This is a genomic window from Pararhizobium sp. LjRoot238 (genome assembly GCF_964252955.1).
Classification (GTDB): domain Bacteria; phylum Pseudomonadota; class Alphaproteobacteria; order Rhizobiales; family Rhizobiaceae; genus Pararhizobium.
Map to the genome: position 1 here is coordinate 946064 of NZ_CAXUPP020000001.1, position 224862 is coordinate 1170925.

A 224862-nucleotide genomic window follows, 5' to 3' on the forward strand; every position below is an offset into this window, starting at 1 on the left:
GGACAAGATGAAAAGGCGGCCTTTCAACGGACTGCACAGTTTCACTTGAACCTTCTGTAACGGGGTGGTTCCACAACGTTCCATCAATCAGTACAAGGTGTTTTCAGCCGCGCAACATGTTTGCTAGGAACGACGCTTTGCTATTTCTGGTTGCAAACTGGGAGCGACCTCGAGACACCGGATCACGCGTCAGCGACAGCTTTACCGTTGCAGCGCAGAGATGGTGGCCGCAATGCGGATGAGGACGCATTCGCAGCAACTGGCCTGCCCTTCTTGTAACGAGGGTCGGGAAAGGCCGGTCAAAGGACGAGGGACTGGACGGAACCGGCATTTACACGAGGACCGGGACCGGACACTAGATTGAGACCGTGCAAGCGGGACATGCGTTTTGCCTTTAGGCCGAACGGATTTGCACGGAAACCGGACCAAAAGAGGAAGATGAGGATTCCTCTTTTGGCACGGCGAGCGTTTGAATTGGGCGGCATGCCTTTGAACAAGGGCCGCGCATGACAAACATAAAGGCTGATGCCGTCGGTAATGACGGCGTCGCGCAATGATATTGGAAGGCGGCAATATGCTAAGTAATTCGGTGACGGCGGCGATTGTATTCGAAAACGGCGAGAATGGACGTCAGATCGCGGCAAACCCGTCTGGCGGTGCGGCAGCGGAAAAAGGCGAGATGGGCCATAGCGCACTTTTCGAGCGGGTCAGTGCGCGTTTGAAAGCCCAGGTGGGCGCCGATGTTTTTGCCAGCTGGTTCGGCCGGTTGAAACTGCACTCCGTCTCAAAGAGCGTCGTGCGGCTCTCCGTGCCGACGACCTTTCTGAAATCCTGGATCAACAACCGCTATCTCGACCTGATCACCAACCTCTTCCAGCAGGAGGACGCCGAGATCCTGAAGGTGGAAATCCTGGTGCGCAGTGCCACACGCGGCGCCCGGCCCGGCCTTCACGAGGATGCCCCGCAGGCAAACCACACCGACACAGTCGCACCGGCAACTGCGCGCCGGGCATCGGCGCAGCCGCTAGCGCACCATGCCGCAGCCACGGTCAGCACTCTTCAGAAGCCGCAGCCGGTCGCAGGACCGCTGTTCGGTTCGCCGCTCGATCCGCGCTACACCTTCGAGAGTTTCGTCGAGGGCTCCTCGAACCGCGTCGCCCTTGCCGCTGCAAAGACGATCGCCGAGGCCGGCGCCGGGGCTGTGCGTTTCAACCCGCTGTTCATCCATTCGACGGTCGGTCTTGGTAAGACGCACCTGTTGCAGGCGATCGCCACAGCGGCGATCCAGAGCCCGCGCGTACCACGCGTCGTCTATTTGACGGCCGAATATTTCATGTGGCGCTTTGCAACCGCGATCCGCGACAATGACGCACTGTCGCTCAAGGAAACGTTGCGCAACATCGATCTTCTGGTGATCGACGACATGCAATTCCTGCAGGGTAAGTCAATCCAGCACGAATTCTGTCATCTTCTCAACATGCTGCTCGACAGCGCCAAACAGGTCGTCGTTGCTGCCGACCGGGCGCCGTGGGAACTGGAATCGCTCGATCCGCGTGTTCGCTCGCGGCTGCAGGGCGGCGTTGCCATCGAAATGGACGGCCCGGACTACGAGATGCGCCTCGAAATTCTCAAGCGCCGCCTCGAGGTCGCCCGCCAGGACGATGCCTCGTTGGATATCCCGGCCGATATCCTGAGCCACGTCGCCCGCAACATCACGGCGAGCGGCCGCGAGCTGGAAGGTGCCTTTAACCAGCTCCTCTTCCGCCGCAGCTTCGAGCCGCAGCTGTCGATCGAGCGCGTCGATGAACTGCTCGGCCATCTGGTCAATGCCGGCGAGCCGCGCCGGGTTCGCATCGAGGACATCCAGCGCGTCGTCGCCAAGCACTACAACGTGTCGCGGCAGGAGCTGGTCTCCAACCGCCGCACACGGGTCATCGTCAAGCCGCGCCAGATCGCCATGTATCTGGCCAAGACGCTCACCCCCCGCTCCTTCCCGGAAATCGGCCGCCGTTTTGGCGGGCGAGATCATACGACGGTGCTGCACGCCGTCCGCAAGATCGAGGACCTGATTTCCGGCGATACCAAGCTCAGCCACGAGATCGAGCTGTTGAAGCGGCTGATCAACGAGTAGTGGATGGTCGGCCCCTCACCTGAGGAGAGTTCTACCCCCCTCTGTCATTCCGTGACATCTCCCCCTCAAGGGGGGAGATTGCCCGTGACTATAGTGCGCCCCTTACTTGAACCGGCGAGGGGCAAGAACGATCTCCCCCTCGAGGGGGAGATGTCAGCAAAGCTGACAGAGGGGGGTGACCTCTCCCGGAACGGGGTCTACTTCTTCCCCTTCGAAATCAAATGATAGAGCGCCCGGATCGCCTGCGCCTCGCCGCCAAGCGGCGAGTGCGGGCGTTCGGTCGGGGCCCAGCCGAAGATGTCGAAATGGGCCCAGCTGTTGCTGTTGGTCACGAAGCGCTTGAGAAAGAGCGCCGCAGTGATCGATCCGGCCATGCCGCCCGATGGCGCATTGGTGAGATCGGCGATGCGGGCTGAGATATCCTTCTCGTAACCCTTGTAGAGCGGCATGCGCCAGAGCGGATCGTCGACAGTGAGGCTCGCTTCGGTCAAATCATGGGCCAGATCCTCGTCGTCGGTGTAGAAGGGCGGAAGGTCCGGGCCAAGCGCGACGCGGGCGGCGCCGGTCAGCGTCGCCATGTCGATGATGAGATCGGCTTCCTCCTCGTCCGCATAGGCAAGCGCATCGGCAAGGATCAGGCGGCCTTCGGCATCGGTATTATCGATCTGCACCGTCAGGCCCTTGCGGCTGCGATAGATATCGCCCGGACGGAAGGCATTGGCGGAGATCGAGTTTTCGACGACGGGCACCAACACCCTGAGATCGACCTTGAGCTTCGCATCCATGATCATCAGCGCCAAGCCCATGACATTGGCCGCGCCGCCCATGTCCTTCTTCATCAGAAGCATCGAGGCCGCCGGTTTGATGTCGAGCCCACCCGTGTCGAAGCAAACGCCCTTGCCGACCAGCGTCACCTTGCGGTGCTCCTTCTTGCCCCAACGCATTTCCAGCAGCCGCGGCGCTTCGGCGCTGGCGCGGCCGACGGTGTGGATCAGCGGAAAGTTCTGCTTCAGCAGATCGTCGCCGGAAACGACGGAAACCTTTGCCTTGTAATGCTCGCCGAGCGCCCGGAAGGCCTCCTCCAGCGCATTCGGCCCCATGTCGTTGGTCGGCATGTTGATGAGATCGCGGGCGAGGAAAACACCGGCAAGCTGGCGCTTGATATCGGCGGCGTCGGCATCGGCCGGGATCATCAAGGTCGGCGCCTCGCTCGCCGCAGCCTTGTAGCGGTCGAAGCGGTAGGAGCCGAGGCCGTAGCCGAGCGCCAGGCGGTTGGCCGTCAGCGGCGCGGTCTCGATATGCCATTTTCCGGCCGGCAGCGCGCGCGCCAGCTTGCCGGTCAGGAACGGCGCTTCGGACGGATTGGCGCCCAGCCCGAACAGCGCACCGCCGAGCTGGCCGTCTTGCGAGGGGATCAACAGAACCGCTCCGGACTCGGCTTTGAAGCCCGCCTTGCGTGCCCAGTCGAGCGCGATCGGATCGATCGCGCCGAGATCGATATGCGCCGGTGTCACCGCGAAGATCGGCAGGGTTTTGCCGGCGCTGGTGTTGAACGGCGACGGACGGTCGATGAATTGATAGGAGGCCATGGAAATCCTTAGGAAGGCACGGTGCAGAATCACCCGATTAACGCTCTGTTAGGGTTAACAGATTATTGCTGGAGTGAAGATTGCGCCGATGTGTTGGGGATTGCATCCGGTGCTCTATCGAATTGCTTAAGGGGCATTGGCAATGACGTCACGCGGACACTCGTCTCTTTCCCATCACCGGTTTCTGAAAGCCGCGTCTCTGGCGGCCTTCGTCGCCCTGGCGCTGTCCGGCTGCGCGACGCAGAAGAAGGAGCTGACGACCGGCTCCATTCCGACGGCCAATTTCTCCAAGCCGGTTCAGTCGATGAACGCGACGGAACTTGCAGCAGCGGCAGAGAGCATCGGCAAGGCCTATGAGCGTAATCCCAAGGACCGCAATGCAGGCTTGAACTATGCGAATATGCTCAGAATGACCGGCCGCAACGCGCAGGCCCTGGCCGTGATGCAGCAGGTGGCGATCAACTACCCGACAGACCGCGACGTGCTTGCCGCCTATGGCAAATCGCAAGCCGCCGCGGGTCAACTGGAACAGGCGCTGAACACGATTTCCCGCGCCCAGACGCCGGACCGTCCGGACTGGAAATTGAAATCGGCCGAAGGCGCAATCCTCGACCAGCTCGGCCGCGCGTCCGAGGCGCGTCAACGGTATCGCGAGGCACTCGACATCCAGCCGAACGAGCCGACGGTCCTTTCCAATCTCGGCATGTCCTACCTTCTCAACAAGGACCTGAAAACGGCCGAAACCTATCTGAAATCGGCGGTCAGCCAGCCCGGCGCCGACAGCAGCGTCCGGCAGAATCTGGCGCTTGCCGTCGGACTGCAGGGGCGTTTTGCCGAAGCCGAGCAGGTCGCCCGGCAGGAACTTTCTCCCGATCAGGCGGAAGCCAATGTCAAATATCTGCGCTCGATCATGTCGCAGCAGAACGCCTGGCAGAAGCTCTCCAAGGAAGACAAGGCCACGAACTGACATAGGTCAATTCAACGCTTAGCCTTCACGAAATCCAGGAAGGCGCGCAACGGCCCGGGCAATTGCCGCCGGCTGGGGTAATAGAGGAAAAAGCCTGGATAATAGGGGCACCAGTCCTCCAAGACACTGACCAGCCGCCCGTCCGCGACCGCTTGGCTCGCTTGGCTTTCGAAGACATAGGCGAGCCCCGCGCCGTCCATCGCGGCCTGCAGCATGGTGTCCTGATCACCGAGCGTCAGCGGTCCCTGGACATCAATATCGACGTCAAGACCGCCCCGTTCGAACTCCCAGCGGTAGAAGGCTCCACTGGCAAACCGGTAGCGGATGCAAGGATGATTTTTCAGATCGTAAGGCGTGACCGGCTTCGCATACCGCTCGAAATGATCGGGTGAGGCAACGACCGCGAAGCGGTGGCGCGCGCCGATGGGAATAGCGATCATATCCGCCGCAATCGTCTCGCCGAACCGGACGCCGGCATCGAACCCGCCGGACACCATGTCTACGAGCGCGTCGTCGACGACGATCTCGACCTCGATGGCGGGATGCTCTCTCAAAAAGCGGGCGATGATCGGCAGAAGCACGAGCTTTGCGGCAGCACGGGGCGCATTGATCCGGAGTTTCCCGAACGGTTGGCCACGAAATGTGTCCAGCTCTTCCAACGCCGCGTCGATGTCGAGAAAGGCCGGGCGGACCCGCTCGAAAAGCCGCTCACCCGCTTCGGTCAGGCCAACACCCCGCGTCGTCCGGTTGACGAGGCGGACATCCAGCCGCTCCTCGACCGCTCTCAGTGCGTGCGAGAGTGCCGAGGCGGTGACGCCAAGCTCAACCGCCGCCTTCCGGAAACTCCGATGTTGGGCGATGGCGAGGAAAACGGAGAGATCGGTGGGGCGGATCCGGCGCATTGATGAATTTTCCTCACTGAACCATGAACGAGAAACCGGCTTATCTCATCTATCATGCTTGGCTACGTTGTTCCTGCAAGCAAATTCCAACGACGAAAGGAAAACGTCATGCGTGTATGGTTCATCACTGGCGCGTCCCGCGGCCTCGGCGCCCTCATCACCCAGGAAGCCCTCAAGGCAGGTGATGCCGTCGTTGCGACGGCGCGCAATCCGCAGACCGTCATCGACCGGTTCGGCAATCACCCCAATCTCCTCGCCGTCGCCCTCGACGTCACCAATGAGAAACAGGCATTTGCCGCCGCCGAACAGGCCGTCAAACGTTTCGGCAAGATCGATATCCTGCTCAACAATGCGGGCTACGGCCTGCTCGGCGCCGTTGAGGAGGCAACTGCGGAGGAGATCGAAAAGCTCTATGCGACGAATGTCTTCGGTCTTCTGAAGGTGACCCGGGCGGTGCTGCCGCACATGCGCCGGCAGCGCTCTGGTCATGTCATGAATATCTCGTCGATCGGCGGCTACACCGGCTTTCCCGGCTGGGGAGTCTACGGTTCGACCAAGTTCGCCGTCGAGGGCCTTTCGGAGTCGCTGGCGGCCGAGGTCACGTCGCTGGGGATCGATGTCACCGTCGTCGAGCCGGGCTTCTTCCGAACCGACTTCCTGGACGAAACCTCACTCGCCATCAGCCCGAGTTCGATTGCCGACTACGAACAGACACCGGCAGGCACCATGCGCGACTTCGCGGCCGGCAAGAACCACGGCCAGCCCGGCGATCCCGCACGGCTTGCGAAAGCGATGATCACGCTCGCCAATGCGGAGAACCCGCCGCTGCGCATGCCCTTCGGCACCGATACGGTGGCTGCCATCGGCGAGAAGAACGCCAGTGTCGCCCGCGAAGTCGAAAAATGGCGCGAACTCGCGGTATCGACGGACTTTCCGACCGAGACCGTTGCCGCCGAGTGAAAAAGACAAAGCACCGCTCTTAAATGGGCGGTGCTTTGTCATGTCTGCATTCTGCTCCAGCGAGCGTGGCTCTCAAAACTTGTCCGAAACCTGGATACCTGCCGGGCCGAGAATGACGGCGATCAGGACGGGCAGGAAGAACAGGATCATCGGCACCGTCAGCTTCGGCGGCAGGGCAGCCGCCTTCTTCTCGGCCTCGTTCATGCGCTGGTCGCGGCTTTCCTGGGCAAGCACCCGCAGCGCCTGGGCGATCGGCGTACCATAGCGGTCCGCCTGGATCAGGGCCTGCGTGACCGACTTGACCTCGTCCAGCCCGGTTCGGGTTCCGAGATTTTCCAATGCCATGCGCCGATCGGGCAGGAAGGAGAGTTCCGCAACGGTCAGGACCAGTTCTTCGGCCAGCGGCGCCGACTGCGCGGCGATTTCGTCGGCCACGCGCCGCATGGCGAGTTCCATGGAGATGCCCGATTCCACGCAGATCAACAAAAGGTCGAGCGCATCCGGCCAGGCCCGGCGGATCGAATGCTGGCGCTTCGAAACGGCATTCGAAATGAAGATATTGGGCGCGTAGAAGCCAAGATAGCCGATGCCGATGACGGCGAGGATCCGCATCGGCATCGGTTTTTCGCCGAGATAGCCGAGGAAGAAAATGTAGAACGCGCCAACCGCAAGGAACAGAAACGGCAAGCACAGGCGCGCGACCAGAAACATGTTCAGCGCGTTCTGCGACCGATAGCCGGCCGATTTCAGCCGGTTGACGGTCTTGTCGTCGGCCAGCGCCTTGCGCAGGTTGAGCCGCTCGACGATCTGGCGCACCGACGTGTTGTTCTGGGCACGCAACGAGGTCTTGCCGCTGGACACCTCGGCATTCAGGCGTGCACGTTCGCGCGCCCGGATCAGCTCGCGTTCGGTGGCAACGGATTTCATCCGCTTATCCAGATTCCCCTTCTCGAAGAAGGGAATTGCCAGCGAACAGAACGTCGCCAGGACCGCCACCGCCACCAGAAAGGCAACGATGACGTTCGGATCAGTCAGGGTATTGATCATGCCCTCGCTCATGCCGGGCCTTCCTAGATGTCGAAGTTGATCATGTTACGCATCACAAAGATGCCGATGCTCATCCACACCGCCGAGCAGCCCATGATGATGTGGCCGCGCGGATCGGTGAAGAGGATCATCATGTATTGAGGAGAGGTCATATAAACCAAGAGGGCCACGATGAACGGCAGGGCGCCGATGATACAGGCCGATGCCTTGGCTTCCATCGACAGCGCCTGGACCTTGGCCTTCATCTTCTTGCGTTCGCGCAGCACCTTGCCGAGGTTTCCGAGCGCCTCGGATAGGTTACCGCCGGCCTGCGCCTGAATGGCAATGACGATGGCGAAGAAATTGACCTCCGGCAGTGGAATGCTGTTGATCATGCGGGCGCAGGCTTCCGGGATATTGAGGCCGACCTGCTGCGCCTCGATGATGCGTTTGAACTCGGTCTTCACCGGCTCCTGCCCGTCACCTGCGATCAGCCGGATGGCGTCGTTGAGCGGCAGGCCGGACTTGATCGATCGCACCATGACGTCGAGGGCGTTGGGAAATTCGTTGAGGAATGCCTTGCAGCGGCGCTTGACCAGGAAGTTGACGAACCAGCGCGGAAAGCCGGCCGTGCCGATGAGAAGAATGCCGGCAACGATCGGCAGCATGGCCCCGGCGATCAACGCCATCAGGGCAGCAATCACGCCGAAGACAACGCTGGCGATGTAGAATTGGGCGATCGAGATCTTGAGACCGGCTTGCATCAGCCGGATCTTCATCGAAGGTTTCGCCTTGGCCGATTTTTCCTGCTGCTTTTTCTCGAGATCCTTCAGCGAATCCTGCACCGATTTTCGCCGCTTCGACATCTCGCTCATGCGGTCGCGCGCCGCCTTGACCTTGACCCTGTCGGTTTCGGCCGCCTTGACCTTGCGGACGCGGCTTTCCGCCTTCTTCTCGGTTTCGATGCGCGTGAACAGAATGCCATAGGCAAGGCCAGCCGTTGCAAGGGCGACGAGACCGACGATAGCCAGAATGGTGATGTCTATTCCGAACATGAAAACGATCAGTCCTTTTCCATCGCGTCGAGCGTCGCGGCCAGCCGCTTGTCCTCGTTGAAATAGCGGGCACGGTCCCAGAAATGCGGGCGGCCGATGCCGGTCGACTTGTGGCGGCCGACGATCTTGCCGTTGGCGTCTTCGCCCTCGATCTCGTAGCGCATCAGATCCTGGGTGATGATGACGTCACCTTCCATGCCGATGACTTCGGAGATGTGGGTGATGCGGCGCGAACCGTCGCGCAGACGCGCTGCCTGGATGATGACGTCGATCGAACCGGCAATGATTTCACGCACGGTCTTGGCCGGCAGCGTATAGCCGCCCATGGCGATCATCGATTCCATACGGGCAAGGCACTCGCGCGGCGTGTTGGCGTGGATTGTGCCCATCGAGCCGTCGTGGCCGGTGTTCATCGCCTGCAGCAGGTCAAAGACTTCCGGTCCGCGCACTTCGCCGACGATGATCCGCTCGGGTCGCATACGCAGGCAGTTCTTGATGAGATCGCGCATGGTGATCTCGCCTTCGCCTTCAATGTTCGGCGGGCGGGTTTCAAGACGCACCACATGCGGCTGCTGCAATTGCAGTTCGGCCGTATCCTCGCAGGTGATGACCCGTTCATCGAGATCGATATAGCCGGTCAGGCAGTTGAGAAGCGTCGTCTTGCCCGAGCCAGTACCGCCGGAGATGACCACGTTGCAACGGACGCGGCCGATGATCTGCAGGAGCACCGCGCCTTCCGGCGTGATGGCGCCGAACTTGACCAGTTGGTCGAGTTTCAGCTTGTCCTTCTTGAACTTACGAATTGTCAGAGCCGTGCCGTCGATGGCGAGCGGCGGGGCGATGACGTTGACGCGCGAGCCATCGGGAAGACGGGCGTCGCAGATCGGCGAGGATTCATCGACGCGGCGGCCGACCTGGGAGACGATACGCTGGCAGATCGACAGAAGCTGCGCGTTGTCGCGGAAGCGAACCTCGGATTCGATGGTCTTGCCGCCGACTTCGATGAAGGTCTGGCCGGCGCCGTTGACCATGATGTCGGAGATGTCGTCGCGCGCGAGCAGCGGTTCCAGCGGACCGTAGCCGAGAACGTCGTTGCAGATATCCTCGAGCAGTTCCTCCTGCTCGGAGATCGACATCGCGAAATTCTTGATCGTGATGATGTCGTTGACGATATCTCGGATTTCTTCACGCGCGCTCTCGTTGTCGAGCTTGGCAAGCTGCGAGAGATCGATCGTGTCGATCAGCGCCGAGAAAACCTGGGACTTGGTGTCGTAATAGTCCTCTGTACGAACTGCCTTTTTTCGGATGGGCGGCGGAGATGGCTGCGCACGGGTCACCGGCATTGTGTCGCGGGCAGGCTCGGCAAGAACGGGCGCCGCCTGCCGCTCGGTTACAGCCACGGGAGCAGCGGCGGGCACGGGCGTTTGCATAGGAGGGCTGACAGCGCCACCCTTTCCGAAGCCTTCGTTTCCTCGTTTACCAAACATGCTCTAAAATCCGATTTTCGTTCAAATATCAGTTATTTGCGCCCAAGCATCCCGAGCATCTTGCCAAGGCCGCCCTTCTTGGCCTTCTTGGCTGTCGCCCTGCCCGTCACGAGATGAGCGAGTTGCGAGAACGTCTCGGCCGTCGGCGCCTTCTTGTCGATCTCGGCAATCATCCGACCGCTGTTGGCCGCATTGCCGAACAGCACGGCATCGAACGGAATGATCGCGACCGGCTCGATTTCCAGCGAATCGCAGAAGTCGCCCGGTGATATCTCCGGCCGTTTCGGCATGCCGACCTGGTTCAGCACCAGATGGGGCACCTTGTCGTTCGGCCGGATTTTCTTCAGCGAATCAAACAGGTTCTTGGCGTTGCGCAGGTTGGCGAGATCGGGCACCGCAACGACCACGACCTCATCGGCTTCCGCCAGCACTGTGCGTGTCCAGTCCGCCCACAGATGCGGGACGTCGAGCACGGAGACCGGAGCGTTGCGAAGCAGGATCTCCATCAGCGGCTGAAACGCCGTTGCGTCGAAATCATAGGGTCGATCGAGCATGGACGGTGCCGCAAGCAACGACAGGTGCTGCGAGCATTTGGTCAGGAGGCGATCGAGGAACATCTCGTCCAGGCGCTCCGGGGAGAAAACCGCTTCGGAAATACCCTGCGGCGGGTCCTGGTCGAAATTGATATTGGCGGTACCGTAGGGCAGGTCAAGGTCGGCAAGCACCACCTCGGTCGAGAACAGGTTCGAAATGCCCCAGGCGCAATTATGGGCGAGGGTCGAGGAACCGACACCGCCCTTGGCGCCGATGAAGGCAATGCTGCGGCCGAGCGGTTCGGCTTCCGGATCGACGAAGATGGCGGCAATGGCGCTCAGAATGTCCGGCATGGCGACGGGTGCCACGATATATTCGGAAATGCCGTTGCGGATCAGTTCGCGATAGAGCGGGATGTCGTTGTAGCGACCGATGATGATGACCTTGGTCGAGGGGTCGCAGACGGCTGCGAGCGGCGCCAGTTCCGCCATCAGCAGACGCGGTTCCGTCGATGTTTCGAGAATGATCAGGTTTGGCGTCGGAGCCGTCGAAAACATGTTGGCGGCAGCGGCGATCGAGCCGCTGTTGATCCGAAGACTGACCTTGCTCATCCGCCGGTCCTGGCCGCAGCGCTCCATCATCCGCTGCAGGGCTTCCGTTTCGCAGAAGGCATGCACGGAGATGCGGGGAAGTGGCCGCAGGTGATCGACGTCGCTCGGGCGGACCGCATCGGCAAAGCCATCCGGCTCGCCGGATGCGGTCTCGATCTTGTAGTCAATCGTGCTCATGGTACTGTCCTGTCAAACCGTCCGGAGTATCAATTGTTGTTGATGTTGATCGTCGTTTCTGTCCCGGTTGAGACACCACGGTAGTCTTTGATCACCTCGCCGCGCTGAACCGCATCGATCGGCGACATGGCGCGCGGGCCGAGCAGATCCATCGGATTGGAAACCTGCGCGGCAAGATTGGCCTGGCTGGCGCAACCGAAATTCTCGTAATTCTTGTTCTCGATCGTATTGGCGACAAGATCCTTCGGCCAGTTGCCGCAGGGTGCGGTCTTTGCCGTAATCGCCGTGTAGCTGAGCCGGATCGGTGCGGCGTCGCCATCGCCGCCTGCCTGATAGCTCGCCTCGGCAAGCCGCACCGCCGGAATGCCGGCACCAACCAGCACGCCGCGGATCTCCTTGCGCAGCGCGGATGCGGCATGGGCGTTGACCGAGCCGGTGGGCACCAGGATCTGCACCGTGCCGGTTGCAGAATTTCTATAGCTGGAAGCAAAACCGCGGATGACGTCGCGCGCGCCCATCGTCAAGTGCCTGTCGCTGGAGGCTACCGGCACGTCGATTGCATGTTCCGCTTCGGCGATCACGATCGGATGGCGGGTGCGGTAGTCGTCGGGCAACGCGCCGGTCGACATGCCGTCGCGGTTGGCGCAGCCGGCAAGCGTCGTGCCCGCCAGCAGCAAGGCGCCGATCGCCAACAGGCGTGCGAGACGAGCCGAACCGGTGGAGGTGTTTGGCCGCATGGTGGAGTGCCCCTTGATATTGCGGTTCAGGATGATCTTGGTCGTCATGTCCGGTCCCGCCTATTTGTAGATGAAGCCGACATTGCCGTGATACTCCCCGACCGGGGCTGCCTGACGGTTGCCGTAGATGCGATTGACTTCGCCGAGGAATGCGCTGGACAGGTCATCAGTCGGATTGAAGTTGTCATCCGGCCGCGACAGGTCTGCGCGCGCAACCGGCTTGACCAGATAGGGCGTCGCGATGATGACAAGTTCCGTCTCGTTGCGAATGAAGTCCTTCGAGCGGAAGAGTGTGCCAAGAATCGGGATCTTGGAAACGCCGGGGAGACCGGACATGGCCTGGCGGATATTGTCCTGCACCAGGCCGCCGATCACGATGGAACCACCGGAAGGAAGTTCGACGCTGGTGGACGCCTTGCGGCGGCGGATCGACATGTAGGTCTGACCGGGGACGCTGACCGAATTCGCATTCACGACGGACCCTTCCCAGGTGGGTTCGGAGACCTCGGTGGCAATTTCGAGACTGATGCGGCCGGGCCCGAGCACCACCGGCGTGAAATCGAGACCGATGCCGTATTCCACCGTTTCGTTGGTACGCGTTATGGCGCCCTCGTCGTCGATCTCCTGTTCGGAGGGCACGCGATACTCGCCGCCGACGGAGAAGCTCGCCTTCTTGCCGGAAATCGCTGTCAGGCTCGGCTCGGCAAGCGTGCGCATGACGCCCGCCTGCTCCATCGCATTGATATAGCTGGCAAAGCCCATCGAGCCGGAACCGATCGTACCGGTGACCGAAGACGCGATGGCATTGACAGCATTGCCGAGGTTGGTCGGATTGCGGAACGTGATGCCGTCGCCGCTTGTCGAACTGCGGATGGAACCGCTGAAGCCGAGTTGCTTCAGAACCTGGCGCGACACTTCGGCCACGGTCACCTTCAGCATGACCTGGTCTTCGCCATCGATCCTTAGAAGATTGACGATCTGCGAAACCTGGCGATCTTCGGCAAAGATATCCGCGTCGCCATTGTTGCCCTGAGCGGTGATATCGCGGGTGGTGGCTTCACCGCCCTTGATGAAGGCCTGGGCGAGTTCTTCGACGCGGGTGGAATCGAGCGGCGTGCGGACCGTTCCCGTCAGCACGATGTTGTCCGAGATGATTTCGACGTTGATATCGGAATCGGGCAGGAAACGCCGCAGATTGGCCTCGAGGTTGGAAATGTCGCGCTCGATCTCCAGATCGAGGCTGACGATTTCCTCGCCATTTGGACCAAACACGAAGATGTTTGTCTGGCCGACCATTTTTCCGAACAGATAGATGCGTCGCGAGGTTCGCGTGACGGCATCCGCCAGCGTCGGATCGGCGACCAGAATATCGTGTGCATCGGTCGGGAGATCGATGACGACGGCCTTGTTCAGCCCCAGCCTGATGGTTTTCTTGACGCCGGGCCCGCTTTCGGCGATGCGCACCAGCGACTGCGACGCAGCCTGCGCGGTGAAAGTCTGAGCAGGCATGCCGGAAAAGGCCAGGCAAAAGGCCAGTCCGCCGGCGACAGAGCTACGAAGTTTTCTTCCGATCCGGTTCACGTTCCGCTCCCGCTCACACACTATTTCGCTTCGTTCATGGATGAGCTGTCATCGCTCTTGACGATGGAACCCGATTTGATCACCTGGATCGATGGCCGCCCGTCGCCGCTCAGGAGATAGTCCGCCGCGATAGTATCCGGTTCCTGCGCGTCGGCGACGCTGCGCAGCGCCAGCGACAGACGCTCGGCCATCTGCTGGGCGACCGTCATGACCTTGGACTGATCCGGCGTCAGCTCCAGCGTCGCGGTCGTGCCGACGACGGACTTGGACCCATCGTCCTTTTCCTCGATCTGCTGGTCGATGGCGAGCACGCGAACGTTGCTGAGAACCGTTTCGGTGAGGAAGGAACCGCCTTCCGATTTGCGCACCATGATCACGTCGACGCGGTCGTTCGGCAGAATGAAGCCGCCGGCGCCGGTCGCGACGGTAATTTCCGTGGCAACGGCGCGTTTGCCGGCCGGCAGCAGTGCCGACATGATCCGGCTTGACGAATCGGCGATCTTTTCCTGTCGCACCGGCTCCCCGTTGAAGATCGGCAGGCGCACGACGACGCCTTCAAGATCCGTGACCGCGTTCGGCCGAAGCTCTTCGGTAATCAACCCATCGACAGCGCCGTCTTTCGGCCAGGAGATCCAATGAACGGCATTCGGATCGAGCCTTGAACCGACGGGCAGGCTCTTGCTGGCAACGAGAACGTTGACCGTCGGTTCGCGCTCGATGACCGGCTCGCCGGTGCTGACGACGGTCTTGCCGCTGGTCAGCTTGAGGGCCAGGAACCCAGCCAACCCCGCCGACACGACGGCCACCGCCAGAATAATAACGCGCACCGGTTTCATGATCTGTCCCTGCAGCCCGAGAATATGCCTGCTGCAGAATGATCAGGAATTGGTGTAATTATGGTTAACGCACTGCTTATATTCGTGGTTAATGAATGATTTGCGCCGCAAAGGGTGTCAGGGCGCGTGCGCCCGCGCAATCATCACGGATCAGGATGATACGAAGACGTTAATGTCGTCGAACTTCTAATACAGCTGGGTGAGCGCTGCCTGCATCAGTGGCGAGGAGGGATAGGCAAGAAAGCCGCCGGCGCCGATGGCAATGCCGTAGGGGATCTTCTTTGCCGTAAACAAAAGGTGCGGCACCGGCAGGCCCGAAGCGAGGATAGCGTTTTCCTGCTTGCGCATCATCAGGATCAGAAGGGTGAGCAGACCGCCGAAGATCGAGACATAGATAACGAATTCGAACAGAGAACTGTTGAGCCCGAACCACACGGCACTTGCCGTCAATAGCTTGGCGTCGCCACCGCCCATGACATTGAGCGCAAACAGCGTGAAGCACACCGAAAAGACGATCACACCTGCGAGCAAATGCATGCCGATCATCGCAAGGCTGAGGCCGGCCAGCGGCGCGACCACAATGAAGGCGGTGAGCAGGATGGCCGATACGCGATTGGGGATCGTCATCGTGAAGAGATCGGAGAAGCCCGCAATTGCTAGGCACAGCGGCAGGATGACAAAAATGGCAGCTTCGATCATTCTTGGTCTCTGTGTTTAAACTGCGCGACAATAGGTCGAGCATAACGCACGTTGCTTAACTCTCTGCAAACATCTCAATGCAAAAGCAGTAAACCGCCCTTCGGAGAAAGGCGGTTTATCATTTCAAGCGGCTCGCGCTGTCGATTAATTGTCTGCGTTGTCGAGCGTGGTCGACAGTTCAGTGAACTTGGCATCGAGGCTGTTGCCGAGGCTCGTCGCGCCAGTGATCAGGGCGACGGAGATGAGGGCGGCGATCAGACCGTATTCGATCGCGGTCGCGCCGGACTCATCCTTCAGGAAACGTGCGAAAATCTTGGTCATATTGTTTCTCCTACTTCACTTTGTTGTTCAGCACTTCCGCCAACTGTTTCCGTTGATCGGATGAAGCGAACCTACACAGCGTGAATTTCAATCGGCTTAAGGAAAACAGTTACCGAGGGATTAACGGCTGATGGCCGGTTTCTTGGTAAAAGCAACGTCAATCCGGAGCATCGTTTTTTACTGTTCGCCGGTCCCCGGCAAGCCTCTGCGGAATTGCCCCGGATTTAACGCTTCATTCACCAAAACCGAGCATGTTAGAGCATCCGTATCATCAGGAAACAGCCATGAATTTGCACACCACAGCCATCGTTGCCCGGTTGCTGACAACAAGCTTCGCAAGTCTGGCCCTGATCACCTCCTTTCTGGCGAGCCCTGCCAGCGCTGCCGAGGAGATACTGAACGTCTATATGAACCACGCGCGCGTGCTGAAGCTCGACCGGGCGGTGAGCAAGGTCATCATCGGCAATTCGGACGTGGCCGATGCTACCGTCGCGGATGCGAAGACAATCGTTCTTACCGGACGCTCTTTCGGCACGACCAACCTTGTCATCCTGGACGTTGACGGCAACGCCATCGTCGATGAACGCATTCTGGTTTCGATCGATGAAGGAAACACCGTGCGTGTTTTCCGCCAGACGGTTCGCTCCGTGCTCTCCTGCACGCCCAACTGCGAAGAGCACGCCACGCAAAAGACGACAGTTGCGAACTGAGGCATTCCCTCGCATCGCTGCGCCCCCGACGCGGGCGTAGGCCGCATTCGGTCAAGTTGACGGTCCGTCCGCCAGATCCTTACTATCTGGTGAGTCTTTCCATTCAAATTTCCTCATTGTTTGAATACGAAATATCAATAGTCGTTTCCTAATGTACGCCATCGCAGAGCGCTTGACGGAATGACGAGATGTTGAACCACCTGGATGACCCCACAGCGGCCGGCGATTCGGCCCAGAAACGCTGCCGCGGCTTGCTGAGACGCTTCTTCAAGGAAAAATCCGGTACATCGGCAATCGAGTTCGCGCTGCTGGCTTTGCCCTTCCTGGTCGTCGTCTTCGCATCACTCGAGACCTTCACGGCGTTCACCGCGGAACAGCTCCTTGCCAACGCAACCGAGACGATGGCCCGCAAGGTGCGCACCGGCGAAATCACCTTCGGCATCAACACGGCAACGGACATGTCGCAGGAACAGTTCCGGGAAGCCTTCTGCGACGAGATTTCGATCATCATGACCTGCTCGGAGACCGAAGTGAAAAACCCGTCGAGGCTGTTCCTCGATGTTCGCAGCTTCGCCGATTTCTCGCAGATTCCAGCGGCGGTCCCCCGCGTCGGCGGCGCCGATTCCGATCTCGATACCAGCGGCTTCAAATTCGCTCCCGGCGGACCGACGACGATCAATATCGTGCGCGCCTACTACCGCTGGGAAGTGATGACCGATCTCGTGCGCCCCTATGTCACCAATTTGCGACCTGCGGGAAGCAGCATGCCGGATGACTACCTGATGGTATCGACGGCTGCCTTCCGCAACGAGGCCTACTGAGGAGCACGCCATGCAAGCCGCGATCCGTTATCACATGGCCGTCCTCTCGTTGAAGGCAGAGGCTTTCCGGGAATTCTGGCGCGACCGCAAGGGCACAGGCGCGATCGAATTTGCGATTCTCGCGCCACTGCTGATCATGGCCTATATCGGCTCCTTCGAAATTTCGCTCGGCTTCAGCATCGCCCGCAAGGTTTCCCGCGCCTCCAGCACCGTCGCCGACGTGCTGACCCAGCAGACCAGCGTCGATATAAAAACGCTCGACGGCATGAAGGATGTCGCCAAAAGCGTCATGTCGCCATTTGAGATGACCGATTACACGCTGAAAACGACCGGCATCAAGGTGACGGCCCCAGGCACAGGCACAGTGGCCTGGTCACGGGATGACGAGGGCGGCACGCCATATCAGGCCGGTTCGACCGTAACGCTGCCGAGCGACATTTCATCGATAAATGCCTTCATCGTCCGCTCGGAACTCGTGGTTCCGCACGAATTGCTGCTGTTTGCACCGGGCCTTTCTAGTCACGAGTTGAAGACGATCAATCTTTCCAAGACCTACTACTTCCGCCAGCGTGTCGGCGACGAAATCACGTGCACCGATTGCACCTGAAATGACGGTGGCATCACCACCCTCGCCGTCATTTGCAATTCGACCGGTCGCGGAGTATTTCTCGCGCTTTCGTCTCCGATGCATTGACCGCACCGGATGGCGGCAACAACTGTCCCGCCGCAAGCTGCCTCACACAATCTGATGAGGCCTGCGGCGGCTTCGCGGGTGATCCATGGCGCGTGCCTTTCTGTTCGTTCTTGATTCCTTCGGCATCGGCGGTGCGCCCGACGCTGCCGATTTCGGCGATGACGGCGCCGATACGCTCGGCCATGTCGCCGAATTCTGCGCGGCTGGCGCTGGCGACAGGGCAGGTCTGCGCGAAGGTCCGCTTTCGCTTCCCAACATGTCAGCGCTTGGCCTGCTGCATGCGGCAAAACTTGCCAATGGCCGCGTGCCGGCAGGCATGGACCTGCCCGCGAGGGTCTTCGGGGTCTATGGCGCCGCAAGCGAAGTGTCGCGCGGCAAGGACACGCCGTCCGGTCACTGGGAAATTGCCGGCACGCCGGTGACCTTCGACTGGGGTTATTTTCCTGCCGAGGGCGATGCTTTTCCGCCCGAGCTGGTGGAAGCCATCTGCCGCGAAGGCGACGTGCCGGGCATCCTCGGCAATTGCCACGCCTCTGGCACCGACATCATCGCCCGCCATGGCGAGGAGCATATGCGCACCGGCAAGCCGATCTGCTACACCTCGTCCGATTCCGTTTTCCAGATCGCCGCGCACGAACAATCCTTCGGCCTCGAAAGACTGCTTGCATTCTGCCAGACGGTGCGCCGATTGCTCGACGACTACAATATCGGCCGTGTCATCGCCCGGCCTTTCGTCGGCACCAACCCGAAGGATTTCGTCCGGACCGGCAACCGCCGCGACTATTCCGTCCCGCCGCCGGAACCGACGCTGCTTGACCGGCTGAAGGGCGCCGGACGCACCGTTCACGCCGTCGGCAAGATCGCCGATATCTTCGCGCATCAGGGCATCGGCCGGCTGATCAAGGCCAACGGCAACACGGAGCTGTTCGAAGCGACGCTGAAGGCCATGGACGAGGCCGAGGACGGCGATCTGGTCTTCACCAATTTCGTCGATTTCGACATGCTCTACGGCCATCGCCGCGACGTGCCGGGTTATGCCGCAGCGCTCGAGGCCTTCGACCAGCGACTGCCCGACCTCGACCGCAAGCTGAAACCCGGAGACATCGTCATCCTGACGGCCGACCATGGCTGCGATCCGACCTGGCGCGGCACCGACCACACACGTGAGCGCGTACCGATCCTCGCCTTCGGCCCGGGTGTCCGCACCCGCTCCATCGGCGTCCTGCCGGGCTTTGCCGGCATCGGCCAGACCGTTGCCAAACATCTGGGCCTTGAACCCGGCCTCCACGGGAGAAGTTTTCTGTGACTGCACATCTGAGGAAGGCCGAACTGCATTGCCATATCGAGGGTGCGGCGCCGCCGGCGCTCGCTCTCATCCAGGCCGAAAAATACAACGTCGATGTCAGCGGCATCATCGAGGACGGGGCCTATGTCTGGGCGGATTTCAGCCACTTCCTGAAATGCTACGACGCGGTTGCCGAGCTCTTCCGCACCGAGGAAGACTACGCGCTTCTGGCCGAGGCATATCTGACGGAGCTTGCTGAGGCCGGCACGATCTACAGCGAGATCATCGTTTCGCCCGATCACGGCAACACCATCGGCGTCGGCAGCGATGTCTATATCCGCGGGCTGGCCGCCGGCATCGAGGCGGCCAAGGCAAAGACCGGCATCGAAGGCCGGATGATCATCACCATCATCCGCCATATGGGACCGGAAGCGGCGGAACGCACGGCGCTTTACGCGGCAAAACGCGAGCATGCGCTGGTAACAGGCTTCAATCTGGCCGGTGAGGAGCGCATGCACAAGGTCGCCGACTTCGCCCGCGCCTTCGACATCGCCCGCGATGCGGGCCTCGGCCTCACCATCCATGCCGGCGAGATGGCCGGTGCCTTCAGCGTCCGCGATGCGCTCGACCATGTCCGCCCGTCGCGCATCAGTCATGGCGTGCGCGCCATCGAGGATGCCGACCTCGTCAAGCGGATCGCCGACGAAGGCGTGGTGCTGGAAACCTGCCCGGGCTCCAACGTCTCGCTGCAGGTCTTCCCGGACTTCGCCTCACACCCGCTGCGCGCCCTTTATGAAGCCGGATGCCGGGTAACGCTCAATTCCGACGATCCGCCGTTCTTCCACACCTCGCTGAAACAGGAATACGAGATCGCCTCGCAGGTGATGGGTTTTTCCGACGAGGAGATCAATGGCATGACCCGCACGGCAATCGAGGCGGCCTTCGTCGATGAACCGACCAGACAGCGCCTGCTAGCTGTATTGTAGTCTTTCCCGGCTGGGGATGACGCGGCAAAGCGTCGGTCGCCCCTTGCGGGGGCTCGCCCTTCTGTGAAAAAAGGATTGTAAATCCGGTTTCCGAAGGAGGGCTTGGCCATGGACGGCGTTACAGTCATCAATCATCCGCTCATTCAGCACAAGCTGACCATCATGCGCAAAAAGGAGACCTCGACGGCGGGGTTCCGCCGCCTTCTGCGCGAAATCTCCACCCTGCTCTGCTATGAGGTCACCCGCGATCTCGAACTGACGATGGAAACCATCGAGACGCCGATGCAGGTTATCCAGGCGCCGGTCCTCGAAGGCAAGAAGCTGGTGTTCGCCTCGATCCTGCGCGCCGGCAACGGCCTGCTTGAAGGCATGCTGGAACTCGTGCCCTCCGCCCGCGTCTCACATGTCGGCGTCTACCGCGACCATGAAACGCTGGAAGCGGTGGAATATTACTTCAAGGCGCCGGAAAGCCTGTCGGAGCGCCTCGTCATTGTCGTCGACCCGATGCTCGCGACCGGCAATTCCTCGATCGCCGCCATCGACAAGCTGAAGGAACGCGGCGCCACCAAGCTGCGCTTCCTCTGCCTTCTCGCGGCTCCCGAAGGCATCCGCAACTTCCAGGCTGCCCATCCGGACGTGCCGATCTTCACCGCCGCCATCGACAGCCACCTCAACGAACATGGCTATATCGTGCCGGGCCTCGGCGATGCCGGCGATCGGATGTATGGGACGAAGTAGTTTCGGGTTTCTTAACCAGATTTTCACAATCAACAGTCAGCCGCCGAAAATTCCGGCGGCTTTTTGCATCCCGTTAGCGAGGTTCGTGCTTAGCTGGAGCCTTCATTCGACCCGTGGGATGTGACACGAATGCTGGTGCGTTTATTAATCTTTGCCGGAGGCGTCGTCATAGCTGCCATGTTGTTGCCGAGCCTTGCCACATCCTATCTCGACCGCTCGAAAACCGACGAAACCGAAGCCAAGCCGCAGCAGGTGAGCACAGCAAAATATGCCGGCGGGAAGGGCGTGCTGCTCGAGCCAAGTGCCGGCGGACACTTCTTCGGTACCTTCACGATCAAAGGCCGCAAGCAAGATGGTCTCGTCGATACCGGCGCCAGTGTGATCGCCATCAATATCTCGACAGCCCGGCGGCTTGGCGTATCGACGGGATCGCTATCTTTCAATGCGCCGGTCAGCACCGCGAACGGCACCGTCAAGGCGGCGCGCGTGACGCTCGATCGGGTAGAGATCGGCACCATTTCAGTCCGGGATGTCGAGGCCATGGTGCTTCCCGACAAAGCCCTGTCGGGCATGCTGGTCGGCATGAGTTTCCTCAACAAGCTCTCGTCCTACCGCGTCGAAAACGGCGCGCTGCACCTTATCCGCTGATTTTCGAGACGATGACGGGACGCGTTGCTGGCGCTTCCTCGCCGATCGCGTAAATCTCGAGAAGCCGCGCGCGCGACTTTTGCGCCTGATCCTCACTGGCCGCTTGGACGAAGGCGAAGGGCTCACCCTTGCGAAGCGGCGTGCCGAGCGGTTTCAGGCCGCTGAAGCCGACGCGGTGATCGATTGGCTCATCCGGGCGGGTGCGCCCACCGCCAAGCGCAATGACCTCCATGCCGACGTCGCGCGCGTTGCAACTCTGAAGAAAGCCGTCAAGCGGGGCTTCGACGGGCAGGACGACCGGCGCCTTTGGCAAAAACGTTTGCGACCGCTCGACGAAGTCGGCGGGGCCGCCAAGCAGATGGACCATGCGGGCAAACCGTTCCAGCGCCGCGCCGCTCGCAAGAGCACGGCGGGCGAGATCGGTGCCTTCGGTGGGGCTTGCTGCGACGCCTGAGGTTACCAGCATTTCGGCGGCAAAGGACATCGTCACCGTTTCGAGGCGCGTGCCTGCCTTTTCGCCGCGCAGGAAGGCAAGGCAGTTTTCGATTTCGATGGCGTTGCCGGCGGCATCCGCCAGCGGTTCGTTCATGTCGGTGATCAGCGCCGTGGTCTTCACGCCGGCACCATTGGCAACGCCGACCAGCGAGCGGGCCAGCGTCTCGGCCTCCTCCCGGCCCACCATGAAGGCGCCGTTGCCGATCTTGACGTCGAGCACCAGCGATTGCAGCCCGGCCGCCAGCTTTTTCGACAGGATCGAGGCGGTGATCAGCGGCACGGAATCGACTGTCGCCGTGACATCGCGGATGGCGTAAAGCCGCCGGTCGGCGGGGGCAAGATCGGCGGTCTGGCCAATGATGGCGCAACCGGCTTCCATCACTGTCCGCCGGAACAGCGCCGCAGACGGCTTGATGTCGTAGCCGGGGATGGATTCCAGCTTGTCGAGCGTGCCGCCGGTGTGGCCGAGGCCCCGGCCGGAGATCATCGGCACGGCGAGGCCGCAGGCGGCCACGATCGGCGCCAGCATCAGCGAGACATTATCGCCGACACCGCCGGTCGAGTGCTTGTCGGCAATGGGCTCATCGATATCCGCCCAGGACAGGACGTCGCCGCTGTCGCGCATGGCGAGTGTCAGAGCCACGGTCTCGTCGAGACTCATGCCGGAAAACCAGACGGCCATGGCGAAGGCAGCCACCTGCCCTTCGGAGATCGATCCATCGGCAAGGCCGCGGACGAAGGCGGCGATCTCCGCCTTGCCCAGCACCTCGCCATTTCGCTTTCGCCGGATGATCTCCTGCGGGATCATGATCAATAGGCCGTGGCGCCGGCGACCGGTTCGCGGCCTTCGAGCACGGAGTGAATATCGCCGAGCAGACCCGAGGCGCCGAAGCGGAAGGTCGATGGCATCGGCCAGTCCGGGCTGTGGATGGTGGCGGCGAGATTGAGATACATGCGGGCATCACCGACCGTGCGCACGCCCCCGGCCGGTTTGAAGCCCACCTTCCGGCCGCTTTCCCGGATGCAGGTCAGCATGATGTCAGCAGCCTCCAGCGTCGCATTGACGGCAACCTTTCCAGTCGAAGTCTTGATGAAATCGGCGCCTTCCTGGATGGCGATGTGCGACGCGCTGCGGATCAGGTCGCGATCCTTCAATTCGCCGGTTTCGAGAATGGTCTTCAGCAGCACAGGCGCCGGGCAGGCTTGGCGCACGGCCGAAATCATCGTGCGGGCGGCCTGCTCGTCGCCGGCCATGAAGGCACGATACGGAATGACCAGGTCGATCTCGTCGGCACCATCGGCGATCGCCTGCCGCGTTTCTTCCACGACCGCTTCGACCGGCAGTTCACCGGAGGGAAAATTGACGACGGTGGCGATCTTCACCGCGCTGCCGGGACCGAGTATGCCGCGAGCCTGTGCGACGAAACGCGGCCAGATGCAGATGGCGGCGGTATGGCCATGCGGCGTTCGAGCCGAGGCGCAGAGCTTTTCGATCGCTTCCGGCGTGCAATCGTCCGTCAGGTCGGTGAGATCCAGCAACGACAGCGCAAGCGCGGCTATCTGGCGATTGGTGGCTTCGAGCGTCATGGGATTCGTCCATTTCTAAAATCACGATGGTTCGTGACCGAAGCGACGGCCGATCACGAAGGCTTGTTCTATACGCTTGAGACCGGCACGCAAAGCCATCCCGCCCGTGCCGTACATTCCGCATGCCGATCAGGCTTTTGCCGAAATCATTTCCGTCAGGATGGAGGCGAGACGCCGTCCACCGATCGGCGCCATGTCCTTGGTCTCATGATGGCTGAGTTCGCCGCCCGTCATGCCCGCCCCGAAATTGGTGATGACGGAGGCGGCCGCAACCTTGAGGCCGAAGAACCGGGCGAGAATAACCTCCGGCACTGTCGACATGCCGACCGCATCGGCGCCGAGAATACGTGCCATGCGGATTTCTGCCGGCGTTTCGAAGTTCGGGCCGGAAAACCACATATAGACGCCCGAGCCCAGCGGAATGTCGAGCTTGATTGCCGCAGCGCGCATGCGTTCGGCCAGTTGCGGATCATAGGCGGAGGTGAGGCCAACGAAACGATCGTCGCTATCGACGCCGATCAGCGGGCTGACGCCGGAAAAATTGATGTGGTCGGTGATCTGCATGACCGAACCCGGCGGCAGATCCTCGCGCAGAGAACCGGCTGAATTGGTGAGGATCAGCGTCTCGACGCCGAGCGCCTTCAGCGTTTCGATCGGCATACGCATGGCGTTGGCATCGCCGCGTTCGTAGAAATGCACGCGCCCCGAAAGCACGATGACGGGAACACCACCGATCGTACCGCCGACCAATTCGCCCGCATGGCCGGAGACGGCGCTGACCGGGAAGCCCGGAATGTCCGCATAAGAAATCCGCACAGGATCGGCTACCGCATCGACCAGCGAGCCGAGGCCCGAACCGAGCACGATGCCGTAACGCGGCGACAGGCCGGCAAGCTTCGCCTTGAGCATATCTGCCGCGGCCGTCATCCGAGGATCTCGGTCTCGAAGGAATGGGGCAGCAGGTCGGACATAGACAGTGTCTTCTTCACGCCGGTCTCGTCGCAGAGATAGATGCGGGTCGATGCGCCGGAGAACTCGGCAAGCCGCTGGCGGCAGCCGCCGCAGGGCGGGCAGAGCGCCAGCTTCTCGGCAATGACGGCAACCTCGAGGATCTTGCGCTGGCCGGCCATGACCATGTGGCTGATCGCAGTCGTCTCGGCGCACCAGCCTTCCGGGAAGGACAGGTTCTCGATGTTGGCGCCGGTATAGATCTTGCCATCCTCGGCGCGAATGGCGGCACCGACCGGAAATTTCGAATAGGGCGCATGGGCCTTCGCCATCGCCTCGCGTGCGGCTTCGAAAAGCTCGTTTTCCATGATCAGCGTTCCTTCACATAGGGTATGCCGCCGGCCTTCGGCGGGATCGCCTTGCCGATGAAGCCGGCGAGCAGGATAACGGTCAGGATATAGGGCAGCGCCTGCATCAATTGCACCGGAACCTGGCCGATGAACGGCAGCGGATTGCCCTGGAGGCGGATCGCCAGCGCGTCGAGGAAGCCGAACAGCAGGCAGGCCATCATGATGTTGAACGGCCGCCATTTGGCGAAGATCAGAGCGGCTAGCGCGATATAGCCCTTGCCGGCCGTCATGCCCTTGACGAAACCGGCGCTCATGGCGAGCGACAGATAGGCACCTGCAAAGCCGCACAGGATGCCGCAGCAGATGACCGCCCGATAGCGCAGCCAGATGACCGAGATGCCGGCGGTATCGACCGCGCCCGGATTTTCACCGACGGCGCGAAGGCGCAGGCCGAAGCGCGTGCGGTAGAGAACCCACCAACTGAACGGCACCAGAAGGAAGGCGACGTAGGTCAGGACGAAATGGCCCGAAAGCAGGCTGGAATAGATCGGCCCGAAGATCGGCACGTCCTTGACCGCGTCGGCAAAGGGGAAGGTGACGGTCTGGAAGCGTGCGTCGCCTCCGAGCGCCGGCGTGCGGCCGCCCTGACGGAACCAGGCTTCACCCAGAATGACGGTCGAACCCGCGACGATGAAGTTGATGGCGACGCCGGAGACGATCTGGCTGCCGCGCTGGGTGATCGAGGCATAGCCATGCAGCAGCGACAGGAGTACGGAGATGAGGATGGCTGCAAGAAGCCCCATCATGACGGAACCGGTAACGGCTGCGACTGCGCCGGCGGCAAAGGCCCCGCCCAGCATCTTACCCTCAAGGCCGATGTCGAACACTCCCGCCCGCTCCGTGAACAGGCCGGCGAGGGCTGCGAAGATCAGCGGGACCGAAACGCGGATGGTTGATTCAAGGATCGCAACGATCGTGTGAAAAAACTCCATGGCTCAGGCTCCCCTTTGCGCGGCGACGGGGAAACGCCTGCCGAAAGTGGCAAATCCGCGGCCGATCGCCGGGCGGAACATGTTTTCAAGCGCGCCGGCGAACAGGATGACCAGGCCCTGGATGATGACGATCATGTCGCGCGAGATGGACGGCATTTCGAAGGCGATTTCGGCGCCGCCCTGGTAGAGCATGCCGAACAGGATCGCCGCCGGAATGATGCCCGCCGGATGCGAGCGGCCCATCAGAGCAACCGCGATGCCGACGAAACCGGCACCCTGGACGAAATCCAGCTGCATGCGGAACTGCTCGCCCATGATCGGGTTCAGCGCCATCAACCCGGCAAGACCACCGGAAATCATCATGACGATGACAGTGATGCGGGATTCCTTCATGCCGGCATATCGGGCAGCCGAAGGGCTGAAGCCCATGGTGCGCATCTCATAACCGAACTTCGTGCGCCAGATCAGCACCCAGACGCCGAACGCCGCAAGCAGCGCCAAAAGGAACGAGACGTTGAAGGGTGCGTTGCCGACATTGAGCCCGAAGATGGACAGCAGCCAGTCAAGTTTGGGCAATTGCCCGCCCGCCTCGAAGGTGCGGGTTTGGGTCGCCATCGATCCGAGCGGCTTCATCACCCGGGTCAGAAGATAGACCATGATGCTCGACGCGATGAAGTTGAACATGATCGTGGTGATGACGATGTGGCTGCCGCGCTTGGCCTGCAGCCAGCCGGGCAGAAACGCCCAGAGAGCGCCGAAGGCGGCCGAACCGATGATCGCGACCGGAAAAACGACAAACCACGGCATAATCTTGTCCAGCCAGAGACAGGCCAGCGCCACGCCGATGCCGCCGATATAGGCCTGGCCCTCACTGCCGATATTGAACAGTCCTGCATGGAAGGCTACGGCGACGGACAGGCCGGTGAAGATGAAGGTGGTGGCGTAGTACAGCGTAAAGCCGATATATTCACCGCGGCCGAAAGCGCCATTGATCATGTGATAGGCGGCCTTCAGCGGGTTCTCGCCGACCAGAAGCACGACGAGGCCCGCCACTAGGAAAGCGACGACGAGGTTGACCAGCGGGATCAGTCCGTATTCGGCCCAGGCCGGCAGTTTTGCGTATGGATTGCTCATTCGGCGGCCTCCTTGCGGCCTTCGACACCGGCCATCAAGAGGCCCAGTTCCCCTTCCGTCGCATCCGGTCCCCGCTCGCCGACGACGCGGCCGGCGAACATGACGATGATGCGATCGGACAGGGCGCGAATTTCATCGAGTTCGACGGAAACGAGCAGGACGGCCTTGCCCTGATCCCGCATCTCGATGATCCGCTTGTGAATGAATTCTATGGCGCCGACGTCGACGCCGCGCGTCGGCTGGCCGATGATCAGCACGTCGGGGCCGCGCTCCATCTCGCGCGCCAGAACGATCTTCTGCTGGTTGCCGCCGGAGAAATTGGCGGTCCTCAGCCGCGGATTGGGCGGCCGGATATCGTATTTCTTGATCTTCTCCTCGGCATCGGCCTGGATCGCCTTGGTGTCGAGGAAGACGCCGTTCAGGTAGCGCTTGTCATTGTGATAGCCGAGAATGCCGTTCTCGGCCTCATCGAACTTCAGAACGAGGCCGACATGATGCCGGTCTTCCGGCACATGGGCGAGGCCCCTGTTGCGCAAGTCGCCGGGATCGGCGTGGCCGGTGACATCGACCGGCTGCCCGTTGAGCAGCACCTCGCCGCTGACGGCCCTGCGGATGCCTGAAATCGCCTCCAGCAATTCGGACTGCCCGTTACCGGCAACGCCGGCGATGCCGACGATCTCGCCGGCGCGCAGATTGAAGGAGACATTGTCGACCATGGTGACGCCGCGGCTGTCGCGGACGGTCAGGTTTTCGACCGAGAGCCTGACCTCGCCGGGATTGGCTTCACCCTTGTCGACGCGCAGCAGGACGCGGCGACCGACCATCAGCTCGGCCAGTTCCTCGACCGAGGTTTCCTTGGTGTGGCGCGTTGCCACCATCTCACCGCGGCGCATGACGGAAACCTCGTCGGTGATCGCCATGATCTCGCGCAGCTTGTGGGTGATGAAGATGATCGTCTTTCCCTGATCCTTCAGCTGGCCGAGGATGCGGAACAAATGGTCGGCTTCCGCCGGCGTCAGAACGCCCGTCGGCTCGTCGAGAATGAGGATATCGGCCTTGCGGTAGAGGGCTTTCAGGATTTCCACGCGTTGCTGCAGGCCGACCGGCAACTCCTCGATCAGCGCATCCGGATTGACTTCCAGCGCATATTCCTTTTCCAGCCGCTTCAATTCGACGCGGGCCTTGGAAATGCTGGTATTGAGGATCTGGCTGTCTTCGGCCCCGAGCATGACATTTTCGAGCACGGTGAAGTTTTCGACCAGCATGAAATGCTGGTGCACCATGCCGATGCCGCTGGCGATCGCTGCGTTCGGATCCTTGATCGTCACCTTGTTGCCGCCGACCACAATATCGCCGCTGTCGGCCTGATAGAAACCGTAGAGAATCGACATCAGCGTCGATTTGCCGGCGCCGTTTTCACCGATGATACCGTGAATGGTGCCCTTGCGGACGGTCAGATTGATGTTCTTGTTGGCATGGACAAGACCGAAGCTCTTGTCGATGCCACGCAATTCGATGGCAATATCGTTCATATTGACCCATGTTCCCCAAGTCGGCCGGTTTTCTCCACTTTGACAGCGGTAGCCCGGGCATCGATTTTTTTACCAATTGGTATAAGTTTAGCATCGAATTCCGGACGCGGAAGCCCAAAAATCGCCGGTTTACCTACTCTTCCCAGTTCAATGGGGAGAGTCCAGCGCGATTTACGCGCTTCCGAGCGAAACGCAATATAGCAGCGGCGGAGCCTGTATCCATCATGTGGATATGATAGGGGATGCATTCACATTTGCGCGACGTCCCGAGGAATCCCAATGAGCAAAGACAGCGAACGTATCACCCGGCTCGAGGAGACGGTCGCATATCAGGCGAAGACGATCGAAGAACTGTCGGATCAGCTGGCAGAACAGTGGAAGATCGTGGAGCAGACCCGCGCCAAGCTCGACCGCCTGACCGAGCGGTTCCTCAGCCTTGAGGAACAAAGCCTCGACGCGCCCGCGATTACCCGTCCACCGCATTACTGAGCCGGCTAATAGTCTAGCCTAGAAAAAAGCCGCTGATCCAATCGGACCAGCGGCTTTTTCATTCAATCCCGAGAGATCAGTAGACGCAGGATTCGTTCGACATGTAGTCGTGAACCTGGATGGTGCCGGCAATAATATCGGCCTTTGCCTTATCGACGGCAGCCTGCATTTCCGGGGTGATCAAAGCCTTGTTGTTGTCATCGAGCGCGTAACCGACGCCGTCTTCCTTGAGGCCGAGATTGGAAATGCCGAAGGCGAACTTGTCCTCCTTGGCCGACGAGAAGGCGTCATAGACAGCCACATCGACACGCTTGAGCATCGAGGTCAGAACCTTGCCCGGCTGAAGGCCGTTCTGGTTCGAATCGACACCGATGCCGAGCTTGCCGGCATCGGCTGCTGCCTGCAGCACGCCGACGCCAGTGCCACCGGCCGCATGATAGACGACGTCCGAACCCTGGTCGAATTGCGACTTGGCAATTTCGCCGCCCTTGACCGGGTCGTTCCAGGCGTCCGGCGTGGTACCCGTATAGGCTTCCAGAACCTTGACGTCAGGACCGACCGACTTGGCGCCGCCGATATAACCACAGGCGAACTTGTGGATCAGCGGAATATCCATGCCACCGATGAAGCTGACGGTCTTTGTCTTCGAAGCCATGCCGGCCAGCACGCCGACGAGGTAGGAGCCTTCCTGTTCCTTGAAGACGACCGACTTCACGTTCGGTTTATCGACCACCATGTCGATGATGGCGAACTTGACGTCCGGATATTCCACAGCGACCTTTTCAAGGGCTGCAGCCCAGGAGAAGCCGGCCATCACGATCGGGTTGTTGCCGTCGCCGGCGAAGCGGCGGAGCGCCTGCTCGCGCTGCGCATCGTTGGCGATTTCGAACTCGCGGTATTCGATGCCGGTTTCGGTCTTGAACTTTTCTGCGCCGTTGAAGGCCGCTTCGTTGAACGATTTGTCGAACTTGCCGCCGAGATCGTAGATGATCGCCGGCTTGATGTCGGCGGCGAGCGCCGTGGCGGACATCATCGAGAAGGCAAAGAGACCGAGAAGGGTTTTTTTCATTGTGCAGCCCTGTTGTTGCTATTGATCTTGTTGGGTCCTCCCGCAAGCTCCTCTTTCGGGAGCATGTCTGCGGAACCACCACTCCCTTTTTAAGGGTATGTCTGGTTGGCGCGCATCCTTGCACGCCTCAAATCAAAATTCACCCGAAATTTTTCAATTGGTAAAAAAAGGTAAATCGCCCAAAAAACCGGCGAAATCATCGGCTTTGCAGGCAAATGCAGCCCAATATTGGAGCAATGGCAAACGCCAAAACCCGCGGCGCTCTCGCCGCGGCCTTCAGATCATGGAGGACTGAGCTTACCAGGACTTGCTGAGCTTCAGCGTGATGGTGCGCTGGTCGCCATAGCCGCAGGTGAAGAGGCCCTGGCAACCCTTGACGTATTCCTTGTCGAACAGGTTCGTCACGTTGAGCGCCGCACCCCAGCCGTTCTTTTCGTAGCGGATCGCCGCATCGGCAACCACGGCGTCCGGAACCTTGGCGGTATTGGCGTTGTCGGCGAAGGATTCGCCCTGGTAACGTAGCCCGCCACCGACGCTGACGCCTTCCAGCGCACCTTCCGTCACCAGATATTCCAGCCACAGCGAGGCCTGATGTTCCGGGATCAGATAGGGCCGGTTACCGATCAGGTCGGCATTCAGGTCCTCCGTGATTTCCAGATCATTGTAGGTATAGGAACCGAGCAGCTTCCAGTTCTGGTTCAGATTGACCTTGCCTTCGAGTTCAAGCCCGGTGGAGGTCACCTCGCCCAACTGTTCCCGCAGGAAGTCGGGCCGGGTCAGGGCGACGTTCTGCTTGACGATATGGTAGACCGAGGCGGTGAACAGGCCGTCGACGAAGGTCGGCTCATATTTGATGCCGCCTTCGAACTGATGCCCCTCTTCCGGCTTGAGCGGGCTGCCGTCGAAGGCCGTGCCGATGAGCGGATTGAAGAAGGTCGCGGCGGACACATAGGGCGTCAGGCCGTTGTCGAATTCATAGGCAAGTCCGGCCCGGCCGCTGAGCGCATCGTCGGTCGCCTGGTAGCTCGTGCCGATCGCCGCATCGGACTCCGTATCGACGTGATCGTAGCGGCCGTTCAGGGTGACGAGCCAGCCATCGCCGAAGCGGACCTGGTCCTGCGCATAGACGCCGACCTGCTTCAGGCGCATGACCTGATCGAGATAGGTCGAATAGGCGGGGAGATCGCCCCCGTAGACCGGGTCCGTGGGGTCGAGGTTCGACGCAGGAAATGCGGACGCCTGGGTCTGGTCGATCTTGAAATTCTTGTAGTCGAGGCCGAGCAGAAGCGAATGGCCGAGCGCTCCGGTGGCGAATTCCTTTTCGGCCCGGTTGTCGACCGCGAAGCTGTCGACGGACGTATCGTGCTTGAAGCCGAGGCGCGCCAGCTCATAATCTGCCGTGTAGGCGTAGGGGTAGACAAGCTCTTCGGACTTGTCGAGGTGGCCATAGCGCAGGTTCTGCGAGATCTTCCAGCCATTGTCGAACTCGTGCGAGAACTCGTAGCCAATCATTTGCTGATCATAGCGGCCGTAGTCGTGATCCGGTTCGCCGAAGAAGAAGTCGCGGTCGATCTTGCCGAACGGAGCACTCGTCACCGTGCCCTCATAGGGCAGGAAGCCGTTGCCGACATGGGTCTGGTCGAGCGCGGAAACAATGGCGTAGACGGTAAGGCTCGTCGTATCGTCCGGCGCATAGGTCACCTGCGGCATCAGGAAGCCGCGCAGGTCCTCTGAATAATCGCTGTAATTGTCGCCGCCAGCGACCTTGCCGGTGATGCGGTAGGTGAGCGTGCCGTCGTCGTTCAGCCTGTCGTTCGCGTCGAAGCCGAAGAAGGCATTGCCGAAATTGTTGATGCCGATTTCGGTCGAATAGGCGGGCTCGTCCTGCGGCCGCTTGCGGATGAGATCGACGATACCGCCGGGGCTGGAGCCGCCGTAGAGAACCGAGGCCGGGCCTTTCAGAACCTCGACGCGCTCCAGCATGTAGGCATCCATCTGGAAGCCGCCGAAACCGTAGGAATAGAGGTTGAGACCATCAAGGAAGACGCCGGTCTGCGTCGCGTCGAACCCGCGGATGTAGAACCAGTCGGTATCCGGATCGCTGCCGAAAGGCTCGGTCGAAACGCCGGCGGTGTAGCGCAACGCCTCGTCGATCTTGGTCACAACGCCGCGGTCCTCCAGCTCTTCGCGTCCGACCACCGAAACCGACTGCGGAATTTCGGAGATCGGCGTCGCCGTCTTGGAGCCGGTACCGGTCGCCTTTGCCACGTAGCCGTCGACGGGGCCTGTGGCTTGCCTGTCGCTTCCCTTGCCGCCTTCGACGGTCAGGCGCTCCAACGTCGTCGCGCTGCCCGTTGCCGCATCCTGCGCCCGAGCCGCCTGAGGGATGGCGATCGTTGCCACCGCCGCGCTCGCCATCAATATCCGGTAGAAGCCAGTCCCCTTGATCTGCATCTGTTCGTCACCCCAGCCTGAAGCCGGGCACCGCCGTCGGCGCGCAATCCGGCATTTCCATGAAAATAAGCTGAGTATCTAATTCAACTATACCCGGCCGGGATTGTCTCTGGCTGCCGAAATTGAACGATTCTGGTCTATATTCCGCAGCGCACACAGGCGAAGCGAGACCGTTCACGGCCGCTGGCTTTTGGTCCAGGCCGCGGGCGTCGCGCCGACCGTCTTGCGGAAGACGCGGGTGAAATGCGCCTGATCGGCAAAACCGGTTGCGGCGGCCACGACACTCATCGGCTGACCGCCCTTGAGCATCAGTGTCTTGGCGCGCTCGATGCGGGCCTTCATCTGCCATTGATGCGGCGGCAGGCCGGTGGAGGCCTTGAAGGCATGGCTGAAATAGGACTGCGACAGGCCGGTCAGCGCCGCCAACTCCTCCAGCCGGATGCCGCGCAGGCAATTTTCCTCGATATAGTCGATCGAGCGGCGCAACTGCCAGGCCGCCAGTTCGCTGCGCTTGCGCGTCCGGGCCGGGCCAAGCCGCATGACATCGATGAACAGCGCCACCGACAGGCCGTCGCCATAGAGATCATGCAGCGGCTGCGGATTGACGCATTCGGCAGCGATCAGTTCCGCCAGCGCCAGAAACCGCGGCTCGCAGAACATCAGGCGCGGCATATCCAGCTTGCGCGGATCGAGGTCTTCCATCAGTCGGCGGCTGAGGATCTCGGCGTTGAAATGCAGATCGAGATGGCGGACGTAGTTCACGTCGACCATCTCGGCCCAGAGTTCCATGCCGGCCGGTATATAGGAGATGACCTGCGGCCGGCCATCCTCGGCGACCGGCTGCCGCGCCTGGCGCAGCCGGATATTGCGCCTGCCGCCGCCCTTGGCATCAAGCACGATAAACAGCCGCGGATCATCCGCCACGTAGAAGCCTCCGGCGACCGGCGCGCATTCGACGTCCCACAAGTCCGCGACGATCCCGTTCCACTCACGCCGCTTCCATCCGCCGATGACGGAAAAACCGGAAATCCTGTTGTTCATACACGGTTGAAAGGTCATGCCTCGATCTCGGGCAGCTTCGGCCACCATTAAAACTTGCTAATTATAGTCAAGTTTTACTAATCGACTTTCCGCATCGTTTCAATTGCCGGAATGCCCGCAAAGCCATGCTTTCCCGCGTTTGTGACCTTTTCGCCATGCCGCTGCGCGCCCGACAGGCGAGGTGTTGAACAAATGCACCCCACTCGCGAAAAGGCCGCGCCTGATCAGGCACGGCCTTTCAGAAGAGGTATCGAATGAGATTCGAACCTTGGCAGCGCAACAGTCAAATGGCGCAACTGACGCCGGTGCCGCGCAGGCCGCAGTATCCGGTCGGGTTTTTCGCCAGATATTGCTGATGATCGGCATCGGCGAAGTAGAAGGCACCCGCCCTTTCGATTTCCGTCGTGATCCCGCCTTTGTGCCCGGCCTTTGCCAGCGCCGCCTGGAAGGTGTCGCGGGCAGTGATCGCTTCAGCCAGCTGCGCGTCGTCCTCGACATAGATGGCCGAGCGATACATCGTGCCGATATCGTTGCCCTGACGCATGCCCTGCGTCGGGTCGTGTTCCTCGAAGAACACCTTCAGCAGCGTGGCAAACGACACCTTGGCGGGATCGTAAACGACCAGCACGACCTCGGTGTGGCCGGTCAGCCCCGTCGTGGTTTCCTGATAGGTCGGGTTCCTGGTGAAACCGCCGGAATAACCGGCCGCAGTCACATGGACGCCGGGGATCTGCCAAAGCATCCGCTCGGCGCCCCAGAAGCAACCCATGCCGAACAGGACCTGCTTGTAGCCTGCCGGATAGGGGCCTTTCAGCGCATGACCGTTGACGAAGTGGCGGGCGGCGGTGGGGATTTCAGCTTCCCGGCCCGGCAGCGCGTTTTGCGGGTCCGGCATCGTGGTTTTCTTGTTGAACATTTCGGTCAGGAACATGCCTGTCTCCTTTCGGCTGTTTTTAATCGGCGGAAACCTCATCGCCGATCATCCGCGCCGGTCTCGGGGCCGGCACCGCATTCTTCAATCTGTTGGAGCCATCCGGCGGTCAGGCGGAAAAGCGGCCGGCGACCGGCGGTCGCTTGTAGCCCATCATCCAGAGCAGCAGCGCGATCAGCAGGAAAAAGGCGAAGGCCGGCTGCTGCAGCGACCAGCGGATCACCGGATCCCAGAACGCACCGCCGGCATGCGGCCGTTCCAATGCCTCGACCAGCGACTGGGTCGACGAGCCGCCCGCTGCCAGCGCCGTCGAGAGCGGTGTCAACACCGGCTGGGACGCCGAGACCGACTGGATGGCGTCCACCGACGCCACCAGAACGCCGGCAACGAGCGCCAGAAAACTTGCAAACCGCAGCAAAAACCGCATTCCGCCCCTCCGCCGACCGGCCGGAAACCCATGTCGATCCGGCCGGATTTCTCCTGCTCAGCAAGAAATAGGCAGAGGTCTCATGAAGTGCAATGCCGCACTTTTGCGGCCACCCATCACAAGAAGTCAAAAAACTGTCAGAAACCAGTTGATCCGCCACGCTTCATCGGTATATATCGCGCCGGTCTGCAGGTTTTCCCTTGCCGGACACCCCGATTTGGCCTTTGCCGAACGGGCTTCAGGAGAAAGCAAGCGCTTGTCTCTGATCCACCGGACCCAACCGCCGGTGCGATTGACAAAACGGACAGGTGGCCGAGTGGTTGAAGGCGCACGCCTGGAAAGTGTGTATACGTGAGAGCGTATCGCGGGTTCGAATCCCGCTCTGTCCGCCATTTATTATCCCTAAGAATCTGAATATATTTCATATTATCTTCGCCTCAATGAGCACCCCCGCCATATTTGTTCGCTGTACGTGCGTTGGATGTTCTGTGGATAGAACTCAGGTGAGCGGCTGATCGACCGGCAGGAATCCACTGATCAGCCACCCGAAATCTTACTCATCTCTTGTCCTCTTTCCGTGGCGTGAACGCGGCAACTAAGAGCGGGCAACCATCCATGTCCGGCTTTACGCAGAGTCTCCAGTCGGCAATGCGCGGAATTACGGCGATCGCTGCCGCTTGCAGCTCTTCGATGGCGGCCTGCAGGCGCTCTTCAGGTGACAGAGCAGGCATTGCGTCGGCGGCGGCCGGCGCTGGCAGGGGAATGGCCTTGGCGACCATCCCGCCGGCTGTTGCAGCGAATCCGCCAAGCATGACTCTTCTGCTGATCTTGGTCGTTTCGATGACGCCGCCAGGGCTTAAGCGATGTCGATCGCTTCGCGGGCACGGTCTTTCACGACTTGGGACAAACGTTGGAAAACACCGACCTTGGGCGGGGTCGCAGAAGCTTGCTGCAGCCATAAAGATCGCCTCGCAAAAGTCCCGCGCCTCGACGAGCTTGGCTACGATGTCGATGAGGCGAGGCGCGCGGATCGAGAACTTTGCACTTTCATTTTTCCGCATGGCTTCGCCAGCGACTGGAACGATGGTGTTCGGCATTGGAATTACTCCTAATGGTGATGTTTACACCATTAACGATAATATCATCACCGATTTGCTGTCAAGCCAATCTGGTGATAAAAACACCACATGAAGCCAAATCAATGTCGCATGGGGCGTGCAGCCCTCAATTGGAGCACCCAGGAACTCGCCAGGAAGTCTGACGTGGGAGCTAACACCGTGAACCGTTTTGAAGCCGGTCAAGACGCTCGCGTGAGTAGCGTCGACAAGATGCGGAAAGCGATGGAGGATGCGGGGGTCGTTTTCATAAGCGATGGTGAGACGTCGGCCGGTGGTGGCCCAGGCGTGAGGCAGGCGAAATGAAAGAGCTGATCGCTCCCCTCGAGTATTGGCCATGCATTGTCTTCGAACATAAAAACGCCTGACACTCGATCCGCCACTTTTCCCCTCCTCCGGACACAGGTTACGGTATCGCTACGGCAAGGAGCCGTGCGACAGATCCGGCGAACCCTCAAGTTTCCTGCCACGGACTTGACGAGGCCCGTCGATTGTGTGCGGAGTCGAGCCCGCAAGCTGGGGCGGTTTGCGGCGTGTTGCTCGGGTGGAAGCGTGGTCATGAGAAAAATGTCGAATGGCGTCCCGGCGACGTCACCGAAACGCAGTCGGCGGGTTGCTGTCGCATTGTCGCTCTCCATGGCGCTTTCGGGCTGCGGCGGTCATGTGAAGGGCGTCATGGAGCCGCTCAACCTTGCCGAGGAACCAAAGGGCAATGCCGTCGTCGACATGCTGGTGGCGACCAGCCGGCGGCCGTCCGACAATCCGGCCACCCTGTTTTCCGGCGAGCGCAGCACAAGTCCCTCCATCACCGACGTCGCCGTCTCCATTCCGTCGAGCAAGGAGCGCGTTGCCGGCACCGTGCAATGGCCGAAGAAGCTGCCGCCCAATCCCGAAACGGACTTCGCCGTGGTGCGCGTCCAGCCGGTTAAGACGGTCCAGGAAGGCCATGATTGGGTACGCCGGCATTCGAAGGGCGGACATGCCATGGTGTTCATCCACGGCTTCAACAACACCTATGAGGATTCGGTCTTCCGCTTCGCCCAGATCGTCCACGATTCCGGCGCCGACGTGACGCCGATCCTGTTCACCTGGCCATCGCGCGCAAAAGTGTTCGACTATAACTACGACAAGGAAAGCACCAACTATTCGCGTACCTCGCTGGAAAGGGTGCTGAAGGCGCTTGTCGAGGACAAGGACGTCAAGGACATCACCATCCTCGCCCATTCGATGGGAACCTGGCTGGCGATGGAATCGATCCGCCAGATGGCGATCCGGGATGGATCGCTGCCGAAAAAAATCGAAAATGTCATTCTCGCCTCACCGGATATCGATGTCGACGTGTTTGCCCGGCAATGGAGCGAGCTGGGCGACAAGCGGCCGAACTTCACCATCTTCGTCTCGCAGGACGACCGGGCGCTTGCGCTCTCCCGCTATATATCCGGCGACGTCCAGCGGCTGGGCCAGATCAATCCGGCGGAAGAACCCTACAAGACCAAGCTCGAAGCTGCCGGCATCACCGTCGTCGATCTGACCAAGGTGAAATCCACCGATCGGCTGAACCACGGCAAGTTCGCCGAAAGTCCGCAGATCGTGCAGCTGATCGGCCAGCGGCTGGTAACGGGGCAAACATTGACGGATTCAGATGTCGGCCTCGGCGACGGCATTACCGCAGTGGTCGCGGGGACCGCCAGCAACATTGGCAAGGTGGCCGCCACCACGGTCGCGACGCCGGTCGACATTCTCTCCGGGAACCTCAAGACATCGCCGAAAAAGAGGCCGGGCGATCTCGACACCACCCTCCAAGGCGAAAACGCGCCTCTGAACTGACCCGTCAGCGCATCGACGATCCGTCCCCTTTCATCACCGGCGGCTCGAACCAGCCCGAACGACATGCATCAGTGCTTGAGAACCTCCAACCGGTTCTCCACGAGATGCACGCCAATCACCGAGGCGGCCGCTTCCTCGACGCAGCCGACCTCGGCTTCGCAGGAAACATAGCCGCTCAGAACAACCGTCCGGCCGACGGCCATCACAGAAAGCCCCGACGTATCGATCAGCGCAGAATACTGGATGTAACGCAGAACCTTCTCGGCGAGATCGTCGTCGGTCAAATCCGAGTGACCATCCTGATGGGTGTAAATCTGCTTGTTCATGGCCTGCTATCTTTCAAAGGGACAACGCAAGTTTTTCCCGAATGTTCCCGCGTTTCCGACATCATCTCATGGAGATGGCGGCGTCTGCCGTCGCTTGGTGAAGCGCTGGTCGTCAGCCATTCTGCTGGACGTGAATGAAGGCCTCGCCGCGGCTGCGGGCTACCGGCTGCTCGCCGCGAGCACATGCGGCAAATCCGGCTCACCGCTCGTCATGAACCAGCCACTTGTCGAGGAGGTATTCTGCAGCCTCGCGCGTGTTGCGGATGACGCGGTATGTGCCTATTCCGTCGTGTTCGAGGACGACCGGCTCCTGCCGCCATTCGTCAATCATCGCAAACCTCCTGTCGCCATCCTGCCATATGAGCCTCGCGTGAAATACGCGACGCATCGAATCCGTGCTCCTCTTCGGGTTGCGGCATCGCGCCGAATGGGTCTATGGCGGAAGCTCAACTCGCCCAGAGGCAGCCCCCGATGTCCGATGTCTTCCTGAATGTCGTGCCGATTTTCGTCCTGATCCTGCTCGGCTGGCTGATCGTGCGGACGAACTATCTGAAGGCGACGGTCGGCGAAGCGCTTGGCGATTTCGTCTTCCGCGTCGCCGTGCCGGTTCTTTTGTTCCGCACCATTGCCGAGGCCGACTTCAAGGAAGGTTCGCCCTGGCCGCTCTGGGTTGCCTATTTCTCCGGCGTTGCGGTCGCATGGACGCTCGGACATCTCGCAGCCACGTTGTTTTTCAGGAAGGATGCGCGCGTCGGCGTGCTCGCCGGCGTTTCCTCCGCCTTCGCCAATACAGTCTTCATCGGCCTGCCGCTCGTCTCCCGTAACGTCGGCGAGGAAGGGGTCGTGGCACTCTCCATCCTGCTTTCGGTGCATCTGCCGGTCATGATGATCGCCGGCACGATCCTGATGGAGCGGGCCGAGCGCAAGACGAGCGGCAAGCCCGGCCAGAGTCCCTTTCGGCTGTTGAAGGGCATTCTGCGCAATTTGGTACGCAATCCGCTGGTCATCGGCCTTGTCTGCGGAGCGCTCGTCCATCTCATCGGCTTGCCGCCTGGCGGACCGGTCAAGGTCGTCATCGACCAACTCGCCTCGGTCGCCGCCCCGGCGGCGCTCGTTTCGATCGGCATGGCGCTCGACAAGTATGGCCTTGTCGGCAATACCGGGCTTGCCTCGATCACCAGCGTCCTGAAGCTCGTCATTCTGCCGGCAACCGTCTATGGTGCCTGCCAGCTGCTCGGCCTCAATAGCAACTGGACGGCCGCCCTGGTGCTGACCTCATCCGTGCCGACCGGCGTCAACGCCTGGCTGATCGCCAATCATTTCAACGTCGGCCACGGGCTCGCTTCCTCGACGATCACCATCACCACAGCCCTCGGTGTCATCTCGGTTTCGGCCTGGGCCTATGTCCTGCTCTAAGATTCGGGCTGAAGCGGTCACGAAAAAGCCCGGCACATGGCCGGGCTCTATTCTCAGATCTGCCTGTGGAAGCAGGCTTATTGAGCCGGCGCGGTTTCCGTGGCCGGCTTCGTTGCTTCGCCTTCGGCAGCAGGCTTTGCGGCTTCGCCTTCAGCGGCAGGCGTCGCGGCAGCGGAAGCGTCGGGCAATGCCACCGGCGAATCGGCCTGTTCGCGCAGCCAGGCAATCAGGTTGGCGCGCTCTTCCGGCTTCTTGACGCCGGCAAAACCCATCGCGGTGCCCGGAACATGCTTCTTCGGCGCTTCGATGAAGAAGCTCAGATGGTCGTAGCTCCAGGTCTTGTTGGCTTCGGCGAAGGTCTTCATGCCGGCCGAGTAGCTGAAGCCCTCATGCGAGGCGATCGGACGCTCGACCACGCCCCAGAGATTCGGACCGACTTTGTTCGGCCCGCCCTTCTCCGAGGTGTGACAGCTCGCGCATTTCTTGAAGACGGTCGCGCCGGCAGCCGGGTCGGCCGAAGCGAGCAACGGCTTGATATCGACTTCGGCTTCTGCCGCGCCGCCGGCACCGGCTTCTGATGCGCCTTCCTCGGCGATGATGGCGAAACCTTCCTTTTCGGGAGCTTCCGAATGGAAAATGCCTTCCGATGCGATCGATACGGACAGCAAAACAAAGACCGTACCAAGAAAGGCACCCACGCCCATGTTCACATATGGGTTCATCTGCAAACGCTCCCCTTGCAACCGGCGCAAACAAAACGCCGGCCTATCTTGAAATCGCGCGGAACCTATGTCTTTTGGCTTTGCGTTGCAACAGACATTATAAGCCCCGGACTGAGACCTTTTGACACTTTTCCGGCGCGTTTTGAAGGCCCAAGCATGAATAGCGACAATTTGGACAAAACCCTCATTCTCATTCCTGCCCGCATGGCCTCGACGCGCCTTCCAGGCAAGCCGCTCGCCGACATTTGCGGCCTCCCGATGATCGTACAGGTCGCCTTGCGGGCAAAGGATGCACAGGCCGGGCGGATCGTCGTCGCCGTCGATCATCAGGACACGTTCGATGCGGTAACCGCTGCCGGTTTCGAGGCCGTGATGACCCGGGTGGATCACCAGTCCGGTTCCGACCGCATCTATGAAGCACTTCTGAAGAGCGACCCGGATGGCAAGGCCGAGACCATCATCAACGTCCAGGGCGATCTGCCGACGATCGAGCCGGAGACCATCCGCGCCGCACTTCGGCCGCTGGAAAACCCTGAGGTCGATATCGCCACGCTGACCGTGGAGATCGAGGATGAGGACGAGAAACTCAATCCGAACGTCGTCAAGGTCGTCGGGTCGCCTCTGTCCGAGACGCGCCTGAAGGCGCTTTATTTCACCCGCACCACCGCGCCGCACGGCGAGGGGCCGCTCTATCACCATATCGGGCTCTACGCCTATCGGCGTGCTGCGCTCGAAAAATTCGTATCGCTGCCGCCTTCGACGCTGGAAAAGCGCGAATCGCTGGAGCAGTTGCGCGCACTCGAAGCCGGCATGCGCATCGATGTCGAGATCGTCAAATCCATTCCGCTTGGCGTCGATACCCCGGCCGATCTTGAAAAAGCCCGGCGCCTTCTTTCCGCAAAAGCCTGATCGGAACCCGCGATGACCACCAAGACTAACCGCATCTCCTTCCAGGGCGACTACGGCGCCAACTCCGACATGGCTTGCCGCGACATGTTTCCGGACATGGAGCCGCTGCCCTGCCAGACCTTCGAGGACGCGTTCCTGGCGGTCGAGAACGGCGAGGCTGACCTTGCGATGATCCCGATCGAAAACACGATTGCCGGCCGTGTCGCCGACATCCACCATCTGCTACCCGAATCACGGCTGCATATCATCGGCGAATATTTCATGCCGATCCGCTTCCAGCTGATGGTGCTGCCGGGCGTTTCGCGCGACGAGATCCGCACCGTGCACAGCCACATTCATGCGCTCGGCCAGTGCCGCATGATCGTCCGCGCCAATGGCTGGAAGCCGGTCGTCGCCGGCGATACCGCGGGTGCTGCCAAGCTGGTGGCGGAAAAAGGCGACCGGTCGATGGCAGCCCTTGCGCCGCGGCTCGCCGCCGATCTCTACAAGCTCGAAATCATCGCTGAGAACGTCGAGGACACGGAAAACAACGTCACGCGATTCGTCGTCCTCTCGCGCGACGCAAAAGAGATCAAGCGGCAGTCGGAGAAAGACGTTATCGTCACGACCTTCGTCTTCAACGTCCGCAACATTCCGGCTTCGCTCTACAAGGCGCTCGGCGGCTTTGCGACCAACGGCATCAACATGACGAAGCTGGAAAGCTATCAGCTCGGCGGCAAGTTCATCGCCACGCAGTTCTATGCCGATATCGAAGGCCATCCGGACGACGCGCATGTCCGCCAGGCGCTGGACGAGCTGCGGTATTTTTCCGAGAAGGTCCGCATTCTCGGCTCCTACGCGGCGCATCCGATGCGGCTCGTTTTGTAGAAACACCGGCCCTGTCCGACCGCCGGAATGCCCGGCCGGGATTGCCGGCCGAAAAATGGCTGTTCTGTAACTGATCTTCGTGGTTTGTTTGGCGTGTTGCGTGCCGATTGATTCGAAGCGCGCAATTGTGATTCGGCAACAGTTCCGGGTGCATGCCGATGTCTTCGGCGAGCACGGCAAAGAGGTTAGCCCATGACGATCAAGACACTCCTTCTCTGCTCGGCGGCGGCATTGATGGCCGCGACGGGCGCCCGCGCAGCCGACGCAATCGTCGCTGCCGAACCTGAGCCCATGGAATATGTCCGCGTCTGCGACGCCTTCGGCACAGGCTTTTTCTATATCCCAGGCACGGAGACCTGCCTGAGGATCAGCGGCTACGTGCGATCCGAATGGAGTTTCGGCGACGACCCGTATAGCGGTGACGATATAGGCTGGGCAGGGTTTGCGCGCGGAACCATCAGGCTCGATGCCCGCAACGACACGGAATACGGCACGCTGCGCTCCTTTATCGAGTTGCGCAGCCAGGCGACCGCCGATGATGCCACCACAAGCTATATCAACAGCGCCTATATCGACCTTGCCGGCTTCCGCGCCGGCTATGACGATTCGAGATTTGACACCTGGCTTGATTCGGCCGGCAATATCATCAACGACGATGTCATCGACTACACCGGGGATCGCACGAACCAGGCCAGCTATGTCTATGACGCCGGAAACGGCTTTTCCGCCCTGATCGGCCTGGAGGAAGGCTCCGGCGACTACGATACAGGCTTTGCTCCTGTGCCATCTGCTTCCTACAGCGGCGGCGATGCTCCGCATATCCTCGGCGGCGTGAAATACGAGCAGGACTGGGGCGGGATCGCAGCCGTCGGTGGTTATGATACCTACGCCGATGCCTTCGGCGGCAAGGTCCGCGTCGACGTCAAGTTCAACGAAACGTTTTCGGTCTTCCTGATGGGCGGCTATCAGTCGGATTGGGACAACGACACAGGCCCCGGCGGCAGCCGTCAGCTGAACTACTATGGCCCCTGGTATGGCGACTGGGCGGCCTGGGGCGGTTTCTCCGCGACGCTGAACGAGAAGGCATCCCTGAATGGCCAGGCCGCCTACGAGGAAGATGGAACCTTTGCCGGCGCCCTGAACGTCGAATACGCGCTGGTGCCCGGCCTGACGATCATGCCGGAGCTCAACTACACCGACTTCGGCGGCGAGCGCGGCAGCGGCGAGGCCTTCGGCGGAATCCTGCGCGTTCAGCGGGATTTCTAAGCCGGAGTGAGCGAAAGAGATCGGCGTCCGACCCGGGCGCCGATTTGCGTTTTATCCCCTCAGCGCCGCCAGTCCAGCCAGTCGCGCATCAGTTCATGGGCAATGGCGCCTTTCGGTGGGGTTCCGAGTTCGCCGTCGGTGAGCGCCACGCCGGTGTTTCGCGCCAGCATCGCGGCGGTTTCCTCGCGGGTGAACCAGCGGCAATCCTCAAGCTCCTGCACGTCGCGATGGATATCGCGGGACTGGGCCTCGGCGTAGCAGCCGATCATCAGCGTGTGCGGCATCGGCCAGGGCTGCGAGGCATGGTAGCGGACGCGGCCGACGCGGATGCCGGATTCCTCGTGGGTTTCGCGGCGCACGGCATTCTCGATCGTCTCGCCCGGCTCGACGAAGCCCGCGAGGCAAGAATACATGCCTTCCGGAAAATGCGGGCTGCGTCCGAGCAGGCAGAGGTCACGCTCGATGTCGACGGTCAACATGATGACCACCGGATCGGTGCGCGGAAAGGCCATGTGGCCGCAGGCGGTGCAGACGCGGCGGTAACCACCGGCCTTGCCCTCCATCGCCGAGCCGCATTTGCCGCAGAATCGGTTCGCCGCATTCCACGTGATCAGGCTCGATGCCTGGGCGAACTGGCCGAGCAACTCGTCGGGCAGCATCTGCTGGCGGTAAAGCGTGCGACCGTCGGCGAGCTTGAAGGGTTCGGGAAGCGTTTCCTCCGTCAGGCCGACCGGAACAGCCAGCCGCGGCTCGCCGTTGGCCAAGAAACCGAGCAGGATCGCATCATCAAGCTCGGGCTCGAGTCCCGCGAGTTCATAGGGCGCGAACAGCGGATCGATGATCTTCTCGTCATGTTTGACAACCAGCTTGCCGCCGGAAAAGGCGAAGACATGCGCGCCCTCCTTGCGGAAGGCGACTTCGACGCAATCGTCGGGTCGATGCTCCGACTGCCGGTCCAGATGATTCTCGGCGAAAGCAACGAGCGTGCTCGGCTCGGGGTGCGGGCTGTGCAGTTCGAAGATCGATTTCGTCATGATCAAAGGTTTTCCAGTATCCGTGCCGCGAATGCCTTGCGCTCGTCATCGTCCCAGGGGTCGGCTGTCCCGAAACCCCAGACCGGCCCCGGCCAATTGGCATCCCCCTCGCTGCGGGCGATGACATGGACGTGAAGCTGGCGGACGATATTGCCAAGCGCGCCGACATTGATCTTCGTCGCCCCCGTCACCTTTTTCAATGCCGAAGCGGCCATATTCGTCTCGAAAGTCAACATCGCCTGGTCGAGCGGCGTCAGGTCGAAGATTTCCGACACGCCGTCGCGCTGCGGAATGAGCACCAGCCAGGGCCAGCGGCGGTCGTTGTTGATGCGAAGCTGGCAAAGACCGAGTGTGGCGATCAGCAATCCATCGCGCTGAAGACGTTCATCGATATCGAAGGCAGGCAAGCAGGTCTCCCATGGACAGTGATTTTTTGTTTGTTTGCACAACGATAGCAGTTTTTTGAAGGCGTGGCTTGCTTTTGGTTTCGATATTGCCGATATGAGAGCCGGGAGGTTGGTGGTGGACGAGCCACTCGCCAACCGGGTCAGGTCCGGAAGGAAGCAGCCCCAACGAGCCAGGCACGGGTCATCGTGCCAGCCTCCCACCCTTTTTTCGGCGCCGCGCGGTTGAAAAGCGCGCAAAGGACGCCGAAACACGAGGAAGCAGCGTCCTGTCTGGACAAGACTTGTAGCCAAGCGGCAGGGGCGATGAGCGAAGATACCCTACTCCCGACATCCGAAAAACCCGCCGCCTATCGGGTTCTCGCACGCAAATACCGCCCCAAGGATTTCTCCGACCTGATGGTCGGCCAGGAACCGATGGTGCGCACGCTCACCAATGCGTTCGAGACCGGCCGCATCGCCCAGGCCTATATGCTGACCGGCGTGCGCGGCGTCGGCAAGACGACCACGGCCCGCATCCTGGCGCGCGCGCTGAACTACAAGACGACTGAAATCGACCAGCCGACCATCGACTTGCGTATCCTCGGCGAACATTGTCAGGCGATCATGGAAGGCCGCCATGTCGATGTCATCGAGATGGACGCCGCCTCCCATACCGGCATCGACGATATCCGCGAGATTATCGAGCAGGTACGCTACCGCCCTGTTTCGGCGCGCTACAAGGTCTATATCATCGACGAAGTGCACATGCTGTCGACCCAGGCCTTCAACGGCCTGTTGAAGACGCTCGAAGAGCCGCCGGAGCATGTGAAGTTCATTTTCGCGACGACCGAAATCCGCAAGGTGCCGATCACCGTCCTGTCGCGCTGCCAGCGCTTCGACCTGCGCCGCATCGGCGCGTCGGATCTCGTCGGCCTGTTCACCACCATTCTCGGCAAGGAAGGCATTTCGGCCGATCCGGATGCGCTGGCAATGATCGCCCGCGCGGCGGAAGGGTCCGCACGCGACGGCCTGTCGCTGCTCGATCAGGCGATCGCCCATGGCGGCGGCGTGGTGGAGGTCGAAGCCGTGCGCTCGATGCTCGGACTTGCCGACCGCGCCCGCATCGTCGATCTGTTCCAGCATATCGTCAAAGGCGACGTTGCAGCCGCATTGGATGAATTCGCTGCCCAATACGAGGCCGGCGCCAGCCCGTCCGTGGTGCTGACCGACCTTGCCGACTTCACCCATCTCGTCACTCGGCTGAAATATGTGCCGGATGCCGCCAACGACCAGTCGCTGAGCGAGATCGAACGCACCCGCGGCGCCGAGTTTTCGTCCAGCATCTCCGTGACCACGCTGTCGCGCATTTGGCAAATGCTCTTGAAGGGTATTCCGGAAACGGAAAGCTCCTCGCGTCCGGCCGGCTCCGCCGAGATGGTGCTGATCCGTCTCGCCCATGCTGCCCACCTTCCCTCGCCGGAGGATGCGGCCCGCCGGCTGCTCGAACTGTCCGGCGGCGAACCCCAGCGGCAGCCTTCCGCGCCGAACGGCGGCAATGGCGGCGGGGCACGGCCCCCCCTTGCCAGCACCTCCATGCAGGCCCGCGGCAGCGATATGCCGCCGACGCAGCGCGCGACCGGAAACGGCGCGACCATGCTGCGCGCCGTGCCGAACGCAGCACCGCAGCCGGAAATGCCGGTTGGCAAGACGGAAGAAAAGCCGGCCGAAGCCCCGGTGACAAAAGCGGAACCGAAGGTCGCCGTCAAATCGGCGAGCGACATTGCGGAACTCTGCGCCGCCAACCGCGATATCAGGCTGAAGACGCTGGTCCGCAACTTCGTCCGTCTCGTCCATCTGGAGCCCGGGCGGCTGGAGATCAACCTGCCGGATGATGCGCCGAAGACGCTGGTTGCCGAGCTTCAGAAAAAGCTGGAAGAGTGGACGGGCATCCGCTGGATGGTGATCCTCAGCCGCGAGCCCGGCCAACCGACGCTTGTGGAGGCCGAAGCGGCCACGAAGGAGCGACAATTCAATGACGCCCGGCAGGACCCGGACGTCGCCGCCATCATCGCACGGTTTCCCGGCGCAAAGATCGCCGACGTGCGGATAAAGGGGCCGGAACCGGAGGAAGAGCCGCAGGCCGTGGCCGCCGCCGAATCCGAAGAAGGCGATATCCTTCCCGGCGACGATATCGAGCACTAAGTGTAACATTACCACGAGACAGGAAGAGGACATGGCGATGCGCGACATCATGGGCATGATGGGCAAGGTCAAGGAAATGCAGGCCAAGATGGAGAAGATGCAGGAAGAGATTTCTGCGCTCGAAGTCGACGGCACCTCCGGCGGCGGTCTGGTCACCGTGCGCATGGACGGCAAGGGCAACTTGAAGGGCATCAAGATCGACCCGTCGCTGTTCAAGGAAGACGATGTCGAGATTCTCGAAGACCTGATCGTCGCCGCGCACAAGGACGGCAAGGACAAGGCCGAGGCGATCACCGCCGAAAAGACCCGCGCGCTCACCGCTGGCCTGCCGATCCCGCCCGGCATGAAGCTGCCTTTTTAAGCCGCAAAACGACACAGGCGAGTGACGGCCAGGCAAATGCCGATGGCGGGATTGCAGACGCTCAGGCGCTGGTGAGCTTGGCACGAAGCTTGTAATGGATCGGCGCTGCGAGATATCGGTCGCGATCCTCGTCGGTGAGATTCTTGCCGAAGGTTTCGAGCATTTCCGGCATCAGGACCGGCGGCCCCGAATAGGCCTGATAGGTGACGGCATCGCCCGCCTGAACGACGCCATCCTTGAGCACGCGGCAGTAGAAACCCGGCCGCCCCGCCTTGGCGAAACGCTTTGCGAAAGCGGGGTCCTCCATCCGCGCCGCAAGCGTGGCGCAGGGAATGCGGGCGGAGGTGACTTCGAGCTCGATCGCATCGGTCACAAATCGGTCGCCGACGGAAACCTTCCGGCTATCGGCGCCTTCGATCACGAGATTTTCGCCGAAAATGCCGGGTTCCAGATTGCGCCCGAGTTCCTTCGACCACCAGTCGAGATCGACCGAGCCGAGCGCATAAACCGCCTGATCGACGCCGCCATGGTGTTTGCGGTTGCAGATCCTGTCGCCGATCAGGCCTTCGCGGTCGATCATCACGGCGGCTTCGACCGGGTGCTTGAAGATGCCGGTCTTGTAGGACTTGCCGGGCAAGATTTCGGCGCTGCCGGTACAAACGGCCAGGATTTTCATCGGCGATGCTCTCGTTTTAAGCGATTCCGTTCCCCACGGATATGGAGTAGAACCGCCGCATGGCAAAGCGAGTCACCGGCCCCGAAATCGAAAAACTCATTCAGCTCCTGGCGAAGGTGCCCGGGCTCGGGCCGCGATCGGCCCGGCGTGCAGCACTTCATCTGGTCAAGAAGAAGGACCAACTGCTTGGCCCGCTGGCCGACGCGATGGGCGACGCCTACGCCAAGGTCCGGATCTGTTCCTGCTGCGGCAATGTCGATACCAGCGATCCCTGCAGCGTCTGCACCGACGACCGGCGCGACAATTCCGTGATCATCGTCGTCGAGGACGTCTCCGACCTCTGGGCGCTGGAGCGGGCAGGCGCGATGAACACGGCCTATCATGTGCTCGGCGGCACGCTCTCGCCCCTCGACGGCGTCGGACCCGACGACCTCAACATCAAGGGTCTGATCGAGCGTGTCTCGAAGGGCGGCGTGCATGAACTGATCATCGCCGTCAACGCCACCGTCGAAGGCCAGACGACCGCGCACTACATCACCGACCAGCTCGACGGCCTCGACGTCAAGATCACCCGTCTCGCCCACGGCGTCCCCGTCGGCGGCGAGCTGGACTATCTGGACGAGGGCACACTGACGGCGGCGCTACGGGCGAGGACGGTGATTTGAGAATGCAACAGGCTTTCGTCGTGCCGAGAGTGCCCACCCCCCTCTGCCACTCCGTGACATCTCCCCCTCAAGGGGGGAGATCAGATGCCGCGCTGTCAGTGGTTGCCAAGGTCTTTCACTATTTGAAGAGAGCGCCACGAGGGAAAAGAATAATCTCCCCCCTTGAGGGGGAGATGTCGGCATCGCCGACAGAGGGGGGTAAGGCGCGGCACACTCTAGCCGCGATAATCGCGACGATTGTATCGCTGATGCCCCTGCCCACCCTCGCCGCCTCCAAGGCCGAGACCGAGGCGCAGTTCCGCCAGTGGCTGCAAACCGACCTCTGGCCGGAAGCGCAGAAGGCCGGCATTTCGGAAAAATCCTTCAGCGCCGCCTTTTCCGGCGTGACGCTCAACTGGGACCTGCCGGACCTCGTGCCACCGGGCACCAAGCCGCCGAGCGAGCAGAAGCAGAGCCAGGCGGAATTCTCTTCGCCAGGCGCCTATTTCTCCGAACAGCGTCTGCAGGGACTGGCCGCAACCGGCCGCAGCCTTGCCAAGACCCATGCCGCGACACTCAAGCGGATCGAAAAGACCTATGGCGTTCCCGGGCCGATCGTGCTCGCCATCTGGGGCCGCGAATCCGGCTTCGGCCGTGCAAAGATCCCGCATCCGATCATGGATGTGCTGGCGACCAAGGCCTTCATGTCGACGCGCGGCGATCTCTTCCGGCGCGAACTGATCGCAGCCCTTCATATTCTCGACAGCGGCGACGTGCGCGAGGCCGAAATGAAGGGCTCCTGGGCCGGCGCCATGGGGCAGCCGCAGTTCCTGCCGACGAGTTTTTTGAAATATGCCGTCGATTTCGATGGCGACGGGCGGCGCGACATCTGGAATTCGGTGCCGGACGTGCTCGGCTCGATCGCCCATTATATGTCGGAAAAGGGCTGGCAGCGCGGCCGCGACTGGGGCTTCGAGGTCAGCATCCCGGCCAAGGTCTCCTGTGCGCAGGAAGGGCCGGACCTTGCCAAGCCGATTGCGCAATGGGCCTCGACCGGCATCGAGCGGGTTTCCGGCAAGGCCTTTCCAACTGATGAAAGCAAGGCCAGCGGAATGATGCTGGTGCCAGCCGGCCGCCATGGGCCGGAATTCATCGTCACGCCGAATTTCTACGTGGTCAAGGAATACAACAACTCCGACCTCTACGCCCTGTTCATCGGCAACCTCGCCGACCGGATTTCATCCGGTGGCGGCGCCTTCAGGGGCCAGTTCGGCGACGTCGGCAAGATGCTGCGCTCGGACGTGCTAAAGATGCAGAAGAACCTGCAGGCACAGGGCTATGATATCGGCAAGGCCGACGGCCTCGCCGGCTACAAGACCCGCCGCTCTCTCGGTGACTGGCAGGCGAAGAATGGCCGGGCACCGACGTGCTTTCCGGATGCAGGGTTGAAGGCCAAGCTACGCTGAGCAGAAGCGGCACCGTGCGTCAGTGCATGTCCATCTGCTGCTTGTAGCGCTCGTAATCGTAGGGAAGGATGGTCTGGCGTTCGATCATCCGATGCACGTGCGGCGGGGTCTCGCCGCGATGCAGTTCCAACAGCCGGTCGCCGATTTCCGCGTCGGCCTGCGTCCGGCGCTGGTTGTGGCGGACATATTCCACCCAGGTCGGCACGTGATAGGTCTCGGTCCACACCGTCGGGTTTTCCAGATCGCGCATCAGGGCCCATTGCCCGGCGCCATCGCGGATGCGGATGCGGCGGCGTTCGGCCATGGCGGTCAGGAAGTCCGGCACGTCGTCGTCGGCGATGTCGTAGTCGATCATCACGACGATCGGTCCGCTGCGCGGCTTGAGGTCGAGCTTCAAGAGCGGTTCCGAGAAGCGGTTGAGCGGATCGAGATTGAGCGACTGGAATTCCGGCAAAGGCAGGCGAAGGCCAATGGCGGCACCGACGACCATCAGCAGCGCCGAAGCGACCAGCGCATTGGCCGGGCCATAGGTCTCGGCCGCCTGCCCCCACATCCAGCTGCCCGCGGCAATGCCGCCGAAGGTGGTGGTCTGGTAGAGCGACAGCGCCCGGCCGACCACCCAGCGCGGCGTCGAGAGCTGCACCGTCGTATTGAACAGCGACAGCGCCAGCACCCAGCCGGCGCCGGAGAGAAGAAGCGCAAGGCTTGTCAGCCAACCGTAGGGGCTCAAGGCCGTCATCACGCTCGAGACCGCGAAACCGGCAAAGGCGATGCGCACGATCCATTCGCTCGAAAGCTGCTCGCGCAGCCGGGCGCTCAGCAGCGCCCCGCCGATTGCCCCCAGGCCGAAAGCGCCGAGCATGATGCCGTAGGTGAGCGGCCCGCCGGCAACGAGATCGCGGGCGACCAGCGGCAGGAGCGCAAGGATGGCGCTGGCGGAAAGGCCGAAGACGAAGCCGCGAAACAGCACCTTGCCGATATTGGGCGACATGGCGACATAGCGCAGCCCCGCCGAAATCGCCCTGACCATCGGTTCGCGCGGCAGCTTGCTCAGCGTCACTTCGCGGCGCCAGCGGACGAGCGCGAAGAGAAGCGCGAAATAGCTCAGCGTATTGGCAGCGAAGGCCGCGGCAGCGCCAGCCGCTGCGACGATGGCACCGCCGATCGCGGGGCCGACGGAGCGGGTAATGTTGAAGCCCATGCTGTTCAGCGCCACGGCGGCGGGCAGCACGTCGCGCGGCACCATATCGCCGACGGAAGCCTGCCAGGACGGATTGTTGAGCGCCGTGCCGCAGCCGATCAGGAAGGTGAAGAGCAGGAGCAGCCAGGGTGTGACAAGGCCGAAATAGGTGCAGACCGTCAAAAGCGCCGAGACGGCCAGCATGAAACACTGGGCGATCAGCATGATGCGGCGCCGGTCGAAATTGTCGGCGAGCGCGCCGGAGACGAGCGAAAACAGCATGATCGGCAGCGAGGTCGAGGCCTGCACCAGCGCCACCATGTTCACCGACGAGGTGATCGACGTCATCATCCAGGCGGCGCCGACGGCCTGGACGAGGCCGCCGAAGTTGGAGGCGAGGCTCGCCACCCAGATGACGCGAAAGGTGTCGTGCCTGAACGGCGCCAATGGCGATAGTCGATGCGGCAAGCGCTGTCCCCCCACCCTGTCTTGTTCTGGAGTCTTTGTGACGCCCAATCTAGGCCAGAACATTTGCCGGGCAAGCAAAAGCACAATCGCCGGCAGGATTTTGCCACTCGAGCTGCGATACAGCGGTTTTACCGGGCGAGGCTCGGCATATCTTGCATTTGCGGATAATCGAGCGTATATGACGCTCAAATTCTTGATCGGTTGATGAAGAGTGGGCCCGTCAGGACCCGCTCTTTTTTATTAGCCGATGGTTTGGGAGAGCATCGTTTGTCCGACACGGCAGCGACAGAAAACACGCAGGAACCGCGGCTGATCACCGAAACCGGAATCGACCGCCGCATCGCCGACATCATCGAGCCAGTGCTCATTCCGATGGGATACCAGCTGGTGCGGGTTCGCCTGACCTCGCAGAACGGCGCGACGCTGCAGATCATGGCCGAGCGCACCGACGGCACGATGACGGTCCAGGATTGCGAAGCCATCTCGACGGCGATTTCGCCGGTTCTCGATGTGGAAGATCCGGTCGACAAGGCGTATCATCTGGAAGTGTCATCGCCCGGCATCGACCGGCCGATGGTGCGCAAGTCGGATTTCAGCCGCTGGGCCGGCCATCTGATCAAGTGCGAGACCTCGATCCTGGTCGACAATCGCAAGCGTTTTCGGGGCAAGATCGTTGCGGCCGACGATGAGGGTTTCACCATCGAGCGCGACCAGCCGGCCTATGGCGAAGAGCCGCGGGTGGTCATCCCGTTCACGGCGCTGGCCGAAGGCCGGCTGATCCTGACGGACGACCTGATCCGCGATGCGCTGGCGGCGGACAAGAAGGCCAAGGCGGCCCAAGCCGCACATGGGATGGCGGCGAACGAAAACTTCGAAGACGAAGATTCGCCGATCGAATGAGTTTATGGCGCGGGTCGCTTCAGGATGAAGCCCCGGCAATCAGACGGAGACTTGAAAATGGCAGTGAGTGCTAACCGGCTCGAACTTCTGCAGATCGCGGATGCCGTCGCGCGCGAAAAGGTGATCGACCGCGAAATCGTTCTGGCCGCCATGGCCGACGCGATCCAGAAGGCGGCGCGCTCACGCTATGGTTCTGAGAGCAACATCCGCGCCGACATCAATTCCAAGACCGGTGAAATCCGCCTTCAGCGCCTGCTCGAAGTGGTCGAGGCTGCCGAGGACTATTCCACGCAGATCCCGCTCGAACTGGCGCGTGACCGCAACCCGGACGCCAAGCTCGGCGACTTCATCGCCGATCCGCTGCCGCCGATGGATTTCGGCCGTATCGCCGCCCAGTCCGCGAAGCAGGTCATCGTCCAGAAGGTGCGCGAAGCCGAGCGTGACCGTCAGTTCGACGAATTCAAGGACCGCATCGGCGAAATCGTCAACGGCACGGTCAAGCGCGTCGAATATGGAAACGTCATCGTCGACCTCGGCCGTGGCGAAGGCATCATCCGCCGTGACGAAATGATCCCGCGCGAGAACATGCGCTATGGCGATCGCGTCCGCTCATACGTCTATGATGTGCGTCGCGAACAGCGCGGCCCGCAGATCTTCCTGTCGCGTACCCATCCGCAGTTCATGGTGAAGCTGTTCACCATGGAAGTTCCGGAAATCTACGACGGCATTATCCAGATCCGCTCGGTAGCCCGCGACCCCGGCTCGCGCGCCAAGATCGCCGTGATCTCGAACGACAGTTCGATCGATCCGGTCGGCGCCTGCGTCGGTATGCGCGGTTCACGCGTTCAGGCCGTCGTCGCCGAACTGCAGGGCGAAAAGATCGACATCATTCCGTGGTCGCAGGATCCGGCGTCGTTCATCGTCAACGCGCTTCAGCCGGCGGAAGTGGCCAAGGTCGTTCTCGACGAGGACGCAGAGCGCATCGAAGTCGTGGTTCCGGACGAGCAGCTGTCGCTCGCCATCGGCCGCCGCGGCCAGAACGTTCGCCTCGCCTCGCAGCTGACCGGCTGGGACATCGACATCATGACGGAAGCGGAAGAATCCGAGCGCCGCCAGAAGGAATTCAACGAGCGGACCAATCTGTTCATGGAAGCGCTCGACGTCGACGAAATGGTCGGCCAGGTTCTGGCTTCGGAAGGCTTCGCCGCCGTCGAGGAACTGGCCTATGTGGAACTCGACGAAATCGCCTCGATCGACGGTTTCGATGAGGACACCGCAAACGAGCTGCAGACCCGCGCCCGCGAGTATCTCGAGCGCCTGGAAGCGGAAATGGATGCCAAGCGCAAGGAGCTCGGTGTTTCCGACGAACTGCGCTCGATCGACGGCATGACCGGCAAGATGCTGGTGGCGCTCGGAGAAGACGGCATCAAGACGATGGAAGACTTCGCTGGCTGCGCCGCCGACGATCTCGTCGGCTGGTCCGAGCGCAAGGACGGCGAGACGAAGAAGTTCGAAGGCCTGTTCTCCAAGCTTGAAGTCTCGCGTATCGAAGCCGAGCGTATGGTCCTGCAGGCGCGTCTCGCTGCCGGCTGGATCACGCAAGAGGACCTGGCGCGCGAAGAAGAATCGCTCGAAGTCGTGGAAGGCGCGGAACAGGACGCCTGACCGGGCGTCGCTGATCGTGATCCGGGCCGCTGATGCTGCTTGAAGACAAAGACCCCGCCGGGGACATCGAAGGTGAAGCAGTGAACGGCCGCATGTGCATCGTGACACGGCAGAGCGGAACGCCGGAAACGCTGATCCGCTTTGTCGCTGGCCCCGATGGCCAGGTGGTGCCCGACCTGAAGAAACAACTGCCGGGCCGCGGCTGCTGGGTCAGCGCCGAACGGGCCGTGCTTGAAAAGGCAATCGCCAAGAAGCTGTTTGCTCGCGGCCTGAAGAAGGCCGATGTGACGGCAGGGCCGGAGCTCGCCGACGAGGTGGACCGGCTCTTGTCGCTGCAGCTCGCCGGCATGATGAACATGGCGCGCAAGGCAGGCCAGTTCATCAGCGGCGCCTCGAAGGTGGAGCAGGCGGTGCGCGGCATGGCGGCGCTCGCCACGTTCCACGCGGTCGATGCGGCCGCCGACGGCGTGCGCAAGATCGACCAGGCGCGCAAGGCGATGAGCTTTGTCGCCGATGACGGACAGGAAATACCCTCCTTCCGCTTCTTCACCGAGGCGGAAATGGGAGGGCTTTTGGGCCAGAATGCTTTTATCCATGCTTGCGCGCTTGCAGGGCAGGCGGGTGAGGGTGTAGTGAAGCGCGCAAACATGCTCGAAAGGTACCGGGGAACCGTCCCGGTCCGAGCCGTCGGCGCCTCTACTGGCTTGCCGACACAATGACGCGGGTCACCGGCGAAGGCCGGCCAAACTGCGATTGTAAATATGAAATCGAACGACGGGGTCTGGTGATACGCATCCGGCCCTGATCTTAGGAAACGGAACGGAATGACCGACAACAACGACGACAAGACATTCGGCGGAGCCAAGAAGACGCTGACCCTGAAGCCCTCCGGGGTCAGTCAGGGAACTGTTCGGCAGGACATGGGTCGTGGCCGGACGAAGGCGGTCGTGGTCGAAACGCGCAAGCGGCGGCCGCACCGGCCGGAAGACGAAAAGCCGGTCGTTCCGATCACAACGCCCACCCCGATCGCGCGTTCAGCTGAACAGCGGCCGAGCCCCGTTCAGCAGCCGTCGCGTCCCGCCCCGCAGGCTCAGCAGCCGCGTCAGGACAATCGCCAACCGGACAACAACCGTCCGCGCGTCGGCGTGGTCCTGAACCAGCTCTCCGCCGGCGAGATCGATGCGCGCCGCCGCGCGTTGGCAGAAGCGCAACTTCGCGACGCCGAAGACGCCAAGCGCCGCGCTGCCGAAGAGGCGCGCCGCCAGGCCGAGGAAGCCGCTCGCCTGAAGCAGGAGCAGGAAGAAGCCGCCCGCCGCGCCGCGGAAGAAGCTGCCCGCTCGCCTGCCGAACGCGAAGCCGACAGGGTCGCAGCCGAAGCGGTGAAGGCCGCGGAAGCAGAAGCAGCCGCCGTCGAAGCCCGCAAGGCCGAAGACCGGGCACGCGCCCAGGCCGTCAAGCCTGCGACGACGCCATCGGTTACGCCGCCGGTCGGCCTGCGCGCCCGCAAGCCGGAAGCAGAAGACGACGATGCCCGCCCGAACCGCGGTGGTGCCGCCCCCGTGCGCGGCAAGGTCGTTCGTCCGGAACCGGCCAAGGTCCCTGCTCGTCCGAAGACCGAGGAAGAGCGCCGCAAGGGCAAGCTGACGCTGACGGCTGCTCTCGACGACGAGGGCAATCCGCGCGGCCGCTCGATGGCTGCCATGCGCCGCCGTCAGGAGAAGTTCCGTCGCAGCCAGATGCAGGAAACCCGCGAAAAGGTGATGCGCGAAGTGATTTTGCCGGAAACCATCACCATTCAGGAACTGTCGCAGCGTATGTCCGAACGGGCCGTCGACGTCATCAAGTACCTGATGAAGGAAGGCCAGATGATGAAGCCGGGCGACGTCATCGACGCCGACCTTGCCGAACTCATCGCCGGTGAATTCGGCCATACCGTCAAGCGTGTTTCGGAATCCGACGTCGAGGAAGGCATCTTCGATGCGGCCGATACCGGCGAAATGCTGCCGCGTCCGCCGATCGTGACCATCATGGGCCACGTCGACCACGGCAAGACCTCGCTGCTCGACGCCATCCGCCATGCGAACGTCGTGTCGGGTGAAGCCGGTGGCATCACCCAGCATATCGGCGCCTATCAGGTCGAGCAGAACGGCAACAAGATCACCTTCATCGACACCCCCGGCCACGCTGCGTTCACCGCAATGCGTGCCCGTGGTGCGCAGGCGACCGACATTGCCGTCCTGGTCGTCGCAGCCGACGACAGCGTGATGCCGCAGACGATCGAGTCGATCAACCACGCCAAGGCGGCCGGTGTGCCGATCATTGTGGCGATCAACAAGATCGACAAGCATGAGGCCAACCCGGACAAGGTGCGCCAGCAGCTGCTGCAGCACGAGGTCTTCGTTGAATCCATGGGCGGTGAAGTGCTCGACGTCGAGGTTTCGGCCAAGACCCACAAGAACCTCGACAAGCTGCTCGAAGCCATCCTGCTTCAGGCGGAAATTCTCGACCTGCGCGCCGATCCGGCCCGGACTGCCGAAGGTACCGTCGTGGAAGCGCAACTCGATCGCGGCCGCGGTTCGGTTGCCACCGTTCTCGTCCAGAAGGGCACGCTGACCCCCGGCCAGATCATCGTCGCCGGCGACCAGTGGGGCCGTGTGCGTGCGCTTGTCAACGACAAGGGCGAGCATGTGAAGTCCGCCGGTCCGGCAACCCCGGTCGAGGTCCTCGGCCTTTCCGGCACGCCGCAGGCGGGTGACAAGTTCGCCGTCGTCGAGAACGAGAGCCGTGCCCGCGAAATCTCCGAATATCGTCAGCGCCTCGCCCGCGACAAAGCTGTTGCCCGCGCATCCGGCCAGCGCGGCTCGCTTGAGCAGATGATGATGACCATGCAGAATACGGGGCTCAAGGAGTTCCCGCTGGTCATCAAGGGCGACGTGCAGGGCTCGATCGAGGCGATTGCCGGTGCCCTCGAAAAGCTCGGCAACGACGAAGTGCGTGCGCGCATCGTGCATTCCGGTGCCGGCGGCATCACCGAATCCGACATCTCGCTGGCGGAAGCCTCGAATGCCGCGATCATCGGCTTCAACGTCCGCGCCAATGCCCAGGCCCGCACGGCGGCAGAGCGCGCCGGCATCGAAATCCGCTACTACAACATCATCTACGATCTGACGGATGACGTGAAGGCGGCGATGTCGGGCCTGCTCTCGCCGGAGCGCCGCGAAACCTTCCTCGGCAATGCCGAGATCCTGGAGGTGTTCAACATCACCAAGGTCGGCAAGGTCGCCGGTTGCCGCGTCATCGAAGGCAAGGTCGAGCGTGGCGCAGGCGTTCGCCTGGTTCGCGACAACGTCGTCATCCACGAAGGCAAGCTCAAGACGCTCAAGCGCTTCAAGGACGAAGTCTCCGAAGTGCCGATGGGCCAGGAATGCGGCATGGCCTTCGAGAACTACGAGGACATCCGCGCAGGAGACACGATCGAGTGCTTCCGCGTCGAGCACATCACCCGTACGCTGTAAGCGCGCTAGGGGTCTTGATAGAGAGTGTGGAATGGCGGCTATGGCCGCCATTTTGCGTTCGGGAGACGCTCAGCCGGCGAACCTTGATCGTCGGAACCCTGCTTTACCGAGCATTGGCAAAGAAAAACCCGGAAGGGGGCGCTGCCTTCCGGGTTCTTCGGTGTGTTTCAAGCAGATAGTAAGCTCAGATCTGTTTGCCGATCTTGGCGTCGACGGATTGGGCGTTCGATCCGCGGATCGCGAAGAAAAAGAAGATCGCGGCCCAGAGGATCGATTTTTCTGCGCCGGCGAGACCCTCGCCCGTCACGATGCCGTGGAAATAGACCGTGACCAAAAGCACGATCATCGCCGCGAAGGCGGCGGGCCGCGTGAACAGGCCGATCGCGACCAGGATGCCGCCGAAGAATTCGGTGGCCGACAGGAGCGGCGACCAGAAGACGCCGGGATAGAAGCCGAGACCTTCGACCATGCCGACGGCGCCGAAGGGATTGATGATCTTGCCGTAGCCATGGGTGACGAGAAGGACGCCCGCGACAACGCGCAGCAGCGTTTCCGCCGTCGTGTCGAGTGGCAGGCAGAACCGCTGCAGGGCGGGCAGCATGGCTGGCGGCCGGGTGGATGAAATGTCAGTCATGTTGACTCCTCATGAATTTTCGCAACGCAACACTCTCTTGCTGCAGAGATTGCGACGATCAAGGGGCGCCGCCTGAAAACATGATAAATTTAGTTGACATTTTCGTGAGCTGTCTTGATCTCGCGATTGCAGCCGATGCCGCCGGCGGCTAAGTTGCGGCTACTGAAATCGATACGGACACTGACATGAGCGAAAAGCCGCGCATCACCATCCTCTACTGCACCCAGTGCAACTGGCTGCTGCGCGCCGCCTGGATGGCGCAGGAACTGCTCTCCACCTTCGGCGACAGCCTCGGTGAAGTGGCGCTCATTCCCGGCACCGGTGGCAATTTCGAAATCCATGTCGATCAGACGCTGATCTGGGAACGCAAGCGCGATGGCGGCTTTCCGGGGCCGAAGGAGTTGAAGCAGCGCGTGCGCGACGTGATCGAACCGGAGCGTGACCTCGGTCACACGGACCGGACCTGACGTTTTGACGGCAGGCCTTCTTTTCAGCGTCTTCAGCGCCGCCTTCCTGTCGGCGACCCTGCTGGTCGGCGTGTCCGAAGCGGCGCTCGTTGTCGCCGCCACGCAGCCGGATGCCTGGCCCTTCGGCCTCTTCGTTGCGGCGACCGCGGGCAATGTGCTCGGAGCCGTGGTCAACTTCGCGCTCGGGCGCACGCTCCTGCGCTTCGAACATCGGCGCTGGTTTCCTGTCAGCCCGGCGAACCGGCGGAAGGCCGAGGCGCTCTTTGGCCTTTACGGCCGGCCGGTCCTGCTGTTCTCATGGCTGCCGATGATCGGCGACCCGCTGACGCTGGCAGCCGGGCTCTTGCGAACGCCCTTTGCCATCTTTCTCGTCTATGTGACGCTCGGCAAGGCGGCGCGCTACGCCGTGCTGCTCTGGGCCTGGGACGCCATCGCCGGCTGATACATTTTCCAACAAAAACGGCGGGGAAAATCCCCGCCGAGGATCGAACGGCAACGCCTCAGCGGTAGGGCGAATAGCAGATCCTGTAGACGCCGCCATAGCTCAGGAAGCGGTTGCTTGCCGGATCGTAGGAGCGATACCGCTGCAGGCACCAGTTCACATGCGAACTGTAACCGCGGCGGACATAGCGATCGCGGTAGTACGGCCGTGGTGTGATGTAGACGCTGACACCGGGCCGATAGTAAGGCCGGTAATACGGCCGGTAGCCGTAGTAGGGCTGATAGCGGCTATACGGGCGGTAGCCATAGTAAGGCCGGTGGTCACGATACGTGCCGTAACCCCCATAGTCGCGGCGGTACTGGACATCCGTGTAGCGATCGATCTTCACATCCGGAACGGCGAACGGAACCGCCTGCGCAGAAGCCACAGGTGTCATGATGGAGGCGGCGCTCAGCGCGCAGCCAATAACGAAATTTCGAAATCCCGCCATTTGTTTCCTCATTTCTCCCAAAAGGGTTTGCTTCGGTTGGTGTCCCTGTTTCATATAACGGTCAGTATTTTTGTTTTATTCGTGGTTTCGCCTATTGCCCGACTGCAGATTACGTCTTTTGGCGTCCAGCCCCTTCCAACTGGATAGAATGCGCCAATATTTCCTGTAAGTCACTCGCCCCGTTATCAAAATCCTGTCAAACAGACGGAGGATAGATTGAGCTTGAAATTCGGAACCAGCGGCCTGCGCGGCCTCTCCATCGACCTGAACGGTCCACCCGCTGCCATTTACGCGACCGCGTTTGCGGCCTATCTCCTGTCGTCCGGCCAGGCGAAGCCCGGCGATCCGATCCTTCTCGGCCGGGATTTTCGCGACTCGAGCCCGGATATCTCCGCCCTCTGCGCCGGTGCGCTCTCGCGTGCCGGCCTGACGGTGCTTGATTGCGGCACCGTGCCAACACCGGCGCTGGCGCTTTACGGCCTTGAAAAGGGCGCGGCCGGGCTGATGATCACCGGCTCGCATATCCCCGCCGACCGCAACGGCATCAAGTTCTACCGGCCCGACGGCGAGATCGCCAAGAGCGACGAAGAGGCAATCAGCGCCGAGGCGGCCAAGCTACAGGCATCCCCCGTCGGTGCCACCGCGGGCGACGCGGAGGACCATTCTGAGCAGGCAAAGGCCCTCTTCCTTGCCCGCAACACTGCAATCCTGCCCGCCGGAGCGCTATCGGGCCTGAAGGTTGGCGTCTATCAACACAGCACGGTCGCCCGCGACCTCTTTGTCGATGTCCTTTCCCATTATGGCGCCGAGGTCGTGCCGCTCGGCCGCTCCGAGACCTTCATCCCGGTCGATACCGAAGCCGTCTCTTCTGCAACGATCGAGCTGCTCCAGGCCTGGACTGCCGAGCATGAACTTGATGCCATCGTCTCCGCCGATGGCGACGGCGACCGCCCGCTCGTCAGCGATGAAAGCGGCCTGCCGCTGCGCGGCGACCTGCTCGGGTTGACCGCCGCGCAGTTCGTCGGCGCGACGGTTGCCGTCACGCCTGTCACCTCCAATTCGGGCCTCGAGCGTCAGCCGGGCATTTCCATCCTGCGCACCCGCGTCGGCTCTCCCTTCGTCATCGAAGGCATGCTGGAGGCCGTGCGCCAGGGACAGACGGGCGTCGCGGGCTTCGAGGCCAATGGCGGCACGCTGACCGCCACGGATTTCACGCTCAACGGCACCGTGATCAAGGCCCTGCCGACGCGCGATAGCTTCCTGCCGGTGCTGGCGGTGCTCTCCCGTGCCGCGCGCGCAGGCAAGCCGCTCTCGGCGCTCGCCGCGGATTACGCCCTGCCGGTGGCACTGAGCGACCGGATCGAGAATTTTCCGCTTGAGGCAAGTTCCGCGCTGATGGCCTATCTGCGCGCCGGCAGAGACAATCTCACGCAATTCCTCGAGCCGATCGGCACGCCGGACAGTCTCAGCGACATCGACGGACTGCGGGTCACGCTCACGGACGGCCGCGTCATCCACTTCCGTCCGTCCGGCAATGCGCCGGAGATGCGCTGCTATGTCGAGGCGGAAACCGCCGAGCAGGCGCAGGTCCTGCTCGAACAAGGCCTCGACCGTATCCGCGCTTTCGCCGGGCAGCAGGGGTGACGAAGGTCAAGCGCTTGATGGGGCAAATTCATTTCGGTCAAAAAGCCTTGTAATCCAAGCCTTTATTCGACTTTCCCGCAGGGTTTTCAAGAAAACTTCAAAAACCCTGTTGACACCAAAGCGTGAGCCCCTTACATGCCGGTCCGTCGCCCAGATGGCGGAATTGGTAGACGCGCCAGCTTCAGGTGCTGGTACTCGCAAGGGTGTGGAGGTTCGAGTCCTCTTCTGGGCACCAAGTTCCAAAAAAGCTCTGTAATCCCAAAAGGATGCAGAGCTTTTTGCTTTTCGGGCGGAACGCTCCCGATCATGCACGTGCCGCCTCGCCCTCGTTCAATCCTCTCTCGTTGCGGGTCCAACGCTTTTATCCTATAGGCCCCTCAATATGAGGAATACCCCTATTGAACTCGCCATTTGGAATCACCATCTCGATTGGCAGCGGCTTCCCGTGCTGATCCATGCACATGAAGCCGGGGCCGGCCACAGAATCGTCGACAACCCGACCCGGGCAGGCGTGATTCTACTGACGAATTGACCTCTGGCTTAAAAGCGCCGGAGAGTTTTGTTATGTCTGCATGGACCATCTGGCTTTTTTAAAAGCGTGCATTAGTATGTGCTCTCATGATGGACACACGCTTCTCTTCGGCTCTGCAGATCATTATTACGGTTGCCGTCAATGAAAACAATAACACTCGGTCAACGAGCAATACATTGGCATCCGGGCTCGATGCCAAGCCCAGCCTCGTACGCAAACTCATCGCACCGTTGATGCAAAAGAATATCCTCGTATCGTCCGAAGGATACCAGGGCGGCTATCGGCTCGGCCGTCCCGCAGACTCGATTTACCTCAGCGAAATCTATCTTGCCGTAACGCCGGACAAGAAAATCTGGGGTACGCGAGAGGACATTCCCGCTGCATGCTTCATTTCGAGCAATATGGGCGAATGGTCGGCGAAGCTTTGCAAGGAAGCGGAAGGCGCGCTTCTTGGAGTGCTTGGCGAGAGATCCGTTCAGGATGCCATTTCGGAGCTTGTGACCATCGATGGCGGGAAGTGTCCGTTGGGGAGGAAGCTTGCGACCTGAAATACGCAAATTCCACGGCGTGCGGGACGGCCGGCGGGAAACGGGCCGTCCCCGTCACTGATCGGAGGTCAATCAAATCCGTGACGAACCATTGGTTTGCTGCGCGTTTCGCGCAGCAAACCGGATGATGTCGTAATGCGACTTAGAAATCACGCTGAAGGCGAAGGAAGCCGAATACTTCGTCGTCGCCATCATCTTCATCGTGGTACTGGACGCTCAGCTTGGTGGAGAGCTGCTCGACAATCTTGTAGTCGACGGTCACACCGGCAGTCCAGGCATCGCCACCTCCGAAGCCTTCGCCGCTCGCGCTCAGGTCGATATTGTCAAAGTACTGCACGCCGGGAGTGATGGCGAACTTGTCGTTGATCTTCAGTTCGTACTGGGCGCCGACAGTCCATTCGGACTCTTCGTAATAGTAGTTCGCGCCGCTCGCCCAGGCGCCATAAACGCCGAGCTGGCCAGGTCCGATATCCGCGTAGACGATGCCGCGGATTGCGCCCTCTTCGGTGTCGGTATCGTAGCCGCCCAACAGATAGCCGGTGACCACGCCGACGGTACCCGAAACCTGTCCGGTGACCCCGACATTGTTGGGACCTTCGCCCGGCTTGGTGTCGTATTCGTCGTCCAGTTCTTCTACTGCGATACCGGCCGTAAAGGCGTCGGTCTCGTACTGGTAGCGGATGGCGTTATGGCGGGTGTCGTTGCTGGCGATCGAGTCCGTTTCGCCGCTCAGGTCGTCATCCCACCAGTTGTACTGCATGCCAACCCGGAGGCCGGCAATCTCGATGTAACCTTCATCGAGGAAGGTATCGGCGTTGCCGGCGGAGTTGCCCTCGGCGTTCGTGCGCAGGTTGATACGGCTCGTCAGCGCTCCGTATTCGGTGTCGCTCTTTGCCGTGAAGTTGACCTGCGCGCGGGTCCAGAACGACCAGTCGGACGTACCGACGAGATCTTCGCCGAAGCGAGCCTCCGTACGGACGTAACCGCCGATCTTCAGGCAGGTTTCCGTCCCGGGGATGTAGAAGTAGCCCGTGCCGAACGCGTCGCAGACGCGCACATATTCCATCGGCTCCGGTTCAGCCGCAACGATCGCGTCGGCGGCATAAGCGCCGCCTGCTGAGCTCAATGCCGCAGCAGACGCAAAAAGAAAAGCCTTTATAGTCATTTCCGATCCAATCTAGTTTCGATTGGGCACAGGTTTGCGTGGCTGAAGAAATCAGCGCCCCGACCCCAAATATCGATTCAAGCCCCTATGGCAGCGGTCCAACCGCGGGATCAACATACATGTGGCGAGAACTGTAACAATGTAAATCACAGTTTTCGCCCTCCCCTTGCTGGTGCTTGAGCTTTCCGGTGTTGCGGAAAGGCAACTAAACTATATATGCCATTAAATGAGGTGCCTCATAATCTGTATTTGGGATTAGCTTGCCGACAAGTCAAACACGAAACGCGATGCACCTGTTTGCGAAGGCACGGGTCCAGGACAACCCGGAAGCACGCAATGTGGTCTAACAAGCCGCCGCGTTCGTTCAAGCTTCCCCATCGCGTTCCTTCGACACGTAGATCGCGCCGTCGCGGTATTCATTCGATTGACTGATAATCGGACTCGGCGTATAATTGCGCCATGTCTAAAATAGAAAACGATCAAAACACCACACGCCGCGATCTGACCCGCGAGAAACTGCTCGCGGCTTCGCTTGACGTGTTCGGCCGCTACGGCTTCGACGGCGCCTCGACCCGCCGGCTTGCCGATGCCGCAGGCGTCAACCTGCAGGCCATTCCCTATTATTTTTCGGGCAAGGAGGGTCTCTATATCGCCACTGCCGATTATCTGACGGACCTGATCAGCACCCATGTCGGCGACATGCGGCAGCGCGTCGGCGCCCGCATAGCGGCACTCGATGCAGCCGGGGAGCCGATGTTACCCGAAGAAGCCCGCGGCTTCCTGGCCGAAATCGCCCAGACGATGATCGCGCTCTTCGTCAGCAAGAAATCCGAATCCTGGGCGCGCTTCATCATTCGCGAGCAAATGGAGCCGACCGAAGCCTTCGCACGGGTCTATCAGGGCATCGTGCGGCCGATGATCGAGATCGCCCGGCGGCTGATCGGCACGATCCTCGGCGAGGATCCTGCCTCCGAACATGTACGGCTGCGCGCCTTTTCCTTTATCGGCAGCATCCTCGTCTTTCGCATGGCGCACGCCGCGGTGCTCGCTCAGATGGAGTGGGAGACGGCCGGTCCCGAAGAGGTGGAAACCTTGCGCAATCTCGCCGCCGAACTCGTCGCGGCCCTCGAGCCCGTCAAAGGAGGCGGGGCATGAAAAAGATCATCATCATTCTCCTTCTGGCAGCGGCTGGAGCCGCTGGCTGGTGGTTTGAGCTGCCCGCGAAACTCGGATGGGAGGCCGCCGAACGAACGGACTTCGTGCTCTACGGCAATGTCGATATTCGCCAGGTCTCCCTCGGCTTTCGCGTCAACGGCCGCTTGTCGGAGGTCGCGGCCGATGAAGGCGACGTCGTCAAAAAGGGCACCATGCTTGCCAGGCTCGATGCGCGGCCCTACGACTACGCCGTCCGCTCGGCGGAGGCCAATGCTGCTGCCCTTCGCGCCACGCTCGACAAGCTGAAGGCCGGGCCTCGCCCGACCGAGATCGCCCAGACCCGCGCCAACTACAATGCGAGTGTCGCCGAACTCCAGAATGCCGAACTCGAGCTCAGCCGCGCCCAACAGCTTCGTCCGCGGGGCACGATCTCGCAGGCGGCTTTCGACCAGGCGACCGCTGCGAAGGCGATGGCGGCGGCGCGCGCGGAAGCCGCCAGGGAAGCGCTGAACCTGATCGAGGAGGGCACGCGCGCCGAGGACGTCGCCGCAGCCGCAGCGCAGTTGCAGGCAGCAGAAGCGACGCTGGCATCGGCCCGCACATCGCTGGAAGATACTGAACTGCGTGCGCCGAACGACGGCATCATTCTGTCGCGGGTGCGCGAAACCGGTGCGATCGTCGCGCCGGCGGACACCGTCTTCGTCCTGTCGCTGACAGAGCCGGTCTGGGTGCGCACCTACGTCGCCGAACCCGATCTCGGCCGCATCCATCCCGGCATGAAGGTGAAGGTGACGTCCGATACACGCCCGAACGACGCCTATGACGGCACGATCGGCTTCATTTCGCCGGTCGCCGAATTCACCCCGAAATCGGTGGAAACGGCGGAGCTTCGGACCGACCTCGTCTACCGCCTGCGCATCGTCATCGACAAGCCCGGCCCGGACCTGCGCCAGGGCATGCCGGTCACCGTCCGCCTTCCCTTGGGCGAGGCAGCAGGACAATGACCGCCCATCCGGACAAGACCGAACTGGTCCGCCTGTCAGACGTGACGAAGCGCTTCGGTGATGCTCCGCCCGCGCTCGATACTGTGTCGGGTTCGATCCTCAGTGGCGAAATCACCGGGCTTGTCGGCCCCGATGGCGCCGGCAAGACGACCCTCATCCGTCTGATGACCGGCCTGATGCTGCCGGACAGCGGAACGGTAGAAGTTCTTGGTTTCGACACCGCCAGGAACCCGGCCGCCATCCAGGCCGCCATCGGCTACATGCCGCAGCGCTTCGGGCTCTACGAAGACCTGTCGGTGCAGGAGAACCTTAATCTCTATGCCGACCTGCGCGGCCTGCCGAAGGATGAGCGGACGGCGGCCTTCGGTGAACTCCTGGCCTTCACCGATCTCAAGCGTTTCACCGGCCGCCTGGCGGGAAAGCTCTCCGGCGGCATGAAGCAGAAGCTGGGGCTCGCCTGCGCGCTGCTGAAGAAACCGCGCCTGCTCCTGCTCGACGAACCCGGTGTTGGGGTCGATCCGATTTCGCGTCGTGATCTCTGGAAAATGGTCGAGGACCTGACAAAGGAAGGCATCGGCGTCGTCTGGTCGACCGCCTATCTGGACGAGGCGGAAGCCTGCGACGGGGTGCTCCTGCTCAACCGGGGAAAGCCGCTGTTTTCCGGCATTCCGGCGGACATGACCGCGCGTGTCGAGGGCCGGGTGTTCCGGGTCACCGGCGTCGCCGGGCGCAAGCGGCAGGTGCTGGCGAAGCTGCTCGACGAGGAGGGTATCGTCGACGGCGTTATCCAGGGCGAGGCCATCCGGATTGTCACCGGGGAGGAGTCTCAGCCGCAATTGCTGTCCGCCGGAGACGGTGCAAAGGCTTCCCCTGCCCCGCCGCGCTTCGAGGATGCCTTCGTCGACATGCTCGGCGGCGGGCCGGGCGGGCGCTCCAAACTTGCTGAAGCGCAGCAGCCGCTGGCCGCAAAAGATGATCACCCCGTCATCGCGGCGAAGGGGCTGACCAAACGCTTCGGCGATTTCACCGCAGCCGAGGACATCACCTTCGATATCCGCCGTGGCGAGATTTTTGGACTGCTCGGCCCGAATGGCGCCGGGAAATCCACAACGTTCAAGATGCTCTGCGGCCTGTTGAAGCCGACCGCCGGCGAAGGCCGTGTCGCCGGCTTCGACCTGCGCCGCGATGCCGCCTCCGCGCGCAACCAGCTCGGCTACATGGCGCAGAAATTCTCGCTCTACGGCGATCTCAGCATTGCCCAGAACCTCGATTTCTTCGCCGGCGTCTACGGTCTTTCCGGGCAGCGCAAACGCGAGCGCATTGCCCTGATGGACGAGATCTTCGATTTCGGCCGCCATGCCGGACAATCGTCCAAGGACCTGCCGCTCGGCCTGAAGCAGCGGCTGGCGCTTGCCTGCGCCGTCATGCACGAGCCGCAAGCGCTGTTCCTCGACGAGCCCACTTCCGGCGTCGACCCGATCACGCGGCGCGAATTCTGGGTCCATATCAATGCGCTGGTCGAGAAGGGCGTGACGGTGCTCGTCACTACCCATTTCATGGAAGAGGCCGAATATTGCGACCGGATTTCGCTGATCTATCGCGGCCGCTCGATCGCGCTCGGCTCGCCGGACGAACTGAAAGCACGCGTGGTGACGGACGGCCAGCCCGATCCGACCATGGAGGACGCCTTCATCGCGCTCATCCGCCAATCCGAAACCGAAACGAGGCAAGCGGCATGAGCACCTCCTCGACAGCGGACAGGATCAGGCGCTTCGCGGCTCTCGTACGCAAGGAGAGCTATCAGGCCGTGCGGGACCCCAGCACGACGCTAATCGCCTTTGTCCTGCCGCTGATCCTGCTCTTTCTGTTCGGCTACGCCGTGTCGCTCGATACCACCCGAACCCGCGTCGGCCTCGTCATGGAGGAGACGACACCGCTCACCCAGAGCCTTGCCGCGAGTTTCGAGGCGTCGCGCTATTTCACCGTTGCCACCAGCCGCGACCGGCGCGTTTTCGAAGAGGATCTGGTCAACGGTCATATTCGCGGCATTCTCGTCATCCCCGCCAATTTCACCACCGACTATGCCGCCGGCAACCAGCCGCAGGTCCAGGTGATCGTCGATGGCTCCGAACCGAACACGGCGAATTTCGTCCAGAACTATGCGCAGGGCACCATAGCCAATTGGGAGCGCCAGCGGCAGGCGCTGATGGCCGAGGGTTCGCCGGCGATCTCCATCGAACAGCGCTTCTGGTTCAATCCGGAACTCACCAGCCGCTATTTCCTCGTACCCGGATCGATCGCCATCGTCATGACGCTGGTCGGCACGCTCTTGACCTCGCTGGTGGTCGCCCGCGAATGGGAGCGCGGCACGATGGAAGCGATGATGGCAACGCCGGTGACGGCGACCGAGCTCCTGATCGGCAAGATCTTCCCCTATTTCGTGCTTGGCCTCGCCGCGATGACGCTCTGCGTGCTGCTCGCCGTCTTCCTGTTCGGCGTGCCGTTCCGCGGCTCGGTTCTGGCGCTCTATGCGCTGTCGGCAACCTTCCTCATTCCGGCGCTTGGCCAGGGGCTTCTGATTTCGGCGGCGACCAAGAACCAGTTCCTCGCCTCGCAGCTGGCGCTGATCTCCGCCTTCCTGCCGGCTTTCCTGCTGTCCGGCTTCCTGTTCGAGATCAATTCGATGCCGACCATCATCCAGTGGATCACCTTCATCGTGCCGGCACGCTACCTGATCCCGAGCCTGCAGACCGTGTTTTTGGCCGGCGATATCTGGCCGATGTTCCTGCATTCGATAGCGGTCATGCTGTTGATCGGCGGCGTATTCTTTGCGCTCGCCGCCCGCAGCACCAGAAAGAGGATCGGCTGATGTGGTGGACGCGCCTTCGGGCCCTGATCGTCAAGGAATTGCTGGCGGTGCTGCGCGATCCGAAGGGCCGCGCCATCCTGACCGCCCCGCCCCTCATCCAGCTCCTCGTCTTCTCCTATGCCGCCACGCTCGAGGTGCGCAATGTCGACGTGATGATCCTCAACCGCGACTCAGGCCATTGGGGACAGGAACTGGTTGAGCGCATCGATGGCTCTCCGACCTTCCGCCGGGTCGAAAGCGCCGCCAATCCGGAACAGGTGCGCGAGGCGATCGACGGCCAGGACGTCATCGCCGCCGTCGAGATCGGTCCGGATTTTTCCCGCGGCATCGAGGCGGGAACACCGGTCGATCTGCAGATCATCCTCGACGGGCGCCGCTCGAACGCCTCGCAGATCGTCTCCGGCTATCTGACCCAGATCGCCGGCGGCCTTGCTGCCGAGACGCCGGCTGGCAAACGTGCCTCAGCCCCCTCGATCTCGACCATTCCGCGCAACTGGTTCAATCCGAACCTCACCTACCAGTGGTTCATGGTGCCGAACCTGATTGCCAGCATCGCGCTTTTGATCGGCTTGATCGTCACCGCCCTGTCGATCGCCCGGGAACGCGAACTCGGCACCTTCGACCAGTTGATGGTGTCGCCACTGCGGGTGCATGAAATCCTCATCGGCAAGCTCCTGCCGCCGATGATGATCGGCCTCTTTCACATCACCCTCTATATCCTGGCGGCAATCTTCATCTTCGGCCTGCCGCTCCGGGGTTCGCTGTTTTTGCTCTATGGCAGCGCGATCTTCTATCTCGCGTCGGTGGTCGGCATCGGCCTGTTCATCTCGGCGCTCTCGATGACGCAGCAGCAGGCCATCCTCGGCGCCTTCCTGTTCATGGTGCCGGCCATGCTGCTCTCCGGCTTCGCCACGCCGATCGAGAACATGCCCGAATGGCTGCAGCCGGTGACACTGGTCAATCCGCTGCGCTACTTCCTGATCATCGTCAAGGGCGTCTTCCTCAAGGATATCGGTCTTGGCGAGGTGGTGAACCTGACCATCCCGCTCTGCCTGATCGCCGCCGTCACGCTCAGCGCCGCCGCCTGGCTCTTCCGGCGGCGGCTGGAATAGAATGGCTCGTCCTTTTGTCTAAGGAATGCCCGCTTGCACGATCGGCGATTTCCTTCGAACCTGTTTCCGGCTAAGCAAGAGACAAAGACGACCGGGAGGGGGCATGCGGCATATCATCGAATCGGTTGAGGCACGGCGCGCCGAGGCAAGAGCCGGCGGCGGCAAGAAGCGCGTCGACGCCCAGCATGCCAAGGGCAAGCTGACCGCGCGCGAACGCCTTGAAGTGCTGCTCGACGAAGGCTCCTTCGAAGAATACGACATGTACGTCACCCACCGCGCCGTCGATTTCGGCATGGCCGAACAGAAGGTGGCGGGCGACGGCGTCGTCACCGGCTGGGGCACGATCAACGGCCGCCAGGTCTACGTCTTTTCCCAGGATTTCACCGTGCTCGGCGGCTCGCTGTCGGAAACCCACGCGCAAAAAATCTGCAAGATCATGGACATGGCGGTGCGCAACGGCGCCCCGGTCATCGGCCTCAACGATTCGGGCGGCGCCCGCATCCAGGAAGGCGTCGCCTCGCTCGCCGGCTATGCCGAGGTCTTCCGCCGCAATGCCGAGGCTTCCGGCGTCATCCCGCAGATTTCCGTCATCATGGGCCCCTGCGCCGGCGGCGCCGTCTATTCGCCCGCCATGACCGACTTCATCTTCATGGTGCGCGATACCTCCTACATGTTCGTCACCGGCCCGGACGTGGTGAAGACCGTCACCAACGAGATCGTCACGGCGGAAGAACTGGGCGGTGCCGGAACGCATACGAGAAAATCGTCTGTCGCCGATGCGGCCTATGAGAACGACATCGAAACGCTGGAGCAGGTGCGCCTGCTGTTCGACTTCCTGCCGCTCAACAACCGCGAGAAGCCGCCGGTGCGTCCGTTCCACGACGATCCGGCCCGCCTCGAGATGCGGCTCGACACGCTGATCCCCGACAGTTCCGCCAAGCCCTATGATATGAAGGAACTGATCCATGCGATCGCCGACGAAGGCGATTTCTTCGAGCTTCAGCAAGCCTATGCCCGCAACATCATCACCGGCTTCATCCGCCTTGAAGGCCAGACCGTCGGCGTCGTCGCCAACCAGCCGATGGTGCTGGCCGGCTGCCTTGATATCGATTCGTCGCGCAAGGCCGCCCGCTTCGTGCGCTTCTGCGATGCCTTCTCGATCCCGCTTTTGACCCTGGTCGACGTGCCCGGCTTCCTGCCCGGCGTCGCGCAAGAATATGGCGGCGTCATCAAGCATGGCGCCAAGCTGCTCTTCGCCTATAGCCAGGCAACCGTGCCAATGGTCACGCTGATCACGCGCAAGGCCTATGGCGGCGCCTATGACGTCATGGCCTCCAAGCATATCGGCGCCGACGTCAACTATGCCTGGCCGAGCGCCGAAATCGCCGTGATGGGTGCGAAGGGCGCCACCGAAATCCTCTACCGCTCCGAACTCGACGACGCGCAAAAGATCGCCGCCCGCACCGCGGAATACGAGACCCGCTTCGCCAACCCCTTCGTCGCCGCCGAACGCGGCTTCATCGACGAGGTGATCATGCCGCACTCGTCGCGCCGCCGGATTGCGCGGGCCTTCGCCTCGCTCAGGGGCAAGCGCAAGGAGCAACTGTGGCGCAAGCACGATACGATACCGTTGTGAGGAGAAGGGCGAACCCTATGCGCGTAGCACACCCCCCTCTGTCACTTCGTGACATCTCCCCCTCAAGGGGGGAGATCATTCCTTCCCCCCATTCGCGGTCGCCAAGCAGACGGTTCGCTTTCGGAACGCTAAGCGCGCTTCCTGCGATCTCCCCCCTTGAGGGGGAGATGCCCGACAGGGCAGAGGGGGGTATGCTGCCCGGCAAAAGCCTGCCGGAAGGAAAACGACACAACTGCAAAGCGGCGGCCTGAATGTTCAAGAAAATCCTCATCGCCAACCGCGGCGAAATCGCCTGCCGGGTCATCAAATCAGCCAAGAAGCTCGGCATCGCCACCGTTGTCGTCTATTCCGATGCGGATGCCGATGCGCTGCACGTGAAGATGGCTGACGAGGCTGTCCATATCGGCCCTGCGCCGTCCAGCCAGTCCTATATCGTCATCGACAAGATTCTCGAGGCGATCAGGAAGACCGGCGCCGATGCCGTGCATCCGGGCTATGGTTTCCTGTCGGAAAATGCTGCCTTTGCCGAAGCGCTGGAGACGGCGGGGATCACCTTCATCGGTCCGCCGGTCGGCGCGATAATGGCGATGGGCGACAAGATCACCTCGAAGAAGCTGGCGGCTGAAGCCGGCGTCTCCACCGTGCCCGGCCATATGGGCCTGATCGAGGATGCCGACGAGGCGGTGAAGATCGCCAGCGAAATCGGCTATCCGGTGATGATCAAGGCGTCGGCCGGCGGCGGCGGCAAGGGCATGCGCATCGCTTGGAGCGACGCGGAAGCCCGCGAAGGCTTCCAGTCCTCGAAAAACGAGGCGAAAAGCTCCTTCGGCGACGACCGCATCTTCATCGAGAAGTTCGTGACGCAGCCGCGGCACATCGAGATCCAGGTGCTGGGCGACAAGCACGGCACCGTGCTCTATCTCGGCGAACGCGAATGCTCGATCCAGCGGCGTAACCAGAAGGTCATCGAGGAAGCTCCCTCGCCTTTTCTCGATGAGAAGACCCGCCGCGCCATGGGCGAGCAGGCCGTGGCGCTGGCCAAGGCGGTCGGCTATCACTCCGCCGGCACCGTCGAGTTCATCGTCGATGGCGAGCGCAATTTCTACTTCCTCGAAATGAACACCCGCCTGCAGGTCGAGCATCCCGTGACGGAGCTGATCACCGGCATCGACCTCGTCGAGCAGATGATCCGCGTCGCGGCCGGTGAAAAGCTCGCCTTCTCCCAGAAGGACGTCCGGCTCAACGGCTGGGCGATCGAAAGCCGGCTCTATGCCGAGGATCCCTATCGCAATTTCCTGCCCTCGATCGGCCGGCTGTCGCGCTACCGCCCGCCGAAGGAAGGGGCGCATGCCGACGGCACCGTCGTGCGCAACGACACCGGCGTCTTCGAAGGCGGCGAGATCTCGATGTATTACGATCCGATGGTCGCAAAACTCTGCACCTGGGCGCCGGACCGCCTGACGGCCATCGACGCGATGAGTGCCGCGCTGGATGATTTCGAGGTCGAAGGCATCGGCCACAACCTGCCGTTCCTCTCGGCCGTCATGCAGCACGACCGTTTTCGCGCCGGCAGGCTCACCACCGCCTTCATCGCCGAGGAATTTCCAGAGGGATTCCACGGGGTCGAACCGGACCCGGCATCGGCGCAGAAACTCGCCGCCGTCGCCACACTGATCCATCAGGCGCTGCAGAGCCGCGCCGCGCAGATCTCCGGCACGATCGGCAATCACCGCCGGGTGATCGGCAAGGATTGGGTCGTCAGTTTCGCCGGACAGGAATACGCCCTGGCGCTCAGCGCCACGGCCGACGGCGCCTATGTGCAGATGGCCGATGGAGCCGCCTTTGCCGTCGCGGGCGACTGGATGCCCGGCCGCAGCCATGCGACCTTCAATGTCGAAGGCACCATGATGGGTGTGAAGATCGACCTTGCCGGAACCGCCATCCGCCTGCGCTGGCGCGGCATGGACGTGCGCATCCATGTGCGCAGTCCGCGCGTCGCCGAACTTGCCCGGCTGATGCCGAAAAAGCTGCCACCCGATACATCGAGGATGCTGCTGTGCCCGATGCCCGGTGTCGTCACCACGCTTGCCGTTGCCGCGGGCGATACGGTCGAAGCCGGCCAGGCGCTCGCCACCGTCGAGGCGATGAAGATGGAAAACACCCTGCGGGCCGAACGCCGCGGCGTGGTGAAGCGGATCGCCGTGGCCGCGGGTGCGAGCCTTGCGGTGGACGAGTTGATCATGGAGTTCGAGTGATGTTTATCGCTCGCCCCGGGGAAAACAACGCCCCCTCACCTATAAAATCTAGCACTTAGCTGACGCTAAGATGCTGATTTTATGTCCCCTCCCACAGGGGGAGAGGTAGAATACGGCAGCCGCGGCGCCCCCATCTCTCCCCTTGCGGGAGAGAAAGCAATTTCAACATCTTAGCTTTAGCTAGGTGTTAGAAATTGCAAGTGAGGGGGGTTTCGCTGGCGCAGAGAACCACAATGGAACGAGCGGTTGGGAGCCGAAGCATTGATGACATTTATCGCATCGGATTTTCCCCGTCTGGACCGGCGATGGCATATTGGATGCGTCCCGCCGTCGGATACACTGCCAGCCGTGGCAGCGAGCGGGGCCGGCGCCGGGTTCGAGGAAAGGACGGAAGTCCTCGGCATCGGGGTTCGCGAGAAGGTTCCCCTCCGCAGGCCGATGCTGCTGCTGCGGGCGTGCAATCGCACAGAGGGCCGAAACGCCGTAGCGGAACGAGTTTGCGAGCAAAAACCGCCGAACGGGGCGCCGGAAGGTGTCACCTATTCTACTCTCTCGAGGCAGCTTTCAGCGCCCCGTCCGAGTTCCATCGACGCAGAACCACGGCGAGACTCGCGTGCGTGGCTGAAGGCCGTTGCGGCAGACCTTCACCTCCCCCTTGAGGGGGGAGGTCGCCGCAAAGCGGCGGGTGGGGGTGATCCGTTGTTTGGCGCGAAATATCACCCCACCCCGGCACTACGTGCCGACCCTCCCCCTCAAGGGGAGGGTGGACGTCCGATCGATGCAAGGAGATTTCCCCATGTCCGATAACAAAACCCTCAAGGATTGGGCCGCCCTCGCCGAGCGCGAACTCAAGAGCCCGCCTGACGCGCTGACCTGGCAGACGCCCGAGGGCATCGCCGTCAAGCCGCTCTACACCGAGGCCGACCTCGAAGGCGCCGATCATCTCGGCTCGCTGCCGGGCTTTGCGCCGTTTACCCGCGGCCCGCGCGCCACCATGTATGCCGGCCGTCCCTGGACGATCCGCCAATATGCCGGCTTCTCCACCGCCGAGGCCTCGAATGCCTTCTACCGCAAGGCGCTCGCGAGCGGCCAGCAGGGCGTCTCCGTCGCCTTCGACCTTGCCACCCATCGGGGTTATGACAGCGATCATCCACGCGTCGTCGGCGATGTCGGCAAGGCCGGCGTCGCTATCGATTCGGTCGAGGACATGAAGATCCTCTTCGACGGCATCCCGCTCGAAAAGATCTCCGTCTCGATGACCATGAACGGCGCCGTCATCCCGATCCTCGCCGCGTTCATCGTTGCCGGCGAGGAACAGGGCGTGCCGCGCGCCGAGCTTTCCGGCACGATCCAGAACGACATCCTCAAGGAGTTCATGGTCCGCAACACCTATATCTATCCGCCCGAACCCTCGATGCGGATCGTTGCCGACATCATCGACTACACGGCGCGCGAAATGCCGAAGTTCAACTCGATCTCGATCTCCGGCTATCACATGCAGGAGGCCGGCGCGACGCTGGTTCAGGAACTCGCCTTCACGCTGGCCGACGGCCGCGAATATGTCCGCGCAGCCATTGCCAAGGGGTTGAGCGTCGACGATTTCGCCGGCCGCCTCTCCTTCTTCTTCGCCATCGGCATGAACTTCTTCATGGAAGCCGCCAAGCTGCGCGCCGCCCGACTGCTCTGGGCCCGCGTCATGGAGGGGTTCGCGCCAAAGAAGCAGTCCTCGCTGATGCTCCGGACCCATTGCCAGACGTCGGGCGTCTCGCTGCAGGAACAGGATCCTTACAACAACATCGTCCGCACCGCCTTCGAGGCGATGTCGGCCGTACTTGGCGGCACGCAGTCGCTGCACACCAATTCCTTTGACGAGGCAATCGCCCTGCCGACGGATTTTTCGTCTCGCATCGCCCGCAACACCCAGCTCATCCTCCAGCACGAAACCGGCGTGACGAAAGTCGTCGATCCGCTCGCCGGCTCCTACTATGTCGAAAGCCTGACGGCGGAGCTGGCGAACAAGGCCTGGGCGCTGATGGAAGAGGTCGAGGCGCTTGGCGGAATGACCAAGGCGGTGGCTGACGGCCTGCCGAAGCGGCTGATCGAGGAGGCTGCGACCCGCCGCCAGGCCGCGGTCGACAAGGGCGAGGAGGTGATCGTCGGCGTCAACAAATACCGGCTGGAAACCGAGGATGATCACGACATCCTCGACATCGACAATGCCGCTGTCCGCACCGCCCAGATCAGGCGCATCGACGAAACGAGGCGCCGCCGCGACACGGCGCAGGTCACGGCAGCGCTCAGGGCCCTGACGGACGTCGCCCGCAACGGCGAGGGCAATATCCTCGAGGCCGCGGTCGAAGCTGTCCGCGCCCGCGCCACCGTCGGAGAAGTCTCGGACGCGATGCGGGCCGTCTTCGGCGATCATTCCGCCGTGCCGGTAGTGGTCAGCGACATCTACGGTGAGGCCTACAAGGACGAGCCGGAGCTGGCGACGCTCGCGGCCCGGCTTTCCGCCGTCTCCCGGTCGATCGGGCGCAAGCCGAAGATCATGGTCGCCAAGCTCGGCCAGGATGGCCATGACCGTGGTGCCAAGATCATCGCATCGGCCTTCGGCGATATCGGCTTCGACGTGCTGGCCGGCCCGCTGTTCCAGACGCCGGACGAAGCCGCGGACATGGCACTTGCGGCGAACGTCCACGTCGTCGGGGTCTCGTCACTGGCAGCCGGCCACAAGACGTTGCTTCCGCAACTGGTAGAAACGCTGAAAGCCAAGGGCGGCGGCGATGTCATCGTCGTCTGCGGCGGCGTCGTGCCGCGCCGGGACTACCAGTTCCTGACGGATCACGGCGTCGCCGCTGTCTTCGGCCCCGGAACCAATGTCATGGAGGCGGGCCGGGCCGTTCTCGATCTCCTGGAAGGCAGGCTGCGCAACGCCTGAGACGCTTTACACCCTAAATAATCACCACCCAAAAGTTGTGTTTCCGATTTGCGGGAAATGTCGCATTCTATTCACCTGCTCAGGTGATTCGCCGCATGTGCCTGCGTTCAGGCCGGATTGGGAGCTGGACGGCAACGCTAAATGATCTAGCTGGGGGCAAGCGCGATGCGGAAGCGCGACGAGGTCGAAAACTGGGCAGTTTACCGGGCACAACAAATTCTGATGCGTGAGGGCATGGACCTCGCTCTCTCGGCACGTGACTTTGACAATAATACGATCAGGGCCAAGGGCAAGCTGCTGGCGATGGCGATCGCCGCGTCGCTGCTCGAGGCATCCGCTGTGGCGGCGGAATGACCTGAAAGGCTGTCCGGCTCTGGAGCTCCGCACAGTGACCCTGGTTTGATCGCCGGGCCGCTACCCCTTAAATTTGGGAATTGTCACCACGTCTCACGGCATTACACTGTCGATCCAAACCGGGTGTGTTTTGAGCGATAGGGGTGAAGCAATGTCGTTTCTATCGGACATGGCCTTGAACCAGAGTGAAATCGAGGTGGTCTGCGGCGCGCTCGAAGAATGGTGCAAGGAAACGCGCATCGCGCTCGACAGCGCCGATGGCCGCGACGCCGCCACCGTGATGCTCGGCCTGTACAAGACCGGCCACGCCACCAAGGGCTCCATTCTCGAAGCGATGCGCCGCGTCGCCGGCGAATGCGTCTGACGGCTCTTACAGCGCCGCGCGTCAGACATGCACCAGTTCGCAGCGCGGTCAGCAGCGCTGTGTTCCTGGCGACTTGCCACCGCAAATTTCCCCGCCTTATCCAACTGCGGTAGACTCTTCCCTCGCAGGACGGCCGGCGCTGTCCGTTTTTTGAAGAGTACGGTTGAATTCTATCGCCAGCGGCTTTCGCCGGCGACGGACGTCAGTTGACGGTGACGGGTTTGGAGCGCATGCGCGACACCGTTTCGCGCTCCGCCCGCTTGCAGCGCATCGGCGGCAGGTTGCGGTCCATCAGGTCCATATCCTCAAGCACCATATCGCCCATTTTCTTGAAGGCGCTGTCGAGCGCGCCGGCCCGGTGGGCGGAACGCAGGAAACCCTTGAGGTTTCGAACGGGATGGTCGAGCGCCAGCGGCTCCTGCGGAAAGACATCGCTTGCCGCAACGATATGGCCGCTCTCGACTGCCGCCATCAGCGCATCGAAATCGACCACATTGGCACGGCTGAGCAGAATGAAGGCGACGCCCGGGCGCATGCTGGCAAAGGCGTCGGCGCCGAGAAAATGCTGGTTTTCGCTGGTGACCGCCGCGACGACGAAGATGAAGTCGCTTTCGGTCAGCACCTCCTCAAGGCTCGACGGCCTGACGCCGTGGTCGACCAGGATCGAGGCCGGCATCCACGGATCGTAGACGCGGGTATTGGTGCGGAAGCCGGTGAGAAGCCGGTTCAGCGCCTTGCCGAGATCGCCGAAGCCGATGATGCCGACATCGGCGCCGGTGAGAAGCCGCGCCTTCGTGTTGCCCTCGCCGCCCCAGAGCTCGCGACCCTCGCGGAAATCGACATCCGCATCGACGATGCCGCGGGCAATATTCAGCGCCATGGCAAGACCCAGCTCGGCGACCGGCTCGGCAAAGACCAGCCCCGTCGTCACCACATGGATGCCGCGGGCGAACAGCACCTCATAGGGCATGTTGTTGATCAGGTTGCTTTCGACATTGAGGATGCAGCGCAGCTGCGGCATGCGTGCAAGTGTCTCGGCGCTGAGCGGCGGCTGGCCGATGATATAGCGGGCTTCGCCGAGAGCACCGTCGCCCAACCCCGCGATATTCTCCGGATCGGCCTCGACGATCCGGTATTTCGTCTTGAGCTGTTCGAACGCCTGCGGCGTGAAGATCAGATCGAGCGTGCGCGGCTCCGGCGCGCAGATGACCAGGGGCCGGTGCGTTTCAGCCATGATGTCGTCTCCCAGGCCGGCATCGAAAACCGGCACTCCTCATTGCGGGAAGTTGTATTGACGCTCCGGCGATTTGCAAGCCGCCGCGCGGTCAATAATTGAAGCCGCGCAACTGCCGTATGATCGATGGCGGCAGCCGGCCGGACTGGAAGACCGGTCCCGTTCCGCGGCGGCAGAAATTGGTGGTCGCATAGCCTGAATTGAGGCCCGGATCACGCCGCACGCGAACCTGCTTGCACGTAACGGCGTTTTCCCGCTCCACGGCCTCGGGTGACTTGACGCCCGGAAGATCGGTAAAGGCCTGCACCGGCTGCCACAACGGATCGGCGGAAGCGGTCGCACCGAACGATATCGATGAAGCCAGCAAAAGGGTCAGGGCGAAGGTCTGAAGCGCTCTCATAAGCGTCCTACATTTCGGGGCGGCAACCCGGCAAGGGGTGGTCGCACGCAAGGAGACGGTATCGTTTGCAGCGAAGTTGCGCTATAGCCCAACGACTTGAACGAAGCGCGACACCCTGTCCGGCTGATGTGGGGATTTCCATGGCAAATACAATACGGTTTCACAAAGGCGATATCTCCGCGGAAGACGCGGCCCGCTACAAGGGCGCGATCGCCATCGACACCGAGACGCTCGGCCTCATTCCGCGCCGCGACCGGCTCTGCGTCGTCCAGCTTTCGCCGGGCGACGGCACGGCCGACGTGATCCAGATCGCCAAGGGCCAGAAAGAGGCGCCTAACCTCGTCGCCATGCTCGAAGATCCGGCCCGGCAGAAGATCTTCCATTTCGGCCGCTTCGACATCGCCGTGCTGTTCCACACCTTCGGGGTGACGACGACGCCGGTGTTCTGCACCAAGGTCGCCTCGCGGCTGACGCGGACCTATACCGACCGCCACGGACTGAAGGACAACCTGAAGGAACTGCTCGACGTCGATATTTCCAAGCAGCAGCAGTCGTCCGACTGGGCGGCCGAAACGCTGTCGCCGGCGCAGCTGGAATACGCGGCCTCCGACGTGCTGCACCTGCATGCGCTGCGCGACAAGCTGACGGCGCGGCTGATCCGCGACGGCCGGATCGAGCATGCCGACGCCTGCTTCGCCTTCCTGCCGACCCGCGCCAAGCTCGACCTGATCGGCTGGGAAGAGACAGACATTTTCGCCCACAGCTGAGCGAGCGCCTGAAGACCTCGCAATCGCGGTTAAGGCCAGTTTGACGGTTGCGCCCTGTTGTCGGGGGCACAGCCGCGACGATCACGGACCGATGCCGATGATGCTGCCCCCGACCCAACAGGCCTCCGCCACCCTCGTCACCTCGATTATGCTATCGAATTGCTGGCGAAGAAAGACGCCGCCTGATCAGGCCTTGCGGATGATCCCGAGCCGCGCCATGACTTCCTTCGGGATGCCGTAGCGCTGGACGGCATCGCGGTTTGAGCGCAGGCCGCAGATTTCCCGCTGGATGAAGAACGCCCAGACGGCATCCGCGGCGTCGTTCAGCAACTGCTCGCGTCGCTCCGGCGTCGTTGCCGCGTCGTTCAGCACGTTGAGGGCCGCGATCGCCTTTTCCACCTTCAAGCCGTGGCGCCCAAGCGCATCAGCCCGCTCGGACATCAGCTCGTATTCCAGGAGATTGAGGCCGGAATCTCTCGTGAAGGACGGCGACAGGGATTGGGGCGGACGGACCGTCATGCGCGGGCTCCCATACAGCGCCGCGCGTCTGTTCAGGCGCGCAAAGGTCGCTGTAACAGTTTGATCTGCTGGATAATTCCTTAAATCGATTCCAATTTAAGGAATTATGCAGCAGTGATCGGAGCAAAGATGGGACGGGATCGGCGAAGCTGCAAGCGCCTATTTGGCGCGTTCGCGAATTTCCTTAAAACTCCAGTCCCGCAGAAGCTCGCCATTCCTCCAGACCGGTTCCAGATGGTTGCGCCGGTCCTTGAGCTCATCCAGGCGCGCCGCTTCCAGCCCGCCGAGACCGCTGATCACGGCCTGGCGGCCGGCCTTGGAGGCCTTGACGTTCATTGTCGCGGGACGTTTGAAGACATCGTGCCATTTGCCGGTATCGTCCAGCCGCGCATTGGTCTTCATGGCGAAGGAATAGGTGTCGCGGTTGACCTTCTGCAACAGGCCGCCGCCCATGCCGAAAGCGATGTTTTCAGCAGAAAAACCGAAAGCCTCCAACCGGCCGAGGATCTGGCTGATGTCGGCGTTGGAAATGCCGTCGCCCTGGATGACGCGCACGGACTTGTCGAGGACCTTGTAGCCCTTGGCGTTCAGCGTCGAACCGAAATGATAATCCAGCTGCTTGACGACATGGACGGGCGTTTCGATGGGATCGCCGCTGTCGGGGCGGATGACCAGCGTGCCGCCGCACGCCTTGACCCTTTCGCGCAGTTGCTCGCCCCAGATTTCCGATACCGCGTAATTGATATCGTAACTGTCGGAGACAACCGCGAACATGCCGCCGCCGGCAAAGCGGTTGATCATGTTGGAATAGGCTTCCGCCTCGCGCTCGACGCCCCAGGCGGTCATCGTCGAATGTTCGGAAGCCGGGATTGAGAAACCGGCCATCTCGGCGCCGTAATAACGCCGGGCATAGAGCACGCCGGTAACGGTATCGGTCCCCATGAAGTGGACGAGATGGGCGGCCCCGCCGATGCCCGCCTGCTCGAAGGCGCCGACGCCGCGGGCGCCAAAATCGTGCAGGCGGAAGGGCAGGACGGCTTCCGGGTCATCGCAGGTCTTTTCAAGCATCGGCCGGATGATCTGCTTGACCTTGCGGGCATTGCTGGCGACGGAGGACGGGTACCAGACGGCACGCAGCAGCGCGGTCTCGATATAGGACGTCAGCCAGAAGCATTCCGGATCGGTATTGACCACCTGCACCATCGGCACGCCGCGGCGCAACAGGGTGCCCTCCGGCAGAGCCTGGATCTCCAGCGGCAGATACCCGCCGAACTGTTCGACGATGCGGGTCCAGCCAGCGCGATTGAACGGCAGGCCGTGTGCCGTGACGATCGCCTCGGCTTCGCCGATATCGGCGCGCGTCACCGGTTTGCCGAGATATTCCTTCAAAAACATCTGCAGGCCAAAGAACAGGACATCGGCCTGATCCTGATGGCCACGTGTCTCGATATAGGCAGAAATTGCCCTTGTGCCGGGTGGATACTGCAGGAAGTGGCTGAACTTGTAGCTATCGGTGTTGAGGATCAGATTGGCCGGATTCATCGCATTCCCCCCGAAAGCAATTCCAAGTCCGCCGCGCGAGCAACCGCGGGCAGCGGCAAAGATGTACGCGACAGGGCAAAAGGCGGCAAGCGCAAAGGCGGCCGCGCGGTCCGGCTGAATTCTCCTCGCGCTGCGCAGTACGGTTAATATTCCGTCAACCATTCTCGCCTAACATCTATCTATGAAATGCTCGGCCATTCGTGGTTCCGCAGCAGCCGCCGCAGTCTGGTCTGGCCGTGAACGAGCCGTCGGGCATGCGCATGAAGCGCCCTTTTCCTTAGAAATTCGCTTGGTCTCATCCGGCTCGATGGCCGGTGTGCCGCAAATAGACACGATCCTTTTGGCCTCAACCCGAACCTGACGGAGATTGCGATGCTGACCATTCTCACAGTCAAGACATCGGCAGTAACCGCGCAGGCGGCAGCCGTGGTGGAGACCGCTACCCCAAAGGAGCAGCCCCCGGTCGTACCACTCAGAATCTCCGGAAACCAGTCGGAAGCCGTGCTCAAGATCCTGGAGACACTGAACCGCCACCTCATCGGCAGCGAACCGCTGCCGAAGGAAGCACTGATCCGGCTGTTGGACACTCTGGCAAGAACCCTCAAATTTCCGCCGCTGCCGCAGGAAAGCCTGCGTGATTTCACCAAGCGGCTCGCGGTTTTTCTGGACACGCTGCCGCCGGCCGCGCGGCTTGCCCTGGAAAAGCAACTGGGGCAGCGCAATCTGGCCATCTCGATCCGGATTCTCGCGGAAGCGCTGAAGGGGCCGTCGATCATCGACGCGCCACGTCTGCCGGAGAAATTTTTCACGCCAACTGCGGTTGCGCGGCCGGTGGCCAGCCAACCCGATGGAAAACCGGCTGCGGCGCTCGCCGTACCCCAAGGACAAGGGATCGTGCCAGGCCGCGCGACGCCACTGTCGATGGCGCAGCCGCTGCTTGCGGCACCGGCGACGGTCACCGATGCCGGCCCGCTGCAGGCGGCCCTGAGGAAGGCCTTCAGCGACGAAGAAGAGATCGTGGTGCCGGCTGTTGCGGAAGAGAGCGAAAGCGAGCCAGGCACCATGGAGAACAGCCGGGGCGAACAGCCGGTGAAGTCTCAAACACCGCGCGGCAACGACACAGCTGCTGCAGGCGCGCATCCGCAACAGCCAGCCAAGGCGAATTCCGAAACGATCCCTTTGCTGCGGGCTGCTGCTGCCTTTCTCGCCGCAGATTCGCAGGCGCTGTCGCTGGTGGCCGCCATCGCCACGGGTGATATCGATAGCCAGATAAAGACTGATCTGGAGCAGGAGCTGGGACTCGATCAGCAAACGGGGTTGATCGAGACACCGGAGCAGCCGGTCGAACCTTCCGCCGTCGGAGACAAGCAGCTCACGCCGCAGACGTCAGAAGGTACTCTGAAGGATAGTTATGCCGCTGAACCGGATGTTCGGGCGGCAACCGTCCAGTCCGCCGACAAGCCACATCAAAATCGCAGCGAGGTCGAGGGGTTCAAAGGTCACGATCTGGGCGAGTGGGAACTACACGCAGAACTCGAGGAGCGCCCCTTTGTGCCTACCCCTGAGGGTCAAGCCGCGGCATTCGAATCCGAAACATCGGAGCCCGAAAAGACGCTGGTCGAGACGCTGAAAGCGCTGGTCGAAGCCAGCCTGCCGCTGCCCGGAGGATCAGCAGACCCGGCACCGGAGACGCTTTTTGCCGCGCTGGCAGGCGGGACAGCCGATATGGGTGCCGAAGCGTTGTTCGCCCAGCTTCAGACGGCCGACGATGCCGTGATGTCGCCGGATACGGCCCTGCTCACCGGTGGCTTAGCCGAGCAGACGGAATCGCTTGGACTTGAAGCCGACGCCTGGAGTGCGCTGCTCAATGCGCCGGAGGAGAAGGCGGCAAGCCGGCCGGCATTTCCCCATCCCTCCGTCGTCGAGGAAAGCGGGCGCGAAGCCCAGATACCGCGGCAGCCGGAAACCGGCCTAGCAAGAGATGCCATCCCCTTCGCGATGATCCCCTATCTGCCGGCAAAAACCGAGGATGGGCGGGCCAACAAGCCAAAGGACGAGGAGCAGGCGTCCTTTGCCGATGACGAACAGCGGGACGAGCGCGGAGAAAGCGATGACGGGGGGCACGAAAACGAGCATCAGGCCGCAGAACCCGAGGCCGCAGTCGAAGAGGACGAGACGGAGACCGCGGATGCCTATGATCTCTACCAACGCATGGGCGGGCTCGGCTAGTGTTCTGGAATTAACGGATGGATTCCCTGAGGCTGGCAAATATGCGAGTCTGGGTCCATGGACACGGACAAGAGGCTGTTGCTGTCGCCTGGGGATCGGGTGCGGTTGGAAGGTTGGGTGGCGGACCGGAACACGCCGCAGAAGCTGGTTTGGCGGGCGCGGATCGTGCTGATGTGGGCGGACGCGGCGAGTCTGGCGTCGATTGTGCGGACGCTGGGCAAGACCAAGAAGACGGCCTACCGCTGGCGCGATCGTTATCTTGAGCAGGGTGTCGATGGGCTTGGGCGCGACGCGACCCGGCCTGGCCGTAAGAAGCCGTTGAGCGCCGAAGTCATTGCGCGTGTGGTCGAGATGACGCTGCGAGAGAAGCCACCGGCGGCCACGCAATGGAGCGCGCGCACGCTTGCCAAGGCGGTGGGTCTGAGCCACACCAGCGTACAGCGCATCTGGAGCGCGCATGGGCTCAAGCCCCATTTGACCAAGACGTTCAAACTGTCGAACGACAAGCAGTTCGTCGAGAAGGTGACCGACGTCGTCGGTCTCTACCTTGATCCGCCGGACCGGGCGCTAGTGTTCTCGGTCGACGAGAAGAGTCAGATCCAGGCGCTGGACCGCACCCAACCGGGCCTGCCGATGAAGAAGGGGCGGGCGGGAACGATGACCCACGACTATAAGCGGCATGGCACGACGACACTGTTCGCCGCCCTCGATGTCGCCACCGGCAGGGTGATCGGCGAATGCATGAAACGTCATCGTCACCAGGAATGGCTCAAATTCCTTCGGCTCATCGACCGCAGCACGCCCAAGGGCTTCGACCTGCACCTGATCGCCGACAACTATGCCACCCATAAGCATCCGGCGGTCAAAGCCTGGCTGGCCAAACATCCTCGCTTCCACATGCATTTCACCCCCACTTCGGCGTCCTGGCTCAATCAGGTCGAACGCTTCTTCGGCTTGATAACAGGCGATCGAATCCGGTGCGGCGTGTTCAAGAGTGTCGCCGAACTCGAAGGCGCAATTCAAGACTATCTCGATCATCACAACGCCGATCCAAAGCCCTTCGTTTGGACCAAATCCGCTACAGACATTCTTGAAAAGGTCGCTCGGGGGCGACAGGCGTTAGAGTCACAACACTAGCGGAAGCTGCCGGTGCGCGAGATCCGGACACGAAAAAGCCCGCGGAAATCGCTTTCCGCGGGCTTCTTTATTCATAAGGCCTAAGGCTTATTCGCCCGAGCGGTTCTTCAGAGCCGCGCCGAGGATGTCGCCGAGCGAAGCGCCCGAGTCGGACGAACCGAACTGTGCGACGGCTTCCTTCTCTTCAGCGATTTCAAGCGCCTTGATCGACAGCATGACCTTGCGGTCCTTCTTGGAGAAGTTGGTGACGCGGGCGTCGACAACCTGACCAACGGAGAAACGCTCCGGACGCTGTTCGTCGCGGTCACGCGACAGATCGGCACGGCGGATGAACGAGGTGAGGTCTTCGTGGTTGACGAGCTTCACTTCGATGCCGCCGTCGTTGATGGCGATGACTTCGCACGATACGACGGCGTTCTTGCGCAGATCGCCGGAAGCAGCGGCGTCGCCGACCGCATCCTTGCCGAGCTGCTTGATGCCGAGCGAGATGCGCTCCTTTTCGACGTCCACATCGAGAACGACAGCCTTGACGACGTCGCCCTTGTTGTATTCCTCGATGACCTGCTCGCCCGGACGGTTCCAGTCGAGGTCGGACAGGTGCACCATGCCGTCGACGTCGCCGTCGAGACCGATGAACAGGCCGAATTCGGTCTTGTTCTTGACTTCGCCTTCAACTTCGGTGCCAGCCGGATGGCTGTGCGCGAAGGCCTGCCACGGGTTCTCGAGCGTCTGCTTGAGGCCGAGCGAGATGCGGCGCTTGGTCGGGTCGACTTCGAGAACGACAACGTCGACTTCCTGCGTCGTGGACAGGATCTTGCCGGGATGTACGTTCTTCTTGGTCCAGGACATTTCGGAGATGTGGATCAGGCCTTCGATGCCCGGCTCCAGCTCTACGAATGCACCGTAATCGGTGATGTTGGTGACGGTACCGGAGATCTTCTTGCCGACCGGGTACTTGGCACCGATGCCATCCCACGGATCCGACTCGAGCTGCTTCATGCCGAGCGAGATGCGGTGGGTTTCCTGGTTGATGCGGATGATCTGAACCTTGACCTGCTGGCCGATGTTCAGGATTTCCGACGGATGGTTGACGCGGCGCCATGCCATGTCGGTGACGTGCAGCAGGCCGTCGATGCCGCCGAGGTCAACGAACGCACCGTAATCGGTGATGTTCTTGACGACGCCGTCAACAACCTGGCCTTCTTCGAGGTTCTGGACGATTTCCGAACGCTGTTCAGCGCGCGATTCTTCAAGAACCGTGCGGCGCGACACGACGATGTTGCCACGGCGCTTGTCCATCTTGAGGATTTCGAAGGGCTGCGGGTTGTGCATCAGCGGCGTGACGTCGCGGATCGGACGGATGTCGACCTGGGAGCGCGGAAGGAAGGCAACGGCACCATCCAGATCGACGGTGAAACCACCCTTGACCTGGTTGAAGATGACGCCTTCGACGCGTTCGCCGGCTTCGAACTTGACTTCGAGGCGGACCCAGCTTTCTTCGCGGCGAGCCTTCTCGCGCGACAGAACAGCTTCGCCCAGCGCATTTTCGATGCGCTCGACATAGACTTCGACTTCATCGCCGACCTTCAGCGTGCCGTCCTTGGCCTTGGCGCCGAATTCCTTGAGAGCGATGCGGCCTTCGACCTTCAGACCGACGTCGACGATCGCGACGTCCTTCTCGATGGCCGTAACAATACCCTTGGTGACGTAGCCTTCGGCAAGATCCTGCGTGGCAAAGGATTCCTGCAGGAGAGCGGCGAAATCGTCGCGGGTGGGGTTAGCTTGAGACATGAATACTCCTGATGTGCCTTCATGGGGCACAGGCGCCGGGGGTTGGTGTTGAACCTGTCCGAAAACCATCCGCTCCCATTCAGATGAGGAGCAAATCCGGCGCGGGGATGGTGTCTCGGACTATTGCTTCAATGCGGCATCGATGATGCTCTTCGCCGCCAAGAATGCGGCCTCTATACTCATTTCGGACGTATCTAGCAAGTGCGCGTCGTCGGCCGGCCGAAGCGGGCTGTCGGCGCGTCCCATGTCGCGCTCGTCGCGCTTGATGATGTCGGCCAGGATCTCCAGATAATCAGCCGGGATGCCGTTTGCCACGATCTCGTCGAAGCGGCGGCGCGCGCGCACTTCGGGGGATGCCGTCACATAGAGTTTCACCGGCGCATCCGGGCAGACGACAGTGCCGATATCGCGGCCATCGAGCACCGTTCCCGGCTCGCGCTTCGAAAAGGCACGCTGCGCCTCGACCAGTGCCTGGCGGACGAGCGGCATCACGGCGATCTTCGAGGCGGCCTCGCCGATCGAATGGACCGAGAGAATGGCGCGATCAAGCCCGGCAAGCTCGACCTCGCGCGCCATCTCCTCCGCCAGCAGCTCGTTATCGAGCGGCAGGCCCGCATCGAGCAAGGCCTTGGCGGTCGCTCGATAGGTCAGCCCGGTATCGAGATGGTGAAAGCCATATTCCTCGGCAATCCGGCGCGAAAGGGTCCCCTTGCCCGCAGCCGCGGGACCGTCGATGGCGATGATCATGAAGTGTCCTTGCGAAGCTGATGTCGTGTTCGCGGCTAGTTAGCGGAAAACGGAGGGGATTGCCAACAGGAGCCGGGCGGGGCCTTGCATCCTGAGAAGTCAGTCATGGGAGAGGCTCACGCCGAAAGCATGGGAACATCCTGAAAGTTAGGCTTTGACAGATCAGGCCAAGACGATTATGGGGACCGGCTAATTCATTTCACGTTCAACGCCGGTATTCCGGCAAATGCCGGTAACCCCGGCCATTCAAGAGGCTTTGACTGTGGCAAAAGCGGAACTTGGAACAAAACGCATCGATCCGGAAACGGGCCGTAAGTTCTACGACCTGAACAAGGACCCGATCGTTTCTCCCTACACCGGCAAGTCCTACCCGTTGTCCTTCTTCGAAGAGACCTCCGTCGCCAAGGTGCTGGAAAAGGCTGCCGAGGAGGACGAGATCCAGGAAGTCGACGCCGAAAGCACGGAAGTCGAGCTGGTTTCGCTCGAGGATGCCGACGGCGAGGCAACCGGCGGTGACGATCTTCCGGATCTGGGCGACGACGATGTCGAGATCGAAGGTGACGACGACGACACCTTCCTCGAGGAAGATGACGAAGACGAAGACGGCCTTTCCGATCTGATCGGCGTTTCGGACGACGACGACGAGGTCTAAACCTCTCATAATTCACGCAAATGGCGTCCGCGCGGGGTTTTCAACCGGCCACGCGGACGCAAGTTCCGGGCTCATCCGATAAAATCTTGCCCGCTTGTGTTTTTCGGCTTGCCATCTGCAAAAAGCAGAAGTATGAAGCCGCCACCCGACCGGACGAACAGTTCGGACGGACTTCCCGGAACCGGCATCGCCGGACCCAAAATGGGGCTATAGCTCAGCTGGGAGAGCGCTTGCATGGCATGCAAGAGGTCAGCGGTTCGATCCCGCTTAGCTCCACCATCTTCCATGACGCAGCAATTAGTGTATTGATTTCAAACGGTTGTGCGGAGTGAGTAGTCAGGCGGGTACCCAAGAACGTACCCATGCCGAGTACCCACAGGGACGCTAGCTGATCTGAATAGCTTCCTTGCCAAATCACCTCTGTCTCGGGCAATGTGGTGTGCAAGCAAATCAGCCTGGGATTTTGAGCGAAATGCGATGAACGGCGAGTACGATCCGAGAGCGATTGCCAACCTCATGCTCGATGAGGCGGACAGGGTGGGCATAGAGCTTACGAACCTTGCGCTGCAAAAGCTCCTCTATTTTGCACACGGCTTGCACCTGATTCAAACCAAATCGCCGCTCGTCTCCGGTTACTTCGAGGCTTGGCAATACGGGCCTGTGCATCCCTCAGTGTACAGGGCGTTTAAGGAGGCTGGCTCGACCGCCATCAAGTTTAGAGCAAAGAGGCAAGACCCGCTGACAGGACAGCAGCGCGATATCCAACTGCCCAGCGACCCTACTTTGCTGGCATTGATGCAGCGCGTGTTGAACTCTTACGGCCGAATGTCGCCGGGGCGACTGGTGGACCTTTCTCACGCCAAAGACTCTCCATGGGCGTACGTGGTAGACAAAGCAAGAACAGACGTTGCTTTTGGTCTGCGTATACCAGATATTGTGATCTTGGACCGATTCCGTCACCATAAGGTGTCTATCGGTCTTGAGCCCAGATCAGGAGAACCCAGTGACGATACCCCTTTTACCTGACACTGACCTCGCACGTATTGCTCCTCTTTCAGACGACGCGAAGCGTTCGCAGTTGACCCAGATGAGAGGAGGGTTTTCGACGTTTTCTTACAAGCCAGCGCGTTCCTGCTTTGGCGAGGTCTTCAACGTCCAACTCGGGATGTTCGGGCCGGTTGAGCCGACTCCATGGGAGAAGATTAGGGAGCGGCTTATCCGGACATGCAAAGCGGGCGATGAGCAGAAGAACAACTTGCAAATCGCAAAAGCTCTCCACCAGTACGCCACATCGTGCAAGATCATGGGCCGACAGCACGAATTCTTCCCCATGGCCATGGGTGCAGGCCGCAAGGTTGCCTTTTGGCTACCTATGGTGCTGGCCATTGAGGAGCTGCCTTACGCAATCTTCATCGACCCCAGGAGAACGAAGGGTCTGACATCCGTGGGAAGACGGTTTGTTTTTTCCATGATGCACGAACGAATCCGGGCCGCCGATGAGGACTTTGCCAAGGTTAATCTTGGAGTCATACGGTTCGATGACAACGGGGATGACGGGCGAACGGTTCGGCTTTACAGTGACAAGGATGTTGAGCTCTATTCTCTCGATGAGCTTGAAGCCATGGTGTCAGCGACATACAGGATTTGGCACGAGGTCTGCGAAGAGAGACAGGCTACGGCTAGGCGTAAAGGCACCGGCACTGGCGGACTGTTTGATCGCTAGGGTGGACCACTTGCCCGACTAAAATTAGGGGTCACACATCTCAGAGGTGATCTCGTAGGAATGGCGGCGAGGTTTCCCCCTGACCCCATGGTTAACGCCACGCCAAAAAACATTCGGCCCCTCTGCACAAATACTTGCCGGTTCGATGGCACAACATCCCTATACCTTTGGCTCTTGGGCAGCTTTCGGCGGCTTCCCTTCGCTATCGCCAAAACCAAAAGAAAACGGCACCGATGGAATGATCCACGTGAAGATTGCCAGCACGTGAGCCAGCAACACCCAGAAGAAAAAAACGGTGTGAATGAAATCAAAGCCTGAGTGTTGAATGATTTGTCGCACAGCCACGATTATGAGGCCAACATGAAGCAACGGTGCGACCAAGAAGAAGAAATTGTTGGCAATCGCATGCGCGTACATTAGAACTTTGAACATTCCGTTCGGTTGATGCCAATCAATCCCCCAGATGTTTAGCTTAGTTCGGAACATTTTGAGCGTTGGCTCAGATGCGGTTTCGGCAAAGTTTATCAAATCTGGGTCAAGCTCGTATTTTTTAGCCAGCCGGTTGTTGAACACAAAGTAGAGTTGAGAATAGCAAAGCCAAGTTGCGAACGAAAACGTGAAAATATAGACAGAAGCCGACGCAAGACCGACAAGGACCTCGATCAGCGCTGGTATGTCTAGCATGTTAATACTAGTGCCGGGAATTGCGATGTTCCGTCCCGAGACAGCTACCGCCAATAGCGCGTCTATGATCACGAGGCCCTTGAGTGTAGCATCTCGGCGCTGGTGCGCTTCGTTCAGTCGCAGAAGATATTTCGATGCCAATTCAGACTCTAGTTTTTCATCTTTCGCAAGATTTAGCTCCGAATTGAAAGCTTCCATAAGTCGGGTTAAGGGCGTCATTTTGATTGTGCGCACTACGGTCCCTCCGTTGACGCCGCCATATCGCCAGAGTCGCGATCTTTCGTCTAGTGAAGCAGTCCCCGTTGAAATTCAAATACCTGCCAATTTCAAACCACTTCGAATTGGGTACACCTCAAGCGAATCACCTTGGGCCTGCTAAAAGCCCACTTCGATAAAGACCATTGACAATCTGGCCGGCGTTTCAAGGTCGCTTATCGCAAAAGCGACTATCGTGACCGAAACACGCTTCTTGTCGGATGGGCGCGGGAATGCCCCGCGAGTGTCCGCGGGTTTTCGAACTGAAATTTCGATTAAGAAAGTAGACTGTTATTTTATTGCCGATTTCGGTGTTGCGGGCGTGTCGCGAACGTTGTTTCTTTCGACAGATAGTCCCATCTGAAGGGACTATCTCTAGCGCGCAGGAAAGGCCAGGACATGACGGAGTTGAAGACACGATCCCGGCCGACGGGTGCAACCGCCGTTCTGGGCCGCACTGGATTTCCGCATATTACGTCAGCAACCGGGGGCGAACTCAGCGTCGTCACCGGCCCATTGCAGCCGGGTTTCAATCCACTCGACCTGCTTTACGCGTCGCTATCCGCCTGCCTGACCATGAGCGCCCGCATCGCCGCAAGCCAGAGGGGCGTGCTCGACAGGGTGACGGAAATCAGCGCAGAAGTGACCGGCAAGAAGGCGACGGACGGGCTTTCACGGGTTCAGACTTTCAACATCGTCTTTACGATCAAGGGCGACATCGACGATGAGACGCGCAACGCCATTGCGCGGGCGGCTGAAGACGAAATCTGCACGGTCAGCAACACGATCCGCGGCAATCCCGATTTCTCGACGACCGTCTCCGGCTAACCTCTTGAACATCCGCCCATTGGCAAGCCGCGTGTGTTTGACTATGGATACGCCCAAGCAATTCTGGAGTATGCCATGAAAATCACGATGATCGGCGCCGGTTATGTTGGGCTTGTCTCTGGCGTCTGTTTCGCCGATTTCGGCCATGAGGTGGTCTGTATCGATAAGGACGCGAGCAAGATCGACGCGCTCATTGCCGGACGCATTCCGATCTTCGAGCCGGGCCTGGAACAGCTGGTCGCCGACAATGTCAAGGATGGGCGTCTGAGCTTCAGCACCGATCTGGCCACGAGCGTCTCGCAGAGCGACGTGATCTTCATTGCGGTCGGCACGCCCTCGCGGCGCGGCGACGGCCATGCCGACCTTTCCTATGTCTACGATGCCGCCCGCGAGATCGCCACGCATGTGACCGGCTTCACCGTCATCGTCACCAAGTCGACGGTTCCGGTCGGCACCGGCGACGAGGTCGAGCGGATCATGCGCGAAACCAATCCGGACGCCGACATCGCGGTCGTCTCCAATCCGGAATTTTTGCGCGAGGGTGCGGCGATCGACGATTTCAAGCGGCCCGACCGCATCGTCATCGGCCTCAACGACGAGCGCGCCCGCGGCGTCATGACCGAGGTCTACCGGCCGCTCTATCTCAACCAGGCGCCGCTGCTCTTCACCACGCGGCGCACCTCCGAACTGATCAAATATGCCGGCAATGCCTTCCTCGCCATGAAGATCACCTTCATCAACGAGATGGCCGACCTGTGCGAAAAGGTCGGTGCCAATGTCCAGGAGGTCGCCCGCGGCATCGGCCTTGATGGCCGCATCGGCTCGAAATTCCTGCATGCGGGCCCCGGCTATGGCGGCTCCTGCTTCCCGAAGGATACGCTGGCGCTGGTCAAGACGGCGCAGGATCACGAGAGCCCGGTGCGGCTGATCGAAACCACCGTCGCCGTCAACGACAACCGCAAGCGCGCCATGGGCCGCAAGGTGATCGCCGCGGCCGGCGGCGACGTGCGCGGCAAGAAGATCGCCGTGCTCGGCCTCACCTTCAAGCCCAACACCGACGACATGCGCGACAGCCCGGCGATCGCCATTATCCAGGCGCTGACGGACGGCGGCGCCGTCGTCACCGGCTACGACCCGGAAGGCATGGAGAATGCGAGAAACGTCATCGACGGCATCGCCTATGCCGACAGCCCCTATGAGGCGGCGCAAGACGCCGATGCGCTCGTCATCGTCACCGAGTGGAACGAGTTCCGCGCGCTCAACCTCGACCGGCTGAAATCGTCGATGAAAAACCCCGTGCTTGTCGATCTCAGGAACATCTATCACCGCGATGAAGTGACCAAGTACGGTTTCAGCTATACGAGTGTCGGCCGGCCGGAATAAGGGCGGCATCTCGATCGACCGCAGGGAAAGCAAGGAGCCGGTATGCGCTATCTGATCACAGGAACGGCAGGTTTCATCGGGTTCCACCTGGCCAAGCGGCTGCTCGATGACGGCCATTTCGTCACCGGCTTCGACGGCATGACGCCTTATTATGACGTCCGGCTCAAGGAGCGGCGCCACGCCATCCTGTCCCGCTCGAACGGCTTCCGGCCGGTGATCGGCATGCTGGAGGATGCGAGCGCGCTGCAAACGGCCGCGGAGATCGGCGAGCCGGACGTCATCGTCCACCTCGCAGCCCAAGCCGGCGTCCGTTACAGTCTGGAGAACCCCAAGGCCTATGTCGATTCCAACCTGATCGGCTCCTGGAACATCCTTGAACTGGCGAAAGCGGTGCAGCCCAAGCACCTGCTGCTTGCCTCCACCTCCTCGATCTACGGCGCCAACGAGAAAATACCCTTCGCAGAGACCGACCGGGCCGACGAGCCGATGACGCTCTACGCCGCGACGAAGAAATCGGCCGAGCTGATGGCGCATAGCTATGCTCATCTCTACGGCGTGCCGACCACCGCCTTCCGCTTCTTCACGGTCTACGGACCCTGGGGACGCCCGGACATGGCGCTGTTCAAATTCGTCGACAGCATCCTTCACGACCGGCCGATCGAGATCTACGGCGAAGGCCACATGAGCCGCGACTTTACCTATATCGACGACCTCGTCGAAGGCATCGTCCGGTTGATGGGCGTCGTGCCGGCGGAGGAAAATCGCATCGACGACATCGATACGCTGTCGCGTCACGCGCCCTTTCGCATTGTCAATATCGGCGGCGGGCAGCCGGTGGAACTGATGCGCTTCGTCGAGACAGTCGAGGCTGCGGCCGGCCGGCCGGCGATCCGCACGATGCTGCCGATGCAGCAGGGTGACGTGCCGCGAACCTTTGCCGCTCCGGACCTTCTGAATGCGCTGACGGGCTTCACGCCGTCCATATCGGTGGAGGAAGGCGTCAAACGCTTCGTCGACTGGTATCGCGCGGAGATGGTCAGCGCCTGAGAATGGCTGCGCTCGATCCACCTTCAGCCGAATCATCAAAACGGTTCGACGCGGCCGGAAGCATTGGAATCCTGTATGGAAAGCCTCGGAGGACGTCGCACTGCACATGTTCTGTTGCTGCGGTGCATACTTTGCTAGCTTTCGAAGGCGCCTGTGCCAGCCGCACCCCTTCATTATCCGCACTCCGGCTTGACAGAGGTCATCACACGGGCCATAAGAAACTCCTAATCTGGTTAGCGTATATTTAATTTTCGGAGCGGGTCTCCCTAGTCCAATCCATTTAACGGGGTTCAATTATGTTTAAACGTTCTTTGCTGATCACGACTCTTGCGCTTTGCGCTTCCGTTTCTTTCGCATATGCACAGGCCGCGCCATCCGCTGGCGCAGTTTCGGGCCTCGCGACCTGCTCCAGCGATTGCGCTGTCCAGGCCCAGAGCATCGCTGATGAAATCAGCGCGATGCCGTCTGGTCCGGCAAAGGACAGGCTCCTTCTTTCGCTTGTCAAGGCGATCGGTACTCTCGCCATTGCAAATCCTGAGCTCTCCGCGGCTCTTGGCGGCATCGCAGCATCGGCTCAGGCAGGATTGAGCCCGGCAGCGGCGGCCGCAGTTCCCTTCGTTGAGCAGGTCGTGTCCGCCCTCCAGGCGGGCACCCCCGGCGCTGCCACTGCCGCTGTCAACGATCCAAGCTTGGGCGACACCCCAGCCAGCTGAGCTGGCGAATTGATTTGGCTGCTGATTTTGAAAAGGCGCCTTGCGGGGCGCTTTTTTTATACTGTATTTTTGCGGTCCGTACGGAGCGCCGAGATCGTGCGGGGTGGCGAGCTATTTCCCGTAGTGGCACAATTGTGATGTTTTAACTTGCGCTTGATGCGGCAAGGTCCTGCAATATAGGAATACTATTATAACCCTTGTCATAGAAGTGAAGACGTAAGCCTCGCCCAAACCCCTGCTGGTACGGTACACCCAGATACTCGAACCTTTGATCCGTTTGCGCGTTCATGATTGCTTTCGCGACATTCGGCTTCGGTTTTCGTCCCCCAAATACAATCTGAGCGGCAGGAATGAAATTTTTCAGTAGCGTCCGGGTTCGACCTTTCGAAAAGCATTCAGGCCGGAGAGACCCCGCCAGAGACGGCGCGCCATGGTAAAGCAGAGAAAATGGATCGCGATGGTATGTTGCTTGCTGATTTCGGCGGCGAGCGGCTACGGCCTGTGGCGCGAACTGGCGCCGTTTATGGCCAAACCCATCGAGCAGGCGCTGACCCCGGACGGCTACGCTGGCGAAGACTTTGATTTCGGCCTTTCGTCCTATTCGAAGACGCTGGTCATGAAGGACTGTTTCCGTATCGTGCTGGCCTATAGGGACATCGACATGATCGACGAAGCGGCGCGCGATGTGGTGTCGAAATGCGCCAATCGCGCCTCGGACATCGTTGCGACAACGCCGACGGACTCCTTCGCCTGGCTGGTGCGCGCCGCCGCGTCGGTTCGCCTGCTCGCCAGGGACGAGTTCAACGCCGCCCTCAGGCAATCGCAATTGACCGGCCCCAACGAACAATGGATCGCCCGTTTTCGCGTCAGTCTGGCGGAGACCTATTTTCCGCAACTCAGCGCCGAGACCGTCAAATTGGAAGCCGCTGACCTGAAGCTGCTTGTCAGCAGCGAGAGAGGTGTCAAGCTCATTGCAGAACGCTATGTCTCCAATCCGGATTTCCGGGCGCGGATCACTGCCATCGTCGAAGCGATGCCGCAGGACCGGCAAATCGTCTTTCTGAGAAACGTCAAGAAATCGATGGGCAAGGGATGATCCGGGTTCCTGTTTTGCGATATCCATGCCAAGGCCTGATTGGAATACCGGCACCGGGTCCGCGCGCACCAGCATCCGCACCGGCACAAGAATGGCAGGCCTGAGACCATGACGAAGACGGCGCGCTACCACTCGGACCGCTTCCGGCTGAACAACCAGCTGATGTGGCCCATTCTTCTGGTTTTGTTCCTTTCGCCCTTCGCGTTCGGAAGCATCAAGCCCTCCTTCTGGCTGCTGTGGTCCATGCTGATCTCGCTGTGCGGCGCCGTTCTCTTCGGCCGCATGGCGCTGTCCAACGCCCGGTTCAGGATCGCGCCGCGCAAACTGCCGGTACTGTTCTGTCTTTTCGCCCTTCTCGGCGCCTACATGATCGTCCAGGTGCTCCCGCTTGGCGCTTTGTCTCCGGCGGTTACCAGCATTGCCGATCCGAGCGCCATCATCGCCGTCGATACGATCAGCCTGGCGCCGCACGATACGATCCTCGCGCTCGCGCGCTGGGCGACCTATGGCCTGCTTTTCTTCCTGGTGCTGCAAATCACCAGCAACCCGCAGCGCGCCCGCGCGTTCATCAATCTCATCTACTGGGCCATCGTCATCCACGCCGTCGTCGGGCTGCTGTTCCTCGTGCAGTTCGGCGACACGATCCTTGGCATTCCGAAGTGGAAATATTTCGGCTCGGCGTTGGGCGGCTTCATCAATCGCAACTCGTTTGCCACCTTCCTTGCCTTCGGCAGCGTGCTTGGCATCAACCTGATGATCGAGCGGATGACCGAGAAGCCCTTGGGAAAAGGCGACTACTCGACTTTGGGGACCTATCTCGGCAAGGGCGGCGTGGTTACCATCGGTCTTGGTTGGCTGGTCCTGGTCATCACGCTTGTCGCCACAAACTCGCGCATGGGCCTCTTTGCCGCCTGTTGCGGCATGATTGCCTCGGTCGCGCTGGCGCTTGCCAAGAAGACCGCCGGTGCCAACAGGGCCGGCATCTGGATCCTGCTGCTTGTCATCCCCATCATTGTCGGCCTCGGCATGTTTGGCTACGGCGCGGTATTTCTGGAGCGCCTGGGCAGCCTCGAAGCTTCATCGGAGGTTCGAATGCAGTTGTACCAACAGGTTCTGCAGATGATCGAAACCCGCCCTCTGCTCGGGTTCGGTGGCAATAGCTTCGAATATGCCTATCCGCTGTTCCATCAGGCGCCGGTCAGCGTCGATCTCGTCTGGGACAAGGCGCACTCCACCTATCTGGCGCTCTGGGCCGAATACGGCCTGATTTTCGGCAGCCTGCCGCTGCTGATTGTTGGGATCATTGTGTTTCAGCTGGGTGCGGCCTATGTGAAGGCGCCGGGGCAGGACATGCTGGTGCGCTGCGGTCTTTGCGTCATACTGGTCGGCGCCGTGCATTCGCTGGTCGACTTCAGCCTCGAGATCGAAGCCGTGATGTTCGCGTTCGTCGCCATTGTCGCCACAGCGTGGGCGCGGCAATTCGAGCTCATGAACGCTGGCGAGAGGGGCGGGTCATGATCCGCGGCATTCTCGATTTTCTGCGCGGTGGTGTGGACACGCCAGTGACCGTGCAAAGACAGAAACTTCTCTTCGAGGGCGGCCCGGATCACATCTATGCTGTCGGCGACGTGCATGGCTGTGACGATCTTCTCGGCAGGCTGGAGGATTTGATCTTCGAGGACTGCCGCAAGCGTGCGGGTACCAAATGGCTGATCATGCTCGGCGACTACGTGGACCGCGGACCAAAGTCGGCATCCGTGCTCGACCGGCTGACAGCCAAGCCTCGTGCAGACGTCAAGCGCTTCTGCCTTGCCGGCAATCATGAGGAGGTGATGCTTGATTTCCTGCGTAATCCGTCTTCCGACCATCGCTGGCTGGACTTCGGGGGACTGGAGACGCTCTATTCCTACGGCCTCCACAAGCTGCCGGCCAATCGCCAGGCCCTGAAGAACCTGCTGCATTCCCGCATTCCGGACGAGCACGTTGCCTTTCTCGAATCCCTACCATCCATGCTGAGCATACCGGGATTTTGTTTTGTCCACGCCGGCCTTCGTGATGGTGTGGCGCTCGCCGAGCAGGAGGATGCGGACCTGTTGTGGCTACGCCCTCCAGCGAACGCGAAAACTGTGGCTACAAATGGCGTCATCGCAATCCACGGCCACACGCCGGTCGCTAAAGTCCAAGTGGGTCCGCTGCAGATCAATGTCGATACCGGCGCCTACATGAGCGGAATATTGTCCGCAGTGCGACTTTCTCGCCGCAGTGTTCCAGAGATCATTCAGTGCAGTTAATGATGTTTGAATTTCGCAATTGTCGGCCGTCCGCAATCTGATAGAACTGTGGCGATGCTGCATTGCAGCAATTTAAAAAAACACTTTTACAGTTTTTACAATAACAGCGATCGCTGTGCAGATAATGGTTGTGTGCAAATGGATGCAGAAATTGACCTCAAAGGCATTCTTGGGTTGATACGCCGCCAGCTTTGGCTGATTTTATCAACAATTGCCGCTATACTCGTCCTGACAATTATATTCACTTACTCCCTTACGCCAAAATATACTGCAACATCCCTTATTCTTGTCGATACAAGCACAAAAAACCTTCTTGATTCGGACAATATCATTTCCAATCCGAGCGCTGACAACTCTCGCGTCGAAAGCGAGGTCGGCATTCTCAAATCCGATCGCATTCTGCTCAATGTCGTGAGCGAAAACGACCTCGTCTCCGACGGCGAATTCGGCATCGCGGTTTCGCTGAAAGACAGGATCCTGAGCTGGCTGCGCATCCCGCTTCCGCCGGCCCCAACCGGTGAGGCGGCCCTGTCGCGCGTCCTCGCCTCCTTCAAATCAGCCATAACCGTCAGCCGCAGCGGCCTGACCTACCTGATCACGGTCGGCGTGGTTTCAAAGGATCCGGCAAAAGCCGCGAAGCTCGCCAATTCGATGAGCGAAACCTACATCAGGGAACAGATCAACGCGAAGGTATCTGCGACGCTCACCAAACGCGATTCGATCCAGAAGCAGGCGGAGGCTGCCAACGCGGCAATCGTCGAAAACGAAAAGAACTTCGATTCCTATATTACCGGCAATATCGACCGGCTGGAGAAGCAGGCCAATTCATCGGGGCTGACCACGCTTCGCGCCGAGCTCGAGAAAGTCAACCAGGACCGGGCGGCCGAGCTCGGCCGGATCGAATCGCTGCAGAAATCACTGCAAGCGCAGGATTTCTCGACGCTGGTGACGCAGCTTGGATCGGATGCGCTCGATGAGTTGCAGAAACAGCGCGAAAACCTCGCAACGCGGATCGCCTCGACCGGCGACAGCAGCGCCGAGGCGATCAGCCTGCGTGAAGAACTTGCCAAGGTCGACAAATCGCTGGCAAACGCGGCGTCGCAGGAAGTCAACAACCTGCAGCAGACGGTCAATAACTACCAGCAGCAGGCAAACGAGGTTCGCCAGAAGATTCGCAGCACGGTTCTGCAAAGCAACCTGCCGCCGGAAGTGCTGACCGAAATCTACAGCCTGCAGCAATCCTCCGAGATCGCCCGCAATCAGTACCAGACCCTTTTGTCCCGACTGCAGGAGCTTGATGCGCAGGCTTCGCTGCAGCTGCCGGACAGCCGCGTGGTTTCGGCCGCGCTGACTCCGACCCTGCCGTCGTTCCCCAACAGCAAGGTGATCCTGGGACTGTCGCTCATCGTTTCCATCGGTCTCGGCCTTGGTCTTGCCATTCTGCGCGAATATTTCATTGGCGGTTTCGTCAGCGAAAATCAGATCGAAGCCGTCCTGAAAGTGCCGCTCTCGGCCATCGCCCCGCGCCAGGCGACCGGCGACGAGCATCACAAGCTGGCGAACCCAACCTCCAGCCTGGCCGATCTCATGGTGACGGCACCGCTCTCACTCTTCAGCGAAAGCGTCCGGCGGCTTCGGCTGACGCTCGACCAGCAGGAAAGGAAGAATCCGGCGCCGAAGCGGCAGGATAGCGACGAGGGCGCGATCATCATGGTTTCCTCCGCGCTGCCGGCGGAAGGAAAGTCGACCATGGCGCTGTCTCTCGCCCGCGCCTATGCGCTGACCGGCAAGCGGACACTGCTGATCGATTGCGACCTGCGCAAGCCGAGCGTCAACAAGCATCTCAATCTCGAGCCGAACCACGATTTCATCGACTATCTGCGACAGGATCGCAATTCGGCGACGCTGACCTCGCTGATCATGCGCGATCCGCTCTCCAACCTGACCGTGCTGCTCGGCGGACGGCGCAGCGACATCGCCACGGACGAACTCGTGATGAGCGAGAAGATGGGCCGGATTCTCGCCAGCGCCCGCAAGCACTTCGACTACGTCATTCTCGACACGCCGCCGGTCGAACCGGTCGTGGACGGCCTCTACCTCGCCCGTCACGCCGATATGATCGTCTTCGTCATCAAATGGGCGAGCACGCCGCAATCGAGCGCCAAGCGGGCCGTCGCCGCGCTCAAGGAGAACAGGAACCCGGACGCCGGCATCGTCACCCTGCTCAACCAGCAGGATCGCACCAAGATGTCGGGCAACTACAGCTACTCCGGGTACTACACCGAATAGACATCTCAAATTCGGGATCAGGGGGCGCCGCGCGTCCCTTTTTTTTGCCTGGAGGCGAGCAAAGCCATGCGGCACAGGCATTGCCGCGAAAAAAATCGAAACCCGTAAAATTGTATCTTTCCACTTAAGCGCACTGAAAAGCGTCCGCATGTATCGTGATGATACAGGTGGACGAAACGGATGTGCTCCGCTTCGCAGCATGATGCGCCTCCCACCGATCCGAAATGATTTCGGTCCAATAAAAAAAGGCCTTGGACAGAAGGCTACGGACAACAGGGACACGGATCATGTTCAAGAAAGCAATCATGGCGCTGGCGACCATCGCAGCTCTTGGCGCCACCAGCATGTCTTCGGCCTACGCCATCAATCTCGGTTCGGCGCGCGGCGCCGTGAAGGTTCACCGCCAGACCTCGGTGGCGCCGATCGCATTTTCGCTCTATTGCCTCGATCATATCGAGGAGTGCACCAAGAGCTCGAAGTCGCAGGTCGCCTATACCTCGAAAATCCGCGGCCTGCTTGCCTCGGTCAACCGCTCGGTCAACCGCAGCATCCGCCCGCTGAACGAGCGACGCGACGTCTGGTCGCTCAACCCGAGCTTCGGCGATTGCGACGACTATGTCATGACCAAGCGCAGCTTTCTCATCCGCGCCGGCGTTCCGTCCAGCGCGCTGCGCGTCGCCGTGGTGCGCACGCCGCGCGGCGAGGGCCACGCGATCCTGCTGGTCAAGACCTCCGCTGGGGAATTCGCCCTCGACAACCTGCGCAAGACGATCGTCAAGCGCAACCAGACCGGCTACCGCTTCCTCAGCGTCGCATCGGCCGATCCGACCCGCTGGTCGACAAACTGAGAGCGTCAAAAGATAGGAGTAACGGGGAGAGCACTTGCCCTCCCCGCTCGCCTTTGCCGCGGCCGCGCTTTGGATCAAAGCAATCCGCGTGCGGCGAGATTGCGCATCAGCGCTGACGGGCCGAATGTCCAGGGCGGGCATTCCGTCGCGAGGCGCACGGTATTGGTGAGCGAGCCGAGATGCGCGTTCGAGATCGTGACGACATCGCCGAGCTTATGGGTGAAGCCCTGCCCCGGCGCGTCGCGGTCTTCGACAGGCGCAAACAGCGTTCCCATGAACAGCATGAAACCATCGGGATACTGATGGTGACGGCCGATCGTCTGGGAGACCAGATCGAGCGGATCGCGGCTGATTTCCCGCATCGTGCTTGATCCTTTCAACAGGAAACCATCCGGGCCGCTGATCGTCAGTGACAGATCGGCATTGCGCACGTCGTCGATCGAATAGGTGGCATCGAACAGGCGGATGAAAGGGCCGATGGCGGACGATGCATTGTTGTCCTTGGCCTTGCCGAGCAGCAGCGCCGAGCGCCCCTCGACATCGCGCAGATTGACATCATTGCCGAGGGTGGCGCCCTTGACGCGGCCCTGGCTGTCGACGGCCAGCACGATTTCCGGCTCCGGATTGTTCCATCTGGAAATCGGATGCAGGCCGACGGATGCACCCCAGCCGACGGAGGCCAGGACCTGCGCCTTGGAAAACACCTCGGCATCCGGACCGATACCGACTTCCAGATATTGCGACCAGACGCCCTCTTCGATGAGCGCCGCCTTCACCTTCGCCGCTTCCGGCGACCCTGCCTTCAGGTCGCGCAAGCTGTCGCCGATGATGGCGGTCACGCGCTCGCGCATCTTTTCCGCCAGCGCCGGGTTTCCGGCAGCCTTTTCCTCAATGACGCGTTCAAGCATCGACCGGGCGAAGGTGACGCCGCAAGCCTTGACCGCCTGCAGGTCGCAGGGTGCCAGAAAATGCATGGTCGAGAAATCGCCAGCCGCCTCCACCGAACCACCCATGACGGCTTCCAACGACGCGAGATGCTCGCCCTCCTGCTGCATGAGGAATGCGACCGGATCATCGCGTTCGATGAGGTCGCGCATCGTCGGCGCCTCTTTCGAGGTGATGTCGTAGAGATCGCCGCCGCGCAGCACCACCAGGGACGGGCCAGCGACATCCGGCCGCCAGAGGCGCCCTACGAATGTCCCCGTTTCAAAACTATCGCTCATCGCCGCCATGTTACCCTCCCCGCTGAATGCCTGCTGCGGCAAGATAACGGCCGCCGGATCGGGGGCAAGATGCGAAACGGAAAAACAACGCTGCTGCCCCGGAAAGAATACTGCGACATCTCGCGAAATGACCCAAAGAATGTTCGCGCGACAGGCAACGATTATTTAATTTTACTGATTTTCTGATAGCACCGGAGACAGTGAATAAGTCTGCGACGCCAGCCGTTGCACAGATGGACACGAGAGGGGATGAGGGACATGAGCTTTACGGAAACGACGACGACCTCCTGGTTTTCACGGCTGAAGAACGGGCTGATCGGCCTCGTCATAGGCCCGCTCCTGGTGCTCGGTATGATCTGGCTGCTCTCCTGGAACGAAGGCCGCTCGGTGCAGACCTATCGGGCGCTCGCGGAGGGTGCCGGCATTGTCGTCTCCGTCGACAGCGGCACCATCGATCCGGCCAATGAAGGTAAGCTGGTGCACATATCCGGATCGGTGAAGCCCGATGGCACGCCGGAGGATCCGGCGCTCGGCGTTTCCGCCAAGGGGGCTGCCGGCCTCAACCGCAAGGTCGAGATGTATCAATGGGTCGAGGACAGCAAGAGCGAGACCCAGAAGACGCTTGGCGGCGGCGAAGAGACCATCACGACCTATACCTATAAGAAAGAATGGCGCTCGCGGCGGGTCGATTCCTCCGATTTCAAGCAGGCCGATCAGCACCAGAACCCCGACATGCCGATCGAGGGCGAGCACTTCACGGTGGCGACCGCAACGCTCGGCGCCTTCACGGTCGATGGCAGGGCGGTTGCCGATCTCGGCACGGACAGCCCGGTCACGCTCTCCCCCGATGTCGCCGGCCAGGTGACTTCGGCGCTCGGTTCCGACAAGCCGGTCAAGGCGGACGGAACGACGATCTATGTCTCGCAGAACCGCCAGAGCCCGGCGATCGGCGATCTGCGCATCAGCTTCAGCCGCGAGGACATTTCCGAGGCGAGCTTCGTCGGCGCGCAGAAGCGCGCGACCGTCGCTGGGTATAAGTCCTCCAATGGACGCGAGCTGTTTCTGAGCGCTGCCGGTAATGTCGGTGCAGCGGAAATGTTCGAGGCAGCCCAGAGCGAGAATACGCTGATCACCTGGCTGATACGCTTCGGCGGCCTGCTCGGCATGTTCATCGGCTTCGTCATCATGTTGTCGATCCTCGGCATCATCGCCGACGTCATTCCCTTTGTCGGCTCGATCGTCGGTTTCGGGACGTCGATCATCGCCGGCATCCTGACGCTGATCCTCGGGCCGCTGGTCATCGCCATCGCCTGGATCGCCTATCGACCGGTGCTGGCGATCATCGTCATCGCCCTTGGCATCCTGTTGGCGGCGGCGCTGATTTATCTCCGGCGCAACAAGGCAGTTGCTGCTCCAACGGCATCAACGGCGACTTTCGGTCGGACCTGATGCTGACTGCGCGCCCGAACCGGCGCGCCGTCTCCGGCTTCACTTCACAGAACACCGTTCGTGGCGACGCAGGCCGCTTGGCAAATCTACCGCCGGACGTTTGCGTTTGAACGTCGTTCTCTCTAGCCTGCAGTCCCTTCAACGCGAATGTAGCTGACACAGGCACCGGATGTTTCTCGTCTCGAAAGTCTTCTGGCTGCTTGCCCAGCCACTGTCCCTGATCTTCCTGCTTCTGATCCTGAGTTATGTTTTCGGTGGCGTGGGCTTTCAACGGCTGCGCGGGTTCTTCTCCGGGCTCGCGGCGACCCTGCTGTTTTTGACGCTGTTCACCAGTTGCGGTGCGGTGATGCTGCAGGTGCTGGAGAACCGCATTGCCCGGCCTGCAAACCTGCCGGCCAATCTCTCTTGCATCATCATCCTTGGTGGCGCGTTCGAGAACGAAGTAATCGCTGCGCGCGGCGGCATGGAATTCAATCAGGCGGCCGACCGTTTCGTCGAGGGGCTGAAGCTGGCGCAGGCTTATCCAGCAGCGAAAATCCTGGTTTCCGGCGGCGACGGTTCGTTCAGCGGCAAATATGAGGGCGATGCAGAGACGTCCATAGCCTTCTTTTCCACCTTCGGCATTGCGCCGGACCGGATCATCCGTGAGGACCAGTCACGAACCACTTTCGAGAATGCAGACAATACCAAGGAGCTGCTCGAGAGCTACGGCCTTTCGGATTGCGCCCTGATCACCTCGGCTTTCCACATGCCGCGGTCGGTCGGCCTGTTTCGCAAGCTCGGCATTCCGGTAACGCCCTGGCCGGTAGACTATCGCACCAGCGGGCAGCTTTCCCTCGGCCCGGATTTCAGCCAGCCTTCGCTGAATGCGCAACTGACGACGACTGCGATGCGCGAATGGACCGGACTGATCGCCTATTACATCAGCGGCAGGACGCATGTGCTTTTCCCGCAATAGGCCGGCCGTTGACGGAAGAGTGCCATTGTGGTCCTTCTCGGTTTTCTGGCTGGGGGGAAACATGCCGATCCTGGAAATTCTCGACTATGCCGGGGTCGCGGTGTTTGCGGCGACCGGGGCGCTTTCCGCCTCGCGCAAGCAGCTCGACATCATCGGCTATATCTTCCTCGCCTCCGTGACCGGCATCGGCGGCGGCACTCTGCGCGATGTCATTCTCGGCGCAACGCCCGTCTTCTGGGTCAGCAACCCGATCTATCTGGTCGTCTGCGGCTGCGCCGGTCTCCTGGTCTTCTTCTCCGCCCATATGATGGAATCGCGCTATAAATTCCTGGTCTGGCTGGATGCCATCGGGCTTTCGGCCTATTGCGTCATGGGGGCGGCCAAGGGGCTATCGGCGACCGGATCGCCGATCGTGGCACTGGTCACCGGCATGCTGACGGCGACCTTCGGCGGCATCCTGCGCGATCTGCTCGCGGGCGAACCATCGGTGCTGCTGCGCCCGGAGATCTATGTGACGGCCGCGCTCGCCGGCTCCGGCGTCTTTACCACGGCAACCTATTTCGGCGCATCGCTGCTCGTTGCTTCAAGCCTTGGTGTCATGACGGCTTTTGCCGTGCGGGGCGGGGCCCTGAAATACGGGTGGACGCTGCCGACCGGCGACCCGCGGCCCGGCCGTCATCCTGACGATGTGATGTAAGGAGGAAGGTCAGCCGCGCTTGCGGCGCAGGCGGATCACCACGTCGACATGGGCGATTTCCATGCCTTCCGGCGGCTCGGGCAGGTTGTCGATCGTGATGCTGCTGACCGGGATGTCGAGCACCTCGTTGTGACCCTCGACGAAGAAGTGATGGTGGTCGGACACATTGGTGTCGAAATAGGTCTTGGCGCTCTCGACGGCGAGAACGCGGATCATGCCGGCTTCGGTGAACTGGTGCAGGGTGTTGTAAACCGTCGCAAGCGATACCGGAACACCCGCGGCCACGGCTTCCTCGTGCAATTCTTCCACCGTCAGATGACGGTCGCCCTTGGCAAAGATCAGGTCTGCAAGCGCCATGCGCTGACGCGTCGGCCTAAGGCCGGAACGGCGGAGGCGTTCTTCCGAACGGATCTCGATGGCAGTCGTCATACGGACGGGTCCAGACTTTCAAGCTATTGCACAACACATTACCTGTGCCGATATAACTTTTGCTGCGAATGCTTTCAATAGTAAGCGAGGGGTCCAAGGCGGCCAAGCCGTGAAAAACAGCCTGAATCTTGGGGCAAAAGCCAATTATCTCTGGCTGTTGCAGTCCCCATCATGTATGCGACGGCGGAAATAGACCTTGTGCTTGACTGGGCAGGGATGCGCAACACGACTTGGAACCGTCACGTCGACGCTTCAAATTGTGCCTGTCTTGCTCTAAACCAAGTCAACGAAAAACGGATGTAGCGGGGAAACGACAGTTCATGACGACCAGACAATCCAGCTTCAACTATGAAGAGATCCTGACCTGCGGTCGGGGCGAACTGTTTGGCCCGGGAAATGCCCAGCTGCCCCTGCCGCCGATGCTGATGGTTCATCGCATCACGGACATCTCCGAAACCGGAGGTGCGTTCGACAAGGGTTATATCCGCGCCGAATATGACGTCCGTCCCGATGATTGGTATTTCCCCTGCCATTTCCAGGGCAATCCGATCATGCCGGGTTGCCTTGGCCTTGACGGCATGTGGCAGCTGACGGGCTTCTTCCTCGGCTGGCTTGGCGAGGAAGGTCGCGGCATGGCGCTTTCCACCGGTGAAGTAAAGTTCAAGGGCATGGTTCGCCCGCATACCAAGCTCATCGAGTATGGCATCGACTTCAAGCGCGTCATGCGTGGTCGGCTTGTGCTTGGCACGGCCGATGGCTGGCTAAAGGCCGATGGCGAGACCATATACCAGGCAAGCGACCTTCGCGTCGGACTGTCGAAGGAAAAGGCTGCCTGAGCCGCGGGTCAGCCGCTCTCAGAACAATTAAGAAGAGGTCATCGACATGAGACGGGTTGTTGTCACGGGTCTGGGCATTGTTTCCTCGATCGGGAACGATGCGCAGGAGGTCACCGCGTCGCTGCGCGAGGCAAAATCCGGCATTTCGTTTTCGAACGATTTTGCCGAACACGGTTTCAAATGCCAGGTCTGGGGCGCGCCCAATATCGACACGACCGACCTTGTCGACCGCCGCGCAGCCCGTTTCCTGTCACAGGGCGGCACGTGGAACCATGTGGCCATGAAACAGGCGATCGCCGACTCGGGCCTCGAAGAGAAGGATGTCGGCGGCAACGAGCGCACCGGCATCATCATGGGTTCGGGCGGCCCCTCGACCCGCACGCTGATCGATGCGGCAGAAATCACCCTCAAGAACAATTCGCCCAAGCGCATCGGCCCGTTCGCCGTGCCGAAGGCGATGTCGTCCACGGCATCCGCGACGCTTGCGACCTGGTTCAAGATCCACGGCGTCAACTACTCGATCTCGTCGGCCTGCTCGACCTCGGCGCACTGCATCGGCAATGCGACGGAAATGATCCAGTGGGGCAAGCAGGACGTGATGTTCGCCGGCGGCCACGAAGACCTCGACTGGACCATGTCGAACCTGTTCGACGCCATGGGTGCCATGTCCTCCAAGTACAACGACACGCCCTCGACCGCTTCGCGCGCCTATGATGTTTCCCGCGACGGCTTCGTCATCGCCGGCGGCGCCGGTGTCCTGGTCCTGGAAGAGTTGGAGCACGCCAAGGCCCGCGGCGCCAAGATCTACGCTGAAATCACCGGCTACGGCGCAACCTCCGACGGCTACGACATGGTCGCTCCGTCGGGCGAAGGCGCTGTCCGCTGCATGCGCCAGGCGCTCGCCACGGTGAAGGGCGACGTCGACTACGTCAACACGCACGGCACCTCGACTCCGGTGGGCGACTCGAAGGAAATCGGCGCGATCCGCGAAGTCTTCGGAAACAAGATCCCGCATATCCAGTCGACCAAGTCGCTGACCGGCCACTCCCTGGGTGCTGCCGGCGTGCAGGAATCGATCTATTCGCTTCTGATGATGCAGGCCGGTTTCATCGGCGAAAGCGCCCACATCACCGAGCTCGATCCGGAATTCGACGGCGTGCCGATCGTGCGCAAGCGCATCGACAACGCCAAGATCGACATTGCGCTTTCCAACTCCTTCGGCTTTGGCGGCACCAACGCAACGCTCGTTTTCCAGCGCTACAACGGATAAAACCATGACCGGTCTCATGAACGGAAAACGCGGCCTCATCATGGGGGTTGCCAACAGCCACTCGATCGCCTGGGGCATCGCGCAGGCCCTGGCGGCGCAGGGTGCAGAGCTCGCCTTCACCTATCAGGGCGAAGCGCTTGGCAAGCGGGTCAAGCCGCTGGCAGCTGAACTCAACTCCGAGTTCCTGCTTCCCTGTGACGTCGAGGATATCGCTTCCGTCGATGCCGTCATCGACGCGCTGAAGGAAAAATGGGGCACGCTCGACTTCATCGTCCATGCCATCGGCTTTTCCGACAAGAATGAGCTCAAGGGTCTCTACGCCGATACGACGCGCGACAATTTCAGCCGCACGATGGTCATCTCCTGCTTCTCCTTCACCGAGATCGCCAAGCGTGCCGCCGAACTGATGACCGACGGCGGTGCGATGCTGACGCTGACCTATGGCGGCTCCGTGCGCGTCATGCCGAACTACAATGTCATGGGCGTCGCCAAGGCAGCGCTCGAAGCTTCGGTGCGCTATCTCGCAGCCGACTACGGTTCGCGCGGCATCCGCGTCAACGCCATCTCGGCCGGCCCGATCCGGACGCTTGCCGGTGCCGGCATTTCCGACGCCCGCGCCATGCTTTCCTGGCAGCAGAAGAACTCGCCGATGCGCCGCACCGTCACCATCGAGGATGTCGGCAGCTCTGCGCTCTACCTCCTTTCAGGTCTGTCGCGCGGCGTCACCGGCGAAATCCACTACGTGGACTCCGGCTACAACATCACGTCGATGCCGGCGCTCGACACGCTCCGCAAGGCAGATACGGAGTAATTTCCGAGCTGCCGGTGCCTGGCGCGCGGTTCGCAAACGGCGCGCCCCTCTTGCCCTCTTGAATTTTGCCCGATTCCTTGCCAGTTCAGAGCGCGCAAGACATTCCGCAATACAATGTGAGGCATGACAAGCATGAGCAATGCTCAAGAAAAACCCGTCGAAAACCATGTTTTTGAGGCCGATGTCGCGCGCCTGCTGCATCTCATGGTGCATTCCGTCTATTCCGACAAGGATGTATTCCTGCGGGAGCTGATATCCAACGCCGCCGATGCCTGCGAAAAGCTGCGCTACGAGGCGATCGCTGCGCCGGAACTTCTGGCCGACGATCCCAGCTCCCGCATCGTGTTGACGCTCGATGTCGACAACAACACGCTGACTTTGGAAGACAACGGCATCGGCATGAGCCGCGACGAGCTGGTCGAAGCGCTCGGCACGATCGCGCGGTCCGGCACCCGCGCCTTCATGGACCGCGTCGAGGCGGCAAAGGCCGGTGAGGGCGCCCAGCTGATCGGCCAGTTCGGCGTCGGTTTCTATTCCGCCTTCATGGTCGCCGACAAGGTCGATGTCGTCTCGCGCCGTGCGGGCAGCGCCCACGCCTTTCTCTGGTCGTCCGACGGTAAAGGCAGCTATACGGTGACCGAGGCCGACCTGACACAGGCTCCGGCGCGTGGCACCCGCATCACGCTGCACCTGATGGACGATGCCAAGAGCTACACCTCGAAGTGGAGCGTCTCGCGCATCGTCAAGGACCAGTCCGGCCACGTGCCGGTGCCGATCGACCTGATCGAGAAGCCGGGCGAGGAAGCCGAACGCATCGGCGATGGCTCCGCTCTCTGGACGAAATCCAGGAACGAGATCACCAAGGAAGAATATGCCGATTTCTATCGCGGCGTTTCCGGACACTATGACGAACCGGCGCTGACCGTGCATTTCCGCGCCGAGGGACGGCATGAATATACCGGCCTTGCCTTCGTACCGGAATCGAAGCCGCTGGACCTGTTCGACCCCGCCGGCAAGGGCCGAATGAAACTCTACGTCAAGCGTGTGTTCATCACCGACGACGCCGAGCTTCTGCCGCGTTACCTGCGTTTCGTGCGCGGTCTTGTCGACACGGCCGACCTGCCGCTCAACGTCTCGCGCGAAATGATCCAGGAAAGCCCGATCCTCGCTGCCATTCGCAAGGGCCTGACCAACCGCGTGCTGACCGCCATCGAGAAACTTCAGGGCAGCGATCCGGACACCTTTGCCAAGCTCTGGGATGCGTTCGGGAGCGTGCTGAAGGAAGGCATCTACGACGACTTCGAGCGCCGGGCGCAGCTGATCGCACTGTCGCGCTTCCGCACCACGATGTCAGACGAGGCGACGCGGTCGCTTTCCGACTACGTGAAGGACATGAAGGACGCGCAGGCCGCGATTTACTATCTAGCGGGCGACAACCTCGACCGGCTGAAGGCGTCGCCGCAGCTCGAGGGTTTTCGCGCGCGCGGGATCGAGGTTCTGCTTTTGACGGACTCCGTCGACAGTTTCTGGGTCACGGCGGCTCCGGACTTCGAGGGCAAACCGTTCAAGTCGATCACGCAAGGGGCTGCCGATCTCGCCCAGGTTCCGAAGGCGGATGGAGACGCGCAGTCGACGCCGGAGACGATACCGGCCGTCAAAGACTTCATCGCCTTTGCCAAGTTGGCCCTCGGTGACGCGGTATCGGACGTGCGGACTTCCGACCGGCTGACGGAAAGCGCCGTCTGCCTGGTCGCGCCGGAACAGGGCTACGACCGTCAGCTGGAAAAGATGCTGCAAGGCGCCGGCAGGCTGGATGCGATCGCCAAGCCGATCCTTGAGATCAATCCCGGCCACGGGCTGATTACCGCCCTTGCCTCGGGCGGCAGCGACGAATTCCGCACGGACGCCGTCCAGCTTCTGCTCGACCAGGCGCGCGTTCTCGACGGCGACAAGCCACAGGACCCCCGCGCCTTCGCAGAGCGGCTTTCGCGGCTGTTCGAGCGGGCTTTGAAAGCATAATTCACGAGAACGATGCGATGGCAGGCCCAGAGCGCATGCCATCGCTCTCACCCTGCAATTGACAAATGCGCCTAGAAAACCTCAGGCGGCCCACCAGACGCCGAGCAACACCGCCAGGACCGTGATCGCAAAGATGCCGAACATCGTCATCTGCTTGCGCGCCTGGTCGAGGGTTTCTGGTTCGACCGGCCGGCGGCCGGTCTGGAAGGCCAGGGGCACCTCGGAGGTCGGTTCCTTGCCTTCGCCGCTCTTGATATCCTTCGCAATCACTTCCGCAACGTCTTCGGTGATGGGCGGGCGGGCAGGTCCAAATCCCATTGTTTGCTCCATCGAGCGCGGCGCGTCCGGTCGGACGCGCAAGGGGCGCGGCGAAGGAAAGGGTGAACCTTATTCAGGGCGAACGCAACCGCAAAAGATGCGTCCCAGGAGCGCTGTGGGATTGCCTTCTCTGGAGGTTCAGCGCTTGCCCCAGAGCACCTTGAAGCGGGCGTTGCGGCAGGTCTCGCCCCATTCCTTGAAGGTCTCGGCCATGACCGGCTCGTAAGGCAGACCGCGATTGGCAACCAGCATCAGCCGGCCGCCGATCTTCAATGCCTTGGCCGCCGCCTTGATCATCGCGATGCCAAGCGCCGGATCGGCGGCCTGGGTCTCGTGGAACGGCGGGTTCATGACGATCAGGTCGTATTTGTCGCGCGTTTCCTCGGAAGTGAGGTCGTGCCAATAGAAGCGCGTCGGCACGTTCGGCACATTGGCCTTGAGGTTTGCGCGTGCGGCTTCCAGCGCGTGATAATCGGCCTCGAAGAGATCAATGCCCTTCAGGCCAGGGGATTTCTCCGCCAGCATCACCGAAAGATAACCCCAGCCGGCGCCGAAATCGGCGGCATGGCCCCTGAAATCCTCGGGAAGACGCGAGGCCAGCAGTTCCGAACCGGCATCGATCCGGTCATGCGAGAACATGCCGGGCGCAGCATCGAAGCGGCCCTCGACGCGTGCCGGCTTCTTGGCAAACTTGGCGATCACATCATCCGCATCTTCCGGACGGCCGAACCAGAAGGCGATACCGTGATATTTCGGCAGGCTGTCGCCGCCCCAGCCAAACTGGGCGACCCGCTTGCGCAGCGACTGGATGCCGTCTTCCTTGCCGCCGGCGACGACGATCAGGCCACCGATCTTGGTGCGTTTCAGCGCCTCGGCAATCCGGTCCTCGTTTTCGCCCTTGTGCTTGCCGCAGAGGATAAGCGCTGCATCATAGTCCTCGCCTTCGACGAACGGCGTCACCGGCGCCCTGGCCGCTTCAAGGCCGCGGTAGAGCGGTCGCAGGGCCTGCGCGGCGGCGATCGACGCGGCAAAATCCGCCGGCAGCCGGTAACCCGCCTCGGCGCCGAGAAACAGCACACGCTCGCCTTCGCCAGGTGCGGGAACAACGCCGGTCTCGAAGGGATGGAAAAGGGTTTTCAGCGCGTCGCGGCTCATGGTGGAACGTCCTAGCGGGGATAAATAAGAAAGGGCGCGGAACGATCCGCTCCGCGCCCGTAGCTTTCTCTCAAGCGCGCTGCTTATTCGGCAGCTTCGCCTTCGCCCTTGGCGAGTTCCTTGCCGGTTGCCTGGTCGACAACCTTCATGGAGAGGCGAACCTTGCCGCGTTCATCGAAGCCCATCAGCTTGACCCAGACCTTGTCGCCTTCCTTGACGACGTCGGAGGTCTTGGCAACACGCTCGGAAGCGAGCTGCGAGATGTGCACGAGACCGTCGCGCGGGCCGAAGAAGTTGACGAAGGCGCCAAAGTCGGCGGTCTTGACGACCGTGCCTTCGTAGATCTGGCCGACTTCCGGTTCCGCGACGATCGAATGGATCCACTTGCGTGCGGCTTCGATTTCCTTAGCCGACGAAGAAGCGATCTTGATCGTGCCGTCGTCTTCGATGTTGACCTTGGCGCCGGTCTTTTCGACGATTTCGCGGATGACCTTGCCGCCCGAACCGATGACTTCACGGATCTTGTCGACCGGAATGTTCATGACTTCGATGCGCGGCGCGAATTCGCCCAGTTCCGAACGGCCCTGGGTGATGGCCTTGGCCATTTCGCCGAGGATGTGGAGACGGCCGCCCTTGGCCTGGTTGAGCGCGATGCCCATGATCTCTTCGGTGATGCCTTCGATCTTGATGTCCATCTGCAGCGAGGTAATACCAGCTTCGGTACCTGCCACCTTGAAGTCCATGTCGCCGAGATGATCTTCGTCACCGAGGATGTCGGAGAGAACAGCGAAACGCTCGTCTTCCTTGATCAGGCCCATGGCGATACCGGCAACCGGCTTTGCCAGCGGCACGCCGGCATCCATCAGAGCGAGCGAGGTGCCGCAGACGGTTGCCATCGAGGAGGAGCCGTTGGATTCGGTGATTTCCGAGACGACGCGCAGCGTGTAGGGGAACTGGTCTACGGACGGCAGCATCGGGTGGATGGCGCGCCATGCGAGCTTGCCGTGGCCGATTTCGCGGCGGCCCGGGGAGCCCATGCGGCCCGTTTCGCCGACCGAATAGGGCGGGAAGTTGTAGTGCAGCATGAACTTTTCTTTGTACATGCCAGTGAGGCTATCGACGTACTGCTCGTCTTCGCCGGTGCCGAGCGTGGCAACGACGATCGCCTGCGTTTCACCGCGGGTGAACAGGGCAGAGCCGTGCGTGCGCGGCAGGATGCCGACTTCGGAGACGATCGGGCGAACGGTTTCGAGATCGCGGCCGTCGATGCGGCTCTTGGTGTCGAGGATGTTCCAGCGAACAATCTTGGCCTGCAGGTGCTTGAAGACGGCGCCGATGACTTCGGCAGTGTACTTCGGCTCAACGCCTTCCGGGAAGAAATGTGCCTTCACCTTTGCCTTGACGGCGTCGACGGCGGCGTAGCGCTCAGCCTTCTGGGTGTTCTTGTAGGCAACGCGCAGCTCGGCTTCGGCGATCGAGAGCATTTCAGCTTCGAGTTCCGAATAGTCTTCCGGCTGGAAGTCGCGCGGCTCCTTGGCAGCAACTTCGGCGAGCTTGATGATCGCGTCGATGACCGGCTGGAAGCCCTTGTGGCCGAACATGACGGCGCCGAGCATGATGTCTTCAGCCAGTTCCTTGGCTTCGGATTCGACCATCAGAACGGCTTCGCCTGTGCCGGCGACTACGAGGTCGAGGATCGATTCGTCCATCTCGTCGAGATGCGGGTTGAGCACGTATTCGCCGTTGATGTAGCCGACGCGGGCGCCGCCGACCGGGCCCATGAACGGAACGCCCGAAAGCGTCAGGGCTGCGGACGCGGCAACCATCGACAGGACGTCCGGATCATTTTCCAGATCGTGCTGGACGACGGTGACGACAACCTGGGTGTCGTTCTTGTAGCCTTCCGGGAAGAGCGGGCGGATCGGACGGTCGATCAGGCGGGAAACCAGCGTTTCCTTTTCCGACGGACGGCCTTCGCGCTTGAAGTAGCCGCCCGGGATCTTGCCGGCGGCGTAGGTCTTTTCCTGGTAGTTGACGGTGAGCGGGAAGAAATCCTGGCCGGGCTTCGGCGCCTTGGCCGAAACGACGGTGGCGAGAACGACGGTCTCACCGTAGGTGGCAAGCACGGCGCCGTCAGCCTGACGGGCGATCTTGCCGGTTTCGAGCTTGAGCGGGCGGCCTGCCCATTCAATTTCTACCGTGTGGGTATCGAACATGTTTTGTCCTTCGTGTGCGGAAAACCCGCGCCGCAGCCTAACTGGCGCGGGCGGTCCGCAAAAATGACGTATCACGGGCAAGACAACGGGAGGCTTCCAAAATCTGGCTGGCGGTCGTTCCGCTCCTGAAAGCCAATTGCCTTCCGGTGCCTTACAAAAACGCGCAGCGCCGAAGCATCCTGCAATCCTGCCCCATGACAGGTCATCGGTTGGTTCCGCAGAGCCGGCCCATCCGGTCTGCTGGAGCGTCCGCTTCGGCGGAGCCAGCGTGGCTCGCCCGGAAGCGCAAAAGACGGGATCAATCCCGCAAAAACGAACCGGCGGGCATCCTTCCTTCGAAGGGTCCCGCCGGTGTAAGGCTTAGCGGCGAATGCCGAGAGCGGTGATCAGCTTGGTGTAGCGCGCTTCGTCCTTGCCCTTGACGTAGTCAAGAAGCGAACGGCGGCTGGAAACCATTGCCAGAAGGCCACGACGTGAGTGGTTGTCCTTCTTGTGGCCCTTGAAGTGTTCGGTCAGGTTGTTGATCCGCTCGGTGAGGATTGCAACCTGGACTTCCGGAGAACCGGTATCGCCTTCAACAGTTGCGTATTCCTTGATGAGCGCAGCCTTGCGCTCTGCAGTGATCGACATCGTGTCATCCTTTCAATGTTTAGGATTTCGGGTCGCCAGCAGCCGGGATGTCGTCTAGCTGCGGCCATGAAGGCAAAAGTCCGCTTGATCGGGGTCTGATGCTGGCGCTGCCTATAAACCATCCGGCATCAAAAAGAAAGAGGGCGGATAAAGCCCTTCCGGGCCGCTTATTGTGGCGCTGTGCGCGGATGCATGGGCGCCGATTTCAGGTTTTCGTCGTGTCTCGAGCAATCGAGGAAATTGGCAAAGACCCAGCCCAGTGTTTCGCCATCCTCAGCCACTTGGAACCAGCGCTTGCCGCCCACTTGCGTTTCGGCGATCACATCCACGGAAAACCCATTGTCGAGCGTCGACAATATCTGTCCGTTTGGCTGTGCCCGGACATTGAGCGGCGTTCCTGTCGGGTCGGCCACCACGCATTCGGCGCCGAAGGCAGGCACTGTGCCAAACGCGAAAACCGCAACTGCGGTAGCGGCGACGATCCTCTTATGGCGCATGTTTTTTTCTCTTTCGACAGGGGTAGTCAGCTGTCACGCAGGATAGCCCGACTAGGATTGCATCGACAGGTTTGCGTTCAACCGCTCCTCGGGGATCTTCATCCGCCATTCGATGCCGTCCGCATGCATGATCCGCTCCAGTTCGGCATCCAGCGCCATGCCAAGCATACGCTCAAGCACGATGGTACCGAAGCCCTTGCGCGCGGGGGCGATGGTGTCGGCATCGATATCGGCGCCCGTTTCTCTCCAGATGAGCAGAAATGCCCCGTCAGAGACCGACCACTTGAGGTCGACGATCCCCTTGCTGTTGCCTAGCGCACCATATTTCGTCGCGTTGGTGGCAAGCTCATGCAGCGCCATGCCCAGCGTCTGCGAAACCTGGGCGTCAAGACGCACGGACGGCCCCGAAAGGCGAACGCGCTGTGGATCGTCGGGAATGAACGGCTGGAGCTGGTTTTGCGCGAGTTCCTGGAAATCGACGCCCTGCGCGGCATTGGCGATCATCAGATCGGTCGAGCGGGCAAGGCCGGCAATCCGCTTGCGGAACGCTTCGGCAAAATCCACCCGGCTTTCCGCCGCGTTGAGAGATTGGTTGAGCATCGACTGAATGACAGTCAACTGGTTCTTCGACCGGTGCGCCACCTCGCGCATCAGGAAGCGGATTTCGTTTTCCGCCTTCCTGCGGGACCGGGCCGCCTCGGCCAACGCGGTAGACACCGTCTCGATCTCGGAGATCATATGCCTGCGCGGCGCGATCGGCCGGCCGGCACCCAGGAGATGCGCATCGCGCGCCAGCACCTTGACGCCCTGCGTCAGAAGCCCGGCGATGGTCACCGACCCGGCGACCGCGATGCCGGCAAAAAGAATCCCGCCCAGCGACAGCCAGAGATAGGACCACAAGGCCGGCGCGTCGACATCGGCACTTTTCGCCCATGCGATGACCTTCCAGCCGGTGAGAACGGAAAACTCCGTGACCGTCCTGTATGCCACGCCGTCATGCGTCGCCTCACCGACACCGACGCGCAACGCCGGTACGATGTTCATAAAGAACGCCCTGCCCACCGCCACGGTGGGATCGGACGAGGCAATCACATTGTCAGCGCCGTCGACCAGCGCCGCATTCCAGCCGGGCGACAGAACATCCTTGCTGACCGCTTTCGACATGTTCTCGGCATTCTGGGTCAGCGTCAGCAGATAATCATTGTTGCCGAGCGGCGTGGTGATCGGCAGATAGACGTTGAACACCCATTTTCCCGCCGTCCTGCCAAAAAAGACATTTGAAATCAGCGGGCCGCCGTTGCGGAACGCCAGGTCGATCGAGGCAGGATCCGACGCCTTGCCGAGCGCGCTGCCAAAGGGCACCCGCGTGTTGAAAAGCTGATTGTGCGTGCGATCGATAACCAGCAGATTGGAATCGGTATCGGCAAGGGCGGACGACGCCCGCTCATAGAACTGATCCAGATTCCTGTTGTCGATCGCACTTGCGGTCGACAACACCTTGAGCGTGGTCAGCATGCCGTCGATCTCGCGCTCGACCACGCGGGTGACCGCGCCGGTCGTGCCCTTGAGCAGCGCCGTGACCACGCGCTCCTGCTCGTCGATGCTGCGCTTCAGGATGATCATCGAAAAGACGAAGGAAGGAACGATGGCGACGAGCAGCAGCACCGTCAGATAGAACGACAGCGGGCGCCGCAGCCGCGAGCGCAGGAGCGCCCTCCAAGGAGCGCCCAGCTCGCTCTGTTTGTCCTGTCTGTCGCTCAAGCTTTCCTCATCAGATCAGCCCCCGGACCGCGAAATGCGCGCGAATCCCGATCACCGACCGGAACATGCGCCAGCGATCTTAGGAAGGCAACCCGATGCCATGTGACGAAATCTGTGGGACTGCGGCCGGAACTCAACCGGTGGCGAAGACGCGCTTGGGCCTGAATTCGCCCTCGCCGATCTCGCCGATGGCGATGAGCTTTCCGCGCGACGTCGCATAGGCCTCCGGCTCCGCCATGGGCGCATCGCGGCCACGCAGGATGATCGGATTGCCCATTTTCAGGCGATGCGCCTGATCCTCGGTGATGGCGATATGCGGCAGGTTGGAAAGCGCCTCGCCGGTATCGATCAGGAAGGCATCGAGCGCTTCCAGCCGCTCGTCCTCGTTCTCGATCTTTTCCAGCGCCACAAGTTCGGAGAGCGGCACCATCGCCTCTTCGGCAAAGGGTGCAACGAAGCTGCGGCGCAGCGACGCGATATGACCGAAACAGCCGAGATCGCGGCCGAAATCGCGCGCCAACGATCGCACATAAGTGCCCTTGCCGCATTCGATCTCGAAATGCGCCAGGTTCGGCGTGCAGCCGAGCAGCGACAGGCGGAAGACTTCCACTTCGCGAGCCGGGATGTCCACGGTTTCGCCTTCGCGGGCCAGATCATAGGCGCGGTTGCCGTCGATCTTGATGGCGGAAAACTGCGGCGGCACCTGGCTGATGACGCCGGTATATTTCGGCAGCAGCGCGCGAATGTCCTCCTCGGACGGGCGGGCGTCGGACGACTGGACGACCTCGCCCTCCAGATCGTCGGTCGAACGCTCCTCGCCCCAGGCAACGGCGAATTCGTAGATCTTGCGGCCGTCCATGACGTAGGGAACCGTCTTGGTCGCGTCGCCGAGCGCGACCGGCAGCATGCCGGAGGCGAGCGGATCGAGCGTGCCGGCATGGCCCGCCTTCTGCGCCTTGAACAGCCACTTGATCTTCGACACGGCCTCGGTCGAGCCGAAGTCCAGCGGCTTGTCGAGGATCAGCCAGCCGGAAACCGGGCGGCCCTTGGGTTTGCGAGGTTTTGACATTATTTATGCTCTTTTTTTGCGAAACGTCGCGGCTGTCTTTGCAACGCTGCCGTCCGGCATTTTCTGGCTGTTGCCCTTTTCAAATCCCAAGGCATAGAGGCGCCTTGCGATCAGGTATCCTGCCGCGATCGTGCCGCCATTGTCGATCCTATAATCTTCGCCGAGGTCTTCGACGATCAAAGGCTCGATGGCGCCGAGCGGCGGCTTGCCCGCGGCGGCCGCATCGAGCAGCAGCTTCTCATTATAGGGCGAATAGACGATGGCCTCGAGCGCCTTCATCTCAGCGTCGCCATGGGCGATCTCCTTGCCCCGGCGGAAGGGTAGGCCCGAGGAGACCATCATTTCCACTAGGCGAACAGCCTCGGCATTGTCGAACCGGGCAAGGCCATTACGGTAGAATGTCTGGCGCTGCTCGAAGGTCCATCCGTTCAGCTCATCCAGAGTGATATGCTTTGCCATCACTCTTCGCCGTCTTCGTCCTTCAGATCGCGGACCACTTCCGGAGACTTGAGCAGTTCGTCGATCTTCTTGTAGTTGTCGAAGCTGGTATCGTCGCGGAAGCGAACCTCCGGCATGTATTTCATCTGGCGCAAATGCGGCGTCAGGCGGCCGCGGATATATTTGGCGTTGCGATTCAGGGCCTCGATGGTCGCCGCGTGATCGGCCACGCCGAGCGGCGTCACGAAGGCCGTGGCGATCTTCAGGTCGGGCGACATGCGCACTTCGGAAATCGAGATCACCGTTTTTTCGATCAGCGGATCGCGCACCTCGCCGCGCTGCAGCACCTGCGTCAGGGCTGCGCGAACTTGTTCGCCGACCCTCAGCATGCGCTGCGAGGGGGCAGAGGATGTAACTTTGCTCATGGCTTTTCCGCTGTCTGGCGTTTCATCGAACGCGACCAAGCCGGTCCAATGCTACTTTCGGGCCAAAAGGTCAAGACTTGTCGGCCGTTCCGGCAATAGCACACGCCGCCAAATCGGCTCGAAACCCTCTTGAATGGCAAGGCGCGGCATGATCAATCTTGTTGAAACGACAGGATAAGTGGAGACGACATGCGGGTTCTGGTGGTGGAAAACATGGTCCATTCCGACCTTGGACAGGTGGGCGTGGCGCTTGACGCAGCAGGGGCAGAGATCGATCTGCGGCGGCCTTTCACCGGCGAGGCGCTGCCAGGCGACTTCCATGCGCATGACGCGCTGGTGGTGCTCGGCGGCGACCAGAGCGCTGTTGATGACCACATCCACCCCTACCTGCCGGAGCTTGGCCGCCTGATGCGTGCCTTTGCCGATGCCGACAAGGCGGTGCTCGGTATCTGCCTCGGCAGCCAGATTCTGGCGCGGGCGTATGGGGCGGAAAACCTCCTCGACCGGACCCGCGAATTTGGATGGCATGGGGTCGAACTGACAAGCGAGGGTATTTCCGATCCGGTGCTCGGCGTAGCCGGAAAAACCTTCACCATCTTCGAATGGCATTCCGACAGCTTCACCCTGCCCGAAGGCGCGGTCCACCTCGCCACCAATCCCGCGGTTGCCAACCAGGCCTTCCGCGTCGGCCGTGCCGCCTATGGCATGCAGTTTCATTTCGAGGCCGGAACGCGCGTCGTCGAGGACTGGAACCGGATTTTCGCGGACCAGATCATGGGTCTCGATCCGCATTGGCTGGAGCGCTACCCCGAGCATGCCGCGCGGCATGCCGAACAGGCCGATGCGGCGGGCCTTGCCCTGGCCCGGGCCTGGGTCGGGACGATCCGGAGCGCCGAAACGGTTGGCAACGACGCGCGGAAACTGGCGGCGGCGTCCGCATAGGCCTAGCTGCCTGGTTTGACATTGCCGCGCGCCTCCCCATTTCCAGTGGCAAGGGCAATGTTCTTTTTATTGCCGCGCAAGCGGTATAGAACAGGCGGAGGCCCTGCATCCGGGCAACCGGGCATAGGCGGAGGATCGGAGTGGGAATGCGCATGCTTGCTAAAGAACTCAGTGGGATGGTGAAGATGGGCCGATCCGCGAAAAAGGCAATCCTGTCCGGTTGTTCACCTGCCTTCCTGGTCTCAGCGCTCTTCCTTTCCGCCTCGGTTTTCGCGGCTCAGCCGGCGATGGCGGCCTATTGCAACAGCAGGCCGGAACCCGGGCTGGACTGGAGCGAATGCACCAAGAAAAGCCTGATGTTGCAGGCGAGCGAACTGGAAGGCGCCAACCTCTTCGGCACTGATTTTTCCATGACCGACCTCAGCGACTCGAACCTGACATCTGCGAACCTGGAGAAGGCCCATCTGGTGCGCGCCTGGCTGTCCGGCGCGAGGGCGGAGAGGGCAAATTTCGCGCGGGTAGAGGCCTACAGATCGAACTTCGTCAACATTGTCGCCAATGGCGCTTCATTTGCCAGCGCCGAACTGCAGCGGGCCGATTTCAGCGGTGCCCAGCTTACCGGCGCCAATTTCGAGAAAGCTGAACTGAGCCGCACGCACTTCAAGGGCGCGGTTCTGACCGGCACGCGCTTTTCGTTCGCCAATCTTTCGCGCGCTGATCTCAGCGGCACCACGTTCGAAGGTCCGCTCGTCTTCGACCAAGCCTTCCTGTTTCTGACCCGGATCGAGGGGCTCGATCTTTCTTCCGCCAAGGGTCTCGAGCAGGCACAGATTGACCTTGCCTGCGGCAACGACAAGACGAAGCTGCCAGCCGGACTGATTGCGCCGTCCAGCTGGCCTTGCGCCTCGGACTGAAATCTGCGGCCAAGCCGTCCTGCCTTGACGACCCTTTGCAGCAACGGCTCGCCGGCAAAGGCAATGATCCGTTTGACGGCTTCGGTCTCTCCGCTAGATTGATCCGAAATGCGGAGGACCCCATCATGACCATGCAAAATCTGCCCTTGGAAGGCGGCTGCCGTTGCGGCCAGGTGCGGCTGAAAATCAGCGCACCGCCGCTGCTCACCATGGCCTGCCACTGCACCGGCTGCCAGAAGATGTCGTCCAGTGCCTATTCGCTGAGCGCCGCCATTCCGGCCGAGGGCTTCGAGGTAACTGAGGGCGAACCGGTGATCGGCGGCCTGCACGGCGCCACCCGCCACTATTTCTGCCCGCACTGCATGACCTGGATGTTCACCCGCCCCGAAGGCATGGACTGGTTCGTCAACCTGCGCCCGACCATGCTCGACGACACAAGCTGGTTCTCGCCGTTCATCGAGACCTTCACGAGCAAGAAGCTGCCCTTTGCAACCACGGCTGCGGTGCACAGCTATGAAACCATTCCGCCGATGGAGACATATGACGTGCTGGTGAAGGAATTTGCCGAGCGGGACTCTTAGGCAGCGATATTCCGTCCCGTCATCCTCGGGTGAGGATGACGGGAGCTGGGATTATCGCTGCCAGCGGACATCCGTCTCCTCGTAATGCCTCATTTCAGCGATCTCGCCGACGAACGGCCTGATCGCTGCAAAAAACGGAGGAAAGCAGGGTCCTTTGCGAAAGCCTTGCATATGGGCTTCGAGCGAAGCCCAGTGAATGCGCAGGATCAGGCGGTTTGGCTCCTCGACGCAGCGGGCGAGATCAAAGGCCAGACATTCCGGCGCCGCGCGAAGATGCTCCGCCGCCTGCCCATAGGCGGCGACAAGCTCGTCAGCGGAATGGGTTTTCATTTCGTATCGGATATATTCGACGATCATGCAGGTCTCCTCCAAGGTTGCGCCGGAGTTTTGCCGAGGAAATTCAAATTCGACAAGGACTTACCTCGAGGTAGGTGGACGGGCGCCGCCCGCGTGCCGCGTCATACCGGGACAACGGAGTTCGAACGCAGTGATGGCAATGGACAAGATGCATGACTGCCCTGTGCTGGCGACGATCAAGGCAATGGGCGGCAAATGGAAACCGCGCATCCTCTGGCGGCTGCGCGAAGGGCCGGCCAATTTCGGCGAGCTGCGCCGCGTCGTCGGCGTCTCGGAAAAAGTGCTGCACGAAAACCTGCGCGCGCTGGAACGCGACAACCTTGTCTCCCGCACACCCTCAAAGATCGGCGAGGTGGTTTATGTCGAATATCGCTACACGGGTTATGGGCTGTCGCTGGTGCCGGTGCTCGATGCGATGGGCGAGTGGGGAACTATCCATCGATCGGCAACGGATTGAGGTTGCCTAAGGACTGCTCACCGAGACATTTCGCGGTGCGCGAGTCGTTGGATGGCGTGCTAAAAACCCTGCATGAGAAAATCCGTCGCCGCGACGATGGTATCTTGGAACGCGGATAGATCGGCGACGCCTTCCCCGATTTCGGAAACGTGGATCGCCGCCAGGCGCTGCGTAACCATGACGTAAAACTCCCCACCTATCAGGAAGCGTGGATTGAGCCGGGTAATCGACCACGACATATCGCCGACCGGATAGAGAGGCGCCATTATTCGTGACGGCAAATCGTTCAGCACGTTGGCCTGAAGATCAATCGCCAGGATGCGGTCTGACTTCAGCCGGTAAACATCGAACCTCGCCATCAGAACCGGCGATATTTGTCGAACGGCAAGCCGTGCTTATCAACATATTCGTTTTCCAGCCTGATCGCCTCGGCATTTTCCAGCCGCCACAGGCGTTCCCGCTCGCTTTTGATCGCGCGCTCGATGCCATCTTCCGCCGCGCGCGAAAGATTGATCTTGAGATCGCGCGCCTGCGAAACGAGTTCGCTGTCCAATGACAGATTGGCAGGCCTACGGGAAAGCTGAGACATTTCAATCTCCACGGTTCATGCGCCTATTCTATGCGCATGAACCGTGGAAGGAAAGAACTCACTCATCCCCCATCTTCAGCGCCGCAATAAACGCTTCCTGCGGGATTTCCACCTTGCCGAACTGGCGCATGCGCTTCTTGCCGGCCTTCTGCTTGTCGAGCAGCTTGCGCTTGCGGGTGGCGTCGCCGCCGTAGCATTTGGCGGTGACGTCCTTGCGCAGCGCCGAGATGGTTTCGCGGGCGATCACGTTGCCGCCGATGGCGGCCTGGATCGGGATCTTGAACATGTGCTTCGGGATCAGCTCCTTGAGCTTTTCGCACATGTCGCGGCCGCGCTTTTCGGCGGCCATGCGGTGCACCATCATCGACAGCGCATCGACCGGCTCGCCGTTGACGAGGATCGACATCTTGACCAGATGGCCTTCCTGATGCGCGGTGATGCTGTAGTCGAAGGAGGCATAACCCTTGGAGATCGATTTCAGCCGGTCGTAGAAATCGAACACGACTTCGTTGAGCGGCAGGTCGTAGGTCAGCATCGCGCGGGAACCGACATAGGTGAGTTCCACCTGGATGCCGCGCCGGTCCTGGCAGAGCTTCAGGATGCCGCCGAGATAGTCGTCGGGCGTCAGGATGGTCGCGCGGATCCACGGCTCGTGGATTTCCGAGATCTTGACGACGTCGGGCATGTCGGCCGGATTGTGCAGCTCGCGCATCGTGCCGTCGGTCATGTAGAGCTGATAGACGACCGAGGGGGCAGTCGCGATCAGGTCGAGATCGAATTCGCGCTCGAGGCGTTCCTGGATGATTTCCAGGTGCAGCAGGCCGAGGAAGCCGCAGCGGAAACCGAAGCCGAGCGCTGCGGATGATTCCATTTCGAAGGAGAAGGAAGCGTCGTTGAGGCGCAGCTTGCCCATGGCGGCGCGCAGATCCTCGAAATCGGCGGCGTCGACCGGGAAAAGGCCGCAGAAGACGACCGGCTGGGCCGGCTTGAAGCCCGGCAGCGCTTGCGCCGTCGGGCGCTTGTCCTCGGTGATGGTATCGCCAACGCGCGTATCGGCGACTTCCTTGATGCTAGCCGTGATGAAGCCGATCTCGCCGGGACCCAGCGCATCGACGGTGAGCATCTTCGGCGTGATGACGCCGACGCGCTCGACCTGATACTTGGCGTCGGTGCCCATCATGCGGACCGTCTGGCCCTTCTTGAGCACGCCGTCGAGAATGCGCACGAGAACGATGACGCCGAGATAGGTGTCGTACCAGCTATCGACGAGCAGCGCCTTCAGCGGCGCGTCTTCGCCGCCTTCGCTTTTCGGCGCGGGCAGCTGGTGGACGATGGCTTCGAGCACATCGGGAATGCCGAGGCCGGTCTTGGCCGAAATCAACACGGCCTGCGAGGCGTCGATGCCGATGACTTCCTCGATCTGCTCGCGGATGCGGTCGGGCTCGGCAGCCGGCAGGTCGATCTTGTTGAGGACGGTGACGATCTCGTGGTTGTTGTCGATCGCCTGATAGACGTTGGCAAGCGTCTGTGCTTCGACGCCTTGGGAGGCATCAACCACCAGCAGCGAACCTTCGCAGGCCGACAGCGAGCGCGAGACTTCATAGGCAAAGTCGACATGGCCGGGCGTGTCGATCAGGTTCAAGACATAGGTCTCGCCGTTGTTGGCGACGTAATGCAGGCGCACGGTCTGCGCCTTGATGGTGATGCCGCGCTCCTTCTCGATATCCATGTTGTCGAGAACCTGTTCGGACATCTCGCGCGCGGCAAGACCGCCGGTCGACTGGATCAGCCGGTCGGCCAGCGTCGACTTGCCGTGGTCGATATGGGCCACGATCGAGAAATTGCGGATGTGCGACAGGGGTGTGCTAGTCGAATTTGTGCTCATGCGCCCGCATACAATGGAACCTCCAAAACTGCAAAGAATTTTACCGATTGCTGTCGGCCAAATGCAATGGACGCCGGCACTTTGCCGCAAGGCTGCTGCAAAAGCCGAAACGCGCGATCAACCAAATGCTGGTTCTCAGAAGATCAGGAAATCGTCAGCCGTCAGTTTGAGGTGGCTGTCGAGCCGCGCAATCTGGATCGCCGCACTCTTGCCCGCGCCGTCGGCGTCGTAAAAAAGTTCGCCGGTTCGGCTGTCGTAGATGATCCGATCGCCGGCATCCGCCGCCTTCGTGCCGATGATGAAGGCCGAAGCTTTCAGCGCACCGGCTGGCAGCCTGGAAACGATGTCGTGGTCCAGTAGAAGCCGATCATCGGCAACGCTGAAATCGGCCACCGTATCGATATTGCCCGCGGCGAACTTGGTGTCGAAGACGAATTGATCCTTGCCGCTGCCGCCGGTGAGGGTGTCTTTTCCCGCTCCGCCATAGAGCTCATCATTCCCGGCTCCGCCGGAAATCTTGTCATTGCCAACGCCGCCCCACAGCCTGTCGTTTCCTCCGCGACCGAACAGCGTGTCATTGCCTTCGCGCCCGGCAATTTCATCGTCGCCGCCCAGACCGTCGATCTTGTCGGCGAGCTTTGAGCCACGCAGGGTGTCCTCCTGCGTGGTGGGCCGGATATAGGCGGGGTCGCCATCATAGGTGCCGGTCAGCCTGTCGAGATCGCGCTCGGGTGCGGCAAACGGAATGAAGCCGTCTGCCAATACCATTTCGTTGAACGCGGCGATGCGCTCGCTGCCATTGATGTAATCCACCACAAAGACCGGTATGCCCTTGTCGACAAAGTCGCGCTTGAGGATTGTGATCGTCTCTTCGTCGGGCCACAGCGGATTGTTCTCGTCCTTGTCGCCGCGATAATAAAGATCTTCGACCGCAATGCCGCCGATGACATCGAGATAGGCCTGCTTGCGCGCGGTGTCGGTCCCCAGGTCATTGAGGATCCAGGCGCCGTTCTGGGGGATGACGAAAAAGTCCGGATTGGTTTCGCGGGCATGTTCCGTCAAGGCGACCACGAAATCGACCATGCGCTGCGCGGCCTGTTTCTGGTTGACGGGATCACCGGCCTGGCGATCACCCTTAGAGACTTCGGCACCCCAGAAATAATAGGCGTCGATGATGTCGAGATAGGCCGCATCGAACCCGGCCTTGACGATGGCGTCGAGATCGCCGGTCTTCTGGTCGTTGAACATGGTGTTCTGCCAGTCCGGATCCCAGTACCGCACCTTGCGCGATTCCGGCCAATCGGGATTGAGAGGTCCAAGCCAGTCCGGTGCCTCGTCGGTCAGTGCGCCGGTGGCTTTGCCGTTGACGGTCCAGTCCTTGTCCCAGTAGTCGCGGAAATCAGACGCCTCGCCGATGGAGATATACGACACGACCACGGACCGCCCGCCCATGCCGTCCTTCATGCGGGTCACTTCGTCTGCGGTAAACCGTCCGCTATTGGTGCCATCACGCGAGGAATCGATGACGAGCAGATCATGGGTGGCGGAGATGAGCAGGTTGACGTTTTGCGGGTCGCCGCCCAGCCCCTGCAACTGATAGCCCCAGTTGTCGACATTGACCACGCCGGTAGATGTCTTGAACTTGAGCATGATGCGGTCCCGGCTTCCTGTTCCCAACGGAATGAATAGGTGATTTTCGGCGGATAGGGATAACCGGAATATGCAATAATATCAACGAAGTCTTCACATTCCCCGCCACGAAGCCTTCATTGTGATGTCGCCATAAGACGGCCAGCGTCACGGACTGCTGCTAGCGGCCTTCTCGTCCTCCACCAGGGCACCGGCGTTTGGCACTTGGGCGCTCATCAGTTCGAAGCCGTCGCCTTGGCCGGGCGCGCGCTCGGGCCGGCCGTAGAGCCTGAAGGCAACGAAACCCGCATAGGCGAGCGACACGGCCATGGCTGCATGGATGAAGGTCTTCGGGCCAAACACTGGCGTCAGCAGCGTGATCGACAGCGGGATGACCGTGGCGGCGATCGACCAGCACATCAAAAGCGTCGAGGCGAGCGGCACGAAATCGGTGGGCGCGGTGCGATCGTTGGCATGGGCATTGGCGATCGAATAGACGGTTTCGACGGCACCGGCGAAGATCGCGAAGACCAGCATCAGCAGGATAAGATTGGCAAAGGAGACGGTGAGCGCAACGACGGCGGCGGCCGCGATCAGCAGGCAGACAAGGATCAGCACGATGCGCCGGTCGATCCGGTCCGACAGCACGCCCATCGGATACTGGATGAAGATGAGGCCGAACTGCATGACGAGCATCAGCAGCGCCACATCGCGTTGGCTCACCTGGTTGGCAGCCGCATAGATCGGCGTAAAACCCTGCACGGCCATGGAAAGGCCGCCGGCGGCTAGAACGCCGACGAAGGCGACGGGGGAATTGCGCCAGACCATCGGCACATCGACGCTGACTTTCGCCGGCGGCGGCGGATTGGGCAGACGCGTCAGGCCGATCGGCAGGATGGCCATGGTGGTGAAGAAAATCGTGAGCAGCGGCGCGAGGTTGCCCTCCGCCGGGATCTGGCCGAACAGCCAGGCACCCAGTCCGAGGGCAATGACATAGGTCATGTAGAACGCCGACATGGCCCTGCCGCGCCAGCTGTTGGCGCTGGTATGGTTGAGCCAGCTCAGCGAGATGATGAAGTTGATATTGCCAGCGGCGCCATAGAGGCCGCGCGCCAGCACCCAGAGCAGCGGATGAACGCCGAGCGCAATCAGGAAGGCTGACAGCAAGACCAGCGCCATGGAGCAGGAAAAGGCGCGGGCATGACCGACGCGGCGGATCATCGGGCCGGCGATAACGCAGCCTGCGAGACCGCCGAAGGCAAGCGCGGTGACGGCAGCGCCGGCGACCCAGGTCGGGCTTTCGCTGCGGGCCAGCACGAAGGGCACATAGGCGAACATCACGCCATTGCCAATGCCGACACAGGCCATGGACAACACGATGCTGGCGATCGACAGGACCGAGGATTGCGGCCGTTCGGATGAGATTTCTGACACCGCTGCCATCTACCCTCCCAGGAGCGCTCAGCCGCCAACGGCGTGGCTGCTGCCAAAGCGATTGCTAATATATTGATCGTAGGGCGGTTTTCCATCCACCCGTCCCGGCCGGTACCATAGCCGGACAGATGGCTTTTGGTTGTCGCCAAAACGGCACGCAGCCGATTTATTTGGCAAGAATAACGAGGCGGTTGACTCCACTATAAGATCATTTAATTCTCCTATCATGGAATCAACGTCAAACACATTCGAAACAGATATCGGCGAGCGGATGAAAGCGCTGCGGCTGGCTCAAACCTTGACGCTCGACGATCTCGCCGGCCGCTCCGGTGTCAGCCGGGCGATGATCTCGCGCATCGAACGCGGCGAGGCGAGCCCCACGGCGCAGTTGCTTGCCCGGCTCTGCAGCGCCTTGGGCACGACCCTGTCGCGCTTCTTTGCAACTGGCGACGAGGCCGGAAGTCCGCTTTTGCGGCGCGCCGACCAGCGCGTCTGGCGCGATCCGGAAACGGGCTACCTGCGCCGCTCGGTCTCGCCCGACAATGTCGGCTCACCGGTCGATATCGTCGAAGTCGAGTTTCCGCCGGGTGCCCGCGTGGTGTTCGAACAGCAGCAGTTCGACGCTGGCCTCACCCAGCATCTCTGGCTGTTCGAAGGCAGGCTGACGATGACAGCCGGTGACGAGACGCATGTGCTTGACGCGGGCGACTGCCTGTTCATGCGGCTTGCCGAAGCCCACATCTTTCACAATCCGCATGGCGAGCCGGCGCGCTACGCCATCATCCTCAACCGCAGCAAAGTTTAGTCCCGATGTCTCAGGTTACCATCCGTACCCTTGCCCCTTCCGAAACCGCCGCCGCCCTGCCGGCGCTGGCGGAGATCCTCTCGGACTGCGTCGAAGGCGGCGCGTCCGTCGGCTTCATGTCGCCGCACACGCCTGCGGATGCCATGCCCTATTGGGAAGGCGTTGCCCGCGGGGTAAGCGAGGGACACACGATCCTGATCGTGGCTGAAAAGGATGGCGATATTCTCGGCACGGTCCAGCTCGGCATCGGCATGATGCCGAACCAGCCGCATCGCGCCGACCTGAAGAAGCTGCTCGTTCATCACCGGGCGCGCGGCCTTGGGCTCTCGCGGCTGCTGATGACTGCGGCCGAAAGCGAGGCGGCGAAACACGGGCGGCATGTGCTCGTGCTCGACACGGCAACCGGAAGCCCGGCCGAATCGATCTATGAAAAATTCGGCTGGCAGCGTGTCGGCGTCATTCCGCAATATGCCCTGATGCCCGATGGCAGCTATTGCGGATCGACGTTTTTCTACAAGTCTTTGGCCACGGTTTGACGCGACACCGTCAGAGCGAAACCATGCCGCCAATTCCACCTATCCTTGTCCCCAAAAATGGGTGGAGAAATTCGCTCCGTTTGGCTCAGCCAGCCGTTCCGTGGTTTTTATATTCATGTTAGCTGAAACCTGGCCGCACGGCCGACAATTGAGAGGGGATCCATGAAAACCATTCGTCAACGCGCGGGTCTGGCCGCGCTTTCCGTACTCGTGCTTTTGAGCGGCGTCTCTGCCGCCTCCGCTGCCGACGTGACCTTCCAGATGATGAACAGCCATCCGAACGCCGTCGAAGTCGAGCTTTACAGCCAGGACCGCGATCACGTCTGGCCGGGCAACAATCAGGTCTATCTGCTCGACGACGGCGAAACCAAGCAGATCCCGCTCGCTTGCGACGAAGGCGAGAAGATCTGCTACGGCGCCTGGGTTTCCGGCGACAAGACGACCTATTGGGGCACCGGCCCTGAAAATGCCGAGACCTGCACCGATTGCTGCTACACCTGTCAGGGCGGCAGCACGGAAGAGATCAACCTGACCGAATAGCGACCAAAGGCGCGGGAGCGCTGTCAGCGGCTTTCCCGCGCGTTATACAACCGATTTGGCTGCTTGATCCTTAAATGGCAACTGCTCTTCATCTTCCTGCCGCAATCGGTAGTATGAAGCAGAACAGCACCATTGGGGACCCCTGATTCCATGATCAAGAAATTTGCCGTACTGACTATCGCCGCCGTCTATCTTTCCGGTTGCACCACCACGGACCCGTATACGGGCCAGCAGAAGATGTCGAACACCGCCGGCGGCGCGCTGATCGGCGCGGGCCTCGGTGCCGCGACCGGTCTTCTGGTCGGTGGAAGTGCCGCCGGCCGCCGTGACGCGGCCCTGGTTGGCGCCGGCATCGGTGCGCTCGGCGGCGGCCTGATCGGCAACTACATGGACAGCCAGGAATCCGAACTGCGCGCGCAGCTGCAGGGCACCGGGGTTTCGGTCACCCGCGCCGGCGACCGCATCATCCTCAACATGCCATCGAACATCACCTTTGCGACCGACCAGGACCAGGTAAATCCCGGCTTCTATTCGACGCTGGACTCGGTCGCGATCGTCTTGCGCAAGTTCAACAAGACGCTGATCGACGTCGATGGCCATACGGATTCGACCGGCAGCGCCAGTCACAACCAGGGCCTTTCCGAGCGCCGCGCCATTTCGGTCGCCAACTATCTCGGTTCGCGCGGCGTCGACCAGCGCCGCATGTCGGCGGTGGGCTATGGCCCCGACCGGCCGGTCGCTTCCAATGCGAGCGAAGCCGGACGGGCACAGAACCGCCGCGTCGAAATCTCGATCGCGCCGATCAAGGAAAGCTGACGCAACTTATGGATTGCAGAAAGCCGGCCACTGCGAGGTGGCCGGCTTTTTTGTGCCTGCAGTTCGGACCAAACGCGACATCGCTCCAAAATCGAACCTCGATCGCGAGCGAAAGCCCATCCGCACACCATTGACGCGTGGGGCAATCCAAACTTAAACTCGGTTATTGCGAACGTGAGCAGATACGAATGCGCGTGAACGCCGGACCACTCGCCCAGGCCCTCGATCAAGTCCAGGCTGCGGTTTTCGAGCCGCCGCTGTGGCTGCCGGCGGTCGAGGCCATCAGCAGAGCGACGGGCGCGTTGGGCGCCAACATCATGGAACCGGCCGGCCGCGGCGCCTTTGGCGCGGCATTGTGCACCGAAAATCTCGGTGACCTTCTCGAGGGCTATATTCGTGAAGAATGGAACACGAGGGATTTCCGCGCCCAACTTCTGCCGCCACTTCACCGATCGGGTGTCGTGCTTGAAACGAATTTCATCTCCAAGCAACAATTCGATCAGCACGAATACTACAAATTCCTGAGTGTCGGTCCATAAAGAAGTTGAATGATATGAATCGTTTGTGATTCCATGCAGTTGAATTGATTCGATGAGGGCATGGACGCGATGTGGACGAAGGCTAACCGAGGGAAATACAATCGAGATTGTCTGCGCTATCCGAGCGATTTGACGGATGCGGAATGGGCGCTGGCTGAACCCTTGATTCCGCCTGCCAAGCACGGCGGTCGCAGGCGTGAGGTCGATGTCCGGGAGGTTCTCAACGGCCTGCTTTATGTTCTCAGCACGGGTTGCCAATGGCGGGCAGTGCCGAAGGACCTGCCGCCGAAGAGCACGCTGTTCAGCTATTTCGACCTGTGGAACTGGGACGGCACGCTCGGCCGCATTCATGAGGAACTCTACGTGAAATGCCGTGAGGCGATGGGCCGCGAGGCCAGTCCGACGGCGGCAATCATGGACAGCCAGAGCGTCAAAGGCGCTGAAAAAGGGGGCGCTGCATTGACCCGGGCGGGTATGATGCGGGGAAAAAGATCAAAGGCAAGAAACGCCATATCCTTGTCGATACGGTAGGCCTTCTGCTGCATGCGCTGGTTCATCCGGCCGACATCCAGGACCGCGACGGTGGCGTGCTGGTTCTGAAGACGCTGTTCGGGCGCTATCCGTTCTTGAAGAAACTGTTCGCCGATGGTGGCTATCAGGGGCCTGTCTTCGCCAAGGGACAAAAGAAGGCAATGCCAGGACTTGCGACCGCGATCGTCAAGCGCTCCGACACCGCCAAGGGTTTTGAGGTTCTGCCGAGGCGCTGGGTGGTCGAACGGACGTTCGCATGGCTGGGTCGATGCCGCAGGCTGGCCAAGGATTTCGAAAATCTGTCGCGCAACGCGCTCGCCTTCCTCAAGCTGGCGTCTATCCGCCTCATGCTGCGAAGGCTCTGTTCAAAATGAATAACTTTCCGGACCGACTCTGAGAAAATACGGGGTAGGCGATTCCGTACTCATGAATATCTCTTCAGGCACGGAAGAGCTGTATTTCGTCCTGCAAAACAGGGCAACGGAAGCGTCTCCGCCTCCCGAAGACATGCCGCATTTCCATGCGATCCGAACGCGGCTCCTGACAGCCATGCAACTCGCCAAACATATCGACGCCAGCAAGGTCATGGGCATGGCGGCCGCCTTCGAGACATCGAACATTGCCTGCATCTTCTTTAACCGGAAAGGCCTCGTCACACTGACCAACCCGAAAGCGGACGCCCTGTTCAAAGGGGGATTGCGAATTTCGAGAGGCGGCGTGCGTGCCTGCTTTGCCAGCGAAACCGCCCGCTTCAACCGCGAACTCAAAATCGCGATACAGGCAACCGGACACTCCGCCGAGGCATTGTCTGCGGTCCGTCTCTCGCGTCCCGGAAAACGGCCGCTGATCGTTCGTTTCGAACGGTTCGGCCCACACCTCGCCGACGTGTTTTCACATTCCTGCGCCGTCGCCCTGATCGAGGATCCGGACGAGGACATGCGGCTGAAGCCGGAAACGCTGATGGCGCTGTTTGACCTGACGCCCGCCGAGGCGAGGATATCGCTTCTCGTCGCCAGTGGTCTGAGCGCCGTCAATATCGCCGCCCGGCACGCGACCGGCTACGAAACAGTCAGAAGCCATATCCGCTCGATATTCCAGAAAACCGGAACCAGCCGGCAGTCCGAACTCAGCGCCCTGTTCGGGAAAATTCGACTCTAGTCTTTCACGGTGACCACGGGCGGATAGGCATGCGTCTCGCCATGGAAATCCGAGACCGTATAACAGCCGCCACCATTGTCCTCGATCGTCGAGGCACTGACGACCGTCTTGCCATGGCCACCGGGGATATCGAGGATATAGGTCGGCTGGCAGAGCCCGGAGACGCGGCCGCGCAAGGATGCCACCAGCGCCTGTCCCTCCTCGATCGTCAGGCGGAAATGGCTGGTGCCCGGCGCGAGATCGGGATGGTGCAGGTAATAGGGCTTGATGCGGTTTTCGACGAAAGCCCGCATCAACGCCGCGAGCGTATCCGGATCGTCGTTGACGCCTTTCAACAGCACCGACTGGCTCACCATGACGATGCCGGCATCGACGAGCCTGGCGCAGGCGGCACGCGCATCCGTCGTCAGTTCGCGTGGATGGTTGGCATGCAGCGCCAGATAGGTGGTCTTGCCGCTGGATTTCAGGGCCGCGATCAGGGCCTCATCCACGCGCTCGGCCTCGACGACCGGCACGCGGGTGTGGAAACGAACGATCTTTACGTGATCGATCGCTGCCAGCCGTTCCATGATCGAAGCCAGCCGGCGCGGCGACAGCACCAGCGGATCGCCGCCGGTCAGGATCACCTCCCAGATTTCCGGATGATCGGCGATATAGGCGAAAGCCTTGTCCATCGCCTGCGATGCAAGCGTGCCCAGCCCCTGCGGCCCGACCATTTCGCGGCGGAAGCAGAAGCGGCAATAGACCGGGCAGACGTGCACGGCCTTCAGGAGCACACGATCCGGATAACGATGGACGATGCCTTCGACCGGACTGTGCGCGCCGTCGCCGATCGGATCCTCGCGCTCTTCCGGCAAGCGGACAAGCTCGGCCGCGTCGGGAACGAACTGGCGGGCAATCGGATCATTCGGATCGGCTGGGTCGATCAGCGCCGCCATGGCAGGCGTGATCGCGATCGCATAGCGGGCGGCAACATCCGACAACTCAGCGTGCCGGGCAGCGGCCGCCAGTCCGGCCTCTTCCAGATCATCGATGCTTTTCAAGGCACGCATCGCTCTCACGGCCCATCCTTTCGCTGATGATCGCTGGTTTCGGCCACCGGCGCCCAGATGACCTGATCGATGCGCGATGCCCCTGTCGCCAGCATCACCAGCCGGTCGAAACCGAGCGCACTGCCGCTTGCTTCCGGCATGATTTCAAGCGCCTTGAGGAAATCCTCGTCCAGCGGATAGGTTTCGCCGTAGACGCGGCGCTTCTCTCTCATCTCCATTTCGAAGCGGCGGCGCTGCTCGGCAGCGTCCGTCAGTTCACCGAAGGCGTTGGCGAGCTCGACGCCGCACGCATAAAGTTCGAACCGTTCCGCCACGCGCGGATCGTGCGGCGTTGGGCGGGCGAGGGCGGCTTCGGCCGCTGGATATTCGTAGAGGATCGTCGCGCGGCCGAAACCGAGATTGGGCTCGACTTTCTCGACGATCACCCGGCTGAAAAGATCCGCCCAGGTATCGTCTTCGGCGACGCGCATGCCGGCGGTTCGAAGCCCTTCGGCAAGGCGATCGCGGTCTGTTTCGCCCTTGCGGTCGATGGAGGCGAGCAGATCGATCCCCGCGAAACGCTCGAAGGCTTGTGCAACCGTGATGCGTTCTGGTTCCAGGAAAGGATCGGCCTGCGCGCCACGATAGACGAGTTGCCTGGTGCCTGCGGTTTCGGCGGCAAGGCTAAGGATATCAGCGCAATCGCGCATCAGTGCTTCATAGGTGTCGCCAGCCCGGTACCATTCTAGCATGGTGAATTCCGGATGGTGCAGCGGCCCGCGCTCGCGATTGCGATAGACATGGGCGAAACAGGCGATGCGTTCCTCACCGGCGGCCAAAAGTTTCTTGCAGGCGAACTCCGGCGAAGTGTGAAGATAGAGCGGCACCCGGCTGCCGTCGTGATTGATAGCCTGCGTTGCAAAGGCGTGAAGATGCGCCTCGTTGCCCGGCGAGACCTGCAGCGTGGCGGTGTCGACTTCGATGAAATCCTGCGCGGCGAAGAACGTGCGAAGGGCGGCCTGAATCCGGTTGCGGCCGATGAGGAAACCTCGGCGATCGGCATGGACATCGGGGGTCCACCAGGGAGAGGCAGCGGGCATGAGGGTCCTGTATCCAGATTTCTCGGGCAGTCGATGCGTCGCGCAATTCTGCGGTTTCTTCGGGCAGACCCTGCGGCCACACTGGCAATTTGCGCAAATATAGGATAGGTGCGGCCCGAAAACGCATTCTGGCGTCTTTGACGCGCATATTTCGTGCGCTCCTCTACGACGCATCAAGCTCAGTTACAAGGAAGACTTATGGTCAAGGTAATCGCCTCTTCAGTCCGCAAGGGCAATGTTCTCGAAGTGGACGGCAAGCTTTACGCCGTTCTTACCGCCCAGAACTTTCATCCCGGCAAGGGCACACCGGTCACCCAGGTCGATATGCGACGCATTTCGGACGGCGTAAAGGTCTCCGAGCGCTGGCGCACGACCGAGCAGGTGGAGCGCGCCTTCGTCGAGGACCGCGAGCACACCTTCCTCTATGAAGACGGCGAAGGCTTCCATTTCATGAACCCGGAAACCTATGATCAGGTTGCTGTCAAGCCTGACGTCGTCGGCGACGACAAGGCCTACCTGCAGGAAGGCATGGTCGTCCAGCTGAAGATGTTCGAAGGCATGGCACTTGCCCTGGAACTTCCGACCCGCATGACGCTCGAAATCGTCGAGACCGAGCCGGTCGTCAAGGGCCAGACGGCGTCCTCGTCCTACAAGCCGGCGATCCTGTCGAATGGCGTTCGCACCATGGTTCCGCCGCATATCGGCGTCGGCACCCGCGTCGTCATCTTGACGGAAGACGCTTCCTACGTCGAGCGCGCCAAGGACTGAACCTTTACGAACAGATATAGAAACGGGCGCGGCCTCGTACCGCGCCCGTTTCCGTTTCCGCCGCAATCCGGAAATCAGTGTTTCAGTTCCGGATAGGCTTCGGAGACCTCGCCAGTGTCGCTCAGGGTATCGTCGTAGGCCTCGAGGGTCACGCAAACACTGCAATGAACATCCAGAACGCCTTCGCGCCGCACGGCGATGCGTGATCCATTGCTGCGCACCAGAACCGCGTCCCCCTTGAAACCCTGCTTCAGCAACCAGTCACGCGGAGCATTCAAGCGAATGTGGACCTGGCTGGTGTCATCGTCTTCGCGCGCCACGATCAACTCGTAGGAAACCGGCTCGCAATGGCCGTTGATTTCCAGCTTGCCCTGGCCGCTGCCCTCGGCTGCGAATGTCAGCATCGTCTTTCTCCTTCAGGACCGATTGCTACCTTCGCACGGCGCGTCCGACCGCGATCAGCAGGCATGCGCCGATGAAGCCGATAACCAGATAGGCGAGCCAGCCGGTGAAACCTATTCCCGCAATCGCAAGAATGGCGTTGAGGACAATGGCGCCGACGATGCCGAGAATGATGTTCACGAACATGCCCATTTCGGATTTCATGAACTGTTCCGCCAACCACCCGGCAAAACCGCCGATGATGATGGCTGCGATCCATCCTACACCGTTGACATCCATGTGGGTTTCCTCGCTTGAAGATTGCATTTGCCTGCGACGATAACGATCCAGAAGCGATTATGTTCCAGCCATCAGAGGCCAGCATCAAATGCCCTGATTCTTAGCTCCACAACTATGAATTTGTCCGGCACGCCCACCTTTAGTAGAGCCTACGCAAGCGATCGGCAGCAACCTGGAGGACAAGGACTTGGATCAACGGACAGCGACACCGGCCTATGGAAACGACACGGCGATCCCGGTGGCGGTGCCGCTGACGACAGGGACGGGAGCCGCCCTGACCGGCGGCCTGATGTGCCTTCTGTCGATGTCGAGCGTGCAGTTCGGCTCGGCGTTTTCGGCATCCGCGATCGCCGCCTATGGTCCGTTCGGCACCACCTGGCTTCGACTGATCTGGGCTGCCGCTCTGCTGGCCATCGTCGTCCGGCCGCCGATCCTGCGTTATTCGCGGGCGCAGTGGCAGACGGCCGGGCTGCTCGGGGCCTCGATGGCCGGCATGACGCTGTGTTTCTTCGCGGCGATCGAGCGCATTCCGCTCGGCCTTGCCGTCGCCATCGACTTTCTCGGCCCCCTTGCCGTTGCAACCTTTGCCTTCGGCCTGGGCTGGCGGCTTGCCTGGCCGCTGATCGCTGGGGCCGGCGTGCTTTTGCTCGCCCATGACGGACATGGCTGGATCGGCGATCCGACGGGCATTCTCTTTGCCTTTGGCGCTGCGACCGGCTGGGGACTTTACATCGTCCTGATGAAGAAGGCGGGAAGCGCGTTCGAAGGCCTTCAAGGCCTCTCGATGTCGCTGATCGTGGCTGCGGTCGTCGCGACGCCCTTCGGACTTTTGGAAGTCTCGCGCATGACGGCCGAAGGCGTCGTCGCCATTGCGGGCCTCGCGCTTCTCGTGCCGCTGATCCCCTATGCGCTGGAAATGATTGCACTGCGCCGAATGAGCACCTCGTCCTTTGGTATTCTGATGAGTCTGGAGCCTGCGATCGGCGCCATTGCGGGCTTTGCCGTGCTCAGCCAGCCGATGACGGCGCTGCAGATCGCCGGCACCGTATTGGTCGTTGCGGCAAGCGCCGGAGCGACCGCCACCAGCCGTTGAATTTTCACGAAATAATGCCGCGCATTTTGAAAACCCGGTGATAGAGTGTGGCTCCGCGAGAGCCGCTTTATCCACCGAGGTGTGCATGTTTCCACTGTCGCATATGATGAAATCCTTCATCCGCAAGGGCCGGCTGACGGTCATCGACGCCGAGGGCAGGCCGCATGTCTTCTCGGGCGAGCCTGGTCCCGAAGTGACCATGCGGCTGACGGATCCGAAACTTTACCGCACCCTTGTCTTCAATTCCGAGCTTGCCGCTGGCGAGGCCTATATGGACGGGACGCTGCGCTTCGAGGACGGCTCGACGCTGCGCGATTTCCTGACGCTGTTTTCGATCAACCGGCTGTCGCTCGGTTCCTACCCGATCCAGAAGGCACTGCGCGCCATCAAGATGCGCTTTCGCAAGCGCCAGCAATCCAATGTCAAGGGCGAGGCGCAGCGCAACGTCGCCCACCACTATGATCTCGGCAATGATTTCTACAAACTCTTCCTTGACGAGCACATGCTCTATTCCTGCGCCTATTTTCGCGAGCCGCAGGAAACGCTGGAGCAGGCGCAGCGCAACAAGCTTCGGTTGCTTGCCGCCAAGCTCTGCCTGCGCCCCGGCATGAAGGTGCTCGACATCGGCTGCGGCTGGGGCGATCTGGCGCTCTATCTCGCTAAGCTCGAAGACGTCGAGGTTCTCGGCGTCACGCTGTCGAAGGAACAGCAGGCGCTGGCGACACAGCGGGCGAAGGATGCCGGGCTGGAAGGGCGGGTGCGCTTCGAACTGCGCGACTATCGCGATGTCGACGAGGCCTTTGACCGCATCGTTTCCGTTGGCATGTTCGAACATGTCGGGGTGCATCACTATGAGGAGTTCTTCAAGAAGCTGAATGCGCTGATGCCGGATGACGGGCTGGCGGTGCTGCATTCAATCGGCCACATGAGCCCTCCCGGCATGGCAAGCGCCTGGCTGCGCAAATACATTTTTCCGGGTGCTTATTCTCCGGCCCTGTCGGAGGTGTTCAAGGTGGTGGAGAAGAACAGCCTGTGGGTGACCGATCTCGAATTCCTGCGCATCCACTATGCGACGACGCTCAGGCATTGGGGCGAGCGCTTCGAGAAGAACCGCGACAAGGTCATCGAGATGTATGACGAGCGCTTTGCCCGCATGTGGGAATTCTACCTGATCAGTGCCGAGATGATGTTCCGCACCGGCAGCCAGCTGGTCTTCCACATGCAGCTTTCCCGCTCGCGCGATGCCGCGCCGATCGTGCGCGACTACATCACCGACCGGCAGAAGGCCTATATCGTCCGCGAGCAGACGCTCAATATTTCTCTATGAGTGGCCCATCATCCTTGGCCTCCCATTGCAGCCGTTTGTAGTCGAAGCCGTATTCGAGCGTCGGCTTGACGATCGCGAAATAGGGAGAAAGGTCGAAATCGCGCGGCGTATAGAGCGAATGATGGCGGATATGCAGGATTTCGGCGCGCGAATAATGCGACGTCGCCGCTGCCCGGCCGGGCGCGCGGGTGATGTCGGGCAGGATCGGATAGCGGATCCGCTCGAAAGCCTCGGCAATCAGCGTCGAGCAGATAGCGCGCGTCGGATCGCCTGATCCGAAGGCCAGCATGCGGCGGCGCCAGCGCACCGGCACCGGCGGTGCCGGCATGAAATAACGCAGCATGTCGAGGATGTTCTTCATGTCGTATTTCAGGCCGAGCCGCGAGATCATGAAGGACACGACCGCGTCCCTGTCTTCCGGCGTCAGCCCGATCGGCCGGCAGATGCGGGTGTTGTAGGTGGAATATTTGCGGAGCGGCACCGCGACACAGCCCTTGCCGAGATTGACCTCGATCAGTTGCGGACGATCGATGACCGGAAGCGTCGCCTCGTCGAGCGTCAGCGGGATTTCGTCGCCGGCGAAGAAAGCGGCGTGCGACCAGGTCGACTGGGTCAGATACTTGATCGCCGCCGAGACTTTCTGATTGCCCTCGATCAGCAGAATGTCGCCGGGCCGGAGCGTGCGGGCGAGCGTCTCCGGATCGGACGGCGTATAGGGCTCATAGCCCGAGGTCTTTGACGTCAGCCTTTCGGCCAGCGCCATGCCGATGCGGTCGAGAAGCGTATCCTTGCTGGACAGTAGCGGATTCATGCGGGGACGCAGCTTTCGGGAAAGCGGTTCATCGTCTGATTATGGTGGAATTTATCCGGCTTGCTGTCGAGTCTCCTGGCGTGTTTCGGCTTGACCTTTTCATGATGCCTCCTTATTTTTAGAACTATTCTAAACTAGGTACTTCGCGTCATGTTCTCACGTCTGTTTTCCGGGTCCAAACGGCCCCTTTCATCGCTTTCTGAACAGGAGGTTCTGGCGCTCGCAATATCCTCGGAAGAGGACGACGGGCGCATCTACCAGGCCTATGGGCAGATACTGAAGGATAGGTACCCGGATTCGGCCAAGGTTTTCGAGGATATGGCCGAGGTGGAAAACACCCACAAGAACATGCTGATCGACATGCACCGCCGCCGCTTCGGCGAGCAGATTCCGCTGATTCGGCGCGAACATGTCAACGGCTTCCTGACGCGCCGTCCGGACTGGCTGCGCCAGAACCTGTCGCTCGACGCCATGCGCCGCGAGGCGGAAGCGATGGAGACGCAGGCCTATAATTTCTACGTGGAGGCCGCAAAGAACACCTCGGACGCCTCGACCAGGCAATTGCTGGGCGAACTGGCGCTGGCCGAACAGGGCCATGAGGACGTGGCGCGCATGCTGGCCGAAAAGCATGTGCCGCAAGGCGTCCGCAAGAAGGAGGACGACACGGCGTATCGCCAGTTCCTGCTCACCTATGTACAGCCGGGCCTTGCCGGGCTGATGGACGGTTCGGTCTCGACGCTCGCGCCGATCTTCGCCGCCGCCTTTGCCACGCAGGACACTTGGCAGACCTTCCTAGTCGGCCTTTCGGCCTCCGTCGGCGCCGGCATATCGATGGGCTTCACCGAGGCGGCGCATGATGACGGCAAGCTTTCGGGGCGCGGCTCGCCGATCAAGCGCGGCCTTTCCTGCGGCATCATGACGGCGCTCGGCGGGCTTGGACACGCCCTGCCCTATCTCATTCCGCATTTCTGGACAGCGACGATCATGGCCGGGATCATCGTCTTCTTCGAACTCTGGGCGATCGCCTTCATCCAGAACAAGTATATGGAAACCCCGTTTCTGCGCGCTGCCCTTCAGGTCGTGGTTGGCGGCAGCCTCGTGCTGGCGGCGGGGGTGATTATCGGCAATGCGTGACGCCGAGCCATAAACAAAGGAGCGCCTGGGCCAGCGCCCCTTCGTTTGAACTGGAAATTCAAACCGTCAGTTGCCGACGGAACCGACCAGCACTTCGGCGCCGTTTTCGATGGTGACCCAGCGGCCGGTGTTGAAGGAGGCCTGGCGCTTCAAAAAGCGGTAGGGCGTCTTCGTCCAGAGCTTCACCTCGTTTTCGAGATTGTCGAGGATGAAATCGCCCTGGGCTGTGCGCACGGTCAGAACCGCATGGCCCTCGCCATCCGGCTTGCGGACGACGGTGATCAGGAGGTCGGACGGCGAGAAGCCCTTCTGCATCAGCTTCTTGCGCTTCAAAAGCACGAAATCTTCGCAATCGCCTGAGGCATCGGGATAGGTCCAAACCTCGTCCTTGCCGAACAGATCCATATCGGTCATCGGCCTGATTTCGCGGTTGGCGGCGAGATTGACCTCGCGAATGACCGACCAGCCGAAGTTGGTGACGCGCGGCGCGGTCGACGACTTGGACTTGATTTCGCATTCGGAGTGATGGGACTGGCAGAACTCGTAATGGCCGATCGGCTGCGAGGTGATGGCGCCCGTCTGCATCGAGAGTGCTGTCGCGTTCGGCGCCGGAATTGCCGCGCCTGCCGATGCGAAAACAGCCGTGATTGCCACGACCATTTTCCTAACCCCAGTCAACTGCGCCATACACGTCCCCTGTGGCGCGGTTTTCTCCCGAAACAATCCTGAAGAATCCCCGCGAAAGCTGAAAATCTGACGCCAGCTTTCGCGATCGATCCCCGCCGCGAGCTGCTCTAATCGTTAACAAAGAGTTAACAGTGCGCCCGAAACGAAGTCAATCTGCAGAATTGGGGATCGCCGGATATGGTTAAAATGCGCGGCAAACAGGCATTGCGGCTGATTTATCGCGCGTTTTCAGGCTGTTATCATGCCATCGACGGCGGCCAGCATGCGCTCGATATCCTCGGGGCGCGACAGGCGGTGATCCCCGTCGCGGATCAACGTCATGACGACATCGTCGGACGGCAGATGCTCCATCAGCTTCAGCGCATGGCCATAGGGCACATCCGGATCCCGCATGCCCTGCAGGATATGCACGGGACATCCGGTCTCGATGACGCCCTGGAGCACGCGGTTTTCGCGTCCGTCCTCGATCAGTCGCGCGGTATAGATGTTCGGGTCCGGGCCATAGGGCGTCGGCTCCTCGAAATAGCCGCGCTCGGCAAGGGATGCGCGCTCGGCATCCGTCAGGTTCGGCTCGATGAGCTCGCTGGTGAAATCCGGCGCCGGCGCGATCAGCACCAGACCGGCGATCCGGCCGCCCTCGCCCCGCGCGCGCAGTTCGGCGATAAGCCGGAGCGCGATCCAGCCGCCCATCGACGAACCGATGAGAACCATGCGTTGGGGATCGGCGTGATTGACAACCGCGAGGCTTTCTTCCAGCCACCGGGAAATCGTGCCCTCGGCAAAGGCGCCGCCGGAGAGGCCGTGGCCGGAATAGTCGAAGCGTATGCAGGCGGCACCGGTCTTTTCGGCGTGGCGTTCGAGCTCGACCGCCTTGGTGCCGGCCATGTCAGACCGGTATCCGCCGAGCCAGACAAATGCCGGCAGCGACGAGTTCTTCGCAGCAGGCAAAATACGCATGGCAATACGGCGCGATTCGCTGCCGGTTCCGACATCGAGATACTCTGGCTCTGCAGTTGAAGCTGGCAACGACATTGGCGCTTTTACCTCTGTTTGAATGTTTCTTGCTGTTTTTCTTTCTAAAACAGATTCTCCGAACGCCTGACAGGTGGTGATTTCCGCAAAAAGCTGTGGTATTGACTTTCCCGCAGCAATTTCCACATGACGGTCCAGCGGCAGTTGAACGGCATTTTGTCGGGAAATCGCGCTACCGTCAGGCATTCCATTCGTAACAGCTCGAGGAGAGTACGACCATTCGCAGACCGTTCAAAACGGACGCCCCGACAAAAGACGGGCCCCGCTCTAACAAGGAAATCCGGGTTCCCCGGGTTCAGCTCATCGACGCCGAAGGTGTCAACCACGGCAGCATCCCCACAGATCAGGCATTGCGCATGGCAGAGGAGGCCGGCCTTGACCTCGTGGAGATTTCACCGAACGCTGAACCGCCTGTGTGCAAGATCCTTGATCTGGGCAAGCTGAAATACTCGACGCAGAAAAAGGCGGCCGAAGCGCGCAAGAAGCAGAAGATCATCGAGATCAAGGAGATCAAGATGCGTCCGAACATCGACACGCACGATTACGACGTGAAGATGAAGGCGATGAACCGCTTCTTCGAGGACGGCGACAAGGTCAAGGTAACCCTGAAGTTCCGCGGCCGCGAAATGGCGCACCAGGAACTGGGCATGAAGCTTCTGCTCCAGGTCAAGGAAGACACCGTGACGATCGCCAAGGTCGAAGCCGAGCCGAAGCTCGAAGGCCGTCAGATGATGATGGTGCTGGCGCCGAAGTAAGCGCCGCGTTTTCAGGTCCGATCCTGAAGAGAGCCGCCAAGCAGGCGGCTTTTTCATATCTAATGCCGGCAATGCGGAAATATCGGCCCGTTTGCCTCAATCCCATTGCACTTTGCGGGCGCTTCGGTTACAAGCCCCCGTCCGAACGGTCCGGCAGGGCATGCCGTGGCCGTTCTTTACGCTGGAGACGACCTCGTCAGTCGATCTCGAAATCAAGAAAAATGGAGTAGCAAAATGCCCAAGATGAAGACGAAATCCTCTGCCAAGAAGCGGTTCAAGATCACCGCAACCGGCAAGGTCATGGCAGCTGCCGCAGGCAAGCGCCATGGCATGATCAAGCGGTCCAACAAGTTCATTCGCGATGCGCGTGGCACCATGGTGCTTGCAGAGCCTGATGGCAAGAAGGTCATCAAGAACTACCTGCCCAACGGTCTCTAAGACGTCTGGCACTTTTGGATTTTTAAGGAGATCATGACATGGCACGTGTAAAACGCGGCGTAGCAGCTCACGCCAAGCACAAGAAGACACTCAAGGCAGCCAAGGGCTTCTACGGCCGCCGCAAGAACACCATCCGCGCCGCCAAGGCAGCCGTGGATCGTTCAAAGCAGTTCGCTTACCGCGACCGCAAGGTCAACAAGCGCAATTTCCGCGCTCTCTGGATCCAACGCATCAACGCTGCCGTCCGTGAACATGGCCTGACCTACGGCCGCTTCATCGACGGCCTCTCAAAGGCTGGCATCGAAGTCGACCGCAAGGTTCTGTCCGACATGGCAATCCATGAGACGGAAGCATTCGGCGCGCTCGTCGCTGCCGCCAAGAAGGCGCTTGAATACCTCAAGGACGCAGGCACCACCAACGAGTTTGAAAGCGCGGTTCGTTAAGACCCAGCGCTTCCCAGGCCTTTGCTATTTTAATTGGGAAACCCGCGCTGGTACGGCTGGCGCGGGTTTTTCTTTGACCGATCACGGGAAATGAACCATGTCCGATCTGCAAGCACTGAAAGAGAAGCTGCTGACCGAGGTGACCGGGGCGGATGACGAGGCGGCCATCGAAGCCGTGCGCGTCAACGCGCTCGGCAAGAAGGGCTCGATCTCCGAGCTCCTGAAGACGCTCGGTACCATGTCGCCGGAAGAGCGCCAGACGCGGGGTGCTGCGATCAACGCGCTGAAGAGCGACGTCTTCGAGGCGATCACGGCGCGCAAGTCGGCGCTGAAGGATGCGGCGATCGCCGAACGGCTTGCGCGCGAGACCGTCGATATCAGCCTGCCAGTGCGCTCGTCGCCTGCCGAGCGCGGCCGTATCCATCCGATCAGCCAGATCATCGACGAGATCACCGCGATCTTCGCCGACATGGGCTTCTCGATCGCCGAAGGTCCGGATATCGAGACCGACTATTATAACTTCACCGCGCTGAACTTCCCCGAAGGCCACCCGGCGCGCGAGATGCACGACACGTTCTTCTTCAATCCGGACGAAAACGGCGAGCGCAAGGTGCTGCGCACCCACACCTCGCCGGTGCAGGTGCGCACGATGGAGGCCCAGAAGCCGCCGATCCGCATCATCATCCCCGGCAAGACCTACCGGCAGGATTCGGACGCGACGCATTCGCCGATGTTCCACCAGGTCGAAGGCCTCGTCGTCGACACCAAGTCGAACGTCGCCAACATGCGCTGGATTCTCGAGGAGTTCTGCAAGGCCTTCTTCGAGGTGGACGATGTGACGATGCGCTTCCGCCCGTCCTTCTTCCCCTTTACCGAGCCGTCTTTCGAGGTGGACATCCAGTGCGACCGTTCCTCCGGCCCGATCGTCAAGTTCGGCGAAGGCACCGACTGGATGGAAATCCTCGGCTGCGGCATGGTGCATCCGAACGTCCTGCGCGCCGGCGGTCTCGATCCGGACGTCTACCAGGGTTTTGCCTGGGGCATGGGCCTCGACCGCATCGCCATGCTGAAATACGGCATGCCGGACTTGCGCAACTTCTTCGACGCCGACATGCGCTGGATGAGCCATTACGGCTTCCGCCCGCTCGACATGCCGACGCTGTTTGGTGGGTTGAGCGCGTGATTGTCTAAGGTTTCACGAGTGCGTATGATCCAGTAGATCGAAGGAGAATGGACATGATGAACGTTCATGCCAAGTATCTGAATGCTGACGAGGTAAAGGAGTTGACTTCGCCCTTGCTGAAGAAGCAGTTCAGCGCCTACGATTTCAGAACCGTAAATGTGCGTGAAGACGAGACATTCGACGGGGCCTCTGTTTTTCGGATCACCGTTGATGTCGGGGAAAAGGTACCGGTGGATAAGCTCGTTGATGCGTTGGACGTTCTTCACTCCACGTTGCGATCAAAGGGCGAGGAGCGCTTGATCTTCTTAAGCACAAATGTGCCAAGTCCCGGTCAGGAAGCCACAGGTGAAAACGAAGAGGACATGGAGTAATTCATGCCTTCCGCGTCCATGGTCGATCGCCTGCTGACCGCAGCAGATACTTTGATGGAAACAAAGCCTCGCAGCGCCGCTTACAGGAGAAGAGCAGTTAGCACTGCTTACTATGCGGTATTCCATGCGCTGGCAAAAATTTGTACGGAGACTCTTCTTCCGAACGTGCGTCGGACCGAAGAAGAGTATTCACGCGTTTATCGCGCGTTAGATCATGGGCCTCTGCGGAACGCCTTTGCTCAGGCACCACTTAAAGATCACCCGGAGATCAAGAGGATCGGGCCTATTATAGTAAGACTTCAAAATGAACGGCACCGTGCTGATTATTCGCCGCCCGACATGAAGATTTTTGCGATAGAGGAAGTTGAGGAGCTGATTGCACAAGCAAAACTGGTTGTGGATGCGCTTCAAAAACTCGACACAACCAGTCACCGTGCTTTGGCCACGTGCCTACCATTCAGAGACCGAAAATCATGAAATTCACCCTCTCCTGGCTAAAAGACCACCTCGAAACGGATGCGACCCTTGAACAGATCTGCGAGCGCCTGACGGCGATCGGGCTCGAGGTCGAGGACGTTGACGACAAGGCCGCCTTCAAGCCCTTCGTCATCGCCAAGGTCGTCTCGGCTGAAAAACATCCGCAGGCCGATAAGCTCAAGGTGCTGATGGTCGATACCGGCGCAGGCGCGCCAGTCCAGGTCGTCTGCGGCGCGCCGAATGCGCGCGCCGGCCTCGTCGGCGCTTTTGCGGCGCCGGGGACCTATGTTCCCGGCATCGATGTGACGCTGTCGGTCGGCAATATCCGTGGCGTCGAAAGCCGCGGCATGATGTGTTCCGAAAAAGAGATGCAGATCTCCGACAGCCACGACGGCATCATCGACCTGCCCGAAGAGGCGCCGGTCGGCACGAGCTTTGCCGCCTATGCCGGGCTCGACGATCCGCTGATCGAAATCAACCTGACGCCCAACCGTCCGGACTGCACCAGCGTCCACGGCATTGCCCGCGATCTGGCTGCCTCCGGCCTCGGCACGCTGAAGGCGGCACCGCAACCGACGTTCGCGGTTGAGGGCCAAACGACGACCAAGGTCAAGCTCGACCTCGGCGAAGACACACACCTCTGCCCCGGTTTTGCGCTGCGCCTCGTGCGCGGCGTCAGGAACGGCCCGAGCCCGAAATGGATGCAGCAGCGGCTCATCGCCATCGGCCTCAGGCCCATCAATGCGCTGGTCGACGTCACCAACTACATGACCTTCGACCAGGGCCGGCCGCTGCACGTCTTCGACGCCGCCAAGGTCACGGGCAACCTCACCGTTCGCCGCGCCAGGGAAGGCGAGAAGGTTCTGGCGCTCGACACCCGCGAATATGCGCTCTCGCCTTCGAACGTCATCATTGCCGATGAAGACGGCATCGAATCGATCGGCGGCATCATGGGCGGCGAACATTCCGGCTGCGACGAAAACACGACCGACGTGCTGATCGAATCGGCGCTCTGGGACCCGATGAACATCGCCAAGACCGGCCGCACGCTCGGCATCATCAGCGATGCACGCTACCGCTTCGAGCGCGGCGTCGATCCGGAATACATGGTTCCGGGCCTTGAGCGCGCGACGCAGCTGGTTTTCGACATGTGCGGCGGCACGGCGACGAAGACCGACGTGGTTGGTTATGCCGGCTATGCTCCAAAGGTCGTTGATTTCCCGCTCTCCGAAGTCAAGCGCCTGACGGGCCTCGAGGTCAGTCCCGAAGAAAGCGTCGCGATCCTCATGGGTCTCGGCTTCGGTGTCGAGGGATCCGGTGAGCGTGTCTCGGTTTCCGTTCCCTCCTGGCGGCCGGATGTCGATGGCAAGGCGGACCTCGTCGAAGAAGTCATGCGCATCCACGGCGTCGACAACATCAAGCCGGAGCCGATCGAGAGCCTTGGTTCCGTCAACGGCAAGATCCTGACGACCTTGCAGATCCGCACCCGGCTTGCCAAGCGGTCGCTTGCCGCGCGCGGCATGCTGGAAGCGGTCACCTGGTCGTTCATTTCCAAGGCGCAGGCCGAGCTTTTCGGCGGCGGGGCACCGAGCCTGTCGCTGGCAAACCCGATCGCCGCCGACATGTCCGACATGCGGCCGTCGCTGCTGCCGGGCCTGCTAACGGCCGCCCAGCGCAATGCCGACAAGGGCTTTGGCGACGTGGCGATTTTCGAGGTTTCCGGCACCTATGAAAACGACACGCCGGCCGGCCAGCGCCGCGTTGCCGGCGGCATCCGCCGCGGCACGGCGTCGCTTGCCGGCGCCGGTCGGTCCTGGTCGAATGCCGCAAAGGGCGGCGGCAAGCCGGTCGATGTCTTCGACGCCAAGGCCGACGCGATTGCCGTTCTCGAAGCCTGCGGCGTGCCGATGGGCAATGTCCAGTTCGAAGCCGGCGGCCCCTCCTGGTATCATCCGGGCCGTTCCGGCACGATCAAGCTCGGTCCGAAGATCGTGCTCGGCACTTTCGGCGAGTTTCATCCGAAGGTGCTCGCGGAGCTTGATGTCTCCGGCGCGCTCTGCGGCTTCGAAGTCTATGTCGATGCCATGCCCGAGCCGAAGAAGAAGGCCACCCGCACCAAGCCGGCGCTGGAGCTCTCGCCCTTCCAGGCCGTCAGGCGCGACTTCGCCTTCGTGGTCGACAAGACCGTCGAGGCCGGTACCATCCTCAAGGCCGCATCGAGCGCCGACCGCAAGCTGGTGACCGGCGTCAACGTCTTCGATGTCTTTGAAGGCGCCTCGCTCGGCGAAGGCAAGAAGTCGGTGGCGATCGAGGTCGTCATCCAGCCAGCGGAGCGCACGCTGACCGACGAGGATTTCGAAGCCCTCACTGGCAAGATCATCGCCAATGTGACGAAGAGCACGGGCGGCGTTTTGCGCGCCTGAAATTCAGCCGTCAGAGGGGGCGGTCCGCCCTCTGACGGCTGTTGCCTCGGTTTTCTGTATGATTTGCGGGGCACATATTCTCCTCGGTCATCCTCGGCTTCTCCTCCGTCATCCTCGGGCTTGACCCGAGGATCCAGATGCAATCGCCACAGACACCATTCTCCGATATCTGGAGCGTGGATCCTCGGGTCAAGCCCGAGGATGACGGAGCAGGACGGCGTAGCCGCATGGTCAACGAAGGCGTCACACAAGGCGACCTTCCTCAGGCCAGACACAAGTATGCCTTTCCTTGCGGTCATGAAATTTAATCCCCGTCCATCCCCGCCCTGAAATCTCGCTGCATAATGGCTCCTGTTTCCACCGCCGGAGTGTTTCGCGAGACGGTCGCGGGCAAGTGGGAGCCGGCGCCCTGTGTTGAAGCCGTAACGTGCGGCTGATGACAGGGTGATGCGTGCCGGGTGGTTCGTCCGCCTCAATGTCTCCCCCGGGTCCCGAGCCCGGTTTGGGTCATCCATGCAAGCCGCCGAAAGGCGGTGCAGCGAGACGGGGTGCGCATTTCAAGGGGCCGGAAGCCCCGAAAAACGCCGAAGGCCCCGCATTTGCGTGCGCCCTCCGACTGCTCAATTCAACCGTGCCGGCTTCACCGGTCCGGACGTCTCGGCGTGTTCTTTGACAAGCGAAGGACGAGTGATTTGCCGGACTTGCGCATCGGCTATCGCCCCAGGGGTATTTGGTTGGCGGAAGAGCGTCCCCAACCTCCGTCATCCTCGCCCTTGTGGCGGGGATCCAGCCGCGGCGCGTCTGCGCGGCGAGAGGACTCTTTGCTGGAGCGGGGCGACGGACGCCGCGTGGCTGGATCCCGGCTCAAGCACAGGAATGACGAAGGAGAGGGTGACGCTTGCCCCCGATTTTCGCACGCATACCCTGCGCAGACAAACCCTACCGATGCAGGTGATACAGCTTGTTGACGATCACCCAGTGGCCGCCGATCTTCAGCAGGGACAGATAGTCGGTGAACCGCATGCCGGCGAATTCGTCGGTGACCTTGACGAAGGCGGCGTCGCCTTCGAGGTCGGTGATCTCGATATCCATCAGGGGCTGGGTTCCGGGCGGGGCCGGCGGTTCGGCGAGGATGGCGGCGATGAAATCGTCGCGGGACATCCATTCGACCGCGCCTTCGTAATTGCCGATGATCTTCGCATCCGGATGGAAGGCCTTGCGCAGGGCTGCCTCGTTGCAAAACGCCATGCCATCGACATAGAGGTGAACGACTGTGCCAACTGCCTGTTCGTCCGACATTCACAGCACCTCCCTAGCGTGCCACGCGATCCTATCACGATGGCGGTGGGGAACAAGGACGAAGCGAAAACGGGTGGCCTGCACGTCTTCTCCGGCATAGGCTCCGCCCAAACGGGAGGAGCCTGCATGAAAAAGCCGGGATCGATGAAAGCGCTTGAAGATATGGGCCGCGCGCGCCTGTCAGAGAATTTCTTCCTCAGAGACTTCATGCATTCCGAGATCGCCGATTTCTACGGCATGCCGAATATCCCCGATGATCCGGAACTGGCGATCGCTGCCGGCACGAAACTTTGCGAGGAACTGCTGGAACCTTTGCAGCGGACTTTCGGTCGCCTGCACATCCGCTCCGGCTATCGTTCCCGGTCGGTCAACGCGTTCGGCAACCGCAACAAGCTCAACTGTTCGACCAATGCGGCAAGTGCCGCCGATCACATCTGGGACATGCGTGACGCCGACGGCTGCATGGGCGCGACGGCCTGCATCGTCATTCCCTGGGTCTGGGACAGGCGCGCAACACTCGGCGGCTGGCAGTCGCTTGCCTGGTGGATCCACGACAACCTGCCCTACGCCTCGCTCTGTTTCTTCCCAAGACTCTGGGCGGTGAACATCCAGTGGCATGAGCGACCGGCACGGCGCATCCGCAGCTATGCGGCGCCGGTTGGTCTGCTGACGAAGGAAGGCATGGCCAATCATTCCGGCAGCCATGCGGAGTGTTATCGGGGTTTTCCGCCTCTGAGGAGCTAAAAACTCATCCGGTAACGGACATGGCCATCGGCCTCGGTATATTTGTCGTAGAGCCGCCGTGCCGTCTCATTGCCTTCGTCGGTATGCCAGTAAAGGCGGGCCCAGCCATTCGCCTTGGCTTTCTCTACGAGATCATCCAGCAGCGCCTTGCCGATGCCCTTTCCGCGCGCCGCCTCGTCGAGGAAAAGGTCCTCCAGATAGCAGACCGGCTCCTTCACCCAGGTCGCCTCATGCAACAGGCAGAGGGCAAAGCCGATGACGTGGCCGTCAAGCACCGCGACCCGCATGAACAGCGGCGAGCCAGGATCGACGATCCGGCCCCACGTCGTTGCGGTCACGTCAGGGGATACCGCCACCCTGTAGAAAGCGACATAGCCCGCCCAGAGCCTGCGCCAGTCCGCTTCGTCGCCTGGTGCCGCGTCGCGTATCTCAACCGTCATGCCTTTTCCTCCCGGGTCTTTTATTCGCTGGCCTCGTTTAGCAGGTAGCAGGCTTCGTCGGAAAGCCGGATCGAAACCGCCTTCATCAGACTTTCGAGTTGGGTCAGGTTCGTCGCGCTGGAAATCGGCGCCGTGACACCCTTGCGTACCATGATCCAGGCAAGAGCAATCTCTGCCTGCGTGTTGCCCGTGTCGGCTGCCACCTCATCCAGCGCTCCCAGGATGCGCATGCCGCGGCCATCGAGATATTTGCCGATGCCACCGCCACGTGCCGAACCTTCCAGGTCCCTATGCGAGCGATATTTTCCCGAAAGAAAACCTCTCGCAAGGCCGAAATAGGTGATCACGCCGATCTCCTCTGTCATGCAGAGATTTCGGAGCGGGCCGTCGAAAGAAGCGCGGCCATAGAGATTGTATTCCGGCTGCAGCACCGCGTAGCGCGGCAGGTTCTTCTCCTTTGAAACATCGAGTGCGGCGCGCAACTGCTCGGCGCTCAGATTGGACGCTCCAATATGCCGGACCTTGCCCTGCCGCAGAAGTGTGTCATAGGCCCCCAGCGTTTCCTCATAGGGCGTTTCGGCATCCGGCCAGTGCGACAGGTAGACGTCGATATGATCGGTCTGCAGCCGGCGAAGGGAATCCTCGACAGCCTGCAGTATCCATTTTGCCGACAGCCCCTTCCTGTCCGGCCCCATTTCGGAGCCGACCTTGGTGATGATCACGGCCTCGTCCCGGGCCCGGCCCGACTGTTTCAGCCATTTGCCGATGATCGTCTCGGATTCGCCACCGCTATTGCCGGGAACCCAGGTGGAATAGGCGTCTGCGGTATCGACTGCGTTAAAGCCTGCCTCGAAGAAGGCGTCGAGCAATTGGAAAGAGGTCTTTTCATCCGCTGTCCAGCCGAAGACATTGCCGCCGAAGACCAGCGGCGCGATAGACAGGCCGGTGCGGCCGAGGGTTCGCTTTTCCATGAGGTCGCTCCAGAACGCTATGGATAAATCGCTTGGGAGGCGAGAAGTCTGCCCCATGGAGATAGGTAAGCGACAGAGTTTTTACATGCCCGGCGGCAATTTTATTCCCGCCTGCGTGGCTTGATGGGCAGGTACCTCGCGGTTACTGTGCCGCCAAAACAGGGAGGATATGTCATGTTGCGTTTCGGTATTCTGTCGACGGCCAAGATCGGCCGCGAACTCGTTGTTCCCTCCATCCAGGACGCGGAAAACTGCGTCGTCACGGCCATTGCCAGCCGCGATCTTTCCAAGGCGCGCGAGATGGCCGACCGCTTCTCCGTGCCGCACGCTTTCGGCTCCTACGAAGAAATGCTCGCCTCGGATCTCATCGATGCCGTCTACATTCCGCTGCCGACCTCGCAACACGTCGAATGGACGATCAAGGCCGCCGACGCCGGCAAACACGTGCTTTGCGAGAAACCGATCGCGCTCAAGGCGTCCGAGATCGGCGCCGTGATCGAGGCGCGCGACCGCAACAAGGTGCTGATTTCCGAAGCCTACATGGTCACCTACAGTCCCGTCTGGCGTAAAGTCCGCGCGCTGCTGCAGGAAGGTGCTGTCGGCAAGCTGCGCCACGTTCAGGGCGCCTTTACCTACTACAACCGCGATGCCGCCAATATGCGCAACAAGCCGGAACTCGGCGGCGGCGGACTGCCTGACATCGGCGTCTATCCAACAATCACGACCCGTTTCGTCACCGGCAGGGAGCCTATTCGGGTGCAGGCCAATACGGACCGCGATCCGCAGTTCGGCACCGACATGTATTCAAGCGTGCGGGCCGACTTCGGCGACTTTGAACTGAGCTTCTACATCTCCACCCAGCTTGCCGCCCGCCAGGTGATGGTCTTCCATGGCGACAAGGGCTTCATCGAGGTCAAGTCGCCGTTCAATGCCGACCGTTACGGCGCTGAAGAACTGGAACTGACCAACCAGAACCACTCGCAATCGCAAGTCTTCCGTTACCAGGATGCCCGCCAGTACAAGCTCGAGGCCGAGGCTTTTTCGCACGCGGCAAAGGGCGGGGAGGAAGAGGTGGTGACGCTGGAAAGCTCGGTGAACAACCAGAAGCTCATCGACGCGATCTACCGCGCCAGCGAGAAGGACGGCTGGGAGCCGGTTTGAACCAGGATGGAATTAAAAACCCGCCGGCTGCAAAGCGCGGCGGGTTTTTCAAGGGCGCGATGACGTGGGTCTCATGCCTGATGGCTCCGCGCAAGAATGAACGCGGTGAAGACCGGTGCGGCGATCCCGGCATTATAAGCAAGCAACGCCAGAACGAGCGCAAACAGGGATACGGCACCGGCTGAAAAAAGCGCGGCAAGAGCGAAGGCTGCGACGATCAGACCACCGGCCAGAACGTAGCAAGGCACAGACCGCAGGCCCGCCGTCAAAAGTCCGATCGTCAATGCGGTCAAGATTATCATCCGACCCCTCCCGATGATGAGCATAGTGCAACAAGCTCGCACAAGCCTTGCTAAAATTGGCTTAACCCTCCGAGAGTTCATAACAATGCGGCCGCCGAAGAGTTTCCTTGGCGACCGGCCTATTTGATATTTGCGTGAAATCTATGGCATGCGATCGTCCGTCACGAATAGGCGCTGGCCTTTGCCTGGATCGCCGTATTGGCGGCGCGGAATGGCCAGATCGTCAGGCTGTCATAGCGGCCATAGGCAAACAGCCCCGTCTGGTTGCGACCGACGAAGACTTGGCCCGTTGTTGCCGGCACGGTGGCATCGGTTGCGATCGTCCCGCCGTTATAGCTGCCTGATCGGCCGGCGGCGCTCCAGCCGAGGCAGATACAGAACGCCGGCAGCGGCATGGTCACGCTGGCAATCGACAGTGACCTGCCGGCAACCACGCTGGTCTGCGCCGTGTTGAGGCGCATGATCTCATCGCCCGTGCCGATGCCGACGAGATGCCCGAGAGAGCCATAGACGCCCTGCCCCTTCAGGAGAAGTGTAGCGGCCCCTCTCTGGATCAGGGCTTCGCCGACCGGCGAGAGGCGGCAACTATCGGCGCTTCGCGTCGCGGCCGTGGCCGTGGTCTGGACGAACGAGCTGGCCGCCGCCCCCGTTTCCACCTGCGCCCGGCTCAAGGAGCCGGTGACCGTCAGCGTCAGGCTGGTCGATGCCGCCGTGAGGGTTACCGGCGCGGATTGCGTCACAGCCGCGGTCGCTGCGCCGGAGAGCACCAGCGAGCCGGTTCCCCGGCAGGAGACGGTATATTGCGTAGCGTTGGTGACCGTGACCGTCTGCGTCGCGGGTGTGAACGCATTCAGGAAAAGATTGGTCGTGGGACCTTCGAGCAGGAGCTGCCGGTAGCCGTTGCGGCAATCGAAACGCGGAACATCGACCGCAGCCTGCTGGGCCACGCCCGCAGCATCGATATATTCAGCCGCCGAACCGCGAGTGAACACGAACAAATCCGAAAACGGAACGGATTGCGGGGAGACAAGCGCGTCCACAGCGGCCGCGGCGATGTTTGCCGCAACTACCGGGGTCATTGCATGGCGATCCCAGCGGAAATCGGCGACGAAGGCCGGCAGCTTGGCAATGCCGTCGCTGGCATCGGCAGCCGCAAAAGCCGCACCGGTAAACCATGCATTAGCCGTTCCCGCCAGACCGAGGCCCGAATTAAGACCGAGCGACACCATCAGACGAGCCCAACGATGCTGCCGGCGGTCGTGCCAGTTGCCAGCACGCGATCGGCACGCACTGGCAGGATACTACCGGCCGCGACGCCGGCAAATGTGACCGTCTGGCCAGACAGAAGACGCAGCGCAAGTGTGCCGCCGGAACCGACATAGATTGCCCGCGTCATCTCGGACAGATCGAGTGTGTCGCTGGGTGTCACGGCAAATCCGTGCGTCGCCGGGCTGGTAAGGGAGGGGATGTTGCTGGAGAAGCGGTCTGGCATCGGCTTGGTCCTCTCAGTCGTGATTGACGTTGCCGCCATGATGCGCCCGGTTTCGAGCACCGGGGACGAACGGGGAAAATGAAAGGCCTGTTGAGGGCGCCACCTATGGCTGGTCATCCGCGGTCGGGCGCGGCAAAATAGGCGCATGAGCTCGTTCTTCGAATCCGATTCGCCCTCCAATCTCACCGAGTATTCGGTCTCGGAGCTATCCGGCTCCATCAAGCGCACGGTCGAGCAGGCCTTCGACCAGGTGCGGGTGCGCGGCGAGATTTCGGGCTATCGCGGCCCACATTCCTCGGGGCACGCCTATTTTTCCCTGAAGGACGACAAGGCGCGGATCGACGCCGTCATCTGGAAAGGCACGATGAGCCGGCTGAAGTTCCGGCCAGAAGAGGGCATGGAGGTGATCGCCACCGGCAAGGTGACGACCTTCCCCGGTTCGTCCAAATACCAAATCGTCATCGAGACACTGGAGCCCGCCGGTGCCGGCGCGCTGATGGCGCTGATCGAGGAGCGCAAGCGCAAGCTCGGCGCCGAAGGGCTTTTCGACCAGGCGCGGAAACGGCCCCTGCCCTATATGCCGCGTATCATCGGCGTCGTCACCTCACCGACTGGCGCCGTCATCCGCGATATCCTGCATCGGATTTCGGATCGTTTCCCCGTTCATGTCATCGTCTGGCCCGTGCGGGTCCAGGGCGAAGGCTCGGGCAATGAAGTGGCCGCCGCGATCGAGGGCTTCAACGCCTTCAGTGCCGGCGGCCTAATCGCCCGGCCGGACCTTCTGATCGTCGCACGCGGCGGCGGCAGCCTGGAGGATCTCTGGAGCTTCAACGATGAGGCGGTGGTGCGGGCGGCGGCGAATTCGCAGATCCCGCTGATCTCTGCCGTCGGCCACGAAACCGACTGGACGCTGATCGACTATGCGAGCGACCAGCGGGCACCGACGCCGACGGGTGCGGCGGAAATGGCCGTGCCGGTGAAGGCCGATCTGGAGGCTAGCCTTTCGGCCCTCTCTGCGCGTCTCAAGGCGGCCGTGACGCGCCAGATGGACAACCGGCGGCAGAGCCTTCGTGCTTTGACGCGGGCGCTGCCTTCGCTCGATCAATTGCTCGCCTTGCCGCGCCGGCGCTTCGATGAGGCGTCAGTGGGGCTTGGGCGCGGCTTGCAGATGAACACCGCCAACAAGCGGCGCGCCTTCGAGCGTACGGCCGCACATTTGCGCCCGGATGTGCTGTCGAGCCGGATCTACGAGCGGCGGCAGAAACTATCGGAGCATGTGATCCGCGCGGAACGCATCGTCGAACGCCTCATCCATCGTTCTGCTGCCAGGGTTTCGTCGGCCGATGCGTCGCTCAGAACCCTTCCAGGCCGGCTGCTGAGCCAGATTCACCGTTCGCAGGATCGCTTGACTGGCCTCGCTGGCAGAGCCGACAGTGCGCTTCTCGCCGATCTGCGGCGGCGACGCAGCACGATCGTCGCGCAGGACCGCATCCTGCAGTCGCTGTCCTATCGCAACGTGTTGAAGCGCGGCTATGCGCTGGTGCGCGATGAGACCGGAATACCCGTCAAGGTGGCTTCAGCCCTCTCCCTGAACCAGGCGATCGCCATTGAATTCGCTGACGGGTCCATCAACGCCATGACCACGGAAGGCGGCGCTCCGACGCCGCCACAACCTGTGAAGAAGCGCGCGGAAAAACCGGCGCCGGCCGAGCCACCGAAGCAGGGGAGCCTGTTTTAAGGACGCTCCGAACAATAACTGAATCGTCATTTGTCGAGGGTGCGTCTGATTGACTCATGTGCGGGGGATTCCCGGCCGGATCAGATAGACGTATGTCGATGGCATGATCGACGAGGATGGCATCAGATACCGCTGGGAGACAGTGGGGCGCAAGCTCGATGAACGCGGGCGTCGGATGTTCGCGGCGGCCGAGGCGAGCACGGCGGGATGGGGCGGGCTTGCGGCAGTCTCGCGGATCACCGGGTTGGCGCGGTCGACGATCAATCGCGGACAGGACGACCTGGATGCCATGCCTCTGGGGCTGGGTCAGGTTCGGCGTGCTGGCGGCGGGCGCAAGGCGGTGAGCGCGCTTGATCCTGGGCTTGTTGCGCAGTTGAAGCGACTGGTGGAGCCGGCCACGCTGGGCGATCCCGAGCGGCCCTTGCTCTGGGTGTCGAAGAGTATGGATAAACTCGCCGACACGCTGACGGCGATGGGCCACCCGATCAGCGCCGACACGGTGGCCAAGGAGTTGGTGAAGCTGGGCTTTTCGCGTCAGCGCAACCGCAAGGCGGACGAAGGCTCGCACCATCCCGATCGCAACGCCCAGTTCGAGCACATCAACACGAAGGTGATTGCGGCCCAAGCCAAGGGCCAACCGGTCATCTCGGTCGATACCAAGAAAAAGGAACTGGTGGGCAACTACAAGAATGTCGGCAGCGACTATCGCCCGAAAGGCACGCCGATCCGCGTCAAGGTGCATGACTTCGAGGACAAGGAACTGGGCAAGGTGGTGCCTTACGGCATCTACGACGTGACGGCGAACGCGGGCTTCGTCAGCTTGGGCATTACCGCCGATACGGCCGAGTTCGCCGTCCAGTCGATCCGGTGCTGGCTCGATCGCATGGGACGAGAGCGCTATCCCAAGGCAAGTGAACTGACCGTCACGGCCGACTGCGGCGGCTCAAACGGCGCGCGCGTCAGGCTATGGAAGTTGGAATTGCAGAAACTGGCCGACGAGACCGACTTGGTCCTTCACGTCCACCATTATCCGCCCGGCACCTCCAAGTGGAACAAGATCGAACACCGCCTGTTCTGCCACATTACCCAGAACTGGCGCGGCCGCCCGCTCGAAAGCCGCCTGGCCGTGGTCGAACTGATCGGTGCCACCACGACAAAGACCGGCCTCAAGGTCGAATGCGCCCTCGACACCCGCACCTACCACAAAGGCGTCAAGGTCTCCGATGCCCAGATGGCAGGCCTCCATGTCAAAGGCGACGCCTTCCATCCAGAGTGGAACTACACCATCACCCCAAGAAACACGTAGCGGTTATTCCGCGAACTGTCCTAAGGGCGGAAACCTCATGCGCTTTCTGATCGTTCTCGCTCATCCCTTGACCGGTAGTTTCGCCGCAAGCGTCGCCGCCACGGCGAAGACGGCGCTGGAGAAGAACGGCCACAGCGTCGATCTGCTCGATCTGTACACGGAGGATTTCGACCCACGCCTCAGCGAAGCGGAACGGCGCGGCTATTTCGACGTTCCGTACGATACGTCCGGTGTCGATGACATCGTCACGCGGCTCAAGGCGGCCGATGGATTGATCCTGGTCTTTCCGCAGTGGTGGTTCAATTTCCCGGCGATCCTCAAGGGTTTCTTCGATCGCGTCTTTGCCCCTGGCATCGCCTTTAATCATGAACAATCCGGCGGCCGCATCATTCCACGCCTGACCAATATCAAGTTGTTCTGGGCGCTGACGACGACCGGTTCGCCCTGGTGGGTCGTCAAGCTCTATATGGGCGACCCTGTCCGCCGCCTGTTGAAGCGCGGCATTGCCGCCTTCTGCGCCAAGGATGTACAATTCCGGATGATCTCGTTGCACGACATGGACCGCGTGACGGTGAAGCAGCGCGCGGCGCATCTGGTGAAGATCGAAAAGGCGATCGCGCGGATTTGACAACTGCCAAGCCTTTACTCCGCGCAAAAAGAAACGCTTCCGTAACGATCCCTCCTGTAAATTTTGCCACGTCAAACCAAGGGGCGTCGGATGCCGATCGAACTCTCAGCTTCCCAGGCGCTGAACCTCTGGCACGCCGTCTCGCTCGAGCAGGTGCGGATCGACAATCGCGACCTGACGCTGCGGCAGATTTCCATTCTCCTGCATATCTACCTCGTGCCGCCACCGCATACCGTGCGCGGGCTGGCCGGTATTCTCGGTGTAACGAAGCCTGTGATCACGCGTGCCCTCGACACGATGGGCGATCTCGGCCTCGTCGCCCGCACGCGCGACGAGCGCGACAAGCGCAATGTGATCATCAAACGCACGGTCGAGGGAGCGCTTTATCTTGAAAAACTTGGCGATCTGATCATTGATCAGGGACGCAAACTGTCTATCTGAGGATAAGAGCCTCGTTCGGCCAGATGCTTTTTTGCCATGAAACGGGCTTTTGCCTCGAACGTACGTTAGGTATGTCCATCGACAAAAGCCCGTTTCATGACAAAAAATCCTTCCGGCAGAATGCGTATCATTTAACGAACGAGGCTCTAGATGTCTGATCTTCCCGACCGCCGGCTGAACGCCTATCGCCCCGACCTTGCCGAGGAGCGGCTGCGCGGCATCGTCGAGGCCGCAAACTATGTCAGCGGCTCGCCGGGCGAGGTTTGCGTTCCGGTCGCGCAGGTGCGGGCGCGGCCTGAGCTGGAATGCGGCATCGACACCGAATTCTTGCTGGGAGAGACGGTGCGCGTCCTCGATGCCGGCCGCGGATGGGCGTGGGTGAAGGCCGATTTCGACGGCTATGTCGGTTACGTGCCGGCCGATGCCGTTTCATCCGTGCTGCGCGGCGTGACGCATATCGTCACCGCGCCGCGCACCTTTGTCTATTCCGGCCCGGACCTGAAATTCACGACGGTTCAGGCGCTGTCGATGGGCAGCCGCATTGCCGTCGTCGGCGAGCGGGAAACGCGAGGCACGCGCTATTTCCTGCTGGAAGGCGGACAGGCCGTTATCGCCGGTCACTGCGCGGAGGCAGGACAGCCGCTTGGCCGCGACTACGTCTCGGTCGCGGCGCGGTTTCTCGAAACGCCCTATCTCTGGGGCGGACGCTCAGGCTTTGGCATCGATTGTTCCGGTCTCGTGCAGCTGTCGATGATGATGACCGGAAAAAGCGCGCCACGCGACACCGACATGCAAGCCGAGGGACTTGGCACCGAAATCACCCGCAACGAACTGAGCCGCGGCGATCTCGTCTTCTGGACGGGTCACGTCGCCATCATGGAAGATGAAAAGACGCTGCTGCATGCCAACGGCCACACGATGAACGTCGCTCTCGAGGGGTTGGAAGACGCGATCACGCGGATCGGCTGGCTCTACGGTCAGCCGACGGGGTATCGCCGACCCTGATCAATAGCCGGCTTTGCGATCCACCAGATGTTCCAGCGGCAGGCCGCTTTCGAGGCGATTGATCTGTTGTTCGACATGCGAAAACAGCGCCTTGACGTCCGAGGAGGCTGCGACGTGCGGGGTGATATAGACGTCATCCATGTCCCAGAAGGAGCTGTCCTTGGCCAGCGGTTCCTGTTCGAACACGTCGAGCGAGGCGCCGCCGAGCAGGCCTGATCGCAGCGCCGCCAGAATGTCGGCCCCGACCTGGCTGCCGCCGCGGCCGCCATTGATGAACACCGGCGCGCCGAAGGGGCAGCTGCGGCTGAGCTTCGAGAAGAGCTGTGCATTGAAAATGCCCCGGGTTTCATCCGTCAAAGGCAGCAGGCCGACAAGGAAATCGGTCCTGGCGAGAAACACGTCGAGTTCACCGCCGGCGAAGGTCTCGACGCCATCGATCTCCTTCTTCGACCGTGACCAGCCGATGGTCTTGAATCCCATGATGCGGAGCTTGGCAATGGCGTCCTGGCCCAACACGCCGAGGCCCATGACGCCGACGGTGACATCGGCGGCTTCCGGCTGGCTCAGATCTTCCCAGACATGTGCTTTGGCACGCGCCTCATAGGCTCGGTGCTGGCGCAAATGCAAAAGGCAGTTCATGACGACCCACTCGCTCATTCGCGTCGTCAGGCTGCGATCGACGAAGCGGACCAGCGGCACGTCCGGCAGGCCGGGAAGTGTCAACACATGATCGACGCCGGCGCCGCCGGAAAAGACCACCTTCAGATCCGGCGCGCGTGAAAAAAGGTCCGGATCGGATTTCCAGACGACGGCATAGTCGATGCCGGAGAGATCGCGTCCCTTGTAAGCGGGGTCGGCGAGATTGATGACTTCGCGGCCGGCAAAGGCGCCTTTCAGGCCGCCTTCCACCTCCTGCGGAATAAACTTCAGATCGACGATGACAGGACTTTTCACAGGCATAAAACGGAACTCTACTGATTGATGGCGGGCACGTTGACCGCTTCCATGTTGAAGGCGGCAGCCATCAGCGCCTTGGTGTAGTCGTCCTGCGGCGCGGTGAAGATGCGTTCCGATGGCCCCTGCTCCACCACCTTGCCGAGCCGCATGACGATCATGTCGTTGGCGAGCGCTCTGACGACCTTCAGGTCGTGGCTGATGAAGAGATAGGCGAGCGAATGCTTCGCCTGCAGGTCGCGCAGGAGATCGACCACCTGCGCCTGCACGCTCATGTCGAGCGCCGACGTCGGTTCATCGAGCATGACAAATTGCGGCTTTAGCACCATGGCTCGGGCAATGGCGACACGCTGTCGCTGGCCGCCTGAGAACTCGTGCGGGTATCTCCAGCGGGTCGCCGCATCGAGACCGACCTCCTCCAGCGCTGCCGCCACGCGCGCATCGCGCTCCTTCTCGGAGAGGGAGGGTTCGTGCACCTTCAGGCCCTCGCCGACAATGTCGCTGATCGCCATGCGCGGGCTCAGCGAGCCGTAAGGGTCCTGGAAGACGATCTGCATGCGGCTGCGCAAGGGGCGCATCTGCTTGAACGAATAGCCGGCTATTTCATTGCCAATGAAGCTGATACGGCCTTTCGAGGAAATCAGGCGCGTCAAGGCAAGACCGAGCGTCGTCTTGCCGGAACCGGATTCGCCGACGACACCGAGCGTCTGGCCGGCACGCAGCGTCAGGTCTATCCCATCGACCGCCTTCACATGATCAACCACCTTGCGCAGGAAACCGGCCTTGATCGGGAACCAGACCTTCATGTCCTGCGCCTCGATCACTACCGGCTTCGAGATGTCGGAAACAGGCGGCACGCCCTTGGGCTCCGAAGCAAGCAAATGACGGGTATAGGCATGCTTGGGATTGGCGAAGATCTCGGCGGTCGGCCCGGTCTCGACGATCTTGCCCTTGGTCATGACGCAGACCCGGTCGGCGATCTTGCGGACGATGCCGAGATCGTGGGTGATGAACAGCATCGACATGTGGTGGTCGTCCTTGAGCTTCTTCAAGAGCTCGAGGATCTGCGCCTGGACGGTCACGTCGAGCGCCGTCGTCGGTTCGTCGGCGATCAGGAGTTCCGGCCGGTTGGCGAGCGCCATGGCAATCATGACGCGCTGGCGCTGGCCGCCGGATAGCTCATGCGGATAGGCAGCGAGACGTTTTTCCGGCTCGCGGATGCCGACCTGATTGAGCAGTTCCAAAACGCGGGTTCGGGCAGCCGCGCCGGTGATGCCCTGATGCAGGTCGAGGATCTCGGCGATCTGCCGCTCGATCGAATGCAGCGGATTGAGCGAGGTCATCGGCTCCTGGAAAATCATCGTGATATCGTTGCCGCGCACCCGGCGCAGTTCGGCATCCGAAGCCTTCATCAGGTCCTTGCCGTTGAAGAGGATTTCCCCGCTCGGGTGGCTTGCAGCGGGATAGGGCAATAGTTTCAGGATCGAATTGGCCGAGACCGATTTTCCGGAGCCGGATTCGCCGACCAGCGCGACAACCTCGCCGCGCTTGATGTCGAAGGAGATGCTGTCGACCGCGAGCGACGTCTTGCCGCCTTGGTGGAAGGCTACCGAAAGATCGCGGACGGAAAGGAGTGTGTCTGTCATGACGTGAGGCTTTGCAGGAGGGAAAGGAGCGTAGGCTCATCGGGGCGGATCGTCATGAGCGGCGGAGCTTCCTTCATGATTCCGTACCGGGGGTGGCGAAGCCTGTATTCGTCTTTTATTCCACGATCATCAGTCAATATATGCGAGCAACCCATCCCGATGGCGGTAGAAAGGTGAATCGCATCCGGCAGTTTCAGACTCTGGTATTGGGATCGCAATACGGCCGCATAACGAAGCGTTGGCTGAACGACGGGAACAACTTCCAGCCAACTGTTGGTCAAGATCAAACCTTCGTAGGTATCGATCAAACTGTCGTCGTTTTGTCGATAGGGCGTGACCAAGAGCTCCGAAAGCGTCAGCTCACTCGTCACGAATTTCGTTTCCGGCGAGCCGTCTATTGAGAACACTTGAGCAAGGCGATCGCTGAGTTCATCCCGCCGCTCAAAGGCCATGATAAAAATATTCGTATCGAGATAAATTCTGCCGACACCCAGCATCAATCGTCCCACTCGTCCCGCAGAGCGCGAATTCGCGAAACGGCTTCTTCAGCGCTCACGGATGGCCTGTTTTCAGCCTTTATACGTCTGATGGCCGCCAACGTGTCTTCAATACTCATCGGCTGCCGCTCGATCGACGGAAACCCTTTGAAGCCCGGAAACCGGTCCGTATCGTCTGCTTGAAGTTGCTTTGGCTCCTCTTCAATCACGATTCGGACCTTTGCGTCCTTTTCCAAGCCCTCACGAAGATCCTCCGGCAGTTTCGATGCGGGATAGTGTTCGAACATGATCTTATTCATGAGAGCGGCACTCCCGATATTCCGTTGAAATTACATTAGCCCGAACATTCACAAATGGCGAGTTGATCACCGGAAAGTCTTCCTCGGATCGAACGCGTCGCGGGCCGCTTCTCCGATGAAGATCAAAAGCGACAGCATGACGGACATGACCACGAAGGCGGTCAGGCCGAGCCAGGGGGCCTGCAGATTGGACTTGCCCTGCGAGATCAATTCGCCGAGCGAGGCGGAGCCCGGCGGCATGCCAAAGCCGAGGAAATCGAGCGAGGTGAGCGTGGTGATCGAGCCGGAGAGGATGAACGGCAGGAAGGTCAAGGTCGCCACCATGGCATTGGGAAGCAAGTGGCGGAACATGATCGTCCGGTTGTTGACGCCCAGCGCCCGGGCGGCCCGGACATATTCGAAATTGCGGGCTCTCAGAAACTCGGCCCGGACAATGCCGACGAAACCGACCCAGGAAAACAAGAGCATGATGCCGAGCAGCACAAAGAAGCCGGGTGGCAGGATCGCGGCGATAATCAGCAGAATATAGAGCACCGGCATCGATGACCAGATTTCGATGAAGCGCTGCAAAAGCAGGTCCGTCCAGCCGCCGAAATAGCCCTGCACGGCACCGGCGGTAACACCGACGATGGCAGAGGCGATGGTCAAGGCGAGACCGAAGAGAACGGAAATACGGAATCCGTAGATCATCCGGGCAGCAACATCGCGGGCCTGGTCGTCCGTGCCAATCCAGTTGAGGTTGCCGAGCGTGCAGCCCGGGTCGCTCTCGCCCTGCGGATAGCCGGCGCAGCGTTCCGCCTTGTCCATCAGCCAGAAGGGCGCCGTTGGAGCCGAATGCGGGATGTTGGAATTGGCGGTCTGGTAGGAATAGCGGATCGGTGGCCAGATCATCCAGCCATTGGCGTTGATCTCGTCGCGGATATAGTCGGAGCGGTAATCCGTTTCGGCAAGAAAGCCGCCGAACTTCTCTTCCGGATAGTTGACCAGCACCGGCACCAGAAGCTCGCCCTTGTAGGAGGCGAGGACCGGTTTGTCGTTGGCGACGAATTCGGCGCAGAGACTGAGGCCGAACAGCACCATGAATATCCAGAATGACCAGTAGCCGCGCCGGTTGGCCCTGAAATTCTCCCAGCGGCGCTGGTTGATGGGCGACAGCCGTCCGGAAGCGCCGGTGACGCGGGCCGGATTGGTGGAGATGATATCTGCCATCAGACATCCCTCCGTTCAAAATCGATGCGTGGATCGACCCAGGTATAAATCAGGTCCGACAGCAGGCCGACAAGCAGCCCCATCAGCGAGAAGATATAGAGTGTTGCAAAGACGATGGGATAGTCGCGCTTGACGACGGATTCATAACCAAGCCGGCCGAGGCCATCGAGCGAGAAAATGTATTCCGTCAAAAGCGATCCCGTAAAGAAAGCCGTGATGAAAGCGCCCGGAAAGCCGGCGATGATGATCAGCATGGCATTGCGGAAAACGTGCCCGTAGAGAACCTGTCGCTCGTTCAGGCCCTTGGCACGCGCCGTGGTGACATACTGCTTCTTGATCTCGTCGATGAAGGAATTCTTCGTCAGAAGCGTTGTCGTTGCAAAGGCCGACATCAGCAGCGTGATCAAGGGCAGGGTCATGTGCCAGAAATAATCGAGGATCTTCTGCCACCAGTTCAACTGGGCGAAATTGTCCGAGACGATGCCGCGCAACGGGAACCAGTCGAAGAACGAGCCGCCGGCAAAGAGCACGATCAGCAGGATACCGAACAGGAAGCCCGGCACCGCATAGCCGATGATGATGATGCCGGACGTCCAAACATCGAAGGTCGACCCGTCCGAGATCGCCTTCTTGATGCCGAGCGGAACGGAGATCGCGTAGGAAAACAGAAGTATCCAGAGGCCGAGCGAGATGGAGACCGGCATCTTGTCGAGGATCAGGTCGATCACCGAGGTGTTGCGGAAGAAGCTCTCGCCGAAATCGAAACGGATATAATTCCACATCATCAGGCCGAAACGTTCGAGCGGCGGCTTGTCGAAACCGAACTGCTTTTCCAGTTTCGCGATGAACTCCGGATCGAGCCCCTGTGCGCCGCGATATTTTCCCGAGGACTCGTCACCCAGCGATTGAACGCCCAGATCGCCGCCGCCGCCGGACAACCGATCACCGCCCTGGTTCTGGCCCGTAAGGTCGGAGATGACCTGTTCCACCGGTCCACCGGGGGCAAATTGAACGACGGCGAAGGAGATGGCCATGATGCCGACGATCGTCGGGATCATCAGCAGAAGCCGCCGCAGAATATAGGCACCCATCAGCGAACCTCCCGCCTGCCGCTGTTTCCAGCAACCCGATTTGATCCGCTATCGGCAAGCCGCCTGTTTTCAGTCAATCCGCTGGTCTCCTTCAAGGCGCCGCCGCCACGACCGGCTCCGGCGCCCAACTGATTCGCTTCCGTGCATTTGGAGTACAGGGCGAGCCGTGTGCAAGGCTTTCATTGAGCGGCGGCCGACTTCGACCACCAGATCGTCGGGAAACCGACGGCATATTTCGGAAGCTCAGCCGGATGCTCGAGATTGGCCGAATAGGCGAGCCGCGAATAGCGCGCTGTATAGCTGGGCACGACATAGTGATGAGCAAGCAGGATGCGGTCGAGAACTTTGGTCGTGGCGATCAGTTCATCGCGATCCTTGGCAAAGATGACCCGGCGAATGAGCGCATCAATGCCCGGATCGCTGATGCCGGCGTAGTTCTGAGAGCCGTCGCGCTTGGCCGATTCCGAGCCCCAGTATTCAGCCTGTTCATTGCCAGGATTGAGAGACTGCCCCCAGCCGGTATAGATGACGTCGAAATCACGAGACCGCCAGCGGTTGGTATATTGCGAAGCATCGACCGTCCGGACACTGACCTCGACGCCGATCTTCTTCAGGTTTTGCGCGAAAGGCAACGCCACGACCTCGATGGTCGGCCCATCGAGCAGGATTTCGAATTTGAAGGGTTCTCCGGTCTTGGTGTTGACCATCCGGCTTCCCTTCAGTTCGTAACCGGCTTCCTTGAACAGAGCTATGGCCTGACGCAGATTGTCTCGCTGTTTCTTCTGGTCACCCCCGACAGGATTTTTGTATTCGGTGGTGAAGACTTCCGCCGGAACCTGATCCTTCACTTCATTGAGGATTTCCAGTTCACGGCCCTGCGGCAGACCGCTGGAGGCAAGCTCGGACCCAAAGAAGAAGCTGTTGATGCGATCATACTGGTTATAGAAAATCGTCCGCTTCAACTCCTCAAAATCGAAGGCGTAGTTGAGGGCCTCACGCACCCGCTGATCCTGAAACTTTTCGCGGCGCAGGTTGGGGATGAACCCGACCAGAACGCCGCTGTTGCGATAGTCGTTATCAAGAACTTCCCGCTTGATTCGCCCGTCATTGACGGCCGGAAAGTCATAGGAGGTCGCCCAGCGCCTGGCCGAATTTTCCCACCAGTAGTCGGCATTGCCGGAACGGAACGCTTCGAACGCAACATCCAGGTCGGCATAATAGGCATAGGTGTACGACGTGAAATTGTTCTGGCCGATGTTCACGTTGAGTTTCTTGCCCCAATAATCGTCGCGTAGTTCGTAATGGATGGCTGCGCCCGGCGTCATTGCAGCAATCTTGTAGGGGCCAGACCCCATCGGAATCTCGAGCGTGGTTTTCGAAATATCGCGCTGGACACCCTTGGCGTCCTGGCCCTCCCACCAGTGTTTCGGAACGATCATCAGTTCGCCGACGATTTTCGGCAGCTCTCGATTGTTCTTTTCGTCGAAGGAGAACGTGACTTCGCGATCGCCGGTCTTTTCGGCCTTGGTCACGTGCTTGTAGTAGAATTCCTTCTGAGGATCGAGTTCCTTCGTCTTTTCGAAGCTGAAGATCACATCCTCGGGCGTCACAGGCTGGCCATCTGCCCATTTGGCCTCCGGCCGCAATCGAAATTTTACGAAGCCGAAATCGTCAGGAAAGGCGATGGCCTCCGCCAAGAGACCATAGTCGGAGGCGATCTCGTCCATCGAAGGCGTCATCAACCTGTCGTATATGAGATTGCCGGCGGGCGGCGATGCCATGCCCGCAGCGATTTCGCCTTTGGCAAGAAGAGAGTTGAGCGTATCGAAGGTGCCCATAGCCGTCAGGTTCACGTTGCCGCCCTTCGGCGCATCCGGATTGACGTAGTCGAAGCGTGCAAATCCGTCCGTGTATTTCAGATCACCCACAGTCGCCGTACCGCCATGCCATTCCGGCTCCTGAGCGACTGCCGCCGCAGGCAACGACAGGAAGACCGCCGCCGCCAAAGTCAGTGCACTTCTGAAATTCATGCCAAATCGCCGCATCCAGCTTTTCCCTTTTTCTTTGTTTGACGAACAGAATAGGCAAAATCCGGGCAATTGACAGAAGCTGCCTCAAATCAGGCATTTTTTTTGGGTCAGCATCGCAACCTCCGCAAGGCTGACACAAAGACACAGTGTCACGCCAAGCGAGAACAATCGCGACTGGAGCGGCGCTTCAACATGCGGCACTATGACGATCGGGGAATCAGCGGGGAATGACAGTGATAAAGGCAGGACTCCTTCGGCATCTGGGATCGATGGCGCTCGCTGCGCTGATCATCTCGAGCCTTGTCGCAGGCGATGCGGCCTCCGCCGACGACACGCCTGCCAAGCAGCTCTTCGGCAAGGTCCAACTGCCGAGCAATTCCGCGCCCGGCCCGATCGGATTTTATGCCAAGGGCTGCATGGCCGGAGCCGTCGCGATCCCGACGGACGGGCCGACATGGCAGGCGATGCGGCTGTCGCGAAACCGCCGTTGGGGCAATCCGGCGATGATTGAGCTTCTCGAACAGTTCTCCAAGGATGCCGTCCGGCTCGGATGGGGTTCCGGCATCCTTATCGGCGACATTTCCCAGCCGCGGGGCGGCCCGATGCTGTCCGGACACTCCTCCCACCAGATCGGGCTCGATGCGGATATCTGGTTCACGCCGATGCCCGAGCGGCGCCTCTCCGCTCAAACGCGGGAGGACTTGCCTTTCATTTCTATGCTCGACGAGAGCAAATTCCTGACCGTCAATTCCAAGCGCTGGACGCCGGCCCATGCGAAGGTCGTCATGCAGGCTGCAAGTTATCCGCAAGTCGAGCGGGTTTTCGTTAATCCGGCGATCAAGAAGAAGCTGTGCGACACCTGGACCGGCGATCGCTCGCTGCTCGGCAAGGTCCGCCCGATCTATGGCCATGACGCACACTTTCACATTCGCATGCACTGCCCGCCCGGCACTTCCGGATGCAAGGCGCAGGCGCCTGTGGCAAGCGGTGACGGCTGCGACAAGTCGCTGGCCTGGTGGTTCACCAAGGAACCCTGGGCCAAGCCGGTGAAGAAGCCGGGCGAAAAGCCGGTGAAGCCGAGATTCGCGACGCTGGCCGACCTGCCGAAAGCCTGCGCCGCCGTGCTGGCCGCTCCCGCAGCTTCCGAACAGTCGGCCACCTTCGGCACCGCCTATGTCGCGCCCCAGGTCCAGCCAGCATCGCAGTCTGGCGATGCAGCGATCCAGCAGGTGATCAATGCCGGGGCCGGTGACCTGCCGGATGGCACCGTTCCGATCCCGGTTTCCCGTCCCTCGCTGCAATAGGTCATTGCGGGCACGCCCTTTAAGCGCTTTTCAACCGCGGAACTGTGCTGTACAGGAACTCAAATCGATTTAAATCGAGACCGTCATGGTCGGTTGACGCCGGGGATCGGGGATGACCAGTCAAAAATGCGTGGCGCTGATTGCGCACGACCAGAAGAAAGACGACATCGCAGCCTTTGCCAAGGCGAACGAAACCGTGCTGGCGCGCTGGAAGATCGTTGCCACCGGCACGACCGGCGGCCGCGTGCAGCAGGTGTGTCCGAGCCTCAATGTCATCCGTATGAAGAGCGGCCCGCTCGGCGGCGACCAGCAGATCGGCGCGATGATCGCTACCGGCGACGTGCACATGCTGATCTTCTTCACCGATCCCCTCACCGCCATGCCGCATGATGTCGACGTCAAGGCGCTGATGCGGCTCGCGACGGTCTACGACATTCCGATGGCGCTGAACCGGGCAACGGCAGAACAGTTGATCGACTTCCATCATCCCTGATACAGCTCTCTTGGAGCTTCATGTCCGCACGATCACAACGGAACGTCCCATGCCCATGCTCACAGACACCGAAAGCAGCCTCACCTTTCCGATCCTGATCGGCGATATCGGCGGGACCAATGCGCGCTTTGCGCTGCTGCTCGACGCTTTCGCCGAACCCAAGATATTCCCGATCATCCCGACGACGAGCTATGCCAGCATCGAGGAAGCGCTGCAGACCAGCATCCTCGACAAGACCTCGGTGCAGCCGCGCTCGGCGATCATCGCGGTTGCCGGCCCGGTCAAGGGCGACGATATCCCGCTCACCAATGCCGGCTGGGTGATCAAGCCGAAAGACATGCTGACGGCGCTTTCGCTCGAGGACGTGATCATCATCAACGATTTTGAGGCCCAGGCGCTTGCGATCGCCTCGATCGGCGAGGAAGGTCGCGAGCAGATCGGCCCCGGGAGCATTCTCGAAGACGCCTCCTGTGCCGTGCTCGGCCCAGGCACGGGTCTTGGGGTGGCCGGCCTCGTTCACGCGCAGCACAGCTGGATCCCGGTTCCCGGCGAAGGCGGCCATGTCGATGTCGGACCGCGTACCGAGCGCGACTATCAGATCTGGCCCTTCCTCGAACCGATCGAGGGCCGCATTTCGGCCGAGCAGCTGCTCTGCGGCCGCGGCATCATGAACATCTACCGCGCGGTCTGCGAATCGAAAGCCTGGTATCCGGAGCTGCCCGACCCGGCTGCAGTGACGACCAGTGCGCTTGCCGAACGTGATGAAGCAGCGGTCGAAACCATCTCGCTGTTTTCCACCTATCTCGGCCGTGTCGCCGGTGACATGGCGATGATCTTCATGGCACGAGGCGGTGTTTTCCTTGCCGGCGGCATTTCACAGAAGATCCTGCCTGCCTTGAGAAAACCGGAGTTCCGCGCCGCCTTCGAAGACAAGGCGCCGCACTCGGCGCTGCTCCGGACCATCCCGACTTTCGTCGTCACCCACCCGACGGCTGCCCTTTCCGGCCTTGCCGCCTATTCGCGCACGCCGTCGCGTTTTGGTGTGGCAACTGAGGGACGGCGCTGGAGAACTTGAGGGGCAGCCAGGGTCAAGACTCGCCAAAGAGGGATCAAGGGACTATAGAGCCCGCTGAAATAAGGCGCCTGCAAGCGCGTCGGGCTTTAAGGAAACCAGCTTGAAACAAGCCAAGACAAAGCTGCCACCCGTTGACCGCGAGACCATTACCAGCGTCCTGAAGCGGGTCATTGCCGAGAACGGACGCGCGCATATGCGCGGCTATATCTTCGCCATCGCCTGCCTTGCGCTCGTCGCCGGCACGACCGCCTTCACCGCCTGGATCATGGAATCGGTGGTCAACGAGGCCTTCGCCAACAAGCGGGCCGATATCGTCCTCTACATCTGCGGCGCGATCTTCGTTGCCTTCGTGGTGCGCGGGTTTGCCACTTACGGCCAGGCCGTGGCGCTCTCCAAGATCGGCAACAGCATCGTCGCCAGCTACCAGCGCAGGCTCTATTCGCACCTCATGGCTCTGAGCGTCGGCTATTTCAGCGAGACCCGCTCCGCCCGTATCTCCGCGCAGATCAGCCAGAACGTCTCCGGCATCCGCGATGTGCTCAACATGACGGTCACCTCGCTTGCCCGCGATTTCCTGACACTCGTGGCGCTGATCGGCGTGATGATCAGCAAGGACTGGCTGCTGACGCTGATCGTCTTTGTCATCGCGCCGCCATTGCTGATCGGCCTTCGCTACATCTCGCGGCGACTGAAGCAGGCGACGCGCGAATCGGTCGAGATCAACAGCCACGTGCTCGGGGCAATGCAGGAAACCATTCAGGGTATCACCATCGTCAAGGCCTTCACGATGGAGAAGCAACTGAAGACCAAGGTCGAGGCCATCATCGACCGAGCCGAAAACCGCGCCAACCGCATCGCCCGCTTAAGCGAGCGGACCGCCCCGATGACGGAAACCTTTGCCGGCTTCGCGATTTCCAGCGTGCTTGCCTATGCGGCTTTCCGATCGATCTACAACGGCATCCAGCCGGGGGCTTTCTTCGCCTTCGTTACGGCGCTCTTGATGGCCTATGACCCGGCCCGCCGCCTTGCGAGGCTCCAGGTCTCGCTCGAACGCGCCGTCGTCAATGCGCGGATGATCTACGAAATCCTCGATACCGTGCCGCATCAGCGCGATCTTCCGGGTGCCGGCAATCTCGCGCTTCGGCAAGCGACGATCGAATTCAGGAACGTGCGTTTCAGATACAACAATGGCGACGAAATCCTGAAGGGCGTCAGCTTTGTTGCGGAAGGCGGCAAGACCACAGCGCTGGTCGGCCCTTCCGGCGCCGGCAAATCGACGGTGATCAGCCTCATTCCCCGATTCTACGATCCCTCCGGCGGCGAGATCCTGATCGACGGGCAGGACATCGCCCACGTCACCAAACAATCGCTGCGCAACGGCCTCGCCTATGTTTCGCAGCAGCCTTACCTCTTCGAAGGCTCGATCCGCGACAATATCCGCTACGGCCGCCCGGAAGCGACGGACGCGGAGGTCGAGGAAGCGGCAAGGCTCGCCTATGCCCATGACTTCATTCGCGCGCAGCCGCAAGGCTACGATACGCCCGTCGGCGAAAACGGCGTCACCCTCTCCGGCGGCCAGCGCCAGCGGCTGTCGATCGCCCGCGCTCTGGTGCGCAAGGCACCGATCCTTCTGCTCGACGAGGCGACCTCGGCGCTCGACACCGAATCGGAAGCCGCCGTGCAGAAGGCGCTCGATCATGCCATGAGCGGCCGCACCGTCGTTGTCATCGCCCACCGGCTTTCGACCGTCGTCAACGCGGACAAGATCATCGTCATGAAGGACGGACTGGTGGTCGAGGAAGGCACCCACGAGGCACTTGCGAAGCGCACGGACGGCCTTTACGCTCGATTGCACAATCTGCAGGGCAGTACAGCCCAGCCCGCGGCGGAAGCCCAAGTTTGAGAACCAAGAATTGAGGCAGGCATGAGCGGGACGGACATGAAACTCGTGGTGGTGGGTGCCGCCGGCCGCATGGGCCAGACACTGATCCGCACCATCAACGCGATGCCCGGCGCCCAGCTCTTTGCCGCCGTCGGGCGTCCCGGCTCCCCTTTCATTGGCCGCGACGCCGGTGAAATAGCGGGGCTCGGCCCCATCGGCGTCACGATTACCGACAAGCCGCTCGAAGCCTTTGTCGAGGCCGAGGGCGTGCTCGATTTTACTTCGCCTGCAACGTCCGTTGAGTTTGCCGGTCTCGCCGCGCAGGCGCGCATCGTCCATGTTATTGGAACAACCGGTTGCTCGACGGATGACGAAACCAAATTCAAGGCGGCGGCTCGGCATGCGCGGATCGTCAAATCCGGCAATATGAGCCTCGGCGTCAACCTTCTCGGCGTTCTCACCGAACAGGCGGCGCGTGCGCTTGGGCCAGCGGACTGGGACATCGAGATCCTCGAGATGCATCACAAGCACAAGGTTGACGCCCCGTCCGGCACCGCCCTCTTGCTCGGTGAAGCTGCCGCAAAAGGCCGCGGCATAGACCTCGCCAGCCAATCCGTGCGCGTGCGCGACGGGCATACCGGCGCTCGCGTCGCCGGCACGATCGGCTTTGCGACCTTGCGCGGCGGTTCGGTGATCGGCGAACATTCGGTCATTCTCGCCGGCGAAGGCGAACAGGTGACGCTCTCCCACAGTGCAACCGACCGGGCCATTTTCGCGCGCGGCGCGGTGACGGCGGCTCTCTGGGCGCGCAGCCAAAAACCCGGCCTCTATTCCATGCTCGACGTGCTCGGGCTGTCTTGAACCCCTAAAATCCGCGGAGAAAACATCATCATGAGCGGCACCCTCGTCCTTGTGCGTCACGGCCAGAGCGACTGGAACCTGAAAAACCTGTTCACCGGCTGGAAGGACCCGGACCTGACGGCGCTCGGCGTCGAGGAAGCCAATGCCGGCGGCAAGGCGCTTGCCGAATACGGCATCAAGTTCGACATTGCCTTCACCTCGGTGCTGTCCCGCGCCCAGCGGACCTGCGAGATCATCCTCGACAATGTCGGCCAGCCCGATCTCGAGACGATTTGCGACCAGGCGCTGAACGAACGCGACTATGGCGATCTCTCCGGTCTCAACAAGGACGACGCCCGCGCCAAATGGGGCGAGGAACAGGTGCATATCTGGCGCCGTTCCTATGACGTCCCGCCGCCGGGCGGCGAGAGCCTGCGCGACACCGGCGCCCGCGTCTGGCCCTATTACCTCACCGACATCCTGCCGCGCGTGCTGCGGGGCGAGAAGGTACTCGTTGCGGCCCACGGCAATTCACTGCGCTCGCTGGTAATGGTGCTCGATCGCCTGACCAAGGAGCAGATTCTCGCGCTTAACCTCGCGACCGGCGTGCCGATGGTCTACAAGCTGAATGCCGACTCTACCGTCGCCTCGAAGGAAGTTCTCGGCGACATGTCCGGCGCGCACTGAGCGTTCCGAAAAATGGATAGCGAGAGGGCCGCATTTGCTGCGGCCCTTTATCGTTGTCAAACCTTGCCGGCTTCCCAGCCGAGCATCGCCCGCTTGCGGGTCAGGCCCCAGTGGTAGCCGGTCAGCGCGCCGCTCTTGCCGAGCGCGCGGTGGCAGGGCACGACGAAGGAGATCGGATTGCGCCCGACCGCAGCGCCGACGGCGCGTGAGGCGGTTGGCTGGCCGATATTGCAAGCGATGTCTGAATAGGTGACCGCCTTGCCCATCGGGATTTTCAGAAGGGTTTCCCAGACGCGGATCTGGAAGTCGGACCCGATCAGCACGATGCGCAACGGCTCCTCTGGACGCCACTCCCTGGCATCAAAGATGCGGGCCGCATAGGCGGCGGTCGCCGCGCTGTCTTCCACGTAATGCGCATTCGGCCAGCGATTTGCCATATCTTCGAAACTGGCTTTTTCGCCACCGGCATCGCTGAAGGCAAGGCCCGCGAGGCCGCGATCGGTGACCATGACCAGCGCTACGCCGAAGGGGCTGGGATGGAAGCCGTAGCGGATCGTCAAGCCGCCGCCGCGCAATTTCCATTCGCCCGGAGACATGGCCTCATGGGTAACGAAGAGATCATGCAGGCGGCTGGGGCCGGAGAGGCCGACCTCGAAGCTCGTTTCAAGCAGCGGCAGCTCCTCCTGCCGCAGCAGGCGCTTGGCGTGGTCGAGCGTGACCGCCTGCAGGAATGCCTTCGGCGACAGTCCGGCCCAGCGCGTGAACGTCTTCTGCAATTGCGTCGGCGGCTGGCCGATTTCACCGGCGATGACCTCCAGCGACGGCTGATCGCGATAGTTTTCAGTCAGCATCTCGACCACGCGGCTGACAATCTCATAGTCGCTGCCATGCGGCGTGATGGCGGCGGGAATCGACGTCGTGACGTTCATGATCGTATCTCCTTGAGGCAAGAGATAATCATCGGAATCGGACCTTCGCCACCCGATTCTTGCCCTATCGGCGCTTCACTGTCGCCAGCGCGCAGGCAAAGGCGGTGGCAAAGGTTTCCCGGTCGTCGCGGTTGAGGAAGGAGCCGACATCGGTCGCCCGGCGCCGGTCGCTGATCTGCATGGAGACGATGCCGATCTCCTCGTGTCGGGAAATGTTGAACCGCGCCCAGAAGGTATTGAAACGATGCTCGGTCATGCGGCCCGCCGGCGTGAACTTGCGCACGGAAACGTCGGTGCGCGAAACGCTGACCTCTTCGCGGGCACGGGCGGAACGGTAATTCAGCCAGAAAGCGCCGAACAGCAGCAGGAAATCCAGCCCGAAGAAGAAAACGATCGGCCAGGCGCCGATGACCATGAAGACAAAGATGTGAACGAGACTCATGAGGCCGGCGATCAAAAGCAGGATCTTGAAGCCCTTCAGTCCCAGCGAACGGTGTGGGGTCAGCTCGGCGGCGAAAACCGGCTGCTCCTCTGTCGTTATCTCGGCGTTGCCATCGTTCATGACGAATGACTATAGATGCATCATGAAAAACGTGAAATCAAAATCAGCAACCAGCGCGGTGAAAGCGAGACCCGCGACAGTCAGCCGCGCAAAGCGCAGACCGAAGACCGCCTACAGCAAGGCGGAAATCGAGGAGATTTTCCGGCGCTTCTCGATCCAGCGTCCCGAACCCAAGGGAGAGCTGGAGCACGTCAATCCTTTCACGCTCGTCGTCGCGGTGGCCCTGTCGGCGCAGGCGACAGATGCGGGCGTCAACAGGGCGACGCGGGCGCTTTTCGCCGCAGCCGATACACCGGAAAAGATGCTGGCTCTCGGCGAGGAGAAGGTTCGCGAGTACATCAAGACGATCGGGCTTTACCGCAACAAGGCGAAGAACGTCATTGCACTCTGCGAGAAGCTGATTTCCGATTTCGACGGCGAGGTGCCGCGCACGCGCGAAGAGCTGATCACGCTGCCCGGCGTCGGCCGCAAGACCGCTAATGTGGTTCTTTCGATGGCCTTCGGACATTCGACGATGGCGGTCGACACGCACATCTTCCGCATCGCCAACCGGCTCTGTCTGGCGCCGGGGAAAACCCCGGACGAGGTCGAGGACCAGTTGATGCGGATCGTGCCGGATCACTACCTCTACCATGCCCATCACTGGCTAATCCTGCACGGCCGCTATTGCTGCAAGGCGCGCAAACCGGAATGCGAACGCTGCGTCATTGCCGATATCTGCAAGGCGGCGGAAAAGACCAACGAAATCCCGGCGCCGCTGGTCGAATTGCCGGCGCAGGTCATTTGACGGAAATGCCGTCGATCAGCGCGGCAATCGATGGCAATCACGAGACTATTCCGGACAGCGGCAGCGGCACCGTTACAGGGCTGCTTCTGAATTTCGAGGTCGAGGACCCGGATGCACTCTGTGCGGAATTCCAACCGGCGGGCCTGCCGATCCTCAGAGCGATCTGTGACGAGGACTTTGGCCAACGCCATTTCGTCACCGCCGACCCGAACGGCGTCCCGATCGACGTGATCAAGCCGATTCCACCCAGCGCCGAGTTCGCCGACCAAAATGACGCAGCCGCCCTGCCCGGTTGAAGAAGGGTCCGCGGCGCTGGCACCACGTGACCGGCCCAATCAGGGACGGAAAGACCCTTTCCGATATTGAGCAATTCCAAACGGCAGCTCTCTTTCTTTTTCCCTTCCAAACCGCGGAAAATCCGCTATTACCGGACACCGGCTGACACAAACATTCCAGGCGGTTCCGAATGACCAAATTCGACGTGCTCACGATCGGCAATGCAATCGTGGATATCATCGCACGCTGCGACGATGCATTTCTTGTCCACAACGGCATTATCAAGAGCGCGATGAACCTGATCGATGCGGAGCGGGCAGAGCTGCTCTATTCGCGCATGGGGCCGGCCCTTGAAGCCTCCGGCGGTAGTGCCGGCAATACGGCAGCCGGTGTCGCCAGCCTCGGCGGCAAGGCCGCCTATTTCGGCAAGGTCGCCAACGACCAGCTTGGAGAGATCTTTACCCACGATATCCGCGCACAGGGCGTGCATTTCGAAACGAGGCCGCTGGACACGCATCCGCCGACCGCCCGCTCGATGATTTTCGTGACGGAGGACGGCGAGCGCTCGATGAACACCTATCTCGGCGCTTGTGTCGAACTCGGACCGAGCGATGTCGAACCCACCGTCGTCGCGGACGCGGCGGTCACCTATTTCGAGGGTTATCTCTGGGACCCGCCGCTTGCCAAGGACGCAATCCGCAACTGCGCCCGTATCGCTCATGAAAACGGCAGGGAGGTCGCAATGACCCTTTCCGACAGTTTCTGCGTTCATCGCTACCGGGCCGAATTCCTCGACCTGATGCGCTCGGGCATCGTCGATATCGTCTTTGCCAACCGCGCCGAGGCGCTCGCACTCTACGAGACCGACGACTTCCAGCACGCGTTGTCGATGATTGCCAGGGACTGCAAGCTTGCCGCGGTAACGCTCAGCGAAGAAGGCTCGATCATCATCAAGGGCGGCGAGCGGGTCAAGGTCGATGCGACAACGATCAGCAATGTCGTGGATACAACGGGCGCAGGCGACCTCTACGCGGCCGGCTTCCTGCACGGCTATACCACGGGCAGAACGCTTGCCGATTGCGGCAAGCTTGGAAGCCTGGCTGCCGGCATCGTCATCGAGCAGATCGGCCCGCGCCCGATGATTTCGCTGGCGGCGGCGGCAAAAGAGGCCGGTCTTCTCTGACCGGCTCGGATATCCGCCCGATTACTTGAAGGCTTCGCCCGGGTAGGCGCCCCAGATTTCACCCTGGGAGACCCAGCCATCGACCCCTTGCGCCTCTGCGCGACACCAGTCTCCGTTGCATTCGCCGACATGCACGACGACACCCGGCTCCATGCGCGCGACAATGGCGCTGTTGGACTGCGGATCACGCCGCATGTTGACAAAAACGCCCTCGCCCTTGCCGCGCATCCAAGGCGCGGTGATTGCGGTGCGATCTCCCGAAAGCAGCGCCTGATTGACCCAGCCCTCGGTGCCGTCGGCATCGCGAATGCGCCGCCAGTTGTCATATTCCTGGATGATTTCCACCGGCACGCCGGCCTTCATGTAACGCCAGGCAACCGCGTAGTCGACACTCGGCCCGACGCGCAGGTTGACGCTCTTGGATTTCAGGCTAACGAAACGCGGCAGCGGCAAGCCGCTTGCGCCCTTGGCGGCCTGGGCGAAAGCCGGGGTTGCATTGATCGCGGCGACAGACAGGACGACTGCAGCGGCGAAAGCGAGCCTGGAAAGGAACTGACGCATGACGAAATCCGTTTTCCAAAGAGATTCAGTAACTTGCAGCAAAATCTCTGACCGGTTCTGCCAAAGACAGGCAAATCGTCAGGGGACATCTAGAGTTTTGTTTGTCTTCCACACCGGGTCTGGTAGAAAATGAACTGCAGGGAGAACGATCACTCATCTTGGTTAAAAACCCGTCAACAAGGGCTCGGCAAACAGCGATGACAAACAAGAAAAAGCCCAAGGTCTACATCACCCGCAAATTACCTGATGTCGTTGAGACGCGCATGCGGGAGCTGTTTGACGCCGAACTCAACATCGACGACACGCCGCGTAGTCAGCCGGAACTCGTGGCCGCCGTGAAGCGTGCCGACGTGCTCGTTCCGACCCTTACCGACCGGATCGACGCAGCACTGATCGAACAGGCCGGGCCGCAGTTGAAACTGATCGCAAGCTTTTCGAACGGCGTCGATCACATCGACATCGACGCCGCTGCACGCCACGGCATCACCGTCACCAACACGCCAAACGTGCTGACGGAAGACACCGCCGACATGACCATGGCGCTGATCCTCGCCGTTCCGCGCCGCCTGATAGAAGGCGCCAATATCCTGACAGACCGCCGCGGCGAATGGGCAGGCTGGTCGCCGACCTGGATGCTCGGACGGCGCATCTCCGGCAAGCGTATCGGCATCGTCGGCATGGGCCGCATCGGCACCGCCGTCGCCCGCCGAGCCAAGGCCTTCGGGCTTTCGATCCACTATCACAACCGGAAGCGCGTCAGCGCCGAGACCGAGGAAAAGCTGGAGGCGACGTATTGGGACAGCCTCGACCAGATGCTCGCCCGCGTCGATATCGTATCGGTCAATTGCCCCTCGACACCTGCCACCTTTCACCTCCTGTCGGCGCGCCGGCTCGCGCTGATGCAGCCGACGAGCTACATCGTCAACACGGCGCGCGGCAGCATCGTCGATGAAACGGCACTGATCAAATGCCTGCGCGAAGGCAAGATCGCCGGCGCCGGGCTCGACGTGTTCGAGAATGAGCCTGCCGTGAACCCGAAGCTGGTGAAGCTTGCGACCGAAGGCAAGGTCGTGCTTTTGCCGCATATGAGCTCGGCAACGCTCGAGGGCCGCATCGACATGGGCGACAAAGTGGTGATTAACATCCGCACCTTCATCGACGGACACCGCCCGCCGGATCGCGTTCTGCCGGGCAAGGTCTGATTACAACGGCTTGCGCATCTCGATGAAGGTCGGCCGCGTGAAGCCGGGATGGGATGCCTCGGCCGTCCTGACAAAACCCCACCGCGCAAACAGGCGGTGATTCTCTTCAAGCTCGATCCGCGTCTCCAGGCGCAGGCAGGGCAGATCACATTCGGCGGCATAGGCTTCCGCCGCCCGGAGCAGCAGTCGCCCGACGCCCCTCCCCTGCGCGTCGGGAGCAACGGCGAGTTTGCCGATATACAGGCAATCCGGCGGTTCGGCTTTACAGAAAATGCAGCCGGCCAGCCGACCGTTTTCGATGGCGGCATAGGCTTTCTCGGTTTCGGCTTTTTGCTTCAGCGATTGCGGCGTCAGTTGCAGGGCCGAAGACGGCGAAGCGATGCGCGGGTGCATGTAGGCGAAGGAGGCAAGGACGAGCGCCAGCAGCGCATCCCAGTCCTCGAACGCCCTATCGATCGGCGCGAGTTTCATCGAACCTTCCGGCCATATTTGATGGTCTCGAACCGAGCCGTCAGCGCGTCGTACATCAGCAAGCGGCCGATCAGCGGCTCGCCGGCGCCGGTGACGAGCTTGATGACTTCCATCGCCTGCAATGTACCGATGACGCCCGTCAACGCGCCGACGATGCCGGCCTCCGCACAGGTAGGCACGACGCCCGGTGGCGGCGGGGCTGGGAAGAGATCGCGGTAGCCCGGATTCTGCCGTCCATCGCCTGCACTTTTCCAGGGCTGAAGAACAGTGAGGGAGCCATCGAAGCGGCCGACGGCGCCGGTGACCAGCGTGATTTGCAGCCGCTCGGCCGTATCGGCGGCAAGATAGCGCGTTTCGAAATTGTCCGAGCCATCGACGACGATACTGTAGCCGGAAAACAGCACCTCCGCATTGGAGGCATCCAACCGCGTTTCATGCAGAACCACCTCGACATGCGGGTTGAGACCGGCAATGAATTCGGCCGCACTGTCGGCCTTTGACCTGCCGATGCCGGGCGTGGCGTGGATGACCTGTCGCTGCAGGTTGGACAGCGACACGGTATCGTCATCGACGATGCCAAGCGTGCCGATGCCTGCCGCGGCAAGATATTGCAGCACAGGAGAACCGAGACCGCCGGCGCCAATGACAAGAACGCGCGCGGCCTTCAGCGCCTGCTGACCAGCCCCGCCGATCTCCGGCAGGATGATGTGGCGCGCATAGCGCTGGATTTCTTCGGAACTGAGGGGTTCTGTACTCATGATGGCTGAATGTCACCCGGAAACGGTGCCATTGGCAACCGTGAGATAGCGCGCCCGTTCGCCTAGCGCTGAAAACATCGATTGATCCGTACCGGTCATGAAAGCCTGGCCACCGAGATCATCGACGAGGTCGAACAGTGCCGCACGCCGTCCTTCATCGAGATGCGCGGCGATCTCGTCCAGCAGGAGCACTGGCGCATGGCCGGTCATATTGGCGACAAGGCGGGCATGGGCAAGCACCAGGCCGACGAGAAGCGCCTTCTGCTCGCCGGTCGAACAGCGCGCGGCCTCCATATTCTTGGCCCGGTGGCGGATCAGAAGATCGCTGCGATGCGGTCCATCGAGCGTGCGGCCGGCACTCGCATCGCGGTAGCGGCCGTTCTTCATCATCTCCAGATATAGTTCTTCCAGATCGAAGGCTGGGCGATGCCATTCACCGTCGAGAAAACCTGAAAGCGCCAGATCGGCGGCCGGGAAGACGCTGCCTTCACGGTTCTTGTCCACCAATGCCGCGAGAAGGCCGAGCATCTCCTGACGGGCCAGCGCCATCGAGATGCCAAGCTCGGCCATCTGGCGCTCGAGCCCGGTCAACCAGACGGGATCCGCCCGACCCTCGGACAGGAGCTTGTTGCGGCTGCGCATGGCGCGCTCGTAATCTGTGGCGCGGCGGCCGTGCTCCGGATCGAGCGACAGCACCAGCCGGTCGAGGAAGCGGCGGCGATCGCTGGAACCGCCGGTGAAAAGCCCGTCCATGGCCGGCGTCAGCCACAGCACGCGCAGATGATCGAGGAGTTCGTCGACCGTCTTTGCCGTTGTCCCGTTGATGCGCAGGCGCCGCGCCTGCCCCTCCTCGGCTCCGGCCGTGCCGGTGCCAATCTCGACGGGACCATCCATGCCGTCCAACTCCGCAAAGACGGAGAACCCGGTTTCCGCTCCGACACGGACCACATCGGCATAGGCGGCTCTGCGCAGGCCGCGCCCGGGAGACAGGAAGGAGACCGCCTCCAACAGGTTGGTCTTGCCCGCGCCGTTCTCGCCCGTCAGCACGAGATGGCGCGCGTTGAGGTCGAGCGACAGGGCCGCATAGTTGCGGAAATCGCTGAGTTTCAGGCGGCTGAGAAAGACCTTATGCGGCATGAGGAATCCGGTTGCGTATCCGGTTGAGAGCTATGCCCCCAAAGCCTTGATGGCAAGGCCGAACATGCGCTGCGCTGCGATGAACGCCATGGCAGACCGGCGGTCGGCCATGGCTGTGCAACGGAAACAGCGATGCTCACGCCAGATCCAGCTCGGGATAGTGGCGGAAAATGCCCTCCTCGTTGAAGGCAAGGCGGCGTTTGGACGCAAGATAGGCCTTGATCCGGGGTAGTTCGCGGACCTGCGCGTTGAGCACGACGAGAAGGGGATAGTCCGGTTCGGCCGCCTGCATCGCCTTCGGGAAGGCATAGCGCAGCCCCTCCAGAAGCTGAAACAGAGACAGGTCGACATAGGTCAGCGCATCGCCGACGGCATGGATCTGCCCTTCGCCGTTCTTGCTCAGCTGCTTTTCGAAGTAACCGAGGAATTTCGGCAGACGATCGTCGAGGAAATTTTCGGCCCGCCGGAGCGCCTCGTCCTTCTGCTCGTGATAATAGAGCGACACGCCGATCGGATGATGGACGTCATGAATTTCGCCGACGAAATCGGTGATGGTCAGTTGCAGCCCGTTTGCCTCGAACCGTCCGGCTTCGTCCTTCGGCGCAAGCCCAAGCCTGCCGCCGAGATAGAGCAGGATATTGGCGACGTGGGAGACGACGACATCTCCGTCCTTCAGGAAGGGCGGCGCAAAGGGTGTGAAACTCCCCGTTTTGCTTTTCATCATCGACATCATGCGCCCCATGCCGCCGTCCGTGCGGGCGACGTCGATGTAGTCGGCACCTGCCTGCTCCAGCGCGAGACGGACGAACTCGCCGCGGCCGGGAATGCCATCCCAATAAAAGAGCTCATAGGTCATGGGAAAACCTTTCGCTTGTGAACGTCATGCCGGCGGCACCGGCGAACGGACAAAAAAACCGGAGGCATTGCTGCCTCCGGCCGGGATATATTGCTGATTGTCTTCCTGGCCAGTCACTCGATGTCGAAGAAATCCTTCATGCGGGAAAAAAAGCCGGCGGATTCCGGATTGTTGTCCTTGGAAGACAGTTCTTCGAATTCCCTCAGCAGCTCGCGCTGGCGCTTGGTGAGCTTCTGCGGCGTTTCGATCTGGATCTGGATATAGAGATCGCCGACCTGGCTGGAGCGCAGCACCGGCATGCCCTTGCCCTTCAGGCGAAACTGCTTGCCGGCCTGCGTGCCTTCCGGCACCGAGACGCGCGACTTGGTGCCGTCGAGCGTCGCCACATCGAACTTGCCGCCAAGGGCTGCCGTCGTCATCGAGATCGGTACGCTACAATAAAGATCCGCGCCATCGCGCTGGTAGAACTCATGCGGCTTGACCGACAGGAAGATATAGAGATCGCCGGCGGGGCCGCCGCGCAGGCCGGCCTCGCCTTCGCCCGAGAGGCGGATGCGCGTTCCGTCCTCGATGCCAGCGGGGATGTTGACCGACAGCGAGCGCTCCTCGGTCACCCGGCCCTGACCATGGCACTTTGTGCAAGGATCGGTGATGGTCTGGCCGCGGCCGTGACAGGTCGGGCAAGTCCGCTCGATGGAAAAGAAACCCTGCGCCGCGCGCACGCGGCCCGAGCCCTGACAGGTGGCGCAGGTCTGCGGTTTTGTCCCCGGTTTCGCGCCCGAGCCCGAACAGGCATCGCAGGTGATCGATGTCGGCACACGGATCTGCGCCGTCTTGCCGGAATAGGCTTCTTCCAGCGAGATTTCCATGTTGTAACGCAGATCGGCGCCGCGTTCGCGGCCGCCCGACGACCGGCGCTGGCGGCCACCGCCCATCATCTCGCCGAAGATGTCCTCGAAGATATCTGAGAAGCCGCCGGCACCCGCGTTGCCAAAGCCGGCGCCACCAGCGCCCATGCCACCATTTTCGAAGGCTGCGTGGCCATAGCGATCATAGGCAGCCCGCTTCTGCGGGTCCTTGAGGGTTTCGTAGGCGTGGCTGATATCCTTGAAAGTCTTTTCCGCTTCCGCGTCGCCGGGATTCTTGTCCGGGTGATACTTCATCGCCAGTTTGCGGAAAGCGCCCTTGAGCTCTTTCTCGTCCGCTGTTTTCCCAACGCCGAGCGTTTCGTAAAGATCACGTTTCATACTTGCAGGTTGTCCTGTTGAATAGGCATGCCAAAAGCAGCCGCCCGGTGGTCGCCTGATTTCCTTGCAAAAGCATTTAGTAAACCTTCAAGCGCGATACCATAGGCAATACACGATCCTTGACGGTTTTTGTCGGAAAAGCACCGATTCAGGCCGCTGCACCCGCGCTCCGGGACTTGGCGGCGCGCCGGTCCCAGCCGAAAAACCGGTTGGTAACTTACCCCACAGCGTAGCAGCAATCAAAAAAGCCCGGAGCATATCGCCCCGGGCTCGCATACATTCAGATCGAAGAAGACTTATGCGGACTTCTTGCGATCGTCCTCGTCGTTGACTTCTTCGTAGTCGGCATCGACGATATCGCCATCGCGGGCAGCGTCAGCGGCCGCATCGGCATTGGCCGCGTCGGTCTGCTGGGCTTCGTACATCGCCTGGCCGAGCTTCATCGAAGCTTCGAGCAGCGTCTGGGTCTTGGCCTTGATGTCTTCGGCATCCGGCTCGGAGGCTTCAACGGCAGTCTTCAGCGAAGCGATCGCGTCGGAGATCGCGGTGCGCTCGGCTTCCGTGACCTTGTCGCCATATTCCTTCAGCGACTTTTCCGAGGAATGAATCAGGCTTTCGGCCTGGTTCTTGGCTTCCACGGTTTCGCGACGCTTCTTGTCGGTTTCGGCATTGGCCTCGGCATCCTTGACCATCTTCTCGATATCCGCGTCGGACAGACCGCCCGATGCCTGGATCCGGATCTGATGCTCCTTGCCGGTGCCCTTGTCCTTGGCCGAAACCTGCACGATGCCGTTGGCGTCGATATCGAAGGTGACTTCGATCTGCGGAACGCCACGCGGAGCCGGCGGGATGCCGACGAGGTCGAACTGGCCAAGCAGCTTGTTGTCTGCCGCCATTTCGCGCTCGCCCTGGCTGACGCGGATGGTCACCGCGGACTGGCTGTCTTCGGCCGTCGAGAAAGTCTGCGACTTCTTCGTCGGGATCGTCGTGTTGCGCTCGATCAGACGGGTGAAGACGCCACCGAGGGTTTCGATGCCGAGCGACAGCGGTGTCACGTCGAGAAGCAGAACATCCTTGACGTCGCCCTGCAGAACGCCGGCTTGGATAGCGGCGCCGAGAGCGACCACTTCATCCGGGTTAACGCCCTTATGCGGTTCCTTGCCGAACAGCTGCTTGACGGTTTCCTGCACCTTCGGCATGCGGCTCATGCCACCGACCAGAACGACTTCGTCGATCTCGGCCGCCGTGACGCCGGCATCCTTGAGGGCAGCCTTGCACGGAGCAACGGTGCGCTGGATGAGGTCGTCGACCAGGCTTTCGAACTTGGCGCGCGACAGCTTCATCGTCAGGTGCTTCGGACCGGAAGCGTCTGCCGTGATGAACGGCAGGTTGATTTCGGTCTGCTGCGAGGACGACAGCTCGATCTTTGCCTTTTCGGCAGCTTCCTTGAGGCGCTGCAGAGCCAGCTTGTCGTTCTTCAGGTCGATGCCCTGATCTTTCTTGAACTCGGCTGCAAGGTATTCGACAAGACGCATGTCGAAGTCTTCACCGCCGAGGAAGGTGTCGCCGTTGGTCGACTTCACTTCGAAGACGCCGTCGCCGATTTCCAGAACCGAGATATCGAACGTGCCGCCACCCAAGTCGTAAACGGCGATGGTCTTGCCGTCCTTCTTGTCGAGGCCGTAGGCGAGTGCCGCTGCCGTCGGTTCGTTGATGATGCGCAGCACTTCAAGACCGGCGATCTTGCCGGCATCCTTGGTTGCCTGGCGTTGCGCGTCGTTGAAGTAAGCGGGAACGGTGATGACGGCCTGGGTGACCTTTTCACCGAGATAGGATTCGGCGGTTTCCTTCATCTTCTGAAGGATCATGGCGGAGATCTGCGACGGGGAATACTTCTCGCCGTGCGCTTCGACCCAAGCGTCGCCATTGTCTGCCTTGATGATCTTGTAGGGCACCATGCCCTTGTCTTTTTGCGTGGTCGGATCCTGGAAGGTGCGGCCGATCAGGCGCTTGATTGCAAAAAGCGTGTTTTCCGGATTGGTGACTGCCTGACGCTTGGCCGGCTGGCCGATCAGGCGCTCGCCGTCTTCGTTGAAAGCAACGATCGAAGGGGTCGTGCGCGCACCTTCCGCATTTTCAATGACCTTCGCGTCCTTGCCGTCCATGACGGCGACGCAGGAGTTGGTCGTTCCCAAGTCGATACCGATTACTTTAGCCATGTCGTTCTCTCCTTGCAGCGGACTGTCAGAACCCGGTCAGGCATTCATTTGACAGCCCCTAACGGGATGGTCTGTGGAATATTCGCGGTGGAAGCCGCGGCGATGGGGCGTATATAAGGAGCAGCGTTTCGGACTGCAAGGCATCTGCGCGCGTGAAAACACGCAAAAACCGAGCAGTAAAGGGCAAACAGACCGAAAAAACCGCCTGCCTGAACGCTGTCATTTCACGTTCAACCTGCTTTTAAAAGGCGACATGCTTCACTTCGCAGTGCCTCTTTCCTCCGCTGCGAAACGTAAGAACGGAATGAAGGGTGGTCAACCGCCGGTGAGGATGTCGAACAGCGTGGTCCGCCGTGTCGTGCCGGTCGTCTCGCCGACATCAGCCGGCGGCACGAGCCCCGAATTCGCCGGCTGGCCCAGGCCCTGCTGGGCGGCGGCCTGCCCGTTGGCGACCGGCGCCTGCGGAAACTCATCCGTACCGTCTTTGCCAAAGGTGCCGGAAATGACGTCGCCAATGGTTTCGGGCGCGGCCTGATTGTCCTCGAATGTCGGCTGGACGCCGGTCGTGCCGAAGACCGGCGACGACGACAGGCCTTCATGTGCCGCCGTCATGTAATCGTGCCAGGCCTTGGCCGGAAGGCCGCCGCCGGTCACCTTCTTCATCGACTTGCCGTCATCATTGCCGAACCAGATGCCGGTCGTCAGATTGCTTGTGAAGCCGACGAACAGCGCATCGCGGAAGGACTGCGTGGTGCCCGACTTGCCGGCTGCCTGCCAGCCTTTGAGTTTGGCGCTCTTGCCGGTGCCATGCTCGATCACGCCCACCATCATCTGGTTCATCTCGCTGACGACGGCGGGATCAAGCACGCGGGGCGGATTGTCATAGGTGTTTTCGTAGAGAACCGTGCCATCGGCCGTCGAAATCCGCTTGATCACATGCGGCGTCGCCTTGAAGCCGCCATTCATGAAGGGAGCGTAGGCGGATGTCAGTTCGACCAGACTGACCTCGGAGGTGCCGAGCGCGATCGAGGCATTGGCCTGCATTTCCGATTCGATGCCGAGCCTGTGGGCAAGCTTGATGACGTTCTGCGGTCCGACTTCCATGACGAGCTGGGCGGCGATCGTGTTCAACGAATTGGCAAGCGCCGTCGAAAGGGACACCTCGCCGCGATATTTCTCGTCATAGTTCTCCGGCGTCCAGTTGCCGATCCGGACCGGCGCGTCGTTGCGGATCGACATTGGCGTGCGGCCGATCTCCATGGCGGCGGCATAGACGAAGGGCTTGAAGGCGGAACCGGGCTGGCGCCTGGCCTTGACCGCGCGGTCGAACTGGCTGTCGGCATAGTCGCGGCCGCCGACCAGAGCGCGAATGGCGCCGGTGCCATCGATCGATACGAGGGCGGCTTGGCTGACGTTGAGCTTGCGGCCGGATTCGTCGAGGCTGGCGGCGAGCGTCTCTTCGGCCTTCTTCTCAAGGTCGATATCGAGCGTGGTGTCGACGACGAGGTCCTGGCTGATCTCGCCGACCATGCCCGGCAACTGGTCCATGACCATGTCGGCGACATAATATTGCGCCCCGGACCAGAAGCTCTTTGCCTTGGTCGGCGGCTGCGACATCGCCGTCTTGATCTCGGCGTCGGTGATGAAGCCTTCCTCGCGCATGGCGCCCAGCACCACCTGCGCGCGCTCTTCGGCAGCCTTCGGATCGCGCGCCGGCGACAGGCGCGACGGCGCCTTGAGCAGTCCCGCAAGAAGAGCCGCCTCGCCGAGGTTCACATCGCGTGCCGACTTGTTGAAATAGCGCCGCGACGCCGCCTCGACGCCATAGGCGTTCGAGCCGAAAAACACCCGGTTCAGGTACATCGCAAGGATCTGGTCCTTGGTATATTTCTGCTCCAGCCAGACGGCGAGCAGCACTTCCTGCACCTTGCGCTCGAGCGTGCGCTCCGGCGAGAGGAACAGGTTCTTGGCAAGCTGCTGGGTGAGCGTCGAGCCGCCCTGCACCATGCGCCCGCTGGTGATGTTGGTCAGCATCGCACGCGCCAAGCCAAGCGGATCGACGCCGAAATGCGAATAGAAGCGCCGGTCTTCGATGGCGATGACGGCCTGCGGGATATAGGGCGACATGTTTTCGAGCGACAGCGCCTCGCCGCCCGTGGCGCCACGATTGGCGATGATATCGCCGCTGACGGCGAGGATCTTGACGTTCGGTGGCCTCTCCGGAATGGCCCAGCTCGTAGCGCTCGGCATGCGTGCGCCGTAATAGAGCACCAGCCCGCCGACGCCGATGGCGCCCCAGATGCCGAGCACGACGCACCAGTAGACCATGGAACGGATCAGGCCGGTGAGACCGCCGCCGCCGGGCGAACCGCCGCGGCCGGAGCCCTTCTTCGAGCTGGTCCTTTTCACTGCCGATTTCGACCTTCCGGACTTGCGGCCTCCACCACCGAGGCGATCTCCGGCATCGACCCGCAGTTCGCCATCGTCACGGCCCCGCCCGCCCTCGAACGAAGGTTCTATTCTCTGCGGTGATTTGCGATTTCCTGCCATGCCGCGGTGGGGTGCTCCAGATGAGCGTTTCGGGATAGCCAAGCCGGCCATTCCGCCGCCACGCCGATTTTAAACAGTGCGATGAAGTGTAAATGCGGCGATTTAAGGGGGAGTTAAATTCCCATTTGAATAAAATCGTGCGCTTTCAATTCGTTGCGTGGAGCCATTTCCGGTCCGCCCCTGGGCGGGAAGGCAGACATGGCCCCGTATGCGACAACGCGAATCATCGAGGCGTCCGCACGCTCGCAGCGCTCTGCACCGCAGTTTCTCTTGGATTTCGTCAGTTCGTGTTCGCCCGCGCAATGCGGTGCGTTGCATTGTCCAGGGCATTGCTGGTTTGCACGCCGTCCTGCTTTATACCGCGCGCCGTGTTGCCGCATCCGGCAAGCGTGAACAAGGACAGGCACGCAACGGCAATCACGACTTTCGACATGGTTATTCCTCCCTTGAATTCGACGATAGGACGAAACATGATGCGCGTCGCCGAGAAATCAATTCGGCCGGAACCAAAAAACACCGGCACTCTATCCCCGGCGTTTTCAGGACAGCGGCGTCCCAACGCCGCAAAAATAAATTCTGCAGATCTTCCATCCCGGCGTTATAAAACCGAATGAAAACAACGATCATTGCAAAATAAAAATAAAAAAACTTGACTGCACGGTACCGGTAACCTATCTGAGCCTTGGTCGATATTTGTTAGATGACTTTGGTTTTTGCGACATAGAGCGCAATCGGACGAACTTTCCTTCAGATTCGAACATCAAGCCTCGCTGTAATATCACGGCTTGGTTCACTATAATTTGCTAGAGAAAGGGATCGTTATGGCCACTGGCACAGTAAAATGGTTTAATTCCACCAAGGGCTTCGGCTTCATTCAGCCGGACGACGGCAGCCAGGACGTTTTCGTCCACATTTCCGCTGTCGAACGCGCTGGCATGCGCGGCCTCACCGACGGTCAGAAGATCAGCTTCGAGCTGGTTCGTGACCGCAAGTCCGGCAAGATGTCGGCAGACAGCCTCCAGGCTGCCTAATACCAATCTGGCGCGATCATCCGCGCCGGAGAAATGCGCTTCCGCGGTTGACCACGGATGTACTGGCAGGTGTGTCGAAGCGCGTTGTGAAAGGTCGGGTTTGCCCGGCCTTTTTGTTTTTCTGGACTTGGGTGCGCACCGGCCCTCCGCAAAATAGGCCGCACCTTCAAATCGCTCCACCCTCGTGAGATGAAAATCTATTCGTCGTGCTTTCGCCCGCTGTCCGCCTGCTGGCCGGCGAGGAACTGCGAATGCTCGAAGACGATCACGACGAGGAGCGCGATCAGGAAGGGCACGATCAGGTAGAACAGGCGGAAGATGGCAAGTGCTGCCAGAACACCCGCGGCATCCATTTCCGGCAGGCCGGCAATGAAGACCAGTTCCAGCACGCCGAGCCCGCCCGGCGCATGCGACAAAAGTGCGGCCGAAAAGGAGGCGAGAAAAACGCCGAGGACCACCATGTAGCCGGGATTTCCGGCCTCGGGCAGAGCGAAGTAGATGATCGCCGCTGCCGCGATCAATTCGACGGGCGCGATCAGTAATTGCCTGAGCGCCAGCGAGGGTTTTGGATATTCCAGCCAAAACCAGCGGGTTTTCAACGGCGGGAAGCCAACCAGGCTGCCGACGACGTAAAGCGTGATCAGCGTAAGAATGATCAATCCGGTCGAGATCGACGCGCCAAGCGGCAGGAACGCAGCGAAGCGAGCGGTGATCTCCGGCTCGATCAAAAGCACGATGGCCGACAGCATCAGCGTTCCGAGCAGGAAGGTGACGGAACAGAAGGCGACGAGAATAGCGGTTTCGGCGGCCGAAAGCCCCTTCGATCCATAGGCACGAAAGCGCACCACCGCGCCGGAAAACACCGATGCGCCCACTGTGTGCGACAGCGCATAGGCGGTGAAGGAACAGACGGTGATGAACCAAAGTGAAATCCTGTGGCCGAGATGTTCGAGCGCCAGGTGATCATAGGCGGCCAAAGCGGCATAGGCTGCGAGTGTCGCGCAACCGGCCAATATCCAGCCCTTGACGGGCACGGCTTTCAGGCTTTCGACGAAATCATGTGCCGAAAGGCCATGCAGTTCGTGATAGAGGCCGTAGAGAGAAAACAGGATCGCGGCCAGCCCTACGGCCGGCCAGGCGAATTTACGCACCAGTTTCATGAGGCCGGGATTCTTGGGGGCTGCACGCACAATATCATCCTGGCGATGAGAACACCCCCGGCCAATCCGGTCAAGGGTGCTAACCGTTAACAGTCTGCCTTGCAACCTGCCGCGTCGACGCCGCGGCACGTTGGGCGACATGTATCAGGCGGCGAGGGCGGCGAGAATCCGGATCCACGAGCGAATGCCCTTGTGGAAGGACTGCAGTTCGTATTTCTCATTCGGCGAGTGGATGCGGTCGTCCGAGAGGCCAAAACCGACCAGCAGCGATTCCATCCCGAGCATCTTCTGGAAATCACCAACGATCGGGATCGACCCGCCCATGCCGATCAGCACGGCAGGTTTCGGCCATTCGTCGGACAGGGCAGATTTCGCCGTGTTGAGTAGAGACGAATCATAGGGAAGCTGGATTGCCGGCGAGCCGCCATGCTTGTGGAATTCGACCGAGCAATCCGCCGGGATTTTCGACGCGACATAGGCGCGGAAGGCAGAGCGGATCTTGTCGGGATTCTGTGCGCCGACAAGGCGGAACGAAACCTTGGCGGACGCCTGGGCGGCGATCACGGTCTTGAAGCCCTCGCCGGTATAACCGCCCCAGATGCCGTTCACTTCCGCCGTCGGCCGGGCCCAGGTCAGTTCCATCACCGAGCGGCCCTTTTCGCCGGAGGGAATGGCAAGGCCGATCTCGCCGAGGAATTTCTCCGTCGACATGCCCAGCGTTTCCCAGGCCGCCTTGATCTGTGACGGCGTTTCCTCGACGCCCTCGTAGAAACCGTCGAGCGTGACGCGGCCGGTCTCGTCGTGAAGGCCAGCGAGAATATTGGCGAGGATATGGATCGGATTGGCCGCAGCGCCGCCGAATAAACCCGAATGCAGGTCACGGTCGGCAGCGGTGATGACGATCTCCTCGCCGACCAGGCCGCGCAGACCGGCAGAAATTGCCGGCGTATCGCGGTCCCACATGCTGGTATCGCAGACCAGCGCATAATCTGCCTTCAGCTCGGCGGCATTGGCTTCCAGGAACGGCTTCAGCGAAGGTGAGCCGGATTCTTCCTCACCTTCCAACAGGATCGTGACTGCGCAGGGCAGCGTGCCGTTGATTTCCTTATAGGCGCGGCAGGCTTCGACGAAGGTCATCAACTGGCCCTTGTCGTCGGCCGTCCCACGGCCGGTGATGACCTTGCGGCCACCGTCCAGTTCCTTGATCGACGGCTCGAAGGGCGCCGTGTCCCAGAGATTGAGCGGATCGACCGGCTGTACGTCATAATGGCCGTAGAACAGCACATGCGGCGCGCCCTCCTTGCCGGCCGCATGGTGGGCGACCACCATCGGATGACCGGGTGTATCGCGCACCGAGGCTTCAAAACCGAGGCCGTTCAGCTCAGTGACCAGCCATTCTGCGGCCTTTCGGCACTCCGCCTTGTAGGCCGGATCGGTGGAGATCGACTGGATTCGCACCAGATCGAAAAGCCTGTCCAGACTCTTGGGGAGGTTTTCATCCGCGCGGGTGAGAATGCTGGCCGTGTCTGTCATGTCCGAATCCTTGTTGTGCGGCGGAACCTAGACAAAGATCGCAGCAGCTTTAAGCAAAATATTTTGATCATTCGATCATGGCCGCTGGCAGGGGCGATTTTCTCAACTGCGCACGCCGTTGGCGATCGCCATACGCATATATTCCAGCATCAGTTCCCGCTCGAAGTGCCGAAAGCCGGAGAAAAGCGATTGGTCCGCCGCCATTGCGGCCTGCTTCGCTTCCGCTTCCATCGCCCGCGCCTTGTCTGTCAGGAAAATCTGCTGGGCGCGTTTGTCGGTCGGATGTTTCTTGCGAAGGATCAGGCCGTCGCGCTCCATCCGGGCCAAAGTATTGGCCATCGTCGCCTGCTCTATGTCGAGGCGATCGAGAAGCTGCTTCTGGGTGAGGCCCTCTTCGCTCCAAAGTTCCAGAAGAACGGGAAACTGGCCGGGCGCGAAGCCGAGCTTCTGGCCCCTCTCCTGCAAGGCGCGGGAGAAACTTTTTGCCAGGAGGCTAGCCAGGTATGTCGCAGAATCCATGCGGTCGAAGGCCATGAATATGGGTACCTCTCACCAAGCTGGAACACAAGTTACATTGCAGGCGATGAACTCCGGCGAGCCGCCTTTTTACATGGATGTGATGGCTCCGATACACAAACAAAAACCGCCATGGCGGAGGCGGGGCCACGGCGGTCTTGTCATAATTCGGACAAAGGCCCGGAGAGGGGGGATAGGCCTTTGTCCTAACAATCTGGCTTCGGCGGGGGACAGGCCTTTTGCCAGACGGCGGCGTGTTCAGTTGCCGCTGGATATGATTTGTGGTTTCAAATGTGGCTTTTCAAGGACTCAGGGGCGCAGGTGACATTACAAAATGGTAACGCTGCCGTGAGGGCCCTCATTTTTTCCAAGTGATAAAATTCCGCGTTGCTTCGGAATGAAATATGGACGCCCACCGCGCCCCGCGTTATCCCTTGTCGCCATGAAAAAAGGTGATCATCTCTTCCTCGTCGACGGCTCCGGATTCATTTTCCGGGCGTTCCACGCCATCCCGCCGCTCAACCGCAAATCGGATGGCCTGCCGGTCAATGCCGTTTCGGGATTCTGCAACATGCTGTGGAAGCTCCTGACCGATGCGCGCGATACCTCCGTCGGGGTGACGCCAACCCATTTCGCGGTGATTTTCGACTATTCCTCGAAAACCTTCCGCAACGCGCTCTACGACCAGTACAAGGCGAACCGCACCGCACCGCCGGAAGACCTGATCCCGCAATTCGGGCTGATCCGCCATGCGACGCGCGCCTTCAACCTGCCCTGCATCGAGAAGGAAGGCTTCGAGGCCGACGACCTGATCGCCACTTACGCGCGGATGGCGGAGGCTGCGGGCGCGGACGTGACGATCATCTCGTCCGACAAGGACCTGATGCAGCTCGTCACCTCCAATGTGTCGATGTACGACAGCATGAAGGACAAGCAGATCTCGATACCGGAAGTGATCGAGAAGTGGGGTGTACCGCCGGAAAAGATGATCGATCTGCAGGCGATGACCGGTGATTCGACCGACAACGTGCCAGGCATCCCCGGCATCGGCCCGAAGACGGCGGCGCAGCTTCTGGAGGAGTTCGGCGATCTCGAAACGCTGCTTGCTCGCGCCGGCGAGATCAAGCAGCAGAAACGCCGCGAAAACATCCTCGCCAATGCCGAGCTTGCCCGGCTGTCGCGTCAGCTGGTAACGCTGAAAACCGACACGCCGATCGACGTTGCGCTTGAGAACTTCGAACTTCATACACAGGACGGGCCAAAGCTCATTGCCTTCCTGAAAGCGATGGAATTCACCTCGCTGACCCGCCGCGTCGCCGCCGCGACCGAGACCGATGCGGATGCAGTGGATACCGCAACCGTGCCGGTCGAATGGGGTGCGGCAGCCCATGGACCCGATCTCGACAAGGGCGAACTTTCGCCGCCACCGCCGCCGTCCGAGCTGTCCTCGGCAACATCGCCGGCGCTCGGCAGCGCCACCGAAGCTGCCACCACTTTTGCTGCCGTCAACACAGTGGAGCCACCGGCTGCAACACCGCAAAACCTCGCGCAGTTACGCGCGCAAGCCTTTGCCGCGGCAAAGATCGACCGCAGCGCCTATGTGACGATCCGCGATATCGCGACGCTCGATACCTGGATTGCCATGGCGCGCGAGACCGGCATTGTTGCCTTCGACACCGAGACGACGTCGCTCGACGCCATGCAGGCAGAGCTTGTCGGCTTCTCGCTGGCGATCGCCGACAATAGCAAGAGCCCGACCGGCACCGACATCCGCGCCGCCTATGTGCCGCTGATCCACAAGACCGGCGGCCACGACCTTTTCAGCGATGGGCTGAAGCTGGCCGACAACCAGGTCCCCGCGCGCGAGGCGCTCGACCGGCTGAAGGATCTGCTCGAGGACCCGTCTATCCTCAAGGTGGCGCAAAACCTGAAATACGACTACCTCGTGATGAAGCGGCACGGCATCAGCGTTGCCAGTTTCGACGATACGATGCTGATGTCCTATGTGGCCGACGCGGGCGCCGGTGCTCACGGAATGGATTCGCTGTCGGAAAAATGGCTCGGCCATCAGCCAATCCCGTACAAGGACGTCGCAGGCAGCGGCAAGTCCGCGCGCGGCTTCGACTATGTCGATATCGACAAGGCAACAGCCTATGCCGCGGAAGACGCCGATGTGACGCTGCGGCTGTGGCAGGTGCTGAAGCCCCGTCTCGCGGCCAAGAACCTCAATACGGTCTATGAGCGGCTCGAACGGCCACTTGTGCCGGTGCTAGCGCAAATGGAAGAGCGCGGCATCACCATCGACCGGCAGATCCTGTCGCGCCTTTCCGGCGAACTGGCGCAAGGCGCTGCCGGCCTCGAACACGAAATCTACGCCCTTGTCGGTGAGAGCTTCAACATCGGCTCGCCGAAACAGCTCGGCGATATCCTGTTCGGGCGCCTCGGCCTGCCCGGCGGGGCGAAGACCAAGACTGGCCAATGGTCGACCTCCGCATCTGTCCTCGAAGACTTGGCCGCCGAGGGCCACGAACTGCCGCGCAAGATCGTCGACTGGCGGCAGCTGACCAAGCTCAAATCCACCTATACCGATGCGCTTCCCGGCTTCGTGCATCCGGAAACCAAGCGCGTGCACACGTCCTATGCGCTGGCGGCGACAACCACGGGCCGGCTCTCCTCCTCGGATCCCAACCTGCAGAACATTCCGGTGCGCACGGCAGAAGGCCGCAAGATCCGCACGGCCTTCATCTCGACGCCTGGGCATAAGCTCGTTTCGGCCGACTATAGCCAGATCGAGTTGCGGGTGCTTGCCCATGTCGCCGAAATCCCGCAGTTGAAGCAGGCTTTCTCCGATGGCATCGACATTCACGCCATGACGGCGTCGGAAATGTTCGGCGTGCCGGTCGAAGGCATGCCAAGCGAAATCCGCCGCCGCGCCAAGGCAATCAATTTCGGCATCATCTACGGCATCTCGGCCTTCGGCCTTGCCAACCAGCTGTCGATCGAGCGCTCGGAAGCCGGCGACTACATCAAGAAATATTTCGAGCGCTTCCCCGGCATCCGCGACTATATGGAAAGCACCAAGGCATTTGCCCGCGAGAACGGCTATGTCGAGACGATCTTCGGCCGCCGTGCACATTATCCGGATATCCGCTCCTCCAATCCCTCGCACCGCGCCTTCAACGAGCGCGCGGCGATCAACGCCCCGATCCAGGGCTCGGCCGCCGACATCATTCGCCGGGCGATGATCAAGATGGAGCCGGCGCTGGAAAAGGCCGGGCTATCTGAGCGCGTGCGCATGCTGCTGCAGGTGCATGACGAACTGATATTCGAGGTCGAGGATGCCGATGTCGAACGTTCGATCCCGCTGATCGTCTCGGTCATGGAGAATGCCGCGATGCCGGCGCTCGACATGAAGGTGCCACTGAAGGTCGATGCCCGCGCCGCGCATAACTGGGACGAGGCTCACTGAGGGGAACGAGTCGCAGGGGCGCGGCTTCGGCGCGCCTTCGCATTCGACGCCTGCCTTGATGAAGGCGAAGCAGCCAAATACGGACCGTATGCTCGCCCGCCCTGCCTGATGGACAAGTTCAAATCGAGCGCCCCCTAGGCGCAAGATGAAGCACGCGAGAATCCTGTCATGGTCCGGCAGCTCTCTCGCTGCGATTCTTGCATTTTCAGCCACCAGATCCGCCATCAACCCGCCCGCCCCCTCAGGATGACAGAAACTGAACTGCCAGCACCGCGAAACGGTTGCCGCCGTGGCTATACGGCGATACCGGCGTGTACCTCCGGGCGGAACTCACTTTGATCCCTCCGGACCACACGTCGATTTGGAGGAAATCATGGCGTTTCAGACTTTCATTCTCGTCCTGTCCTGTGACGACAAACCCGGTATCGTCGCAGCCGTGACGACGGAGCTTTCCGCCGCCGGCGCCAATATCGCCGAGAGCAACCAGTTCTGGGACAGGCAGACGAACCGGTTCTTCATGCGGATTGCCTTCCAGGTGCCGGTCGGCGTCTCGCGGGACGATCTGGAGCGGGCCTTGAAGGCGCCGATCGACCGTTTCGGCATGAAGGTCAGCATCACCGATGGCGGCCGCAAGCCGCGCATCCTCATCCTCGTCTCCAAGTTCGATCACGCGCTGCTGCATCTGATCTACCAGATCCGCGTCGGCTGGCTGAATGCCGAGGCGGTGGCGATCGTCTCCAATCACAATGACAGCCAGCGTACGGCGGAACTGGAAGGAATTCCGTTCTACTGTTGGCCGGTGAACAAGGAAAACAAGGCGGAGACGGAAGAGAAGCTACTGCAACTCGTCCAGGAAACCGGCGCTGATCTCGTGATCCTCGCCCGCTACATGCAGGTCTTTTCCGACAACCTGTCGAAACGGCTCTATGGCAAGGCGATCAACATCCACCACTCGTTCCTGCCGAGCTTCAAGGGCGCCAAGCCCTACCATCAGGCACATGAACGCGGCGTCAAGCTGATCGGCGCGACCGCCCACTATGTCACGCCGGACCTCGACGAGGGCCCGATCATCGAGCAGGAAACCGAGCGCGTGACGCATGCCATGAGCGCCGAGGATTTCGTTGCCGCAGGCCGCGATATCGAGAGCCGGGTGCTTGCCCGCGCCGTCAAGCTGCATCTGGAAGACCGCGTGATGCTCAACGGCCACAAGACCGTGGTTTTCCGCTAGGCCGTCGGTTGGAGATCGGCTGAAGTGGCCACGTCGATGGTTGCAGGCACACGCCTGAAGCTGGCGAACAACCGCTTCAACCCGTCCCTGCCCTCGGCCGCCAGATCGAAGCGGCGGCCGAACAACAGCCATTCGCTACAGAGTCCGCTCATCATCCACCACAGCACCTTGGTCGCCGATTGCGGCGTCCAGTTTGCATTGAGATAACCCTCGCTCCTTGCCTTTGCGAAGGCGTCTTCGAGCAAAGCGACGTGCCTGTTATCGACTTCCTGCTGTCTTTCGAGAACCGGCAGGAGGTCCTCGCCATAGGCGCAGCGCAGGAGGATGGTAAAGATGCGCTGGCGATGTTCGTCCCCGGCCAGTTCGTCCAGCCAGTCACCCGCCGCCTTCTCGATATAACAGAGCACATCCGATCCGGGCTGTTCGATCTCACGGGCAATCATGTCTTCCTGTGGCATCTGCACGGAATTGTAGAGTTCGAGGAAAAGATCGGTCTTGTTGGCGAAATGCCAGTAGATCGCGCCGCGCGTCACGCCGGCCGCCTTGGCGACATCCTCAAGCGTGGCGTTGGAGACGCCCTTCTCATAAAAAACCCGCTCCGCCGCACTGAGGATGTTGTTGCGCGTTTCTTCCGCCTCGGCCTTGGTTCTCCGCATGTCTGCCCTTTCAAGGGAAAAGGCCCGCGACGGCGGGCCTCCTCTCTCATTCGCCTGGTGTCGCTACTGTCTCTTGTGCCTGCTCGGCCGGCTTTGCCTTCACCCGCCCGAAGATCTTCATTACGAAGACGAAGAAGATCGGCACGAAGAAGATGGCGAGAACCGTTGCCGAGATCATGCCGCCCATCACGCCGGTACCGATGGCGCGCTGGCTGCCCGAGCTTGCGCCCGTGGCGATGGCCAGCGGCAGAACGCCGAGCGTGAAGGCAAGCGACGTCATCAGGATCGGCCGGAAGCGTAAGTGCGATGCCTCGATTGTTGCCTCCAGCAGTGACTTGCCTGCCTGCATCTGCTCCTTGGCGAACTCGATGATCAGGATCGCGTTCTTTGCCGAAAGGCCGATGATCGCGATCAGGCCGACCTTGAAGTAGACGTCGTTCGGCATGTCGCGCAGCGTCACGGCAAGGACCGCGCCGATAACGCCGAGCGGCACCACCATGATCACCGAGACCGGGATCGACCAGCTTTCATAGAGCGCTGCCAGGCACAGAAACACCAGAAGGCAGGACAATGCGATCAGGATCGGCGCCTGGGTGCCCGACTGGATTTCCTGCAGCGACTGGCCGGTCCATTCATAACCGAAGCCGGCCGGGAGTTGCTTGACGAGGTTCTGCATCTCGGTGATCGCCTCGCCTGACGAATAACCGGGCTGGGTATCACCGCTGATGCGCACCGACGGATAGCCGTTGTAGCCCACCGTCTGTGTCGGCGCCTTCACCCATTCGACGGTCGCGAAGGAGGAGATCGGCACCATGCCACCGCTCGAGTTACGAACGTTGAGATTAAGCAGGTCGGCCGTCTGCATGCGCTTGTTCTCGTCCGCCTGCACCGTCACGCGCTGCATGCGGCCGGCATTCGGGAAGTCGTTGACATAAGTCGAGCCGAGGTTGGTGGAGATCGTCGTGTTGATATCGGCGAAGGTCACGCCGAAGGTATTGGCCTTCTCGCGATCGATGATCACATTTGCCTGCGCCGCATCCGGCATGCCTTCGAAGCGTACGCCGGCAACGATCTTGCTCTGGGCCGCAAGGCCGAGCAGTTGGTCGCGTGCCTGTGCAAGGGCTGCCTCGCCGAGACCACCACGATCCTGCAGGCGGAAGGAGAAACCGCCCGTCGTGCCGAGACCCTGGATCGGCGGCGGCGACAGCGCAAAGCTGATCGCGTCCTTGATCTGGCTCATCGCCATGCTGGCGCGGCCAGCAATCGCCTGGGCGGCATTTTCCGGACCGCGCTCCGCCCAGTCCTTGAGCGTCACGAAGGCAAGTCCGGCATTCTGGCCGGCGCCGAAGAAGGAGAAGCCGTTGATCGCAACGATACGATCGACACCCTGTTCCTTGCTGAAGATGTCTTCGGTCTGCTGGATGACCTCATCGGTGCGGTGCCCTGTCGCTTCGGAAGGAAGCTGCATCATGACGATGACGTAGCCCTGATCCTCATCCGGCAGGAAGGACGAAGGCAGCTTGAGGAACAGATAGCCAAGACCGGCCAGCACGGCCAGATAGATGATCATGAAGCGGCCTGAACGGCGGATCAGCCACGACACGGAGCCGCTGTAGCGATGCGAGGTGCGATCGAACATGCGATTGAACCAGCCGAAGAAGCCGGTCTTCGCGTGATGATGCCCTTTCGGCACCTGCTTCAGGAAGCTGGCGCAAAGTGCCGGCGTCAGCGACAAGGCGAGCAGCGCCGAGAACAGGATCGACACCACCATCGTCAGCGAGAACTGGCGATAGATGACGCCGACCGCGCCCGGGAAGAAGGCCATCGGGATAAAGACCGAAGCCAGAACCAGCGTGATGCCGATGACGGCGCCGGTGATCTGCTTCATCGCCTTGCGGGTCGCCTCGCGCGGCGTCAGCCCCTCTTGCGACATGATGCGTTCGACGTTTTCAACGACGATGATCGCGTCGTCGACGAGAATGCCGATCGCCAGCACCATGCCGAACATGGTCAAGACGTTGATCGAGAAGCCCATGAAATACATGACGGCGCAGGTGCCGAGCAGGGCCACGGGAACGACGATCGTCGGGATGATCGTGTAGCGGATGTTCTGCAGGAAGAGGAACATCACCAGGAAGACGAGGCCGACCGCTTCGAGCAGCGTATGCAGCACCTTCTCGATCGAGACCTTGACGAAGGGCGAGGTGTCGTAAGGAATCGAATATTCCAGCCCATTCGGGAAATAGGCGGAAAGCTCGTCCATGCGCGCCTTGATCGCCGCCGATGTCTCCATGGCATTGCCGGTCGGCGAAAGCTGCACGCCGATGGCGGCCGAAGGCTTGCCGTTGAGGCGGGTGGTGAAGGAGTAGCTTTCGCCGCCCACCTCGAGCCGCGCCACATCGCGCAGGCGCACGGCCGATCCATCCGGATTGGCGCGCAGAACAATGGCGCCGAATTCTTCCGGCGACGACAACTGACCCTTGATGATCACCGGGGCAGCGATCTGCTGGGTGATCGGGTTCGGCTGAGCACCGATCGAGCCGGCCGCGACCTGGGCATTCTGCGCGCCGATCGCCGTCGTTACGTCTTCCGCGGTCAGGTTGAGGCCGAGCATCTTGTCCGGATCGAGCCAGACGCGCATCGACCGCTGCGTGGCAAACAGCTGGGCACGGCCGACGCCCGCGACGCGCTGGACTTCACTCAGCACGTTGCGGTTCAGGTAGTCGCCGAGGCCGATGGCGTCCATCGATCCGTCGGTCGAGGTCAGCGCAATGATCAGGAGGAAGCCGGAACCGGCTTCATCGACCTGCACGCCCTGCTGCTTGACGCTATCGGGCAGCCGCGCTTCGACGCGGCGCACGCGGTTCTGCACATCGACCGCCGCCTGCGCCGGGTCGGTGCCCGGCTCGAAAGTGACGTTGATTTCGCTCGATCCTTGAGCGCTTGACGTGGATTCGAAATAGAGAAGCCCGTCGACGCCATTCAGCTCGTCTTCGATGAGGCGCGTGACGCTCTGGTATGTGTCCTGCGACGATGCGCCGGGATAGGTGGCGGTGATCGAGATCTGCGGCGGCGCCACGTCGGGATATTGCGAAATGGGAAGCTGCGGGATGGCGATGGCGCCTGCCACCATGATGAAGATCGCGACGACCCAGGCGAAAATCGGCCTGTCTATGAAGAAACTTGGCATCGTGCAGTCCTCACTTCTGCTCGACCGCGGGCTTTTCGCCCTCGGCCGGTGCGGCAGCAGCCGTATCGGCCTTTCCGGCTTCCGCCTGCGCGGACTGAGCCGCCGCCGCCTCGCCGGCAGGCTTGCCATTCGGATCCCATTCGGCCGGAACGACCTCTGCTCCGGGGCCGATCTTCTGAAAGCCTTCGACAATCACCTTTTCGCCGGCTTTCAGGCCGTCGCTCACCATCCAGCGATTGCCGACGGTGCGGCCGAGCATGATGTTGCGGAATTCCACCTTGTTCTCGGCATTGACGACATAGACCTGCGACTGACCACTGTTGCTGCGCTGGACAGCCTGCTGGGGGATGGCGATCGCATTCTTTTCGACACCCTGCTGGATCTGCACGCGCACATACATGCCCGGCAGCAGATCACCTTCGGGATTGGGGAACTCACCGCGCAGCGTCACCTGACCGGTCGTCTCATCGACGGCGGCTTCCGAGAAGAGCAGCTTGCCCTTCTTGTCATAGGGGGTGCCGTCATCGAGGATCAGCTGTACCGCGGCTTCATTCTTGGCGGTTATCAGTTGGCCATCCTGCAGTGCCTTGCGCAGGCGGATCAGATCGGTAGCCGGCTGTGTGAAGTCGGCATAGACCGGATCGAGCTGCTGGATCGTTGCGAGATTTTCCGTGCCGTTGGCGCTGACCAGCGCGCCTTCGGTAATCAATGCGCGGCCGATTCGGCCGCTGATCGGCGCGGTGACGCTCGCATATTGCAGATTCAGCTTGGCGGTCGCAAGACCGGCTTCAGCAACCGCGACGTCGGCATCGGCCTGCGCCAGTTGCGCGATCGCATCGTCGTACTGCTGCAGCGCCGCCGCACCGGATTTGCGCAACTGCGTCTGACGGTCAGCGGCCTGCCTGGCCTGAACCTGCACGGCCTTGGCGCGTGCCAGCGTCGCCTCGGCGCTGTCGACCTGAACTTGGAAGGGCGCCGGGTCGATCTTGTAGAGCACCTCGCCTTCCTTGACGATCGAGCCCTGCTGGAAGACGCGATCGACGACGATGCCGGTGACGCGCGGACGGACCTCCGCGATGCGGGTCGCGGCGATGCGGCCGGGAAGCTCGTTGGTGATCGGCAGTTCTTCGGCCTTCGTCGTGACCACCGCGACCTGCGACGGGGGGAACGAAGAAGCAGCCTGCTCTTCCTGTTTCTGGCATCCGGCAACCAAGGCCAGGCCCGCCACGGCCGCAGTTAGGATCAGTCGATTCATCCGCATTGTCGGTTCCATGCAAAAGCCCGGCGCGGGCCAGCTCCTTGTCAAAAGGAAAGCGGCAGCAGCCGGAAGTTAAAGAAGATCAGTAAGATACGGCGCACCCGCCAGGGCGCTAATGTAGCCATATCAAATTATACAAACAGATATGTATGTTAAAATCGACGGGAGCGCAAGCCAATGATGCGGCGCACAAAAAAACGTTACCGAGCGACAACTTCTGTCATCGCTCGGTAAAAAATCGGATTTCAAGATCAGCGCAAGACCCGGTCGTCCGAGCCGAAGCGATGCATCGCCATCTTATCCGGCGTCGCATAGACAACATCATCGACATCGTAGCGGTGCTCGCCGAAGAGCCGGACCGTCAGAAGGCCGGTGACCTCCGTTTCCAGATAGAGAATCGTATCGGCACCGAGGTGCTCGACATGAATGACCTTGCCCTTCCAGTCGCCACTTTCGCGCGACAGGATGATGTGCTCGGGCCGGATACCGATGGTTTTCGCTTGGGTGTCACCGAGCTTGCCCGCCTCGATGAAGTTCATCTGCGGCGAGCCGATGAAACCGGCGACGAAGACGTTTGCCGGCTTGTTGTAAAGCTCCATCGGCGAGCCGACCTGCTCGATCTGGCCGGCATTGAGTACCACGATCTTGTCGGCGAGGGTCATGGCCTCGACCTGGTCGTGCGTCACATAGATCATCGTCGCCTTGAGGCTGCGATGCAGCCTTGCGATTTCGATACGGGTGTTGACGCGCAGCGCGGCATCGAGGTTCGACAGCGGCTCGTCGAACAGGAAAAGCTTCGGCTCGCGCACGATGGCGCGGCCGATGGCGACGCGCTGGCGCTGGCCGCCGGACAGCTCGGCCGGGCGGCGCGCGAGATAAGGCTCCAGCGACAACATCGAGGACGCCTTGCCGACCTTGGCGTCAACCTCGACCCTGGGTGCGCCCATCTGCTTCAGGCCAAGGCCCATATTGTCCTTGACGGTCAGGTGCGGATAAAGCGCGTAGGACTGGAACACCATGGCGATGCCGCGCTTGGCGGGCGGCGTGTTGATCACCTCCAGGCCGTCGATCTGGACGCTGCCGGAGGTCGCGTCCTCAAGCCCGGCGATGACCCGCAGGAGCGTGGACTTACCGCAGCCTGACGGGCCGACGAAAATGACGAACTCACCGTCCTTCACTTCGAGATCGATGCCCTTCAGAACCTCATGGGTGCCGAAGGCCTTGCGGATGGATTTCAGGTTCAAAGATCCCACGTGAGGCCCTCTTTTACAGTTTAACGGGACGGCCGGTGCGCACGCTTTCATCGGCAGCGAGGCAGATGCGCAGCGACTGGACGGCGTCGTCCATGTGTCGTTCGAGATTGATGTTTTCGGTGATGGCCTTCAGCACATAGGCCTGCTCGAGATCGCAGAGTTCCTGATGCCCCGGCTCGCCATCCATTTTCAGGTCTTCGTCCTTGTGAACGAACTTGCCGTCGGGTCCTGTTTCGGCCTTGTGGACACGAATGACGGCCGTCTTGGTGTGCTTGTCGATATCGTCGGATTTGGCGTTCGGATCCATGACGATCGAGACGGAGCCGTTCGGCGACATCACATCCTTCACGAAGAAGGCGGTTTCCGAGATCATCGGTCCCCAACCCGCTTCGTACCAGCCGACCGAACCATCCTCGTAGATCACCTGCAGGTGGCCGTAGTTGTACATGTCCGGCGCGACCTCGTTGGAAAGGCGCAAGCCCATGCCACGCACCTCGACGGCCCTGGCATCGGTGATCTGGCACATGACATCGACATAGTGCACGCCGCAATCGACAATCGGCGACGTGGTGTCCATCAGCGCCTTGTGGGTCGCCCAGGTCGGGCCGCTCGATTGCTGATTGAGGTTCATGCGGAAGACATAGGGGCCGCCCAGTTTGCGGGCCTCGGCGATCAGCCGCACCCAGGACGGGTGATGACGCAGAATATAGCCGACGATGAGTTTCTTGCCGGCTGCCTTCGCCGCTGCAACCACCCGTTCTGCGTCGGCGACAGTCGTTGCCAGCGGCTTCTCAACGAAGACGTCACAACCGGCTTCGAACGCCATGACGGCATAATCGGCATGGCTGTCGGAATAGGTGCAGATCGAGCAGAGATCGGGCTTCAGCTCTTTCAACGCGTCTTCGAAGCCCGGATAGATCGGATAGCCCTGAAGGTCAGGCGTAAGATCGACGTTCGAGCGGTTGACCAGACCGACGATCTCGAAACCGGGATTGTTATGATAGGCGAGCGCATGGCTGCGGCCCATATTGCCGAGGCCTGCGACGAGTACGCGGATGGGCTTGGCGCTCACTTGACGGCTCCTGCGGTAATGCCGCGGATCAGCTGCCGCGAAAAGATGACGTAGAGGATGAGGACCGGGAAGATCGCCAGCGACAGGGCGGCAAGAACCGCGTTCCAGTTGGTGACGAACTGGCCGATGAAGACCTGTGAGCCGAGTGTGACCGTCTTGGTGGCTTCACCGGGGGCGAGGATTAGCGGGAACCAGAGGTCGTTCCAGATCGGGATCATCGTGAAGACGGCGACCGTCGCCATGGCCGGCTTGATGAGCGGCAGCACCAGCCGGAAGAAGATCGCGTATTCAGACAGGCCGTCGATGCGCCCGGCATTCTTCAGATCGTCCGAGACGGTACGCATGAACTCCGACAGGATGAAGATGGCAAGCGGCAAACCTTGCGCGGTATAGACGAGGATCAGCGCCGTCAGCGTGTTCACCAGACCGGCGGCGACCATTCCTTGCAGGATTGCCACCGTGCCGAGGCGGATCGGGATCATGATGCCGATGGCGAGATAGAGCCCCATCATCGTATTGCCCCTGAAGCGATATTCCGACAGCGCAAAGGCCGCCATCGCGCCGAACAGGAGCACGAAGAAGATCGAAACGACGGTGACGATCAGGCTGTTCTGGAAATAGCCGACGAAATCGCCCTGCTTCAGCACCGTCTCATAACCGACGAGGCTGAAGGTATTTGCCGTCGGCGGCGTGAGTGGCGTGCGGAAGATGGCATTCCGGTCCTTGAACGAGTTAACGATCGTCAGGAGAACCGGGAACAGGGCGATGACGGTGTAACCGGCGAGCGCCAGATGTACGAAGCTGGAACGCAAGGGTGACATGCGTGCTTTTGACATTTTGTCTCTCCCTTAGAACTGATAGCGGCGGACACGCCGCTGGATGCCGAAGAGATAAAGCGACACGCCGGCAAGGATGATCAGGAACATCACCGTGGCGATGGTGGCGCCCATCGAGCGGTCGCCCAGTTGCAGCTGGAAGCCGAAGAAGGTGCGATAGAGCAGCGTGCCGAGAATATCGGTCGATCCGTCCGGTCCGGCCAGAGCGCCTTGCACGGTATAGATCAGGTCGAAGGCGTTGAAGTTGCCGACGAAGGTAAGGATCGAGACCATGCCGATCGCCGGCAGCACCAGCGGCAGCTTGATCTTCCAGAACTGGCTCCAGCCGGTGACGCCATCGCATTCGGCCGCCTCGATCACCTCGTCCGGGATATTGAGAAGGGCTGCATAGATCAGCATCATCGGGATGCCGATATTCTGCCAGACGGAAATCAGCGACACCGCGATCAGCGCCGAGCCGGGCTTGCCGAGCCAGGGCGCGAAGAAGGATTTCAGGCCGACCAGATCCATGAAAAATGGCGTGATGCCCCAGATCGGCGACAGGATCAGCTTCCAGATGAAACCGACGATGACGAAGGACAGAAGCGTCGGCAGGAAGATCGCGGTACGATAGAAGGTGGCAAGCCTGAGCTTCGGGATCGACAGCATCGCGGCAAGCGCAATGCCAAGCGGGTTCTGGACCAGCATGTGGATGGCGAAGAAAACGAAGTTATTCTTCAGCGCCCGCCAGAAATCCGCCGCCCAGCGCTCTTCGCCGAACAGCACCTGGAAATTGGCAAAGCCGACGAAGGTCGACTGGCCGTCAACGGTGTTGAACAGCGACAGGCGCAGCGTTTCCGCCAGCGGCAGGATCATCACGGCGGAATAGATGACGAAGGCCGGCAGCAGGAAAACGAGGATATGCCAGCGTTTCGCCCGTGCCGGTGTTTGAATGCTGTCCTCAGACATTATGGCGCTGCTCATGGCTCTGCCGCTCCGACCCGTTTTCGTCGATCACCGCGAAATGCGGCAAGGCGCTGCGCCGCCGGTCCCCGCCGCGCATGCCTGGACCAGCGGGCCGAAGCCGCCGGTGGGATGTGATTTCAGATTACACGATTTTGCGCTCAATGCGCCGGCGCCTGCTTTACCTCCCCCTTGATGGGGGAGGCAAAGCGGAACGCGCGGGTGGGGGGTGACTATTGCTTCACGCAAAAAGATCACCCCACCCCGGCACTTCGTGCCGACCCTCCCCCTCGAGGGGAGGGTAAGTTGCCTACTTCGCCGGCTTGTACCAGCTGTCGAGACCCTTCTGCAGCTTCTCGGCGGCGACTTCCGGCGTATCGGTGCCGTTGATCACGTTGGCCGATTCGACCCAGGTCTCGTTTTCGAGGCTCGGGGTACCGCGCGCCAGGATCTGGTAGGTCGAGCGAATGGTCGGCTTGCACTTTTCACGCCAGGAGACGAATTCCTGGGCGAGCGGATCGCTCATCTTCACCGGCGTCGAATTCAGGCTGAAGAAGCCCGGCAGCGAGTTGGCGTAGATGTCGGCGAATTCCGGCGAAGCAACCCAGCTCAGGAACGTCTTGGCTTCTTCCGGATGCGCGCTCTTGGCATTCAGGCCAACGCCGATGTCGGTGTGGTCGGAGATGTAGCAAGCGTCGCCAGCGGCCTTAACCGGCGGCGGGAAGGCACCCATCTTGAATTGGGCCTGGGTGTTGAACAGACCGATTTCCCATGAGCCGGCCGGATAGATGGCGGCGCGGCCAAGCGTGAAGAGGTTCTGGCTGTCCGGATAGGTCTGGGCTTCGAAACCATCGCCGAGATAGTCCTTCCACTTGGCAAGAACCTTGTAGGGCTCGACCCATGGCGCGTCGGTCAGCTTCTGTTCGCCCTTGATCAGGGCAGCGCGGCCTTCTTCACCCTTCCAGTAGGTCGGGCCGATGTTCTGGTAGCCCATGGTCGCGGCTTCCCAGAGATCCTTCGTGCCCATGGCCATCGGGATGTAGGTGCCGTCTGCCTTGATCTTGTCGAGGGCGGCGAAGAATTCCGCTTCCGTCGTCGGGATCGCAATGCCGAGCTTGTCGAAGGCGTCCTTGTTGTAGATGAAGCCATGGATGACCGATGCCATCGGCACGCAGAACGTGGCCGAACCATCGTCCGTCGTCCAGGCGGACTTGGCGACCGGAGAGAAATTCTCCATGCCGGCAAGACCCGTGAGGTCGGCGAGGTGCTTCTTGTTGTAGAGTTCGAGCGAGACGTCGAACGGACGGCAGGTGACAAGGTCACCAGCGGAGCCGGCGTCGAGCTTGGCGTTCAGCGCGGCGTTGTATTCGGTCGGCGCCGTCGGCGCGAATTTCACTTTGATACCCGGATTCTTCGCTTCGAAGGCCGGGATCAGTTTTTCCTGCCAGATGGTCAGGTCGTCGTTGCGCCAGCTTTCGATCGTCAGCGTGACGTCTTCCGCATGCGCCAGCCCGGCGGAGCCGAGGATGCTGGACGCAAGCAGCAAGCCTTTCAAGGTAGTGCGGGTCATTACGTTCTCCCTTTTTTATGCGCCGGTCTGGCGCGGTTTTGGAACCCTTAGAATCAATGTGCCGCGACGCTCGACAAGGCGCGGCGCAAGTTTTGACCGGCCTCGGCAAGTGCGGCCTGCGCCGCCGCCACATCCTTTGCCCCAGTGGCAAGAAGAATGGCGATCTTTACCGAACCCGATGACGTGGTGAGATAGCGGCCCGCTTCCGCCGCACCGATGCCGGCAATGTCGGACACGATGCGGACGGCGCGGCCGCGCAGCTTGGCATTGTCGGCTTTCAGGTTGACCATGTGCCCATCGTAGACATGGCCGAGATGGATGCCGACAAGGGTAGAAAACATGTTGAAGGCGATCTTCTGCGCCGTGGCCGCGCCCATGCGGGTCGATCCGGAGATCACCTCGGGCGGCGTCTGCAACAGGATGGCCACGTCGGCACCCTGAAAGAGCACGGCGCCGGGATTGTTCGCCATGGCGATGACAAGCGCGCCGCGCTGCCGGGCTTCATCTGCCGCAGCCAGCGCATAGGGCGTCGAGCCGCTGGCGGAAACGGAAATCAGGCAGTCGCCCTTGCCGATGCCGGCGTCGCGCACATCCTTGCGCGCCAGATCCATGTCGTCTTCGTAACCGCCGGCAAGATCGGTTAGGCTTGCGGCACCGCCGGCCAGCAGAACGACGATCTTGTCATGGGCAATTCCATAGGTGCCGGGCAATTCCAGCGCATCGGTCATCGCCATCAGGCCCGAGCTGCCGGCACCGGCATAGGCCAGGCGACCGCCGCTTGCGAGCGTTTCGGCAGCGATCTGTGCGGCGGCGGCCAGCGGCTCGATTGCAGCATCGACGACCTTCGCCGCGGCCTGCTGGCCGGATGCCAGCAGACGCAGCGCAAGCGCCGGATGCATGACATCCAGTCCGATCGCCTTGTCGTGGCGCTGTTCGGTTTTCGCTGACGGCATACGCTCAATCTCCCTCTCTGCAAATTAATGCCAAAAAAATACCAATTGTCTAGGAAAAATTAACTTCCGGCCGAAGAAAAATTTCCGTTCATAAAATTTGCCTGTGATTTCGCTATGTTAGTCGATAAATCCAATTAAAGACCAAATCCCCCTTGGTTAATGGTATTTTTTTGGTATCATTTTCTCCGGAGGTATCCATGCCAAACTATATTCTGGGAATCGATGGCGGGGGCACGAGCTGCCGCGCGGCTGTAGCGGGGCCTGACGGGCGTATCCTCGGGCGCGGCAAAAGCGGCGCCGCCAACATTCTGACCGATCCCGACAATGCCCTGATCCACATTGTCGGCGCGGCGAACGCTGCGTTCGAGGAGGCGAACATCGCCCCCTCGGAGATCGGCTCAGCCTGCGCACTTCTTGGTGTGGCGGGCAGCAATGTCGGCGATGCCGTGCACTATGTGAAAGAGCGCCTTCCCTTTGCTAAGGCCGACATCGAGTCGGACGGGTTGATCGCGTTGCAGGGCGCATTGGGCGACAGCGACGGTGCGGTCGCCATCCTCGGCACCGGTTCGATCTACATTGCCCGACAGGCAAGCGACATCCGCTATATCGGAGGATGGGGTTTTCAGATCGGTGATCTCGGCAGCGGTGCCCGCCTCGGCCATGCCCTTCTGCAGGAATGCGTGCTGGCATTCGACAACATTCACCCGTCCTCGCCGCTGACCGATGCGGTGATGGCGGAGTTCAACTCCGATCCGCGCGACGTGGTTGAATTCGCCCGCATTGCCCGCCCCGGCGAATTCGGCCGGTTTGCGCCAAAGGTCTTTGAATTCGCTGGCCGCGGCGACCCGGTGGCAACGACGTTGCTTCGGGCGGCCGCACAGACGATCGACGAGGCACTTGATGTCGTGGTGGCCCGCGGAAGCCGCAGGCTTTGCCTGCTCGGTGGGCTGGCACCGCTCTATCGGCCGTGGCTCGCCGAGCGGCACCAGCCGCTGTTCGTGGAGCCTGAGGCAGACGCGCTGACCGGCTCCGTTGCACTCGCCGCCAAACGCTTTGCCGCTGATGCGAGGGCGAAAGCATGACCCAACATCTCGAGGCCATATTGCCACTGGAAGGTTTGCAGGCCGGGGGGTCCGGCCCGCTTTACCTGAAGCTGCGACAATCGCTGGAAGAGGCGATCCTGTCGGGCAAGCTGAACCACGGCGATGCGCTGCCGCCCGAACGCGATCTGGCCGACTATGCCAACATCAGCCGGGTGACGGTGCGCAAGGCGGTGGACGATCTGGTCAAGGATGGCCTTCTGGTGCGCCGTCACGGCTCCGGGACCTTCGTGGTCAAGCCGGTTAGCCGCGTCCAGCAGTCGCTGTCGCGACTGACGTCCTTTACGGAAGACATGGCGCGGCGCGGGCTGACGACGACGGCGCAATGGATCGAGCGCGGGCTCTTCCACCCCTCGCCGGATGAGATGATGGTGCTTGGCCTTGCCGCCGATTCGCTCGTCGCCCGTCTCGGCCGCCTACGCATCGCCGATGATATGCCGCTTGCCATCGAGCGGGCGAGCATCTCCGCCGAATTTCTGCCCGACCCCATCCGGATCGGCACATCGCTCTATGCCGAGCTCGACAAGACCAAGTCGCGGCCCGTGCGCGCCGTGCAGCGGATTTCCGCCTGCAGCCTCAAGGATCCGGACGCGGCAATGCTTGGCGTACCGGTGGGATCGGCGAGCCTTTCGATCGAACGTATTTCCTATCTTGCCTCCGGCCGCGTCGTGGAATTCACCCGTTCGCTCTACCGGGGTGACGCCTACGACTTCGTGGCGGAATTGACCCTGCCGGAATCGTAAGTACAGCCCAAAGAAGAAAGACATGATCATGCAGACCAATATGCGGCGCGAAATCGATGAGATTCCCGAAGCGGCGGCCCGCCTTCTCCACCAGTCACGGATCGCGATCAAGCAGGCCGGCGCAGCGCTGCGCGAAAAGGACCCTGCCTTCCTGGTAACGATCGCCCGCGGCTCGTCAGACCATGCCGCCCTGTTCCTGAAATATGCGATCGAGCTTTCGACAGGCCGCCCCGTTGCCTCGCTCGGCCCGTCGCTCGCCTCGATCTATGGCGCGAAAATGCAGCTTTCCGGCGCTGCATCGATCGCCATTTCACAGTCCGGCAAGAGCCCGGACATCGTCGCCATGGCCGAAGCCGCGACCAAGGCCGGTGCCGTGACGATTGCGCTCACCAACACCCTGCCCTCGCCGATTTCTCAAGCCAGCACCCATCCGCTCGACATCCTCGCCGGCCCGGAAATCGCCGTCGCCGCAACCAAATCCTACGTCAACTCGATCGTTGCCGGCCTTGCAATCCTCGGCGAATGGACCGGTGACGAGGCCCTGCAACGCGCTGTCGCCGACCTGCCGACCCAATTTGCCAAGGCCGTGAAGCTCGACTGGCAGGCACTCGCCGACGAGCTCGGGGATGCGGAATCGCTGTTCGTGCTCGGCCGCGGGCCAGCGCTTGCCATCGCCAGCGAAGCGGCGCTGAAATTCAAGGAAACCTCGGGCATGCACGCCGAGGCCTATTCGGCGGCGGAAGTGCTGCATGGACCGGTGGCACTGGTCGAAAAGCGCTTCCCGGTCATCGGCCTTGCCGCGCGCGACGCGGCGGAAGGCTCGGTAACCGGCATCCTTGACGGTCTCAGCAGCAAGGGCGCGCTCGCCTTCGTCACCTCGTCCAATGCCACATCGGCAAAGGTGCTGCCCTTTGTCGAGACGGGCCATCCGATCACCGACGCGCTGACGCTGATCCTTCCCTTCTACGGTTTCGTCGAGTCCTGGTCGCGCTCGCGCGGCCTCAATCCGGATGCGCCTGTCGCCCTCAAGAAGGTAACGGAAACACGATGACCGCTCGGACAGCAATCACCGGCGCCCGGATTTTCGACGGCCTCCTTTGGCACGAAGGCCAGTCCTTGTTGCTGGATGGCGGTACAGTCACCGGCATTTTGCCGGAGAACGACCTGCCCGCCGGGACGGAAACGATCGACGCCAGGGGGCAGTTGCTCGTTCCCGGCTTCATCGACCTGCAGGTCAACGGCGGCGGCGGCGTGATGCTGAACGACCGGCAGGACGCAGATGCCATCCGGACCATCTGCGCCGCCCACGCGCAATTCGGCACGACGGCCCTGTTGCCTACCCTGATCACCGATACGTTCGAGGTTCGCGCGAGGGCGATCTCGGGCGGCCGGCAAGCAAAGGCCGAAGACGTACCCGGATTCCTCGGGCTGCATCTGGAGGGACCGCATCTTTCCGTTGCCCGAAAGGGCGCGCACGACCCGGCGCTCATCCGGCCGATGGACCAGGCCGATCTCGATGTCATGCTCGCCTGCGCCGGTGTGTTCGATGCGATGATGGTCACGGTGGCGCCCGAAAATACGACGGCCGCTCAGGTGAAGGCGCTGGCGGACGCCGGCCTCATCGTCAGCCTTGGCCACACGGATACGGGCTATAAGACCGTTGCGGAATATGCGCAGGTCGGCGCGCGCACCGTCACCCATCTGTTCAACGCGATGAGCCCGCTCGGCCACCGCGAGCCCGGTGTCGTTGGCGCGGCGCTTGATATCGGCAGCCTCTATGCGGGGATCATTGCCGACGGTTTCCATGTCGATCCGGTGTCGATGGGTGTGGCCCTGCGTGCCAAGACCGGCCCGGGGCGGATCTTCATCGTCACCGACGCCATGTCGACGATCGGCTCCCACCAGACCAGTTTCCTGCTGAACGGCCGCGAGATTTTCCGCAAGGACGGGCGCCTGACGCTGGCCGACGGGACGCTCGCCGGGGCTGATATCGACATGCTGTCATCGGTGCGCTTTGCCCATGAAAAGCTGAACCTGCCGCTCGACGAGGCGCTCCGCATGGCGTCCGCCTATCCCGCCGACGCCGTGGGAATTGCATCCCGCAAGGGCCGGTTGCTGCCCGGGCTGGACGCCGATTTCGTGCTGCTGACGGGCCGGCTGGAGATGGCCTCGACCTGGATTGGCGGCAAGCGCGTATTTCAGGCCTAAGCTTTTGGCAATCAGAGCGCGGCGGTCAGCCGCGCCTTCAGTTTGCGGACCACATCTGCATCCGTCCGCCTGAAACTCGGCGCAACAAAACCGAGCGACACCAGCCGCAGGTCATGAGCCGGCTTATCAAGCGAGCATGAGGAATGGACCTCGCTCACGGAAAGGCGAGACAGAAGTCCCTCGATCGTCTCCAGCGTTACGCCGGAACCCGGCATGATCGAGATGCGGCCGTTCGCAGCCGTCATGATCGATGCCAGCGCATCGACGCCGTCCGGAGCCCTTTTTGCCCCTCCCGATGTCAGGATGCGCTCGAAACCGAGAGCGATAGCGATATCGACCGCCTCGGCAAAATCCGGCACCAGATCGAAGGCGCGGTGCAGCGTGCATCCGAGCCCTGCGGCGTGCTCGACCAGCAGCCGCAATGTGGCCACATCCAGATTTCCATCGGAACGGCTCGCTCCGAGCACGACACCGGCAAGACCTGCTGCGCGCGCCGCCTCGATATCGCCGCGCATCACGCTGACATCGCCGGCATTGAACACGAAGTCGCCCGGCCGTGGCCGGATCATCGCATAGACGGGAATATCGAGTCTGGCCGCCAGCGCCATCAGACCCGGCGATGGCGTGAGACCACCGACGGAAAGGGCCGAGCACAGTTCGATGCGATCGGCGCCACCTTCGACGGCTGCCATGAGACCCGCTGCGTCCTCGACGCAAACTTCCAGAAGAATGTTCGTCATTGGAATTCTCCGCCAAGGCCGAGGATGGCAGCACCAATCAGGCCCGGCTCAATGCCGCATTCGCCGGGCACGACCAGGGGCCGGTCGAATTTCCGCAGGATGCGCGCACGCACGGCCTTGTCGATTCGCGCGATCAATGGCGTGACGTTGGCGAGGCCACCGCCGACCGGAACGATCGTTGCGCCGGTGATGTTGACCGTCAGCGCCAATGGCGAACTGATGAGGTCGACCAGTACATCGATGGTCCGCGCCGCCTCGGCGTCGCCAGCTTGCCAAAGCGTGGTGATCTCTTCGCTGGTCAGTGTCTTGCCGTGCAGGGTCAGGTGCAGGCGCTCCATGCCGCGGGCGCCGCCGATGGTATCGACGCAACCGCGCTGGCCGCAGCCGCAATCGAAGGCCGGGATCGCAACCGGTGGTGTGCCGGCTACGGAGGCGACCGCCGGACCGTGACCCCATTCGCCGGCGAAACCGCCATCCTCATTGATCAGCTTGCCGTCCACCACAAGTCCGCCGCCGACACCCGTGCCGAGAATGACGCCAAGCACGATCCGGTGGCCGTGGCCGGCACCGGCACCGGCCTCCGCCAGCGCGAAACAGTCCGCATCATTGGCGACGAGCACGGGCACGCCAAGAATATCGGAGAGCTCGGCAGAAAGCTTGCGCCCGTCGATGCAGGGAATATTGGCGCATTTGATCGCCTTGGTTTCCGGGTCGACGACGCCGGTGACCGATATGGCAATACGATCCTGCTTTCCGCCTGCTTCGTCGATCACCAGGCGAAGCGTTTCGGCAAAGGCATTGAAATCGTCAAGCGGCGTCGGCCGGCGGCCGAGCGGTTCTATTCGCTCCACCGAATGGGCGACGGCACCCTTGATGGCCGAGCCGCCAATGTCGAAACAGACGATCATGCGTCACCGCGGATGATGGCTTCCGCGGAAAGCGCCGCCGACAACAGGCGCTCATCCTCGTTGCGCTGACCGGACAGGAGAAAGCCGACCGGCATGCCGGCATCACCCGTACCGCAGGGAATGGAGACGCCGCAGCCATCGAGGAAATTGCCGATCGAAGTGTTGCGCAGGGTTTTGCCGTTGATCTTGAAAAACAGTTCGTCATCGGCAAGCAGTGGCGCGATCGGCGGTGCCTCATGCGGCAGGGTCGGATGCGCCATCAGTTCGCCCGGTTCGAGATTGTCGGCCAGCGCTGCGATCAGCCGCTCGCGCCCCTCGATAATCGCGACATAATCCGCCATGCCGATCTTTTCGCCAAGCCGGGTGCGCGCGACCACGCGCTGATCCATTCGGTCGGCGTCCGTGCCCTGAAGGCGCTCCTTGTGCAAGACGTAGGCCTCGGCGGTTACCAGCGCGCCATGACGCGCCATAAGTTCGAAAATCTCGGCAAAGATCGGGAAGGCTCGGCGCGTAACCCGCACTCCCGCCCTTTCAAGCCTCGAAATTGCAGCCTCGAACGCTGCAACAACACCCGCCTCGGCATCGTCGAACACGACGGTCTCCGGTATGACAAGCTTGAGGTCACGCAAGTCCGTCCGGCCGACATCTGGCGCCGTGCGGCCACGCATGGCGGCGTCGATCCAGATAGCGTCCTGCACCGTGCGGCAGAGCGGCCCGAGCGAATCGAGGCTTTTTGCCAGCGGGAAAACGCCCTGCATCGAATAACGGCCGCGCGTTGCCTTGTAGCCGACGATACCGTTGAATGCCGCGGGAATGCGGATCGAGCCGCCCGTGTCCGTGCCGATCGCGACAGGTACCAGCCCCGCGGCCACCGCCACCCCGGAACCCGCCGATGAGCCACCCGGAATACGCGGCACGTCGCGGGACGCCGCGTTGTGCGCCGTGCCGTAATGCGGATTGATGCCGAGGCCGGAAAAGGCGAACTCGCTCAGATTGGTTCGGCCGATGCTGACCATTCCCGCATCGGCGAGCGCCCTGACGACATCGGCATCGGCCTTTGCCGGCGCGCCCTCTACCAAGACGGCGGAGCCGGCTGTCGTCACCGTGCCTTTTGTGTCGAACAGGTCCTTCCATGCGACCGGAATACCATCGAGAAGACCGCGGGACCGGCCCGAGCGAATGCGTTCGCCCGATGCCTTCGCCTCCGCCAGCGCGCGCTCTTCCAGCAAAGCCGTGAAAATCGCCTGGTCCTGGTAGGCGGCTATTCTTTCCAGCGTTGTCTTTGCCAGTTCCACCGGGTCGCGGCTACCCGCCTGCAGCAGGACGGAAAGACCTGCAATCGATATGTTTCCGTCCACTCCATCCATCGCCATCTTCTCCAGAACTGCTTCAGCGGCGGCATCATATCGATGTGACACTCTGATTGGCAGCGCATTCCGCCTCCTTCACACATGATTTTCGCCACGGCCTTGCCCGGTCACGCCCGCCCGCCTACATGCCCAAGGCGGCAAAACGGCCGCTGACGGTACGGAGGTGACTGATGATATTCGACGCGGCGCGACTTTCCTTTGCCAATCTTTTTGCGCCGGAGACGCGCTCGGTATTCTGGAAAGTGTTGGGCCTGACGCTGCTGGCCCTTGTCGGACTTTGGCTGGCGCTGCGTGAACTCTTCATCTATCTCGCCTTGCCGTGGCTCGACGTGCTTATCCCCGGCACATCCGGCTGGGAGGGGTGGCTTGCCTTCGTCATCGGCATTTTTGCGAGCCTTGGCATCGCGCTGGCGCTGGCGCTGCTTCTGGCGCCGGTGACAGCATTGATTGCCGGCTTCTTTCTCGACGACGTGGCGGAGGTCGTCGAAAAAAGAGACTACCCGGCGGAACCGGCTGGCCGCCCCTTGCCACTGGGCGAAGCGATTGCCGGAACGATAAAGTTCCTCGGCGTGATCATTGCCGGCAACATCGTTGCGCTGTTCCTGCTGCTCGTCCCCGGCATCAACCTGATCGCGTTCTTTTTGGTCAACGGCTATCTGCTCGGTCGGGAATTCTTCGAGTTTGCCGCCATGCGCCATCGCTCGCCCGCAGAGGCGCGGCTGTTTCGCGCCAAGCATGCCGGCACCGTATTTTTGGCAGGCCTCATTCTCGCAGCCTTCCTTGCCGTGCCAATTCTCAATCTGCTGACGCCCCTCTTTGCCGCCGGCATGATGGTGCATCTTCACAAGAAGCTGTCCCAACGCGATCCGGCTTTTCGTCAGCAACTGAGTCAAGGCGCGATGTCCTAGTTTTTACAATTCGTCTATATTGACTAATTGTAAAACATGTTGAATAAGACTGTATGTCTCATCCATTGACGCCCTTCATCCCGGTCTGCGACGCGATCGCCACGCTGTTTTCACCCCATGTGGAAGCCGTTTTGCATGATCTCGATAGCGGACTGATTTTCCATATCGCCAATGCCTTCTCGAAGCGGCGCTCTGGCGACAGTTCGCTCAACGAGGCTGGCTTGGCATCCTCGCTCGAAGACGATGTGATCGGGCCCTATGGCAAATCCAATTGGGACGGCCGCCGGCTGAAGGCGATCACGGCGGTGTTGCGCGACGCCGATGGCAGGCCGATCGGGCTGCTCTGCATCAATCATGACATCGAAGCCTTTGCCGGCATCTTCGACCAGTTGAAATCGATGGTCGATATCGCCGCGCCCATGCCGAAGACATCGGCGCTCATGGCGGAAGATTGGCGCGAGGCGGTCAATTCGGTGATCGGCGACTTCCTTGGCACGCGCAGAGCCACGCTCGCGGGTCTCACCAGCGCGGACATGGACGAACTGATCGGCATGCTCGACGCGCGCGGGGTCTTTGCCATCCGCAAGGCCGTCCCCTATGTCGCCGAGATCCTGAAACTGTCGCGGGCGACAATCTACAACCGCCTTGGCGTCATCCGCCAGAAACTGGAAACCGCCAATCAAGGAGAACCGCGGTGACGAAGCCAATGCGTGATTTTGCGCTGGAAACCTATATGTCCAAGTGGGAGTTCGTCGCGAGATACAACATGACCGCCTCCGACGCCGAGAGCATGCGGCTGCCGGACCTGCTCGCCATGGCAAGCGACGAGGACCGCTTCGAGTTCGAGAATCTCAGCCTGGGCTATACCGAAACCTTTGGCGCGCCCGCACTCAGGCAGGAAATCGCCGGCACATACGAAACGGCCGGACCGGAAAACCTGATCTGTTTTGCCGGCGCAGAGGAGGCGATCTACATCGCGATGAAAGTCCTGCTGACCGCGGACGACCACGCAATCGTCATCACACCGAACTATCAGGCCGCCGAAACCCTTCCGCTCAGCATCTGCGCCGTTACCGGCGTGGCGCTCGATATGGACAACGACTGGAATCTCGAGATCGGCCGCATCGAAGCGGCGCTTCGGCCGAACACGAAGCTGATCTCGATCAACTTTCCCAACAATCCGACCGGCACGATTCCTCCGCGCGCGACCTTCGATGCTCTCATCGAGCTCTGCCGCAAGCACGGCATCTGGCTCTTCAGCGACGAAGTCTACCGGCTGATCGAAAAGGACGAGAGCCTGCGCCTGCCGCAAGCCGTCGATGTCTATGAGCGCGGCATCTCTCTCAACGTCATGTCGAAAGCCTATGGCCTGCCGGGCTTAAGGATCGGTTGGCTGGCATCCAGGGAGCGCGAATTTCTGGTACGCTGCGAGCGCTACAAGCATTTCCTGTCGATCTGTAATTCCGCGCCATCGGAAATCTTGGCGCGGATTGCGCTGAAGAACCGCGGTCAGATATTGGCCCGAACGCGGGGCATCGTCCGCAGCAACATAGCCCATCTGAACGCATTCTTCACAGAGTTCCCGCATCTGTTCGACTGGCGCGAGCCCGACGGGGGCTGCGTTGCCTTCATCCGTTATAAGGGCGCGGATGGCGTCGAAGAGTTTACCCGGCGCGTTGTCGAGGAAGCCGGCGTGTTCTTCCTGCCGTCGAGCGTCTATCGCTCGGACCTGACGCCCGTACCGGAAAACTGCCTGCGCATCGGGTTCGGGCGCGTGCATGTGCCGGAGGGGATCACGGCCTTACGCAACTGGCTCCAGCGCAACAGCGCCTAGCGACAAAGAGACGCTGGCTAAATATCGGCCTCGCGCAGCCGGTATCCGACACCTGTCTCGGTGGTGATGTATTGCGGCTGGTCGGGGCTCATTTCGATCTTCTGGCGAAGCTGGCGGACATAGACGCGCAGATATTGCACGTCGGCTGCATTGCCCCAGACCTGCTTCAGCAGAAACTGATGCGTAAGCACCTTGCCCGCGTGCTGCACCAGGATGCGCAGGATATCGTATTCCTTCGGCGACAGCTTCACCTCGCGGCCATCGACCTTGACGATGCGCTTGACCAGATCGACGGAAAGGCCGCCGGTCTGGAACAACGGTTTCTCGCCCTGCTGCTGCAGCCGGTGGCGCAGCGCCACGCGGATGCGCGCCACCAGTTCGTTCATGCCGAAGGGTTTCGTCACATAATCGTCGGCACCGAGTTCCAATGCCTTGACTATCCCGGCTTCGTCGGTCCGGCTCGACAGGATGACGATCGGCAGCGTCAGGCCCTCTTCACGCCAACCCCTCAGGAGATCGTGGCCCGGCATATCCGGCAGACCCAAGTCGAGCAGGATCAGATCGGGTTGCTCGATCCTCATCATTTCCTGTGCGGACCTGCCGTTGCCCGCTTCGCTGACGACATAGTCCTGCGTCGCCAGACCGACGCGCAGCAGCCGGCGAATGGGCGGCTCGTCGTCGACGACCAGGATTTTGACGGCCGAGAGGGTCATTTCATGTCCTTCAGATTGGGCGCATCCGGCAAGAGCGGCAGACTGACGGTGAAGACGGCGCCGGAGCGGTCCGTCCTGTTCTCGGCGGCGATCGTTCCGCCCATTGCCTCGACGAAGCCCCGGCAGATCGACAGGCCAAGCCCGGTTCCGGCCCGGACGTGATCACCCTTGCGCACCCGGTAGAACGTATCGAAGACGCGCTCCAGATCACCGGGAGGAATGCCCGGCCCCTCATCGGAAACACGCACGAAAACGCGCTCGCCATTGCTTTCCGCCTGCACCCGGACAATCGAGCCCTCCGGCGCATATTTGGCGGCGTTGTCGAGCAGATTGAAAAGCACCTGCTCGAACAGAACCGGATCCACCCTGACCATGGGCAAATCGGCGGGAACGCGAACATCGACCTCGTGATGAGCCAGAATCTTCCCCGCCCGGCGCAATGCGCTGCCGGTGATATCGCCGATATAGTGGAAAGCCGCATTCGGCTCCATCGCGCCGGATTCAATCCGGGTCATGTCGAGAAGGTTGGCGATGAAACGGTTCAGCCGCTCCGATTCGTCCGTCACCGTCGTCAAAAGCTCGGCGCGATCTTCCTCCGGCAGAGCGGACTGGTAGTCCCGCAGGGTGCCAGCCGCGCCCATGATCGCGGCGAGCGGCGTTTTCAGATCATGCGAGATCGAGGTCAGCAGCGCCGAACGGAGCTTGCCGGCTTCCTCGGCCAGCCGCGCATTGTCGACATCGGCGACAAGCTGGACACGTTCGATGGCAAGCGCCGCCTGATCGGCCAGCGCATCGAGCAGGCGCTGCTGTTCCGGCGTGAGCAGCGGCCCCTGCCGGTCGTTGTCGAGACCGATGACGCCAATGGCGGCGCGCGCGGTGCGCAGCGGCACGTAGAGCCGCTTGGCGCCCGGAAGCGTGTCAGCGCCGCGTCCGGCAGCGCGATTGTGTTCCCAGGCCCAGCGCGCCGCGGCGATATCGGCATCATCCAGCGTGTCGTCCGGCGGATAGCCGGCTTTCACCGCAATCGTCCCGTCTTCCGGGAGAAGCAGCACGACGCGTACCTTCAGCATGGAGGCGAGCTGAAATGCCGTTGCCCAGAGCACGTCATCCAGCGTGCCTGTGCCGGCCAGCTTCTTGCTGAAAAGATAGAGGTCCTCGGTGGTACGGGCGCGCAGGCGTGCCGCGGCCGCCTGACGCTGCACGCTCGCCGTCAGATTGCTGGCGACGATGGCCACCACGAAGAAAAAAACGAAGGCGACGACGCTTTCCGGATCGCCGATCACGAATGTGTAAAGCGGCGGAAGGAAGAAGAAGTTCAAGGCGAGCGCGCCGATAACGCTGGCGTAGAGAGCTGGCTTCAGCCCTTCCGTTACCGCCGTCGTCAGAACCGCCATCAGAAAGACCAGCGCGATGTTGCGCACATCGAGAGATTGGTCAAGCAGAAAGCCCACACCCAGCGCGCAGCCGACATAGAGTGTCGCAAGCACATAGGGCCGGATCTTGAACTGCACCGGCACCGGTGCCGTCTTGACGCCGGTTGCGACCGGATCGCCCTCGCGGTCATCCCCAGTAATGACATGGACGCTGATATCCCCTGCACTGCGGATGAGCTTGTCGGTCACCGAACCCTGGAGCCACTGCCGCCAGCGAGATTTTTTGGGGCTGCCTACAATTATATGTGTGACATTGCTTGCCGCTGCGTGGCGCACGATTTCCTCGGCCTCATCGGAGCCCGGCCGGGTGATTGCCTCGCCGCCCAGATGTCCAGCAAGACGCAGGGTCGCTGCGATCCTGTCCCGCGCCGCCTCGGAAAGATGTACTGACCGTGCGGTCTCCACATAGAGCGCCACCCATGGCGCACGCAGGCGGTCGGCAAGCCGGGCGGCATACCGGACGAGCGATGCGCAACGCGGATGATCGTCGATGCAGACAAGCACGCGGTCGCCGGCCGCCCAGGGACCGGATATGGCATGCGCCTGCATGTGGGTCAGCAACTGCTCGTCAACCCGTTGGGCCGTGCGCCGCAGGGCGAGTTCGCGCAGGGCCGTCAGGTTTCCGGGCGAAAAATAGTTCTCGAGCGCCCGTTGCGCCGTCTTCGGCACATAGACTTTGCCGTCATGCAGCCGCTTGATCAGGTCGTCCGGCGTCAGGTCGATGATTTCGACGTCGTCGGCCCGATCGATGATCGAATCGGGAACCGTTTCGCGCACCCTGATGCGGGTGATCTGGGCGACGACGTCGTTCAGGCTTTCGACATGCTGGATGTTGAGCGTCGAATAAACATCGATGCCGCGCAAGAGCAGTTCCTGCACATCCATGTAGCGCTTGGGATGGCGGCTACCCGGCGTATTGGTATGCGCCAGTTCGTCGACGAGGACGAGGGCGGGACGCCGGGCGAGAATGGCGTCGATATCCATTTCCTCGAGATGACGGCCCTTGTATTCGACGCTTGAGCGCGGGATGACCTCCAGGCCATCGACCAACGCTTGGGTTTCCTGGCGGCCATGGGTCTCGACCACACCGACGACGACATCGACACCGTCCGCCTTTCGCGCATGGGCGGAGGTGAGCATTTCATAGGTCTTGCCGACACCCGGCGCTGCGCCCAGAAAAACTTTCAGGCGGCCACGAGTTTCACGCTCCGCCCGCTGTAAAAGCGCATCCGGTGATGGCCTGCCATCCATGTCGCGGCTGTCGTCTCGCATAAAGCGTTCAGTCTTTCTCCGTCTCGGACGAAAAGCAGCCAAATGCCGCTCTCCGTCCGGCACCATCAGGGCGAGACAGCTTTATCAAGCGCCATGTTCAACGCCAAGACGTTGACGGCCGGTTCGCCGAGAATACCGAGTTCGCGAGCCTCGACGGCCCGATCGACCAGCGCGCGGACTTGACCTTCGTCCATGCCGCGAGCCTTGGCGACGCGCGGCACCTGGAAATAGGCCGCTTCCGGCGTGATATGCGGATCCAGGCCGCTGCCCGACGCGGTGACCAGATCCATCGGAACGGCAGCATCAGGATTGGTGGCATTCAAGACTTCGGCTTCCGTCTTGATCCGGTCAAGCAATTTCGAATTGGTCGGGCCTAGATTGGAGCCGCTGGACGCGGCCGCATTGTAACCATCGCCGGCAGCGGAGGGGCGGCCGTGGAAATAGGTGTCGCCTGAAAAGACCTGACCGATCAGCGTCGAGCCGACGACGGTTCCATCCTTTTCGACGAGGCTGCCATTGGCCTGATGCGGGAACAGAGCCTGGGCGATGCTCGTCATACCGAGCGGATAGACAAGACCGGTGATGACCGTGATGGCGACGATCATGACGAGGGCTGGTCTCAGTTGTTTCAACATGGGTGAATTCCTTTAAACGAGGCCAAGGGCGGTGATGGCCACATCGATGGCCTTGATGCCAATGAACGGCACGATCACGCCGCCGAGGCCGTAGATGAGCAGGTTGCGCGACAGCAGGGCGCCGGCGCCGACGGCACGATATTTCACGCCCTTCAGCGACAGCGGGATCAGCGCCACGATGACCAGCGCGTTGAAGATGATCGCCGACAGGATGGCGCTTTGCGGCGAGGCGAGCCCCATGACGTTCAGCGCCGATAGTTGCGGATAGAAGGCCAGGAACATCGCCGGGATGATGGCGAAATACTTGGCGATGTCGTTGGCGATCGAGAAGGTGGTCAGCGCGCCGCGGGTCATCAGGAGCTGCTTGCCGATCTCGACGATTTCGATCAGCTTCGTCGGGTCCGAATCCAGATCGACCATGTTGCCGGCTTCGCGGGCCGCCACCGTGCCGGTGTTCATCGCCACGCCGACATCGGCCTGGGCGAGTGCCGGGGCATCGTTGGTGCCGTCGCCGCACATGGCTACGAGCTTGCCCTTCGCCTGTTCTTCGCGGATCAACGTCAGCTTGTTCTCCGGTGTCGCCTGGGCAAGGAAGTCGTCGACGCCGGCTTCCGCCGCGATCGCTGCTGCGGTCATAGGGTTGTCGCCGGTGATCATCACGGTGCGGATGCCCATGCGGCGCAGCTCGGCGAAACGCTCGCGGATGCCGCCCTTGACG

216 protein-coding genes, 3 tRNA genes, 1 other RNA gene and 4 pseudogenes (1 of these 224 running past the window's edge) are annotated in these 224862 nt (G+C 61.3%); 116 read left to right on the forward strand and 108 right to left on the reverse strand.

Going from position 1 to position 224862, the window contains the following annotated elements; translation table 11 throughout:
- The first annotated feature begins 679 nt into the window (after positions 1 to 679).
- On the forward strand, positions 680 to 2131 hold the full coding sequence (dnaA, locus tag ACSQ3F_RS04790; protein WP_436102041.1) for a chromosomal replication initiator protein DnaA: 1452 nt from the start codon (positions 680 to 682) through the stop codon (positions 2129 to 2131).
- Positions 2132 to 2328: 197 nt separating this feature from the next.
- Here the strand turns inward: dnaA and ACSQ3F_RS04795 are convergent, their stop codons facing one another.
- Positions 2329 to 3720 (reverse strand): leucyl aminopeptidase family protein, encoded by a 1392-nt coding sequence (locus ACSQ3F_RS04795; protein WP_436099176.1) that lies wholly within the window; start codon positions 3718 to 3720, stop codon positions 2329 to 2331.
- Between the two features lie 142 nt (positions 3721 to 3862).
- Between ACSQ3F_RS04795 and ACSQ3F_RS04800 the strand changes: the two genes are divergently transcribed.
- Positions 3863 to 4687: a tetratricopeptide repeat protein gene (locus ACSQ3F_RS04800; protein WP_436099177.1), complete on the forward strand. Its 825-nt coding sequence runs from the start codon at positions 3863 to 3865 to the stop codon at positions 4685 to 4687.
- Positions 4688 to 4698: 11 nt separating this feature from the next.
- On the opposite strand, the gene ACSQ3F_RS04805 is transcribed toward ACSQ3F_RS04800, so the two are convergent.
- The gene (locus ACSQ3F_RS04805; protein WP_436099178.1) at positions 4699 to 5589 is read right to left on the reverse strand and encodes a LysR family transcriptional regulator; all 891 of its coding nucleotides are present in this window, start codon (positions 5587 to 5589) and stop codon (positions 4699 to 4701) included.
- Between the two features lie 108 nt (positions 5590 to 5697).
- On the opposite strand from ACSQ3F_RS04805, the gene ACSQ3F_RS04810 reads away from it, so the two are divergent.
- Positions 5698 to 6549, forward strand: coding sequence for an oxidoreductase (locus ACSQ3F_RS04810; RefSeq protein WP_436099179.1), 852 nt, complete (start codon positions 5698 to 5700; stop codon positions 6547 to 6549).
- A 72-nt stretch (positions 6550 to 6621) separates the two neighbouring features.
- Here the strand turns inward: ACSQ3F_RS04810 and ACSQ3F_RS04815 are convergent, their stop codons facing one another.
- From ACSQ3F_RS04815 to ACSQ3F_RS04855, 9 genes are all read right to left on the reverse strand, one after another.
- Complete coding sequence (locus tag ACSQ3F_RS04815; RefSeq protein WP_436099180.1) at positions 6622 to 7608, reverse strand: type II secretion system F family protein; 987 nt, start codon at positions 7606 to 7608, stop codon at positions 6622 to 6624.
- 11 nt (positions 7609 to 7619) lie between these two features.
- Entirely contained in the window at positions 7620 to 8630 is a 1011-nt protein-coding gene (locus ACSQ3F_RS04820) for a type II secretion system F family protein (RefSeq protein WP_436099181.1), read from the reverse strand.
- Between the two features lie 8 nt (positions 8631 to 8638).
- The gene (locus tag ACSQ3F_RS04825) at positions 8639 to 10117 is read right to left on the reverse strand and encodes a CpaF family protein (protein WP_436099182.1); all 1479 of its coding nucleotides are present in this window, start codon (positions 10115 to 10117) and stop codon (positions 8639 to 8641) included.
- Positions 10118 to 10149: 32 nt separating this feature from the next.
- Entirely contained in the window at positions 10150 to 11439 is a 1290-nt protein-coding gene (locus tag ACSQ3F_RS04830; protein ID WP_436099183.1) for an AAA family ATPase, read from the reverse strand.
- A 29-nt stretch (positions 11440 to 11468) separates the two neighbouring features.
- Positions 11469 to 12176 (reverse strand): CpaD family pilus assembly protein, encoded by a 708-nt coding sequence (locus ACSQ3F_RS04835; RefSeq protein WP_436102042.1) that lies wholly within the window; start codon positions 12174 to 12176, stop codon positions 11469 to 11471.
- 60 nt (positions 12177 to 12236) lie between these two features.
- On the reverse strand, positions 12237 to 13757 hold the full coding sequence (locus ACSQ3F_RS04840) for a type II and III secretion system protein family protein (protein ID WP_436099184.1): 1521 nt from the start codon (positions 13755 to 13757) through the stop codon (positions 12237 to 12239).
- A 20-nt stretch (positions 13758 to 13777) separates the two neighbouring features.
- Positions 13778 to 14593, reverse strand: coding sequence for a Flp pilus assembly protein CpaB (gene cpaB / locus ACSQ3F_RS04845; RefSeq protein WP_436099185.1), 816 nt, complete (start codon positions 14591 to 14593; stop codon positions 13778 to 13780).
- Between the two features lie 186 nt (positions 14594 to 14779).
- Positions 14780 to 15292, reverse strand: a complete 513-nt coding sequence (locus ACSQ3F_RS04850; RefSeq protein ID WP_436099186.1) for an A24 family peptidase — start codon at positions 15290 to 15292, stop codon at positions 14780 to 14782.
- 144 nt (positions 15293 to 15436) lie between these two features.
- The gene (locus tag ACSQ3F_RS04855) at positions 15437 to 15613 is read right to left on the reverse strand and encodes a Flp family type IVb pilin (protein WP_436099187.1); all 177 of its coding nucleotides are present in this window, start codon (positions 15611 to 15613) and stop codon (positions 15437 to 15439) included.
- Between the two features lie 284 nt (positions 15614 to 15897).
- Between ACSQ3F_RS04855 and ACSQ3F_RS04860 the strand changes: the two genes are divergently transcribed.
- The 7 genes from ACSQ3F_RS04860 (at position 15898) to ACSQ3F_RS04890 (ending at position 21495) form a co-directional block, all read left to right on the forward strand.
- Positions 15898 to 16323 (forward strand): pilus assembly protein N-terminal domain-containing protein, encoded by a 426-nt coding sequence (locus tag ACSQ3F_RS04860; protein WP_436099188.1) that lies wholly within the window; start codon positions 15898 to 15900, stop codon positions 16321 to 16323.
- 188 nt (positions 16324 to 16511) lie between these two features.
- Positions 16512 to 17144: a TadE/TadG family type IV pilus assembly protein gene (locus tag ACSQ3F_RS04865; protein WP_436099189.1), complete on the forward strand. Its 633-nt coding sequence runs from the start codon at positions 16512 to 16514 to the stop codon at positions 17142 to 17144.
- A gap of 10 nt (positions 17145 to 17154) precedes the next feature.
- A complete protein-coding gene (locus ACSQ3F_RS04870) occupies positions 17155 to 17751 on the forward strand; it encodes a TadE/TadG family type IV pilus assembly protein (RefSeq protein ID WP_436099190.1) in 597 nt (198 codons plus the stop codon).
- Positions 17752 to 17923: 172 nt separating this feature from the next.
- Positions 17924 to 19144 carry a phosphopentomutase gene (locus ACSQ3F_RS04875; RefSeq protein ID WP_436099191.1) on the forward strand — a complete coding sequence of 407 codons (1221 nt, stop codon included), beginning with the start codon at positions 17924 to 17926 and terminating at the stop codon, positions 19142 to 19144.
- On the forward strand, positions 19141 to 20109 hold the full coding sequence (locus tag ACSQ3F_RS04880; RefSeq protein WP_436099192.1) for an adenosine deaminase: 969 nt from the start codon (positions 19141 to 19143) through the stop codon (positions 20107 to 20109). The genes ACSQ3F_RS04875 and ACSQ3F_RS04880 overlap by 4 nt, the downstream gene beginning before the upstream one ends.
- 108 nt (positions 20110 to 20217) lie before the next feature.
- A complete protein-coding gene (gene upp / locus ACSQ3F_RS04885) occupies positions 20218 to 20847 on the forward strand; it encodes a uracil phosphoribosyltransferase (protein WP_436099193.1) in 630 nt (209 codons plus the stop codon).
- A 129-nt stretch (positions 20848 to 20976) separates the two neighbouring features.
- On the forward strand, positions 20977 to 21495 hold the full coding sequence (locus ACSQ3F_RS04890) for a TIGR02281 family clan AA aspartic protease (RefSeq protein ID WP_436099194.1): 519 nt from the start codon (positions 20977 to 20979) through the stop codon (positions 21493 to 21495).
- On the opposite strand, the gene deoA is transcribed toward ACSQ3F_RS04890, so the two are convergent.
- The 7 genes from deoA to ACSQ3F_RS04925 all read right to left on the reverse strand — a co-directional run bounded on the left by deoA (position 21485) and on the right by ACSQ3F_RS04925 (position 28533).
- Complete coding sequence (gene deoA / locus ACSQ3F_RS04895) at positions 21485 to 22804, reverse strand: thymidine phosphorylase (protein ID WP_436099195.1); 1320 nt, start codon at positions 22802 to 22804, stop codon at positions 21485 to 21487. The genes ACSQ3F_RS04890 and deoA overlap by 11 nt on opposite strands.
- Positions 22801 to 23577: a deoxyribose-phosphate aldolase gene (gene deoC / locus ACSQ3F_RS04900; RefSeq protein WP_436099196.1), complete on the reverse strand. Its 777-nt coding sequence runs from the start codon at positions 23575 to 23577 to the stop codon at positions 22801 to 22803. The genes deoA and deoC overlap by 4 nt, the downstream gene beginning before the upstream one ends.
- Positions 23578 to 23706: 129 nt before the next feature.
- On the reverse strand, positions 23707 to 24504 hold the full coding sequence (locus ACSQ3F_RS04905) for a purine-nucleoside phosphorylase (protein WP_436099197.1): 798 nt from the start codon (positions 24502 to 24504) through the stop codon (positions 23707 to 23709).
- Positions 24501 to 24893: a cytidine deaminase gene (locus tag ACSQ3F_RS04910; RefSeq protein ID WP_436099198.1), complete on the reverse strand. Its 393-nt coding sequence runs from the start codon at positions 24891 to 24893 to the stop codon at positions 24501 to 24503. Before ACSQ3F_RS04910 ends, ACSQ3F_RS04905 begins: the two co-directional genes overlap by 4 nt.
- A 2-nt stretch (positions 24894 to 24895) precedes the next feature.
- The gene (locus ACSQ3F_RS04915) at positions 24896 to 25867 is read right to left on the reverse strand and encodes an ABC transporter permease (RefSeq protein WP_436099199.1); all 972 of its coding nucleotides are present in this window, start codon (positions 25865 to 25867) and stop codon (positions 24896 to 24898) included.
- Positions 25868 to 25870: 3 nt separating this feature from the next.
- On the reverse strand, positions 25871 to 27001 hold the full coding sequence (locus ACSQ3F_RS04920) for an ABC transporter permease (RefSeq protein ID WP_436099200.1): 1131 nt from the start codon (positions 26999 to 27001) through the stop codon (positions 25871 to 25873).
- A complete protein-coding gene (locus tag ACSQ3F_RS04925) occupies positions 26998 to 28533 on the reverse strand; it encodes an ABC transporter ATP-binding protein (protein WP_436099201.1) in 1536 nt (511 codons plus the stop codon). The genes ACSQ3F_RS04920 and ACSQ3F_RS04925 overlap by 4 nt, the downstream gene beginning before the upstream one ends.
- Positions 28534 to 28812: 279 nt before the next feature.
- Here ACSQ3F_RS04925 and ACSQ3F_RS04930 point away from each other — a divergent pair, with 279 nt between their 5' ends.
- Complete coding sequence (locus tag ACSQ3F_RS04930; protein ID WP_436099202.1) at positions 28813 to 29022, forward strand: SlyX family protein; 210 nt, start codon at positions 28813 to 28815, stop codon at positions 29020 to 29022.
- A 76-nt stretch (positions 29023 to 29098) separates the two neighbouring features.
- Here ACSQ3F_RS04930 and ACSQ3F_RS04935 read toward each other — a convergent pair whose 3' ends face one another.
- The 5 genes from ACSQ3F_RS04935 to ACSQ3F_RS04955 all read right to left on the reverse strand — a co-directional run bounded on the left by ACSQ3F_RS04935 (position 29099) and on the right by ACSQ3F_RS04955 (position 34944).
- On the reverse strand, positions 29099 to 30091 hold the full coding sequence (locus tag ACSQ3F_RS04935) for a BMP family lipoprotein (protein WP_436099203.1): 993 nt from the start codon (positions 30089 to 30091) through the stop codon (positions 29099 to 29101).
- A gap of 297 nt (positions 30092 to 30388) precedes the next feature.
- Positions 30389 to 32545, reverse strand: a complete 2157-nt coding sequence (locus ACSQ3F_RS04940) for a TonB-dependent siderophore receptor (protein WP_436099204.1) — start codon at positions 32543 to 32545, stop codon at positions 30389 to 30391.
- 174 nt (positions 32546 to 32719) lie between these two features.
- On the reverse strand, positions 32720 to 33604 hold the full coding sequence (locus ACSQ3F_RS04945) for a helix-turn-helix domain-containing protein (protein ID WP_436099205.1): 885 nt from the start codon (positions 33602 to 33604) through the stop codon (positions 32720 to 32722).
- 265 nt (positions 33605 to 33869) lie between these two features.
- Entirely contained in the window at positions 33870 to 34517 is a 648-nt protein-coding gene (gene msrA / locus ACSQ3F_RS04950) for a peptide-methionine (S)-S-oxide reductase MsrA (RefSeq protein ID WP_436099206.1), read from the reverse strand.
- A gap of 109 nt (positions 34518 to 34626) precedes the next feature.
- Positions 34627 to 34944: a hypothetical protein gene (locus ACSQ3F_RS04955; protein WP_112852502.1), complete on the reverse strand. Its 318-nt coding sequence runs from the start codon at positions 34942 to 34944 to the stop codon at positions 34627 to 34629.
- Positions 34945 to 35246: 302 nt separating this feature from the next.
- On the opposite strand from ACSQ3F_RS04955, the gene ACSQ3F_RS04960 reads away from it, so the two are divergent.
- Positions 35247 to 35336, forward strand: a tRNA-Ser gene (locus ACSQ3F_RS04960).
- A 165-nt stretch (positions 35337 to 35501) separates the two neighbouring features.
- Here the strand turns inward: ACSQ3F_RS04960 and ACSQ3F_RS04965 are convergent.
- Entirely contained in the window at positions 35502 to 36041 is a 540-nt protein-coding gene (locus ACSQ3F_RS04965; RefSeq protein WP_436099207.1) for a hypothetical protein, read from the reverse strand.
- 111 nt (positions 36042 to 36152) lie between these two features.
- Here ACSQ3F_RS04965 and ACSQ3F_RS04970 point away from each other — a divergent pair, with 111 nt between their 5' ends.
- Entirely contained in the window at positions 36153 to 36365 is a 213-nt protein-coding gene (locus tag ACSQ3F_RS04970) for a helix-turn-helix domain-containing protein (protein WP_436102043.1), read from the forward strand.
- A gap of 261 nt (positions 36366 to 36626) precedes the next feature.
- Positions 36627 to 37886 carry an alpha/beta hydrolase gene (locus ACSQ3F_RS04975; protein ID WP_436102044.1) on the forward strand — a complete coding sequence of 420 codons (1260 nt, stop codon included), beginning with the start codon at positions 36627 to 36629 and terminating at the stop codon, positions 37884 to 37886.
- Positions 37887 to 37954: 68 nt separating this feature from the next.
- Here ACSQ3F_RS04975 and ACSQ3F_RS04980 read toward each other — a convergent pair whose 3' ends face one another.
- Positions 37955 to 38212 carry a BON domain-containing protein gene (locus tag ACSQ3F_RS04980; protein WP_436099208.1) on the reverse strand — a complete coding sequence of 86 codons (258 nt, stop codon included), beginning with the start codon at positions 38210 to 38212 and terminating at the stop codon, positions 37955 to 37957.
- 199 nt (positions 38213 to 38411) lie between these two features.
- Entirely contained in the window at positions 38412 to 38543 is a 132-nt protein-coding gene (locus ACSQ3F_RS04985; RefSeq protein ID WP_436099209.1) for a hypothetical protein, read from the reverse strand.
- Positions 38544 to 38683: 140 nt separating this feature from the next.
- Here ACSQ3F_RS04985 and ACSQ3F_RS04990 point away from each other — a divergent pair, with 140 nt between their 5' ends.
- Positions 38684 to 39628, forward strand: a complete 945-nt coding sequence (locus ACSQ3F_RS04990; protein ID WP_436099210.1) for an AEC family transporter — start codon at positions 38684 to 38686, stop codon at positions 39626 to 39628.
- Between the two features lie 77 nt (positions 39629 to 39705).
- Here the strand turns inward: ACSQ3F_RS04990 and ACSQ3F_RS04995 are convergent, their stop codons facing one another.
- A complete protein-coding gene (locus tag ACSQ3F_RS04995; protein WP_436099211.1) occupies positions 39706 to 40350 on the reverse strand; it encodes a c-type cytochrome in 645 nt (214 codons plus the stop codon).
- Between the two features lie 156 nt (positions 40351 to 40506).
- On the opposite strand from ACSQ3F_RS04995, the gene ACSQ3F_RS05000 reads away from it, so the two are divergent.
- The 3 genes from ACSQ3F_RS05000 (at position 40507) to ACSQ3F_RS05010 (ending at position 43392) form a co-directional block, all read left to right on the forward strand.
- Positions 40507 to 41259 carry a 3-deoxy-manno-octulosonate cytidylyltransferase gene (locus ACSQ3F_RS05000; protein WP_436099212.1) on the forward strand — a complete coding sequence of 251 codons (753 nt, stop codon included), beginning with the start codon at positions 40507 to 40509 and terminating at the stop codon, positions 41257 to 41259.
- Positions 41260 to 41271: 12 nt separating this feature from the next.
- Complete coding sequence (locus tag ACSQ3F_RS05005) at positions 41272 to 42126, forward strand: prephenate dehydratase (RefSeq protein ID WP_436099213.1); 855 nt, start codon at positions 41272 to 41274, stop codon at positions 42124 to 42126.
- Between the two features lie 192 nt (positions 42127 to 42318).
- On the forward strand, positions 42319 to 43392 hold the full coding sequence (locus tag ACSQ3F_RS05010; RefSeq protein WP_436099214.1) for a porin: 1074 nt from the start codon (positions 42319 to 42321) through the stop codon (positions 43390 to 43392).
- A gap of 59 nt (positions 43393 to 43451) precedes the next feature.
- On the opposite strand, the gene nudC is transcribed toward ACSQ3F_RS05010, so the two are convergent.
- Together nudC and ACSQ3F_RS05020 are read right to left on the reverse strand one after the other, a co-directional pair.
- A complete protein-coding gene (gene nudC, locus ACSQ3F_RS05015) occupies positions 43452 to 44426 on the reverse strand; it encodes an NAD(+) diphosphatase (RefSeq protein ID WP_436099215.1) in 975 nt (324 codons plus the stop codon).
- A gap of 2 nt (positions 44427 to 44428) precedes the next feature.
- Positions 44429 to 44833: an HIT domain-containing protein gene (locus ACSQ3F_RS05020; RefSeq protein ID WP_436099216.1), complete on the reverse strand. Its 405-nt coding sequence runs from the start codon at positions 44831 to 44833 to the stop codon at positions 44429 to 44431.
- Between the two features lie 104 nt (positions 44834 to 44937).
- On the opposite strand from ACSQ3F_RS05020, the gene ffs reads away from it, so the two are divergent.
- The 3 genes from ffs to ACSQ3F_RS05035 all read left to right on the forward strand — a co-directional run bounded on the left by ffs (position 44938) and on the right by ACSQ3F_RS05035 (position 47375).
- Positions 44938 to 45034: signal recognition particle sRNA small type (gene ffs, locus ACSQ3F_RS05025), an RNA gene on the forward strand.
- Between the two features lie 102 nt (positions 45035 to 45136).
- Positions 45137 to 47014 (forward strand): DNA polymerase III subunit gamma/tau, encoded by a 1878-nt coding sequence (locus tag ACSQ3F_RS05030; RefSeq protein ID WP_436099217.1) that lies wholly within the window; start codon positions 45137 to 45139, stop codon positions 47012 to 47014.
- A gap of 37 nt (positions 47015 to 47051) precedes the next feature.
- On the forward strand, positions 47052 to 47375 hold the full coding sequence (locus tag ACSQ3F_RS05035) for a YbaB/EbfC family nucleoid-associated protein (RefSeq protein WP_037125981.1): 324 nt from the start codon (positions 47052 to 47054) through the stop codon (positions 47373 to 47375).
- Positions 47376 to 47436: 61 nt separating this feature from the next.
- Here ACSQ3F_RS05035 and ACSQ3F_RS05040 read toward each other — a convergent pair whose 3' ends face one another.
- Entirely contained in the window at positions 47437 to 48051 is a 615-nt protein-coding gene (locus tag ACSQ3F_RS05040) for an MOSC domain-containing protein (protein WP_436099218.1), read from the reverse strand.
- Between the two features lie 59 nt (positions 48052 to 48110).
- On the opposite strand from ACSQ3F_RS05040, the gene recR reads away from it, so the two are divergent.
- Both recR and ACSQ3F_RS05050 read left to right on the forward strand, forming a co-directional pair.
- Positions 48111 to 48716 carry a recombination mediator RecR gene (gene recR / locus ACSQ3F_RS05045; RefSeq protein ID WP_436099219.1) on the forward strand — a complete coding sequence of 202 codons (606 nt, stop codon included), beginning with the start codon at positions 48111 to 48113 and terminating at the stop codon, positions 48714 to 48716.
- A 248-nt stretch (positions 48717 to 48964) separates the two neighbouring features.
- The gene (locus ACSQ3F_RS05050; protein ID WP_436099220.1) at positions 48965 to 50161 is read left to right on the forward strand and encodes a lytic murein transglycosylase; all 1197 of its coding nucleotides are present in this window, start codon (positions 48965 to 48967) and stop codon (positions 50159 to 50161) included.
- Between the two features lie 19 nt (positions 50162 to 50180).
- Here the strand turns inward: ACSQ3F_RS05050 and ACSQ3F_RS05055 are convergent, their stop codons facing one another.
- Positions 50181 to 51809 (reverse strand): MFS transporter, encoded by a 1629-nt coding sequence (locus tag ACSQ3F_RS05055; protein ID WP_436099221.1) that lies wholly within the window; start codon positions 51807 to 51809, stop codon positions 50181 to 50183.
- 267 nt (positions 51810 to 52076) lie between these two features.
- Between ACSQ3F_RS05055 and rimP the strand changes: the two genes are divergently transcribed.
- The 5 genes and pseudogenes from rimP to infB form a co-directional block, all read left to right on the forward strand.
- A complete protein-coding gene (gene rimP / locus ACSQ3F_RS05060) occupies positions 52077 to 52709 on the forward strand; it encodes a ribosome maturation factor RimP (RefSeq protein WP_436099222.1) in 633 nt (210 codons plus the stop codon).
- Positions 52710 to 52766: 57 nt separating this feature from the next.
- The gene (gene nusA, locus ACSQ3F_RS05065; RefSeq protein ID WP_436099223.1) at positions 52767 to 54374 is read left to right on the forward strand and encodes a transcription termination factor NusA; all 1608 of its coding nucleotides are present in this window, start codon (positions 52767 to 52769) and stop codon (positions 54372 to 54374) included.
- A 32-nt stretch (positions 54375 to 54406) separates the two neighbouring features.
- Positions 54407 to 55093 carry an RNA-binding protein gene (locus ACSQ3F_RS05070; protein ID WP_436099224.1) on the forward strand — a complete coding sequence of 229 codons (687 nt, stop codon included), beginning with the start codon at positions 54407 to 54409 and terminating at the stop codon, positions 55091 to 55093.
- 105 nt (positions 55094 to 55198) lie between these two features.
- A pseudogene (locus ACSQ3F_RS05075) lies at positions 55199 to 55757 on the forward strand (translation initiation factor IF-2 associated domain-containing protein); the annotation flags it as partial.
- A gap of 47 nt (positions 55758 to 55804) precedes the next feature.
- Positions 55805 to 57889: pseudogene (gene infB, locus ACSQ3F_RS05080) on the forward strand (translation initiation factor IF-2); the annotation flags it as partial.
- Positions 57890 to 58073: 184 nt separating this feature from the next.
- Here the strand turns inward: infB and ACSQ3F_RS05085 are convergent.
- Positions 58074 to 58523: a DoxX family protein gene (locus ACSQ3F_RS05085; protein WP_436099225.1), complete on the reverse strand. Its 450-nt coding sequence runs from the start codon at positions 58521 to 58523 to the stop codon at positions 58074 to 58076.
- A 185-nt stretch (positions 58524 to 58708) separates the two neighbouring features.
- On the opposite strand from ACSQ3F_RS05085, the gene ACSQ3F_RS05090 reads away from it, so the two are divergent.
- On the forward strand, positions 58709 to 58990 hold the full coding sequence (locus tag ACSQ3F_RS05090; RefSeq protein ID WP_436099226.1) for a SelT/SelW/SelH family protein: 282 nt from the start codon (positions 58709 to 58711) through the stop codon (positions 58988 to 58990).
- A gap of 4 nt (positions 58991 to 58994) precedes the next feature.
- Positions 58995 to 59432 carry a YqaA family protein gene (locus tag ACSQ3F_RS05095; protein WP_436099227.1) on the forward strand — a complete coding sequence of 146 codons (438 nt, stop codon included), beginning with the start codon at positions 58995 to 58997 and terminating at the stop codon, positions 59430 to 59432.
- 58 nt (positions 59433 to 59490) lie between these two features.
- Here the strand turns inward: ACSQ3F_RS05095 and ACSQ3F_RS05100 are convergent, their stop codons facing one another.
- Complete coding sequence (locus ACSQ3F_RS05100; protein WP_436099228.1) at positions 59491 to 59922, reverse strand: BA14K family protein; 432 nt, start codon at positions 59920 to 59922, stop codon at positions 59491 to 59493.
- 216 nt (positions 59923 to 60138) lie between these two features.
- On the opposite strand from ACSQ3F_RS05100, the gene ACSQ3F_RS05105 reads away from it, so the two are divergent.
- From ACSQ3F_RS05105 to ACSQ3F_RS05115, 3 genes are all read left to right on the forward strand, one after another.
- Positions 60139 to 61566 carry a phosphomannomutase gene (locus tag ACSQ3F_RS05105; RefSeq protein ID WP_436099229.1) on the forward strand — a complete coding sequence of 476 codons (1428 nt, stop codon included), beginning with the start codon at positions 60139 to 60141 and terminating at the stop codon, positions 61564 to 61566.
- Between the two features lie 148 nt (positions 61567 to 61714).
- Positions 61715 to 61801 (forward strand) — tRNA-Leu (locus ACSQ3F_RS05110).
- A gap of 383 nt (positions 61802 to 62184) precedes the next feature.
- Positions 62185 to 62646, forward strand: coding sequence for an RrF2 family transcriptional regulator (locus ACSQ3F_RS05115; protein WP_436099230.1), 462 nt, complete (start codon positions 62185 to 62187; stop codon positions 62644 to 62646).
- Between the two features lie 142 nt (positions 62647 to 62788).
- Here the strand turns inward: ACSQ3F_RS05115 and ACSQ3F_RS05120 are convergent, their stop codons facing one another.
- On the reverse strand, positions 62789 to 63811 hold the full coding sequence (locus tag ACSQ3F_RS05120) for a porin (protein ID WP_436099231.1): 1023 nt from the start codon (positions 63809 to 63811) through the stop codon (positions 62789 to 62791).
- Positions 63812 to 64270: 459 nt separating this feature from the next.
- On the opposite strand from ACSQ3F_RS05120, the gene ACSQ3F_RS05125 reads away from it, so the two are divergent.
- The 10 genes from ACSQ3F_RS05125 (at position 64271) to ACSQ3F_RS05170 (ending at position 77498) form a co-directional block, all read left to right on the forward strand.
- Complete coding sequence (locus ACSQ3F_RS05125) at positions 64271 to 64966, forward strand: CerR family C-terminal domain-containing protein (RefSeq protein WP_436099232.1); 696 nt, start codon at positions 64271 to 64273, stop codon at positions 64964 to 64966.
- Positions 64963 to 65970, forward strand: coding sequence for a secretion protein HlyD (gene hlyD / locus ACSQ3F_RS05130; RefSeq protein ID WP_436099233.1), 1008 nt, complete (start codon positions 64963 to 64965; stop codon positions 65968 to 65970). Before ACSQ3F_RS05125 ends, hlyD begins: the two co-directional genes overlap by 4 nt.
- A complete protein-coding gene (locus ACSQ3F_RS05135; protein WP_436099234.1) occupies positions 65967 to 67709 on the forward strand; it encodes an ATP-binding cassette domain-containing protein in 1743 nt (580 codons plus the stop codon). Before hlyD ends, ACSQ3F_RS05135 begins: the two co-directional genes overlap by 4 nt.
- Positions 67706 to 68839: an ABC transporter permease gene (locus ACSQ3F_RS05140; protein ID WP_436099235.1), complete on the forward strand. Its 1134-nt coding sequence runs from the start codon at positions 67706 to 67708 to the stop codon at positions 68837 to 68839. The genes ACSQ3F_RS05135 and ACSQ3F_RS05140 overlap by 4 nt, the downstream gene beginning before the upstream one ends.
- Positions 68839 to 69951, forward strand: coding sequence for an ABC transporter permease (locus ACSQ3F_RS05145; RefSeq protein ID WP_436099236.1), 1113 nt, complete (start codon positions 68839 to 68841; stop codon positions 69949 to 69951). The genes ACSQ3F_RS05140 and ACSQ3F_RS05145 overlap by 1 nt, the downstream gene beginning before the upstream one ends.
- Positions 69952 to 70054: 103 nt before the next feature.
- Positions 70055 to 71587 (forward strand): acyl-CoA carboxylase subunit beta, encoded by a 1533-nt coding sequence (locus tag ACSQ3F_RS05150; protein WP_436099237.1) that lies wholly within the window; start codon positions 70055 to 70057, stop codon positions 71585 to 71587.
- A gap of 251 nt (positions 71588 to 71838) precedes the next feature.
- Entirely contained in the window at positions 71839 to 73842 is a 2004-nt protein-coding gene (locus ACSQ3F_RS05155; protein ID WP_436099238.1) for an acetyl-CoA carboxylase biotin carboxylase subunit, read from the forward strand.
- Between the two features lie 796 nt (positions 73843 to 74638).
- Complete coding sequence (scpA, locus tag ACSQ3F_RS05160) at positions 74639 to 76780, forward strand: methylmalonyl-CoA mutase (protein ID WP_436099239.1); 2142 nt, start codon at positions 74639 to 74641, stop codon at positions 76778 to 76780.
- Positions 76781 to 76945: 165 nt separating this feature from the next.
- Positions 76946 to 77134 (forward strand): hypothetical protein, encoded by a 189-nt coding sequence (locus ACSQ3F_RS05165; RefSeq protein ID WP_436099240.1) that lies wholly within the window; start codon positions 76946 to 76948, stop codon positions 77132 to 77134.
- A 151-nt stretch (positions 77135 to 77285) separates the two neighbouring features.
- Positions 77286 to 77498, forward strand: a complete 213-nt coding sequence (locus ACSQ3F_RS05170; RefSeq protein WP_436099241.1) for a hypothetical protein — start codon at positions 77286 to 77288, stop codon at positions 77496 to 77498.
- A gap of 202 nt (positions 77499 to 77700) precedes the next feature.
- Here the strand turns inward: ACSQ3F_RS05170 and ACSQ3F_RS05175 are convergent, their stop codons facing one another.
- Positions 77701 to 78732, reverse strand: coding sequence for a hydroxyacid dehydrogenase (locus ACSQ3F_RS05175; RefSeq protein WP_436099242.1), 1032 nt, complete (start codon positions 78730 to 78732; stop codon positions 77701 to 77703).
- 91 nt (positions 78733 to 78823) lie between these two features.
- Positions 78824 to 79132: a hypothetical protein gene (locus ACSQ3F_RS05180; protein ID WP_436099243.1), complete on the reverse strand. Its 309-nt coding sequence runs from the start codon at positions 79130 to 79132 to the stop codon at positions 78824 to 78826.
- A 140-nt stretch (positions 79133 to 79272) separates the two neighbouring features.
- On the opposite strand from ACSQ3F_RS05180, the gene ACSQ3F_RS05185 reads away from it, so the two are divergent.
- On the forward strand, positions 79273 to 79899 hold the full coding sequence (locus ACSQ3F_RS05185) for a ribonuclease D (RefSeq protein ID WP_436099244.1): 627 nt from the start codon (positions 79273 to 79275) through the stop codon (positions 79897 to 79899).
- 186 nt (positions 79900 to 80085) lie between these two features.
- Here the strand turns inward: ACSQ3F_RS05185 and ACSQ3F_RS05190 are convergent, their stop codons facing one another.
- Entirely contained in the window at positions 80086 to 80418 is a 333-nt protein-coding gene (locus tag ACSQ3F_RS05190; RefSeq protein WP_436099245.1) for a DUF6665 family protein, read from the reverse strand.
- Between the two features lie 159 nt (positions 80419 to 80577).
- A complete protein-coding gene (locus ACSQ3F_RS05195; RefSeq protein ID WP_436099246.1) occupies positions 80578 to 81960 on the reverse strand; it encodes a nicotinate phosphoribosyltransferase in 1383 nt (460 codons plus the stop codon).
- 372 nt (positions 81961 to 82332) lie between these two features.
- Between ACSQ3F_RS05195 and ACSQ3F_RS05200 the strand changes: the two genes are divergently transcribed.
- Both ACSQ3F_RS05200 and ACSQ3F_RS05205 read left to right on the forward strand, forming a co-directional pair.
- Positions 82333 to 84189: a hypothetical protein gene (locus tag ACSQ3F_RS05200; RefSeq protein WP_436099247.1), complete on the forward strand. Its 1857-nt coding sequence runs from the start codon at positions 82333 to 82335 to the stop codon at positions 84187 to 84189.
- Positions 84190 to 84246: 57 nt separating this feature from the next.
- Positions 84247 to 85326, forward strand: coding sequence for an IS630 family transposase (locus tag ACSQ3F_RS05205; RefSeq protein ID WP_436098494.1), 1080 nt, complete (start codon positions 84247 to 84249; stop codon positions 85324 to 85326).
- A gap of 87 nt (positions 85327 to 85413) precedes the next feature.
- Here the strand turns inward: ACSQ3F_RS05205 and rpsA are convergent, their stop codons facing one another.
- Positions 85414 to 87117: a 30S ribosomal protein S1 gene (gene rpsA, locus ACSQ3F_RS05210; protein ID WP_018323670.1), complete on the reverse strand. Its 1704-nt coding sequence runs from the start codon at positions 87115 to 87117 to the stop codon at positions 85414 to 85416.
- Positions 87118 to 87237: 120 nt separating this feature from the next.
- Entirely contained in the window at positions 87238 to 87864 is a 627-nt protein-coding gene (gene cmk, locus ACSQ3F_RS05215; protein WP_436099248.1) for a (d)CMP kinase, read from the reverse strand.
- A gap of 262 nt (positions 87865 to 88126) precedes the next feature.
- On the opposite strand from cmk, the gene ACSQ3F_RS05220 reads away from it, so the two are divergent.
- From ACSQ3F_RS05220 to socB, 4 genes are all read left to right on the forward strand, one after another.
- Positions 88127 to 88516, forward strand: coding sequence for a TIGR02300 family protein (locus ACSQ3F_RS05220; protein WP_436099249.1), 390 nt, complete (start codon positions 88127 to 88129; stop codon positions 88514 to 88516).
- A gap of 203 nt (positions 88517 to 88719) precedes the next feature.
- Positions 88720 to 88795 (forward strand) — tRNA-Ala (locus ACSQ3F_RS05225).
- Between the two features lie 198 nt (positions 88796 to 88993).
- Positions 88994 to 89542 carry a type VI toxin-antitoxin system SocA family antitoxin gene (gene socA / locus ACSQ3F_RS05230; protein ID WP_436099250.1) on the forward strand — a complete coding sequence of 183 codons (549 nt, stop codon included), beginning with the start codon at positions 88994 to 88996 and terminating at the stop codon, positions 89540 to 89542.
- On the forward strand, positions 89520 to 90239 hold the full coding sequence (gene socB, locus ACSQ3F_RS05235; protein WP_436099251.1) for a type VI toxin-antitoxin system SocB family DNA replication inhibitor toxin: 720 nt from the start codon (positions 89520 to 89522) through the stop codon (positions 90237 to 90239). Before socA ends, socB begins: the two co-directional genes overlap by 23 nt.
- A 159-nt stretch (positions 90240 to 90398) precedes the next feature.
- Here the strand turns inward: socB and ACSQ3F_RS05240 are convergent, their stop codons facing one another.
- Positions 90399 to 91157, reverse strand: coding sequence for a hypothetical protein (locus tag ACSQ3F_RS05240; RefSeq protein WP_436099252.1), 759 nt, complete (start codon positions 91155 to 91157; stop codon positions 90399 to 90401).
- A gap of 420 nt (positions 91158 to 91577) precedes the next feature.
- Between ACSQ3F_RS05240 and ACSQ3F_RS05245 the strand changes: the two genes are divergently transcribed.
- The 10 genes and pseudogenes from ACSQ3F_RS05245 to ACSQ3F_RS05290 all read left to right on the forward strand — a co-directional run bounded on the left by ACSQ3F_RS05245 (position 91578) and on the right by ACSQ3F_RS05290 (position 101673).
- The gene (locus ACSQ3F_RS05245) at positions 91578 to 92006 is read left to right on the forward strand and encodes an OsmC family protein (RefSeq protein ID WP_436099253.1); all 429 of its coding nucleotides are present in this window, start codon (positions 91578 to 91580) and stop codon (positions 92004 to 92006) included.
- Between the two features lie 75 nt (positions 92007 to 92081).
- Positions 92082 to 93389 (forward strand): UDP-glucose dehydrogenase family protein, encoded by a 1308-nt coding sequence (locus ACSQ3F_RS05250; RefSeq protein WP_436099254.1) that lies wholly within the window; start codon positions 92082 to 92084, stop codon positions 93387 to 93389.
- 42 nt (positions 93390 to 93431) lie between these two features.
- Positions 93432 to 94436 (forward strand): NAD-dependent epimerase, encoded by a 1005-nt coding sequence (locus tag ACSQ3F_RS05255; RefSeq protein WP_436099255.1) that lies wholly within the window; start codon positions 93432 to 93434, stop codon positions 94434 to 94436.
- 458 nt (positions 94437 to 94894) lie between these two features.
- Positions 94895 to 95149, forward strand: coding sequence for a hypothetical protein (locus ACSQ3F_RS05260; protein ID WP_436099256.1), 255 nt, complete (start codon positions 94895 to 94897; stop codon positions 95147 to 95149).
- Between the two features lie 469 nt (positions 95150 to 95618).
- A complete protein-coding gene (locus ACSQ3F_RS05265) occupies positions 95619 to 96245 on the forward strand; it encodes a hypothetical protein (protein WP_436099257.1) in 627 nt (208 codons plus the stop codon).
- 108 nt (positions 96246 to 96353) lie between these two features.
- Entirely contained in the window at positions 96354 to 97763 is a 1410-nt protein-coding gene (locus ACSQ3F_RS05270; protein ID WP_436099258.1) for an O-antigen ligase family protein, read from the forward strand.
- The gene (locus ACSQ3F_RS05275; RefSeq protein ID WP_436099259.1) at positions 97760 to 98536 is read left to right on the forward strand and encodes a metallophosphoesterase family protein; all 777 of its coding nucleotides are present in this window, start codon (positions 97760 to 97762) and stop codon (positions 98534 to 98536) included. The genes ACSQ3F_RS05270 and ACSQ3F_RS05275 overlap by 4 nt, the downstream gene beginning before the upstream one ends.
- A 138-nt stretch (positions 98537 to 98674) precedes the next feature.
- Positions 98675 to 98944 (forward strand): annotated as a pseudogene (locus tag ACSQ3F_RS05280) (Wzz/FepE/Etk N-terminal domain-containing protein); the annotation flags it as partial.
- Between the two features lie 3 nt (positions 98945 to 98947).
- On the forward strand, positions 98948 to 100825 hold the full coding sequence (locus ACSQ3F_RS05285) for a GumC family protein (RefSeq protein WP_436102045.1): 1878 nt from the start codon (positions 98948 to 98950) through the stop codon (positions 100823 to 100825).
- Positions 100826 to 101112: 287 nt separating this feature from the next.
- Positions 101113 to 101673: a transglutaminase-like cysteine peptidase gene (locus ACSQ3F_RS05290; protein WP_436099260.1), complete on the forward strand. Its 561-nt coding sequence runs from the start codon at positions 101113 to 101115 to the stop codon at positions 101671 to 101673.
- 74 nt (positions 101674 to 101747) lie between these two features.
- Here ACSQ3F_RS05290 and ACSQ3F_RS05295 read toward each other — a convergent pair whose 3' ends face one another.
- Positions 101748 to 102905, reverse strand: coding sequence for a fumarylacetoacetate hydrolase family protein (locus ACSQ3F_RS05295; RefSeq protein ID WP_436099261.1), 1158 nt, complete (start codon positions 102903 to 102905; stop codon positions 101748 to 101750).
- A 249-nt stretch (positions 102906 to 103154) separates the two neighbouring features.
- On the opposite strand from ACSQ3F_RS05295, the gene ACSQ3F_RS05300 reads away from it, so the two are divergent.
- The 3 genes from ACSQ3F_RS05300 (at position 103155) to ACSQ3F_RS05310 (ending at position 106000) form a co-directional block, all read left to right on the forward strand.
- Positions 103155 to 104345, forward strand: a complete 1191-nt coding sequence (locus ACSQ3F_RS05300) for a TMEM43 family protein (RefSeq protein ID WP_436099262.1) — start codon at positions 103155 to 103157, stop codon at positions 104343 to 104345.
- Positions 104346 to 104514: 169 nt separating this feature from the next.
- Positions 104515 to 105303 (forward strand): YdcF family protein, encoded by a 789-nt coding sequence (locus ACSQ3F_RS05305; RefSeq protein WP_436099263.1) that lies wholly within the window; start codon positions 104515 to 104517, stop codon positions 105301 to 105303.
- 61 nt (positions 105304 to 105364) lie between these two features.
- A complete protein-coding gene (locus ACSQ3F_RS05310) occupies positions 105365 to 106000 on the forward strand; it encodes a trimeric intracellular cation channel family protein (protein ID WP_436099264.1) in 636 nt (211 codons plus the stop codon).
- 9 nt (positions 106001 to 106009) lie between these two features.
- On the opposite strand, the gene irrA is transcribed toward ACSQ3F_RS05310, so the two are convergent.
- Positions 106010 to 106429 carry an iron response transcriptional regulator IrrA gene (gene irrA / locus ACSQ3F_RS05315; protein WP_349436736.1) on the reverse strand — a complete coding sequence of 140 codons (420 nt, stop codon included), beginning with the start codon at positions 106427 to 106429 and terminating at the stop codon, positions 106010 to 106012.
- A 320-nt stretch (positions 106430 to 106749) separates the two neighbouring features.
- On the opposite strand from irrA, the gene fabA reads away from it, so the two are divergent.
- The 4 genes from fabA (at position 106750) to htpG (ending at position 111365) form a co-directional block, all read left to right on the forward strand.
- The gene (fabA, locus tag ACSQ3F_RS05320) at positions 106750 to 107265 is read left to right on the forward strand and encodes a 3-hydroxyacyl-[acyl-carrier-protein] dehydratase FabA (RefSeq protein ID WP_436099265.1); all 516 of its coding nucleotides are present in this window, start codon (positions 106750 to 106752) and stop codon (positions 107263 to 107265) included.
- A 46-nt stretch (positions 107266 to 107311) separates the two neighbouring features.
- Entirely contained in the window at positions 107312 to 108535 is a 1224-nt protein-coding gene (gene fabB, locus ACSQ3F_RS05325; RefSeq protein ID WP_436099266.1) for a beta-ketoacyl-ACP synthase I, read from the forward strand.
- A 4-nt stretch (positions 108536 to 108539) separates the two neighbouring features.
- Positions 108540 to 109346 (forward strand): enoyl-ACP reductase FabI, encoded by an 807-nt coding sequence (fabI, locus tag ACSQ3F_RS05330; protein ID WP_436099267.1) that lies wholly within the window; start codon positions 108540 to 108542, stop codon positions 109344 to 109346.
- 132 nt (positions 109347 to 109478) lie between these two features.
- Positions 109479 to 111365: a molecular chaperone HtpG gene (gene htpG / locus ACSQ3F_RS05335; RefSeq protein WP_436099268.1), complete on the forward strand. Its 1887-nt coding sequence runs from the start codon at positions 109479 to 109481 to the stop codon at positions 111363 to 111365.
- 81 nt (positions 111366 to 111446) lie between these two features.
- Here the strand turns inward: htpG and ACSQ3F_RS05340 are convergent, their stop codons facing one another.
- The 9 genes from ACSQ3F_RS05340 to rbfA form a co-directional block, all read right to left on the reverse strand.
- Positions 111447 to 111683, reverse strand: a complete 237-nt coding sequence (locus ACSQ3F_RS05340; RefSeq protein ID WP_436099269.1) for a hypothetical protein — start codon at positions 111681 to 111683, stop codon at positions 111447 to 111449.
- Positions 111684 to 111821: 138 nt separating this feature from the next.
- Entirely contained in the window at positions 111822 to 112838 is a 1017-nt protein-coding gene (locus tag ACSQ3F_RS05345; RefSeq protein ID WP_436099270.1) for a class I SAM-dependent methyltransferase, read from the reverse strand.
- Between the two features lie 83 nt (positions 112839 to 112921).
- Positions 112922 to 115054, reverse strand: coding sequence for a polyribonucleotide nucleotidyltransferase (gene pnp, locus ACSQ3F_RS05350; RefSeq protein WP_436099271.1), 2133 nt, complete (start codon positions 115052 to 115054; stop codon positions 112922 to 112924).
- 360 nt (positions 115055 to 115414) lie between these two features.
- The gene (gene rpsO / locus ACSQ3F_RS05355; RefSeq protein WP_018323646.1) at positions 115415 to 115684 is read right to left on the reverse strand and encodes a 30S ribosomal protein S15; all 270 of its coding nucleotides are present in this window, start codon (positions 115682 to 115684) and stop codon (positions 115415 to 115417) included.
- Positions 115685 to 115851: 167 nt separating this feature from the next.
- A complete protein-coding gene (locus ACSQ3F_RS05360) occupies positions 115852 to 116181 on the reverse strand; it encodes an SH3 domain-containing protein (protein WP_436099272.1) in 330 nt (109 codons plus the stop codon).
- A 51-nt stretch (positions 116182 to 116232) separates the two neighbouring features.
- Complete coding sequence (locus ACSQ3F_RS05365) at positions 116233 to 117942, reverse strand: sensor histidine kinase (RefSeq protein WP_436099273.1); 1710 nt, start codon at positions 117940 to 117942, stop codon at positions 116233 to 116235.
- A 133-nt stretch (positions 117943 to 118075) separates the two neighbouring features.
- On the reverse strand, positions 118076 to 119011 hold the full coding sequence (gene truB / locus ACSQ3F_RS05370) for a tRNA pseudouridine(55) synthase TruB (RefSeq protein ID WP_436099274.1): 936 nt from the start codon (positions 119009 to 119011) through the stop codon (positions 118076 to 118078).
- A 3-nt stretch (positions 119012 to 119014) separates the two neighbouring features.
- Positions 119015 to 119470 (reverse strand): hypothetical protein, encoded by a 456-nt coding sequence (locus tag ACSQ3F_RS05375; RefSeq protein WP_436099275.1) that lies wholly within the window; start codon positions 119468 to 119470, stop codon positions 119015 to 119017.
- Positions 119470 to 119874, reverse strand: coding sequence for a 30S ribosome-binding factor RbfA (gene rbfA / locus ACSQ3F_RS05380; RefSeq protein WP_436099276.1), 405 nt, complete (start codon positions 119872 to 119874; stop codon positions 119470 to 119472). Before rbfA ends, ACSQ3F_RS05375 begins: the two co-directional genes overlap by 1 nt.
- Positions 119875 to 120063: 189 nt before the next feature.
- On the opposite strand from rbfA, the gene ACSQ3F_RS05385 reads away from it, so the two are divergent.
- From ACSQ3F_RS05385 to ACSQ3F_RS05395, 3 genes are all read left to right on the forward strand, one after another.
- Positions 120064 to 120816 (forward strand): type 1 glutamine amidotransferase, encoded by a 753-nt coding sequence (locus tag ACSQ3F_RS05385; RefSeq protein ID WP_436099277.1) that lies wholly within the window; start codon positions 120064 to 120066, stop codon positions 120814 to 120816.
- Between the two features lie 185 nt (positions 120817 to 121001).
- Positions 121002 to 121730 carry a pentapeptide repeat-containing protein gene (locus tag ACSQ3F_RS05390; RefSeq protein ID WP_436102046.1) on the forward strand — a complete coding sequence of 243 codons (729 nt, stop codon included), beginning with the start codon at positions 121002 to 121004 and terminating at the stop codon, positions 121728 to 121730.
- Positions 121731 to 121855: 125 nt separating this feature from the next.
- Entirely contained in the window at positions 121856 to 122311 is a 456-nt protein-coding gene (locus ACSQ3F_RS05395) for a GFA family protein (protein WP_436099278.1), read from the forward strand.
- A gap of 51 nt (positions 122312 to 122362) precedes the next feature.
- Here ACSQ3F_RS05395 and ACSQ3F_RS05400 read toward each other — a convergent pair whose 3' ends face one another.
- Entirely contained in the window at positions 122363 to 122668 is a 306-nt protein-coding gene (locus ACSQ3F_RS05400) for a putative quinol monooxygenase (protein WP_436099279.1), read from the reverse strand.
- Positions 122669 to 122807: 139 nt separating this feature from the next.
- Here ACSQ3F_RS05400 and ACSQ3F_RS05405 point away from each other — a divergent pair, with 139 nt between their 5' ends.
- Complete coding sequence (locus ACSQ3F_RS05405) at positions 122808 to 123125, forward strand: winged helix-turn-helix transcriptional regulator (protein WP_436099280.1); 318 nt, start codon at positions 122808 to 122810, stop codon at positions 123123 to 123125.
- 59 nt (positions 123126 to 123184) lie between these two features.
- Here the strand turns inward: ACSQ3F_RS05405 and ACSQ3F_RS05410 are convergent, their stop codons facing one another.
- From ACSQ3F_RS05410 to ACSQ3F_RS05430, 5 genes are all read right to left on the reverse strand, one after another.
- Positions 123185 to 123484: a CcdB family protein gene (locus tag ACSQ3F_RS05410; protein WP_436099281.1), complete on the reverse strand. Its 300-nt coding sequence runs from the start codon at positions 123482 to 123484 to the stop codon at positions 123185 to 123187.
- Positions 123484 to 123714, reverse strand: a complete 231-nt coding sequence (locus tag ACSQ3F_RS05415) for a type II toxin-antitoxin system CcdA family antitoxin (RefSeq protein ID WP_436099282.1) — start codon at positions 123712 to 123714, stop codon at positions 123484 to 123486. Before ACSQ3F_RS05415 ends, ACSQ3F_RS05410 begins: the two co-directional genes overlap by 1 nt.
- A gap of 58 nt (positions 123715 to 123772) precedes the next feature.
- Positions 123773 to 125599 (reverse strand): translation elongation factor 4, encoded by a 1827-nt coding sequence (gene lepA, locus ACSQ3F_RS05420; RefSeq protein ID WP_436099283.1) that lies wholly within the window; start codon positions 125597 to 125599, stop codon positions 123773 to 123775.
- A gap of 135 nt (positions 125600 to 125734) precedes the next feature.
- Positions 125735 to 127249, reverse strand: coding sequence for an MJ1477/TM1410 family putative glycoside hydrolase (locus ACSQ3F_RS05425; RefSeq protein ID WP_436099284.1), 1515 nt, complete (start codon positions 127247 to 127249; stop codon positions 125735 to 125737).
- 147 nt (positions 127250 to 127396) lie between these two features.
- The gene (locus tag ACSQ3F_RS05430; RefSeq protein ID WP_436099285.1) at positions 127397 to 128671 is read right to left on the reverse strand and encodes an MFS transporter; all 1275 of its coding nucleotides are present in this window, start codon (positions 128669 to 128671) and stop codon (positions 127397 to 127399) included.
- 217 nt (positions 128672 to 128888) lie between these two features.
- Between ACSQ3F_RS05430 and ACSQ3F_RS05435 the strand changes: the two genes are divergently transcribed.
- The 7 genes from ACSQ3F_RS05435 to ACSQ3F_RS05465 all read left to right on the forward strand — a co-directional run bounded on the left by ACSQ3F_RS05435 (position 128889) and on the right by ACSQ3F_RS05465 (position 133587).
- Positions 128889 to 129467, forward strand: coding sequence for a helix-turn-helix domain-containing protein (locus ACSQ3F_RS05435; RefSeq protein ID WP_436099286.1), 579 nt, complete (start codon positions 128889 to 128891; stop codon positions 129465 to 129467).
- A 5-nt stretch (positions 129468 to 129472) separates the two neighbouring features.
- Positions 129473 to 130003, forward strand: a complete 531-nt coding sequence (locus tag ACSQ3F_RS05440; protein WP_436099287.1) for an N-acetyltransferase family protein — start codon at positions 129473 to 129475, stop codon at positions 130001 to 130003.
- Between the two features lie 162 nt (positions 130004 to 130165).
- Complete coding sequence (locus ACSQ3F_RS05445) at positions 130166 to 130543, forward strand: hypothetical protein (protein ID WP_436099288.1); 378 nt, start codon at positions 130166 to 130168, stop codon at positions 130541 to 130543.
- A 150-nt stretch (positions 130544 to 130693) separates the two neighbouring features.
- Positions 130694 to 131359, forward strand: a complete 666-nt coding sequence (locus tag ACSQ3F_RS05450) for an OmpA family protein (RefSeq protein WP_436099289.1) — start codon at positions 130694 to 130696, stop codon at positions 131357 to 131359.
- Between the two features lie 188 nt (positions 131360 to 131547).
- Positions 131548 to 131898: a hypothetical protein gene (locus tag ACSQ3F_RS05455; RefSeq protein ID WP_436099290.1), complete on the forward strand. Its 351-nt coding sequence runs from the start codon at positions 131548 to 131550 to the stop codon at positions 131896 to 131898.
- A 69-nt stretch (positions 131899 to 131967) separates the two neighbouring features.
- A protein-coding gene (locus tag ACSQ3F_RS05460; RefSeq protein ID WP_436101997.1) for an IS5 family transposase occupies positions 131968 to 132803 on the forward strand; the annotation gives its coding sequence in 2 pieces (ribosomal slippage) (positions 131968 to 132379 and positions 132379 to 132803; 837 coding nt in all).
- A gap of 52 nt (positions 132804 to 132855) precedes the next feature.
- Entirely contained in the window at positions 132856 to 133587 is a 732-nt protein-coding gene (locus ACSQ3F_RS05465; RefSeq protein WP_436099291.1) for a helix-turn-helix transcriptional regulator, read from the forward strand.
- Here the strand turns inward: ACSQ3F_RS05465 and ACSQ3F_RS05470 are convergent.
- Positions 133584 to 134648: a lysine-2,3-aminomutase-like protein gene (locus ACSQ3F_RS05470; RefSeq protein WP_436099292.1), complete on the reverse strand. Its 1065-nt coding sequence runs from the start codon at positions 134646 to 134648 to the stop codon at positions 133584 to 133586. The genes ACSQ3F_RS05465 and ACSQ3F_RS05470 overlap by 4 nt on opposite strands.
- Positions 134645 to 135718 (reverse strand): EF-P lysine aminoacylase EpmA, encoded by a 1074-nt coding sequence (gene epmA / locus ACSQ3F_RS05475; RefSeq protein WP_436099293.1) that lies wholly within the window; start codon positions 135716 to 135718, stop codon positions 134645 to 134647. Before epmA ends, ACSQ3F_RS05470 begins: the two co-directional genes overlap by 4 nt.
- A 198-nt stretch (positions 135719 to 135916) precedes the next feature.
- On the opposite strand from epmA, the gene efp reads away from it, so the two are divergent.
- Entirely contained in the window at positions 135917 to 136486 is a 570-nt protein-coding gene (gene efp, locus ACSQ3F_RS05480; protein ID WP_436099294.1) for an elongation factor P, read from the forward strand.
- Positions 136487 to 136560: 74 nt separating this feature from the next.
- On the opposite strand, the gene ACSQ3F_RS05485 is transcribed toward efp, so the two are convergent.
- Together ACSQ3F_RS05485 and ACSQ3F_RS05490 are read right to left on the reverse strand one after the other, a co-directional pair.
- Positions 136561 to 136890 carry a hypothetical protein gene (locus ACSQ3F_RS05485; RefSeq protein WP_436099295.1) on the reverse strand — a complete coding sequence of 110 codons (330 nt, stop codon included), beginning with the start codon at positions 136888 to 136890 and terminating at the stop codon, positions 136561 to 136563.
- Between the two features lie 25 nt (positions 136891 to 136915).
- Positions 136916 to 137167 carry a GlsB/YeaQ/YmgE family stress response membrane protein gene (locus ACSQ3F_RS05490; protein ID WP_436099296.1) on the reverse strand — a complete coding sequence of 84 codons (252 nt, stop codon included), beginning with the start codon at positions 137165 to 137167 and terminating at the stop codon, positions 136916 to 136918.
- A 187-nt stretch (positions 137168 to 137354) separates the two neighbouring features.
- Here ACSQ3F_RS05490 and ACSQ3F_RS05495 point away from each other — a divergent pair, with 187 nt between their 5' ends.
- Positions 137355 to 138260, forward strand: a complete 906-nt coding sequence (locus tag ACSQ3F_RS05495) for an EamA family transporter (protein ID WP_436099297.1) — start codon at positions 137355 to 137357, stop codon at positions 138258 to 138260.
- Between the two features lie 85 nt (positions 138261 to 138345).
- Positions 138346 to 139587, forward strand: coding sequence for a class I SAM-dependent methyltransferase (locus ACSQ3F_RS05500; protein WP_436099298.1), 1242 nt, complete (start codon positions 138346 to 138348; stop codon positions 139585 to 139587).
- On the opposite strand, the gene ACSQ3F_RS05505 is transcribed toward ACSQ3F_RS05500, so the two are convergent.
- Positions 139571 to 140398, reverse strand: coding sequence for a lipo-like protein (locus tag ACSQ3F_RS05505; RefSeq protein WP_436099299.1), 828 nt, complete (start codon positions 140396 to 140398; stop codon positions 139571 to 139573). The genes ACSQ3F_RS05500 and ACSQ3F_RS05505 overlap by 17 nt on opposite strands.
- A gap of 150 nt (positions 140399 to 140548) precedes the next feature.
- On the opposite strand from ACSQ3F_RS05505, the gene mbfA reads away from it, so the two are divergent.
- Positions 140549 to 141532, forward strand: a complete 984-nt coding sequence (gene mbfA, locus ACSQ3F_RS05510) for an iron exporter MbfA (protein WP_436099300.1) — start codon at positions 140549 to 140551, stop codon at positions 141530 to 141532.
- A gap of 66 nt (positions 141533 to 141598) precedes the next feature.
- On the opposite strand, the gene ACSQ3F_RS05515 is transcribed toward mbfA, so the two are convergent.
- Positions 141599 to 142219, reverse strand: a complete 621-nt coding sequence (locus ACSQ3F_RS05515) for a transglutaminase-like cysteine peptidase (RefSeq protein WP_436099301.1) — start codon at positions 142217 to 142219, stop codon at positions 141599 to 141601.
- Between the two features lie 228 nt (positions 142220 to 142447).
- A complete protein-coding gene (locus tag ACSQ3F_RS05520) occupies positions 142448 to 143251 on the reverse strand; it encodes an alpha/beta hydrolase (protein WP_436099302.1) in 804 nt (267 codons plus the stop codon).
- Positions 143252 to 143469: 218 nt separating this feature from the next.
- Between ACSQ3F_RS05520 and infC the strand changes: the two genes are divergently transcribed.
- The 7 genes from infC to pheT all read left to right on the forward strand — a co-directional run bounded on the left by infC (position 143470) and on the right by pheT (position 149341).
- Positions 143470 to 144006 carry a translation initiation factor IF-3 gene (gene infC / locus ACSQ3F_RS05525; RefSeq protein WP_436102047.1) on the forward strand — a complete coding sequence of 179 codons (537 nt, stop codon included), beginning with the start codon at positions 143470 to 143472 and terminating at the stop codon, positions 144004 to 144006.
- A 234-nt stretch (positions 144007 to 144240) separates the two neighbouring features.
- The gene (rpmI, locus tag ACSQ3F_RS05530) at positions 144241 to 144444 is read left to right on the forward strand and encodes a 50S ribosomal protein L35 (protein WP_018323613.1); all 204 of its coding nucleotides are present in this window, start codon (positions 144241 to 144243) and stop codon (positions 144442 to 144444) included.
- Positions 144445 to 144482: 38 nt separating this feature from the next.
- Entirely contained in the window at positions 144483 to 144887 is a 405-nt protein-coding gene (gene rplT, locus ACSQ3F_RS05535) for a 50S ribosomal protein L20 (protein ID WP_349436690.1), read from the forward strand.
- A gap of 97 nt (positions 144888 to 144984) precedes the next feature.
- A complete protein-coding gene (gene pheS / locus ACSQ3F_RS05540) occupies positions 144985 to 146070 on the forward strand; it encodes a phenylalanine--tRNA ligase subunit alpha (RefSeq protein WP_436099303.1) in 1086 nt (361 codons plus the stop codon).
- A 53-nt stretch (positions 146071 to 146123) separates the two neighbouring features.
- Positions 146124 to 146441: a hypothetical protein gene (locus tag ACSQ3F_RS05545; RefSeq protein ID WP_436099304.1), complete on the forward strand. Its 318-nt coding sequence runs from the start codon at positions 146124 to 146126 to the stop codon at positions 146439 to 146441.
- 3 nt (positions 146442 to 146444) lie between these two features.
- Positions 146445 to 146918, forward strand: a complete 474-nt coding sequence (locus ACSQ3F_RS05550) for a hypothetical protein (RefSeq protein WP_436099305.1) — start codon at positions 146445 to 146447, stop codon at positions 146916 to 146918.
- Positions 146915 to 149341 (forward strand): phenylalanine--tRNA ligase subunit beta, encoded by a 2427-nt coding sequence (gene pheT / locus ACSQ3F_RS05555; RefSeq protein WP_436099306.1) that lies wholly within the window; start codon positions 146915 to 146917, stop codon positions 149339 to 149341. Before ACSQ3F_RS05550 ends, pheT begins: the two co-directional genes overlap by 4 nt.
- A gap of 939 nt (positions 149342 to 150280) precedes the next feature.
- Here pheT and ACSQ3F_RS05560 read toward each other — a convergent pair.
- Positions 150281 to 150640 carry a nuclear transport factor 2 family protein gene (locus ACSQ3F_RS05560; RefSeq protein ID WP_436099307.1) on the reverse strand — a complete coding sequence of 120 codons (360 nt, stop codon included), beginning with the start codon at positions 150638 to 150640 and terminating at the stop codon, positions 150281 to 150283.
- A gap of 126 nt (positions 150641 to 150766) precedes the next feature.
- On the opposite strand from ACSQ3F_RS05560, the gene ACSQ3F_RS05565 reads away from it, so the two are divergent.
- Positions 150767 to 151384: a hypothetical protein gene (locus tag ACSQ3F_RS05565; protein ID WP_436099308.1), complete on the forward strand. Its 618-nt coding sequence runs from the start codon at positions 150767 to 150769 to the stop codon at positions 151382 to 151384.
- Here ACSQ3F_RS05565 and ACSQ3F_RS05570 read toward each other — a convergent pair.
- Complete coding sequence (locus ACSQ3F_RS05570) at positions 151381 to 151824, reverse strand: N-acetyltransferase family protein (RefSeq protein WP_436099309.1); 444 nt, start codon at positions 151822 to 151824, stop codon at positions 151381 to 151383. The two genes, ACSQ3F_RS05565 and ACSQ3F_RS05570, sit on opposite strands and share 4 nt — an antisense overlap.
- Positions 151825 to 151844: 20 nt before the next feature.
- Positions 151845 to 152795, reverse strand: coding sequence for an aldo/keto reductase (locus ACSQ3F_RS05575; RefSeq protein WP_436099310.1), 951 nt, complete (start codon positions 152793 to 152795; stop codon positions 151845 to 151847).
- Positions 152796 to 152969: 174 nt separating this feature from the next.
- Between ACSQ3F_RS05575 and ACSQ3F_RS05580 the strand changes: the two genes are divergently transcribed.
- Complete coding sequence (locus ACSQ3F_RS05580) at positions 152970 to 153956, forward strand: Gfo/Idh/MocA family protein (RefSeq protein WP_436099311.1); 987 nt, start codon at positions 152970 to 152972, stop codon at positions 153954 to 153956.
- A 71-nt stretch (positions 153957 to 154027) separates the two neighbouring features.
- Here the strand turns inward: ACSQ3F_RS05580 and ACSQ3F_RS05585 are convergent, their stop codons facing one another.
- From ACSQ3F_RS05585 to ACSQ3F_RS05595, 3 genes are all read right to left on the reverse strand, one after another.
- Complete coding sequence (locus ACSQ3F_RS05585) at positions 154028 to 154258, reverse strand: hypothetical protein (protein ID WP_436099312.1); 231 nt, start codon at positions 154256 to 154258, stop codon at positions 154028 to 154030.
- Between the two features lie 161 nt (positions 154259 to 154419).
- Positions 154420 to 155487: a hypothetical protein gene (locus ACSQ3F_RS05590; RefSeq protein ID WP_436099313.1), complete on the reverse strand. Its 1068-nt coding sequence runs from the start codon at positions 155485 to 155487 to the stop codon at positions 154420 to 154422.
- Positions 155487 to 155750 carry a spike base protein, RCAP_Rcc01079 family gene (locus tag ACSQ3F_RS05595; protein WP_436099314.1) on the reverse strand — a complete coding sequence of 88 codons (264 nt, stop codon included), beginning with the start codon at positions 155748 to 155750 and terminating at the stop codon, positions 155487 to 155489. Before ACSQ3F_RS05595 ends, ACSQ3F_RS05590 begins: the two co-directional genes overlap by 1 nt.
- A 145-nt stretch (positions 155751 to 155895) precedes the next feature.
- Between ACSQ3F_RS05595 and xseA the strand changes: the two genes are divergently transcribed.
- The 5 genes from xseA (at position 155896) to ACSQ3F_RS05620 (ending at position 160868) form a co-directional block, all read left to right on the forward strand.
- Complete coding sequence (xseA, locus tag ACSQ3F_RS05600; protein WP_436099315.1) at positions 155896 to 157488, forward strand: exodeoxyribonuclease VII large subunit; 1593 nt, start codon at positions 155896 to 155898, stop codon at positions 157486 to 157488.
- A 103-nt stretch (positions 157489 to 157591) separates the two neighbouring features.
- On the forward strand, positions 157592 to 158794 hold the full coding sequence (locus ACSQ3F_RS05605; protein ID WP_436098414.1) for an ISAzo13 family transposase: 1203 nt from the start codon (positions 157592 to 157594) through the stop codon (positions 158792 to 158794).
- Between the two features lie 37 nt (positions 158795 to 158831).
- Positions 158832 to 159422 carry an NAD(P)H-dependent oxidoreductase gene (locus ACSQ3F_RS05610; RefSeq protein WP_436099316.1) on the forward strand — a complete coding sequence of 197 codons (591 nt, stop codon included), beginning with the start codon at positions 158832 to 158834 and terminating at the stop codon, positions 159420 to 159422.
- A 90-nt stretch (positions 159423 to 159512) separates the two neighbouring features.
- Complete coding sequence (locus tag ACSQ3F_RS05615) at positions 159513 to 159863, forward strand: MarR family transcriptional regulator (RefSeq protein ID WP_436099317.1); 351 nt, start codon at positions 159513 to 159515, stop codon at positions 159861 to 159863.
- A 150-nt stretch (positions 159864 to 160013) separates the two neighbouring features.
- Positions 160014 to 160868, forward strand: a complete 855-nt coding sequence (locus tag ACSQ3F_RS05620) for an NlpC/P60 family protein (protein ID WP_436099318.1) — start codon at positions 160014 to 160016, stop codon at positions 160866 to 160868.
- Here the strand turns inward: ACSQ3F_RS05620 and ACSQ3F_RS05625 are convergent, their stop codons facing one another.
- From ACSQ3F_RS05625 to ACSQ3F_RS05655, 7 genes are all read right to left on the reverse strand, one after another.
- Positions 160869 to 161828 carry a 2-hydroxyacid dehydrogenase gene (locus tag ACSQ3F_RS05625; protein WP_436099319.1) on the reverse strand — a complete coding sequence of 320 codons (960 nt, stop codon included), beginning with the start codon at positions 161826 to 161828 and terminating at the stop codon, positions 160869 to 160871. It abuts the gene before it with no gap.
- A gap of 11 nt (positions 161829 to 161839) precedes the next feature.
- Positions 161840 to 163468, reverse strand: a complete 1629-nt coding sequence (locus ACSQ3F_RS05630; protein ID WP_436099320.1) for an ABC transporter ATP-binding protein — start codon at positions 163466 to 163468, stop codon at positions 161840 to 161842.
- The gene (locus ACSQ3F_RS05635) at positions 163465 to 163965 is read right to left on the reverse strand and encodes a type II toxin-antitoxin system VapC family toxin (RefSeq protein WP_436099321.1); all 501 of its coding nucleotides are present in this window, start codon (positions 163963 to 163965) and stop codon (positions 163465 to 163467) included. Before ACSQ3F_RS05635 ends, ACSQ3F_RS05630 begins: the two co-directional genes overlap by 4 nt.
- A complete protein-coding gene (locus ACSQ3F_RS05640) occupies positions 163965 to 164264 on the reverse strand; it encodes a hypothetical protein (RefSeq protein ID WP_436099322.1) in 300 nt (99 codons plus the stop codon). The genes ACSQ3F_RS05635 and ACSQ3F_RS05640 overlap by 1 nt, the downstream gene beginning before the upstream one ends.
- Before the next feature lie 66 nt (positions 164265 to 164330).
- Positions 164331 to 165473, reverse strand: coding sequence for an ABC transporter permease (locus ACSQ3F_RS05645; protein ID WP_436099323.1), 1143 nt, complete (start codon positions 165471 to 165473; stop codon positions 164331 to 164333).
- Positions 165473 to 166564 carry a microcin C ABC transporter permease YejB gene (locus ACSQ3F_RS05650; RefSeq protein WP_436099324.1) on the reverse strand — a complete coding sequence of 364 codons (1092 nt, stop codon included), beginning with the start codon at positions 166562 to 166564 and terminating at the stop codon, positions 165473 to 165475. The genes ACSQ3F_RS05645 and ACSQ3F_RS05650 overlap by 1 nt, the downstream gene beginning before the upstream one ends.
- A 179-nt stretch (positions 166565 to 166743) precedes the next feature.
- A complete protein-coding gene (locus ACSQ3F_RS05655; protein WP_436099325.1) occupies positions 166744 to 168594 on the reverse strand; it encodes an extracellular solute-binding protein in 1851 nt (616 codons plus the stop codon).
- A 227-nt stretch (positions 168595 to 168821) separates the two neighbouring features.
- Here ACSQ3F_RS05655 and mepA point away from each other — a divergent pair, with 227 nt between their 5' ends.
- From mepA to ACSQ3F_RS05685, 6 genes are all read left to right on the forward strand, one after another.
- Positions 168822 to 169898 (forward strand): penicillin-insensitive murein endopeptidase, encoded by a 1077-nt coding sequence (gene mepA, locus ACSQ3F_RS05660; RefSeq protein ID WP_436099326.1) that lies wholly within the window; start codon positions 168822 to 168824, stop codon positions 169896 to 169898.
- 112 nt (positions 169899 to 170010) lie between these two features.
- On the forward strand, positions 170011 to 170391 hold the full coding sequence (locus ACSQ3F_RS05665; protein WP_436099327.1) for a methylglyoxal synthase: 381 nt from the start codon (positions 170011 to 170013) through the stop codon (positions 170389 to 170391).
- Positions 170392 to 170440: 49 nt separating this feature from the next.
- Positions 170441 to 171466 carry a glucokinase gene (locus ACSQ3F_RS05670; protein WP_436099328.1) on the forward strand — a complete coding sequence of 342 codons (1026 nt, stop codon included), beginning with the start codon at positions 170441 to 170443 and terminating at the stop codon, positions 171464 to 171466.
- Positions 171467 to 171566: 100 nt separating this feature from the next.
- A complete protein-coding gene (locus tag ACSQ3F_RS05675; protein WP_436099329.1) occupies positions 171567 to 173369 on the forward strand; it encodes an ABC transporter ATP-binding protein in 1803 nt (600 codons plus the stop codon).
- 21 nt (positions 173370 to 173390) lie between these two features.
- The gene (gene dapB / locus ACSQ3F_RS05680; RefSeq protein ID WP_436099330.1) at positions 173391 to 174209 is read left to right on the forward strand and encodes a 4-hydroxy-tetrahydrodipicolinate reductase; all 819 of its coding nucleotides are present in this window, start codon (positions 173391 to 173393) and stop codon (positions 174207 to 174209) included.
- Between the two features lie 30 nt (positions 174210 to 174239).
- Positions 174240 to 174875: a 2,3-bisphosphoglycerate-dependent phosphoglycerate mutase gene (locus ACSQ3F_RS05685; RefSeq protein ID WP_436099331.1), complete on the forward strand. Its 636-nt coding sequence runs from the start codon at positions 174240 to 174242 to the stop codon at positions 174873 to 174875.
- A 56-nt stretch (positions 174876 to 174931) separates the two neighbouring features.
- Here ACSQ3F_RS05685 and ACSQ3F_RS05690 read toward each other — a convergent pair whose 3' ends face one another.
- Together ACSQ3F_RS05690 and ACSQ3F_RS05695 are read right to left on the reverse strand one after the other, a co-directional pair.
- A complete protein-coding gene (locus ACSQ3F_RS05690; protein ID WP_436099332.1) occupies positions 174932 to 175804 on the reverse strand; it encodes a methylated-DNA--[protein]-cysteine S-methyltransferase in 873 nt (290 codons plus the stop codon).
- Positions 175805 to 175868: 64 nt separating this feature from the next.
- On the reverse strand, positions 175869 to 176366 hold the full coding sequence (locus ACSQ3F_RS05695; protein ID WP_436085610.1) for a DUF2244 domain-containing protein: 498 nt from the start codon (positions 176364 to 176366) through the stop codon (positions 175869 to 175871).
- A gap of 22 nt (positions 176367 to 176388) precedes the next feature.
- Between ACSQ3F_RS05695 and nth the strand changes: the two genes are divergently transcribed.
- From nth to ACSQ3F_RS05710, 3 genes and pseudogenes are all read left to right on the forward strand, one after another.
- Positions 176389 to 177153 (forward strand): endonuclease III, encoded by a 765-nt coding sequence (gene nth, locus ACSQ3F_RS05700; protein WP_436099333.1) that lies wholly within the window; start codon positions 176389 to 176391, stop codon positions 177151 to 177153.
- A gap of 20 nt (positions 177154 to 177173) precedes the next feature.
- A pseudogene (locus tag ACSQ3F_RS05705) lies at positions 177174 to 177449 on the forward strand (VOC family protein); the annotation flags it as partial.
- Positions 177450 to 177619: 170 nt separating this feature from the next.
- Positions 177620 to 178612 (forward strand): adenosine kinase, encoded by a 993-nt coding sequence (locus ACSQ3F_RS05710; RefSeq protein ID WP_436099334.1) that lies wholly within the window; start codon positions 177620 to 177622, stop codon positions 178610 to 178612.
- A 21-nt stretch (positions 178613 to 178633) separates the two neighbouring features.
- On the opposite strand, the gene ACSQ3F_RS05715 is transcribed toward ACSQ3F_RS05710, so the two are convergent.
- Positions 178634 to 179173 carry an SH3 domain-containing protein gene (locus ACSQ3F_RS05715; protein WP_436099335.1) on the reverse strand — a complete coding sequence of 180 codons (540 nt, stop codon included), beginning with the start codon at positions 179171 to 179173 and terminating at the stop codon, positions 178634 to 178636.
- A gap of 197 nt (positions 179174 to 179370) precedes the next feature.
- Between ACSQ3F_RS05715 and ACSQ3F_RS05720 the strand changes: the two genes are divergently transcribed.
- Positions 179371 to 180375 (forward strand): 2-hydroxyacid dehydrogenase, encoded by a 1005-nt coding sequence (locus ACSQ3F_RS05720; RefSeq protein ID WP_436099336.1) that lies wholly within the window; start codon positions 179371 to 179373, stop codon positions 180373 to 180375.
- Here ACSQ3F_RS05720 and ACSQ3F_RS05725 read toward each other — a convergent pair whose 3' ends face one another.
- The 8 genes from ACSQ3F_RS05725 to ACSQ3F_RS05760 form a co-directional block, all read right to left on the reverse strand.
- On the reverse strand, positions 180376 to 180846 hold the full coding sequence (locus ACSQ3F_RS05725; RefSeq protein WP_436099337.1) for a GNAT family N-acetyltransferase: 471 nt from the start codon (positions 180844 to 180846) through the stop codon (positions 180376 to 180378).
- Positions 180843 to 181604, reverse strand: coding sequence for a molybdopterin-synthase adenylyltransferase MoeB (locus ACSQ3F_RS05730; RefSeq protein WP_436099338.1), 762 nt, complete (start codon positions 181602 to 181604; stop codon positions 180843 to 180845). The genes ACSQ3F_RS05725 and ACSQ3F_RS05730 overlap by 4 nt, the downstream gene beginning before the upstream one ends.
- 12 nt (positions 181605 to 181616) lie before the next feature.
- The gene (recF, locus tag ACSQ3F_RS05735) at positions 181617 to 182741 is read right to left on the reverse strand and encodes a DNA replication/repair protein RecF (RefSeq protein ID WP_436099339.1); all 1125 of its coding nucleotides are present in this window, start codon (positions 182739 to 182741) and stop codon (positions 181617 to 181619) included.
- A gap of 136 nt (positions 182742 to 182877) precedes the next feature.
- Positions 182878 to 183597: a glutathione S-transferase gene (locus tag ACSQ3F_RS05740; protein WP_436099340.1), complete on the reverse strand. Its 720-nt coding sequence runs from the start codon at positions 183595 to 183597 to the stop codon at positions 182878 to 182880.
- Between the two features lie 113 nt (positions 183598 to 183710).
- A complete protein-coding gene (gene dnaJ, locus ACSQ3F_RS05745) occupies positions 183711 to 184844 on the reverse strand; it encodes a molecular chaperone DnaJ (protein ID WP_436099341.1) in 1134 nt (377 codons plus the stop codon).
- Between the two features lie 296 nt (positions 184845 to 185140).
- Complete coding sequence (dnaK, locus tag ACSQ3F_RS05750) at positions 185141 to 187063, reverse strand: molecular chaperone DnaK (protein WP_436099342.1); 1923 nt, start codon at positions 187061 to 187063, stop codon at positions 185141 to 185143.
- A 315-nt stretch (positions 187064 to 187378) separates the two neighbouring features.
- On the reverse strand, positions 187379 to 189613 hold the full coding sequence (locus ACSQ3F_RS05755) for a transglycosylase domain-containing protein (RefSeq protein WP_436099343.1): 2235 nt from the start codon (positions 189611 to 189613) through the stop codon (positions 187379 to 187381).
- A 280-nt stretch (positions 189614 to 189893) separates the two neighbouring features.
- Entirely contained in the window at positions 189894 to 190046 is a 153-nt protein-coding gene (locus ACSQ3F_RS05760; RefSeq protein WP_436102048.1) for an entericidin, read from the reverse strand.
- Positions 190047 to 190434: 388 nt separating this feature from the next.
- Here ACSQ3F_RS05760 and ACSQ3F_RS05765 point away from each other — a divergent pair, with 388 nt between their 5' ends.
- The gene (locus tag ACSQ3F_RS05765) at positions 190435 to 190644 is read left to right on the forward strand and encodes a cold-shock protein (protein WP_436099344.1); all 210 of its coding nucleotides are present in this window, start codon (positions 190435 to 190437) and stop codon (positions 190642 to 190644) included.
- Positions 190645 to 190841: 197 nt separating this feature from the next.
- Here ACSQ3F_RS05765 and ACSQ3F_RS05770 read toward each other — a convergent pair whose 3' ends face one another.
- The 3 genes from ACSQ3F_RS05770 to ACSQ3F_RS05780 form a co-directional block, all read right to left on the reverse strand.
- Entirely contained in the window at positions 190842 to 191804 is a 963-nt protein-coding gene (locus ACSQ3F_RS05770; RefSeq protein ID WP_436102049.1) for a lysylphosphatidylglycerol synthase domain-containing protein, read from the reverse strand.
- A 144-nt stretch (positions 191805 to 191948) separates the two neighbouring features.
- On the reverse strand, positions 191949 to 193337 hold the full coding sequence (locus ACSQ3F_RS05775; protein WP_436099345.1) for a dipeptidase: 1389 nt from the start codon (positions 193335 to 193337) through the stop codon (positions 191949 to 191951).
- Positions 193338 to 193439: 102 nt separating this feature from the next.
- Positions 193440 to 193871: a MarR family winged helix-turn-helix transcriptional regulator gene (locus ACSQ3F_RS05780; RefSeq protein WP_436099346.1), complete on the reverse strand. Its 432-nt coding sequence runs from the start codon at positions 193869 to 193871 to the stop codon at positions 193440 to 193442.
- Positions 193872 to 194295: 424 nt separating this feature from the next.
- Between ACSQ3F_RS05780 and polA the strand changes: the two genes are divergently transcribed.
- Together polA and purU are read left to right on the forward strand one after the other, a co-directional pair.
- Positions 194296 to 197322, forward strand: coding sequence for a DNA polymerase I (gene polA / locus ACSQ3F_RS05785; RefSeq protein WP_436099347.1), 3027 nt, complete (start codon positions 194296 to 194298; stop codon positions 197320 to 197322).
- Positions 197323 to 197695: 373 nt separating this feature from the next.
- Entirely contained in the window at positions 197696 to 198550 is an 855-nt protein-coding gene (gene purU, locus ACSQ3F_RS05790) for a formyltetrahydrofolate deformylase (RefSeq protein ID WP_436099348.1), read from the forward strand.
- Here purU and ACSQ3F_RS05795 read toward each other — a convergent pair.
- From ACSQ3F_RS05795 to ACSQ3F_RS05835, 9 genes are all read right to left on the reverse strand, one after another.
- Positions 198547 to 199206 (reverse strand): TetR family transcriptional regulator, encoded by a 660-nt coding sequence (locus tag ACSQ3F_RS05795; RefSeq protein ID WP_436099349.1) that lies wholly within the window; start codon positions 199204 to 199206, stop codon positions 198547 to 198549. The genes purU and ACSQ3F_RS05795 overlap by 4 nt on opposite strands.
- Before the next feature lie 46 nt (positions 199207 to 199252).
- The gene (locus tag ACSQ3F_RS05800; protein ID WP_436099350.1) at positions 199253 to 202396 is read right to left on the reverse strand and encodes a multidrug efflux RND transporter permease subunit; all 3144 of its coding nucleotides are present in this window, start codon (positions 202394 to 202396) and stop codon (positions 199253 to 199255) included.
- 10 nt (positions 202397 to 202406) lie between these two features.
- Positions 202407 to 203669 carry an efflux RND transporter periplasmic adaptor subunit gene (locus ACSQ3F_RS05805; protein ID WP_436099351.1) on the reverse strand — a complete coding sequence of 421 codons (1263 nt, stop codon included), beginning with the start codon at positions 203667 to 203669 and terminating at the stop codon, positions 202407 to 202409.
- A gap of 236 nt (positions 203670 to 203905) precedes the next feature.
- Positions 203906 to 204907 carry an ABC transporter ATP-binding protein gene (locus ACSQ3F_RS05810; protein ID WP_436099352.1) on the reverse strand — a complete coding sequence of 334 codons (1002 nt, stop codon included), beginning with the start codon at positions 204905 to 204907 and terminating at the stop codon, positions 203906 to 203908.
- Between the two features lie 13 nt (positions 204908 to 204920).
- Positions 204921 to 205979 (reverse strand): Gfo/Idh/MocA family protein, encoded by a 1059-nt coding sequence (locus ACSQ3F_RS05815; RefSeq protein WP_436099353.1) that lies wholly within the window; start codon positions 205977 to 205979, stop codon positions 204921 to 204923.
- Positions 205976 to 206815 carry a carbohydrate ABC transporter permease gene (locus tag ACSQ3F_RS05820; RefSeq protein WP_436099354.1) on the reverse strand — a complete coding sequence of 280 codons (840 nt, stop codon included), beginning with the start codon at positions 206813 to 206815 and terminating at the stop codon, positions 205976 to 205978. Before ACSQ3F_RS05820 ends, ACSQ3F_RS05815 begins: the two co-directional genes overlap by 4 nt.
- Positions 206816 to 206827: 12 nt before the next feature.
- Positions 206828 to 207778, reverse strand: a complete 951-nt coding sequence (locus ACSQ3F_RS05825) for a carbohydrate ABC transporter permease (RefSeq protein ID WP_436099355.1) — start codon at positions 207776 to 207778, stop codon at positions 206828 to 206830.
- Between the two features lie 289 nt (positions 207779 to 208067).
- Positions 208068 to 209327, reverse strand: a complete 1260-nt coding sequence (locus ACSQ3F_RS05830) for an ABC transporter substrate-binding protein (protein ID WP_436099356.1) — start codon at positions 209325 to 209327, stop codon at positions 208068 to 208070.
- Positions 209328 to 209380: 53 nt separating this feature from the next.
- Complete coding sequence (locus ACSQ3F_RS05835; protein WP_436099357.1) at positions 209381 to 210280, reverse strand: N-acetylmuramic acid 6-phosphate etherase; 900 nt, start codon at positions 210278 to 210280, stop codon at positions 209381 to 209383.
- A gap of 197 nt (positions 210281 to 210477) precedes the next feature.
- Between ACSQ3F_RS05835 and ACSQ3F_RS05840 the strand changes: the two genes are divergently transcribed.
- From ACSQ3F_RS05840 to nagA, 4 genes are read left to right on the forward strand one after another with little or no spacing between them, the layout of a single operon-like run.
- The gene (locus tag ACSQ3F_RS05840) at positions 210478 to 211362 is read left to right on the forward strand and encodes a BadF/BadG/BcrA/BcrD ATPase family protein (protein WP_436099358.1); all 885 of its coding nucleotides are present in this window, start codon (positions 210478 to 210480) and stop codon (positions 211360 to 211362) included.
- Entirely contained in the window at positions 211359 to 212123 is a 765-nt protein-coding gene (locus ACSQ3F_RS05845; RefSeq protein ID WP_436099359.1) for a GntR family transcriptional regulator, read from the forward strand. Before ACSQ3F_RS05840 ends, ACSQ3F_RS05845 begins: the two co-directional genes overlap by 4 nt.
- 28 nt (positions 212124 to 212151) lie before the next feature.
- Complete coding sequence (locus ACSQ3F_RS05850; RefSeq protein ID WP_436102050.1) at positions 212152 to 213174, forward strand: SIS domain-containing protein; 1023 nt, start codon at positions 212152 to 212154, stop codon at positions 213172 to 213174.
- Entirely contained in the window at positions 213171 to 214331 is a 1161-nt protein-coding gene (gene nagA / locus ACSQ3F_RS05855; RefSeq protein WP_436099360.1) for an N-acetylglucosamine-6-phosphate deacetylase, read from the forward strand. The genes ACSQ3F_RS05850 and nagA overlap by 4 nt, the downstream gene beginning before the upstream one ends.
- An 11-nt stretch (positions 214332 to 214342) precedes the next feature.
- Here nagA and ACSQ3F_RS05860 read toward each other — a convergent pair whose 3' ends face one another.
- From ACSQ3F_RS05860 to ACSQ3F_RS05870, 3 genes are read right to left on the reverse strand one after another with little or no spacing between them, the layout of a single operon-like run.
- Complete coding sequence (locus tag ACSQ3F_RS05860; protein WP_436099361.1) at positions 214343 to 215071, reverse strand: copper homeostasis protein CutC; 729 nt, start codon at positions 215069 to 215071, stop codon at positions 214343 to 214345.
- The gene (locus ACSQ3F_RS05865; protein ID WP_436099362.1) at positions 215068 to 215979 is read right to left on the reverse strand and encodes an ROK family protein; all 912 of its coding nucleotides are present in this window, start codon (positions 215977 to 215979) and stop codon (positions 215068 to 215070) included. Before ACSQ3F_RS05865 ends, ACSQ3F_RS05860 begins: the two co-directional genes overlap by 4 nt.
- Positions 215976 to 217346 carry an amidase gene (locus tag ACSQ3F_RS05870; protein WP_436099363.1) on the reverse strand — a complete coding sequence of 457 codons (1371 nt, stop codon included), beginning with the start codon at positions 217344 to 217346 and terminating at the stop codon, positions 215976 to 215978. Before ACSQ3F_RS05870 ends, ACSQ3F_RS05865 begins: the two co-directional genes overlap by 4 nt.
- 173 nt (positions 217347 to 217519) lie before the next feature.
- Here ACSQ3F_RS05870 and ACSQ3F_RS05875 point away from each other — a divergent pair, with 173 nt between their 5' ends.
- The 3 genes from ACSQ3F_RS05875 to ACSQ3F_RS05885 are packed head-to-tail and all read left to right on the forward strand — an operon-like array spanning position 217520 to position 220091.
- Positions 217520 to 218257: a sulfate transporter family protein gene (locus ACSQ3F_RS05875; RefSeq protein WP_436099364.1), complete on the forward strand. Its 738-nt coding sequence runs from the start codon at positions 217520 to 217522 to the stop codon at positions 218255 to 218257.
- A 53-nt stretch (positions 218258 to 218310) separates the two neighbouring features.
- Entirely contained in the window at positions 218311 to 218955 is a 645-nt protein-coding gene (locus ACSQ3F_RS05880; protein ID WP_436099365.1) for a helix-turn-helix transcriptional regulator, read from the forward strand.
- An 8-nt stretch (positions 218956 to 218963) separates the two neighbouring features.
- Complete coding sequence (locus ACSQ3F_RS05885) at positions 218964 to 220091, forward strand: aminotransferase class I/II-fold pyridoxal phosphate-dependent enzyme (protein WP_436102051.1); 1128 nt, start codon at positions 218964 to 218966, stop codon at positions 220089 to 220091.
- Between the two features lie 17 nt (positions 220092 to 220108).
- On the opposite strand, the gene ACSQ3F_RS05890 is transcribed toward ACSQ3F_RS05885, so the two are convergent.
- The 4 genes from ACSQ3F_RS05890 to kdpB form a co-directional block, all read right to left on the reverse strand.
- A complete protein-coding gene (locus ACSQ3F_RS05890; protein ID WP_436099366.1) occupies positions 220109 to 220804 on the reverse strand; it encodes a response regulator transcription factor in 696 nt (231 codons plus the stop codon).
- Positions 220801 to 223509 (reverse strand): DUF4118 domain-containing protein, encoded by a 2709-nt coding sequence (locus ACSQ3F_RS05895; protein WP_436099367.1) that lies wholly within the window; start codon positions 223507 to 223509, stop codon positions 220801 to 220803. The genes ACSQ3F_RS05890 and ACSQ3F_RS05895 overlap by 4 nt, the downstream gene beginning before the upstream one ends.
- 65 nt (positions 223510 to 223574) lie before the next feature.
- The gene (gene kdpC, locus ACSQ3F_RS05900) at positions 223575 to 224144 is read right to left on the reverse strand and encodes a potassium-transporting ATPase subunit KdpC (protein WP_436099368.1); all 570 of its coding nucleotides are present in this window, start codon (positions 224142 to 224144) and stop codon (positions 223575 to 223577) included.
- Positions 224145 to 224156: 12 nt separating this feature from the next.
- Positions 224157 to 224862 carry the 3' portion of a potassium-transporting ATPase subunit KdpB gene (gene kdpB / locus ACSQ3F_RS05905; protein WP_436099369.1) on the reverse strand. Its footprint extends 1352 nt past the window's final position, so the window shows 706 of its 2058 coding nt (coding positions 1353-2058); its start codon lies off the right edge, out of view; it ends in the stop codon at positions 224157 to 224159.

What these genes read in the sequence shown, in the direction of transcription:
- ACSQ3F_RS04870 (WP_436099190.1), top strand. Translation starts at nt 17,155, where the DNA reads ATGCAAGCCGCGATCCGTTATCACATGGCCGTCCTCTCGTTGAAGGCA.
- ACSQ3F_RS05595 (WP_436099314.1), bottom strand. Translation starts at nt 155,750, where the DNA reads ATGCCAGACCGCTTCTCCAGCAACATCCCCTCCCTTACCAGCCCGGCG.
- ACSQ3F_RS05765 (WP_436099344.1), top strand. Translation starts at nt 190,435, where the DNA reads ATGGCCACTGGCACAGTAAAATGGTTTAATTCCACCAAGGGCTTCGGC.
- ACSQ3F_RS05880 (WP_436099365.1), top strand. Translation starts at nt 218,311, where the DNA reads ATGTCTCATCCATTGACGCCCTTCATCCCGGTCTGCGACGCGATCGCC.
- ACSQ3F_RS05260 (WP_436099256.1), top strand. Translation starts at nt 94,895, where the DNA reads ATGCCGTCTGGTCCGGCAAAGGACAGGCTCCTTCTTTCGCTTGTCAAG.
- ACSQ3F_RS05245 (WP_436099253.1), top strand. Translation starts at nt 91,578, where the DNA reads ATGACGGAGTTGAAGACACGATCCCGGCCGACGGGTGCAACCGCCGTT.
- cpaB (WP_436099185.1), bottom strand. Translation starts at nt 14,593, where the DNA reads ATGAAACCGGTGCGCGTTATTATTCTGGCGGTGGCCGTCGTGTCGGCG.
- recF (WP_436099339.1), bottom strand. Translation starts at nt 182,741, where the DNA reads ATGCCGCATAAGGTCTTTCTCAGCCGCCTGAAACTCAGCGATTTCCGC.
- ACSQ3F_RS05290 (WP_436099260.1), top strand. Translation starts at nt 101,113, where the DNA reads ATGTTCAAGAAAGCAATCATGGCGCTGGCGACCATCGCAGCTCTTGGC.
- efp (WP_436099294.1), top strand. Translation starts at nt 135,917, where the DNA reads ATGGTCAAGGTAATCGCCTCTTCAGTCCGCAAGGGCAATGTTCTCGAA.
- ACSQ3F_RS04970 (WP_436102043.1), top strand. Translation starts at nt 36,153, where the DNA reads ATGGGGCGTGCAGCCCTCAATTGGAGCACCCAGGAACTCGCCAGGAAG.
- ACSQ3F_RS04875 (WP_436099191.1), top strand. Translation starts at nt 17,924, where the DNA reads ATGGCGCGTGCCTTTCTGTTCGTTCTTGATTCCTTCGGCATCGGCGGT.
- ACSQ3F_RS05445 (WP_436099288.1), top strand. Translation starts at nt 130,166, where the DNA reads ATGAAAACCATTCGTCAACGCGCGGGTCTGGCCGCGCTTTCCGTACTC.
- ACSQ3F_RS05500 (WP_436099298.1), top strand. Translation starts at nt 138,346, where the DNA reads ATGTTTCCACTGTCGCATATGATGAAATCCTTCATCCGCAAGGGCCGG.
- ACSQ3F_RS05135 (WP_436099234.1), top strand. Translation starts at nt 65,967, where the DNA reads ATGACCGCCCATCCGGACAAGACCGAACTGGTCCGCCTGTCAGACGTG.
- ACSQ3F_RS05255 (WP_436099255.1), top strand. Translation starts at nt 93,432, where the DNA reads ATGCGCTATCTGATCACAGGAACGGCAGGTTTCATCGGGTTCCACCTG.
- ACSQ3F_RS05645 (WP_436099323.1), bottom strand. Translation starts at nt 165,473, where the DNA reads ATGGCAGATATCATCTCCACCAATCCGGCCCGCGTCACCGGCGCTTCC.
- ACSQ3F_RS05755 (WP_436099343.1), bottom strand. Translation starts at nt 189,613, where the DNA reads ATGGCAGGAAATCGCAAATCACCGCAGAGAATAGAACCTTCGTTCGAG.
- ACSQ3F_RS05830 (WP_436099356.1), bottom strand. Translation starts at nt 209,327, where the DNA reads ATGACCCGCACTACCTTGAAAGGCTTGCTGCTTGCGTCCAGCATCCTC.
- ACSQ3F_RS04975 (WP_436102044.1), top strand. Translation starts at nt 36,627, where the DNA reads ATGTCGAATGGCGTCCCGGCGACGTCACCGAAACGCAGTCGGCGGGTT.
- ACSQ3F_RS05375 (WP_436099275.1), bottom strand. Translation starts at nt 119,470, where the DNA reads ATGGCAAAGCATATCACTCTGGATGAGCTGAACGGATGGACCTTCGAG.
- ACSQ3F_RS05050 (WP_436099220.1), top strand. Translation starts at nt 48,965, where the DNA reads ATGCCCCTGCCCACCCTCGCCGCCTCCAAGGCCGAGACCGAGGCGCAG.
- ACSQ3F_RS05695 (WP_436085610.1), bottom strand. Translation starts at nt 176,366, where the DNA reads ATGAACGATGGCAACGCCGAGATAACGACAGAGGAGCAGCCGGTTTTC.
- ACSQ3F_RS05360 (WP_436099272.1), bottom strand. Translation starts at nt 116,181, where the DNA reads ATGCGCCATAAGAGGATCGTCGCCGCTACCGCAGTTGCGGTTTTCGCG.
- rpsA (WP_018323670.1), bottom strand. Translation starts at nt 87,117, where the DNA reads ATGTCTCAAGCTAACCCCACCCGCGACGATTTCGCCGCTCTCCTGCAG.
- rbfA (WP_436099276.1), bottom strand. Translation starts at nt 119,874, where the DNA reads ATGAGCAAAGTTACATCCTCTGCCCCCTCGCAGCGCATGCTGAGGGTC.
- ACSQ3F_RS05840 (WP_436099358.1), top strand. Translation starts at nt 210,478, where the DNA reads ATGCCAAACTATATTCTGGGAATCGATGGCGGGGGCACGAGCTGCCGC.
- mepA (WP_436099326.1), top strand. Translation starts at nt 168,822, where the DNA reads ATGACAGTGATAAAGGCAGGACTCCTTCGGCATCTGGGATCGATGGCG.
- ACSQ3F_RS05865 (WP_436099362.1), bottom strand. Translation starts at nt 215,979, where the DNA reads ATGATCGTCTGTTTCGACATTGGCGGCTCGGCCATCAAGGGTGCCGTC.
- ACSQ3F_RS05145 (WP_436099236.1), top strand. Translation starts at nt 68,839, where the DNA reads ATGTGGTGGACGCGCCTTCGGGCCCTGATCGTCAAGGAATTGCTGGCG.
- ACSQ3F_RS04930 (WP_436099202.1), top strand. Translation starts at nt 28,813, where the DNA reads ATGAGCAAAGACAGCGAACGTATCACCCGGCTCGAGGAGACGGTCGCA.
- xseA (WP_436099315.1), top strand. Translation starts at nt 155,896, where the DNA reads ATGAGCTCGTTCTTCGAATCCGATTCGCCCTCCAATCTCACCGAGTAT.
- nth (WP_436099333.1), top strand. Translation starts at nt 176,389, where the DNA reads ATGAAAAACGTGAAATCAAAATCAGCAACCAGCGCGGTGAAAGCGAGA.
- dnaA (WP_436102041.1), top strand. Translation starts at nt 680, where the DNA reads ATGGGCCATAGCGCACTTTTCGAGCGGGTCAGTGCGCGTTTGAAAGCC.
- ACSQ3F_RS04865 (WP_436099189.1), top strand. Translation starts at nt 16,512, where the DNA reads ATGTTGAACCACCTGGATGACCCCACAGCGGCCGGCGATTCGGCCCAG.
- hlyD (WP_436099233.1), top strand. Translation starts at nt 64,963, where the DNA reads ATGAAAAAGATCATCATCATTCTCCTTCTGGCAGCGGCTGGAGCCGCT.
- ACSQ3F_RS04850 (WP_436099186.1), bottom strand. Translation starts at nt 15,292, where the DNA reads ATGATCGAAGCTGCCATTTTTGTCATCCTGCCGCTGTGCCTAGCAATT.
- ACSQ3F_RS05485 (WP_436099295.1), bottom strand. Translation starts at nt 136,890, where the DNA reads ATGCTGACATTCGCAGCCGAGGGCAGCGGCCAGGGCAAGCTGGAAATC.
- ACSQ3F_RS05085 (WP_436099225.1), bottom strand. Translation starts at nt 58,523, where the DNA reads ATGACTGACATTTCATCCACCCGGCCGCCAGCCATGCTGCCCGCCCTG.
- ACSQ3F_RS04905 (WP_436099197.1), bottom strand. Translation starts at nt 24,504, where the DNA reads ATGACGGCCGCGGCAGATATGCTCAAGGCGAAGCTTGCCGGCCTGTCG.
- ACSQ3F_RS04795 (WP_436099176.1), bottom strand. Translation starts at nt 3,720, where the DNA reads ATGGCCTCCTATCAATTCATCGACCGTCCGTCGCCGTTCAACACCAGC.
- pheS (WP_436099303.1), top strand. Translation starts at nt 144,985, where the DNA reads ATGTCCGATCTGCAAGCACTGAAAGAGAAGCTGCTGACCGAGGTGACC.
- ACSQ3F_RS05770 (WP_436102049.1), bottom strand. Translation starts at nt 191,804, where the DNA reads ATGAAACTGGTGCGTAAATTCGCCTGGCCGGCCGTAGGGCTGGCCGCG.
- scpA (WP_436099239.1), top strand. Translation starts at nt 74,639, where the DNA reads ATGTCCGATAACAAAACCCTCAAGGATTGGGCCGCCCTCGCCGAGCGC.
- fabA (WP_436099265.1), top strand. Translation starts at nt 106,750, where the DNA reads ATGACGACCAGACAATCCAGCTTCAACTATGAAGAGATCCTGACCTGC.
- ACSQ3F_RS05860 (WP_436099361.1), bottom strand. Translation starts at nt 215,071, where the DNA reads ATGACGAACATTCTTCTGGAAGTTTGCGTCGAGGACGCAGCGGGTCTC.
- ACSQ3F_RS04830 (WP_436099183.1), bottom strand. Translation starts at nt 11,439, where the DNA reads ATGAGCACGATTGACTACAAGATCGAGACCGCATCCGGCGAGCCGGAT.
- ACSQ3F_RS05685 (WP_436099331.1), top strand. Translation starts at nt 174,240, where the DNA reads ATGAGCGGCACCCTCGTCCTTGTGCGTCACGGCCAGAGCGACTGGAAC.
- htpG (WP_436099268.1), top strand. Translation starts at nt 109,479, where the DNA reads ATGAGCAATGCTCAAGAAAAACCCGTCGAAAACCATGTTTTTGAGGCC.
- ACSQ3F_RS05875 (WP_436099364.1), top strand. Translation starts at nt 217,520, where the DNA reads ATGATATTCGACGCGGCGCGACTTTCCTTTGCCAATCTTTTTGCGCCG.
- fabB (WP_436099266.1), top strand. Translation starts at nt 107,312, where the DNA reads ATGAGACGGGTTGTTGTCACGGGTCTGGGCATTGTTTCCTCGATCGGG.
- ACSQ3F_RS05575 (WP_436099310.1), bottom strand. Translation starts at nt 152,795, where the DNA reads ATGGAAAAGCGAACCCTCGGCCGCACCGGCCTGTCTATCGCGCCGCTG.
- ACSQ3F_RS05175 (WP_436099242.1), bottom strand. Translation starts at nt 78,732, where the DNA reads ATGGCTGAAACGCACCGGCCCCTGGTCATCTGCGCGCCGGAGCCGCGC.
- ACSQ3F_RS05545 (WP_436099304.1), top strand. Translation starts at nt 146,124, where the DNA reads ATGATGAACGTTCATGCCAAGTATCTGAATGCTGACGAGGTAAAGGAG.
- ACSQ3F_RS05115 (WP_436099230.1), top strand. Translation starts at nt 62,185, where the DNA reads ATGATGGACACACGCTTCTCTTCGGCTCTGCAGATCATTATTACGGTT.
- ACSQ3F_RS05635 (WP_436099321.1), bottom strand. Translation starts at nt 163,965, where the DNA reads ATGCTGGGTGTCGGCAGAATTTATCTCGATACGAATATTTTTATCATG.
- ACSQ3F_RS05010 (WP_436099214.1), top strand. Translation starts at nt 42,319, where the DNA reads ATGACGATCAAGACACTCCTTCTCTGCTCGGCGGCGGCATTGATGGCC.
- ACSQ3F_RS05395 (WP_436099278.1), top strand. Translation starts at nt 121,856, where the DNA reads ATGACCATGCAAAATCTGCCCTTGGAAGGCGGCTGCCGTTGCGGCCAG.
- ACSQ3F_RS04965 (WP_436099207.1), bottom strand. Translation starts at nt 36,041, where the DNA reads ATGCCGAACACCATCGTTCCAGTCGCTGGCGAAGCCATGCGGAAAAAT.
- epmA (WP_436099293.1), bottom strand. Translation starts at nt 135,718, where the DNA reads ATGCCCGCTGCCTCTCCCTGGTGGACCCCCGATGTCCATGCCGATCGC.
- ACSQ3F_RS05270 (WP_436099258.1), top strand. Translation starts at nt 96,354, where the DNA reads ATGACGAAGACGGCGCGCTACCACTCGGACCGCTTCCGGCTGAACAAC.
- truB (WP_436099274.1), bottom strand. Translation starts at nt 119,011, where the DNA reads ATGTCAAAACCTCGCAAACCCAAGGGCCGCCCGGTTTCCGGCTGGCTG.
- ACSQ3F_RS05640 (WP_436099322.1), bottom strand. Translation starts at nt 164,264, where the DNA reads ATGAATAAGATCATGTTCGAACACTATCCCGCATCGAAACTGCCGGAG.
- recR (WP_436099219.1), top strand. Translation starts at nt 48,111, where the DNA reads ATGGCAAAGCGAGTCACCGGCCCCGAAATCGAAAAACTCATTCAGCTC.
- ACSQ3F_RS05405 (WP_436099280.1), top strand. Translation starts at nt 122,808, where the DNA reads ATGGACAAGATGCATGACTGCCCTGTGCTGGCGACGATCAAGGCAATG.
- ACSQ3F_RS05610 (WP_436099316.1), top strand. Translation starts at nt 158,832, where the DNA reads ATGCGCTTTCTGATCGTTCTCGCTCATCCCTTGACCGGTAGTTTCGCC.
- pheT (WP_436099306.1), top strand. Translation starts at nt 146,915, where the DNA reads ATGAAATTCACCCTCTCCTGGCTAAAAGACCACCTCGAAACGGATGCG.
- ACSQ3F_RS04815 (WP_436099180.1), bottom strand. Translation starts at nt 7,608, where the DNA reads ATGAGCGAGGGCATGATCAATACCCTGACTGATCCGAACGTCATCGTT.
- ACSQ3F_RS04955 (WP_112852502.1), bottom strand. Translation starts at nt 34,944, where the DNA reads ATGCGGTTTTTGCTGCGGTTTGCAAGTTTTCTGGCGCTCGTTGCCGGC.
- ACSQ3F_RS05090 (WP_436099226.1), top strand. Translation starts at nt 58,709, where the DNA reads ATGAGCGAAAAGCCGCGCATCACCATCCTCTACTGCACCCAGTGCAAC.
- lepA (WP_436099283.1), bottom strand. Translation starts at nt 125,599, where the DNA reads ATGAGCACAAATTCGACTAGCACACCCCTGTCGCACATCCGCAATTTC.
- ACSQ3F_RS04990 (WP_436099210.1), top strand. Translation starts at nt 38,684, where the DNA reads ATGTCCGATGTCTTCCTGAATGTCGTGCCGATTTTCGTCCTGATCCTG.
- ACSQ3F_RS05440 (WP_436099287.1), top strand. Translation starts at nt 129,473, where the DNA reads ATGTCTCAGGTTACCATCCGTACCCTTGCCCCTTCCGAAACCGCCGCC.
- ACSQ3F_RS05170 (WP_436099241.1), top strand. Translation starts at nt 77,286, where the DNA reads ATGTCGTTTCTATCGGACATGGCCTTGAACCAGAGTGAAATCGAGGTG.
- ACSQ3F_RS05655 (WP_436099325.1), bottom strand. Translation starts at nt 168,594, where the DNA reads ATGAATTTCAGAAGTGCACTGACTTTGGCGGCGGCGGTCTTCCTGTCG.
- purU (WP_436099348.1), top strand. Translation starts at nt 197,696, where the DNA reads ATGGCGTTTCAGACTTTCATTCTCGTCCTGTCCTGTGACGACAAACCC.
- ACSQ3F_RS05430 (WP_436099285.1), bottom strand. Translation starts at nt 128,671, where the DNA reads ATGGCAGCGGTGTCAGAAATCTCATCCGAACGGCCGCAATCCTCGGTC.
- ACSQ3F_RS05850 (WP_436102050.1), top strand. Translation starts at nt 212,152, where the DNA reads ATGCAGACCAATATGCGGCGCGAAATCGATGAGATTCCCGAAGCGGCG.
- ACSQ3F_RS04940 (WP_436099204.1), bottom strand. Translation starts at nt 32,545, where the DNA reads ATGCAGATCAAGGGGACTGGCTTCTACCGGATATTGATGGCGAGCGCG.
- deoC (WP_436099196.1), bottom strand. Translation starts at nt 23,577, where the DNA reads ATGACGCTCGAAGCCACCAATCGCCAGATAGCCGCGCTTGCGCTGTCG.
- rpsO (WP_018323646.1), bottom strand. Translation starts at nt 115,684, where the DNA reads ATGTCGATCACTGCAGAGCGCAAGGCTGCGCTCATCAAGGAATACGCA.
- ACSQ3F_RS05615 (WP_436099317.1), top strand. Translation starts at nt 159,513, where the DNA reads ATGCCGATCGAACTCTCAGCTTCCCAGGCGCTGAACCTCTGGCACGCC.
- ACSQ3F_RS04910 (WP_436099198.1), bottom strand. Translation starts at nt 24,893, where the DNA reads ATGGAAAACGAGCTTTTCGAAGCCGCACGCGAGGCGATGGCGAAGGCC.
- rpmI (WP_018323613.1), top strand. Translation starts at nt 144,241, where the DNA reads ATGCCCAAGATGAAGACGAAATCCTCTGCCAAGAAGCGGTTCAAGATC.
- ACSQ3F_RS05570 (WP_436099309.1), bottom strand. Translation starts at nt 151,824, where the DNA reads ATGACGGTTGAGATACGCGACGCGGCACCAGGCGACGAAGCGGACTGG.
- ACSQ3F_RS05390 (WP_436102046.1), top strand. Translation starts at nt 121,002, where the DNA reads ATGGGCCGATCCGCGAAAAAGGCAATCCTGTCCGGTTGTTCACCTGCC.
- ACSQ3F_RS05670 (WP_436099328.1), top strand. Translation starts at nt 170,441, where the DNA reads ATGCCCATGCTCACAGACACCGAAAGCAGCCTCACCTTTCCGATCCTG.
- mbfA (WP_436099300.1), top strand. Translation starts at nt 140,549, where the DNA reads ATGTTCTCACGTCTGTTTTCCGGGTCCAAACGGCCCCTTTCATCGCTT.
- ACSQ3F_RS05070 (WP_436099224.1), top strand. Translation starts at nt 54,407, where the DNA reads ATGCTGCTTGAAGACAAAGACCCCGCCGGGGACATCGAAGGTGAAGCA.
- ACSQ3F_RS05465 (WP_436099291.1), top strand. Translation starts at nt 132,856, where the DNA reads ATGAATATCTCTTCAGGCACGGAAGAGCTGTATTTCGTCCTGCAAAAC.
- ACSQ3F_RS05340 (WP_436099269.1), bottom strand. Translation starts at nt 111,683, where the DNA reads ATGGGATTTGGACCTGCCCGCCCGCCCATCACCGAAGACGTTGCGGAA.
- ACSQ3F_RS05125 (WP_436099232.1), top strand. Translation starts at nt 64,271, where the DNA reads ATGTCTAAAATAGAAAACGATCAAAACACCACACGCCGCGATCTGACC.
- ACSQ3F_RS05890 (WP_436099366.1), bottom strand. Translation starts at nt 220,804, where the DNA reads ATGACCCTCTCGGCCGTCAAAATCCTGGTCGTCGACGACGAGCCGCCC.
- ACSQ3F_RS05665 (WP_436099327.1), top strand. Translation starts at nt 170,011, where the DNA reads ATGACCAGTCAAAAATGCGTGGCGCTGATTGCGCACGACCAGAAGAAA.
- ACSQ3F_RS05835 (WP_436099357.1), bottom strand. Translation starts at nt 210,280, where the DNA reads ATGCCGTCAGCGAAAACCGAACAGCGCCACGACAAGGCGATCGGACTG.
- ACSQ3F_RS05715 (WP_436099335.1), bottom strand. Translation starts at nt 179,173, where the DNA reads ATGCGTCAGTTCCTTTCCAGGCTCGCTTTCGCCGCTGCAGTCGTCCTG.
- ACSQ3F_RS05205 (WP_436098494.1), top strand. Translation starts at nt 84,247, where the DNA reads ATGGACACGGACAAGAGGCTGTTGCTGTCGCCTGGGGATCGGGTGCGG.
- ACSQ3F_RS05155 (WP_436099238.1), top strand. Translation starts at nt 71,839, where the DNA reads ATGTTCAAGAAAATCCTCATCGCCAACCGCGGCGAAATCGCCTGCCGG.
- ACSQ3F_RS04820 (WP_436099181.1), bottom strand. Translation starts at nt 8,630, where the DNA reads ATGTTCGGAATAGACATCACCATTCTGGCTATCGTCGGTCTCGTCGCC.
- ACSQ3F_RS05435 (WP_436099286.1), top strand. Translation starts at nt 128,889, where the DNA reads ATGGAATCAACGTCAAACACATTCGAAACAGATATCGGCGAGCGGATG.
- ACSQ3F_RS04920 (WP_436099200.1), bottom strand. Translation starts at nt 27,001, where the DNA reads ATGAGCAATCCATACGCAAAACTGCCGGCCTGGGCCGAATACGGACTG.
- ACSQ3F_RS05300 (WP_436099262.1), top strand. Translation starts at nt 103,155, where the DNA reads ATGAGCTTTACGGAAACGACGACGACCTCCTGGTTTTCACGGCTGAAG.
- ACSQ3F_RS05895 (WP_436099367.1), bottom strand. Translation starts at nt 223,509, where the DNA reads ATGCGAGACGACAGCCGCGACATGGATGGCAGGCCATCACCGGATGCG.
- kdpC (WP_436099368.1), bottom strand. Translation starts at nt 224,144, where the DNA reads ATGTTGAAACAACTGAGACCAGCCCTCGTCATGATCGTCGCCATCACG.
- ACSQ3F_RS05825 (WP_436099355.1), bottom strand. Translation starts at nt 207,778, where the DNA reads ATGAGCAGCGCCATAATGTCTGAGGACAGCATTCAAACACCGGCACGG.
- ACSQ3F_RS05410 (WP_436099281.1), bottom strand. Translation starts at nt 123,484, where the DNA reads ATGGCGAGGTTCGATGTTTACCGGCTGAAGTCAGACCGCATCCTGGCG.
- dnaK (WP_436099342.1), bottom strand. Translation starts at nt 187,063, where the DNA reads ATGGCTAAAGTAATCGGTATCGACTTGGGAACGACCAACTCCTGCGTC.
- ACSQ3F_RS05030 (WP_436099217.1), top strand. Translation starts at nt 45,137, where the DNA reads ATGAGCGAAGATACCCTACTCCCGACATCCGAAAAACCCGCCGCCTAT.
- ACSQ3F_RS04890 (WP_436099194.1), top strand. Translation starts at nt 20,977, where the DNA reads ATGCTGGTGCGTTTATTAATCTTTGCCGGAGGCGTCGTCATAGCTGCC.
- nudC (WP_436099215.1), bottom strand. Translation starts at nt 44,426, where the DNA reads ATGACGAAATCGATCTTCGAACTGCACAGCCCGCACCCCGAGCCGAGC.
- ACSQ3F_RS04915 (WP_436099199.1), bottom strand. Translation starts at nt 25,867, where the DNA reads ATGGAGTTTTTTCACACGATCGTTGCGATCCTTGAATCAACCATCCGC.
- ACSQ3F_RS05565 (WP_436099308.1), top strand. Translation starts at nt 150,767, where the DNA reads ATGAAAAAGCCGGGATCGATGAAAGCGCTTGAAGATATGGGCCGCGCG.
- ACSQ3F_RS05400 (WP_436099279.1), bottom strand. Translation starts at nt 122,668, where the DNA reads ATGATCGTCGAATATATCCGATACGAAATGAAAACCCATTCCGCTGAC.
- ACSQ3F_RS05560 (WP_436099307.1), bottom strand. Translation starts at nt 150,640, where the DNA reads ATGTCGGACGAACAGGCAGTTGGCACAGTCGTTCACCTCTATGTCGAT.
- ACSQ3F_RS05455 (WP_436099290.1), top strand. Translation starts at nt 131,548, where the DNA reads ATGCGCGTGAACGCCGGACCACTCGCCCAGGCCCTCGATCAAGTCCAG.
- ACSQ3F_RS05250 (WP_436099254.1), top strand. Translation starts at nt 92,082, where the DNA reads ATGAAAATCACGATGATCGGCGCCGGTTATGTTGGGCTTGTCTCTGGC.
- ACSQ3F_RS05740 (WP_436099340.1), bottom strand. Translation starts at nt 183,597, where the DNA reads ATGACCTATGAGCTCTTTTATTGGGATGGCATTCCCGGCCGCGGCGAG.
- ACSQ3F_RS05425 (WP_436099284.1), bottom strand. Translation starts at nt 127,249, where the DNA reads ATGCTCAAGTTCAAGACATCTACCGGCGTGGTCAATGTCGACAACTGG.
- ACSQ3F_RS05730 (WP_436099338.1), bottom strand. Translation starts at nt 181,604, where the DNA reads ATGAGTACAGAACCCCTCAGTTCCGAAGAAATCCAGCGCTATGCGCGC.
- ACSQ3F_RS04835 (WP_436102042.1), bottom strand. Translation starts at nt 12,176, where the DNA reads ATGCGGCCAAACACCTCCACCGGTTCGGCTCGTCTCGCACGCCTGTTG.
- ACSQ3F_RS05040 (WP_436099218.1), bottom strand. Translation starts at nt 48,051, where the DNA reads ATGAAAATCCTGGCCGTTTGTACCGGCAGCGCCGAAATCTTGCCCGGC.
- ACSQ3F_RS05520 (WP_436099302.1), bottom strand. Translation starts at nt 143,251, where the DNA reads ATGTCGTTGCCAGCTTCAACTGCAGAGCCAGAGTATCTCGATGTCGGA.
- ACSQ3F_RS05150 (WP_436099237.1), top strand. Translation starts at nt 70,055, where the DNA reads ATGCGGCATATCATCGAATCGGTTGAGGCACGGCGCGCCGAGGCAAGA.
- ACSQ3F_RS05310 (WP_436099264.1), top strand. Translation starts at nt 105,365, where the DNA reads ATGCCGATCCTGGAAATTCTCGACTATGCCGGGGTCGCGGTGTTTGCG.
- socA (WP_436099250.1), top strand. Translation starts at nt 88,994, where the DNA reads ATGAACGGCGAGTACGATCCGAGAGCGATTGCCAACCTCATGCTCGAT.
- ACSQ3F_RS04860 (WP_436099188.1), top strand. Translation starts at nt 15,898, where the DNA reads ATGAATTTGCACACCACAGCCATCGTTGCCCGGTTGCTGACAACAAGC.
- ACSQ3F_RS05885 (WP_436102051.1), top strand. Translation starts at nt 218,964, where the DNA reads ATGCGTGATTTTGCGCTGGAAACCTATATGTCCAAGTGGGAGTTCGTC.
- irrA (WP_349436736.1), bottom strand. Translation starts at nt 106,429, where the DNA reads ATGACGACTGCCATCGAGATCCGTTCGGAAGAACGCCTCCGCCGTTCC.
- ACSQ3F_RS05690 (WP_436099332.1), bottom strand. Translation starts at nt 175,804, where the DNA reads ATGAACGTCACGACGTCGATTCCCGCCGCCATCACGCCGCATGGCAGC.
- ACSQ3F_RS05450 (WP_436099289.1), top strand. Translation starts at nt 130,694, where the DNA reads ATGATCAAGAAATTTGCCGTACTGACTATCGCCGCCGTCTATCTTTCC.
- upp (WP_436099193.1), top strand. Translation starts at nt 20,218, where the DNA reads ATGGACGGCGTTACAGTCATCAATCATCCGCTCATTCAGCACAAGCTG.
- ACSQ3F_RS04810 (WP_436099179.1), top strand. Translation starts at nt 5,698, where the DNA reads ATGCGTGTATGGTTCATCACTGGCGCGTCCCGCGGCCTCGGCGCCCTC.
- ACSQ3F_RS05505 (WP_436099299.1), bottom strand. Translation starts at nt 140,398, where the DNA reads ATGAATCCGCTACTGTCCAGCAAGGATACGCTTCTCGACCGCATCGGC.
- ACSQ3F_RS05295 (WP_436099261.1), bottom strand. Translation starts at nt 102,905, where the DNA reads ATGGCGGCGATGAGCGATAGTTTTGAAACGGGGACATTCGTAGGGCGC.
- nusA (WP_436099223.1), top strand. Translation starts at nt 52,767, where the DNA reads ATGGCAGTGAGTGCTAACCGGCTCGAACTTCTGCAGATCGCGGATGCC.
- ACSQ3F_RS05620 (WP_436099318.1), top strand. Translation starts at nt 160,014, where the DNA reads ATGTCTGATCTTCCCGACCGCCGGCTGAACGCCTATCGCCCCGACCTT.
- ACSQ3F_RS04935 (WP_436099203.1), bottom strand. Translation starts at nt 30,091, where the DNA reads ATGAAAAAAACCCTTCTCGGTCTCTTTGCCTTCTCGATGATGTCCGCC.
- ACSQ3F_RS04985 (WP_436099209.1), bottom strand. Translation starts at nt 38,543, where the DNA reads ATGATTGACGAATGGCGGCAGGAGCCGGTCGTCCTCGAACACGACGGA.
- ACSQ3F_RS05185 (WP_436099244.1), top strand. Translation starts at nt 79,273, where the DNA reads ATGGCAAATACAATACGGTTTCACAAAGGCGATATCTCCGCGGAAGAC.
- ACSQ3F_RS05180 (WP_436099243.1), bottom strand. Translation starts at nt 79,132, where the DNA reads ATGAGAGCGCTTCAGACCTTCGCCCTGACCCTTTTGCTGGCTTCATCG.
- ACSQ3F_RS05100 (WP_436099228.1), bottom strand. Translation starts at nt 59,922, where the DNA reads ATGGCGGGATTTCGAAATTTCGTTATTGGCTGCGCGCTGAGCGCCGCC.
- ACSQ3F_RS05035 (WP_037125981.1), top strand. Translation starts at nt 47,052, where the DNA reads ATGCGCGACATCATGGGCATGATGGGCAAGGTCAAGGAAATGCAGGCC.
- ACSQ3F_RS05005 (WP_436099213.1), top strand. Translation starts at nt 41,272, where the DNA reads ATGACCACCAAGACTAACCGCATCTCCTTCCAGGGCGACTACGGCGCC.
- ACSQ3F_RS05385 (WP_436099277.1), top strand. Translation starts at nt 120,064, where the DNA reads ATGCGGGTTCTGGTGGTGGAAAACATGGTCCATTCCGACCTTGGACAG.
- ACSQ3F_RS05725 (WP_436099337.1), bottom strand. Translation starts at nt 180,846, where the DNA reads ATGAAACTCGCGCCGATCGATAGGGCGTTCGAGGACTGGGATGCGCTG.
- ACSQ3F_RS05275 (WP_436099259.1), top strand. Translation starts at nt 97,760, where the DNA reads ATGATCCGCGGCATTCTCGATTTTCTGCGCGGTGGTGTGGACACGCCA.
- ACSQ3F_RS04800 (WP_436099177.1), top strand. Translation starts at nt 3,863, where the DNA reads ATGACGTCACGCGGACACTCGTCTCTTTCCCATCACCGGTTTCTGAAA.
- ACSQ3F_RS05345 (WP_436099270.1), bottom strand. Translation starts at nt 112,838, where the DNA reads ATGAGCCGCGACGCGCTGAAAACCCTTTTCCATCCCTTCGAGACCGGC.
- dapB (WP_436099330.1), top strand. Translation starts at nt 173,391, where the DNA reads ATGAGCGGGACGGACATGAAACTCGTGGTGGTGGGTGCCGCCGGCCGC.
- cmk (WP_436099248.1), bottom strand. Translation starts at nt 87,864, where the DNA reads ATGATCATCGCCATCGACGGTCCCGCGGCTGCGGGCAAGGGGACCCTT.
- ACSQ3F_RS05805 (WP_436099351.1), bottom strand. Translation starts at nt 203,669, where the DNA reads ATGGAACCGACAATGCGGATGAATCGACTGATCCTAACTGCGGCCGTG.
- rplT (WP_349436690.1), top strand. Translation starts at nt 144,483, where the DNA reads ATGGCACGTGTAAAACGCGGCGTAGCAGCTCACGCCAAGCACAAGAAG.
- ACSQ3F_RS05630 (WP_436099320.1), bottom strand. Translation starts at nt 163,468, where the DNA reads ATGACAGACACACTCCTTTCCGTCCGCGATCTTTCGGTAGCCTTCCAC.
- ACSQ3F_RS04980 (WP_436099208.1), bottom strand. Translation starts at nt 38,212, where the DNA reads ATGAACAAGCAGATTTACACCCATCAGGATGGTCACTCGGATTTGACC.
- ACSQ3F_RS05870 (WP_436099363.1), bottom strand. Translation starts at nt 217,346, where the DNA reads ATGGATGGAGTGGACGGAAACATATCGATTGCAGGTCTTTCCGTCCTG.
- ACSQ3F_RS05795 (WP_436099349.1), bottom strand. Translation starts at nt 199,206, where the DNA reads ATGCGGAGAACCAAGGCCGAGGCGGAAGAAACGCGCAACAACATCCTC.
- polA (WP_436099347.1), top strand. Translation starts at nt 194,296, where the DNA reads ATGAAAAAAGGTGATCATCTCTTCCTCGTCGACGGCTCCGGATTCATT.
- ACSQ3F_RS05190 (WP_436099245.1), bottom strand. Translation starts at nt 80,418, where the DNA reads ATGACGGTCCGTCCGCCCCAATCCCTGTCGCCGTCCTTCACGAGAGAT.
- ACSQ3F_RS05800 (WP_436099350.1), bottom strand. Translation starts at nt 202,396, where the DNA reads ATGCCAAGTTTCTTCATAGACAGGCCGATTTTCGCCTGGGTCGTCGCG.
- ACSQ3F_RS05580 (WP_436099311.1), top strand. Translation starts at nt 152,970, where the DNA reads ATGTTGCGTTTCGGTATTCTGTCGACGGCCAAGATCGGCCGCGAACTC.
- ACSQ3F_RS05650 (WP_436099324.1), bottom strand. Translation starts at nt 166,564, where the DNA reads ATGGGTGCCTATATTCTGCGGCGGCTTCTGCTGATGATCCCGACGATC.
- fabI (WP_436099267.1), top strand. Translation starts at nt 108,540, where the DNA reads ATGACCGGTCTCATGAACGGAAAACGCGGCCTCATCATGGGGGTTGCC.
- ACSQ3F_RS05605 (WP_436098414.1), top strand. Translation starts at nt 157,592, where the DNA reads ATGATCGACGAGGATGGCATCAGATACCGCTGGGAGACAGTGGGGCGC.
- ACSQ3F_RS05590 (WP_436099313.1), bottom strand. Translation starts at nt 155,487, where the DNA reads ATGGTGTCGCTCGGTCTTAATTCGGGCCTCGGTCTGGCGGGAACGGCT.
- ACSQ3F_RS05760 (WP_436102048.1), bottom strand. Translation starts at nt 190,046, where the DNA reads ATGTCGAAAGTCGTGATTGCCGTTGCGTGCCTGTCCTTGTTCACGCTT.
- ACSQ3F_RS05585 (WP_436099312.1), bottom strand. Translation starts at nt 154,258, where the DNA reads ATGATAATCTTGACCGCATTGACGATCGGACTTTTGACGGCGGGCCTG.
- ACSQ3F_RS04945 (WP_436099205.1), bottom strand. Translation starts at nt 33,604, where the DNA reads ATGACCTTTCAACCGTGTATGAACAACAGGATTTCCGGTTTTTCCGTC.
- ACSQ3F_RS04825 (WP_436099182.1), bottom strand. Translation starts at nt 10,117, where the DNA reads ATGTTTGGTAAACGAGGAAACGAAGGCTTCGGAAAGGGTGGCGCTGTC.
- ACSQ3F_RS05820 (WP_436099354.1), bottom strand. Translation starts at nt 206,815, where the DNA reads ATGTCAAAAGCACGCATGTCACCCTTGCGTTCCAGCTTCGTACATCTG.
- ACSQ3F_RS05515 (WP_436099301.1), bottom strand. Translation starts at nt 142,219, where the DNA reads ATGGCGCAGTTGACTGGGGTTAGGAAAATGGTCGTGGCAATCACGGCT.
- ACSQ3F_RS04855 (WP_436099187.1), bottom strand. Translation starts at nt 15,613, where the DNA reads ATGACCAAGATTTTCGCACGTTTCCTGAAGGATGAGTCCGGCGCGACC.
- ACSQ3F_RS05200 (WP_436099247.1), top strand. Translation starts at nt 82,333, where the DNA reads ATGCTGACCATTCTCACAGTCAAGACATCGGCAGTAACCGCGCAGGCG.
- ACSQ3F_RS05490 (WP_436099296.1), bottom strand. Translation starts at nt 137,167, where the DNA reads ATGGATGTCAACGGTGTAGGATGGATCGCAGCCATCATCATCGGCGGT.
- ACSQ3F_RS05195 (WP_436099246.1), bottom strand. Translation starts at nt 81,960, where the DNA reads ATGAATCCGGCCAATCTGATCCTCAACACCGATAGCTACAAGTTCAGC.
- ACSQ3F_RS05120 (WP_436099231.1), bottom strand. Translation starts at nt 63,811, where the DNA reads ATGACTATAAAGGCTTTTCTTTTTGCGTCTGCTGCGGCATTGAGCTCA.
- ACSQ3F_RS04995 (WP_436099211.1), bottom strand. Translation starts at nt 40,350, where the DNA reads ATGAACCCATATGTGAACATGGGCGTGGGTGCCTTTCTTGGTACGGTC.
- ACSQ3F_RS05720 (WP_436099336.1), top strand. Translation starts at nt 179,371, where the DNA reads ATGACAAACAAGAAAAAGCCCAAGGTCTACATCACCCGCAAATTACCT.
- ACSQ3F_RS05165 (WP_436099240.1), top strand. Translation starts at nt 76,946, where the DNA reads ATGCGGAAGCGCGACGAGGTCGAAAACTGGGCAGTTTACCGGGCACAA.
- ACSQ3F_RS04925 (WP_436099201.1), bottom strand. Translation starts at nt 28,533, where the DNA reads ATGAACGATATTGCCATCGAATTGCGTGGCATCGACAAGAGCTTCGGT.
- ACSQ3F_RS05140 (WP_436099235.1), top strand. Translation starts at nt 67,706, where the DNA reads ATGAGCACCTCCTCGACAGCGGACAGGATCAGGCGCTTCGCGGCTCTC.
- ACSQ3F_RS05415 (WP_436099282.1), bottom strand. Translation starts at nt 123,714, where the DNA reads ATGTCTCAGCTTTCCCGTAGGCCTGCCAATCTGTCATTGGACAGCGAA.
- msrA (WP_436099206.1), bottom strand. Translation starts at nt 34,517, where the DNA reads ATGTTCCTGACCGAAATGTTCAACAAGAAAACCACGATGCCGGACCCG.
- ACSQ3F_RS05775 (WP_436099345.1), bottom strand. Translation starts at nt 193,337, where the DNA reads ATGACAGACACGGCCAGCATTCTCACCCGCGCGGATGAAAACCTCCCC.
- dnaJ (WP_436099341.1), bottom strand. Translation starts at nt 184,844, where the DNA reads ATGAAACGTGATCTTTACGAAACGCTCGGCGTTGGGAAAACAGCGGAC.
- ACSQ3F_RS05710 (WP_436099334.1), top strand. Translation starts at nt 177,620, where the DNA reads ATGACCAAATTCGACGTGCTCACGATCGGCAATGCAATCGTGGATATC.
- ACSQ3F_RS05845 (WP_436099359.1), top strand. Translation starts at nt 211,359, where the DNA reads ATGACCCAACATCTCGAGGCCATATTGCCACTGGAAGGTTTGCAGGCC.
- nagA (WP_436099360.1), top strand. Translation starts at nt 213,171, where the DNA reads ATGACCGCTCGGACAGCAATCACCGGCGCCCGGATTTTCGACGGCCTC.
- ACSQ3F_RS05305 (WP_436099263.1), top strand. Translation starts at nt 104,515, where the DNA reads ATGTTTCTCGTCTCGAAAGTCTTCTGGCTGCTTGCCCAGCCACTGTCC.
- ACSQ3F_RS05625 (WP_436099319.1), bottom strand. Translation starts at nt 161,828, where the DNA reads ATGCCTGTGAAAAGTCCTGTCATCGTCGATCTGAAGTTTATTCCGCAG.
- ACSQ3F_RS04805 (WP_436099178.1), bottom strand. Translation starts at nt 5,589, where the DNA reads ATGCGCCGGATCCGCCCCACCGATCTCTCCGTTTTCCTCGCCATCGCC.
- pnp (WP_436099271.1), bottom strand. Translation starts at nt 115,054, where the DNA reads ATGTTCGATACCCACACGGTAGAAATTGAATGGGCAGGCCGCCCGCTC.
- ACSQ3F_RS05000 (WP_436099212.1), top strand. Translation starts at nt 40,507, where the DNA reads ATGAATAGCGACAATTTGGACAAAACCCTCATTCTCATTCCTGCCCGC.
- ACSQ3F_RS05550 (WP_436099305.1), top strand. Translation starts at nt 146,445, where the DNA reads ATGCCTTCCGCGTCCATGGTCGATCGCCTGCTGACCGCAGCAGATACT.
- ACSQ3F_RS05780 (WP_436099346.1), bottom strand. Translation starts at nt 193,871, where the DNA reads ATGGCCTTCGACCGCATGGATTCTGCGACATACCTGGCTAGCCTCCTG.